Here is a 222597-nt window from a genome sequence, read left to right as displayed (position 1 = left end):
GGGCTGGCCGCTCAATCGAGAGCGCCTGGCGAGCTTGCTCGGTTTCGATGGTGTACGCGAGAACTCGCTGGACTCCAGCCAGGTCTCGACCTTCGATATCCCGCTGGAGGCTGCCGGTATCGCATCCTCGTCGGCGATTCGTGTGGGCGCGCTGATCGGCGACATTCATACCCAATATCACCAAACCCGACCCTGGCTGCTGCTCGAGGAGGGCTCTACCTATACCAGCAGCGCCATGCCGCAGAAGCGTAACCCGGGCCTGCTGATGCGCACCCGGGAGTCGGCATCCAACGTCGTCGGGCTGGCCGGTGCCACGTCGATCCGTGCGCATAACGTCACCACCGGCATGACCGACTACAAGATCGCATTCGACGAGCTCGGTTTGTTCGAGTCGGCTACGCAGATGTTCAAGCGTCTGGACTCGGTGCTCGATGCCCTGGTGATCAATCCCGAGCGCGCCATGGAAGAACTGGATAACGACTGGACCACGTCGATGGAGCTGGCCGATACCCTCGAACGTGAGCATAAGGTGCCGTTTCGCATAGGGCACAGTTTCGCCTCCATGATCGTCGGGCAGGCGCGTAAGGAAGGCTTGCTGCCGAAGAACTTCCCATACGCGGATGCCCAGGCGCTGTTCGCCAAGGCGGCGCAGAAATATAAGTGGCAGGAGCAGCAGTTGCCACTGAGCGAGTCCGCGTTCCGCGCTACGCTGTCGCCACGCGCCATGGTGGAAACCCGCAAGGGCACGGGGGGGCCGCAACCGGCTGAGGTCAAGCGCATGCTGGCGGCTGCGCAGAAAACCTTGAAGGCCGATCAGGGCTGGATGGGTGAGCATCGCCAGAAGCTGGTCGAGGCAGAGCAGCGTCTGGACAAGGCGTTTGATCGTCTCGCCCGCTGATCGTCTCGGCCCGTGCGCAGGCGTCATCTGCTCCGGCTGGCCGCGCTGCTATCGATGTTCGGTAGCGGCGCCTTGACATGTTCGGGTTTTCTAGGGGCGCGCAGCCCGGTGGATACCAGGGGCAAGCTGACGACGCAGTTCATGCGTCTGGTCGTCGATGATACAGCCTTCGCCATTCTGGTAAGGGCCAGCGCAGACCTCTACAACTTACCAACTGGTTTGAGCCGGGCGGTCATCCTCTTCGGCGCAGACCTCGACGAAAGGCCCTACCAGGTTGAAGGAGCGCTGGTGATTACGCCTGTCTTTCTTGAGCCTGGTGACCCCAGGATACAGCCCGACATGCCTGTATGGCAGGTGGGTGATTGGGCCAGAGGGGAACGATCCGGATTCGCTCTGAAAGGTGTTTGCGCGCTAGCGGTTGTCGATGGTTTGTTACGCTATCTCACGCATCATCCGGCTTTTGCCGATTTGCAGGGTGTCGAGCTGGTCGGCCACGGTCTCGGGGCCGAACTGCTACGGCGACATGCTGCACGCGGTGCCGGAAATCCAGGTCGATTCAGGCTGCGCTATCGACTACAACGGCCAGCCGTGCAGGCCGTCACTCCTCGTTGAGCCTCAGGGCGCCTCGCTGCGGGCGATGTTGACCCAGTACGCGCCGAGCTTGCTCGACATCCAGCGCATCGTGGCATTTGCTGATGAACAGACAGGCCACACAATTGCCCAGAACATTCGTCAGCGAACGACATTTCATCAAACGTTCGACGCCAACGAGGATACCCAGCAGCTCCATGGGGGCGAACTGCAGAGCACTGAGTGTGGCGGTCAGAATGACGAAGGCTGATCCGGCGACGCTAGTCGCTCCCAACGAGGTGAATAGACTGACGAGCAGGAGCAGCAAGAGTTGCTGAGCGCTCAGGTCGGTTCCCGCCATCTGTGCGAGAAACACCATGGCCACGCTCAGGTAGAGATTCGAACCGTTGAGGTTGAAGCTGTAGCCGCCTGTCAGCACCAGGCGTGCGACATGACTATTACATCCGGCCGCTTCGAGCTTCTCGAGCAGTTTCGGTAAAGCTGCTACCGATGAACCGGTGGCAGCGACCAGCAGCAGCGCTTCTTTGACATGGAGGATCAGGCGCCACAAGCGCAACCTGAGCAGGCGCAGGGCGAAACCCAGTACCAGGGTGATATATACGAGACTGGCCAGGTAGAGGGTAGCAATGAACTTCAGCAGCGGAATGGCGGCCGTCATGCCGTACTTGCCAATGGTGAAGGCGATGGCAGCGAATGCGGCCAGCGGAGCGAAGCGCACGATGCCTCGCATCAGCCTGAATATCATCGAGACGCCCTGATCCAGGCGTTGCTGCAATGCTGTGCCTGCCTGGCCCGAAAGTCCCAGCAGGTAGCCGCAGACCAGCGCGGCAAGCAGTACCTTGAGAATCAGGCTTTGTTCAAACGTTTGCAGTACCAGGGCGGGCAACTGCGCAATCACGTCCGTACTGGTATGGCTGTCGGCTGCTATTGGTGAGAGGAGGGCGTTATTGCTGCCAGGCTGTAACAGCAACGCCAACAGGATGCCGCAGCTCAGCGACAGCAGGGACATCAACTGCCAGTAGCCCACTGTCTTCAATGCCAGTCTCGCGCTGCCGGGGTGGCCGACGAGCCTGGCGACGCTGGAGCAGAGCAGGATGAACATCACCGGCGGTGTCACCCAGGCAATGATGCCGAGAAACACCTCGCTGAGCGGCTTCATCTGGATTGCCAGAGACGGATTGCAGACACCGAGAATACCACCGAAGAGGACGGCCAAAAGCAGCTGAGCAATACCGGAACGGGCAAGTCGGTGAATCATGACGCTCTGTTTTTGTAATTATGGGTGTCTGCTGTCGTCGCTTCAGCAGAAGGGTCATCCTACCCCATCGGTCGCGCGATTCGGTATCGTTTGGCCCCGCTGTCCACTCTGTCTCACAGTGAGTCATCTCATGGAGCTTCGTCACCTGCGCTACTTCGTCATGGTTGCCGAGGAGCGTCATTTCACTCGCGCGGCTGCACGCCTGAACATTCAGCAACCGCCGCTGAGCCAGCAGATCCGTGCCTTGGAGGCGGAGCTGGGATTCGAGCTGTTCATCCGCCATGCCAAGGGTGTCGATCTGACGGTGGGAGGCGAGGTCTTCCTCAAGGAAGCACGGGACATCCTGCAGCGCGTCCAGCAGGGTGGGCTCAAGGCTGCGCGGGCCGCACAAGGCATCGAAGGCAGCCTGAGGCTGGGGTTCACCAGCTCCGCCGCGTCGCATCCACTAATCCCGAGGATCATCCGGTATTACCGCGAACGCTATCCTGGAGTGGATATCGCGCTGAATGAAGGCAGTGCGAAACTGCTGACCGACAATGTGGTGAACGAGCGAGTCGACGTCGGCATTCTACGCGCCCCCGTGGCCAGTCCGGCATGCGTCACTTATCACCGCCTGCTCAACGAGGAACTGGTACTGGTGCTGCCGGTGGGGCATCGCCTGTTGCATGGCAATGGCGCAGTGTCGCTCAAGGATCTCGCCGATGAACCCTTGATCTTGGTGCGCCGCCCAGGTGCGCCGGGGATGTACGCCAATTTCCTGCAGGCATGCCGCAACGCAGGGTTCGAGCCGCATGTGGCGTTCGAGGTGGAGCGCATGCTGACCAATGTCAGCCTGGTGGCTGCCGGCGCTGGAGTGTCAGTGGTGCCCGCATCGATGCGTGGTTTCCACGAGCACAGCGTGGCGTACCGCTCGATTCGTGATGCCAAACCTCGGTTGGTCGCACCGGTTACCCTGGTTTGCCGTGAGCTGCACCAGTCGCCGCAGGTCGTCAATTTTATCGCCCTGTCCCGAGAGCTAGGCGCTGAGTACCGCAAGGAAGCACACTGAAGGTTCAGTGGGGCGGCAGGTGTTGCCAGTCTTCTCGGGTATCGATGTCCTGCAGCACACCGGGGTCGTCCAACTCGACGAGTTGCACGACCTGAGCGTTGCTTTGCAGTACCGCGCGCGCGCCGGCATCGCCGCTCAAGCTGGTGAGCTGCGGCCAGAAATCGCGTCCGAACAGCACCGGATGACCGCGTTTGCCCTGATAGCTGGGCAGCACGATATTGTTCGCGCAGGAGTGGGTTATCAGGGTTTCCAGGCTATCCCGGCGAATCGACGGCATATCGGCAAGAAAGATCGCCACGGCATCAGCGTTGGATTCAGCCAGTAGACGCTCGGCGCCAGCGGCGAGGCTATGGCCCATGCCCTGGGCGCTAGCCGGGTTTTGCACGACTCGCACTCCCGTTGGCAGGTCCAGTCCTGCTGGCGCTTCGTCCGGGCGCAGCACCAGCCAGACGTCTTCGAGCATCGAGCAGGGCAGAGCCAGGCTGGCCGCCAGCAGCGAGCGCCCGTCGGCCAGTGTTGCACGCCGCTTGTCGCCGCCGAAGCGGCGGCTGTAGCCGGCCGCCAGCATCAGCGCTACGACTCTCTGGATTGGGCGCTCGCTGGTCATGCTCAGTCGGCCAGCCCGGCCGCTTTGGCGCGGGCAGCATGCAGCTTCTTGTAGCTGTCGATCAGGCGCAGGTGCTTGTCCAGGCCTTCGAGCTTCATACTAGTCGGGGTCAGCCCATGGAAGCGCACGCTGCCATCCACCGAGCCGATCACCGCGTCCATGCGCTCGCTACCGAACATGCGCCGCAGGTTGTGCTCGTAGTTGGCCAGCTCCAGCTCGTCGTCCAGCTGGATCTCCAGCACGGCGTTGACCGCCTGGTAGAACAGGCCACGCTCGACGGTGTTGTCGTTGTACTGCAGGAAGGCCTCGACTAGCTCCTTGGCATCGTCGTATTTCTTCAGCGCCAGGTTGATCAAGAGCTTCAGCTCGAGAATGGTCAGCTGGCCCCACACCGTGTTGTCGTCGAACTCGACGCCGATCAACGTGGTGATATCGGTGTAGTCGTCGACCTCGGTGTTGTTCAGGTTACGCAGCAGCGATTTCAGCTCGCGGTCGCTCAGGGCGTGCAGGTTGAGGATGTCCTTGCGAAACAGCAACGCCTTGTTGGTGTTGTCCCAGATCAGGTCCTCGACCGGGTAGATCTCCGAATAGCCCGGCACCAGGATGCGGCAGGCGTTGGCGCCGAGGTCGTCATAGGTGGCGACGTAGACTTCCTTGCCCATGTCTTCGAGGATGCCGAACAGGGTTGCGGCTTCCTGCTCGTTGGAGTCTGCACCCTCGCCGGAGAAGTCCCACTCGACGAATTCGAAGTCCGGCGTGGCGCCGAAGAAGCGCCACGACACCACGCCGCTGGAGTCGATGAAGTGCTCGACGAAGTTGTTCGGCTCGGTCAGCGCCAGGCTGTCGAAGGTCGGCTGCGGCAGGTCGTTGAGGCCCTCGAAGCTGCGGCCCTGTAGCAGTTCGGTGAGGCTGCGCTCCAGCGCCACTTCCAGGCTTGGGTGCGCGCCGAACGAGGCGAACACGCCGCCGGTGCGCGGGTTCATCAGGGTCACGCACATCACCGGAAATTCACCGCCCAGCGAGGCGTCTTTCACCAGCACCGGGAAGCCTTGCTCCTCCAGACCCTGGATGCCGGCGACGATCCCCGGGTACTTGGCCAGCACGTCCTGCGGCACGTCTGGCAGGCACAGCTCGCCCTCGAGGATCTCGCGCTTCACCGCCCGCTCGAAGATCTCCGACAGGCACTGCACCTGGGCCTCGGCCAGGGTATTGCCGGCGCTCATGCCGTTGGACAGGTACAGGTTCTCGATCAGGTTGGACGGGAAATACACCGTCTGGCCATCGCTGCGGCGCACGAAGGGCAGCGAACAGATGCCGCGCAGGGTGTTGCCCGAGTTGGTGTCGTACAGGTGCGAGCCACGCAACTCGCCGTCCGGGTTGTAGATGGCCAGGCAGTACTCGTCGAGAATTTCTTCGGGCAGCGCATCCTTCGGGCCCGGCTTGAACCAGCGTTCGTTCGGGTAGTGGACGAACTCGGCGGCGGCGATGTCCTCCCCCCAGAACTGGTCGTTGTAGAAGAAGTTGCAGTTCAGCCGCTCGATGAACTCGCCCAGCGCCGAGGCCAGGGCGCTTTCCTTGGTCGACCCCTTGCCGTTGGTGAAGCACAGGTTCGACTGCGCATCGCGGATATGCAGCGACCAGACGTTGGGCACGATGTTGCGCCAGGAGGCGATCTCGATCTTCATCCCGAGATCCGCGAGGATGCCCGACATGTTGGCGATGGTCTGCTCCAGCGGCAGGTCCTTGCCCGGGATGTAGGTGGTGGTGTCACTCACCGGCATCAGCAGCGCCTGGGCATCGGCGTCGAGGTTTTCCACCTCCTCGATGATGAACTCCGGCCCCTGCTGCACCACCTTCTTCACCGTGCAGCGGTCGATGGAGCGCAGAATCCCCAGGCGATCCTTCTCGGAGATATCGGCGGGCAGCTCGACCTGGATCTTGAAGATCTGCGCGTAGCGGTTCTCCGGGTCGACGATGTTGTTCTGCGACAGGCGGATGTTCTCGGTGGGGATGTCGCGCGTCTGGCAGTACAGCTTGACGAAGTACGCTGCGCACAGCGCCGAGGAGGCCAGGAAATAGTCGAACGGCCCCGGCGCCGAGCCGTCGCCCTTGTAGCGGATCGGCTGATCGGCGATCACCGTGAAGTCATCGAACTTGGCTTCGAGGCGAAGGTTGTCGAGAAAGTTGACCTTGATTTCCATGAGGGCAGCACCAGCGAGTGAAACGAAATGGCCGCCATTATCCGGGTTTTCGTGCTGGCGTGCTGGATAGGATAAGGCGGGCGCCGTGTCATCAAGTTATCGCCGATTGGCATCGATCGCCTCGTAATCGACGCGGCGTGACCAACGAAAAGCCCCTGAAGAGTCGACTTCAGGGGCTTGTTCACATTTGGGGCCTGAGCGGCTCGAACTGGCAGCTTTGCCCGATCTTGCCGGCTGTGCTCGTTACCAGCGGTAGCTCACCGTGCTCACCACCTGGCGCTCGTCACCGTAGTGACAGGTGGAGGCCCCGCACTGCGCGTAGCGCTTGTCGGTCAGGTTGCTGGCGTTGACGGTCACGGCCCAGTGATCGTCGATCTGGTAGCGCGCCATGGCGTCGAACAGGGTATAGGCCGGCATGGGCGAGTCCATCAGTGAGGCCTGGGTTGTACCCATGTAGCGAGCGCCGGCGCCTATGGTCAGTTGCGGAATACCCCAGTTGACGAAGTCGTAGCTGGTCCACAGGGCGGCCTGGTGGTAGGGCGTATCATCGGTGCGTTGGCCGACTTCTGTGGCAATGGCGCTTTTGGTGGTGCGGGCATCGGTGTAGGCGTAGGAGGCAATGAGGCTTAGCGCTTCGGTCACATCGGCTTTGGCCTCCAGTTCCAGGCCGCGCGAGCGAACCTCGCCGGTCTGTCTCGGATCGTCATTGCTATCGAAGGTCAGCACGTTGGTTTGGGTCAGTTCATAGATGGCTGCACTGAGTAGCAGATTGCTGTCCTTGGGCTGATAGCGCACGCCCACTTCGTATTGCTTGCCTTCGGTGGGGGCGAAGTTTTGGCCAGTGACTTCTGCGACAGAAACAGGGAAGAACGACTCGCTGTAGCTGATATAGGGCGCCAGGCCGTTGTCCGCCAGGTAGACCAGGCCGGCGCGCCAGGTGGTGGCTTCGTCGCTTTGACTGGCCTTGGCATCATTGCGATGCGCCGTCTGCTGTTGGTCAGCCCAGTCGTGGCGGCCACCCAACACTAGAATCCACTTGTCGTCGAACTTGATCTGATCCTGCAGATAGAGACCTTTCTGTCGAGTATCGAGCTGTGATCCACGATCTGCTGCGCGGCTTTTGTCGACGACCACTGGCTGACCGTAGTTATAACGAGTCAGATCCAGGCTTGGAGTATTGGTAGGGGTGCCCCGGAAATTATGTGAGTCATAAGACGTGTCATAGCCATCGAAGCCTACGAGAACTGTGTGTTCGACATTGCCGAGCTGCCATTTCGACTCGATATTGGTGTCACTGGCCCATGTCCGTGCACGTTCGTGGCGGTCACTGTAACGGCGCAACAGTGTGCCGGTGTTTGCAGCAAGGTTGATGGCAGCGGCAGACGGTTGAATTTGCAGGTAGCTCCACTGCACGTCGGTTTCGTAATAACGCAGCTTATGGTTGAGCGTGAAATTTTCGTTGAAGTGGTGTTGAAATTCGTAGCCCAGGGTCGACATCTCGCCGTTCATGTCGTCGTAGTCCGGCTCGCCGATGAAATCGTGGCGACCGATCTTGAACGCGCCGTCACCCACACCCTTGACCAACTGGTAGGGCAGGGGCGCGGGGAAACGCGTATCGGTCTTCTGGTAGAAGGACAGCAGGGTCAGCGATGTGTCTTCGTTGGGTCGCCAGGTCAGCGCCGGAGCGATGTAGAACTTGTCGTCGTTGATATGATCCTGTTGGGTGTCGCTGTTGCGACTGAGCAGGGTCAGGCGATAGCTCAGTGTGTCGCTACCGGCCAACGGGCCGCTGAAGTCTGCAGAGAGTTGCTTGCGGTCGTGGGAACCCGCTTGCAGGTTCAGCTCATGGAAGGGCGTTTCGGTCGGGCGCTTGCTGACGCCGTTGATCATGCCGCCGGGCGAAAGCTGGCCGTAGAGCACCGAGGCAGCGCCACGAATGACCTCGACGCGCTCCAGGCCATAAGGTTCCTGAATGCCGTCGTAGGAGTTGTTCTGCAGGCGCAGGCCGTCGCGCAGCGAGCCGCCGGTGCCGGATTCGACCCCGAAGCCGCGGATGCGGAAGCGGTCCGCGGTGCGGTTGAAAGCGGTCGAGCTGCTGGTGAGCCCTGGCGTGTAACTCAGCGCCTGGCCCAGCGTTTCCGATTGACGGTCGCGGACCTCGTCGCTCGTTACCACCGACAGCGACTGTGGCGTTTCGGTGATTGGCGTGTCGGTCTTGGTAGCGCTCATGTTGCGTTTGGCCACGTATCCAGCCACATATTCGTTGGGGTGTTCCTCGTTGGCGCCGATCACGGTCGTGGCGCTCAGCTCCAGGCTGTCGCTCTGGCGAACCAGGACGTAACCGTTGGTCCCCATGCGGGCTGAGTAGCCGCTGCCTCGCAGCAGGGTGGCGAAGCCTGCGTCGATGTCGTAGCGGCCGTGCAGGCCCGGGCTTTGCAGATCGGCGAGGCGCTGCGGCTCGAACGCCAGCGGCACGCCGGCCTGCTGCGCGAAACGGCTCAGCACCTCCGCCAGGGGGCCGGCTTCGATGTCGTAGTGGGTGTGCGCCTGCTCGGCAGCGTGAGCGGGTGCAGGCATGACGGCAACGGTGCCCAGCAGCCCGGCGAAGGTCAGATGAACGGCCAGGGCAAGGGGCGTGACAGCGTAGCCAAAGGGCGCGGCGGAGGTGCGCATGATCGATAGGATCCCGTGTTTTTTGGTGTCTATCGTCCTTGACGGGCCAGGCGCAAAAGCCGGAACCCGATCATGCGATTTTTTTTGCTGCCGCTTCAGCGGGCGCGGCTGATCACTCTCAGCCATGGGCTGAATTCGCGAACCTGCAGTGGCAGTGCCTCGGCGAGCAGATTCAGGGCACGGTCGCTGTCATCCAGCGGCAGCACCGCGGATACGCGCAGGTCGGCCAGCGCCTCGCGGTCGAATTGCATATGCCCCGGAAACTGCCTGGCCAGTTGATCGAGCACCGCTGGCAGCGGCTGGTCCTTGACCACCAGTTGATGGTGGCGCCAGGCGTCCTCGACGCTGCGGGTGTCCACGGTCGCCGTCAGTTGCACCTCGTTGCGGGTGATGCGCGCCTGCTCGCCGGCATTGACCTCCAGCGCCTGCGGGTTGTCGCCGGCCGTCGCCGCCACGCGCGATTCGAGCATGGTCACCAGGGTCACGCCGTCTGCCCGGGCGACCACGAAGCGGGTGCCCAGCGCACGGATTTCGCCCTGCTCGGTCTCGACGATAAAGGGGCGGCTCGAGTCATGGGCGACGTCGACCAGCACTTCGCCGCGCAGCAGGCGAATGCGTCGCTGCTGACCGTCGTACTGCAGGTCCAGGGCGCTGTTGCCGTTGAGGGTCACCCGCGACTGATCGGCTAGCTCGTGCACCAGCCATTGCGCGGGCTGGGTGCGCAGGTCGGCCAGCAGGTAGCCGGACAGCTCGCTACGCCAGAGCGCCCAGGCCGGCAGCAGCGCCAGCAGCATCAGGGCGGTGGCCGCGCGCTTGCCGCGGTAGCTGCGCTTGCGGCTGGTGAAGGCGGCATCGAGCGCGGCATGCACCGAGGCCTTTTGCGTACGCAGCGCCGACATTTGCCCGATAAAGGCCTGTAGCCGCTCGGCTGCTGCGGCATGACGGGCGTCGCTGCGTTTCCAGGCGTCGAATTCGGCTGCGAGGTTTTCGTCGGCGTCCGGCTCGTTGAGCCGGATCAGCCAGTCGGCGGCTTGCTCGTTGATCGATTCCAGGCTGTTCATGCGCGCTCAGACTTCCAGCGCATTGCTGCAATGCAGCAGTGCCTGCATCAGATGCTTGCGCACCATGCGTTCGGAAATACCCATCTGCACGGCGATCTCGACCTGGCTTTGGCCATCCAGGAAGTACAGCAGGAAGGCCTGGCGCTGTTTGGCGCTGAGCTCTTCCAGGACGAACGCGATCTGCTCCAGGGCTTCGAGCGTGGTGAGAATCTGCTCGGGCGACTGGTAACCCGAAAGGCTTTCGACGGTCAGCGCCAGCTCACGCAGGTAGGCGTCTTCGATCTGTTTGCGGCGTGACTTGTCGATCACCAGGCGGCGCGCTGTCGTCGTCAGAAAGGCACGTGGCTCGCGAATGCTGCCGAGTACCTCGCGCGAAGAAAGAATGCGGGCAAAGGTGTCCTGCGCCAGATCGGCCGCGTTATGGGCGCAACCCAGCTTTCGCCGTAGCCAGGCGAACAGCCAACCGTGATGGTTGCTGTACAGCTCATGGATCGCTTGCTGGAAAGGGGGCTCGGCCGCAGACATGCGCACACTCGCGATGGAGGAGTCGATACTCAAGTTCAATTGAGAATAGTTCGCATAATATCGATTTGCTGGTACGAGTCGCAAGCACCAGAGGTCATCTGCCTGAGTTCGTATTCTGAGGCCTGCTGCGAAGGGAGAGCGGGACTCCAATACAGCGTCATGGCATGCGTGATGCGCCGCTGGCGCAGGATCATCTGCAGGATGCGGTGAGCTTTGAGCGGCTCGGGTTTACCCGCAAGTTGCTGGCTGGTTCAGCGCGCTTTGCACTGCTGCCACGCCTCCGGCTCGAAGGCGGTGTTCATGTCCATGGCAGCCTGCTTCGATTTGCTGGTAACGCTTCACGGCTGTTGCCATGACCAGCCGCAGTGTTTTATCGCTGAGCGTGGCCGTCCGGCTTTGCACCTCAGGCTTTCCCATGCAAAGTGAAGGCGGCCAGGTCGCTGGGCACGCGGCCCGTCCAGCGCTTGAACGAGCGGCGGAAGTTAGTGATGTCGTTGAAGCCCAGTCGCTGCGCTACTTCATCGTTGTTGTAGCCCTTGACCTGGTAGAGGTAGAGCGCAAGATCGCGGCGCGCCAGATCGAGTTGCTCCTGAAAGTGGGTGCCGTGTTTGCCGAGTTTGCGCTTGAGCGTGGCCGGGCTGGTGGCGAAGGCGCTGGCGACCCGTTCCAGGCTGAGCGGCTGGCGGATATGGGCGCTGAGGTGGGCATGCAATTCGTCGAGCAGGCTGTGCTGCCAGCCCCAATTCTGCAATTGCTCATTACAAGCCTGGCGGGCGACCCGCGCGCCTGTGGCGCCACCATTCGGCCAGGGCTGTAGCAGGTGCACGCGGGGCAGGCTCATGACCGTCGAGGGGCGGTCGAAGCTCAGCGTTTCACCGAGGTGTACCCAGTATTGCTCGACGTGGCTCGGCTCGGCATAGGCGAACTGGAAGCGCCAGGGTAGGCGCTCGTTCTGCTGACGACGGGCAAGGGCGACCACCGCGGTCATGCTCGCTTCGAGCAAAAAGGGCAGTCGCTCGGCGGCGCCGCAGCTGTCGCGCCAGTACAGGTGCAGATAGCGGTCGTCCAGGTGCAGCACGGGGGTGAGCAGCGGCGACAGCAGTGCGCGGTAGGTGACCAGATCCTCCAGCGCCTGCAACAGGTGATCGGCCTGCTCCAGCAGATGGCTACCCGCGCCGTAATGGCCCGGCCACAGGCGCTGGCCGAACAGGAAGCTGGTATCCGCTGCATTCAGCAGCTTCTGGGCGTTGGCGATCAGACGCAGAAACTGGCCAGGGCTGATCCGCGCCTGGCCGGTGACGATGTCGTCGTAGAACAGCTCGCAACCGCGCAGCAGGTGATGGCTGTCGATGCCGCGCGAGCGTGCCAGGTCGATCAGTACGGCAGGCAGATGGTGAGCCGCGATGAAGCGGCTGTCGCACTCGTAGCCGGCGCCGCTCATGCGCTGCGCGCCAGGCGAGGTTTGGCGTAGGCCAGCGCGAGATTGAGGCGTTTGAGCAGCTGCGCCTCGTCCTCCTCCAGCGCCATCACTGCGGCCACCGTGGCGCGCAGTTGCAGACGTTCGCCGTGCTGCTGGCTGCGGTGTGCCAGGTTGGCGATGCTCTGGCGCAATTCGCCGGCCATGCTCAGCGCCTGATGCTCGCCCGTGTTTGGCAGCACGGCGACGAAGCGGTCGCCGGCCAGCCGGCAGAGCATGTCCTGCTGGCGCAGGTTGAGCAGCAGCAACTGGGCGACGGCCTGCAGCACCTGGTCGCCCTCGGCCTGACCGTAGCGCTGGTTGACCAGGTTGAAGTCGTCCAAGTCGATGGCCACCAGCGACAGCGGCTGCTGCTCGGTGCGTGCCTGCACCAGGGCCTGCTGCAGGTGCTGGCGCAAGTATTGGGCGCCGGACAGCGGGGTGAGCTTGTCGAACAGGCGGTGGTCGCGCAGGCGCTGCTCGCGCTTGCTCATTTGCTCGTTGATGGCGCGCTGCTCCTGCTGCAGGTGATACATGCCGAGGGTCAGCAACAGCATGCCCACCGGCATGGGCGCGGTTTCCAGCCAGTTGTCCCAGATCGCTTCGGCCGGCAGGCGGATGAATTCGTCCAAACAATCCATCCACATCGAGAAGGCGGTGAAGCACAGCCCCAGTGACAGCAGGCGCGTGACGCGCCCGGCCGGGCGGCCGCGCAGCAGCATGATCAGCCATCCGCAGAGGATCAGACAGGTGCCGCCTTCGCCTGCCACATCCATCCAGTTGATCTCGGCCCATCGCTTGATGTCGCCGGCCGCCAGGTAGACCAGCAGGCCGGCATTGGCGGCCAGGACCAGGCCGGCCAGGGTCATGCCGTGCAGTTTCAGCAACGACTTCATGGGGTTCTCCTTGCGCTGCGCCTATGGGCGCTGCCGAGCATGCCGGGGCAATGTCTCAGAACGATGACGGTCATTTGTCTCGAGCGCTGCACGGCAGGCCATCCGGGCCGCGTTCGGCGGTGCAGAAGCGCTCGGCCTGTTTCTCCAGCTTCGGTTCGTGCAGGTACTTGTTGCCCTTGGCGTCGCGCTGGATGTCGAAGGCGTCGTACAGGCGATCGTCGGCGGTGTAGGTGCGCACGCTGAGGCGGTTCTGTTCCACGGCGATGGTCTGGAACAGCTGGGTGTCTTCGGCGCTGCGGTCGGGCTGGGTGTGGGCGCGGTCGTTGAGGCCGTACATCTTCGAGCCGGTCACCGACACCAGGTACACCGGACCGATGGGCTGGTTGGCCTGTTGCGCCTGGCGGGTGGCATCGCGGCCGGCGGCATGGGTCAGGCGGCTGTAGCAATGATCGTGGCCCTGCAGCACCAGGTCGACCTTGTAGCGTTCGAGCAGCGGTTGCCAGGCGGCCTTCAACTCTTCGGTGTCCTCGGGGCGCGCGCAGGTGTAGATCGGCTGGTGCATGACCACCACGTTCCAGGTCGCCTGGCTGGTCTTCAGGGCGTTTTCCAGCCAGCGGGTCTGGTTCTCGAGGGTGCCGAGGTCGAGCGCCGAGGTGCCGTCCAGCACCACGAAACGCACGCCCTGGTAGTCGCTGACGTAGCTGGTATCGGCCACGCCCTCGGCGCCGTTGCGCGGCAGGGCGAACTGGGCGGGGAAGTGCTCGCCCAGGGTGCGGCTCTCGCTGCCGTCGGCCAGCAGGGTGTCGATGTACTCATGGTTGCCGGCGGCCACCAGTTGCGGGATGGCGGCGTAGGCCCAGCCGCCGGCCTGGTTCCATTCGCCCCATTCGTCGTCATGGGCCAGCTCGTCGCGCGAGGCGACCAAATCACCGGCGTGCACCACCAGTGCCGGGCGGGCGACGCTGCGCAGTGCCTGGCGAATGGTGCGCGAGGCCACGGCGAGAATGTCGTTCTGGGTATCGCCCAGGTAGAGGAAGGTGAACGGCGCGAAGGTCTGCCTGGCGGTGCGGAACTGATGCCATTCGCTCCAGCCGGCGCTGCCCTTGACCCGATAGACATAGGCGGTGTCCGGCGTGAGCTGCTCCAGGCGCACCTGGTGGTAGTTGGAGGGGCCATTTTCGGCGTCCAATCGGCGGGTCTGGCCACTGCGTGGCTGCGCCTTGGCGGTCAACTGCGGGCCGGCCAGCGCCGGGCCGAATTCCAGCTGGGCAGTGCCTTGTTGCAAATCGGTGCGAAAGCTGACGGCCATCTGCGTGGCGGCGTCTGCGCCAGGCGTCAGCACGATGCGGTCGGCCAGGTTACCGGCGGCGTAAGGCTGGCCGGGCGAGTGCGGTACGGGCTGTTGGGCAAAGGCCGGAGAGCAGGTCAGGGCGGTGGCCAGCAACGTGGCCAGCAGCAGGGGGCGATGCATGAGCGGTTTCCTTGGGTAAGGCGGAGGTGCGTTGGGGCGCCAAGGAAACAAAGGCGTATGACGGTTCGGTTACCGGCCGGGGGGTCGATTCGGCTCAGGTGATCGCTGCGCAAACCGGCAAATTTTCAGGCTGATTTAAGCGTCGCCGAGTCAGGCGTTTGTTTGTCGATCCGTAGCCACAGTCCCGCGTGCGGCGCGCCGGCAGCAGAGACTCGCTGCTGCCAGTACCCGTTTCGCGGCCGGATGAAATGGGGCTGGAGTATCTGTTCCCGGCATGCCGGGGAGGTCAATTCAGCTCAAAACACTCGGTCGACGGCCGTAAAACCATGCTTTCAAGGCTTAGGCCGGCGCCCCTGTCACGCAAGTGCCACAAAGGATTTCTAGCTTTCGCTGCCATTGCCTGGTGTTGCCAGGGTCATCGAACGAGGGAGTCAAGGTGGCAAAGCCATTCCGTCATAGCCGCAATATCGGTTTTCGCGTCAGCCTGCTGACCATCGCCATCAGCGCCGCGCCGGCCTGGGCAGAAGAAGTGATCGAGCGCGTCGAGGTGATCGGCCAGGCCGCCAGCATCGACAAGGCGCTGCGTGAGCAGAAGAGCGCCGACAGTATCAAGAGCGTGGTGCACGCCGACGGCGTCGGCCAGTTGCCGGACGACAACGCCGCCGAAGCCCTGCAGCGCATTCCGGGCCTGTCGGTGGAGCGCGACCAGGGCGAAGGACGCTTCGTCAGCGTGCGCGGCATTGCCCCGGATCTCAATAGCGTGACCATCAACGGCACCCTGGTGCCGGCACCGGAAAGCGACCGCCGCGCGGTGGCGCTGGACGTGCTGCCCGCCGAGCTGGTGCAGTCGCTGTCGGTGGTCAAGAGCCTGACCCCGGACATGGACGCCAACTCCCTGGGCGGTACCATCGAGGTGGAAAGCCTTTCGGCCTTTGACCACGACGGCCTGTTCTACTCCCTGTCCGGCGAAGGCAGCCACGACACCAACGTCAGCAAGAACAGCCCCAAGTTCTCCGGCGCCATCAGCGACCGTTTCAGCCTGGGCGACGGCACCGACAACTTCGGCGTAGCGGCAGCGTTCAGCTGGCAGAAACGCAAGTTCGGCTCGGAGAACGTCGAGACCGGCGGCGCCTGGGATTTCGACGACGGCGCGCGCCTGGAGGAGGTCGAGCAGCGTGATTACGAAATTACCCGTGAGCGTACCGGCTTTGGCCTGAACTTCGACTACCAGCCCGACGATTACTCCAACTATTACCTGCGCACCCTGTACAGCAAGTTCAAGGACACCGAGACGCGCAACGCCGCGGGTGTCGAGTTTGCCGATGCCCAGGCTTCGGGCGAACGCGGCGACGCTGAAGGCTGGCGCGAACTGAAGTCGCGTCAGGACACCCAGGAGATCCAGTCCTATGTAATCGGCGGCGAACGCATGATCGACCTGTGGACCATCAGCGGCCAGGCCGGCTACAGCCAGGCCACTGAGAGGGATCCAGGCGGCATCGCCGGGGCGAAGTTCGTCGGCGATTTCACCGATGTCGGCTTCGACGGCACGCGCAAGCCGTACCTGAGCGTGGGCAGCGGGTTCTACGACCCGGCCTCCTTCGAACTCGACGAAGTGGAATGGGAGAAGGTCAGCGGCAAGGACAAGGAAAAGAACATCCGTCTGGACCTGGCTCGCGACTACGACCTCAAAGGCAACGCCGCCCAGGTCAAATTCGGCGGCAAGCTTAGCCGCCGCGACAAGACCAGCGACACCGAGGTGTGGGTCTACGACGACTTCAGCGGCATCGATCTGGAAGGCCTGCAGAGCGGCAACGTCGACTATTCCCTGGGCAACTTCGGCAACGGCATCAGCGCCGGCGCCATCAAGAACCTGATCGGCGGCCTGGATCGCAGCGAGTTCTACGACGAGGAAAATTCGCGCATCAACGACTTCGACATGCGTGAGGACATCAACGCGGCCTACCTGATGAACACCCTGGATGTAGACGATTGGCGCTTCATCGCCGGCCTGCGTTACGAGGGCACCGAGTTCGAGGCCAAGGGCACCGGCCTGCGTGATGGCGTCTACGAGGACAGTCACAGCAAGAATCGCTACGACCACTGGCTGCCCGGGTTGCATGCGCGTTACCAGATTTCGCCGTCAACCGCCGTGCGCGCCGCCTGGACCAACACCGTGGTGCGCCCGACCTTTGGCCAGTTGGCGCCGGGCTTCGCCATCGACGGTGACGACGCCTCGTTCGGCAACCCCGACCTCAAACCGCTGGAGTCGATGAACCTTGATCTCGGCATCGAGCACTACATGGGCCGTGCCGGCGTGGTCTCGGGCTTCCTGTTCTACAAGGACATCGACAACTTCATCTACAACACCGACCTCGCCGGCAGCGGTATCTGGGCAGATTTCGACGAGGCGCTGAGCTTCGAGAACGGCAGCGGCGCCAAGCTCTATGGCATGGAGCTGGCCTACTCGCAGAAATTCGATTGGCTGCCGGCGCCGTGGAACGGTGTGCTGCTGGGCGCCAACCTGACCCTGAGCAGATCTGACGCGACCATCGAGGGGCAGGGCGCCAAGCGCTCCATCGACCTGCCGAATCAGTCCGACACCGTCGGCAATTTCATGGTCGGTTGGGAAAACGATCGCTTCAACTTTCGCGTCGCGGCCAACTACAAGTCCAGCTACCTGTACGAGATCAGCTCGGTCGAGGACAAGCGCCACGACCTGTACGTCGATGATCAGCTGTTCGTCGATTTCAAGGCCGGCTACTTCATCACCCCCGAACTGCAGCTGACCTTCGAGGCGCAGAACATCACCGACGAGTCCTACTACGTCTACACCGGGCGCCGCAGCTACAACGCCCAGTACGAGGAATACGGCCCGACCTACAAGGTTGGCCTGACCCTTACCCACTTCTGACGGCGGGGTTTTGAACTCACGCTCCTTAAGCGCCAGGGATTGGCGATTGAAAGATAGAAGCTGCCGGTTGGCTGAATGATTGTTGTAGGAGGGGCTTTAGCCGCTAGCTTTTGCTGCCCGGATGAAAGCTCGCGGCTGAAGCCCCTCCCACATGATCGCCGCCATATCGCAGGCAAATTTTGAAAAATCGCAAACCTGTATCCGGACCCGGAACAAATTTCAGGTCACTGCAACCAGGCAATTGATCCAGGAAATTCTCAATCTATGCGACTGTTCAATCTGTCCCCGCTGGGTCTCTGCGTTGCCTTGGCCGCTTGCCAGGGCAAACAAGCGCAGCAGGCTGTTTCTGTGACACCGGCGCTGACCCTCAGCAAGACGCTTATCGCCAGCGAAAGCACGCAGTGGCTGGCGCCGCTGGCCTTTCTCGCCGACGCCCAGCGCCTGCAGGTGACGCGCAGCGGTTTGCAGGTAATCGGTGGCGACGGCCAGGTGCTCAGCGAGCTGCCGGGCCGTTTCGAAACCCTCGATCACCGTGCCGATGCCGACGGGGTGCTGGTTGCCAGCCTCGACCGCAAACGCCAACAGGCGCTGCTGACGCGCTTCGACTCCGCACAGCAGTGGAGCGCGCCGCGTTATCTACCGAAAACCCGTTTCGCCATCGAAGGCCTGTGCCTGTACCGCGACAGCGCGCGTAACGACTTTCTGTTCCTGGTGGGCGAAGAGGGCATCGGCGAGCAGTGGCTGGTGGCCGAGCAGGGCCGCCCGCTGGCCCAACCGCACCTAGTACGTGCCCTGAGCCTGCCGCCGGAGAGCGGTTTCTGTCAGGTCGATGACCGCAGCAACAGCCTGTACGTGAACGAAGAAAACGTCGGCCTGTGGCGCTATGACGCCGGCGCCGAAGCGCCGCTGGTGCGTGAGCCGGTGGAGCTGGTCGCACCCTTCGGCGAGCTGCTCGAGACGGCCGCTGGGATGGCCGTGTTGCCGGATGCGCTGCTGCTGGTCGATGCCGCTGCTGCCAACCTGCATCTGTACCAGCGCAGCGCCTCGCAGTGGCAGCGTGCCGGTGTGCTGAGTCTAGAAGACCTCGATGAGCCGGAGCAGGTCAGCGCCCGCGCGACGTCGCAGGGCCTCGAACTGCTGCTGGTCGACGACGCTGGCGCACGCAGCGCATCACTGAACTGGACACCTCAGCGCACCGAGCCACAGCCTACCATCCCAGTGCTCGCGCCCCTGGTACAGACCGATGGCGTGCCCAGCCTTGGCGATGCGGCGGACGACCCGGCGATCTGGATCGACCGCGTGCACCCCGAACGCAGCCGTGTGCTGGGCACCGACAAGAAGGGCGGCCTGCTCGCCTACGACCTGGCCGGCAAGCAGGTGCAGAGCCTACGCGTCGGTCGCCTGAACAATGTCGATGTGCGCCCCGGCTTCCAGCTGGGCGAGCGCCAGGTCGATCTGGCCGTGGCCAGCAACCGCGATCACAACAGCCTGCATCTGTTCGCCATCGATCCACTCAGCGGCGTGCTCGCCGACATCGGCCAGATCGCCACGCCGCTGGAGGAAATCTACGGTCTGTGCCTGTTCAAGGATCGTCAGGGCGCCATCCATGCCATCGCCAACGACAAGGACGGCAGCTTTCTGCAGTACCGCCTGGGCAGCGTGAACGGCAAGGCCAGCGGCCAACTGGTGCGCCGCTTCAAGACCGAAACCCAGCCCGAGGGCTGCGTGGCCGACGACCGCAACGAGCGGCTGTATATCGGTGAGGAAGACGTTGCGGTGTGGGCGCTGGATGCGCGCGCCGAGGCGCCGACCACCTTCGATCAGGTGATCGCCGTCGGTGGCCCGGTCAAGGACGACATCGAAGGCCTGGCGCTCTACCACGGCGAGCAGCGCGACTACCTGGTGATCTCCAGCCAGGGCAACGACAGCTACGTGGTGGTCGAGGCGCAGGCGCCGTACCGGCTGCGCGGCAGTTTTCGCATCGGCCTGAACGCCGCGCTGGGTATCGACGGCGCATCGGAGACCGATGGCCTGGACGTCACCTCGGCCAACCTCGGCGGGCCCTGGAGCGCCGGCCTGCTGGTGGTGCAGGACGGCCGCAAGCGCATGCCCGAAGGCAACCAGAACTACAAATACGTGCCCTGGACGGCGGTCGCCGCTGCGCTGGGCCTGGAGTGAGACGAACGGCGTTGCGCCTGTCATCAGTGCGCAACGTGCTGGTCTTCCAATGTGAGCCCTGGGGCTCGAGCAATTGAAGGAAATCCGTGATGCAAAACCAAGCCCACCTCGAACACATGACCGTCTGGGGCCTGATCGCCGAAGCCAGCATCGTCGTGCAGGCCGTGATGCTCTGCCTGGTGCTGGCCTCGCTGGTCAGCTGGTACCTGATCGTCCAGCGTGGCGCCGTGCTGCGCCGCAGCGAGCAACTGGCCAAGGCCTTTCTCAAGCGCTTTCGCACCGACGAGATCGGTGGCCTGTACCGCGAAGGTAGCCAGCAGGAGTTGCCGGCCGATGCCGCCCTGCAACGCATCTTCCTGGCCGGCTACCAGAGCTTCAGCCAGTTGCAGCCCCATGCCGGCAACAGCCCGGAAAGCGTGCTCGACGGTGTCGAGCGCAGCCTGGCGGTGGCCATCGCCGAGCAGGAAGAGCGCCTGGAGAAAGGCCTGCCATTTCTCGCCACGGTCGGCTCGGTCAGCCCTTACATCGGTCTGTTCGGCACCGTGTGGGGGATCATGAATTCCTTCCTGGGCCTGTCCCAGGTGCAGCAGGCCACATTGTCCACCGTAGCCCCGGGCATCGCCGAAGCGCTGATCGCCACCGCCATCGGCCTGTTCGCGGCGATTCCCGCGGTGATTGCCTACAACCGCTTCTCGGCACGTAGCCAGACGCTGATCGCCCGCTACTACGCCTTCGGCAACGAGTTGCAAGGGCGCCTGCACCGTCGCCTGAACGGCGCGGCGCCGAGCATGGCCGCGGCAGCCTGAGGAGGAGAGCGCAATGCTGGTTCGACCGACGCACAAGCACGGCCTGAAGGCCGAGATGAACGTGGTGCCCTACATCGACGTGATGCTGGTGCTGCTGGTGATCTTCATGGTCACCGCGCCGATGCTGGTTCAGGGCGTACAGATCGAGCTGCCCAAAGTGGCCGCCGAGGCGCTGCCGACGCCAGGCGAGCAGCGTATCGTCACCCTGTCGGTGAAGGAGGACGGCAGCTTCTACTGGAACCTGGGCAGCGAGGTGAACGTCGAGGCGCAGACCGACAGCGCGGTGAACAAGGATGAGATGCGCGAGAAAATTGCTGCCCTGGTCGCCGCCAGCCCTGAGACACAGGTGTACGTGCGCGCCGACCAGAACGCCGACTATGCGTCGGTGGTGGCTGGCATCGCCGAACTGCAGCGTGGCGGTGTCAGCCGCCTGGGCCTAATTACCGAGGCGCCCTGAGATGAACGGTCTGACTCTAGAGATGCCCGCGTCCCGTCTCGTCTGGCCGGCCTGGCGTGAACACGGCTTCGCCCTCGGTGTGGCGCTGGCCCTGCATGCCGGCCTGGCTTACCTGTTGCTCAACCTGTCCCACCCGACGCCGATGCCGGCACCAGTTTCTGCGGTGCTCACCACCCAGTTGATCACCCTGCCGGTGCCAGTGGTGCCGCCAGCTCCCGTACCGGCGCTTGCCGAGCCGCCAGCGCCTGTTCCAGTGCAGGAACCTGAACCGGTGGTCCAGGCGCCGGTGGTCGAGCAGGCCGATCTCGCCTTCAAGCGGGTGGAACAGGAACGTCAGGAAAAAGCCCGCCAGGTGGAGCGCGAACGCCAGCAGCGTGAGAAAGTGCTACGCGACGAACGTCTGGCCCGTGAGGAGCAGCAACGGCAAGCGCTGAAGGAACAGCAACTGGCCCAGGCCCGCCAGGCCGAGGCTGAGCGCCTGGCTGCAGCCGAACGGCAGGCGGCGGCGAATGCGGCAGCCGCGGCTGCACGTGCCGAGGCGGAGGCCGCCAGCCGTCAGTACCTGCCCATCGCCAAGCAGGCGCCGGATTATCCCGCGCGCGCTTTGGAGCGCAAGATCGAGGGCGAATGCACCGTGGCCTACACGGTCAATGCCGCCGGCCGGGTGGAAGACCCGCAGGTGGTGGGCACCTGCCACCCCATGTTCGTCAAACCCTCGCTGGCGGCTGCCAGGACCTTTCGCTACCAGCCCCGGGTGGTCAATGGCCAGGCGGTGGCCGTGGCCAATGTGAAGAACACCTTCAGCTATCGGATTCAGTGAGTGTCTATGGCGCCTTGTATGGATATTGGTGGCGCTCATCGAGGCGCGGCAGCGTTCTGTAAGTCCTCGCAGACTGTCGTGCTCGCCGGGCTGCTGGAGGAAATTCGGCATGGCTGGAATACCCGGCATGGCGAGGTGATCACCCTGATCCGTCTGGCCACCGATGCTCGAAGAGGCTGAGCCGACCGGCCTGCGCAATGGCGTGATCACCTCCAGCGGAACCAGAAACGGCATGGTTCGTTCGGCGCCAGTCATTGCAGCTTGAGGAAGGTCGTCAGGTACTGGCACCAACACGGCCAGCCAAACTCGGCCATCACATCGTTCCGCCGTGCCCTGGCCAGGACGATCATCCGCATACCAAAAGGCCAGGCCGCCCACGCCCTGCGACACACCTTTGCCAGCCACTTCATCCAGAACGGCGGCAACATCCTCACCCTGCAGAAAATCCTGGGTCGCTCCAACCTGGCCATGACGATGCGCTATGCGCACCTGGCGTCGGATCATCTCTGCAGGTCGCGGTACTCTTTGGCCCGCTCAGGTCTCTATAATGTGGGTATTCCATTGATGGAATATTCCTTTGAGGTTATATTTTTTACCGTGACTTGGGATATCGAATACACCGACGAGTTCGGTGAGTGGTGGGAAAGCTTGTCTGTTGAGGAGCAGGAGTCTGTTGCGGTGTCAGTCCAGCTCCTGGAGGCGCGGGGCCCGTCACTTGGCTTTCCGCACAGCAGCGGAATCAATGGCTCTCGTCACGGCCACATGCGGGAGCTGAGGACGCAGCACGAAGGCCGACCCTATAGAACCCTGTATGCATTCGATCTCAGGCGTTCGGCTATTTTGCTGATCGGTGGCGACAATACTGGTGATGATCGTTGGTATGACATCAACGTTCCGCTGTCTGATCGACTGTATGACGAACATCTGGAACAGCTTCGAAAGGAGCGCTTGATAGATGGCTAAGAAATTTGCAGAGCTACGCGCAAAAATGGCGCCTGAGGCTCAGGCTAGGGTAGAGGCCAAAGCCCAGGAGCTGCTTGCAGAGATGCTGCTTAATGAGCTGCGCCAGGCTCGTGGGTTGTCACAGAAGGTGCTGGCTGAGGTGCTGCATGTACAGCAGCCATCCATTGCCAAGATGGAAAAGCGTACTGACATGTACATTTCCACTTTGCGTAGCCACATCGAAGCCATGGGTGGTCAGTTGGATGTCATTGCCCGGTTTCCCGATGGTTCAGTGAAGATCAGCAATTTTTCAGATATCGAAAGCGATCCCCTCCAGCAGGCCTAACACTTCGACACCTTTTCGACACCCCAAAGAAAAACCCCTGACTTTCTCTAGGAAAATCAGGGGTTTATTTGGTGGAGCCGGGGGGATTTGAACCCGTGTCGAGGCTTCTGCATTGTCCTGCTGTAGCTCGCTTCCCCAAGCAATTCGGCCTGTTGCCGTCTTCGCTATGACGCATTGATCTGCTGTGCCTTGCTGTGTCTGTGACATTTTTTAGGCAGGATCGGGCAAATCGAACCTCTGCTCCGTCTCCCTCGCTCAGCACTGCTCACAGAGCTGTGTAATTTGAATGCTTTTCATTTCCTTAATTTCAGAGTTGAACAGTTTGTCAAGCATTACCTTTGTATTTCTTCTTCAGTAGCCATGGAAAATGTTATGGTGGCACTTGGCCTTGTGCCGTAATCATATTTCTAGGATGGGGATGCATCGGATGGCTAAGAAAATTTCAATTATCAATTTTAAAGGTGGAGTTGGTAAGTCTACCCTGGCTTTTCATCTGGCCACGTATCTCGCTACAACTAAAAAAGTTCTGCTCGTAGATGTTGATCACCAATCGAGTCTGTCATTAGTTTTAATGGGGGATGTTCTTTGGCAGAAGGCTGTTAGTGATCGTTTAACAGTGAACTCAGTATTTGAGTCATTTTGTAATCGGAAAGTCAGTATGCCTGGGCGAGAAATAATTCATCCTTCTATTATGATGCAACGACGCCCCGGTCGTAAAAGCTTATATCCTAATCTAGATTTAGTTCCTGCTCAATTTGAACTTGATGATACTGAAATTGAGATGGCGTCAACAACAATGGGCTCGCCAGTGATATCGGAATGGCATAAAAGAACGTTGATGTCTGAGTGGCTTGATGCTATTGATGCAGATAATGAATATGACTATGTTATATTTGATTGTCCGCCGGCAACTAAGCTTGTTAGTCAGAATGCATTGGCGGCTAGTGATTACTACGTCGTTCCTGTTGTTCCTGATATTATGTCAAGCCGGGGTGTTACCCACTTCCAAGTTCTTGTTGATGCTAAAATTGACAAGAAGTTGGAATTCTTAAGAGCTTCTGCAGGTGTTGCGTCTAAAGACGTTCCTGCATCGTATAGACCCGTAACCAAAATGGCCGCCATTGTGCCGTTTCTGGCAAAGCGTGCGGGTAATTCATTGTCTGGCTTTACCAATATTCATACGGAACAGTTGACCGCATTGCGCGCCCGGTGGGGTACCAATATAATCAATACAGTTGTGAGTAGCTTGACTGGCGTTCCGGAGGCTGTTGATCAAGGTCTACCGCTCTGGGCTGCCCACTCTAGCGCTAATAGAGACCTTGCGCTTCCTATGATGGAGAGCGCATGTAAAGAGATTATTGCGAGGTTCGTCTAGTGTCACAGCAAGGTGAAGGTCTATCTGAACGGCACAAGAAAATTATATCTATCCTGGAGTGTAATTTTAAGTATCTTGTGTCTTTGGGGGTTGATCCTGGAACTCTTCGTGATTATAAGGCATTGCTGTCGAGCTTGCATTCCATGCATCTTGGGCAGTTAAGTGATATGTATTTGAATACCGGTAAGATGCGTGGTGGTAAAAGTGCAAGACCTCAGCTTCCTGATGTTGGCGCATTAACTCTGGAAGAAATTAGGTCTAAGCTTGCCTCGCCTAAGGTTTCTAGAGATCTCTTGGAGAAAATAGCTCGTGATCGCTTTGGGTTGAGTAAGGGAGCAGTTTCGTCGTTGAGGAATAAAGAGGCTCTAATTGATAAGTTGGAGTCGTCGCTTTCAAATGAAGCTTCTCATGATGTCATTGCAAAAGTAGTTGTTAGTTCTGCTTCTAATAAAGAAACAGATAGCTAGGTAAAGATTACCTTCTTTGAGGGTTGATATTTACCATGATTTAGTTATCTCGCCTTTTGAACACCCGATTACATCATCATCAATGGTGTAATCGGATTTTAGGCACTCTTGGATCGGACGGGGCTTGCAGTCGACTTTGCAGCGTTTCGATTCCACGATTGCTGCGTGCTTCCGCTTCATGGTTTCGTCGTGGGCGATCTGCTCTTCGATCTTTCTCTTTTCTAGGTAGGTCTTGGCGCCTGGAGCCATTGCGCCTCCGTTCTCTGCAAAGCCGCGCATCATCCTGTCGCTCAAGTCCTGGTGCATGGGCTTGATGATGAGGTCGGTTATGGCCTTGCTTGCCGAGTCTATGACGTCGCTTTGAGTGGGGTCTTTAGGCTCGGCAACTGCGCTCAGGGTGGCTAGCGCGATAAGTGCAATTCCTGCTGCTCTAATGGTCTTCTTCATCGTCAGAGTCCTTTCTGCGGGCATACCAGCGCCTAGCTGCTTCCTGGGTGATCGCTATCCCGCGTTGGGTTGGCTCAAGTTTCGGTTGGCTTCGTCATAGGCCGGGCTTGTCTGGCCGATCTCCGGCGCAGTCTTCCCGCTAGCCAGCCATAGGGCGTACTGGGGGTAAATCTTAACCAGTACGTCGATCTCGTCTGCGCTTACGCGTACAGCGCCCTTGCTGACGTTTCTCCAGCGCTCGTAATCCCCGCCTTGTTCGCTTGCTTTCTTCGGGCCTACCAGCTTGATCAATACGCGTGCTCTATCGGCTGCGCTTTCCATATAGAAAATATTTCCTGAGTAGTAATTGCTCCATCGTGGGGGATGGGTAACAATCACTCCATGGGTAGCTATTACCCATTTCGTTGGTTGCTTATCAATGCCGAACATAGTGGAACAAAGCTTATGGATACGGAAGGTCTTGACCCCCAAAAGCTGCACGGTGCCCCACCTTTGATGCCCTGGCAGAAGTTCGCCGAGTGGATCGGCATGGGCGACGAACCCATCGTGGTACGCACCTGGGTAGAACGTAACTACCTGCCTTCGCAGAAGGTCGGCAAACGCACCATGGTCAACGTGGCGTTGCTGACCCGACAGCTACTGGAACAGGAGTGGACGCTGTGAGCCGAACAGACCCGCAATTCAAGCTGCGCGTACCGCCCGAGCTGCGCGCCAAGATCGAACAGTCCGCCTTCGCCTCGCGCCGTTCGATGAACTCGGAAGTCGTGATTCGCCTGGAAGCGAGCTACGCCCAGGACAAAGCCGCCAAGGAGGGCAACCAATGACCGCCACTAACGAAAGCCTCGATCTGTGCAGCGTCAAGACCTTCGCCGAGCTAAGCGGCGTAACGGTCGAAGAGGTCATCAACTGGGTAGACAGCCAGACCATCCCGAGCATGAGGCTGGCCGACTTCCGCATGGTCAATCTTGCCCGTCTCCGCGCCGATCTGGAGAAGGGTAAAACCGAGTTCAAGGAAGGGGACTACGCCCATGTCTAGCCCGACTCTGACCTTCGACCCTATCACCGCTATCGGCTACATCGGCCAGACCGTTCTTGTGGAGCTGGTATGGGAGGGAGACCCGGAACCTATCTGGCGTTTCAAACATATCGTTGGGGTGGTAGTGCCAGTCCAGGGCGTCAACGAAGTGGGGTACTTCTTGACCCTCCCTGTTATCGGCAGCGCTGATTTTCCGGATGAAATCTACTTCGACAGCATCCACACCATTCGAGCTGTCCGTGACCGTCACGCTTCCGCTAAGGTGCTGGGTTGCCTGCCGCTGCCGCACCTGTTCCAGAGCCAAGCCAAGGAAGGGGAGTGCAGCCATGCGTAAGCCACGTATCCAGCTCGATGCTGCTACTGCGCTGAGCTATGTCGGCAAGACCGTACTGGTCGAAACCGCCTGGGACGCTGAGCCGGAATCCTTCTGGCAATGCATCCAGATTGTCGGCGTGCTGATCCCGACCCCGGATATGCAAGGCGCCCCGTGCTTTCTGGGCGTCGAACTCAGCTCCAGCACGCGCAACCCGAACGAGTTCTACTTCGACGACATTTGCTCTATCAGGGCGATGCGGTACCGCGACCGGCATGGTTCCGGCAACGTACTGGGCCGCATGACCCTGACCCATTCCGCCGATGGTTCCGGGTCAGGGGCCGCGCTCCCGGCTCGTCGGAACAGCTCCACCGTTCCGGCGAACGGAAGCACGGGCGCAGCGAACCCTTGACCCCACGCCATGAGAACGAGCCTGACCACGGGGGAGTGGGGCAGCTTCACCGCCCCGCGCTCCCGAGCCCTCGGCGGCAAGAGTGGGATGACAAGGGCAAAGCCCTTGGTGTTGATCTTCAACACCCGCCAGTGCCGCACAACCTCCACGTCTGATCCTGGGCGTTCCCGCCTGCATCTGCTCCCGCCCACACCTGAAACCCTGCCGGGTTTTCTCGCGCTGATCCTCTACCTGCTGCTGTCCGCCTGGGGAAATAACTGGGTCTCGATGATGAGCCCAGGAAGTCCCTCGCCGAGCGCCTGGACAGTGACAGACGAAGGATGCGGGCCGGCGGTGGGGTTGCGTGCGAGGCACGAGCGCGGGTGCGCGCCGCCGGCCCGCTGACGCCCCTGTAACACGTCAGAAAGTAAGACGAAAACTTCCGCAGTAATCAGCAATAGGTGACTGAGTGAAAAAGCCAAAAGACTTCCTGAGACTCGACATGCTGGCACGTGAAGACGTGAACGGTCGGCTGTTCGTAGACCCAGGCAACGCCCGTATCGTTGACCTGTCGAAAGTCCGCCTGCTGCACTGTGGCGTCGATACCGTCCGCCAGTTGTACCGTGGCCTGCTCCGGCCGGAGCTGCTGTGCCTGTTCGACAAACCCGGCACCATCGTCGACTTCGCGGGAGAGCGCTGGCATGCAGGTCGTGTGAGCAAGGATTCTGGTTACCAGTACAAGCTCCAGAACGCCGACCTGGGCTTCGTGCTGCTGCTCAAGAACTACAACGCCAAAGTCGAGAGCATCGGCCCACACCTGAAAATCGAAGTGTCACCCCATGCCATCGACAGCCTGTCGCCCGAGCGCCTCCAGGCCCGCATGGATTTCTATGCCGAGCAGATCCTTACCAACATCGAACGCAACCAATGCGCGGTCCATCTCGCCCTGGATGTTCAAGGCTGGCAACCGCCCGCTGATCTGGTCGCCCGCATGCACTGCCGCGCCCGATCCGCCCGCGATATCTCCGGCATCAAGGAAATTACCTGGGAGACCAAGAGCAGCGTCTACGGCCGCGGCGAAACCTACATGTTCGGCTCTGCTGGTGGCGTCCAGCTGGCGATTTACAACAAGACCGAGCAGGCCAAGGCCACGGACAAGCTCGACTACTGGGAAAGCGTCTGGCGACGACGTGACAGCTTCGACGAAGGCGACCCGGACAACTACAACCGGGATCAGACCGTTTGGCGTATCGAGCTGCGTTACCACCATTCGGTGATCCAGCAATTCGCCTCCGGCTCCGTCGATCTGCACACCGGCAACGCCATCGACACCAACAGCTATGCCGCCTTCACGCCTCATTTGGACGGCCTTTGGCGCTACGGTATGCAGCAGTTCAAGTTGCTGGCTCGCCCTGGCTACTACGAACCCATCTGGACCCTGCTACGTGAAGACGCCCGCGTCGATCTGCCGGTCGATTCTCTGCTCGATGACACTGAGTACAAGCGCAACTACAAAACGTCTCGGGGCTTCTCCGGCAAGAACGTGGAACTGTTCCTGGGAAACTTCGTAAGCCTGCTGGCACGGGAGCGAGTGGGCGCTAGGAGAGGGTTTCACCGCCTCAAGGATTGGGAATGCTGGCCGGTGATTCGTGACCACTACGCCTCCAAGGGCATGGATGAGGATGGGCTGTACAAGCACCTCAAGAACATCCTGGAGGAACGGCACGTCAGGTGGGGCAGGGCAGTATGACCGTCAAAAAGCAGCCTGATGGCCGATGGCTCGCAGACGTTCAGCCGATCCGTGGCCAGCGCTTCCGCAAGCTGTTCAAGACCAAGGCAGAAGCCTTGCGCTATGAGCAGTACATCACCGCCAACAAGGCCGCTGACCCAGCCTGGAACCCCAAGGCCCAGGATCGCCGCCGACTCTCGGAGCTGGTGGGTCTGTGGTTCGATCTGCACGGCCACATGCTCAAGGATGGTGAGCGCAGAAAGGCCAAGCTCGATGCCCTGTGCGTTCGTCTACGCGACCCCATCGCGATGAAGCTCGACCCGGCCACATACGCCCATGATCGCCGCTTGCGGGCAGAAGCCGGCATCACACCCAAGACGCTGAACAATGAACTCGGATATATCCGGGCAGTGTTCAACGAGCTGCGAGGCCTCGGCCAGATCGATTACGCCAATCCCCTGGAGCTGATGAAGCCTTACAAGATCGAAGAGCGAGAACTGTCCTGGCTGACCCAGGAACAGATAGCCGATCTGCTGACCGCGATTAGCGAAGGCTGCGACAACCCGCATGTCGAACCTATCGTGCTGCTCTGTCTGGCTACTGGTGCTCGATGGTCAGAGGCGGAAGGCCTCACACCGTCCAGGCTGCGCAATGGCGCCGTGACGTACAGCAAGACGAAATCCAGCAAGGTACGCACCGTGCCGATCCAGCCCGAGCTGGAAGCGTTCATACGTGATCACTGGAAGCGTCACGGCCAGTTCACCGGCGCTATCACGTCGTTCCGCCGAGCGTTGAGCCGATCCGGCATCGTGCTGCCGAAAGGGCAGGCCAGCCACGCACTCCGGCACACCTTCGCCAGCCACTTCATGCAGAAGGGCGGGAACATCCTCACGCTACAGAAAATCCTGGGTCACTCCAGCTTGGCTATGACCATGCGCTATGCGCACTTGGCACCGGAGCATTTGGCTGAGGCGGTGAGATTGAATCCGTTGGCGGATGTGTTTTCCCGTGTCTAGCACGGGGTTTCATAATGGTTCGGGCTTGAGTGCTCATCCCGGTATATTCCTCTATATCCCGGTATATCCCACTTTGGCCCTTGTCTCCTTTGCAGTACGTCGGCATACTGCACTCACGACTCAACCCTTGGCGGGCCGATTCAGTTCAGCCTTAGCCTCGGGTGAAGAAACCGGCCCATAAAGCCGGTTTTTTCGTTTCTAGGGATAGGGCATTGTGCGTACAGCTTTCTTCGTAGACGGCTACAACCTCTATTACGGCGTCCTGCATGGCTCCGACCACAAGTGGTTGGATTTGACTGCCTTGTTGAGCACCGTCCTTCACGTCCAGGATCCCGCCTCAGTGGTGGCATCGGTCGACTACTTTACCTCTCCTGTGATCGCTCGCCTTGCCACCCGTGGCCAGGCTTCGAATGATGCTCAGCATCGATACATTCGTGCCCTGCAAGCTAGAGGCGTTGCGGTTACCCTGGGGAATCATCGTCTCGCCAAAGGTTATGCGCCGCGGTTCGTCGAGGGGCAGAAAGCCTCCCGGCAGGATCAGGTCGCCGTCTGGCAGCTTGAGGAAAAAGAGACTGATGTGAACATTGCCCTGGGTATGTACCGGGCGGCCTGTCGTGCTGATCAGCTCCAGATTAGCCAGATTGTTCTGGTTTCCGGGGATACTGACTTGGCACCGGCTCTCGCCGCTATCCGCCAGGATTTTCCGCATATCCGCCTCGGCGTGATCCTTCCTCATCGGATGGAAGACAGGGCGCTTGTGCGTAATCCTCCTGGCTCTCTCAAGGCCCATGTGGACTGGGTGCGCGCCTATATCACAGAGGCGGAGTTGTCCGCTTGCCAGTTGCCGGTGAAGGTTCCGCTGCTCAGGAAACCAGCCATCGTCAAGCCGGATTATTGGTAGCCCGATCCTGCTGTGACACTTTCGGGACATTCGCTGCCCCTGAAAACACAAAACCCCTGAAATTCTCTAGGAAAATCAGGGGTTTATGCTTGCTTCAATTGGTGGAGCCGGGGGGATTTGAACCCCCGTCCGCCAGCTCTCCGCTATTGGTTCTACATGCTTAGCCATCTCTACTGAGTTAACTCCGCGCCGCCCGAGTGGCAGGGTGCTTGGAGCGAGCTGCATGAGTTTTAGCCGTTACGTCTGCAGCGAACTTGGCGGCGATCCTGTTCTATATGACTGACCAGATCTTCGGGTTTACAGGCATCCCCTAGGGTCAGCTGGCGCCCTTAGGCGGCCAGAGCGTAGTTGTCGTCGTTGGCAACTATGAAATTGTGGCAGCGGATTTACGAGAACTGTCACCTACTCGGCATGCCCCTCAAGTTTCGCTACCGGCGTCGAATCCTAATCGGCCCCAAAACTTTCGTGGTTACAGCTAGGACGCGGAGTCTACGCCAAAGGTTCCTCAGCGTCGACTGCGGATTCCGTCTCGGGACGCTATGATGGCCCTTCGCGTCTGCCCGCGACCTCTGAAAAGGAGCCGTAATGCCGAGTTCTAGCCGCTACCCCCTGCGTCAGTGGATCTGGCGAGCGTTCGTGCAAAGCGCGCTGATCCCGCTGATTCTCGTGGAGTCGGTGTTGATCGCGGTGTATCTGTTGAGTAACCAGGCGATCCGTGACGCGCAGGTCGAGCATCTGCAGGAAACGGCGGTGAAGGATCTGGCCAGCGCCGCGCTGCGTGAAGGGCAGATCATCGATGGCCGTTTACGCTCCATCGAGTCGTTGGTGCAGGTCTTCCGCGATGAGACACATGAGGCCTTGCTCGACTCTCGCTTCCAGGCGGACGAGCTCGAGCGCCAGCGTCATGCGAAGACTGAAAGCGGCGTTTTCTACACGCGCAGCGATGACGGCCGTGCGGCGTCCTTCTATGCCAACAGCACGCCTCTGGCGCAGCAGGATCACGCAAAAGTCATGCGCCTGTCGCAGATCGACCCGCTGATGCGTTCGATCCAGCAGGCCAATCCGCTGGTGGCTGCGCTGTATTTCAATACCTGGGACAGCTACAACCGCATCTACCCCTGGTTCGATACGCCCGCGCAGTATCCCCATGACATGGTGATACCCGATTACAACTTCTATTACCTCGCCGATGCCCAGCACAACCCGCAGCGACAGGTGATGTGGACCGAAGTTTACCTCGACCCGGCCGGCCTCGGTTGGATGCTATCGGCCATCGCCCCGGTATATCGCGATGATTTTCTCGAAGGGGTGGTCGGCCTCGATGTGACCGTAGGCCAGGTATTGGGCGAGATCGCCGAGCTCAACGTGCCGTGGCACGGCTATGCGATGCTGGTCAGTCATGACCACAACATCATGGCGCTGCCCAAGGCCGGGGAACTGGATTTTGGTCTGCGCGAGCTGACCCAGTATTCCTACGATGAGGCCGTGCGCCGTGAGGTGCTCAAACCCGAGGACTTCAATCTGGCCAAGCGCGAAGGCATGGCGCCGTTGCTGCAGGCGATGAACGAGGGCAACGGTAATGTGCAGGAAGTGCTGCTGGGCGGACGCAAGCAACTGGTGGCCTGGAGCGAGATTCCGCAGACCGGCTGGCGCTTGCTGCTGGTGGTGGACGAGGAGCAGATCTTCCACGACACCAACCAGCTGGCCGAGCGCTACCTGCACATCGGCTACCTGCTGATCGCCGGCCTGGCAGCGTTCTATCTGTTGTTCTTCGCCCTGATGTGGCTGCGTTCGCGCCACCTGAGCAACCAGTTGGCCGAGCCCATCGACGGCATCGTCGACATGGCCACCAGCCTGGGGCAGGGCGAGTACTCGCCAACGGTGCCGGACAGCCACATTGCCGAGGTCAGCCGCCTGGCCGAGGCGGTGCAGCAGGCTGGCAAACAACTCCAGGCCAGCGAACATGAGCGGCAGGAGACGCAAAGCATCCTGCAACTGGTGCTGGATAGCACCACCGAAAGCCTCTGGCAGATCGACACGCGTGATCTCACCATCGATCTCAGCGAGCGCTTCGTACGGCGTTTCGGCCTGGGTGCGAGACACCTGACGCTGAGCGAATTCAACCAGCGCGTGCACCCCGATGACCTGGAGCGCCTGCGCCACCTGCGCAAGCTGTTCGCCGACAATGGCGAGGAGTATTTCGACGCCGAGTATCGCTATCTCGATTGCCGCGGCGAGTACCTGTGGCTGCTTAGCCGAGGCAAGGTCCTGTTGCGTGACGAGAGTGGCTGGCCGCTGCGCATCGCCGGCACCCACGTCGATATCACCCGCCTCAAGCAGGTGGAGGACGAGCTGCGTCACGCCAGCCTCGAAGCGCTTGCCGCCAGCCAGGCCAAGAGCCGCTTCCTGTCGAGCATGAGTCACGAGCTGCGCACGCCGCTCAACGCGATCCATGGCTTCGCCCAGCTGATCGAGATGGAAGTACAGGACAAGCACGACGCGAAACTGGAGAGCGACTACTCACGCGAAATCGTCAATGCCAGTCGTCATCTCACCTCATTGGTGGACGACATTCTCGACCTGTCGAGCATCGAGAGCCGGCGCCAGCAGCTGCAGTTCCAGCCGATCGAGATCGGCGCGTTGCTCAGCGGTTGTGCCGAGCTGGTGCAGCCCGAGGTGCAACACAAACAGCTGCAACTGCAGGTGATGGAGGCAGCCGACCCGCCCTTGTTCGTGCAAGGCGATCCACGGCGGGTGCGGCAGATCCTGCTCAACCTGCTGTCCAACGCGATCAAGTACAACAGCCCGCGCGGCACGATCCGCATGGGCTACGAGGTGCGTGCCGACTGCGTGCGGCTGTGGGTCGACGATACCGGACCGGGCCTGTCGAGCGAGCAATTGGCGCAGCTGTTCCAGCCATTCCAGCGTCTGGGGCGTGAGAGCTCGAACATTCCCGGCACCGGTATAGGACTGGTGCTGTGTCGTGAACTGGCCACGCTGATGGATGGCGAGATCGGCGTGCGTAGCGAGCCCGGCGTGGGCAGTCGCTTCTGGCTCGACATACCCAGTGCCGCCAGCCCTGAAGGCCCTCACGACGAAGCCGTCGATGTGCCGGCGCAAGCTGCGCGCAGCCTGGTGCAGGTGTTGTGCGTGGAGGATCACCCGGCCTGCATGAAGATGCTCCAGGCCTCGCTGCGCGATTTCGCCGAGGTTCACGGCGTGAGTTCCTGCCAGCGGGCGCTGGTCGAATTGCAGAACAGCGAGCCAGCGCTGGTGGTGCTGGATATCGACCTGCCCGATGGCGATGGCCTGGCAGTGCTCGACGCCATGCGTGCCGAGCCGCGTTTACGCGATGTGCCGGTGCTGGTGATCAGCGCGGTGGCCGACGCTCGCCTGTTCGAAGACGCCAGGGCGCGTGGCGCCAGTGCCTGCCTGAGCAAGCCGGTGGATCTGCAGGAGGTCAGGCAGGTGGCGCTGGGCCTGCTCTACAGCGGTTTCTGAGCAGGCCCGCGCGGCCTGCATTTACTCGCTGGCTGACAGCAGGTCCAGCGCTTCGCCGAGGACCTTGACCGACTCGCCGTGATCGCCAGCCTTGTGCAGCGCTTCGCCCTCGGCGCGCAGCTCCTTGACCTTGGCCAGCACCTCGGGATCGGAGGGCGGATCGCTTTGCAGCAACGCGTCGATCTTGGCCATGTCCTGTGGGCAGTGCATGGCCCACAGCGGCAGGCTGATCAGGGCAGCGGCGAGAAACATGAGTGTGCGACGCATGATGGCTCTCCTGAAACGGGCAGCGGGAATTTCAGTATAGGAGCATCCTGTGTTTGCGTTTCCTGCCCGCGGGTCAGCGCTTATCGCGGCGGCTAGTGGAAGGCTTCAGGCAGCAACCGATGGCGGCGGGGTGCACCGGTATGCAGCGGCCGGCGGCACGCTTCAGTATGCTGTGCGGCATGATTCAACCCATGCAAGGAATGCGTATGAACCTGCCCATGACCGTCGAGCAACTGCAGCAGGCCTGCGCCGCTGGCGATCGCTTCGACTATCTGTATTTCTGGGGGCACAGCCGTGCGGCCGGCGCGCCGGTTGGCAAGAGTTGTCTGAGCCAATGGTATCCCTCGGCCTTCACTCTCGACGGAATCAACTACGCCACCGCCGAGCACTACATGATGGCCGGCAAGGCCCGGTTATTCGAGGATGCTGAGGCGCTGGAGCGTGTTCTGGCTGCGCACACGCCGAATGAAGTCAAGGCGATTGGCCGGCAAATCCGCGGCTTCGATGAGGCGCTCTGGCGTGAAAACCGTGAAGCCGTCGTCTTCGAAGGCAATCTCGGCAAGTTCTCGCAAGACCCCGAGCTGGCGCGATACCTGTTGGGGACCGCGCCGCGTGTACTGGTCGAGGCCAGCCCTGTCGATCCCGTCTGGGGTATCGGTCTGGCGGAGGGCGACCCGAACGCTCACACCCCGGCCTCCTGGCGTGGCCTCAACCTGCTGGGCTTCGCCCTGATGCAGGTGCGCGAGTGCTTGTTGAACGAACCCGGGCGCCTGCCGCGCGAGGCTTGAGCGAGCCGCCAGCGACTCGTGACCAGCAGCCGCTGAGCACTAATACGATCAGTAGTGATACCAGCGCAGCTCCAGTTTCACTTCGTTGACCGGGCTGGCCAGTTGGCTGAATTCACGCTGGGCGCTCAGGCGCAGGCCGAGGTTACGTGACACTTCCCACTGCTGGTTGAGCGACAGGCGCCGGCGCACTTCGCCGTTGTGGAAGTAGTCGCCGGCAGCCTCCAGCGTCAGGTTACCCAACGGGTTGCGCCACAGTAGCCCGCTGTTGAAGCCGAGTGCCGGAGAGACGACGGCGGCAAAGTCCTCGTTGTATTCCAGGCGCGCGGTGCCGAGGGCGAAGCCGAGCACGTCGTCGTGCAACTGCCAGGTGGCGCCGGCGCCACCGCTGATATGACCGACCAGCTGGCTGTCGCCGTCTTCGCCGAGTACTCGCTCCAGGCCGCCGCCAACCTGCCAGGACAGCGGCTGGAGCAGGGCGTTGCGCGGTGTCAGCGAGCGAATATTGGCCAGATCCAGGCGCTGCAGCTGCCAGTGGTTGTTCTCGTACTGGCGCAGCTTGAGCTGGAGGATCTCGATCTGCGCGCCCAATGGGAAGCCATCGAGATTGTCGTTCAGGTCGTGATAGGCCATGCGCAGGCCGTACTCGGCAAAGGCACGATCATCACGGCTGCCGCCGGCCAGTTGCCAGGTGCGCGATTCGTGGCCTTCCTCGGGCAGCAGTGGGCGCTCCACCTCCCGCGGTGGCGGCGGGTTGCGGTTGATCGCGCCGAGTAGCTGGAAGCTGCGCTGGGCGTTGCTGCTGCGTTCTTCGTCATTGGCGTGATAGCGCACCAGGCGGAATGCCGCATCCTGAATCAGTGCGCGACGCTCGACCGGGAGGGCGAGAAAATCGGTGTTGTCGAGCTGAGTCGGGTCTTCGCTCAGGCGCAGTACCCAGGTCTGTTCGTCGCTCTCCAGCGGTTCGGCGCGCGCCAGCAGCTCGCGCTCGCGTGATGGGCGATAGTCGATGCGTTCCACCAGCCCGGCGTCCTTGACCGCGCGCACGGTGTCGGTGGGGATGGCAGTGAGCGGGAAGTGCTCGGTCAGTTCGATACCCGGGCGGGCGATTTCCAACAGCTCCAGCAGGCGGTAGGAGCAGTTCTCGTCGAAGAAGAAGTAATCGAAGCGGATCTGCTTGAGCTCCCAGACGTGCTCGACCATGCGCGCGGTTTCTTCCTGCGTCAGGTTCAACCGGTATTCCCACAGGTCGCGGTTCTCCAGGCGGTTATATTCGCTGAGCTTCTCGCGGTAAGGCACCAGGGCGAACAGGCCCGGGTAGCCGCCCATCAGCCCGCGCCAGGCGTAAAGGATGCTGTTGTCGTTGCCTTCGATGAAGGCGCCGAAGTTCAGCGCATAGCTCAGCAGCGCAGTGTTGTGGCTGTCGATGTCGGGCTGGTCGATGCGCAGCAGGGTGTGGCCGAACATCGATGAGGGGCTGTTCAGATAGGCGGCCGGGAACACCAGCACCGTGCTGTGCGGATTGACGTCGGCGATCCAGTTTCGATACTCGGCGCAGTCCGGGTTGGGCAGGTCATTGAGTTGCAACTGGGCCTTGAGCCAGCGGGTGCGCGCCGGGTAGATGCATTGCGGGTGACGGTCGCCCAGTTCGGCGGGTTGATACAGGGCCTCGAGGGTTGCCTGCAGTTCAGCGGCCGGGTCGCTGTCGCCATTTTTGGCGAGGAAGAAGTCGTCGTCATCGACATAGCTGCGCCAGCCGCCGAGCTTGCCGGTTTCGTAGTGGCCGAGTGCGATCCAGTAAGGATCGGCGGCGAGTTGTTCGACCGTGGCGGCGTGCAGGGGAAGGGCGAGGCTTAGTGCGAGGACGGCGAATATCCGTTTCAAGGTCGCTGTTCTTCTGGTCATGGCGATGGCCGAGCTTTGGCCAAGCCAGGCGCGGATGTCAAGGTATGAGGGGCCGTGCAGGTGGACGTATCGCACCGTGGCGGGATTGCTGCGAAGGGGGCGAAAGGAATAACATGAGAATTCCTATCAATTGCGTCTTTGCCTTCCCGTATGTCCAGCGATACATCAGGCCTTTCCCCCTCCGTCGATCAGCTTTATCGCGAACATCAGTCCTGGTTGCACAGTTGGCTCAGCCGCCGGGTGGGCTGTCGGGACAATGCCTCGGATCTGGCGCAGGACGTGTTCGTGCGTCTGCTGCGCAGCGAGATGCCGGTAACGCTGCTCAATCCGCGTGCCTATCTGGGCCGTATCGCCCGCGGGCTGATGATCGATCAGTACCGACGTCGCGCATTGGAGCAGGCCTATTTGGAGAGCATTGCCCATCTGGGCGAGGGCGAGGCGCCTTCGGAGGAAGAACGCCTGCAACTGCTCGACACGCTGGAGGCACTGGATTGTCTGCTCGACAGGCTCAAGCCGCGGGTGCGTCAGGCTTTTCTGCTGGCCCAACTGGATGGTCTGACCTGCTTGCAGATCGCCGAGCAGCTTGGCGTATCGCGCGCCACTGTCGAGCGCGACCTGGCCAAGGCCCTGCACGCCTGCTATCGCTTCAGCCATGAACAGGACTGACCCGCCGCTTGATGCCGCGGTGCTCGAGGCTGGCATCCAGTGGCTGGTACGGATGCGCTTCGACGTGCCCGATGCCGCCACCGTGGAACGGTTCGAGCGCTGGCTGGGCGAATCTCCCGAGCATGAGCGCGCCTGGCAGAGCGTGACCCAGGCCGGCGAGCGCTTCGCCAATCTGCCGCCGGCCCTGAGCCGTCGAACACTGGGCGGCGTGCGCGAGCGCATGAGTCGTCGGCAGAGCCTCAAGATGCTCGGGTTGTTCGCGGCTTCCGGCGCGCTGCTCTGGCAGGCGCGCGAGCATACGCCGCTCCCCGGGTTGATGGCGCAGTACCGCAGCGATGTGGGCGAGCGGCGTCTGGTCGAGCTTGGCGAGGGTAGCCGTATCCACATGAACAGCGACAGCGCCTTCGATTCCGCTTTCGATGGGCAGTCCTGGCGTATTCGGCTGTATCGCGGTGAATTGCTGGTGGAGGTCGCAGGCGAGGATCGGCGGCCGCTTTGGGTCATGGGGCGCGACGGCCAGGTGCGGGGCCAGGCGTCGCGTTTCCTGCTGAACCAGCACCACAGCGGGTTCAGCACCCTGGCCGTGAGGGATGGAGAGGTGAGCCTGTTCGGCGATCCGCAAACGACTGCAGTTGCGCGCGTCGCGGCGGGCGAGCAGGTGCGCTTCGACGCCGATGGTGTGCGCCCGGCATTGAGCGATGGCCTGGACCCGTGGGCCTGGACCGATGGAGTGATCCGCGCTGCTGACATGCGCCTAGACGCCTTTCTGAGCGAGCTGTCGCGGCATCGGCGCGGCCTGCTGGTATGTCGCGACGAGGTCGCGCACCTGCGCGTATCCGGTACCTACCAACTGGACGATACCCGGCAGATCCTGGGGCTGCTGGCACTGGCGCTGCCGGTGCGGGTGGACTGCCGAACCGATTACTGGGTGACCGTCAGCGCAAGGGCCTGAGCCTTACCTGCAATGCTGTTCACTTGATTTACGATCAAGTGCAATCCGTCTCCTCGCCCCTCTCCACTAGGCGTGCCCCCAAGAAATGGGAGAGGGGAGCCAAACGCGAACAGCATTATGAGCCGTACCCGAGCTTGCGCAGCGCTTAGCGCAGCCCGGATGGCGGACGCTGACAAATAAACCCGCAAATACGAAAATAATTGAGGTGGTTTCTCATTAATGTTCGGCATGTCAGGAAAGGCCGGCTACAGGCTTCCAAATTCCAGACTGCTACGGAGCAATGAATGACCCTCTCCCTCCACCCCCTGACCCGCGCTTTGCGCGCCTCCCTGTTCGGTCTGTCGTTGGCCGTTGCCGCCGTGCCGGTCATGGCCGAACAGGGCGCCGCTTCGCAACAGCAGTCCTGGGACATCCCGGCCGGGCCACTGGCCGACGCGCTCGATCGTTTCGCCCGCCAGGCCGGCGTCAGCCTCTCTTATGCTGCCGAGGAAGTGGCTGGCAAGCAAAGCCCTGGCGTGCAGGCTCTGAGCGATACGGCCGAGGCATTGCGGATGCTGCTGGGCGGTACGGGCATGCAGGTGGAGCAACTCTCGCCCAAGGCGTTTCTGCTGAATGTGCCAGGTGATGCGCAGGGGGCGTTGAATCTGGGAGCCATCAGTGTGGTGGGCGCCGGCCTGGGCGGTGTCACCGAGGGCAGCGGTTCCTACACCACTGGCGCGGTGTCAATCGGCAAGACGCCGCAGTCCCTGCGTCGCACACCGCAGTCGGTCACGGTGCTGACCGAGCAACGGATGAAGGATCAGAACCTCACCAACCTCAAGCAGATGTTGCAGCAGACGCCTGGCGTAGTGGTCGATCAAACCGACAGCGAGCGGGTGACTTACTACTCGCGTGGCTACCAGATCGATGCTCTGCAGTTCGATGGTTCGACGATCAATGTCGATTGGCGCAGCGGCAATTTCATTCAGCCTGACGTCGCCACTCTGGACCACGTCGAGGTGTTGCGTGGTGCCAGCGGTATGCTGCGTGGTTCCGGTAACCCATCCGGCGTCGTGAACATGGTGCGCAAGCGTCCGACGCGCGAGTTCCAGGGCTCGGCCAGTTACACGCTCGGCTCGTGGGATGCCAATCGCTACGTGGCGGATGTGTCCGGGCCGTTGACCGAGAGCGGCAACATTCGTGGTCGGGTGATTGCGGTGCATGATGACAAGGATTTCTTCCAGGACACCCGCATGGAGCGCAAGAACGTGTTCTACACGGTGCTGGCAGCCGACCTGAGCGACAGCACCACCGTCACCGGCGGCCTGGAATACAGCGAGATCGATGCGACCGGGGCATGGGGTGGGCTGGTACCGGACTTCGACGGTTCGCCGCTGCGCTTTTCCCGCTCGACCTTCCTCGGCGCCAACTGGGCGCGCTGGGACCGCACCAATACCCATGCCTTCGCTGAGCTGGATCACGCGTTCGCTAACGGCTGGAGCCTCAAGTTGAACGCCAACCGCAGTCGCTTGGCATACAAGGACCACGGCTTCCAGCAGACCTCGCTGGCCAGAACCGCGGGTACCAGCAATCCCTACCTGTGGGACGTGAACTACAACTTCAACGACGGTGGTGGACGTACCAACTACAGCAACGTGGGTGCGGTTCTGGACGGGCCTTTCGCGCTGCTCGGGCGCGAGCACCGGCTGACCGTGGGGGCTGAGTGGAACGAGGCCGATGCCATCGGCGTGGAGTCGGTATGGGGCTACATCCTCGACGCTAACGGTCAGAGGCAGTCGTTCGACGTACGCTACTGGAACCCTGCAAATGTGAACAAGGATCGCATCGGCGCCCAGGCCAACCCGCAGGCGCATACCATCACTACCCAGAAGGCCACCTACGCCAGCCTCAACCTGTCGTTGGCCGATCCGCTCAACGCAATTATCGGTGCGCGCCTGAACTGGTACGACTTCGAGAACCGTAACAGCGCGACCGGCGATTACGAGGTCACCCGCGAGGTCGTCCCTTACGCCGCGCTGATCTACGATCTGACCGACAACATCAGCGCCTATACCAGCTACACCGAAATCTTCGCGCCGCAGACCAGTTACGACGTCTCAGGCTCGCTGCTCGAACCCATGACCGGTGAGGTCTACGAAATTGGGCTAAAGGGTGAGTTCTATCAGGGGCGTCTGAACAGTTCTATCGCGGTCTTTCGCACCAACCTAGTCGGTAAGGGACTGCAGGATGCCAACGCCATCGCGCTGCCTTGCCAGCCGAACAATGCCATCGGTTCCTGCATGGTTGCCGCCGGCAAGAGCCGCAGTGAAGGTGTGGAACTGGAAATATCCGGCGAGGTGATGTCGGGTTGGCAGGTAGGGGGCGGCTATACCTACACCACCACCGAATACCTGAAGGACACGGCCAATAATGAAGGCAACGTGCTGCGCACTACCGATCCCAAGCACTTGCTGCGGCTATTCACTACTTACAAACTGCCGGGACAGTTTGCCAACTGGACGGTGGGAGGCGGCGTCCAGGCGCAAAGTGACATTTACGCCGTCAACAATACGCGTACCGCACGGGCCGAGCAGGCCGGTTACGCGGTTTATAACGCCATGGTTGCCTACCGCTTCAACGAGCATTATTCGGCACAGTTCAATGCCAACAACCTGTTCGACAAGTACTACTACGAGAAGATCGGAGTGACCGGCGCCAACTACTACTACGGCGAACCCCGCAACTTCTCCCTGACCCTGCGCGGCGAGTTCTGATCCTTTCTCCGCGAACCCTGAACACCGCCTGAGGGCGGTGTTCCTGTATCTGCAGCCTCCGAGCCATGAAGCGTGCGCGTCATGGCTTTTTTGTCATATGGAGGAATCAAACCTTGATCGCGGCCAGATAGCAGGCCCAGAATCACCCCATGTTTTTGCGGAACTCCCGCTTGCTATAAAGGATTGCCAATGTCCAAGCGTAGCCTCGATGCTTTGCGCCTTGCCCCCGAATCGCTGACCCGCCCCTTCGCCCCCGAGCAGTTCAACTTCAGCAGCACCGATGATCTCGAACCCTTCCGCGGCGTACTCGGCCAGGCCCGCGCGGTCGAAGCGCTGCAGTTCGGCGTGGCAATGCCGCGCCCTGGCTACAACGTGTTCGTCATGGGCGAACCCGGCACCGGGCGCTTCTCCTTCGTCCAGCGCTACCTCAAGGCCGAAGCCAAGCGCATGGAGACGCCGGCCGATCGGGTTTACGTCAATCATTTCGACGAACCGCGCGAGCCGCGTGCGTTGGAGCTGCCAGCCGGTACGGCGAGCGACTTCATCGCCGATATCAGCCAACTGATCGACAACCTGCTGGCCACCTTCCCGGCGGTGTTCGAAACGCCGACCTACCAGCAGAAGAAGAGCGCCATCGACCGCGGCTTCAACAAGCGCTACGACCAAGCGCTGGACGTGATCGAGCGTCTCTCGCTGGAGAAGGGCGTGGCCCTGTACCGTGACAGCACCAATATCGCCTTCACCCCGATGGCCGACGGCAAGGCGCTGGACGAGGCCGAGTTCGCGCAGTTGCCGGAAGCCGACCGCGAGCGCTTCCACGCCGATATCGCCGCACTGGAAGAGCGCCTCAACGAGGAACTGGCCAGCCTGCCGCAGTGGAAGCGCGAGTCGAGCAATCTGCTACGTCAGCTCAACGAAGAGACCATCACCGTCGCGTTGCAGCCGCTGCTGGCGCCACTGTCGGAAAAGTATGCGGAAAACGCCGGTGTCTGCGCCTATTTGCAGGCGATGCAGATCAATCTGCTGAAAACCGCTGTCGAGCAACTGGTTGATGTCGACAAGGCCGATCCGCAGCTGCGCAAGCTGCTGGAGGAAATGTACTGCCCGAGCCTGGTGGTCGGTCACCACGCCAACGGCGGTGCGCCGGTGGTGTTCGAATCGCACCCGACCTACGACAATCTGTTCGGCCGTATCGAGTACAGCTCCGATCAGGGCGCGCTATACACCAGCTACCGCCAACTGCGCCCGGGCGCGCTGCACCGCGCCAACGGCGGCTACCTGGTGGTCGAGGCGGAAAAACTGCTCGGCGAACCCTTCGTCTGGGAAGCGCTCAAGCGCGCTCTGCATTCGCGCCAGTTGAAGATGGAGTCGCCTCTGGGCGATCTCGGCCGCATCGCCACCGTCACGCTCAACCCGCAGGTCATCCCGCTGCAGCTCAAGGTCATCATCATCGGCTCGCGGCAGCTGTACTACGCGCTGCAGGATCACGATCCGGACTTCCAGGAAATGTTCCGCGTACTGGTCGACTTCGACGAGGACATCCCGCTCGCCGAGGACAGCCTGGAGCAGTTCGCCCAACTGATGAAGACGCGTACCTCGGAAGAGGGCATGGCGCCCATGACCGGTGCTGCCGTGGCGCGTCTGGCTACCTACAGTGCGCGCCTGGCCGAGCACCAGGGGCGCCTGTCTGCGCGTATCGGCGACCTGTTCCAGCTGGTCAGTGAGGCCGATTTCATTCGCCAGCTCGCCGGGGAGAGCATCACCGACGTCGGTCATATCGAGCGTGCCCTCAAGGCCAAGGCCACGCGCACCGGACGGGTGTCGGCGCGGATCATTGACGACATGCTGGCCGGCATCATCCTCATCGACACCAGCGGCGCGGCCGTTGGCAAATGCAACGGCCTGACCGTGCTGGAAGTCGGCGACTCGGCCTTCGGTGTGCCGGCGCGGATTTCCGCCACCGTGTATCCGGGCGGCAGCGGTATCGTCGACATCGAGCGTGAGGTCAGCCTCGGCCAGTCGATCCACTCCAAGGGCGTGATGATCCTCACCGGCTTCCTCGGTAGCCGTTATGCACAGGAATTCCCGCTGGAGATTTCCGCGAGCATCGCCCTGGAGCAGTCCTACGGTTACGTCGACGGCGACAGCGCCTCGCTCGGCGAGGTGTGCACGCTGATCTCGGCGTTGTCGCGCACGCCGCTCAAGCAGTGCTTCGCCATTACCGGTTCGATCAACCAGTTCGGCGAGGTGCAGGCCGTCGGCGGGGTCAACGAGAAGATCGAGGGCTTCTTCCGCCTGTGCGAGGCGCGTGGCCTCACTGGCGAGCAAGGGGCGATCATCCCGCATTCCAACGTCGCCAACCTGATGCTCGACGAGCGCGTGCTGCAGGCCGTGCGAGACGGTCAGTTCAACGTCTATGCCGTGCGCCATGTCGATGAGGCGCTGAGCCTGCTGGTCGGTGAGGCGGCCGGTCACCCGGACGAGAAAGGGCGTTTCCCCAAGGGCAGCGTCAATGCCCGTGTGGTCGAGCGCCTGCGCGATATCGCCGAGATCGGCTTGGAGGAGGAGGGCAAGCCCGCCGAAGCGGAAAAGGCCAAAACCGAAGCCGAGCCGGCAGCCGCCAAGCCGGCAAAGGCGCCGCGACGCAAGAAGGGCGAGGGCGACGCGGCGAGCTGAGCAAATCTTGCACGATTGTCCCGGATCTCCCGGTATAGGCGCGTCGGACTCGTTGCTAACGCTTCATGCACACAGTTATCCACAGAACGCGTGGATAACTTTGGCTTCACAGTGCGGGCGCTCGGGGTGTAGGCTGGAGCCTGGATTCCGCGAGGGTCGCCGCCATGTCGCGCAGCCTCTGCCTCACCCGCCAATGCCTGGGCCTGGTCACGCGCATCGAATGCGTGATCCGGCCGATGGCAGATAACCAAGGACGCTGGATACTGCTCTGCGCCGCCGGCATGTCAGGCGCGCAACCTTCTGCGATCAAGGCGCAAGGCCCATTCTATGGGCCTTTTGTCGCAGAAGGGGTCCTTGATTCGATTGCCGAAAGCCTGGCCTTGCAGGGATATGCCGAGTGCAGCGAACCGCCCATCTGGCGCTTGCACATGCAGGCCGAGTTGCGCCGCGTCAACGGCGAACGCAACAGACCGCTCAGTGCCTTGCAGCGCCGCCCCGAAACTGACGGGCACAGCTGAAACGTCCGCAACAAAGCGCGCCGGAGCATTCACCGGGGACTCGCGTTGATGGGGGTTATCCACAATACGCTGGCTGCTTCTGCTGATGCTGGACGATGGGTATACTCGCCGCTTTTTCTCTCTTCAGTGAGTTTTCCATGGAACGCTTTATCGAAAACGCCATGTACGCATCGCGTTGGTTGCTGGCGCCGATCTATTTCGGTCTGTCTCTGGGTCTGCTGGCGTTGGCGCTGAAGTTCTTCCAGGAAGTCTTCCACATCCTGCCGAACGTATTCGCCATGGCAGAGTCCGACCTGATTCTAGTGCTGCTGTCACTGATCGACATGGCGCTGGTAGGCGGCTTGCTGGTCATGGTGATGATCTCCGGCTACGAGAACTTCGTTTCGCAACTGGATATCGATGACAGCAAGGAGAAACTCAGCTGGCTGGGCAAGATGGACTCCAGCTCGTTGAAGATGAAGGTGGCCGCTTCGATCGTGGCCATTTCCTCGATCCACCTGCTGCGGGTGTTCATGGATGCGCGCAACTACGAAACGGACCATCTGATGTGGTACGTGATCATCCACATGACCTTCGTCGCCTCGGCGTTCGCCATGGGCTATCTGGACAAGCTGACCAAGCACGATTGATCCCGGCTTGTTTCAAGACCGCCCGTCCGAACAGGACGGGCGTTTTGCGTTCTGGGGTTGAGCTTTTTCTTTGTTTTACAAGAATTATGTTTGTATAAGTTCTTGTATAGAAAGACGAGGGAAAGCCAGATGAATCTGCATGATCTATCCGCTTATGCCCAAGCCGGGCGCATCGATGAACTCAACCTGATCTCGCTCGAAGGTGGCATCTACCTGCTCGAAGCACGGATGGAAGGGCGCGCGCATCCGATTATCGACGAACACGGCAGTACCTTGAGCCTGCGTTCGGTGGAGCATGCGCGCGACGTGCTGCAGGAAATGCCGACGCTGCCGTTCTTTCTGGTGCACAGCTCGGTACATGACGAGATGTGCGGCTTGCCCTCGGCCGCCAACAGTCTGCGTGTGCCCATCGCCTTTCGTTCCGGCTGGTGAAAGCTCCGCAGATGGCCGTTGATAGTGAGGGCGGTGTACGCCGCCTGATCCTGATTCTGGGTGATCAACTGACGCCCGGCCTCGGCGCGCTGCAGGACGTCGACCCGCAGCGCGACCATCTATTGCTGGCCGAGGTGATGGAGGAGGCCAGCCATGTACCGCATCACCCGAAGAAGATCGCCCTGATCTTCAGCGCCATGCGCCATTTCACCGAGGCCCTGCGCGCGCAGGGCCTCAAGGTGCATTACGTGACGCTCGATGATCCTGGCAACAGCGGCTCCCTGCCCGGCGAGTTATTGCGCTGGACGCAGCAGTTGGACCCCGCTGAAATCCATCTGACCGAGTGCGGCGACTGGCGCCTGGAGCAGGCCCTGCGCCACTGCGGCGTGCCGATCCACTGGCACCCGGACAGCCGTTTTCTGTGTACGCGCGATGCCTTCGCTGCCTGGGCGAAGGACCGCAAGCAGCTGCGCATGGAGTTCTTCTACCGCGAAATGCGCCGCGCCAGTGGCCTGCTGCTCAACCCCGACGGCACGCCTGAGGGTGGCGCCTGGAACTTCGACGCCGACAACCGCAAGGCGCTGCCCAAGGGCGTGCGTCCACCTGCGCCTCTGCGCATCGAGCCGGACGCGATCACCCGTGAGGTGCTGGATTTGGTGGGACAGCGCTTTGCCGGGCATTACGGCAGCCTGGAGGGCTTCGATTACCCGGTGACGGCCGAGCAGGCCGAGGGCCTTTGGCAGCATTTTCTCGCCCAAGGCCTGGCCGACTTTGGCGATTATCAGGACGCCATGGCCGACGACGAGCCCTTTCTCTTTCACTCGCGCATCAGCGCCGCGCTGAACATCGGCTTGCTCGATCTGCGGCGGATCTGCGCCGAGGTAGAGGCCGCCTATCGCGCCGGCGACGTGCCGCTGAATGCCGCCGAAGGGTTCATTCGCCAACTGATTGGCTGGCGCGAGTATGTACGCGGCGTCTATTGGCTGCGCATGCCGGAGTACGCCGAAGGCAATCGCTTCGGCAACTCACGAGCACTGCCCGAGTTCTACTGGACCGGCAAGACACGGATGAACTGCATGCGCCAGGCCATCGGCCAGACCCTGGAGCACGCCTATGCGCACCATATCCAGCGGCTGATGGTTACCGGCAACTTCGCGCTGCTGGCCGGCATCGCGCCCAAGGCTATCTGCGACTGGTACCTGGCCGTGTACATGGACGCCTTCGACTGGGTGGAGCTGCCTAACACCCTGGGCATGGTGATGCACGCCGACGGCGGCTACCTCGGCTCCAAGCCCTATTGCGCCAGCGGCCAGTACATCAAGCGCATGTCCGATCATTGCCAGGGCTGCAGCTACAAGGTGAGCGAAAGCACCGGCGAGTCGGCCTGTCCGTTCAATGCCTTGTACTGGCATTTCCTCATGCGCCACCGTGAGCCGCTTGAGCGCAACCCGCGCATGGGCATGGTCTATCGCAACCTGGCGCGTATGAACGAGGCCAAGCAGCAAGCGCTGTGGGACTGGGGCGAACGCCTGCTGGCCAGGCTCGATGCCGGGGAGATGCTGTGAAAAAGAGCGAGCTGCCGGTGAAGACCTGTGCGGTCTGCGGCTTGCCATTCACCTGGCGCAAGAAATGGGCGCGCTGCTGGGATGAGGTGCGCTACTGCTCCGAGCGCTGTCGCCGTGGGCGCAACAAGCAATAGGGCGAGAGTGTCGCCGCTGAAGCGTCTTCCTTGGGTTCAGCTGCGACGGGCAATGCCTGCGGCCGTGACGCCGCGCCTGGCTTCTGTGCTAGGCTGGCCGACCTTTTTCACAGCCCCTAGCGGAGCCTTTCATGTCCGAATTCAACTTCAGCCCCGATCTGTCCTCCGATGAAGGTCGCGTCAGCTACGGCATCGGTCGTCAACTCGGTGGTCAGTTGCGCGACAACCCGCCGCCCGGCGTCGACCTGAACGCGATCCTCGCCGGTCTGACCGATGCCTTCACCGGGCAGGCCAGCCGCGTTTCCGAGGCTGAGCTGGGCGCGAGCTTCAAGGTCATCCGCGAGATCATGCAGGCCGAGGCCGCTGCCAAGGCCGAAGCCGCTGCCGGCGAAGGCCGTGCCTACCTGGCCGAGAATGCCAAGCGCGAAGGCATGACCGTACTGGCTTCGGGTCTGCAGTACGAAGTGCTGGTGGCCGGCGAGGGCGCCAAGCCGTCGGCCGAGGATCAGGTACGTGTGCACTACCACGGCACCCTGATCGACGGTAGCGTGTTCGACAGCTCCTACGAGCGCGGCCAGCCGGCTGAATTCCCGGTCGGCGGCGTGATTCCGGGCTGGGTCGAGGCGTTGCAACTGATGGCTACCGGCAGCAAATGGCGCCTGCACGTGCCGAGCGAACTGGCCTACGGCGCTCAGGGCGTTGGCAGCATCCCGCCGCACAGCGTGCTGGTATTCGATGTCGAGCTGCTCGACATTCTGTAAGCGAAATGCGTAGGTAAGTCGTAGGGTGGACAACGCTGTTTTGTCCACCACGACGACGGTGGACGGGTAAAGCGTCGTCCACCCTACGATCGAGCGGCCCCCTGCATTGCAGGGGGCCGTTTTGTCTTTAGGACGGCCGCAAGGCCCGTGCGTAGCAGTAGAGAAACAGGCTGCGCACCAGCTCCTTGAGCACGATGGGTTCGCTGGAGCTGAGTTCATGCAGGTCCAAGTCGCCCTGGTCGCGCAGTTCGTCCAGCGCTTCTTCTTCGAGCATGGCGCAGACTTCGCCGGTTTCGCGATTGAGGATGCGCAGGTAGGGATGCGGGCGGTCCAGCCAGGCATCGATCAGGTAGGTCATGGCAGGTCTCCTTGGCCGTCATTACGTAACTGAGAATAATTCCTATTACATAAATAGCAAGGGCTAATTGCGACCTTTTGTCGTTTACGCGATCAGGTTTTGGCAATAAGGCGGGTGCCGGGAAGACAAGCGCGACGTCCGCAGCTGGCGTGTCTCCCGGCTCACGACCAGTTGGCGAGATTCCCGTTCGGACCTGTGATCCGCTGTCCGGCCCGGACAGCGGACTGTCGACATAAGGCTGAACGGGCAGGGTGGCGGCAATTGCATCGGACGCCCCGTCCTGCCGGAGTCGTTCGGCGGTGGCGTCAGGCACCCAAGCGGCGGGTCACCTCACCCAATTGTCCGGACATGTCGTGCAGGTTGCGGCTGGCCATCTGCGTGCGTTCCACGTTGTCCTGGTTGGCGCTGGCGATGGCGGTCAGCTCGGTGAGGTTGCGCGAGATGTCCTCGGCCACCGAGGTCTGTTCCTCGGCAGCCGTGGCGATCTGCTGGTTCATGTCGCGAATGGCCTCTACCGCCTCGGTGATGCGCTGCAGCATGGCGCCGGCTTCGGTGACCTGGGTGACACCCTGTTCGCTGCGCTGCTGGCCGCTCTCAATGGCGCGCACGGCATCCAGGGCGCCGTTTTGCACGGTGTCGATGATCTGGTTGATCTCGGCAGTGGATTCGGCCGTGCGTTGGGCGAGGTGACGCACCTCGTCGGCGACCACGGCGAAGCCGCGACCCTGCTCGCCGGCCCGGGCCGCTTCGATGGCGGCATTGAGAGCGAGCAGGTTGGTCTGCTCAGCAATGCCACGGATCACTTCCAGCACCTTGCCGATGCGCCCACTGTCGCTTTCCAGGCGACGGATCACTTCTGCCGTACTGGCAATCTCGCCGCGGATGTCGGTGATGGTGGCGATGGTCGATTGCATCACCGTGCTGCCCTGGCGCGCCGAGTCGTCGGCATCGTTGGCCGCGTGTGCGGCGTCGGCGGCATGGCGCGCCACCTCCTGCGCCGTGGCAGACATCTCGTGCATCGCGGTGGCGACCTGGTCGGTACGCTCGAACTGCTCGCTGACACCTTCGGTCATGCGCGAGGCGATGGCGTTGAGTTCGCCGCTGGCGCTGTCGAGATTCTGCGTGCTCTGATGCAGGCGCTCGGTGGTGCTGGCGAGAAAGTCGCGCAGGGTATTGGCGGCGCGTGCCAGCAGGCCCAGCTCGTCCTGGCGGGTGCTCTCCACACGTTGATCGAACTGGCCGTGGCTGAGCTGATCGACATGGCCGATCAGGTGGCGGATGGGAATGATCAGGTTGCGGTTGACCAGCCACAGGCTGAACAGGGCGATGACCAGCGCGGCGATGAGCATGACTACGGTACCGCTGAAGATGGTGCGCGCGGCGCTGGCGTTGATCTGCTCGGCCTGGCTCAGGCTGTTCTGGCGCAGTTGTTCGACCAGGGTGGTCATCTGCTCGCTGGCCGCGCGGTCGATGCCCTGCACGGCGTCATCACCTGCCTTGGCGTCGGCGCCGGCAGCCACGAAGGCGTCGCGGCCCTTGCGGTAGTTGGCACCGAGGGTCTGGTGTTCGCCGCGCAGGCGCTCGACCTGGGCCTTCAGCGCCGGATCAGCAGCGGCGACCTGGGTCAACTGGCCGAGAATATCCTGCACCTTGCGCTCCTGTGCTTCGAACTGGCTCCAGTAGCGTTGCAGGTTGGCGCTGTCCTGGCCGCGTAGCAGAACGTTCTTCCATTCCTGCACCTGTATCTTGAATTCAACGTTGGCCGCGTCGATCAGACGAGAGGATTCCAGCGGTCCGTCGAGCAGGCCGCGGTAGGACTGAATGCCGCTGGACAGAAAGCTGAAGCAGACCAGCGCGGTGATCAGGATCAGCGCCAGACTGCCGCCGAGCAGGGCGAGAATCTGCGCGCGCAGGGATTTTTGCAGGAACATGATGGGATGCCTCGGAAGCCAGGCGTGGCGGAACAGGCTCAGCGTAGTGGGCGAATGTTGCAGATTTGTGAAATGTCTAGACGAGTCGTAGCGGGCCGGATCAGTCAGGAAACAGCAGATGATTTCGATGCTTGAATGATTGCGCAATCATCTTAATCTGACTCGGGTTGTTCATTTTCGGCGGCCCAAAGGGTGCCGAGTTCATCACGAGGAAGTAGTCATGACCGATAACGCCACCCCACGCGCCGACGACGACCGCATTGCCTGGCTGAGCCTGCGTTCGGTAGCCCTGCCGCTGGCCAACCCGATCAGTGATGCCAAGGTGCTGACCGGCCGGCAGAAGCCGATGACCGAGATCGCCATCCTGATCGCCGAGATCGAGACCCGTGACGGTCATCGCGGCCTGGGTTTCAGTTACTCCAAGCGCGCCGGCGGTGCAGGCCAGTTCGCCCATGCCCTGGAAGTGGCGCCGAACCTGATCGGTGAGAACCCCAGCGATATCGCCAAGCTGTGGGACAAGCTGTGCTGGGCCGGCGCCTCGGTTGGCCGCAGCGGCCTGGCGACCCAGGCCATCGGCGCCTTCGACGTCGCTCTGTGGGACCTCAAGGCGCGTCGCTCCGGTCTGTCGCTGGCGCGCCTGCTCGGCAGTCACCGCGACTCCGTGCGCTGCTACAACACCTCCGGTGGCTTTCTGCATACGCCGCTCGATCAACTGCTGAAGAACACCGATATCTCCCGCGAGAAGGGCATTGGCGGGATCAAGCTCAAGGTCGGTCAGCCCGACTGGGCGCTGGATATCCACCGCGTCAGCACGGTGCGCGAGCATCTGGGCGAGAGCTTCCCGCTGATGGTCGATGCCAACCAGCAATGGGATCGCCCGACCGCGCGGCGCATGTGCCGCCGCCTGGAACCCTTCGACCTGATCTGGATCGAGGAGCCGCTGGACTGCTACGACGCCGAAGGCCATGCCGAGCTGGTGCGTCTGTTCGATACGCCGATCGCCACCGGTGAGATGCTCACCAGCCCGGCCGAGCACTGGGAGTTCATCCGCCAGCGCGGTGCCGATTTCCTCATGCCCGATGCGCCGCGCGTTGGCGGTATCACTCCGTACCTGCGCGTGCAGACCCTGGCCGAGCAGGCCGGCATGACCCTGGCGCCGCACTTCGCCATGGAGCTGCACGTGCACCTGGCCGCCAGTCATACGCGCGAGCCCTGGGTCGAGCATTTCGAGTGGCTGGAGCCGCTGTTCAACGAGCGCCTGGAGATTCGCGACGGGCGCATGCTGGTGCCGACCCGGCCGGGCCTTGGTTTGAGTCTGAGCGAGCAGGTTGCCGGCTGGACGGTGCAGCAGGCGGAGGTTGGCAAGCGCGCCTGATCTTCAATTCTGCGGATAGATGTCGCGAGCCGCCTGGCGCACGGCATCAATCACTGCCGGCAAGGCGGGGTTGTCGTTGTCGTCGCGCCAGACCAGGTGCAGCTCGCCGCATACGCCTTTGGGTAGTGGCAGCTCACGGAAACACACCTGCTCGAAGCGAATGGCGCTGGCGCTACGCGGCACCAGCGCCAGGCCCATGCCAGCGTTGACCAGCGACAGGATAGTCAGGGTCGACCCCAGCGCCTGAACGAACTCCGGCTGAATGCCGCTGGCGCGGAACAGGCCGGTGTGCAGTTCGTTGAAGGGCTGCCAGGCGGTATGCGCATAAAGAATGAAGGGCTGACCATGGAGCATCTCCAGGGTCGGCCGTTCGTGCTTTGCCAGCGGGTGTTCGGCGGGCGTGGCCAGCACGAAGGGCTCGCGCAACAGGCATTCGCTGATCAGCCCCGGTTGCTGCAGGGGCGCCCGCACGATGGTCAGGTCCACGCGCCTGGCGCGCAGTGCTTGCACCTGTTCGAAGGTGCTCATCTCCAGCAAGGCGATATCCACACCCGGGCGCTCACGCTTGGCGGTGGTGATCGCGCGCGGTAGCACGTCATACACCGCGCTGGCGACGAAACTGATGTTCAGCGAGCCGCTTTCACCGATGGCGGCCAGCCGGGCACTCTGTGCCGCGCGGTGGGCCTGATCGAGCAGGGCCTGGGCTTCGACGAAGAAGGCGCGACCGGCCGCCGTCAGGGCAACCGAGCGGGTGCTGCGGGTGAACAGCGTGACGCCCAGCTGATGTTCGAGCAACTGGATCTGTCGGCTCAACGGTGGCTGGGTCATGTGCAGGCGCTCGGCGGCGCGGCGGAAGTTCAGCTCGGCGGCCAGGGTGGTGAAGCAGCGCAGTTGGGCCAGGTCGAACATTGATTCATTCCGGGTATCAATCAAGTGGCTGATTAGATTAGACCTGGATCAATGCGGGCGTCCATCATCTACCGCAACGTGATTGCGGATGGCGCTGCAGGGCGCATGAAGCAGAGGCGGGGAAGGGAAAAAGAACCGCCCCCTGAGCAGAGGGGGCGGTGGAGTGGATCAGGTACGCAGGATCTCGTTGATCGCGCTGGGTTTGGGACGTAGCGCGCTGAACACCTGCCAGAGCACGAATGCCAGCGCCAGGCCAAGGAAGGTGCCGGCGATGGGATTGGTGAAGAAATCGGCGAAGCTGTTGTCCGACAGCATCAGACCGCGACGCAGGTTGGTCTCCGCCATCGGTCCGAGGATGAAGCCGATGATGAACGGAGCCGCGGGCATACCGGCCTTGACGAAGGCGTAGCCGAGCAGACCGAACAGCAGGATCGACCATACGTCGAACAGGCGGCTGGACAGACCGAAGGCACCCACTACGCACAGCACCAGGATGATCGGCAGCAGGATGTGCTTGGGCACGTCGAGCAGCTTGATGAACAGGCGCAGGCCGTAGAACTCCATGAACAGCATCATGCAGGTGGCGACGATCAGCGCGGCGAAGATGGTGTAAACCAGCGGACCCTGGCTGATGAACAGCAGCGGGCCGGGCTGGATGCCGTGGATCAGGAAACCGCCGAGCATGATCGCGGTGACGGTGTCGCCGGGAATGCCCAGGGTCATCAGCGGCATCATGGCACCACCGATGCCGGCGTTGTTGGCGGTTTCACTGGCGACCACGCCGCCGATGTTGCCTTTGCCGTAGGTGTGCCCGTCTTTCGCGCGCTTCTTGGCGATGATGTAGGAAACCAGGTTCGAGGTGCCCGCGCCGATGCCCGGCAGGATGCCGATGCCCAGGCCGATGATCCCCGAGCGACCGGCGTTCGGCAGTTGCTCGCGGAACTCCTTGAGCGAGAAGCCGAAGCCCTTGATGTTCTTCATGCTCACCGACCTGGCCTTGCCCTGCACGGCATGGCGACCGGTTTCGGCGAGCTTGATGATCTCGGCCACGGCGAACATGCCGATCATCACCGTGAGCATCGAGAAGCCGCCGTTGAGCTCGCTGATACCGAAGGTGAAGCGGCGAATGGCCTCGACCGGGGCGATGCCCACGGTGGATACGGCGATACCCAGTGCACCGGCGAACAGCCCCTTGACCATGGAGCCGGCCGACAGGGTGGCGATCAGGGTCAGGGAGAACACGGCGATGGCGAAGTATTCATGCGGGCCGAAGCTCAAGGCCACCTTGGCCAGCTGCGGGGCGATGAACATCAGTGCGACGATGCTGAAGATGGTGCCGAGGAAGGAGAACACGATGCCGACGCCCAGCGCCTTGACGCCATGGCCCTGCTCCATCAACGGGCCACCGTCGAACACCGTGGCGATGGAGGACGGTGTTCCCGGAATCTTCAACAGGATCGCCGAGATAAGCCCCCCGGATGTGGCGCCGATGAACAGCGCGACCAGCAGGGACAGGCCGGCTTGCGGGCCCATGGTGAAGGTCAGGGGCAGGCACAGGGCAACGGCCATCGTGGCCGAGAGGCCGGGCACGGCGCCGAAGACGATGCCCATGGCCACGCCAATGGCCATCAGCATCAGGATGTTCAGTGAGAATACGGCACCGAAGCCTTGCTGCAGTAATTCGAGCATGGTCGATCCTCAGATGTAGTCGTTCAGCAGGCCAGCGGGCAGCAACAGGTCGAAGGCCTCGCGGAACAGCAGGAAGATGAGCGCAGAGCAGATGACGGCGATCAGCAGATAGGTGAGGTGTTTGGCTTTCTGGTTTACCGGGGTCAGCACGAGGAACTGCAGATACAGGTAAACCACGGTCATGATCGGGAAACCCACAGGGCCGAGCAGGGCCATGTAGCCGAGGATCAGACCAAGGGTCTTGAAAACGGTCTTGGGTTCTACGACGTCGGCAGCCGGCTCTTCGGCTTCCACCACAGGCTGGGCCGCAGTGGTGGGTTCAGCGGCAGCCTTGGGTTTGGCGAAGGCGCTGAACAGTTGCATCACGCCCAGCAGCGACAACAGGCCGGCCAGCAGCTTGGGAACGGTGGCCGCATCGACACCTTCATGCCCGGGCAGCTGTTGCGCCAGTACCAGGTAGGTAAGGCTGGCAGCGAGCATGGCAACGCCGATGATCAGTTCTTTCTTATTCAGGGTGTTCATTGCATACCTCGATGTTCTGAGGTGCAGCGCCGGCCGAATCGATCGGGCCGGCGCTGCGTTGTGGTTTACTTGGCCTTGCGCAGCTCATCCTTGAACTGCATGAAGTCTTCGCGGGTCTTGGCCAGAATCTGCTTGGCGTCTTCGGTGGCGAAGAAGGCGACTGGCTGCTTGAACTTCTTCAGGTCTTCAGCGTAGGCAGGCTTCTCGGTGATCTGCTGCATGATGTCGGACATTTTCTTGACGATCGCCGGGTCGGTGCCTTTCGGGAAGGCGACCACGTATGGCTTGTCCAGGGTGATGTCCAGGCCTTGTTCCTTGAGGGTCGGTACGTCAGGGATCAGCGGGTTGCGTTCGTCGTTGGGCTGACCCAGAGCGACCATCTGGCCGCCGTTGACGTAGTCCTGTACCGAGCCGTAGCTGATGGCGCCCAGATCGACGCGGCCGCCGAGCATGGCGACAACGCGGTCGGATACGGTACCGGCATCGACCATCTTCAGTTTGGCGCCGCTGAGTTTTTCCAGCTGCAGGCCCTGCACGTGGGAGAAGTTACCCATCTCGGTGCCGTAAGTGAGGCTGCCCGGATTGGCCTTGGACTTCTCGACCAGGTCTTTCATGCTGGTCACGCCCGACTGCTTGGAGGCCACGAACACGGCGCTCTTGTCGACACCGGCGATGCAGGAGACATCGAAGGCTTCGTAGCTGTCTTCGGTCAGCCCGGCCACTTCGTTGACGATCAGCTGGCCCGGGTGGGTGAAGAGGATGGTGTTGCCATCCGCTGCAGCGCCCTTGACCTGCTCGGCCGCCAGGGTGCCACCGCCGCCAGCGACGTTGGTCACGACCATGGTCTTGCCGGTGATCTCGTTGAAGTACTTGGCCATCATGCGGGCGTTGAAGTCGGTGTCGCCACCGGGGTTGGCGATCACCACCACCTGGATCGGGCGAGTCGGCCAGTTGACCTCATCGGCGAAGGTGGCGGCATGGGTGACCAGGGCACCGACACCGACCAGGGCAGAGAGTAGGGAAGCGCGGAATGTTTTTTTCATTGGAATACTCCGGGTTGGGATAAAAAGCCGCGCGAGTCAGTCGCGGCCGAGGCTGGGACGTTTCGGGTCATACTGCCAACCCGGAACCAGGTACTGCATGGCCATGGCGTCGTCACGCGCGCCGCTGGCCACCTTCTTGTAAAGCTCGTGGGCGGCCATGATCCGCTCCATGTCCGGCTCGATGCCGAGGCCGGGCTTGTCCGATACCTGTACCTGACCACCGATGATCTGCAGCGGTTCGCGGGTCAGGCGTTCTTCGCCTTCCTGCCAGATCCAGTGCGTGTCGATGGCGGTGACGCGGCCCGGTACGGCGGCGGCGGCATGGGTGAACATGGCCAGGGAAATATCGAAGTGGTTGTTCGAATGCGAACCCCAGGTCAGGCCGAACTCTTCACAGACCTGGCCGAGGCGTACGGCGCCCTGCATGGTCCAGAAGTGCGGGTCGGCCAGGGGGATGTCGACGGCTTCCAGGCGCAGCGAATGCCCCATCTGCCGCCAGTCTGTGGCGACCATGTTGGTGGCGGTGGGAATGCCGGTGGCACGCTTGAATTCGGCCATCACCTCGCGGCCCGAGTAGCCGTTTTCCGGGCCACAGGGGTCCTCGGCATAGGTCAGCACATGGTTCTGGCCCTGACACAGGGCGATGGCCTCGTCCAGCGACCAGGCGCCATTGGGATCGAGGGTGACGCGCGCATCGGGGAAGCGCGCCTTGATCGCACGGATCGCGTCCATCTCCTCGGCGCCACGCATCACGCCGCCCTTGAGCTTGAAGTCGTTGAAGCCGTAGCGCGCATGCGCCGCCTCGGCCAGGCGGGCAATGGCCTCTGGCGTCAGTGCAGCCTGATGACGCAGGTGGTACCAGTCGTCCGCCGAGCCTGTGCCAGCGAGATAGGGCAGGTCGGTGCGCTGGCGTTCACCTATATAGAAGAGGTAGGCGAGCATCGGCACGCGATCGCGTTGCTGGCCGCTGCCGAGCAGCTCGGCCACCGGCACGTCGAGATGCTGGCCGAGCAGATCGAGCAGGGCGGCTTCGACCGCGGTGATCACGTTGTCCAGGCGCAGGTTGATCTCGTGCGGTTGCTTGAGTACACGCGCTTCGGATTCGGAGGTGACCTGGTGCTGGGTGGTCTGCGGCCCCTTGGCCGGGCCGGCGATGGCCTGGCGCAGGCGGTTGAGCACATGGTTGTAACGGCCTACCGATTGGCCGATCACCAGTTCACGGCAGCGCTCCAGCGCCTGGCGGATACCTTCGCCACCGGGGACCTCGCCACAACCGATGCGCCCGGCATTGTCCTTGAGCAGTACCAGGTTGCGGGTGAAATAGGGGCCGTGGGCGCCACACAGGTTGAGAAGCATGCTGTCATGGCCAGCGACCGGAATGACCTGCATCTCAACGATCTGGGGTGTGCTGCTGCGGGAGGCTTCGTACATCTTGGCTGGGGCTCCGAACGTGGCGCGGCCCTTGGCCGCAATGGCGAAGGTACGGTTCAGTCGTGCACCGGGATCAGCAAAAGATCCTCGTTGCAGCAAATGAGAGCTTGGGCAAAGACGGCAACGAGGCCTGCGCGGGGCGCGCTGGTCGTGCGGCTGCTGGCATCGCTGCGAGGGGCAGCGCGATGGCAGGGCGGAGCGGCAGTGAAGGTCTGTGACATGACCTGGGCCTCGTTTGTTTTTATTGGAATGTCATAGGTTGTCGTATGACTTGGTGAAATTAGTACCAGCCTGAAGTTGGCGTGTCAACGCTACCCATGGCGAATGATGATTGCGCTGGCATCTGTTCTGAGAGCATCATCCAGGCTGCTCTACGCTGAGCTTCGCCGCTTGCGGGCCGGTTCTGCGGGCAGGTATGGCGCACGGGCAAAAATCTTCGACGAACGGACGATACGAAAACTGGTGTTTTTTTTGTTGTTGTACGATAACGTATCTCTACAGCTTCGGCTGACGTAATCCCTCACAACTCGCTTTCCAGGGTGTTCGCATAATGAATCCACAAGAACTTAAGTCCATCCTTTCTTCCGGTCTGCTGTCTTTCCCGGTAACCGACTTCGATGCTGCCGGTGATTTCAACAAGGCCAGCTACGTGCGCCGCCTCGAGTGGCTGGCCCCTTACGGTGCTTCCGCTCTGTTCGCTGCCGGTGGCACTGGCGAGTTCTTCTCCCTGGCGCCGGACGAATACAGCGCCGTGATCAAGACTGCCGTAGATACCTGCGAGAAGTCCGTACCTATCCTGGCCGGCGTTGGCGGCCCGACCCGCGTTGCCATCCAGATGGCGCAGGAAGCCGAGCGCCTGGGCGCCAAAGGCCTGCTGCTGCTGCCGCACTACCTGACCGAAGCCTCGCAGGACGGCGTTGCCGCTCACGTCGAGCAGGTGTGCAAGTCGGTGAACATCGGCGTGGTGGTCTACAACCGTAACGTCTGCCGTCTGAACGCCAACCTGCTGGAGCAGGTGGCCGAGCGTTGCCCGAACCTGATCGGCTACAAGGACGGCCTTGGTGACATCGAACTGATGGTGTCGATCCGTCGTCGCCTGGGCGAGCGCCTGACCTACCTCGGCGGCCTGCCGACCGCTGAAGTCTACGCCGCTGCCTACAAGGCGCTGGGCGTACCGGTTTACTCCTCGGCGGTATTCAACTTCATCCCGAAAACCGCCATGGACTTCTACCGTGCCATCGCAGCCGAAGATCACGCCACCGTTGGCAAGCTGATCGACGATTTCTTCCTGCCATACCTGGACATCCGTAACCGCAAGGCCGGCTATGCCGTGAGCATCGTCAAGGCCGGCGCCAAGATCGTTGGCTACGATGCCGGTCCGGTACGCGCTCCGCTGACCGATCTGCTGCCGGAAGAGTACGAGGCCCTGGCCAAGCTGATCGAAGCGCAAGGCGCGCAATAATGCCGCAGGTGGCCGCTCGCTCGGCGAGCGGCCACCCGTTTGCGCTCCGCAGGCCGGGCGCGATGGCATTGAGCAATTGTCAAACCCTCATAAGAACAACAGGGGCACGCTAAATGACTTCACAGATTCCTGCCGCTGTCGGCACTCCGCTGATTACCGAGCTGCAAGTCGTACCGGTCGCCGGTCAGGACAGCATGCTGCTCAATCTGAGCGGTGCCCACGGCCCTTACTTCACCCGTAACATCCTCATTCTCAAGGACAGCGCCGGCCATGTCGGTGTCGGCGAAGTCCCCGGCGGCGAGGGCATCCGCAAGACCCTCGAAGACGCCCGCTCGATTCTCGTCGGCCAGCCGGTCGGCAACTACAACGCGCTGCTGAACCAGGTGCGCCGCGCTTTCGCCGATCGTGATTCCGGCGGCCGCGGTCTGCAGACCTTCGACCTGCGTATCACCATTCACGCCGTCACCGCACTGGAGTCGGCGCTGCTCGATCTGCTCGGCCAGCACCTCGGCGTGCCGGTCGCCGCACTGCTTGGTGAAGGCCAGCAGCGCGATGCGGTGGAAATGCTCGGCTACCTGTTCTTCATCGCCGACAAGGACAAGACCGATCTCGGCTACCGCGATGAGCGCGATGCCGATGACGCCTGGGAGCGCGTGCGCAACCAGACAGCGCTGACCCCCGAAGCCATCGTGCGCCAGGCCGAGGCTGCGCATGCGCGCTACGGCTTCAACGACTTCAAGCTCAAGGGCGGCGTGCTGCATGGCGAAGCCGAGGTCGAGGCGATTCGTGCCCTGGCCGCGCGCTTCCCCGACGCCCGTGTGACCCTCGACCCCAATGGCGGCTGGTCGCTGGATCAGGCCATCGCCCTGTGCCGCGACCTGCATGGCGTGCTGGCCTATGCCGAAGACCCGTGCGGCGCCGAGAATGGTTACTCCGGTCGTGAAGTGATGGCCGAGTTCCGCCGTGCCACCGGCCTGCCGACCGCGACCAACATGATCGCCACCGACTGGCGTCAGATGGGCCACACCATCTCCCTGCAATCGGTGGATATCCCGCTGGCCGACCCGCATTTCTGGACCATGGCCGGTTCCGTACGCGTGGCGCAGATGTGCAACGACTGGGGCCTGACCTGGGGCTCGCACTCCAACAACCACTTCGACATCTCCCTGGCCATGTTCACCCACGTCGCCGCCGCGGCGCCGGGTCGCGTCACCGCCATCGACACCCACTGGATCTGGCAGGACGGCCAGTACCTGACGCGCAACCCGCTGCGCATCGAGGGTGGCCTGGTACAGGTGCCGAAGACGCCAGGGCTCGGTGTCGAGCTGGACTGGGACGCGCTGGCCAAGGCGCACGAGCTGTACCAGACCAAGGGCCTGGGTGCGCGTGACGACGCGGTGGCCATGCAGTACCTGATTCCGGGTTGGACCTTCAATAACAAGAAGCCCTGCATGGTGCGTTGAGCCTGGTGCGGTCCCGTGATCCTGTAGGGTGGGCCGGGCGGCGTTCCGCTTCAGCCCACCGTGACTACAATCGGTGGGCTAAAGCCCACCCTACGGATTGATGACCTTGGCTGACGCGGAACGCCGGCCCACCTTACAGGCTGAACTTTCCTTCTGTCTCACGAGCCTTGCCGATGCCAGATGCCAAACCGGGTCGGGTGCGCTACAGCATTCTGCTGATGCTGTTTCTCGTCACCACCATCACCTTCGCCGATCGCTCCAGCCTGTCGGTCGCCGGTTCGGCGATGCAGGCCGGCCTGGGCATCGACGCGGTGACGCTCGGCTACATCTTCTCGGCGTTCGGCTGGGCCTACGTGATCGGGCAAATTCCCGGTGGCTGGCTGTTCGACCGCTTCGGCACCAAGCCGGTGTACACCCTGGCGCTGTTCATCTGGTCGGCGCTGACGCTGCTGCAGGGCTTCGTCGGCTGGCTGCCGACGACCTGGGCAGTGACCTCGATGTTCCTGCTGCGGTTGCTGGTGGGCTTTGCCAGTGCGCCGTGCTTTCCGGGCAATGCGCGCATCATTGCCTCCTGGTTTCCCACCGCGGAGCGCGCCACGGCCACGGCCATCTCCAGCTCGGCGCAATATGCCGCCACGGCGGTGTTCGCGCCGCTGATGGGTTGGGTGGTGCAGGCGATGGGCTGGCAGTCGGTGTTCATCGTGCTCGGTTGCCTGGGCCTGGCGTTGTCGTTGCTGTGGCTGAAGCAACTGCATGGTCCGCGTCAGCATCCGCGTATCGAGGCAGCTGAACTGGAGCACCTGGAGCGAGGCGGGGCGTTGATCGACCTCGAAGGCCAGCGTGGCAATGCTGGCGGCTCGCAGTGGCGGCACCTGGGCCTGTTGCTCAGGCAACGCACGATGATTGGCATTTACTTCGGTCAGTACTGCAACAACGCCATTACCTACTTTTTTCTCACCTGGTTTCCCGTTTATCTGGTGCAGGCGCGCGGCATGAGCATTCTCGGCGCCGGTTTCGCCGCCGCCTTGCCGGCCATCAGCGGTTGCGTCGGTGGCGTGCTGGGTGGATTGTTGTCCGACGGCATGCTGCGCCGCGGCCATTCGCTGACCCTGGCGCGCAAGCTGCCGATGGTGCTTGGCCTGCTGCTGTCGAGCAGCATGGTGCTGTGCATCTTCGCAGGCAGCGACGCCGCGGTGGTGGCGCTGATGGCCCTTGCCTTCTTCGGCAAGGGGCTCGGCTCGCTGGGCTGGACGCTGGTGGCCGATACCTCGCCGCGGCAGATTCTTGGCCTGTCCGGCGGGCTGTTCAATACCTTCGGCAACCTGGCGGCGATCACGACACCTATCGTCATCGGCTACCTGGTAAGCCGTACCGGATCATTCGATTGGGCGTTGGCCTATGTTGGCCTCAATGCCCTGCTGGCGGTCGTGAGCTTCGGCCTGATCGTCGGCCGTATTCACAGGGTCGAACTGGACAATGGCGCCTCTGGCTCCACATCCGGCTCGGTATCCTGAGCGCACACAGGAGCAAGCATCATGCAGTTGATTCCCCATCAGGATTCGCCCCGTTATATCCGCCTGCACCCGAGCGACAACGTCGGCGTGGTGGTCAATGACCAGGGCGTAGCAGTCGGCGGTCAGTTCGACGATGGCCTGAAAGCCATCGAAGGCATTCCGCAGAGCCACAAGGTGGCGTTGGTCGACATCGCCGAGGGTGGCGAGGTGGTGCGCTATGGCGAGGTCATCGGCTATGCGCTGAAAGCCATCGCCGCCGGCAGCTGGGTGACCGAGCAGGTGCTGCGCATGCCCGAGCCGCCGGTGCTGGACAACCTGCCCAAGGCGACCATCCAGGCTACGCCGGGCGAGCCGCTGGAGGGCTACACCTTCGAGGGCTTCCGCAACCCGGACGGCAGCGTCGGCACTCGTAACATTCTCGGCGTGACCACCACCGTGCAATGCGTGGTCGGCGTGCTCGATCATGTGGTTGAGCGCGTGCGCAAGGAAATCCTGCCCAAGTACCCCAACGTCGACGACGTGGTGGCGCTGTCGCACAGCTACGGCTGCGGCGTGGCGATCAACGCGCCGGACGCCGTGGTGCCGATCCGCACCCTGTACAACATCAGCCGCAACCCCAACCTGGGTGGCCAGGCGCTGGTGATCAGCCTGGGCTGCGAAAAGCTGCAGGCCAACCAGCTGATGGATGGCGACCAGCTCACCAACGGCATGGACGAGGAAGACTGGCTGTTCCGCCTGCAGGATTCCGGCACCGGCTTCACCGGCATGGTCGAGCAGATCATGGGCATGATCGAGGAGCGCCTGCAGGTGCTCGACCAGCGTCGCCGCGAGACTGTACCGGCGGCCGAGCTGGTGGTCGGCATGCAGTGCGGCGGCAGCGACGCCTTTTCCGGCATCACCGCCAACCCGGCCCTGGGTGTGGCCGCCGACCTGCTGGTACGCGCCGGTGCCACCGTGATGTTCTCCGAGAACACCGAAGTGCGTGACGGCATCCACCTGCTCACGCCGCGCGCCGCCAGCGTCGAGGTGGCCGATGCGCTGATCCGCGAGATGGACTGGTACGACCGCTACCTGCAGCGCGGCATGGCCGATCGCAGCGCCAACACCACGCCGGGCAACAAGAAGGGCGGGTTGAACAACATCGTCGAGAAGGCCATGGGTTCGATCGCCAAGTCCGGCAACGGCACCATCACCGGTGTGGTTTCCCCGGGCGAGCGCATTCGCGGCAAGGGCCTGTGGTTCTGCGCCACGCCGGCCAGCGACTTCATCTGCGGCACGCTGCAGCTGGCGGCGGGCATGAACCTGCACATCTTCACCACCGGTCGTGGCACGCCGTATGGCCTGTCGATGGTGCCGGTGATCAAGGTCGCGACCCGTACCCAACTGGCAGAGCGCTGGCCGGATCTGATCGACGTCGACGCCGGGCAGATCGTTTCCGGGCGCATGACGCTGGAGGAAATGGGCTGGCACATCTTCCAGCTCTATCTGGACGTGGCCAGCGGGCGCAAGCAGACCTGCGCCGAACACCTGCGTCTGCACAACGACCTGGTGCTGTTCAACCCGGCGCCGGTGACCTGATATGAGCGGCCTGTCCGAAAATCTCATTCAGACGTTGCGCGAGGTGGTCGGCGAGGCTGGCCTGATCACTGACGCCGAGCGTATGCAAAGCTACCTGAGCGACTGGCGCGGCGCCTATCGTGGCCAGGCGGCTGCGGTGCTGCGCCCGGCCTCGACCGAGGAGGTGGCGGCGGTGGTGCGTCTGTGTGCGCAGGCCGGCGTCGCCCTGGTGCCGCAAGGCGGCAACACCGGCCTGTGCGGCGGCTCGATCCCTGACGACTCCGGGGCGCAGCTCGTGCTGTCGCTGACGCGCATGAAGCGCATCCGCGAAGTGGACGTGGGCAATGAAACCATCACCGTCGAGGCCGGGGTGATCCTCCAGCAGTTGCAGGAGGCCGCCGCCGAAGTCGGCCGGCTGTTCCCGCTGTCGCTGGGCGCCGAGGGCAGTTGCACGGTCGGCGGCAACCTGGCGACCAATGCTGGCGGCACCGCCGTGCTGCGCTACGGCAACATGCGCGACCTGGCGCTGGGCCTGGAAGTGGTGCTGCCCGATGGGCGCATCTGGGACGGCCTGCGCGGCCTGCGCAAGGACAACACCGGCTACGACCTCAAGCACCTGTTCATTGGCAGCGAGGGCACCCTGGGCATCATCACCGCCGCCGTGCTCAAGCTGTTCCCCGCCGTGCGCAGCTTGACCACCGCCTGGGTGGCGCTGCCCAGCCCGCAGGCTTCCGTCGAGCTGATCGGGCAGATGCGCGGGCTGTGTGGCGACCGCCTGACCGGCTTCGAGCTGATGTCGCGGCAAAGCGTCGAGTTCGTCCTGCGCCATGTCGCCGGTGTCAGCGATCCCTTCGCCGAGGTGCACCCCTGGTACGTGCTGATCGAGCTGAGCGACACCCAGCCCAACGCGCCGTTGAACGAACTGCTCGAACAGGGCCTCGGCGAGGCCTTCGAGCTGGGCGTGGCGCTGGACGCCGTGGTGGCGGGTAGCGATGCGCAGGTGCACGCGTTGTGGGCGTTGCGCGAGGGCATTTCGGAGGCACAGAACCACGAGGGGCCAAGCCTCAAGCACGACATCAGTGTGCCGGTAAGCCGTATCCCCGACTTCATCGCGCGTACCGATCAGGCGCTGCAGCAGGCGTTCCCCGGTGTGCGCATCGTGGCCTATGGGCACGTCGGCGACGGCAACCTGCATTACAACATCAGCAAGCCAATCGGCGCCGAGGATGCCGTGTTCAAGGCGCAAGCCGAGGCGATCATGCGGGTGATCTACGACCAGACCCTGCATGATGCCGGCAGCATCAGCGCCGAACATGGCCTTGGCCAGTCCAAGCGCCTGGCCGCGCAGCATTACAAGGCGCCGCTGGAGCTGGAGTTGATGGCTCGAGTCAAGCAGGCGCTGGATCCAGCCGGACTGATGAATCCGGGCAAATTGCTGTAAATCGCATGATCGAAACAGGAGGTTCCATGAGCAAACCCAAGGTGCTGCAGATCGGCCCGCTGAGCGAGCGCTTCAACCGCGAGCTGGCCGAACAATACGAGGTCAGCGCGCTATGGCAACAGGCCGAGCCGCTGGCGTTCCTGCGCGAGCACGGCGAGCAGTTCATCTACATGGTGTCCTCGGCGCGTTTCGGCTGTACGGCCGAGCAGCTGGCGCTGCTGCCGAATCTGCGCGCCATCTGCAGTTTCGGTGTCGGCTACGACCCCTATCCGCTGGATCTGCTGCGCGATCGTGGCATCGTCCTCAGCACCACGCCGGACGTGCTCAACGACTGCGTGGCGGACCTGGCCATGGGCCTGATGATCGACAGCGCTCGGCGTCTGTCCGAGGGCGATCGCTTCGTGCGCAGCGGCGCCTGGAGCAGCACCACCGGGTTCCCGCTGGCGCGTCGGGTCAGCGGCAAGCGCCTGGGGATCGTCGGTCTCGGCCGCATCGGCGAGGCAGTGGCGCTGCGCGCCTCGGGTTTCTCCATGCCGGTGCGTTACCACAATCGCCGTGCGGTCGAGGGCAGCCCTTACCAGCATGAGCCGGATCTGCTGGCGCTGGCGCGCTGGGCGGACTTCCTGGTGCTGACCTGCCCGGGCGGCAAGGCCACCCATCATCTGATCAACGCCGAGGTGCTCGAAGCGCTGGGGCCTGATGGCTTTCTGGTCAACGTCGCGCGCGGCTCGGTGGTCGATGAGGCGGCGCTGATCACGGCGTTGCAGCAGAAGGTGATTGGCGGCGCCGGGCTGGACGTTTTCGAGCGCGAACCCCAGGTACCGGCCGAACTGCGCGAACTGGACAACGTGGTACTGTTGCCGCACGTCGGCAGCGGCAGCATCGAGACCCGCCAGCAGATGGCTGATCTGGTGCTGGATAACCTGCGAGCCTTCATCGCCACCGGCAGCCTCTTGACTCCGTTGTAGGGCGGGTGCAACCCGCCGCCTCAGTTGGCGGGTTGCACCCGCCCTACGGCCATGCGTGCGTTCAGGCGCACGCCACTGAATACGCCTGGCGGCACTCGCCGCCGGGCTTATCGTTACGGCGCCACAAGTGCCGTGATCGTTTCCTACCTCACCTGCAGCATCCCGGCGCACCACAAGTGCGCCGTTTTTTCCACTTCTGCGCTGATCTCGCTGTCTCAAGCCCTGTAAACTGTGGCGTTTTCCGCAGGCAAGGGGCTACCCACCGTGCACTCGGTCATTTCCATCCAGCAACTGAACAAGATCTATGCGTCCGGGCATCCTGCCCTGCAAGGCATCGACCTGGACATTCGCCAGGGCGAGATCTTCGCCCTGCTCGGGCCCAATGGCGCCGGCAAGACCACCCTGATCAGCATCATCTGCGGCATCGTCAATCCGGGCGAGGGCAGGGTGCTGGTCGGCGGTAAGGACATCGTCCGCGACTACCGCGCAGCCCGCTCGCAGATCGGCCTGGTACCGCAGGAGCTGGTCAGCGACGTGTTCGAAACCGTCTGGGCAACGGTCAAGTTCAGCCGTGGCCTGTTCGGCAAAAAACCAGACCCGGCCTACCTGGAACAGCTGCTCAAGGATCTGTCGCTGTGGGACAAGCGCAACGCCAAGATCATGGAACTGTCCGGCGGCATGAAGCGCCGGGTGATGATCGCCAAGGCGCTCTCTCACGAGCCGCAGATTCTCTTTCTCGACGAGCCCACCGCAGGCGTCGACGTGGAGTTGCGGCGCGACATGTGGAACATGGTGCGGCGCCTGCGCGAGCGCGGCGTGACCATCATCCTCACCACCCACTACATCGAAGAGGCCGAGGAAATGGCCGATCGTATCGGGGTGATCAGCAAGGGCCGCATCATCCTGGTGGAAGACAAGCAGGTGCTGATGCACAAGCTGGGCAAGAAGCAGCTGACCCTGCACCTGCAGCAGCCGTTGTCCTGCGTGCCGAGCGAGCTGGCGCGCTATGGCCTGGAGCTGGCGGATCAGGGCCATGCGCTGGTGTTCACCTTCGATGCCCAGCACGAGAACACCGGCATTGCCGAACTGCTGCGCGATCTCGCCCAACACGGCATCGATTTCAAGGATCTGCAGTCGAGTCAGAGTTCTCTGGAGGAGATTTTCGTGTCACTGCTGGAGGAGTCGCGCGCATGAACCTTTATGCCATCAAGGCCATCTACCTGTTCGAGCTGGCGCGCACCTGGCGCACCCTGTTGCAGAGCATCGCCACGCCGGTGATCAGCACCTCGCTGTACTTCGTGGTGTTCGGCTCGGCCATCGGTTCGAGCATGACCCAGGTGCAGGGCGTGAGCTACGGGGCCTTTATCATCCCCGGTCTGATCATGCTGGCGCTGTTGACCGAGAGCATCTCCAACGCGTCGTTCGGCATCTACATGCCCAAGTACTCGGGAAGCATCTACGAGATTCTTTCGGCGCCGGTGTCCTATCTGGAAATTCTGATTGGCTACGTGGGGGCAGCGGCGACCAAGTCGATGATCCTAGGTCTGATCATCCTGCTCACCGCAAGGCTGTTCGTCGATTTCGAAATTCAGCATCCGATCTGGATGGTGGCCTTCCTGGTGCTGACCGCGCTGACCTTCAGCCTGTTCGGCTTCATCATCGGCGTCTGGGCCGATGGCTGGGAGAAACTACAGATCGTCCCGGCGTTGATCGTCACGCCGCTGACTTTTCTCGGCGGCGCCTTCTACTCCATAAGCATGCTGCCGCCAGCCTGGCAGACGGTGACGCTGTTCAACCCGGTGGTGTACCTGATCAGCGCCTTCCGCTGGAGCTTCTATGGCGTATCCGACGTCAACGTCGGCGTCAGCCTGGCCATGGTGCTGGGCTTCCTGGCGCTGTGCATCGTGCTGGTGGGTTGGATCTTCAAGACCGGCTACCGGCTCAAGAGCTGAGGTCGGATGTGGGAGCGGCATTCGCGGCTGAAGCCGCTCCTACATAGGTCGCGTAGGCCTCGGTTTGTAGGAGCGGCTTCAGCCGCGAAACCAGCGATCATGCCTTTTGCTAATTCTCAGCCTGTAGGGCGGGTGAAACCCGCCATAACTAGGTGGCGGGTTGCACCCGCCCTATGGAAAGCATCTCAGCGGCGGCTAACGTCGAGCCGTTGCGGCTGTAGCCCCTCCCACAGAAGCCGTACCATGCGCGGCTATTTCACTTCACCCGCAATTCACAATCGAAGGTTTCCGCTGGCGGTACGTTGGGCTCCCACGGCTGCTGGTAAGTCAGCAGCAGGCGGCCTTCACCGGCTTCGCGCGCAGTGAAACGCCAGGTGGAGATGCCGCCAGCACCCACCAGCCCGGCGTCTTCCGGATTGCTGTAGACCTCCGGGCCGAGGCTTTGCAAAACCTTCTCTGCGCCATCGCGGATTTCCCAGCGAAATCCGGTGGTGGGGTTGCTGGGCAGGCTGAGAATCATTTGCTGGCCCTGATCGAGCGTCAGCGGGCACTGCCGATCCTTGTTCAGCTCCAGTGTGCCGGATTGATGCGCGCAGGCGGTTAGCAGGGCCAGGGCGGGCAGGGTAAGCAGGCGCAAGGTGGCGTGCATGACGAACTCCAGTCGACGAAACCTGGCCCAGCATAGCCGCATTGGCTTGTCGGTGGCGACCGTACAGGCGGGCAGCTGGGTGTAGGAGCGAGCTCTGCTCGCGAAGCTTTTCAGGCTCGCCGACATTCGCGGGCAGAGCTCGCTCCTACATTGGCCCTCTTTAGTCGAACAGCACTTTCGCCACGTCGCCATAGCGCTTGGCGAAGTGCACGGTCAGGCCTTCCTTGAGATAGTCCGGCAATTCCTCGTAACTGCCTCGGTTGGCCTCCGGCAGGATCAGCTCGAAGATCTTCTGCCGGCGCGCCGCGATCACCTTCTCGCGCACGCCGCCGATGGGCAGCACCTGGCCGGTGAGGGTCAGCTCGCCGGTCATGGCCACGCCTTTCTTCGGCGCCTGGTTGCGTGCTAGGGAGAGCAGGGCGCTGGCCATGGTGATGCCGGCACTGGGGCCGTCCTTGGGCGTGGCGCCTTCCGGCACGTGCAGGTGGACGAAGGCCTGGTCGAAGAAGGTCGGGTCGCCGCCGAATTGCTTGAGGTGCGAGCTGACGTAGCTGTAGGCGATCTCCGCCGACTCCTTCATCACCTCGCCGAGTTGGCCGGTGAGCTTGAAGCCGCGGTTGAGCGTATGGATGCGCGTCGCCTCGATCGGCAGGGTAGCGCCGCCCATGCTGGTCCAGGCCAGGCCGGTGATAACGCCTGTACCAGCCAGCACTCGCTCGTTGCGGAACACCGGCATGCCGAGCGCTTCTTCCAGGTCCTTGGCGCCGATGCGGATCTTCGCCTCGGGACTTTCCAGCAGTTTCACCACCGACTTGCGCACCAGCTTGCCCAACTGTTTCTCCAACTGGCGCACGCCGGCCTCGCGGGCATAGCCTTCGATCACCGCGCGCAGCGCCGCATCGCTGATCGACAGGCGCGCTTTCGGCACGCCGGCCTTGTCCAACTGCTTGGGCCACAGGTGGCGCTTGGCGATGGCCAGCTTTTCTTCGGTGATGTAGCCGGACAGGCGGATCACCTCCATGCGGTCGAGCAGCGGCCCGGGAATCGAGTCGAGGGTGTTGGCGGTGCAGACGAACAGCACCTTGGACAGGTCCAGGCGCAAATCCAGGTAGTGGTCGAGGAACTCGACGTTCTGTTCCGGATCGAGGGTCTCCAGCAGCGCCGAGGCCGGGTCGCCTTGGTAGCTGGTGCCCATCTTGTCGATTTCGTCGAGCATGATCACCGGGTTCATCACCTCGGCTTCCTTGAGCGCCTGTACCAGCTTTCCGGGCATGGCGCCGATGTAGGTGCGGCGATGGCCCTTGATCTCCGCCTCGTCACGCATGCCGCCCACCGAGAAGCGGTAGAACGGCCGGCCGAGTGATTCGGCGATGGACTTGCCGATGCTGGTCTTGCCCACGCCGGGTGGGCCGACCAGCAGCACGATGGAGCCGGCGATCTCGCCCTTGAAGGCGCCGACGGCCAGGAATTCGGTAATGCGCTGCTTGATGTCGTCCATGCCGGCGTGATGCTTGTCCAGCACCTTGCGCGCGCGGCCCAGGTCGAGCTTGTCCTGACCGTGAATGCCCCAGGGTAGGGCGGTTGCCCAGTCCAGGTAGTTGCGCGTGACGGCGTACTCGGGCGAACCGGTTTCCAGAATCGACAGCTTGTTCAGTTCTTCGTCGATGCGCTTCTGCGCCGGCGCCGGCAGGGTCTTGCCTTCGAGGCGGGCGAGGAATTCCTCGCGGTCGGCGCTCTTGTCGTCCTTGCTGATGCCCAGCTCCTGCTGGATCAGCTTGAGCTGCTCCTTGAGGAAGAACTCGCGCTGGCGCTCGCCGATCTGCTTGTTGACCTCGGCGGACAGCTCTTTCTGCAGGCGGCCGACCTCGACCTCCTTGCGCAGCAGCGGTAACACCTTCTCCATGCGCTTGAGCATGGGCACGGTATCCAGCACTTCCTGCAGGTCATGGCCGGAGGCGGTGGTCAGGGCGGCGGCGAAGTCGGTCAGCGGCGACGGCTCATTGGGGCTGAAGCGATTGAGGTAATTTTTCAGCTCTTCGCTGTACAGCGGGTTGAGCGGCAGCAGTTCCTTGATCGCGTTGATCAGGGCCATGCCGTAGGCCTTGACCTCGTCGCGCGGGTTGTTGGACGGCTGTGGGTATTCGACCTCGGCCAGATACGGGCCGCGGCGGCTGAGCCAGCTACGGATGCGTACGCGGGTCAGGCCCTGGGCGACGAACTGCAGCTTGCCGCCTTCCTCGCTGACATGGTGCACGCGCACCAGGGTGCCGTGTTCGGGCAGGCTGTCGACGTCGAACTCACCGTTCTCGTCCGGCGGATTATCGACGTAGAACACCGCCAGGCATTTGTGCTCGGTATTGTCCACGCGCTTGAGCGTGCGCCCCCATGGGTGCTCATTGACGATCACCGGCAACACCTGCGCGGGGAAGAACGGGCGATTGTTGATGGGGATGACGTAGAGCTTGTCCGGCAGCCTTTGTGCGGGCAGCACCAGGCCGGTGGCCGATTGTGCGTTTTCGTCGACAGCTTCGGAGTGGATGTCCTGATCGTTCATGGAGCACCTTTGCTTGCACGTTGAATGCTACATGGGGCGACCTCAGGATTTTTTCAACGTTTCAGCTGTGGGCAGGCAATTACTGATCCACGTGGGACGTATTGCCTAGTTTTGGTTGCTACAGGTGCAACCGTTTCGCTGATAGGTGGTTGCGGCGTTTTCGTTGGGAAAGGAGTAAAGTGCAACCCTCGTTTCGTGCCGCCAGTTTTTAGCGATGCTGCAAGCCCGTGTGATTCGCCTGGATGAGCAGGCCCATGAACATGCCCACGATCATCACCAGTTGGTGATGTCTCTGGTGGGCCGCGCCGAATTCGAGGTCGGCGGTCGCGGCGGGGAAGTCTGTCGGATGCGTGCCTGCCTGGTGCCGGGCGATGCAGCCCACCAGTTCGCCGGCATGGGCGACAACCGCATGCTGATTCTCGATCTGGACGAGCAGGACACGCCTAGCGAAGACCTGGAGTTGCTCCATCGTCTGTTCGAAACGCCGCGCTATCCTGCCCTCGATGTGGATTTTCAGCACCTGCTGACCTATGCCGGCGCCGAGCTGGAGCGTTATGGCAGTGATTCGATCCTCGCGCGCTCTCTCGGCGGCGTCCTGCTCCGTGCCCTGCACCTGCGCCTGTTCGGCGAGCAGCGCCGGCAGCCGCAAGGCGCGCTGGATCTGCAGCGGCTGGACGATTACATCGGCGAACACCTGGCGCGGCGCATCAGTGTTGCCGAGCTGGCGCACGAGATGTGCCTGAGTCCCAGCCACTTCCACGCCCAGTTCAAGGACTGCGTCGGCCTCACGCCACACCAGTACCTGCTCAAGACCCGCCTCGACCGCGCCGCGCGTATGCTGCGCGAGAGCAACCTGCCATTGGTGCGTATCGCCGAGGAATGTGGCTTTTCCAGCCAGAGCGCCCTGACTACGGCCATGCGCCGCTACATGGGCCTGACCCCGAAGCGCCTGCGCAGCGCCTGAGCGAAAGTGTTTTTGTGGGAGCGAGCTCTGCTCGCGAAGCGTCTATTGCTGGTGGTGTTCGCGAGCAGAGCTCGCTCCTACAGGTTCGTCTGCCGGTCGTCGGCGCGTAGCCCGGATGCAATCAGGGCGCAAGTCCGTAGGTTGGGTTAGCCGCCTGTCACCTTGTTGATCACGCCACCGCATCTGCAGCGGCGCAACCCACCATTGGCGCAATGTGATCCATCGCTTGGTGGGTTACGCGACGCACCACCGCAGCGCTTGCTTGTCGATCCGCTTCCCGCGTTGCTAACCACTACGAGAAGCCGGGCGACCGGCATGTGATTGTGTTGCGACGCTAGGCGTAATTCTGCGGGCTCAGCTTGCGCTCGATCAGCTCGATCAGAATGTGCAGGGTCTTGATGTGCAGCTCCTGCACACGGTCGGCGAAATCGCCGCCGGGGGCGCAGATGCATACGTCGGCCAGGCTTTCCAGTAGCGAGCCGGGCTTGCCGGTCAGGGCGATCACCTTCACTCCCAGGGTCTTGGCGGCTTCGGCAGCCTTGACCACGTTGGGGCTCTTGCCGCTGGTGCTGATGGCGATCAGCACGTCACCTTCGCGGCCGTGCGACTCGATATAGCGCGAGAAGATGAAGTCGTAACCGAAATCGTTGGCCACGCAGCTGATGTGGCTGGGGTCGCTGATCGATACGGCGGCGATGCCGGGGCGGTTCTTGCGGTAGCGCCCGGTCAGCTCCTCGGCGAAGTGCATGGCGTCGCACATCGAGCCGCCGTTGCCGCAGGAGAAGGCCTTGCCCTTGTTCTCGAAGCTCTCGACCAGCAGTTCGGCGGCCTTCTGGATATTGCCCAGGGTCTGTTCGTTGGCGAGGAAGGCCTCCAGCGCGCGCTGGGCCTCCAGCAGGCTGTTGCGGATATGTTCGATCATCGCGTCAGAACCTCAGGGGAGTTCAGGGCTGGAATAGAAGGCCGTCAGTACTTTCACCAGGTGATCGACGTCATGGCTGCCGGCCAGTTCGCGGATCGAGTGCATGGCGAAGGTTGGCAGGCCGATGTCGACCGTGCGCACGCCGAGCTGGCTGGCAGTGATCGGGCCGATGGTGGAGCCGCAGCCCATGTCGCTGCGCACCACGAAGCTTTGCACCGGTACTTCGTTCTCCAGGCACAGGTGGCGGAAGAAACCGGCGGTCTCGCTGTTGGTGGCGTAGCGCTGATTGCTGTTGATCTTGATCACCGGGCCGGCGTTGAGCTTGGGGCCGTGGTTGCCGTCGTGCTTGTCGGCATAGTTGGGGTGCACACCGTGGGCGTTGTCGGCCGATACCAGCAGCGAGCGCTGGATGGTGCGGACGAAATCATCGCCGCCCGGCAGCACGCGGCGCAGCACCTGCTCAAGGAAGGGGCCATCGGCGCCACAGGCGGAGCAGGAACCGACTTCCTCGTGGTCGGTGCAGACCAGCACGCAGGTTTCCTCGTCGTCCGAGTCGATCAGCGCCTGCAGGCCGGCGTAGCAGGACAGCAGGTTGTCGAGGCGCGCGCTGGCGATGAAGTCCTGATTGAGGCCGACGATGGCGGCGCTCTGGGTGTCGTAGAAGCTCAGCTCGTAATCGAGCACCGCGTCCGGGTTGAAATCGTGCTCCATGGCCAGCTGCTCGGCGAGCAGGGCGCGGAAGTCGGCGGTTTCGCTGCTGGCGAGCTGGGCCAGGATCGGCGGCAACTCGGTCTGCGGGTTGATCGCCCAGCCCTGGTTGGCCTCACGATTGAGGTGGATGGCCAGGCTGGGGATCACCGCGATGGGTTGGTAGAAGTCGATCAGCTGGCTTTCGACCTTGCCGTCGCGGCGGTACGTCACGCGGCCGGCCAGCGACAGATCACGGTCGAACCAGGGCGCGAGCAGGGCGCCGCCATAGACTTCCACGCCGAGCTGGAAATAGCCCTGGCGCTGCAGTTCCGGGCTTGGCTTGACGCGCAGACATGGGCTGTCGGTATGCGCGCCGACCAGGCGAATGCCACCGTCGACGGTGGGGCGCTTGCCCAGCTTGAAGGCGATGATCGAGGAGTCGTTGCGGGTCACGTAGTAACGACCACCCGCTTCGGTATGCCAGGGCGCGCGTTCGTCGAGGTGACGAAAACCGGCGGCTTCCAGGCGCATGGCCAGGCTGGTGGTGGCGTGGAAGGGGGTCGGCGAGGCGTTGAGAAAATCGAGCAGGCCTTGGATCAGTTCTTCGCGCATAGGGACTCCGGGCAACGATGGCGCGAGTTTAACCAATTTGTATCGCGCTGTGCCGGCTACGCACTCGTTTGGGGCGATAGTTGGCGTCTATCTGCTGGGTCGGATGTGCTGGGCGCACACTGCCATGTGTCTTTCTGCCAATGCGCAACCGGCAGGCCGTCAAAACGGTGCTGGGCACTCGAAGCGCATGCGCTCGCCGGTTTGTGGGTGGGTCAAGGCGAGCATGCTGGCGTGCAGACACAGGCGCTCATGGGCGGCCAGCGCCTGTTCATGGGCGTAGAGACGATCGCCCAGCAGCGGATGGCCGATGGACAGCATATGCACGCGCAACTGGTGCGAGCGACCAGTGATGGGCGTGAGTTCGACCCGGCACCAGTCGCCGCAGCGCTCGACGATGCGCCAGTGAGTCAGCGCATGCTTGCCCAGTTCGTGATCGACCACGTGGCGCGGCTTGGTCGGCGGATCGTAGCGCAGCGGCAGATCGATGCTGCCGCTGTCGGCCTGCGGCTGGCCCCAGCACAGCGCGGTGTAAGCCTTCTCGGTTTCGCGGTCGTGAAACTGCCGGGACAGCTCGCGGTGGCTGTCGGCGTCGCGAGCCAGGACGATGATGCCGGAGGTCTCCCAGTCCAGCCGATGCACGATGCGCGCCTCGGGGTAGCCGTTTTCCTGCAGGCGGGTGACCAGGCAATCCTTGTTGTCATCAGCCCGGCCGGGCACCGACAGCAGCAGGGTGGGCTTGTTGATCACCAACAGGGCGGCGTCCTGGTGGAGAATTTCGATCTGGCTTAGCGGCATGATGTGTGGGCTGGTGTAGGAGCGGATTTATCCGCGATGCTTTTGGCCTGCAGAAGCTTCGCGGATGAATCCGCTCCTACAGGTGCGCGTTGCTACAAACGAACACGGCGGCCGAAGCCGCCGTGCGCGTGGCCAGGATCGATCAGCGATCCGGCAGGGTGATGTTCAGCTCCAGGATCGAGCAGCTGCCCTGGTTTTCCAGTGCGACTTGAACCTGGTCCGAGTCGATGGCCACGTACTTGCGGATCACTTCCACCAGTTCCTGCTGCAAGGCAGGCAGGTAGTCAGGCTGGCTGCGCTGGCCACGTTCGTGGGCCACGATGATCTGCAGGCGTTCCTTGGCGATGGATGCGGTGGTTTCCTTCTTGCGCGAGCGCAAGAAGTCGAAAATATTCATTCGCGACCTCCGAATAGACGTTGCAGGAAGCCCTGCTTCTTCACATCAAGGAAGCGATGCGCCACTTCCTTGCCGAGCAGGCGATCGACTGCATCGCTGTAGGCCTGGCCAGCGTCGCTCTGGTCATCGAGGATGACCGGAATGCCCTGGTTGGAAGCCTTGAGCACGGCCTGGGATTCGGGAATCACGCCAAGCAGGCGGATGGCGAGGATTTCCTCGACGTCTTCGACGCCGAGCATTTCGCCCTTGGTGACGCGCTCGGGGTTGTAACGGGTCAGCAGCAGGTGTTCCTTGATCGGCTCCTCGCCTTTCTCGGCGCGGCGCGATTTGCTCGCCAGCAGGCCGAGCATGCGGTCGGAGTCACGTACCGAAGACACTTCCGGGTTGGTCACGACGATGGCCTCGTCGGCGAAGTACATCGCCAGGTGAGCGCCTTTCTCGATACCGGCCGGCGAGTCGCAGACCACGTATTCGAAATTCTGCGACAGCTCAGTGATGACCTTCTCGACACCTTCGGGGGTCAGCGCGTCCTTGTCACGGGTCTGGCTGGCGGCCAGCACGTAGAGGTTCTCGAGGCGCTTGTCCTTGATCAGGGCCTGGGTCAGGGTGGATTCGCCGTTGACGACGTTGACGAAGTCGTACACCACGCGGCGTTCGCAGCCCATGATCAGGTCGAGGTTACGCAGGCCGACGTCGAAGTCGACGATGACGGTCTTGTGCCCGCGCAGGGCGAGGCCGGTACCGATGGCAGCGCTGGTGGTGGTTTTACCGACGCCACCCTTGCCGGAAGTGACTACGAGGATCTTGGCCAAGGTGATTCACCCCAAAAAATGAAGATAACGCGGGAATCTGAGGCCAATCGAGGCTTCCAGATGCCCTTTTGACGGAGCCTCAAAAACTGGCTGCGTTGCCAGCGTTTTTAGAGGCTCCTTTATGTCCGTAAAAGTGGCCGCAGTATCCGTTAAAGGCGGGTGATGTTCAACACGTCACCCGACAGGCTGACCTGCACCGCATCGCCCCAAAGCGGGTCGCGGCGCAGGTCTTCGGCGACCTTGTAATGGCCGGCGATGGACAACATTTCGGCGCCCATTTGCTGGCAGAAAATCCGTGCCTTGGTGTTGCCCTTGATGCCAGCCAGGGCGCGACCACGCATGGGCGCGTAAACATGGATGTTGCCATCGGCGAGAAGTTCCGCCCCGGCACTGACTGGCGCCAGCACGATCAGGTCGCCGCCCTGGGCATAGATCTGCTGGCCGCCGCGTACCGGCGTGGTGATGATGCGGCTGGGTTTGTGCTCGGGTTCGGCCGGTTTTTCCTCGACCTTCTTCGGCGCCGGATCGAGCGGCCGCTCGCGTGCGCCGGACGGCGGCAGCACCGGCAGATCCATGGCTTCGGCGGCGGCGACGTCGCTTTCGCGCGAGGCGCGGATGGCCAGGGTGCGCAGGCCATGGCGGCGGCAGACGGCCATCAGCTCGGCCAGGTCCAGTTCACCTTCGCCTTCCGGCAGTTTGTCCAGGGCCAGTACCAGCGGCGTATTGCTGAAGAAGGCCGGGGCCTGGGCGACCTTTTCCGTCAGTTGCGCGTCGAGGCGCTCGAGGTCGTTGTGCGCCAGTTCCATCACGGTGATGGCGAGCATGCTGCCCTTGAGCTGGAATACGGGGTCTTGGGCGAGGAGGTCGGCTTGGCTCATGGTGATGCGATGGGCCTTCTGGCGAGTCGAAAGATGCCCGGACTTATAACGACATAGCCCGCATGCCGCAAGCGACGAACGACGGCGGGGCAGACGCCCCGGTTCGTCGATCCACTGCCGTGAGCCGCGCTGTCGGCAGCGATGCCACCGAGTCGGCTGGAAAACTGCGTTAGAATGCGCGGCTTTGTATGTGATCGGAAACGCCTCATGGATCGCCCCCGCTTTCGCGCCTATTTCCTTCATCCGCGCTTCTGGCCGCTGTGGCTGGGGTTCGGACTGCTGTGGCTGGTGGTGCAGCTGCCGTATGGCTTGCAGCTGAAGCTGGGGCGGGCGCTGGGCTGGCTGATGTATCGCACGGCGACCTCGCGCCGGCAGATAGCGGCGCGCAACCTGGAGCTGTGCTTCCCCGGCAAGAGCGCTGCCGAGCGCGAACGTCTGCTCAAGGAGAATTTCGCCTCCACCGGTATCGCCTTCTTCGAGATGGCCATGAGCTGGTGGTGGCCCAAGGCGCGCCTGGCAAAGCTGGCGCATGTCGAGGGCCTCGAGCATCTGCAGCAGGCGCAGGCCGAAGGGCAGGGCGTCATCCTCATGGCGGTGCACTTCACCACCCTGGAGATCGGCGCCGCGCTGCTCGGTCAGTTGCACACCATCGACGGCATGTACCGCGAGCATGACAACCCGCTGTTCGACTACGTCCAGCGGCGTGGCCGCGAGCGCCACAACCTCGATGCCACCGCCATCGAGCGCGAGGACATTCGCGCCATGCTCAAGGTGCTGCGTGCCGGTCGCGCCATCTGGTACGCGCCGGATCAGGACTACGGCCGCAAGCAGAGCATCTTCGTGCCGTTGTTCGGCATCCAGGCGGCGACGGTCACCGCCACCACCAAGTTCGCTCGCCTGGGCAAGGCGTGCGTGGTGCCCTTCACCCAGCAGCGCCTGGCCGATGGCAGCGGTTATCGTCTGGTGATCCATGCGCCGCTCGAAGGCTTCCCCGGCGAGAGCGAAGAGGCCGATTGCCTACGCATCAACCAATGGATCGAGCAGGTGGTCAGCGCCTGTCCCGAGCAGTATCTGTGGGCGCATCGGCGCTTCAAGACGCGCCCCGAGGGCGAGGCGAAGCTGTACGGAAAGCGTAAGTAACGCACCTATACTCAACAGAAAAATCAGGATTGGCCGATGACCGCAGCTGCCCAGCCCCATGAGCCCGTCACCGGGCTGATTCTCTCCGGTGGTGGGGCGCGGGCGGCTTATCAGGTCGGAGTCCTGGCCGCCATCGCCGATCTGCTGCCGGATGCCTCGCACAACCCCTTTCCGGTGATAGTCGGCACCTCCGCCGGCGCGATCAACGCCGTTGGCCTGGCCTGCGGCGCGTTGCAGTTCGGCGAAGCGGTGCGGCGCCTGACCTCGGTCTGGCAGGGCTTTCACACCCATATGGTGTATCGCAGCGACTGGCCTGGCGTGCTGCGTCAGGCGACGCGTTTCGTCGGCCACAGCCTGCTGGGTATCGGTCGCGACGTTCCAGTGGCGCTGCTCGACAGCTCGCCGTTGCGCGACCTACTCGAACGCGAGCTGGATTTCTCCGGTATCGCCGCCGCCGTGCGCCATCGTCAGTTGCGTGCAGTCGCGGTGACGGCCTTCGGTTATGAAAGCGGCCAGGCAATGACCTTCTATCAGGGCCGCGCCACCATCGACCCCTGGTTTCGCCATCGCCGCGTGGGCGTGCCGACACGTTTGCAACTTCACCATCTGCTCGCCAGCGCGTCGATTCCGCTGATCTTCCCGCCAGTGAAGATCAACCGTGAGTACTTCGGTGACGGCGCGGTGCGCCAGGCGGCGCCGATCAGCCCGGCGCTGCACTTGGGCGCCAGCCGCGTGCTGGTGATCGGCGTCAGCGGCAATGCCCAGCTCGAAGCCGGTGCCGCACTGCCGCGTGTAGCGAGCACGCGGCCGCCGAGCCTGGCGCAGATCGGCGGGCACATGCTCAATAGTACCTTCATCGACAATCTGGAGACGGATATCGAACTGCTCGAACGTCTCAACCAGATGAGCGCGCTGGTGCCGCCGGATCGACGTCCGCGTGGCCTGGGGCTCAATCCGGTGGAGGTATTGGTGATCGCGCCGAGCCAGCCGCTGGATCAGATCGCCGCCCGCCACCAGCGTGAGCTGCCCAGGGCGCTGCGTCTGTTTCTGCGTGGCCCGGGGGCGACCAAGGCCGGTGGTGCCGGCGTGCTCAGCTACCTGCTGTTCGAACCCGGCTATTGCAGCGAGCTGATCGAACTGGGGTATCAGGACGCGATGACGCGCAAGGCCGACCTCTGCCGATTTCTTGGCTTGACCGAGGCCGTCCAGCTGGCCTGATGCACTCAGGCCAGCACGCCATCGCGAAAATCACGCAGGGCCTGTTCGATTTCCTCGCGGCTGTTCATCACGAACGGCCCGTACTGCACGATGGGCTCGTTCAGCGGAGTGCCGGCGATCAGCAGCACTCGCGCACCATGGCTACTGGCCAGACGCAGCTCGCCTGCATCCGACAGCCGCACCAGGCGCCCGGCGCTGATCGGTTGTGCGCTGGCGTCGGGCAGTTCGAGCAGGCCTTCGTAGACGTAGAGCATGACCCGCTGTCCGTCGGCCAGGCGCGGCGCCACCTGGCTGCCGGCCGGCAGATGCAGGTCGAACAGCTGCGGCTGGGTATGCGGACGCTGCACAGCGCCTGCCTGGCGGATCTCGCCATCGTCAAACTCGCCGGCGATCACCACCACCTCGACGCCGGATGCTGTGCTGATACGTGGAATGTCCGTGGCGGGAATATCGCGATAACCCGCTTCGCCCAGCTTGTCCTTGGCCGGCAGGTTGAGCCAGAGCTGGAAACCGCGCATGGCGCCGGACTCCTGCTCTGGCATCTCGCTGTGGATGATGCCGCGCGCGGCGGTCATCCATTGCACGCCGCCGCTGCCCAGCAGGCCGACGTTGCCCAGGTGATCTTCATGGCGCATGCGCCCTTCGAGCATATAGGTAATTGTCTCGAAGCCGCGATGCGGATGCGGCGGGAAGCCGGCGATGTAGTCGTCGGGGTTGTCGGTGGAAAACTCGTCAAGCATCAGGAAGGGATCGAAACGCTCCAGGCCAGGCCCGCCGATGACGCGGTTAAGGCGCACACCGGCGCCGTCGGAGGCAGGTTGGCCAGGCTGGATGCTGATGACGCGGCGTTGCGAAGTCATGGCGCGCTCCTTGTTAGATAGGGATGGCGCCATGCTATTCGCATTAAATCGATATTTGGGTGGAAAATTTCCTAATAAATTATCGATAAATCCAATGAGTCAGGGTTAGTCGGCAATTCTCAGTTTGCGCGACTCCGTATAGAAGTAGCGCAGCTTCTCGTATTCGAACGGCGAGTTGAGCTGGCCATAGTGGAAGCCGGTGTTGGCACGCGTGTCGACGGCGCGCAGGACCATGATGCCTGGATTGTCGCGGCTGGCGTCGGCCACGTCGAGGTAGTTGACCGCATTCTCCAGGCTGAAATCCGCCACCAGGCCGCCCGTGTCGCGCAGGTTCGACGGGCCGAGCAGCGGCAGCATCAGGTAAGGGCCGGCGGGCACGCCGTAGTAGCCAAGCGTCTGGCCGAAGTCTTCGCTCAACCTGGGCAGGCCCATTTTCGTTGCCGGGTCCCAGATACCGCCGACCCCGATAATGGTATTGAACAGCAGGCGTGCGGTGGTGTTCATCGCCCGCTTGCCCTTGAGCTGCAGCACGCTGTTGGCCAGCGTGGGAATCTCGCCGAGGTTGCTGAAGAAGTTGTGCACGCCGGTCTGCAGCAGATCCGGGGTGACGTAGCGGTAGCCATCGACTACGGGCAGGAATACCCACTGATCGAAACGGTAGTTGAAGTGATAGACGCGGCGGTTCCATGACTCCAGTGGGTCATAGACCTGCAGGGCGTCACTGGAGGCGCGCTCGAACTCCTGCTGATCCAGCCCCGGGTTGAACTGCAGATTCTGCAGCGGGTTGGTGAAACCGTCGGCGTCGACCTGACGTTCGGCCAGTGCCTGCCCGCTGGCCAGCAGCAGGGCGATGATGAGGGAGCTGTGCTTAACCACGGAAGAACTCCAGCATGGCGTCGCTGTTGACGCGATAGTTGAGGTTGCCGCAGTGCCCGCCGCGCGGGTAAAGGGTCAGGCGGTCGCCAAAGGTGCGGCGCAGAAAACCGATGTCGCCCTGACCGAGGATCAGGTCGTCGGCGTTGTGCATCACCGCGACCTTGTCGCTGCCTTTGAGATAGTCCTCCAGTGCGTACATGCTGGTTTTCTCGATCAGTTGATTGAGGCTGCCACCGTCATAACGGGCACGCCACATGGGCATCAGCTGCTCGGCGATGTAGCAATCGAAGTCGCAGCGCAGGGCCATCTGGAAGAAAGGCGTGAGGCTGGTGTTTTCGGTAATGCGGTAATCGCGCGGAGTGATCAGGCCGCGGCGGTTGAGCAGGTCCGAGGTGAAGACGATATCGGCGGAGGAGAAACGGAACGAGGTGCCGATCAGCATGGCCATCTGTTCGTCCGAGAGCCGCTCGGTGGATTGCTGGAAGTCGTAGAGCATGGCCTCGTTGATATCCAGATAGCCCTTGTCGTTGAAATAGCGCGTCAGCTTGCCCAGCACCAGGTCATAGAAGTTGGTGCTGTTGTCGATCCCCTGGACTCGGGTCTGCACCAGCTTGTCCAGGTTGCTGATGGAGGTGTAGAGGTTGACCGGCGGGTTGAGCAGCAGCACGCGCTGGAAATCGAAGGCGCGGCGGGTTTCGTCGATCTGGCTGACGAAGGCGGCATGCAGCGCGCCGAGGCTGTATCCGGTCAGCAAATATTCGCTGACTTGCAGTTTCGGGTGCTGGGCGCGTACTGCCTGCATGGCGCGGTACAGGTCGTCGGCATCTTCCGGGCTATAGCCGGGGGTGGCGAAGCGCGAGGCGGCGGCCATGAAATCGTAGCTGGTCGGCGACGACAGCTGCACGACATGGAAACCAGCGCCGTAGAACAGCTTCTTCAGGTACTCATTGGTACCGTTGGCGTAGTGCGCTCCAGTACCGGCGATGATGAAGATCAGCGGCGCCCGGCCTTTTTGCTCGGCCAGGCGGTAGCGTAGCTTGGTCACCGGCCAGAAGTTGTCCAGCAGTTCGAATTCGCGGTCCGGACGCAGGCGTACCGAGTAGTCGCGCTGACTGATGTCGCCGTCGGCCGGGAGTTCCGGGCGTAGTTCGGGCGGCGTGGTGGCGATGGTCGCTTCGAACGGGTTGGCCAGCGGGTAACCGTAGCTTTCGGCATCCACATCGGCGGCAACGGCGAAGGCACAGAAGACCAGGCCACCGAGCAAGGCGGCGAGACGGGCAAGGCTGGGCATGTGCTAAGTCCCTTTAAATCAGAGAGCGTCTGGATTAAACAGCTGGCTTATGACAGCAGCAAGAAGGGCAAAGTGCCAGACTATCTTAGCTAAATCGTAGGAATCTCGAGTCACAGCAATTGTAGTCATGCCTGCCTGGCGAAGCGCAGGCGCGTTCGCTCAGGCGTGATGATGCAGCCAGGCATGCTTGGGGCGTTCCGGCGCAGGCTGACGCTTGCGCTCGAAACGCTGCCAGACCTTTTCGTGGAAGTAAAAGCCCACCGAATTGCACAGCGGTTCGATTGCCGCTACCAGGCTGCTGGCTGCAACGCTGCCGGTCAGTACGTAGGTGACGCCGAAGGCAATGCAGAAGTGCATGATGGTGAAGGTCAGTGTCTTGAGCATGATGCACCTCGTTGAGAATCATTTCGTCTTGTAGGAAGGCTATTCCTGTTCGTTCGGCTCGGGAAATGTGGCGTGTGCATGGCCTTGATAGTCGCTCTAAATTGATTTGATTCACATGAAATAAATTACCTATTTATTCGACTGGTGGGTCGCTGCGTTAAGGTGAGGCTCTATTTCGATGGAGCCAAACCATGCAAATCAGTGATATCCCCTTCGGTGTGACGGATTGGAGCGCGATGCCAGCTACCGAGCACCCGGGCGAGCGTGGCGTAGCGCGCTGGCGCACCTGCCAGTTCGGTGCGCTGCGGGTACGCATGGTGGAATATTCACCGGGCTATCTGGCTGACCACTGGTGCCATAAGGGGCACGTGTTGTTGTGTCTGGAGGGGAGCTGGTTACCGAGCTGGAAGATGGCCGGGTATTCGTGCTCAAGCCCGGTATGAGCTATCAGGTGGCCGATGGCGCTGAGGCGCATCGCTCCTCGACATCGGCTGGCGCGCGCTTGTTCGTGGTGGACTGAGTCGCGATGCTCTGGCGTATGGCTGCCGATGCGCTGGTGCTGGTGCACCTGGGCTTCATTTTGTTCGTGCTGCTCGGTGGCTTGCTGTTGCTGCGCTGGCCGCGCTTGCTCTGGCTGCACCTGCCCGCAGTGGCCTGGGGTATCGTCGTGGAGTGCCTGCATCTGGGTTGCCCGCTGACACCCTGGGAAAATCAGTTGCGCCGGGCGGCGGGACAAGCTGGATATGAGGGTGGCTTCATCGAGCATTACCTGATACCGCTGATCTACCCGGCCGGGCTCACGCCGCAGATCCAGCTCTGGCTGGGGGCCATCGTCGTGCTGGTGAACCTGGCCGTTTACGCCTGGCTGATCTGGCGCTGGCGCAGCGGGCCGCGCGCCTGATTAGCCCAGCCTATTCATAAGCCTGATGAAGGCTCGGACCCTTTATCTCCTTCGCTACACTGCAGCCATCGCAACCAAACAATGAAGGCAGGGCTGCTATGCAAAACCGCATGATGATCACTGGCGCGGGCTCCGGCCTGGGGCGCGAAATTGCCCTGCGTTGGGCGCGCGAAGGCTGGCAATTGGCGCTGGCCGACGTCAACGAAGCCGGCCTGGCGGAAACCTTGGGGCTGGTGCGCGAGGCGGGCGGCGACGGCTTCACCCGCCGTTGCGACGTGCGCGACTACAGTCAGCTGACCGCCCTGGCGCAGGCCTGCGAAGAGCAGTTTGGCGGCATCGATGTCATCGTCAATAACGCTGGCGTCGCTTCCGGTGGTTTCTTCAGCGAGCTGTCGCTGGAGGACTGGGACTGGCAGATCTCGATCAACCTGATGGGCGTGGTCAAAGGCTGCAAGGCGTTCCTGCCGCTGCTGGAACGGAGCAAGGGCAAGATCGTCAATATCGCCTCCATGGCCGCGCTGATGCAGGGACCGGGCATGAGCAACTACAACGTGGCCAAGGCCGGCGTGGTGGCCTTGTCGGAAAGCCTGCTGGTGGAGCTGCGTCAGCTGGAGATCGGCGTGCATGTGGTCTGCCCATCCTTCTTCCAGACCAACCTGCTGGACTCTTTCCGTGGCCCGACGCCTGCGATGAAGGCTCAGGTGGGCAAGCTGCTGGAAAGTTCGCCGATCACTGCGGCGAATATCGCTGACTATATCCACGATGAAATGGCCAAGGGCAGCTTCATGATCCTGCCGCATGAAATGGGCCGCATGGCCTGGGCAGTCAAGCAGAAGAACCCGCAGGCGCTGTACGACGAGATGGCCAACATGGCCGAAAAAATGCGCGGCAAGGCCAAATCCGTCAGCTGACCGATAAGTCAGTTATTCATGCCTTCAGGCTTGCCTGGCGCGGCCTGCAGGGGTAGGGTGGCCGCCCCGGCCGCCCCGGCCGGCCTGCCGTCATGACCATGGAACATTTGTGAAACCAGTCCCTCGGGTCCTGCTACTAGTGGCCCTGGTGCTGGCGGCGATCAATTTGCGCCCCGGCATCACCTCCCTTGCACCGCTGATCGAGCGTATTGCCGCCGAGCTGTCGCTGAGCCGCAGTTTCATCAGCCTGACTACCGCCTTGCCAGTGCTGTGCATGGGCCTGCTGGCGCCTTTGGCGCCGCGCCTGGCGATGCGCTGGGGGCTCGAACGCACCATCGTGCTTTGCCTCGGCCTGATCGGCCTGGCGCTGCTGGCGCGTCTGGCCGCACACCAGAGTACGGTGCTGATCGGTAGCGCCATCGCCCTGGGCGCAGGTATAGCGGTGGCCGGCCCGTTGCTATCGGGCTTCATCAAACGTCATTTCGCCAGCCAGATGGGACGCGTGGTGGGTTGGTATTCGCTGGGTATGGCCATCGGCGGGGCGGGTGGCGCGGTATTCACGGCGCCGGTCACCACATTCTTTGGCGATGCCTGGCATCTGGGGCTGGCGGTGTGGGCCGCACCAGCGTTGCTCGGGGTAATTCTCTGGTTGTGGTTGCCCAGCCAGGTGGGCGTTGTAGAGGCGCAGGAAAGCACCGGCCTGCCTTGGCGGCAGCCACGCGCCTGGCTGATCAGTTGCTTCTTCGCCATTCAGGCGGGGCTGTTCTATGCCATCGCCACCTGGGCCGTGGCGCGCTACCACGAAGCCGGGCTGAGCGTGCTGCGCAGCAACTCGCTGCTCAGCCTGGCCATGCTCATGGGGCTGCCCAGTTCATTCCTGCTGCCCTGGCTGGCACAGCGCTACAACGCGCGCTATCCGCTATTGCTGGCTTGCGGTGCGGTCACCTGCGGTTGTCTGGCGATGGTCACCTTCATGCCGCGTTTCGTTCCGGAGCTCTGGGCGCTGATCCTGGGCTTTTCGCTGGGCGGCTCCTTCGCCCTGTCGCTGGTATTGCCGCTGTACGAAGCCGGCTCGCCGATGGCGGTCAGCCGCTGGACGGCGATGATGTTGTTCACCGGTTACTGCCTTGGCTGCCTGACGCCGATTCTGACCGGCCTGGCTCGCGATCTGTCCGGCAGCTACCGCCTGCCGTTCGCAGTGCTCACTGCGCTGGCGCTGGTGATGACGCTGGTGGCCTGGTTGCTGGGGCGTAGCAGGCGCAAGGCGCGCTGAAGAATTCGCCCCCGTTCCTTTCTTGCCCTGGCGTGCTGTGTTAGAAGGCTTGCTGCTTTTTCAGGAGTGCCGGTGTGGAGTCCGAATCCATCGTCTATGGCTGCATCCGCGACTGGCCCTCGGATGACCCCGAGCAGAGTCGTCTGCGCCGTGAAACCAACCATGGCGTGTTGGCCGAACTGCCCTCGGGCGATCTCTGGCCCTTTCTGGGGCGCGAGATGTTCTCTTTCTGCGAGCTGCCGGGGGCGGGCCTTTACCAGACCCAGGTGATCCACTTCGGCGCCAGCTACGGCGCAGTGGAGTATGAGTGGAACCTGTGGATCGAAGCCTTTGAGGCGCTACTCAAGCGCCTGTACTGGACCAGTGCCGTGGTGCATCTGGAAACCGAACTGAACGGCCTGCATACCTTCCGATGGGAATCCGACAACGGCTTTCACAGCCCCCAGGAAGGTGCGCTGCGAGTGCGCTGCGCGTGGGAGCGAGAGGGGATGTTGCGTAGCTGAGACAGAGTTTTCGGTACAGCTACAAACGGTAGATACCGGCGCTGTCGCGGGCTGTCGAGGGCGCTCCCGCGTGGCGGGAGCGCCCTCGGTTTGGGTTACTGCTGAGCCCACTTGAGGAAGGCGCTGCGGCTTTCCGGCGTGAGCAGGTTCCACATCTGCTGCAGGGTGGTCAGGGTGGCGTCGTTATGCGGCAGGGCAGCGGCCTGGGCCGGAGTCAGAGCGACCGCCTGTGGTGCGCTCGCTGCGGCGGCACCCAGCGGTGCGACGCTGGTGGCCTGCGCAGCGACTTCGCTGGAGCCCATCAGTACGCTAAATGCCGAAACGTTACGATTACCTGCTTCGGCGTCCTTGCGTTCGCCGGTGCGGGTGTTCACGGCCCAGGCCGGAAAGTCTTCTTCGAACTTCTGGGCTTCGGCCAGGTTGGCCGGACGCTTGAACTCCAGGCGCCACAGATCGCCGGGCTTGCCGTCGATGGTGAAGATGGCGGTGCGGCTGCGCACCACTTCGTGACTCATGCCGCCGGCGATGTCGAAGCCGTTCTTGTAGAAAGCGTGGATCTGGTAAGCGCCTGGCTGCAGCAGCAGCTCCTTGTCGTTCAGGCCGGAAGCGGCAATGGCGGCGGAGTAGGGCTGGCCATTGATGCTGCGGATTTCCAGCTCGCCGGGTACGACCACGGTGAGGACCTGGTTCTGCGGCAGCGGTGCGCCGGAATACAGTTGGACTTTGGGTTGCTGGGCGCAGGCGGCCAGCAGGCCAGCCATGGCGATTACGAACAAGCGGCGCATGAAAACTCCTAAGTACGAAGGTCCGCCGATGCTCGGCGGGCTGGGGTCGATGACATTCCGGAAACAAGAATAAGACGGCCAGGTGTCAGTTAAATGACAAACCGGGCTGCCCCTCGCGGAGCAACCCGGTTTGTTTTATCTGTTCCGCAAGCGGGATCAGAAGTCGTAGCGCAGACCTACGGTGAAGCCGGCAGCTTTTTCGCCAGCGGCTTCGTTCACGCCGTTAACGATGGACTGGTTGCTCGGGGTAGCGGTACGCGACTGCATCCACGGCGAGTAGGCGACGTTGGAATCGTTGTCGACGACGGCGTAGTTGGCGTAGACGCGCACGGCCTTGTCCAGCTTGTGCTCGATACCCACGACCCACATGTCGGCATCGGAGTTGTCGGCGTCGCTGTCGTTGGTCATATAGGTGGCTTTCAGAGCGGTGTTCTTGGCAATCGCCAGTTCGCCACCGATGCCGTAGACGTCGAAGGTGCCGGCGTCGCGCTGAGCACTGGTGGTGCCGGATACACCTTCGAAATCGGTGGTCTGGTAGAAACCGACCAGCTTGAAGGCATCGGTCAGCTTGTAGGCAACGGCAGCGCGGACGGAGTCAGCCTTGCCACGCAGGGTGTCTTCTTCCACTTTCTCGTAGGCCAGGGAGGCTTCCAGCGGGCCGCCGATGTAGTTCAGCGAGGTGCTGAAGGCATCGCTGTCTTCGTTGTTGGCGGGGGTGTCGGTGATGTTCAGCGACTGGCCCTTGTACATCGAGTAGGCCACTTTAACGTTGAAGCCGTTGAAGTCCGGGGTGGTGTACTGGATGGTGTTGTCGTAACGCTCGTCCAGACGGCCGGCGGTGACGCGAGCCAGGTTGTTCATGTCGCCGACCTGGTCGCCGAACAGGTTGAACGGACCACGGGCTACCTTGAACGGGCTGTCGAAACGACCGACCTGGATGGCGCCGAAGTTGCTGCTCAGACCCACGAAGGTGTCGCGGGTGGCGAAGTCGGTACCGCCGCTCGAGGCGCCAGTGGTGAAGTTGATTTGTTGTTCGATCTGGAAGAACGCCTTCAGATCCGGGTTGATGGCGTGGTCGCCTTTGAAGCCCAGTCGCGAGGAGTTGCTCGACAGGTTGGTTTCGGAGTACTTGGCACCATCATCGAGGTAATCCACCGACACATGTGCACGGCCATAGACGGTCACGTCTGCCATTGCCACAGCCGGTACCGCCAGAGCAGCACCCACAGCAACCGCAATCAACTTCATCTTCATCGAAAAAACTCCTTCGTTTTATGAAACGCCGTCATTGCCTGTGGCATGACATCGTCTGTTTGGACGGAGGCGATTATGGAAATCCGATATGACAGAAGGCTTGCTGCCGTGTGACATTTTCGAGTCAGGGGAACTTTTTTAAAAACATATGCTTAGGAAGTTTTTTTGAATCTTTTAGGCTGTTTTTAAGGGGGTCGGAGAAGTCCCGCGGCGACTGTATAGAGGCATTGTTAAAGTTTCGAGAAAAGCGCAGCGTGGGCCTCGTCCTGGATGAAATTTCGTCATGTTGCTCTCGCCCCGAGCGGATTTCCTGTTCTATTGACGTGCTGATAACCTGATTCGCTCAGGGAGAACCCATCCCTTTCTGGAGTGCAGTTGTGACCTTGTTCGTTGCCGATTCGCTGTCCAGCGTCAGCGCAGGCCCATGGAATGCGTTGCTGACCGATTCACAACCTTTCCTGCGCCACGCCTTCCTCGCTGCGTTGGAGGAAAGCGGCAGTGTGGGTGGGCGCAGCGGCTGGCAACCGGCGCACCGCCTCTGGCTCGATGATCAGGGCGTGGTCCGGGCTGCCATGCCGGCCTATCTCAAGCAGCACTCCTATGGCGAATACGTATTCGACCACGGCTGGGCAGACGCCTGCCGCCGTGCGGGCATTGCGTACTACCCCAAGCTGCTCGGGGCCGTACCCTTTTCACCCGTTAGCGGGGCACGCCTGCTGGGCGACGCGCAAAGCGCCGGCAGACTGCTCGATTCCCTGGCCGCGGGTCTCGCAGAGGAGGGCCTGTCGAGCCTGCACATCAATTTCACCAGCACCGCCTGCGATGCGTTGATAGCCCAGCGTGAAGGCTGGCTCGAGCGCCTCGGCTGCCAGTTCCACTGGCACAACCGCGGTTATCGTGACTTTCAGGATTTTCTCGACGCGCTCAGCTCACGCAAACGCAAACAGATGCGCAAGGAACGAGAACAGGTCGCGGGGCAGGGCATCGATTTCGACTGGCGACGCGGCCATGAGTTGAGCGAGGCGGACTGGGATTTCGTCTACCACTGCTATGCCAACACTTATCATGTACGCGGTCAGGCACCCTATCTGATGAGGGATTTCTTCAGCCTACTGGCCGAGCGCATGCCGGAGATGATCCGCGTGGTGTTCGCGCGGCAGCAGGGGCGGCCGCTGGCGATGGCCTTCAGCCTGGTCGATGGCGAAACCTTCTTCGGTCGCTACTGGGGCTGCCTGGCCGAGTTCGACCGCCTGCATTTCGAAACCTGCTTCTATCAAGGAATGGAGCTAGCCATCGCCGAAGGTCTGCAACGCTTCGACGCCGGGGCCCAGGGGGAGCACAAACTGATACGCGGTTTCGAGCCGGTCATCACCCGTTCGTGGCATTATCTCTGTCACCCGGGGTTGTATGCTGCAGTCGCCGAGTTTCTCGAACAGGAGCGCTCTGGCGTGCGGGCTTACGCGGAACAGGCGCGCGGTTATCTGCCTTTTCGCCAGCCCAGTGGGGACTGATCGAGCGATCAGGTTATCGTGCTGGCGCCGAAACAGCTGTTTGCCGGAAGTTCCCCGTGTCGGAGATTTCTGCAAAAACTCCAGAGCTTTCAGCAAGAAGCCCGTTCACCTCTGCCACTAAATTCCGCCCTTCACTTTCGTTACGACCGTTTTGTCTGCGCCGATTGGTCAGACCAGCTTTGCTGGGCTAGACCGATAATAGACGTGCATGCAGCCGAAGTAGGGGTGGTAACGCGATTCGGTGGCCGCAGGCGTAAGCCAGGGAGGTCAGGGAAAGTGCTCATGCACTTGCCGATGCAGTGACGAAGTGGTGGAGATTTTCACTGCGCCGGTATCTGTCCCTGATCGTGCTCGCCAGGCATCGGTGTGACGAGGAAAGAAACCGGAGCCCCGTATCCGCGAACGCGGGTGCGCTTTGCCAAGCCGGGCACGGTGCCCAAGAACAACAAACGAGAGGGGAGCCCCCCAAATGACAGCTAGTACTCCAATGCTCGTCACCTTCGTGGTGTACATCGCAGCCATGGTGCTGATCGGCTTGATCGCCTATCTGCGTACCAAGAACCTTTCCGACTACATTCTCGGTGGCCGCAGCCTCGGTAGCTTCGTTACCGCGCTGTCCGCCGGCGCTTCCGACATGAGTGGCTGGCTGCTGATGGGCCTGCCGGGCGCGATCTTCGTCGCCGGCATCTCCGAAAGCTGGATCGCCATCGGCCTGGTGGCGGGTGCCTACCTCAACTGGCTGTTCGTTGCCGGCCGTCTGCGCGTGCAAACCGAGCACAACGGCAATGCCCTGACCCTGCCGGACTACTTCACCAACCGTTTCGAAGACAACAGCCGCATCCTGCGCATCTTCTCGGCGCTGGTGATCCTGGTGTTCTTCACCATCTACTGCGCCTCCGGCGTGGTAGCCGGTGCCCGCCTGTTCGAGAGCACCTTCGGCATGTCCTACGAGACCGCACTGTGGGCCGGCGCCGCTGCGACGATCGCCTACACCTTCATCGGTGGCTTCCTGGCGGTGAGCTGGACCGATACCGTGCAGGCCACGCTGATGATCTTCGCGCTGATCCTGACCCCGGTGGTGGTGATGATCGCCACCGGCGGTTTCGATCCGGCCATGGCTGCCATCGAGGCGGTCGATCCTACCAACTTCGACATGCTCAAGGGCGCGACCTTCGTCGGCGTGATCTCGCTGATGGCCTGGGGCCTGGGCTACTTCGGCCAGCCGCACATCCTGGCGCGCTTCATGGCCGCCGATTCGGTCAAGTCGATCCCGGCTGCGCGCCGCATCTCCATGACCTGGATGGTCCTGACCCTGGCCGGCGCGGTTGCCGTAGGCTTCTTCGGCATCGCCTACTTCTCGGCGCACCCGGAAGTCGCCGGCCCGGTCGGCGAGAACCCGGAGCGCGTGTTCATCGAACTGGCCAAGCTGCTGTTCAACCCGTGGATCGCCGGCATTCTGCTGTCCGCCATCCTGGCTGCGGTGATGAGCACCCTGAGCTGCCAGTTGCTGGTGTGCTCCAGTGCGCTGACCGAGGATTTCTACAAGGCCTTCTTGCGCAAGGGTGCCTCGCAGACCGAACTGGTCTGGGTCGGTCGTGGCATGGTGCTGCTGGTGGCGCTGGTCGCCATCGCTCTGGCCGCCAATCCTGACAACCGTGTACTCGGCCTGGTGTCCTACGCCTGGGCCGGCTTCGGCGCCGCGTTCGGGCCGGTGGTCATCCTGTCCCTGCTGTGGAAGGGCATGACCCGCAACGGCGCGCTGGCCGGTATGCTGGTCGGCGCCACCACCGTAATCGTGTGGAAGAACTGGATTGGTCTGGGTCTGTACGAGATCATTCCAGGCTTCATCCTCGCCACCCTGGCCATCGTTATCTTCAGCCGTATCGGTCAAGCGCCGAGCCCGTCGATGCTGAGCCGCTTCGACAAGGCCGAGAGCGAATACAAGTCGGCCTGACCTTGCCGGCTTGACTCGAAGGCGATGACTACCAGGTAGTCATCGCCTTTTTCGTTTGCGGCTCTAAGATATGCCTACCATTTTCGACGGATGCTCTCATGACCAGCAATGATCCACTCCACGGCCTGACCTTACAGGCGATTCTCACCGCGCTGGAGGAGCGCATCGGCTGGGAGGGGCTGGCCCGAGAGGTCGATGTGCGCTGTTTCAAGCATGAGCCGAGCATCAAGTCGAGCCTGACCTTTCTGCGCAAGACGCCCTGGGCGCGGGCCAAGGTCGAACAGCTCTACCTGCAGCAATTCAAGTCCTGAAATCGCGCGGGTCAGTTGATCTCCAGCCCCAGCGCCTGCAACGCCTGTCGGTAGCTGTTACCGGCCATGCGCAGGCCGTTGTTGTGGTTGGCGCCCTCGATCAGCAGCAACTGCTTCGGCTCGCTGGCCGCATCGAACAGCGCTTCACTGAAGCGTGAGGGCACGTAGCGGTCGTTGCGCCCATGCGCGATCAGCACCGGGATGCCGACCTCGCCGATCTTGCTCAGCGAATCGAACTCCTGAGACAGCAGCCAGCGAACCGGCAGCGAGGTGTTGGCCACTGCGGCGGCCACATCGCCCAGATTGGTGAAGCTGGATTCGACGATCAGGCCGGCGGCCTGCGCTCGATCTTCGCCCGCCAGTTCGTGCGCCAGATTGACGGCTACCGCGCCGCCAAGCGAATGGCCATAGATGAAGCGTTTGTCCGCTTCGGGCTGCAGGCGAGTCAGGTGTTCCCAGGCGATCAGCGAGTCCTGATAAACGCTGCGCTCGGAGGGCAGGGCGCCACGGCTTTGGCCGAAGCCGCGATAATCCACCGCCAGTACCGAGAAGCCCATGGCGTGCAACTGCTCGATGCGAAACAGCTGGCCTGTCAGGTTCCAGCGTGAACCATGCAGATAGAGCAGCGCCGGGGCATCCTTGCGGGCTGCGGGCCACCACCAGGCGTGCAGGCTTTCATCGGCGCCCAGGTCTGGCGATTGCAGTTGCACGTCCTCGATGCCGGTGGGCAGGCCACTGAACCAGCGGGCGGTGCCGGGCTCGATGCGAAACACCAACTCGCGTTCGGTCTGCTCCAGTTTGGCGCAGCCGACGGGTATCAGCACCAGCAGGCAGGCCATCACGATCAGGCTCAGGCGACGGCGGCGTAGCAGGGCGAACCAGGATGAGCGCATCGGCGATACTCATGAACAGCAACGAATGATGCAGCGATGGACTGCACAACCGATGCCGGGTTTCGCCAGTCGCCGGCCGCTGTGGTTACCAGGTATTACCGGCGGCTGATCTGCACTGCGCTCAGCGCTGTGTCGCAGCGCGTCGCGCTGCCCGGTTCGAGATAGGGCTCGAGAATCGGCGCCATGCCCTTGAGCACCTGTACCGGCAACGCCGAAGTGAAGGTGAAACGCTCGGCCTCACGTCCCGGTACGAAAGCGGTGAGGGTGCCGTAGTGCCGCGGGCCGAGAAAGAATACGAAGGTGGCCGTGCGGTTCATAGCCCTGGAGCTGATCACCCGGCCGCCTGCGCCGACGCTTTCGATGCGGTTGTCGCCGGTACCAGTCTTGCCGCCGAGCGTCAGGCTCTGGCCGTCGTGCAACTGGAAACTGCCCTGCAGGCGCCGCGCGGTACCGCCTTCGACGACCTGGGAAAGGGCATTGCGTAGCGCTGCGGCGACTTCCGACTGCATCACCCGCTTGCCACCATGAATATCGCGCTCGACCCGCGTTTCGTAAGGCGTGCCGGCGGCGAAGTGCAGCTCGTCGATGCGCAGCACCGGCTGCCGGATACCGTCGTTCTGGATGATGCCCATCAGTTCGGCCAGCGCTGCGGGCCGGTCACCGGAGCTGCCCAGCGCGGTAGCCAGTGAGGGAACCAGATGCTGGAAGGGATAGCCGAGATTCTTCCAGCGCCGGTGGATGTCGGAGAAGGCTTCGACTTCCAGCATGATGCGGATGCGGCTGTCACGCGCGCTCTTGTGCCGGCTGCGGAACAGCCAGCCGTAGACTTCCTGACGCTCGTCGACACTGGCTGCTACGGCGTCGCTGAAGTTCGCCTGCGGGTTGTCGATCAGGTAACCCAGTAGCCATAGTTCCAGCGGGTGAACGCGGGCGATATAGCCCTGATCCGGCAGGCTGTAGGCACCGGGGCCGTAATCCTTGTAGAGGCGGGCGATCCGTTGATCGCTGAGTTTTTCCTGCGGCAGCTGCGCGCGCAGGAATGTGGCAAAGGTTTCCTCATCGGCCTGCGGCAGCAAATAACGATGCACGGCGCCCAGGCGTACCGAGGTCTGGCGCAGGCCGCTGATGAAGGTCTCCAGGCGCTGCTGCTCTGCCTGGCCTTGATACTTGCGCCAGAAGCGCAGCAGGAAGGTGCGCCCCTCGCGGTCGGCGAAGCGCTGCAGGTATTCCTGGCGGCGCGGGTCCTTGTCGTCCTTGAGCAGTTCGGCGCTGCTCTGGTAGCTGCTGTAGCGCACCAGGTCGCGCATCAGACGTACGAAGGGCAGGTTGATCGACTCGCGCAACGACTCGCGCAGGGTCGGGTTACGACCGTTGTCCTCGCGGCGGAAGTTGCCGAAGGTATGCAGCCCGCCGCCGGTGAAGAAGCGCTCATGTGGGCTGGCCGAATAGCGCCGTTCCAGCGCGGCGTCGAGCATGCTGGCCAGGCCCGCGCCGGGGTTGGCCTGCAGATAGGAGATGGCCCAGCGGCTGAGGTAATCCTGCTCGGCGATTTCCACCTGGCGCAGCTCGGCCGGGCTCTTGTCGGCGTGGCGCTGATGCAGCTCGGCGATGATTTCCAGATAGGTGGCCAGCACTCGCAGTTTGGCGGTAGAGCCGAGCTCCAGCTTGCTGCCCTCGTTGATGTCGAAAGGCTGGTCGGTGCTGTCGGTCTGCACCCGCACCCGGCTGCCTGTCGGCGTGCGTTCGAACAGGGTGAAGCTGTAGCGCACTTCAGCAGTCTTCTGCGGCGACAGCAGGCGTTCTCCGAACAGGCCGATCTGCCCGGCGAATTCCGGATTGGCCAGGTCCTGCAGGTAGGTGCTGACCTGCTGCTGCAGATCGCGCTGCAGGGTGCTGCGCGCAGCCAGATCGAGGCGATCCAGGTCGTAGAATGGCATGCCCAGCAGGTTGGACAGGCGTGAGCGCGCCACGCTGATGCCTTTGTCGCTTTCCACCGCACGCAGGTTGGGTTCCTGCTGCCAGTCGCGATATTGCAGTTTCTGCGCGAGGGCCGCGTCGCGCAGGTCGGCATCGATCAGGCCGCCGCCGGCGAGCAGGCGAATATGGCTATCGGTCAGCGACTCCATGTCGTGTCGCCCTTGCGCGAGGTAATAGGAGGGCCGGCGTTGAGCGATCATCAACGACAGCATCTGCCGTAGGGCCATGCCACGCTCGGCAAGGCTGGCGTCGGGCGAGCGGCGCGGATCGAGCAGGGCGTTGCTGCGCTCGAAGTCGGCGCCGTACCAGATGCGCAGGCCATCGGCCAGGCCGTGCACCTCACCATGGCCGGGCGCGGCGGACAGCGGCACGCTGTTGAGATAGTCGCGCACGATGCGCTGACGCGCCTCCAGCGTCTGCGGCCCGTGCTGGTAGGCGCGCACGCTGGCGGACAGCATCTGCCGCAGTTTTTCCCCGGCAGACAGTGTCAACCCGTCTGGCGAGTGGCGGTACTTCTCCAGCTGAGTGGCCAGGGTGCTGCCGCCAGCGGACTGGTCCTGCACGTCGAGCATCTTGCCGAGTTGCGATAGCGCCGCCATGGCGAAGCGCGGCCAGTCCACCGCCGGGTTGGCCAGCGGCTGCGACGGGTCGAGCAGGTGGCGGTTCTCGATGAACAGCAGGCTGTTGACCACCAGTGGCGGGATGCTGTCGAAGTCGGCATAGCCGTGCTGCGGGTAGCGAAACTCGTAGAAGGGCGTGCCGCGGCAGTCGCTGATGGTCAGGCCGCTCTGGCTCTTCTCGGTAAAGGGTGGGAACAGGCCGCGGCGACTGTAGGCCATCAGTTCGTCGGAGAAACGCGCCTGCTCGGTGATCTGGTAATCGCGCTGCTGCAGGCGCTCCAGCATCAGTGGCAGGTAGGCATAGCCCTGGCGTTTGTCGAAGGGGCCATCGCTTGGGTACAGGATATTTTCGCTGGGGCCGGCTTCGACCTGATAGGTGAGGCTTGCGGCATAGCGGCTCAGTTCGCGCGACTGGAAATGTGCGCTGCGCGATTCGAACACCAGCAGCGCGGTGCCAGCCAGCACCAGCGATACCAGCAGCAAATACAGGCTCAGACGCCAGTGACGCCCTGCCGAAGCCGGCTTTCGCTGAGCCTGTGCGCTGGCCGATGAGGCCAGTTCACGCTGCTGCGAATTCACTTGCCATGATGCGCCCATAAATCACCGGCCTGGTCTGTCAGCATCATATAAACCGCGAGATTGCCTCTTGCCGGAAGCTGACCCTGGGTCGGCTGGGCTGCGGTCGTCTCGTCTGCCTCACTATCAGCGTAGACGCTGGCGCGGCGTCTGGCTGGCGCTTTTTGCAGGTTGCGCGGCTTGTACCTCGATTGCGAGCAGGCCTGCTAGACTCGCAGGATTGCATCGATGCAGGGAATCGGCATGCAGCGCGACCATCGTGAACAGCTTCAGCAAAGCTGGCAGGCCAACGCCGATGCCTGGGCTGCCGCAGTGCGCGAACAGCGTATCGAAAGCCGGCGCCTGGTCACCGATGCGGCCATCATCCAGGCCGTTCTGGCGCTGCAACCCAAGCGAGTGCTGGATATTGGTTGCGGCGAGGGCTGGCTGTGCCGTGGTCTGGCCGAGCATGGCATCGAGCCGGTCGGGGTGGACGCCTCTGCGCCGCTGATCGAAGCAGCCCGCGCAGCTTGCGACGGGCGCAGCCAGTACCGCGTCTGTGGATATGCCGAGCTTGAGGCGCATGCCGAGCAACTTGGGCGTTTCGAGGTGCTGGTGTGCAATTTCGCCCTGTTCGAGGAGCCGCTGCAGCCGTTCCTGCGCAGCCTGCACGCGTTGCTCGCACCTGGTGGCAGCCTGTTGATCCAGACCCTGCATCCCTGGCGCGCCAGCCATGGCGAGCCCTATCAGGACGGTTGGCGGGTCGAGGATTTCGTCGGTTTTGGCGAGGGTTTTCAGGCGCCCATGCCCTGGTTCTTCCGCACCCTGCAGTCCTGGCTGTCGCTGATCGGTGAGACCGGCTGGCGGCTCGAATGGCTGCAGGAGCCGCTGCATCCCGAGAGCGTGCAGCCGGTGTCCTTGCTGTTGTTGCTCAAGCCGCTCTGATCATGCAACTGCTGCTCAACCTCGACGTTCCCGATCTGCCGGCCGCCGTGGCCTTCTATCAGCAGGGTCTTGGTTTAAGCGTGGGGCGCGTGCTGTTCGACGGCTCGGTGGTCGAGATGCTCGGCGCAGCCGTACCGCTCTACCTGCTGCACAAGGCTGCCGCCACTCGACCCAGCCCAGAGGCAGATGTGCAGCGCGACTACCGCCGGCACTGGATGCCGCTGCACCTAGATCTGGTCGTCGCTGACCTCGACGCTGCGCTGGCTCGGGCACTGGGTGCAGGCGCACAGCAGGAAGGTGAAATCCATGAATATGACTGGGGGCGCCTGGCCACGCTGAGTGATCCCTTCGGTCACGGGCTGTGCCTGCTGCAATGGCGTGGCGAGGGATATGACCTGGTTACAACCCATGGGGGAGCTATCGATGCGCAGAATTGAGTTGGCAGGCACACAGGTACCGGTGATCGGCCAGGGTACCTGGCGCATGGGCGAGGACGAACGCCAGCGTACGCGTGAAGTCGCGGCGTTGCGTGAGGGGCTCGACCTCGGCCTGAGCCTGATCGATACCGCCGAAATGTATGGCGAGGGCGGCGCGGAGCAGGTGGTGGGCGAGGCCATCGCCGGGCGTCGGGACGAGGTGTTTCTGGTTAGCAAGGTCTACCCGCACAACGCCAGTGTGGAAGGTGTCCAGGCGGCCTGTGAGCGCAGTCTTAAGCGCCTGGGTTGCGAGCGCATCGACCTGTATCTGTTGCACTGGCGCGGCCGCTATCCGCTGGCGGAAACCGTCGAAGGTTTCGAGCGCCTGCGTGAGCAGGGCAAGATTGGCGCCTGGGGCGTCTCCAACTTCGACCTGGACGATCTGCTCGAGCTGGATCAGCCGGCGTGCCGGACCAACCAGGTGCTGTACAACCTGGAGGCGCGCGGCGTCGAGTATGACCTGCTGCCCTGGCAACAGCGCGCCGGCATGCCGCTGATGGCCTATTGTCCGCTGAGCCAGGCGGGCGCCTTGCTGCATGAACCCGTGCTGCGACAGGTGGCTGAGCGGCATGGGGCTGCGCCGGCGCAGATCGCGCTGGCCTGGACGCTCAGGCAGGACGGCGTGATTGCGATTCCCAAGGCCGTAGGCAGCGCGCATCTGCGCGACAACGCCGCGGCGGCTGCGATCATCTTGAGTGCGGACGACCTGGCCTTGCTCGATGCGGCCTTTGCGCCGCCTGCGCGCAAACAGACTTTGCAGATGGTTTAACGGGATCAATCGTAGAGCGGGTACAACCTTTAGGGTGCAACTGCGACAATCGAGCTCAGTTGGCCGGATCGGCAGCCAGGCGTCCGGCGTCTTTGAGCAGCGCCTTGAGGAAGGCGTCCTGTAACTCGGGGTCGTTGCGCGTCAGCTCGATCAGGCTCTGTTCCAGCTCGCTGGCTTCCTCCTCCAGGCCGAGATCGGACAGGCGCTTGACCCGGTGCACCCATTGGGCGACGTCGTCGCCTTCGAGGTCGTCGAAGATCAGATCATGCGCTTCATGAAGCTTGCCGCGAAGGGTGTGGCTGACCATCAGCGTCGTTTCGGCACGTGCAACATCATCGCCAAGGCGGTCTTCCACGCTTAGCTGCAGCATGTTCAGACGGGTGATGTCCTGCTCGGTGAACGGGCTGTCCAGCAGATTGAGGCGCAGCACACCGGTGCTGTCGGTGAGCAGCTCGAACTGCTGATCGCCCGCCCTGACCTGAACCGGGCGTTCGGCCCAGGGCAGGTTGATGTATTCCATGCGGCGATCGCGCTGAACCTCGTCGATGCTGGCGAGGTTCTGCTCGGCACGACCGTTGGACTCGACGTTCATGAACGGGTTGAGGCCGGCCATGCCGTAGCTGATCCAGTCGCGGGTCGCGGTTTCCGGCAAGCTGCCGAGCAACACCACGTTGAGGATGTTCGCGCCGACACCGGCAACCACCGCGACCGCCCCCATCGGCACTTCATAAATCTCGCGCCAGGGCTGGTAAGGGGTGTAGCGGTCGTAGCGGCGGGTCACCTCGAAAGCCGTGACCTCGAAGCTCTTCTGGTCATGCACACGCACACGGCGTTGCGGCAGCTCCAATACCTTGGGCTCGCCGGCATCGATCTGCAGCTGGTGATCCAGCAGTTTGCGTTCGACGCGCTCCTCATGCTCGCTGCGTTGCGGCAGCTGGTTGGCGCAGCCGCTGAGGAAGAGGGCGCCGCACAGGGCGGCGCCGATGAGGCGAAGGTTGCTGCTCGTGTACATGATGTCTCGGTAGGGCGTGATCAGCGACTGATACGGGCTTGCAGGAAGGACAGTATCTCGGCCAGCGGTACGGCTTGCGCTTCGGTCTCGGCACGGCTCTTGTACTCGAGGTTGCCCTCGGCGAGTCCACGGTCGCTAACCACCACGCGGTGCGGGATACCGATCAGCTCCATATCGGCGAACTTGATGCCGGGGCTAGTTTTCTTGTCGCGATCGTCCAGCAGCACCTCGAAGCCGGCTGCAGTGAGCTCGGCGTAGAGCTTGTCGGTGGCCTCGCGGACCTGCTCGGTTTCGTAGCGCAGCGGCACTAGGGCGATGTGGAACGGCGCCAGGGCGTCGTTCCAGCGGATACCGCGCTCGTCGAAATTCTGTTCGATGGCCGCAGCCACCACGCGCGATACGCCGATGCCGTAGCAGCCCATGGTCAGGGTGACCGGCTTGCCGTTCTCGCCGAGAACCTGGCAGTTCATCGCCTCGCTGTACTTGGTGCCGAGCTGGAAGATATGGCCAACCTCGATACCGCGCTTGATCACCAGCGTGCCCTGGCCGTCCGGGCTCGGATCGCCCTCGACGACATTGCGCAGATCGGCCACCGTCGGAACCGGCAGATCACGCTCCCAGTTGACGCCGAAATAGTGCTTGTCATCGATGTTGGCACCGATAGCGAAGTCGCTCATCAGCTCCACGGAGCGGTCGATGATCACCGGCAGCGGCAGATTCAGCGGGCCCAGAGAGCCGGCGCCTGCACCGATGGCGGCACGCAGCTCGGCATCGGTGGCCATGGTCAGCGGGTTGGCGACCTGCTCCAGATTGGCGGCCTTGATCTCGTTGAGTTCGTGATCGCCACGCACCACCAGCGCGATCAGCTTGCCTTCTTCGGCAGCATGAACGATCAGGGTCTTGATGGTCTTCTCGATCGGCAGGTTGAAGCCTTCGACCAGAGCTGCGATGGTTTTCGCGTCGGGGGTATCGACCAGGCGCAGCTCTTCACTCGGCGCAGGGCGCACTTTCTCGCGCGGCAGGGCTTCGGCCTTTTCGATATTGGCAGCGTAATCGGAGCTGTCGCTGAAGGCGATATCGTCTTCGCCGGAGTCGGCCAGCACATGAAATTCATGCGAGCCGGTACCGCCGATGGAGCCGGTATCGGCTTGTACCGGGCGGAAGTTCAGGCCCAGGCGGGTAAACACGTTGCAGTACGCCTGGTGCATGCGGTCATAGGTTTCCTGCAGGGAAGCCTGGTCGGCATGGAAGGAGTAGGCGTCCTTCATGATGAACTCGCGACCGCGCATCAGGCCGAAGCGCGGACGGATCTCGTCACGGAATTTGGTCTGGATCTGGTAGAAGTTGATCGGCAGTTGCTTGTAGCTGTTCAGCTCGTTGCGGGCCAGTTCGGTGATCACTTCCTCATGGGTCGGGCCGACGCAGAATTCGCGATCATGGCGATCCTTCACACGCAGCAACTCGGGGCCGTACTGCACCCAGCGGCCGGATTCCTGCCACAGCTCGGCCGGCTGGATGGCGGGCATCAGCACTTCCAGCGCGCCAGCGGCGTTCATTTCCTCGCGCACCACGGTCTCGACCTTGCGCAGCACGCGCAGGCCCATCGGCAGCCAGGTGTACAGGCCGGAGGCCAGCTTGCGGATCATGCCGGCACGCAGCATCAGCTGGTGGCTGATCACCACGGCATCGGAAGGGTTTTCTTTCAGGGTCGAGAGCAGGAACTGACTGGTACGCATGTTTGGCCGTTCTGTCGGTTGCTAGGGCTTGGAATAGGCCGGCATTGTACGGTGCCTATACAGTGGCGTACAGGAGTGGCGCGGGGGCGGGAGCGCTGCCGCGTTGATCAGGAGGAATAATAGTGGGGCTGACTGCATTTGAAGTCCAAACCCTGATTCGGGGTGGGCTGCCGATGGCCGAGGACATTGATCTGCGGATCGACCGGCTCGACGAGAAGGGCGTGCTGGCGCGGGTGCCCTTTCACGCCAAACTGGTGCGCCCGGGCGGGACGCTGTCCGGTCCAACCATCATGGCGCTGGGTGATGCAGCGATGTATGCGGTGGTGCTGGGGCGCCTGGGGCGGGTAGAGATGGCAGTGACGTCCAATCTCAATATCAACTTTTTGATCAAACCCAAACCGGTCGATTTGTTGGCCGAAGCGCGCATATTGCGGTTGAGTCGGCGTCAGGCTGTTTGCGAAGTTTCGTTATATTCGGATGGAAATGAGAATGAGTTGGTTGCGCATGTAACGGGAACTTACGCTTTGCCTCTCTAAATTGCTGAAGCGTAAATAAAGAAACCCGGCCTTGGCCGGGTTTCTCTATGCTGCTATCGAGTAGCGCTGAAGTTACAGAACGCTCAGCGGGTATTCGACGATCAGGCGCAGGTCGTTGTTGTCTGAACCGTTGACCGAGTTGTACGCACTGTTGGCACGCCAGATGGCGCTACGAAGGCGGAACGACAGGTCTTTGGCGGCACCATCCTGAACGACGTACTTGGTTTCGAAGTTGAACTCATGTTCTTTACCTTCGTCAGCGAAACCTACAACGTCGATATTGTCGCCGTAGATATAGCGAGTCATGAAGCTCAGACCCGGTACGCCATACTCGGCCATGTTCAGGTCGTAGCGAGCCTGCCAGGAGCGTTCGTCCTTGCCATTGAAGTCGGAGTATTGCACGGAGTTGGCCAGCCAGACGGTACCGCCGCCGTCTACGCCGTATTCATAGCCACGATCACCGCTCGAGCGCTGGTGGGCCAGGGTGAAAGTGTGGGCGCCCAGCGAGTAGGCAACTGCAAGACTCCAGATGGTGTTGTCTTGGTCGCTAGCAGTATTGGTGTAGGTCTTGTCGTAGTCGGTCTTGTAGACGTTGAAATCGAAGTTCAGAGCCTGCTCTTCGGCCAGAGACAGGTTGTAGTTGACGTTGCCGTAGTACTTCTTCCAGTAGTCCTCTACATCGGAGGCGTGGAATGCTGCACTCAGGTCATCGGTGAACGAGTAGGAAGCACCCACGATATTGGCGTACTTCAGGCCAGCTTCACCTTTGCCGTTGATGTCATCGCGGCTGGTGCCGGTCTGGCTGCTCATGGCGGTGAAGCGACCGGCGCTCAGTTCCAGGCCTTCAATTTCGTTACTTACCAGATAGGTACCGGTGGTGACTTCTGGCAGGATGCGGCTATCGTCGGTGGAGAATACCGGGCTGGCGGTGAACTGACTGCCATACTTCAGAACAGTGTCGGAAATACGCAGCTTGACAGCGCCACCAACCTCGGTCTGAGTATCGTCGCCACGACCGTCATCGGTCTGGGCGAACTGGCCAGTGCCGTAGCGACCGCGACCGCTGTCGAGCTTGATGCTGCTCAGGGAGTGAGCGTCGAAACCTACGCCTACGGTACCTTGGGTGAAGCCGGATTGGTACAGCAGGCGAATGCCCAGGCCGGTCTCTTCGCGATAACCTGCCGGATTGGCAGAAGTGCTTGCACCGTTCGAGGCGCCATTCTTGAAATCGCGGTTCATGTACAGAACGCGGTTGAAGATGTCGAAGCTGCTGTCTTCGAGGAAGCCGTTCGACTCGGACTGGCTGGACGCCACGGCCATTTGGCTGGTGCCCGCGGCTACTGCCAGGGCGATTACGCTCCACTTCATCACTTGCATCGTGATTGCTCCTTGGGTTTGGAAGAGTTGCGCTGCCCACTGTTTTTTTATATGGGCGGCTCTTTCTTTTTGTGTCGGCGCTAACTTATAGCACGCAGCCAATGTTGGCGATAGTTGCAGTCTATTCGTTGCGGCTTCGTTCATGCTTGTGTCGCATCGCGTGAGGAGGAATGTCGCAAATCTATAGCTCTGCACTTGCGTTTCGTTGCACCAACGTCTCCGCGGTTCTCGGGTGCCAAAGACCGCTGTTATTGGTCGACTGCACGGCTTGCCGGGCATTGCTCTCACAAATAGCAAAAGTCATGCTCAAAATCTGCTTCTCACTCTAAAACCTTGATTTTTGAGCACAGAGCAACTCGTTCTGCCGCGCAAATGCTGCCCTTGGCGCGGGTTTGCGAGGGGGATGCGGGCCTGTGCGGGCTGCAGCCAGAGTGCGCCGTCAGTAAGCTGCCTGTCGCTTCGTCGGTAACGCTCAGCGTCGTCCCATTACGGGAAGAAACAAAATGGTGCACGCCTGCGGTGCGTGTGCGCCTGGCCTGCCTTGGGTTGGTGCGCGTTCGTCGGGTGAATTGTCCGCTGAGCCCGCGTATGCTGCGCGCCATTGCGTCGGCCCTCGCGGCACTACGCTTGACGATCTGTATTGAAGGAGGAGCGCGCGATGTTCACCCTGGATTCACGGCTGCAGCAGGATTGCCTGCTGGTCGGGGATTTTCCCCTCTGCCACCTGCTGCTGATGAATGACGCCAGCTACCCCTGGTTCATCCTCGTGCCCCGGCGTGCAGAGGTTAGCGAATTGTTCCAGCTCGATGCGGCTGACCAGCGTCAGCTCTGGCAGGAAACCACCTTGCTGGTTGAAACCCTCAAGGACACCTTTGCTGCCGACAAGATGAACGTGGCTACGCTGGGTAACGTAGTCAGCCAGTTGCACATGCATGTGATCGTGCGTCGTCGTGACGACGCCTCCTGGCCCGCGCCGGTCTGGGGTCGCCACCCTGCGCAGCATTATTCCGAGCAGCAGGTGGTGCAGATCATCGACAAGCTGCGTCTGGTGCTGACCAAGGATTTTCAATTCGCCGGAGCGTTCGCATGAGCCTGGAGTCGCGGATCATGGAGCTAGAAAGCCGCCTGGCCTTTCAGGATGACACCATTCAGGCGTTGAGCGATGAGCTGGTCGAGCAGAACCGCCGCATCGAGCGGATGCAATTGCAATTGACTGCTATGGCGCGTCGTCAGGAAGAGTTGAACGGGCTCGCGGGGATTGCCCAGGACGAAGCGCCACCACCGCACTATTGATACGAAAAAGCCCGGTTTCCCGGGCTTTTTCTTGCGTGCCGCTCAGCGTCGTGAGGGCGCTGCCGCAATCACATCTTCCGCCTGCAGGCCCTTGTCACGCTGCATGACGGAGAACTCCACGCGTTGACCTTCGATCAATACGCGATGACCCTCGCCGCGAATGGCACGAAAGTGCACGAAGATGTCTTCGCCCGAGTCTCGGGAAATGAAGCCGAACCCCTTTGATGTGTTGAACCACTTGACCGTGCCGGTCTCGCGATCTTCCTGAGGTGTGCTGGAACTGGTTTGCGCAAAAGGCTGCTGTTCTTTGGTCTGCGGTTGTGCGCGCAGCTGGGCGGCAAGGCTCAGTAGCACGGCGACGACCGAGGTCAGCAAAGGCAGCCAGATAGCCGGCTGGCCACCGATGCTGGGTAGCGGTGCGAGCAGGATCAGGCTCTGGACCACGGCAGCCAGGATCAGCAAAGCCGAGGACAGGCCCAGCAACTGCTGGCGTGTGGCTGCTGCATTCTGCTGCTGTGCGGCGGCGAGCAGGTTCAGCAGGCCGGTCAGGGCCAGGTAGATGGCATCCGGGGTGCTCAGGAACGAAGTGGAAATACCGGGTACGGCGGACAGCAGCAGGGCGGCGAACCCTGTCACGAGATGGGCAATCTTCAACATCTTCGACGAACTCACTGATTGAATGATGACTCAAGGTGTTGCGGAGGGAGCGCGCTTCACTGGTGGCCAGCTGAACGGCCATAACGCGCGCCGCTATACAGGTTGGCGACGCCGCGGGATGGTAACGCGGCGTGCGAAGCTATTTAACAGCAAAGGCAGGGGCTTCTCAAATCAAGCGGTTAGCATCTTTTCGCTGGTGATCGGATGGACCTGATTGCGGCCAGCGCGCTTGGCCTGATAGAGCGCGTCATCGGCGCGGGTCAGCAGCGATTCGAAGGTGTCGCCAGTTTCGGCCATGGCGCAGCCAAAGGAGGCGGTGATGCTGTCCAGAATCTGGTCGGTGCGGCGCACCTTGACTCTCAGGGACTGGATCTTGTTGCGCAGTTGTTCGGCGAAACCTACAACCTCGCTGAGGTGGGGGCAGTTGCGCAGTACCACGCAAAACTCTTCGCCGCCGTAGCGCGCAGCAAAGGCCTCCGGCGGCAGCAGGTCGCGCAACAGTTGGCCGACGTGTTGCAGCACGCGATCACCCAGCGGGTGACCGTACTGGTCGTTGAACTGCTTGAAGTGGTCGATATCCAGAATCACCAGAGCCAGGCCCTGTTGTGATTCGTGCAGGGCGCGTTCCAGCAGACGAGTGAAGGCATGGCGGTTGAACACGCGGGTCAGGCTATCGAGCGTGGCTGCCAGATGGGCACGCTCCAATTGGCTGCGTAGATGGGTAATTTCCTGTTGTGCGGTGCGCAGACGATAGAGAAATTTTTCCTGCTGATCCTGCATCAGCTGGGTGCTTTCCTGCAGTTCGCTGAGCACGCTGGGCAGGTCGTCGATGATAGGCTCCTGCAGGGCATTCAGGCCTTGGCTCAGGCTCTGCTGGTAGTGCTGGCTGCCAATCACGCTGCGTGAAACGTCGTCTTCGATATCGTCGACCAGTTCGATGACCTGTTGCTGACCGGCGCGTGCCTCATCCAGTTCGCCACGGATGATGTAGTCGCGAAACAGCCGGCTGGCGGTTTCCGGAGGAAACACGTCGAAGTCTTCGACCACCTTGTCCATGCGGCGGTTGAGTTCTGGCTCGCTGCCTCGGCTGTAGGTGTACCACAGTGCGTAATGCACCGGATTGGGCGGGATGTCGTGGCGCATCATCAAGGGGACGGCCTGTTTCAGGAGCTCGGCCGCCTTGCGGGTTTCCTCCGGATACAGTTCGATGATGCTGGGCGGTTTGTTGGCTTGACTCATGGATGTCGACAACTCGATGGCGAATGGCCAGAGCATAGATCAGAGCGGGGTGGCCTGCCTAATGAAAAGGCCCGGATAACCGGGCCTTCGAGCATCTCAAGCTGCAAGCAGACTGCGCAGCATCCAGGCGGTTTTCTCATGCACCTGCATGCGCTGGGTCAACAGGTCCGCAGTGGGCTCGTCGCTGACCTTGTCCAGCAGCGGGAAAATGCCGCGGGCGGTGCGCACGACCGCTTCCTGACCTTGCACCAGTTGCTTGATCATTTCCTCGGCGCTGGGCACGCCTTCCTCTTCCTTGATCGAGGACAGGCGCGCGTAAGCGGCATAAGTCCCCGGAGCAGGGAAGCCCAGAGCGCGGATACGTTCGGCGATTGCGTCAACCGCCAGGGCGAGTTCGGTGTACTGACCTTCGAACATCAGGTGCAGGGTGTTGAACATCGGGCCGGTAACGTTCCAGTGGAAGTTATGGGTCTTGAGGTACAGCGTGTAGGTGTCGGCCAGCAGGCGCGAGAGGCCTTCGGCGATGGCGGCGCGATCCTGTTCGGCGATTCCGATATTGATTTCCATGGCTTGTCTCCTTTCAGGTGAGCCCGGGGTTTCTATCCCGCAGTGTTGGGCAGAGCCTAGCACGCAGGACGGCGGGATGATCTTGGCTTATATCAATTAAAGCGATGTTTAGAGACTATCGATAACGCTCGGTTCACCCGGTTCCCGGCAATTGTTCGCAGCAGGGGGAGTAGCTCGGCTGCGTCGCGACGATTTACGCTATATAATCCCGCTCTTTATCGAAGCGCGGCGTGCTGTTAGGCCTGTGCCGCGGCGTGGCTCCTGCCCATGGTGCTGGGGGCTACCTGACCTATCCAAGACCTTAGAGAAGCGAAACACGATCATGATGCGCAGCCACTATTGCGGCCAACTGAACGAGAGCCTGGATGGCCAGGAAATCACCCTTTGCGGCTGGGTACACCGTCGCCGCGACCATGGCGGGGTGATCTTCCTCGATATTCGTGATCGTGAAGGCCTGGCTCAGGTGGTGTTCGATCCGGATCGTGCCGAAACCTTCGCCAAGGCTGACCGCGTGCGCAGCGAATACGTGGTCAAGATCACCGGCAAGGTGCGTCTGCGTCCTGAGGGCGCGCGCAACGCCAACATGGCCAGCGGCGCCATCGAGGTGCTGGGTTACGAGCTGGACGTGCTCAACGAAGCGGAAACCCCGCCGTTCCCGCTCAACGAGTATTCCGACGTCGGTGAGGAAACCCGCCTGCGTTATCGCTTCATCGACTTGCGCCGTCCGGAAATGGCCGAGAAGCTCAAGCTGCGTTCGCGCATCACCTCGAGCATCCGTCGCTATCTGGATGACAACGGCTTCCTCGACGTGGAAACGCCGATCCTGACCCGCGCCACGCCGGAAGGCGCACGCGATTATCTGGTGCCGAGCCGCACTCATCCCGGCAGCTTCTTCGCCCTGCCGCAATCGCCGCAGCTGTTCAAACAACTGCTGATGGTGGCCGGCTTCGACCGCTACTACCAGATCGCCAAGTGCTTCCGCGACGAAGACCTGCGTGCCGACCGTCAGCCGGAATTCACCCAGATCGACATCGAGACCAGCTTCCTCGATGAAAAAGACATCATGGACATCACCGAGACCATGGTGCGCAACCTATTCAAGGAAGTGCTGGACGTCGAGTTCGGCGAACTGCCGCACATGACCCTGGCCGAAGCCATGCGCCGCTTCGGTTCGGACAAGCCGGACCTGCGTATCCCGCTGGAACTGGTGGATGTTGAGGATCAGCTCAAGGACGTCGAATTCAAGGTCTTCGCGGGACCTGCCAACGACCCGAAATGCCGCGTCACCGCGTTGCGGGTACCGGGCGGGGCGAGCATGCCGCGCAAGCAGATCGACGACTACACCAAGTTCGTCGGCATCTATGGCGCCAAGGGCCTGGCCTACATCAAGGTCAACGAGCGTGCCGCCGGTGTCGAAGGCCTGCAGTCGCCGATCGTCAAGAACATCCCGCTGGACAACATCAATGTCATCCTCGACCGCGTCGGTGCTGTCGATGGCGATATCGTGTTCTTCGGTGCCGACAAGGCCAAGATCGTTTCTGAAGCCCTGGGCGCGCTGCGCATCAAGCTGGGCCATGACCTGAATCTGTTCACCTGCGAGTGGGCGCCGCTGTGGGTCGTCGACTTCCCGATGTTCGAAGAGAACGACGATGGCAGCCTGACCGCCATGCACCACCCCTTCACCTCGCCGAAGTGCACCCCCGAGGAGCTGGAGGCCAACCCGGCTGCCGCGCTGTCGCGTGCCTACGACATGGTGCTCAACGGTACGGAGCTGGGTGGCGGTTCGATCCGTATTCACGACAAGGCCATGCAGCAGACCGTGTTCCGCGTATTGGGCATCAGCGAAGAAGAACAGCAGGAGAAGTTCGGCTTCCTCCTCGATGCGCTGAAATATGGTGCGCCGCCCCATGGTGGCCTGGCCTTCGGCCTGGATCGCCTGGTGATGCTGATGACCGGTGCGCAGTCGATCCGCGAAGTGATCGCCTTCCCGAAAACCCAGAGCGCGGCCTGCGTCATGACTCAGGCGCCGGGTGTGGTGGATGGCAAGTCGCTGCGCGAGCTACATATCCGCCTGCGCGAGCAACCCAAGGCCGAATAAGCCTGTACAAGAAGCCTGGATTTCCAGGCTTCTTCGTTCTGGGGCGTTCATTCGGGCGCCCCTGCAATTCTCAAGTGGAAAAGATGGAGTGAGTTATGGCTGGTCATTCCAAATGGGCCAACATCAAGCACCGCAAGGGGCGTCAGGACGCCAAGCGGGGCAAGATCTTCACCAAGCTGATTCGTGAGCTGACGGTCGCCGCCAAGCACGGCGGCCCGATTCCGGCGGATAACCCGCGTCTACGCCTGGCCGTGGACAAGGCGCTGACCAACAACATGTCGCGCGAGGTGATCGATCGCGCCATCGCCCGTGGTGCCGGCAACAACGAAGCCGACAACGTCGTCGAGTTCAGCTATGAAGGTTACGCGCCCAGTGGTGTGGCGATCATCGTCGAGGTGATGACCGATAACCGCAACCGCACCGCAGCCGAAGTGCGGCATGCCTTCACCAAATGCGGCGGCAACCTCGGCACCGATGGTTCGGTCGCCTACATGTTCGACCGCAAAGGGCAGATCAGCTTCGCACCGGGTGTCGATGAGGACGTCTTGATGGAAGCGGCCCTGGAAGCAGGGGCCGACGATGTGGAAATGGGTGAGGATGGCTCGGCGCTGGTATCGACCAGTTTCACCGAGTTTCACGCGGTGAACGAGGCGCTGAGTGCGGCCGGGTTCAAGGGTGAAGAGGCAGAGATCGCCATGATCCCGTCGATTAGTGCGCCGATCACTGATCTGGAAACGGCGCAGAAGGTCTTCAAGCTGATCGACATGCTCGAAGATCTGGATGACGTGCAAAACGTCTATCACAACGCTGAAGTCGCCGACGAGATCATGGAGCAGCTCGGCTGAGGCTGTAGCCCGAACGCGATCTGGTACGTATTTCCCGGACTGCATTCGGGCTAAGAACGAGGAGGCCGGAAGCGCCGCATGGTGCTTCCGGCTTTTTTCGTCTGGCTGAGCAGTGGCGGATGACGCAGCAGGGGGCGCCCCGTATACTCGCCAACTGGATAAATAGACAGTTGCTGACATGACCCTGATCCTAGGAATCGATCCCGGCTCGCGCATTACCGGATACGGTGTGGTGCGCGATACCGGGCGTGGCTGCGAGTACGTGGCTTCGGGCTGCATTCGTACCGGCAATGGATCTCTGGCCGAGCGCCTGCAGATCGTCTTTCGCGGCGTCAGCGAGGTGATTCGCACCCATGGCCCGGTGACCATGGGGATCGAGCAGGTGTTCATGGCGCGCAATGCCGATTCGGCGCTGAAGCTGGGGCAGGCGCGTGGCGCGGCTATCGTCGCCGCAGTGGAGGCCGGGCTGGAGGTCAGCGAGTACACCGCCACCCAGGTCAAGCAGGCCGTGGTCGGCACCGGGGCGGCCGACAAGCAGCAGGTGCAGATGATGGTCATGCACCTGCTGGGGCTGGTGCAGAAGCCACAGATCGACGCCTCCGATGCGCTGGGTATCGCCCTGTGCCATGCCCACCATCGGCAGAGTCTCATTCCCCATGGACTGGCCAGCGCCAAGCGGCGCGGCGGTCGTCTTCGTTTGTAATCGGAATAAAGGAAAAGCAGCGGTGATCGGACGTTTGCGCGGCACCCTGGCGGAGAAGCAGCCGCCGCATTTGCTTCTGGATGTGAATGGCGTCGGTTATGAGCTGGAAGTACCGATGACGACCCTTTATCGTCTGCCTGCGGTGGGCGAGCCGGTAACCCTGCACACGCATCAGGTAGTGCGTGAGGATGCGCATCTGCTCTACGGTTTTTTCGAAAAGCGCGAGCGCGAGCTGTTCCGCGAGCTGATTCGCCTTAACGGAGTCGGCCCCAAGCTGGCGCTGGCATTGATGTCCGGGCTCGAGGTCGATGAGTTGGTGCGCTGCGTGCAGGCGCAGGACACCGCGGCGCTGGTCAAGGTGCCGGGCGTCGGCAAGAAAACCGCCGAGCGCCTGCTGGTCGAGCTCAAGGACCGTTTCAAGGCCTGGGAGTCGATACCGTCCATTGCGCCCCTGGTGGTTGAACCTCAACTGGCTCAGGCAGTCTCAAGCGCGGAGAATGACGCCGTCAGTGCGTTGATATCCCTCGGTTACAAGCCGCAGGAGGCCAGCCGAGCCGTTGCCGCCGTCAAGGAGGATGGTATGAGCAGTGAAGACTTAATTCGTCGCGCGTTGCGCGGCGTGGCGTGACAAGGTGTTGAATAACTACCTGCGTTGCCGAGGCGTTGTTAAAAACAGGCTCAAAATGCCCATTTACACTCGTAAACTCCGCTTTCTCGCCTGTTTTTGCCTAGCCTCGGCTGCCTCGCTGACGTTCTTCAACACCTTGTCGATGGAAGTATTGCGATGATCGAAGCCGATCGCCTGATTACCGCCAGCCCACGTGAGCGCGAAGAGCAGCAGGATCGTGCCATTCGCCCGCTGCGTCTGGCCGACTATATCGGTCAGCCCGTGGTGCGCGAGCAGATGGCGCTGTTCATCCAGGCCGCGCGGGGCAGGGCGGAAGCGCTCGACCATACGCTGATCTTCGGGCCACCGGGCCTGGGCAAGACCACCCTGGCCAATATCATCGCCGAGGAAATGGGCAGCTCGATCAAGAGCACGTCCGGCCCGGTGCTCGAGCGGCCGGGCGATCTGGCGGCGCTTCTGACCAACCTGGAAAGCGGCGATGTGCTGTTCATCGACGAGATCCATCGTCTTTCGCCGGTGGTCGAGGAGGTGCTGTATCCGGCGATGGAGGATTTTCAGCTCGACATCATGATCGGCGAAGGCCCCGCGGCACGCTCGATCAAGCTGGATCTGCCGCCCTTCACCCTGGTCGGCGCCACCACGCGTGCCGGCATGTTGACCAATCCACTGCGCGACCGCTTCGGCATCGTCCAGCGCCTGGAGTTCTACGGTATCGATGACCTGGCCACCATCGTCTCGCGCTCCGCCGGGATTCTCGGGCTGCCCATCGAGGCCAAAGGCGCTTTCGAGATTGCCCGTCGCGCGCGTGGCACGCCGCGTATCGCCAATCGTCTGCTACGCAGAGTGCGCGACTTTGCCGAAGTGCGCGGCACGGGTCATATCTCCCAGTCCATCGCCGACCAGGCGCTGAACCTCCTGGATGTCGACGAGCGTGGCTTCGACCATTCCGACCGCCGCCTGCTGCTGGCCATGATCGAGAAGTTCGACGGCGGCCCGGTGGGGCTCGACAGCATTGCCGCGGCCATCGGCGAAGAGCGCCACACCATCGAGGACGTGCTCGAGCCTTATCTGATCCAGCAGGGCTACATGATGCGCACTCCGCGCGGGCGTGTGGTCACCCGGCATGCCTATCTGCACTTCGGGCTGAACATTCCCAAGCGCCCGGGCAAGTCGCCCAGTGGCGACCTTTTCAGCGCGGGTGACGAATGACGAAAAAATTGTTACCAGGCCGGATTGGCAAGCAGCAGGCCGGGGACTAGAGTATGCGCGCGCAAAACGGAGTCCAGCCGTTCAGCCACCATTGCCGGGTCTACTACGAAGACACCGATGCGGGCGGCATCGTCTACTACGTCAACTACCTCAAATTCATGGAGCGGGCTCGCACCGAGCGCCTGCGTGAGCTGGGTTATGCCCAGTCGACGCTTGCCGGTGAGGGCCTGTTGTTCGTCGTGCATTCGGCCGAAGCGCGCTATCACGCGCCGGCACGCCTGGATGACGAGCTGGTGATCAGCGCCGATGTAATCGAATTGAACCGTGCCAGCCTGCGCTTTCGTCAACAGGTCAGGCGGGCTGCGGATGATGTGCTGCTCTGCGAAGGGCAGTTTCTGGTGGCCTGTGTGCGCGCCGACAACTTGAAACCCCGGGCTATTCCCGAAACCCTGCGACACGCGTTCGCCGGGACGCAGGCGCCGGGATTAATTGCAGCAGGAGAGTAAGCGTGGAAGCTAACGCCGTTGACCATATGTCGATGTGGAGTCTGATCAGTAACGCCAGTCTGTTGGTTCAGCTGGTGATGCTGACCCTGGTGGCCGCGTCGGTGATTTCCTGGGTGATGATCTTCCAGCGCAGCAATGCGCTGCGCGCTGCCAAACGCGCGCTGGACAACTTCGAAGATCGATTCTGGTCCGGCATCGACCTGTCCAAGCTGTATCGTCAGGCCGGCAGCAACCCCGATCCGGATTCCGGCCTGGAGCAGATCTTCCGTGCCGGCTTCAAGGAGTTCTCCCGTCTGCGCCAGCAGCAGGGCGTGGACCCGGACGCGGTGATGGACGGCGTGGCGCGCGCCATGCGTGTGGCCATCTCCCGTGAGGAAGAGAAGCTGGAAACCGCACTGCCGTTCCTGGCTACCGTTGGTTCCACCAGCCCGTACATCGGTCTGTTCGGTACCGTGTGGGGCATCATGAACTCCTTCCGCGGCCTGGCTCAGGTGCAGCAGGCCACCCTGGCCACCGTCGCCCCGGGCATCGCCGAAGCGCTGATCGCCACCGCCATCGGCCTGTTCGCCGCGATTCCGGCGGTCATCGCCTACAACCGCTTCTCTGCCCGCGGCGAAATGCTGATCGGCCGCTACTACACCTTCGCCGACGAGTTCCAGGCCATCCTGCACCGCAAGGTGCACACCTCGGAAGAATAAGACGCGCGCACAGAATAGGTTCTAGCCATGGCGAGAATTCGCAACAGACGCAAACCGGTCGCCGAGATGAACGTGGTGCCATACATCGACGTGATGCTGGTACTGCTGGTCATCTTCATGGTCACCGCGCCGATGCTCAACCAGGGCGTCAAGGTCGATCTGCCCAAGGTCAGCAGCGAAGCGCTGCCGCAGGATAACGACGCCCAGGTACTGACCATTTCCATCAAGGCCGACAAGACCTACTACTGGAACATGGGCAGCGAGGTCGACGTCGACACCGAGCAGGAACGTGCTTCGACCCTCGAGCAGATGACCCAGGCCGTTTCGGCGATCATTGCCGAGAACCGTCGTCAGGGTAAGCAGGTGCAGGTATTCGTGCGCGGTGATCGCACCGTCGATTACGGCACCGTGATGGCGGCCATGGGCGGCCTGCAGCAGGCCGACGTGGGTAACGTCGGATTGATTACCGAGGCCCCCTGATGCAGCAAACCGAGCGTTCGCAATCGGAAAGCTACTTCTGGCCCGTGGTCTGGGCCGTGGGTCTGCACGTCCTGATGTTCGCCATGCTGTTCGTCAGCTTCGCCTTCACCCCGGAACTGCCACCGGCGCGTCCGGTGGTACAGGCTACGCTGTATCAGTTGCAGTCGCAGAGCCAGGCCACCACCCAGACCACGCAGAAGGTCGCGGGTGAGGCGCAGAAGACCTCGGCACCGCAGTTCGAGACCGAACGACTGGAGCAGAAGAAAGCCGAGGAGCAGAAGCAGGCCCAGGCCGAAGCGCAGAAGGTAGCCGCGGCCAAGAAAGCCGAGGAACAAAAGCAGGCTGAAGAGGCTCGAAAGGCCGAACAAGCCAAAGCTGAAGCTGCTAAGAAGGCCGAAGCCGAGAAGGCTGCCGAGCAGAAGCGCCAGGCGGATATCGCCAAGAAGCGCGCCGAGGAAGAGGCGAAGAAGAAAGCCGCTGAAGAGGCCAAGAAAAAGGCCGCTGCAGAAGAGGCGAAGAAGAAGGCGGCAGCTGCCGAGGCAGCGAAGAAGAAGGCTGCCGAGGATGCCAAGCGCAAGGCCGAAGAGGCGCGACGCAAGGCAGCCGAGGATCAGAAGGCTGCGGCGCTGGCCGAGTTGCTCTCGGACAACGTGCAGAACCAGCAGGCGCTGGCCGAAACCCATGGCGACCAGGTTGCCGGCAACCTCGACGACCTGATCATCAAACTGATCACCGAGAACTGGCAGCGACCGATGTCGGCGCGCCGTGGCATGAGCGTCGAGCTGCTGATTCAGATGCTGCCCGACGGCACCGTGACCAACGCCAGCGTATCGCGCTCCAGTGGCGATGCGCCGTTCGACAACTCGGCCGTTGCCGCTGTACGTAACGTCGGGCGTATTCCCGAGATGCAACAATTGGATCGCGCTACCTTCGACCGTATGTACAGGCAGCGTCGCGTCATTTTCAAACCGGAGGATTGAGCTCTGTGAACAACCTGATTCGTATCGCCCTGCTTGGGCTGGTCATGCTGGTCGGTAGCGTCCAGGCAGCCGACCCGCTGGTGATCTCCCAAGGCGCCGACCGCGCTACGCCCATCGCCGTTGTGCCCTTCGGCTGGCAGGGTGGTTCGGTGCTGCCCGAAGACATGTCGCAGATCATCGGCAACGACCTGCGCAACTCCGGCTATTTCGAGCCCATCCCGCGACAGAACATGATCAGCCTGCCGACCCAGGCCAGCGAAGTCATCTACCGCGACTGGAAAGCTCTCGGCGCCCAGTATGTGCTGGTCGGCAATATCGTGCCCAACGGTGGCCGGTTGCAGATCCAGTACGCACTGTTCAACGTCAACACCGAGCAGCAGGTGATGACCGGCAATGTAGGTGGCGGCACCGACCAATTGCGCGACATGGCCCACCATATCGCCGACCAGTCGTTCGAGAAGCTCACCGGCGTCAAGGGGGCGTTCTCCACTCGCCTGCTATATGTCACCGCCGAGCGCATGGGCGCCAACAACACCCGCTACACCCTGCAGCGTTCCGACTACGACGGTGCCCGCGCCGTGACCCTGTTGCAGTCGCGTGAGCCGATCCTGTCGCCGTCCTTCGCTCCTGATGGTCGCCGCATTGCCTACGTCTCGTTCGAGCAGCGTCGCCCGCGTATTTTCGTGCAGCACATCGACACCGGCCGTCGCGAGCAGGTCACCAATTTCGAAGGCCTCAACGGAGCGCCAGCCTGGTCGCCGGATGGCTCGCGTCTGGCCTTCGTGCTGTCCAAGGACGGCAACCCGGAAATCTACGTGATGGATATGGGCAGTCGGCAGATGCGCCGCATCACCAACCATTACGCAATTGATACCGAACCCTTCTGGGGCAAGGATGGTCAGACCCTTTACTTCACTTCCGATCGCGCGGGTAAGCCGCAGATCTACAAAACCAACATCAGCAGTGGGGCAGTTGAGCGAGTGACCTTCGTCGGTAACTACAACGCCAACCCGAAATTGTCGGCTGATGAGAAGACCCTGGTGATGATCCATCGCCAAGATGGTTTTACCGTGTTCAAGGTGGCTGCACAGGACCTGGAAACCAACCGTTTGCGCATACTTTCAGACACAAGTTTGGATGAGTCGCCCACTGTTGCGCCCAATGGGGCCATGCTAATCTACGCCACCCGCCAGCAGGGCCGGGGAGTCTTGATGTTAGCGTCCACCAACGGACGTGTGAGGCTCCCTCTTCCTACCGCTCAAGGCGAAGTTCGAGAGCCTTCTTGGTCCCCTTACCTGAACTGATGCGGCGTTACACCTATATTGCTTAACACAACTGGGGTTCATTAGGAGTTACATGATGGAAATGCTGAAATTCGGTAAGTTCGCTGCACTGTCCCTGGCTCTCGCCGTTGCTGTAGGTTGCTCCTCCAAAGGCGGCGACGCTGCTGGTGAAGGCGCTGTTGACCCGAACGCTGGCTACGGTGCCAACACTGGCGCTGTTGACGGCAGCCTGAGCGAAGAAGCGGCTCTGCGCGCTATCACCACCTTCTACTTCGAGTACGACAGCTCCGACCTGAAAGCCGAAGCCATGCGCGCTCTGGACGTACACGCCAAGGACCTGAAAGGCAACGGCGCTCGCGTCGTTCTGGAAGGCCACGCTGACGAGCGCGGTACCCGTGAGTACAACATGGCTCTGGGCGAGCGTCGTGCCAAGGCCGTTCAGCGCTACCTGGTTCTGCAGGGCGTTTCCCCGGCTCAGCTGGAACTGGTTTCCTACGGCGAAGAGCGTCCGGTTGCCACTGGCAACGACGAGCAGTCCTGGGCTCAGAACCGTCGCGTAGAGCTGCGTAAGTAAGCTGCCATGCGAGATTGCCGCCGTATCCTGACCCTTCTGACACTCGCCCTGCCGCTCGCGGCGGTAGCGGAGGTTCCCGTACTGGAAAGCAGCTCCATGCAACAGGGCAGCAGCTATCCACCGGCGGGTTATGGTACGGCCGGCTCCTCCGCCGGAGCGGGCGCGCAAGCGCCCGCTTCTGCGCAGGGTATGCTATTCAACCAGCTCGAGCAGATGCAGCAGGAAATTGCGCAACTGCGTGGCATGGTCGAAGAGCAGCAAAACGAAATCCAGCGCCTCAAGCAGGAAGGGCTGGAGCGTTACCAGGATCTGGATCAACGTATTTCTTCCGGCGCAGCTGCCGGTGGAGCTCCCGCACAGAATTCAGCCGATGGCGCGGTAAACGCCAATGGCACCCCGACGCCACCTGCTGCACAGCAGCAGGGCAGCGCCGAGCCGGGTGATCCGGCCAAGGAAAAGCTTTACTACGATGCCGCCTTCGACCTGATCAAGGCCAAGGATTTCGACAAGGCATCGCAGGCATTCGCTGCCTTCCTCAATCGTTATCCCAACAGTCAGTACGCCGGCAACGCTCAGTATTGGCTGGGTGAAGTGAATCTGGCCAAGGGCGATCTGCAAGCCGCCGGCCAGGCCTTTGCCAAGGTCAGCCAGGCCTATCCAAGCCATGCCAAGGTGCCGGATTCGCTGTTCAAGCTGGCCGATGTCGAGCGCCGCCTGGGGCACAACGATAAGGCGCGCGGTATCCTGCAGCAGGTGATCGCTCAGTATCCGGGCAGCTCGGCCGCCCAATTGGCCCAGCGCGACCTGCAGCGCCTGTAAGCCGATCTTGATGAACGAACCCGCGCATGTCGCGGGTTTTTCTTGTGGCCTGCTCCCAGGCAGCAATCTTTATGGGCCGTCGCGAAGCGACGTTAAAAATCCACTCCGATGATTTTTGTCTGCCATTCGGCGACTTCCATTAGAATGCGCGCTCGCATGGGTGTGGGGTTTCAGCTCGGCTGATGTCCCTGCCGCCATGCCTCGTCGAATACCGACCACTGCCGGTGTTCCTGTCTTTTCACGCAACGGAGGCGGATGACCTGTTTCGTCATCACGCCCGTGGCTACCATGCAAGAAACCCTGCGCATCACCGAGATTTTCTACTCGTTGCAGGGGGAAACGCGTACCGCCGGCTTGCCGACGGTATTCGTGCGCCTGACCGGCTGCCCCCTGCGCTGTCAGTACTGTGACACCGCCTACGCCTTCAGCGGCGGTGAGATCGTCACGCTGGACAGTATTCTCACTCAGGTGGCCGCCTATCGGCCGCGCTACGTCTGCGTAACCGGCGGTGAGCCGCTGGCCCAACCCAACTGCATCCCCTTGCTCTCGCGTCTGTGTGACGCCGGTTACGAGGTGTCGCTGGAAACCAGTGGCGCACTCGACGTCTCGGCCGTCGATCCACGGGTGAGCAAGGTGCTCGACCTGAAGACGCCCGGTTCGGCCGAGGTGCAGCGCAACCGTTACGAGAACATCGAGTGGCTCACCGCCAATGACCAGGTCAAGTTCGTCATCTGCTCGCGCGAGGATTACGACTGGGCCTTGTCCAGGCTGATCCAGTACGACCTGGCGGCCCGGGCCGGCGAGGTGCTGTTCTCGCCCAGCCACCAGCAGGTCGATGCACGCGCGCTGGCAGACTGGATAGTGGCGGACAACCTGCCGGTGCGCCTGCAACTGCAACTGCACAAGATTCTCTGGAACGACGAGCCGGGACATTGATCATGAACGACAAGAAAGCGGTCATTCTCCTTTCCGGCGGCCTGGATTCGGCCACGGTCGTCGCAATGGCCAGGGCCGAAGGCTACGCCTGCTACAGCATGAGCTTCGATTACGGGCAGCGTCATCGCGCCGAACTGCAGGCGGCCGAGCGCGTCGCTCGGCAACTGGGTGTGGTCGAGCACAAGGTGATCGGCCTCAATCTCAACGGTATCGGTGGCTCGGCGTTGACCGATAGCAGCATCGCGGTTCCGGAAACCCCAGGTGAGGGCATTCCCGTGACCTACGTGCCGGCGCGCAACACGGTGTTTCTCTCCCTGGCGCTGGGCTGGGCGGAAGTGGTCGAAGCACGCGACATCTTCATCGGCGTCAATGCGGTGGATTATTCGGGCTATCCCGATTGCCGCCCGGAGTTCGTCGAGGCCTTCGAGCGCATGGCCAACCTGGCGACCAAAGCCGGTGTGGAGGGTGAGGGTTTTGTCATCCGCGCACCGCTGCAGCAGATGAGCAAGGGCGAAATCATTCAGGCCGGTATGCGTCTGGGGGTGGATTACGCGCTCACGGTCTCCTGCTACCAGGCCGACGATGATGGCCGCGCTTGTGGCAAATGCGACAGCTGCCGCCTGCGCGCTGCCGGTTTCGTCGCTGCTGGCGTGCCTGATGCCACCCGCTATTTCTGAAAAAATTTTCGCGAAGTGTTGATTTCCTGAATTAAATCAGTATCATGCGCCTCGCGTTGGGTCGTTAGCTCAGTTGGTAGAGCAGTTGGCTTTTAACCAATTGGTCGTAGGTTCGAATCCTACACGACCCACCAGATCGCAAAAGCCAGTCGTGAGACTGGCTTTTTTTTGCCCTCGGAAAAGCCCTCTGGCCGAGGCTGGCCCGCCTGTGGCGATGGGCAGCCAGGGGGTATACTCGCAGCTCGCTCAAGAGCGCCGCAGGTTCGATGATATGACGCAGATTTCCGAACGCCTTCTGGTTCAAGCCCACCTCGATGCCAAACAGCCCAAGCCGCTGACCGCCGAGGAGGAGGCCTTCTATCGCCGTGAGATCGCCGCCGAGCTGAAGAAGCAGAACGCGGTGCTGGTGGCGCACTATTACTGTGATCCGGTTATCCAGGCGCTGGCCGAGGAAACTGGTGGCTGCGTCTCCGATTCCCTGGAAATGGCTCGCTTTGGCAACCAGCACCCGGCGCAGACCGTGGTAGTGGCCGGGGTCAAATTCATGGGCGAGACGGCGAAGATTCTCAACCCGGAAAAGCGCGTGCTGATGCCGACGCTGGAGGCGACCTGTTCGCTGGATCTGGGCTGCCCGGTGGACGAGTTCTCGGCCTTCTGCGATCAGCATCCCGAGCGCACCGTGGTGGTGTATGCCAATACCTCGGCGGCGGTGAAGGCTCGTGCCGACTGGGTGGTGACATCCAGCTGCGCGCTGGAGATCGTCGAGAGCCTGATGGATAACGGCGAGACCATCATCTGGGCGCCGGACAAGCACCTTGGCAACTACATTCAGCGCGAGACCGGCGCCGACATGCTGCTGTGGGACGGTGCCTGCATTGTTCACGAAGAATTCAAGTCCAAGCAGCTGCTGGACATGAAGGCGCTGTATCCCGATGCAGCCATTCTGGTGCACCCCGAGTCGCCACAGAACGTGGTGGAACTGGCCGACGCAGTGGGTTCCACCAGCCAGTTGATCAAGGCGGCGCAGACGCTGCCCAATTCGACCTTTATCGTCGCTACCGACCGCGGCATCTTCTATAAGATGCAGCAGCTGTGCCCGGACAAGACCTTTATCGAAGCGCCGACGGCCGGCAACGGCGCCGCCTGCCGTAGCTGTGCGCACTGCCCATGGATGGCGATGAACACCTTGGAGCGCGTGCTCACCGGCCTGCGCCAGGGCTCCGGCGAGATTCATGTCGACCCGGCGCTGATTCCCAAGGCGATCAAGCCGCTCAAGCGCATGCTCGATTTCACCCAGGCGGCGCGGATGAAGGTCGCCGGCAACGCCTGATAGGCATGCAGCAAAAAGAAGCCCAGCCAAATGCTGGGCTTCTTGCTTTGCGTAGCCCGGCTGCAATCCGGGAATGGCGAGAGGCCAATACCCCGGATTTCATCCGGGCTACGGCAACTCGTCAGCTCAGGTTGCCCAGTTCTCCGGTTCGTTGACCACATTGAGCAGGGCCCGCAGGCGGCCATAATCGCGACCGTTGAAGGCGAAGGCCAGGCGGGTGAGGTCGCGCAATTCCGGTTCGTCGCGTTCCTGCTCGCCATGAGGCTGCTGGGTAAAACCGCCCTCTTTGCACAGGCAGGAGAAGTCGCTGTGCAGCTTCGCCAGAGCTGCCTTGTTGAGCGGGTGATTGAGGCGAATCACGAAGCGGTCCTTGAGCCAGCGGCTGGAGTGGAAGTTGCGATAGAAGCGGGCGATTTCATCCACGGCCTCTTCAGCGCTGTAGACCAGGTGCAGCAGGTTGAGGTCGGTCGGCAGGATGTAGCCGTTGTCGCCGAGCTGCCGGCGGATGAACCCCAGCGCATCTTCCCAGTAGCTGCCACCCGGTTGATCGAGCAGCACCACCGGTACCAACGGGCTCTTGCCGGTCTGGATCAGGGTGAGCACCTCCAGGGCTTCATCGAGCGTGCCGAAACCGCCGGGGCAGAGCACCAGGCCATCGGCTTCCTTGACGAAGAACAGCTTGCGCAGGAAGAAGAAGTGGAACGAGAGCAGATGGTGACTGCCGCGCATGGTGGCATTGGCGGCTTGCTCGAAGGGCAGGGTGATATTGAACCCCAGGCTGTTTTCCGTGCCGGCGCCTTCATGAGCTGCCGCCATGATGCCGCCACCGGCTCCCGTGACCACCATCAGGTCGCGGCGCGCCAGCAGTTCGCCGAGTTCGCGAGCCAGCCGATACAGGGGGTGATCGGCTGGCGTACGTGCCGAGCCGAACACCGTGACCTTGCGCCGACGCTTGAGCTGCTCCAGCACGCCGAAGGCATGTTCCATTTCGCGCAGGGTCTGCATCATGATCTTGGCATCCCAGCGATTGCGATCTGCCTGGGCCATATGGATCACGGTGGTGAGCATTTCGCGGTACAGCGACAGGTTGGGGCTGTTGCTCGGGGCTGCCAGCGCCACCAGTTCCTCTACCTTGCTGCTCAGGTCGACCTCGCTGGTTTGCACGTGGCGCGACAGATAGTCGTCCGCTTCAAAGGGCATGGAAACTCTCCTCTTCCGGGCCTGAGAAAGGCACAGCCGCTCAACTTGGCCGGCTCCCTGATTATGGCGTGTCAGGTAGCTTGCCACAGCCACGCTGCCGTTTCGTTGCCACCTTTTCGTAAGCGTCGATTACGGGGCGATTCGGTTCAGTCGCTCATGCAGGATCTGCCAGCCATGAAGTGCTGTTTCTGTCCGTGGCTAGTGGGCATAGGGCTGGTAGCCGACGAGCGGCGGAACCTCGCCCGCTACGCCGAGTCTGCTGTTTGGTCAAGGTGAAGGGAGTGACAGGCATGCCCAAGTTGACTCTGGAGATAGAAACGAGCCTCTATCGCATGCTGCAGCAGGCAGCGCATAACAGCCAGCTGAGTCTCGAGGACGAGTGCACGCGTCGCCTCGAAGGTGGTGGGCGACGCTCACGCTACATGGAGGCCTTGCTTGCCGAACTGCGCGCCGATGACGCGCAGCGCCGGGTGCACAGGGGCTGACGCCAGCCTTCGATCAAAGGCCGCAGTCGCCCTTGTCGAAGACTTCGACGGTTACCGGGCGATTGCTGCGGTACTCGCTGAACTGGTAGCGCAGTTGCGCGCCTTCGGCCAGCAGGGCGCGATAACCCGAATTGCGGCAGACGCTGGCGGCCAGTTGCGCACGCACGATGTCGGGATTGCCGCGCATCTGCGCAGCATGCGCTTCACGTACGCTGAGGTGGTTGATCAGCGTATGGCCTTCCACGGTATAACCCTGATCGAGAATGTCCTCGTTGATCGCCCGTGGCGTGCCTTCGCTGCTTTGTCGGGCGACCTGCTCCAGGGTGCGAGTCAGTTCCATCTCCTTCAGCGAAGCGGCCTGAGCGGTAGAAAACATCAGGCTGAACGCGAGGGCGGGAAGGATGTAGCGCAGCATGTAATGACTCCTGAAAACGTGGACGAGGGTTGGACAGGGCCTCGGGAAGAATGTTCGCGGCGCTGGCCGTTGGCTGTCTGAAACGGTGAATTACCGATAACAGCGCTGCATGCTGTCCAGGCGGCAAGACTCGCCTTTTTCGACGCAAGCCGGTACGTGATGACCTTAGGTAGTGTACTGGTTTGGCCAGACGCTCGGGCGCAGGCATGCCGTCATCCAATGGATGTGCGACGTTCAGGCGAGATGCTCGGCCGCCTACCTCGGCTGGCCTGATCTGGGCGACGACCGCGCCGGCGCGTACGACCCCCGCATCCACTTCATCGGTCTGTCCTTGGTCCACGCCGTTCGAAGGGCGAGCGCGGTGGTAGAATCCCGCCCCCGTTTGCAGTTGCTCGCTCCATGACTCATCCAGCCCCACATGCCGTTGCCCGTTTGCGCGCAGAGCGCCTGGCGCGCAGCGTCAAACCCTTCATCGCCCGCGGTTCGCGCGCCGAGCGCTGCCCTGACTGTCGGGTGCAGCCGACTCATTGCCTGTGTGCCTGGCGCCCGCAGGTTCAGGCCAATGCCGGCATGTGCCTGGTGATGCACGATATCGAGGCGCTGAAACCGAGCAATACCGGTTGGCTGATCGCCGACGTGGTGCCTGAAACTCACGCCTTCGGCTGGACGCGCACCGCTGTCGATCCGGCGCTGCTGGAGCTGTTGGCCGATCCGCAGTGGCAGCCTTATCTGGTCTTTCCCGGTGAGTACGTCACGCCGCAGCGCGTGGTGGAAGAGGTGCAGCTTGTGCCCGGCAAGCGGCCGCTGTTCGTGCTGCTCGATGCCACCTGGACCGAGGCGCGCAAGATGTTTCGCAAGAGCCCTTATCTGGACGCCTTGCCGGTGCTCAGCCTGACACCGGCGCAGCTATCGCGCTATCGCCTGCGTCGCTCCACGCGCGGGGAGCATCTGTGCACGGCCGAAGTGGCCGCCATGTGCTTGGAGCTGGCGGGTGATCTGCGCGCCGGCGAGGCGCTGGACGACTATCTCGATGCTTTCAGCCAGCACTACCTGGCGGCTAAGCGGCGCCTGCCACTGGAGCTCAACGACGCTCTGCACCAGCGCTTGCAGTCGTACCGCTGAGATCGTTCGGCAGAGGCTTGGGCCACAGCTGAGCCAGCAGCATGCCGCCGAACATCAGTGCACAACCCAGATAGCCGCGCAGTGCCAGCACCTCACCCAGCAGCAGGGCGCCGGCTATCGCGGCGAACACCGCCTCCAGCGAGAGAATGATCGCCGCGTGCGAGGCGATGGCATGCTGCTGCGCGACCACCTGCAGGGTAAAGCCCACCGCTACGCCGAACAGGCCGCCATAGAGAATGGCCGGTGCGGCCTGGAGGATGCCGTCCAGTGTCGCGGTTTCGAATACCGCTGCCAGTAGCAGGCTGATCACCGCGCAGGTGGCGAACTGGATGAAGGCCAGGCGCAGCGGGTCGTGGCGGCTGGCGAAGAAGCCCACCAGCAACACGTGAACACCCCAGACGAAGGCGCCGGCCAGCTGCAGCCAGTCGCCTGAGGCCACGGTGAAACCCTCACCGACGCTGAGCAAAAACATGCCGACCACCGCCAGACTGGCGCCCAGCCAGATGCCTGCACTGCTGCGTTGGCCGATCAGCAGGCCGAGAATCGGTACGACGATCACGTACAGCCCGGTGATGAAGCCGGAGTTGGTCACGGTGGTGAACAGCAGGCCGACCTGCTGCAGGTTGATGCCCAGCGACAGCGCCAGGCCCATGATCACGCCGCCGATCAGCAGGTTGCGATTCAGAGGGGCGACCGGGCATTGTTGACGACGCTGCAGCAGGGCCAGCACCGGCAGCAGCGCCAGGCAGGCGAGGGCGAAACGCAGGCCGGTATAAAGGAAGGGACTGATATTATCCATGCCCAGGCGCTGGGCGACGAATGAGCTGCCCCAGATCATCGCGGTAATCAGCATCAACAGGTCGGCGCGCAGGGCTTGGCTTCGCATCGGAGCGTCTCGCTAGGAAAGTTGCGCATGCTGCCGCAAAGCGTTGAGCTTGACCACCCCGCCACAGCTCGGCATGCTGAGCGCCGCCGTCGGTCCGAGTGGGGAGTCTGTGATGTGGATGAGCAGGCTTGAGCGGATCTTCAGGCGAAAAGCACTGCCATACTCACCTCGGTGCCACTCATAAGAAGAACAGGATCTGCCAATGGCCGCCTATGAAATCCTGATTGCCGACGACCACCCGCTGTTTCGCAGCGCACTGCAGCAAGCATTGACCCTGGGGCTGGGGCCTGAGGTCCGTCTGGTAGAAGCTGCCAGCATCGCTGAACTCGAAGGCCACCTGGCCGCCAAGAGCGATTGGGACCTGGTCCTGCTCGATCTGAACATGCCGGGCGCCTACGGGTTTTCCGGCCTGGTGCTGCTGCGCGGTCAGTACCCGCAGATTCCCGTAGTGATGATTTCCGCTCAGGAAGAAGCTTCCGTGGTCAACCGCTCCCGCGAGTTCGGCGCCAGCGGCTTCATTCCCAAATCCAGCCCGCTGGAAACCTTGCAGCAGGCCGTGCGTCAGGTGCTCGATGGCGACACCTGGTGGCCGCCGCTGGCCGAGGAGAGCGCACCGGTGTCCGAAGAGGCCAAGGCCGCCAGCGCCGGCCTCGCCAGCCTGACGCCGCAACAGTTCCGCGTGCTGACCATGGTTTGCGAAGGTCTGCTGAACAAGCAGATCGCCTACGAGCTGAGCGTGTCCGAGGCGACGGTCAAGGCGCATGTCACGGCGATTTTCCGCAAGCTCGGCGTGCGTACCCGCACCCAGGCGGCGCTGCTGTTGCAGCAGATGGAGTCGATTCCGGGCTGATATCGCGGCGCCGCGTGACGCTGGATCGACGCTGACCGTTCAGACGATCGGTGGCAGGACGATCTGATCACTGCGGCTGACTCCGGCGGTCAGCGCACGACACTGTTCGAGAAACTCGCGCATCGCCGCCGTCTGGTACTTCTGCTTGTGCCAGATGAAGTAGAACTGCCGGCGCAGGTCCAATTCCGGGGTCTCCACCGGCATCAGGCTGCCGCGGCGAAAGGCGTCGCGCAGCGCCAGGCGTGAAATGCAGCCGATGCCCAGGCCTGATTCCACCGCGCGCTTGATCGCCTCGGTGTGTTCCAGCTCCAGGCGGATATTGAGGTTGCGCGGGTGATGACGCATGGCCTGATCGAAGGTCAGGCGGGTGCCCGAGCCCTGTTCGCGCAGAATCCAAGCTTCGTGCGTCAGCTCTTCCAGGCTGGCGCTACCTCGTTTGGCCAGCGGGTGCTGCGGGGCGCAGAACACCACCAGCTCATCCTTGACCCAGGGTTGCACCTCGATGTCCGGATGCTGGCAGTCGCCTTCGATCAAACCGAGATCCAGCTCGTAATGGGCGATCTGCTGCACCACATGGGCGGTGTTGTGCACCTGCAGCTTCACCCGGCACTCCGGGTGGTGCTGCATGAAGCTGCCAATCAGCAGCGTCGCCAGGTAGTTGCCCACAGTAAGCGTGGCGCCAACGTTCAGCGAGCCATAACCACTCTTACCGCCCAGCAGGCGTTCGATCTCGCGCGCCTGGTCGATCAGCGCCACGGCCTCGGGCAGCAACTGCCGACCCAATGCGTTGAGCGCCAGGCGTTTGCCGGCGCGATCGAACAGCTGGCAGTCGGACTGCCGCTCCAGCTCGGTCAGCGAGGTGCTGGTGGCAGACTGCGACAATGCGAGCGATTGCGCCGCGCGCGAGACGCTCTCATGCTGCGCCACGGCAACGAATACTTGAAGTTGTCTGAGAGTAAATCGCATATCGATATAACCGATAACCTATATCTTGATAATCCACTTAACAGATATTGTTGCCGCGAATAGAATGCCGCGCAATCGCGCCTTTTGGCGCTGAAGTTCTTCGAGGAAATCATCATGAGCAATATGAACGTCGAGCGCGTGCTCAGCGTCCACCACTGGAACGATACGCTGTTCAGCTTCAAGTGCACCCGTGACCCGGGCCTGCGCTTCGAAAATGGCCAGTTCGTGATGATCGGCCTGCAGCAGGACAATGGCCGCCCGCTGATGCGCGCATACTCCATCGCCAGCCCGAACTGGGAAGAGCACCTGGAATTCTTCAGCATCAAGGTGCCGGACGGCCCGCTGACCTCGCAGCTGCAGCACCTGAAGGAAGGCGACGAGATCATCATCAGCAAGAAGCCCACCGGCACCCTGGTGCTCGATGACCTCAACCCCGGCAAGCACCTGTACCTGCTGAGCACCGGCACCGGCCTGGCGCCGTTCATGAGCGTGATCCAGGACCCGGAAACCTACGAGCGCTTCGAGAAGGTGATTCTGGTGCACGGCGTGCGTTACGTGAACGAAGTCGCCTACCGCGAGTTCATCACCGAGCACCTGCCGCAGAACGAATTCTTCGGCGACGCGCTGAAGAACAAGCTGGTCTACTACCCGACCGTGACCCGTGAGCCGTTCGAGAATCAGGGCCGCCTGACCGATCTGATGCGTAGCGGCAAGCTGTTCGCCGACATCGGCCTGCCGCCGATCAACCCGCAGGACGACCGCGCGATGATCTGCGGTAGCCCGAGCATGCTCGACGAGACCAGCGAAGTGCTCGACAGCTTCGGCCTGAAGATTTCCCCGCGCATGCGTGAGCCGGGTGACTATCTGATCGAGCGTGCCTTCGTCGAGAAGTAAGCGCCTCCGTTGAAACGACAAAGCCGCCCAATGGGCGGCTTTGTCGTTGTAGGAGCGAATTCATTCGCGATGCGTATTGGCCAATCGCGAATGAATTCGCTCCTACAGGTGCTTGATCAGTCGTGGTGCGATCTCCCGGATTGCATCCGGGCTACGGTGTTGATCAGGTGTGCCCGCGGCGCCTTGTTATTCGCGGGCAAGCCCGCTCCCACAGCGCGGCTATCGTCATGTGGGAGCGGGCTTGTCCGCGAACTGCGGTCTTGGGTATTTAAAGGCGCTTGGCGTCGATGATCAGCACCGGCTCGCGCGGCACGTTCTGGTGCATGCCGCGGTTGCTGGTGGGTACTTGGGCGATCTTGTCCACCACGTCCATGCCGCGGGTCACCTTGCCGAACACGGCGTAGCCGAAGTCGCGCGAGCTGTGGTCGAGGAAGGCGTTGTCCTTGTGGTTGATGAAGAACTGGCTGGTGGCCGAGTCGCGCGCTTGAGTGCGGGCCATGGCCAGGGTGCCACGGACGTTGTGCAGGCCATTGTCGGCCTCGTTCTTGATCGGTACTTCGGTGTCCTTCTGGCGCATGTCGGCATCGAAACCGCCGCCCTGGATCATGAAGCCCGGAATCACCCGGTGGAACTGCGTGCCGTTGTAAAAGCCGCTGTCGACGTACTGGAGGAAGTTCTGCGTGCTGACCGGTGCCTTGTCGGCGGCCAGCTCTACTTCCACCTCACCCAGGCTAGTGGTCAGCAGGACTTTAGGGTTTTCCGCGGCCAGCAGGCTGGACGACAGCAGCAGAGCGCCGGTGGCAAGAACGAGTTGCTTGAGCATGATGGTCAGTTTTCCTTGTTGGCAGTCTCGCCGAGGAAGGCGAGCAGGGCGCTATTAAAGCGTTCGGGTTGATCCAGTGGTGTGGCGTGGCGCGAATTTTCGATCACCAGCAGGCGCGCGTTCGGCATTTCTGCCACGTATTCGCGCTTGCGTTCAACCGGTGTGTAGTCGCGGTCGGCACTGATCACCAGGGTAGGACAGGTGATGCGTGCGAGGTGTTCCCGCACGCCCCAGCCGATGATGGCGTCGAGACTGGCGAGGTAGGCGCGCTTGTCGTTCTGTGGCCAGCGCTCTTCGACCTTGCGCCGCAGTTCGGCCTGTTCCGGCCTGGGAAACAGCAGCTTGGCCAGGGCCCTGGCGATGGTCTCCAGGCTGAGCAGGCGCGATAGCGTCCAGCGCTTGGCGATCTCCAGCCAGTCGCGTGCGCTTTTGGCCTTCACTTCCGGGCCGCTGTTGACGATGGTCAGGCTGCGCAGCAGTTCGGGGCGCTCGACACCGAGCTGGAAGCCGATCATGCCGCCCATGGAGATGCCCACCAGATGCACCGGCGGCAGTTGCAGATGATCGATCAGCGCGGCCACGTCATCGGCGAAATCGGCGATGCGGTAGGCCTCCTGCGGTTTGTCCGAGCGGCCATGGCCGCGCACGTCGAGGGCGATGACCCGGTAGTGCCGGGCGAGCACGGGAATCTGGTATTCCCAGTCCCGTGTGCTCGAACCCAGGCCATGCACCAACAGCAGCGGTGCGCCGTGGCCATAGTCCTCGTAATGCAACTGGCAGCCATCGTTGTCGAAGTAGGGCATGGCGGGGGCTCTTCAATGATTTGACTGCGGTGCGGCGAAGGCAGTGTCCAGCGGAGCTGCATCGAAGTTCTTGATCAGTTCGATGAGAATCTGCGTGGCCGGACCCAGCACGCGCTCTTTGTTGCTGTAGAGAAAGAACCGCGGTTTGCGCACGTCGCCCTGCGCCAGGGGCAGGACTTTCAGCGAACCCTCTTCCAGTTCGCGACTGATCAGGTGGCGCGGCAGCCAGGCGAAGCCCAGGCCGCTGCTGACGAAGGTGCGTGCGGTCGGCAGGCTGCCCACCGTCCAGCGTTGCTCCGCGCCGAGCCAGCCGGCATCGCGCGGCTGCAGGCGGCCTGTGTCACGGGTCACGACCTGCATCTGGCCCTCCAGGTCCTGAAAGCTCAGCTCGCGTTGCAGGCGGTGCAGCGGGTGCTCCGGGTTGGCGACGGCGATGAATTCCACCTCACCCAGCTCGATGCCCAGGTGGCCGGTGATGTTCAGCGCGCTGATGGCCAGGTCGGCGGTGCCTTCGAGCAGCACTTCCTCGACCCCGGACAGCACTTCCTCGCGCAGGCGCACGCGGCAACCGCGGCTCTGTGGCATGAAGGCGGTCAGCGCGCGAACGATGTTGGCGGTGGGATAGGCGGCGTCCACCACCAGGCGCACTTCGGCTTCCCAGCCCTGTTCCATGTGGTGCGCCAGGTCTTCCAGCTGGCTGGCCTGCTTGACTAGTTGCCGCGAACGGCGCAACAGCACGTCGCCGGCCTCGGTGAGCACGGCCTTGCGTCCGTCGATACGCAGCAACGGTACACCGAGCTGCTCCTGCATGCGCGCCACGGTATAGCTGACCGAGGACTGCGAGCGGTGCAGCACTTCGGCGGCCTGGGCGAAACCGCCCTGGTCCACCACGGCTTGTAGCGTGCGCCATTGATCCAGGGTTACACGGGGAGCTTTCATCACATCATCCTGCCTGAGGCGGCCTGTTACACTGGCTCTCCCATGTTGGAGAGCACCGATGAAAAAAATAATCTGCTTGCTGTTCGCCTTCCTGCCGCTGGCTGCTCATGCCTATCCCATCGAGGTGGAAAAACAGTTCAACGGCGCCGAGGTCTCGGCCACTACCCAGGAAATCGACCACAACATGGCGGCGCTGATGCTCTACAACTATGGCCAGAGCGAGGCCGAGTGCAGCGCGGTGTTCCGCAATGGCCCCGAGGCACCACGCACCCGGCGCACCGTGCTGGCGCCAGGTGCCAGCAACAACATGACGGTCAAGTTCAACCGCAGCGTGATCCGCCTGCGCATCGCCCTGACGTGCCGCCTGAAGTGATGAAGCCTAGACCTAGCATCTCGATAAATCAAATTAGTCGATATATGTAAGCGGATATTTACGCTTTTTAATCGAATGCTGCGTCTCTACTCTGTGCTCCATCGACTCTTACTCACCTCGATGGAGCCCCAGACATGTCCCGTGTTCTCGTTATCGAAAGCAGCGCCCGCCAGCAAGGTTCGGTTTCCCGCGAACTGACCCAGCAGTTCATTGCCAACTGGCAGGCTGCGCACCCGGCCGATCAGATCCAGGTTCGTGACCTGGCGCTCGAGCCGGTGCCGCACCTCGATGCCACCCTGCTGGGCGGCTGGATGACCCCGAGCGAGCAGCAGAGCGAGGCGGAAAAAGCCGCGCTGGCTCGCTCCAATCAACTCACCGACGAGCTGCTGGCCGCTGACGTGCTGGTGCTGGCCGCGCCGATGTACAACTTCGCCATCCCCAGCACCCTCAAGGCCTGGCTGGACCACGTACTGCGCGCCGGCGTGACCTTCAAGTACACCGAAACCGGCCCGCAGGGGCTGCTCACCGGCAAGCGCGCCTTCGTGCTGACCGCCCGTGGTGGCATCTACGCCGGCAGCGGCCTGGATCATCAGGAGCCCTACCTGCGTCAGGCGCTGGCCTTCATCGGTATCCACGACGTGCAGTTCATTCATGCCGAAGGCCTGAACCTGGGCGGCGAGTTCAGCGAAAAAGGGCTGGCCCAGGCCAAGGCCAAGCTGGCTGAAGTGGCTTGATACCGATCCTCCTCTCCTGAGTGCCCGTGCGCGGGCGCGCTATGCCGGTCGCTTCGCGTGAAGTGGCCGGCTTTTTTATTTGGCCGGCAAGCAGTCGCCAAAGCACGGATTGTCCGCCGCAGGGGAACGCGCTAAGGTCGCCGCCTTCCTTCGGAGGTGGCTGTGCGATATCTGCTGATAGTGACCCTGCTGTGGGCCTTTTCCTTCAGCCTGATCGGTGAGTACCTGGCTGGTCGGGTCGACAGCTACTTCGCGGTGCTGACGCGTATCGTCATCGCCGGGCTGCTGTTCGTGCCACTGACCCGCTGGCGTGGTCACGCACCGGCGTTCGTGCGCGGCATGTTACTGATCGGAGCGCTGCAGTTCGGCATCACCTATGTCTGCCTGTACCTCAGCTTCTCGGTGCTGACAGTGCCGGAAGTGCTGCTGTTCACCATCCTCACGCCGCTGCACGTGACACTGATCGAGGATGCGCTGAATCGCAGGTTCAACCCCTGGGCACTGGCAGCTGCACTGGTGGCAGTGTTGGGCGCCGGGATCATTCGCTACGATGGCATCAGCAGTGGCTTCATGCTGGGCTTCCTGCTGCTGCAGGTGGCCAACTTCACCTTTGCGGCAGGGCAGGTGCTGTACAAGCATTTGCTGCTCCGGCACCCCTCCAGCGAGCCGCAGTACAGGCGTTTCGGTTTCTTCTATCTGGGTGCGCTGCTGATAGCGCTGCCGGCCTTCCTGCTGTTGGGCAATGGTGAGCGCCTGCCGAGCTCTGCATTGCAATGGAGCGTACTGATGTGGCTCGGTGTGGTGGCGTCCGGCCTGGGTTTGTACTGGTGGAACAAGGGCGCCAGTCTGGTCGATGGTGGCACGCTGGCTGTGATGAATAACGTGCTGGTACCGGCGGGGCTGCTGGTCAATCTGCTGATCTGGAATCACGATGCCGATCTGCTGCGTCTGACCCTGGGTGGTGCGGTGATCGCTGCCTCGCTGCCATTGCTCAGGCTGGGTCGCCATAAGCCTGTCGAGGTGCGCTGATGCAATTGTCTGGACGCGGTGTGGCGCTGTCGGTTGGTGCCTCGATGTTGTTCGCCTTGTTACCGGGCTACGTGCAGTGGCTGAACCCGCTTGATGGCGTGCAGATATTCGCGCAGCGCGTGCTCTGGTCGATTCCTCTGGTTCTGCTGCTGGTCGTGTTGACGCGGCAAACAGCTTCGCTGCGCGAGACCTTCATACGCCTTCGCCGTGAACCGCTTTTGCTGGCCGCCTGCCCGCTGGCAGCGGCGTTGATCGGTGTGCAGTGGGGGCTGTTTCTCTGGGCACCGCTGGCCGGGCACATGCTGGAAGTGTCCATGGGCTACTTCCTGCTGCCGTTAGCGATGGTGCTGACCGGACGACTGTTCTACGGCGAGCGCCTGCGCCCGTTGCAACAGTTGGCGGTGACTTGCGCCATGCTCGGTGTGTTGCACGAGCTTTGGCGTACTCAGGCGTTCTCCTGGCTGACGTTGGTCACCGCGCTGGGCTATCCGCCTTATTTCATGTTACGCCGCTGGATGCGACTGGATGCTCTGTCCGGCTTCGTGTTGGAGATGCTGATGCTGGCGCCGTTGGCGATCTGGCTGATCATCGCCTATGGCCCCGCAGGGGCATTTGCCGAACGCCCGCAGCTGTGGTTGCTGGTGCCGGTGATGGCCCTGATCGGTACCCTGGCGTTTGCCGCTTACATGGCGTCCAGCCGGCTGCTGCCTCTCGGACTATTCGGCATTCTCAGCTATGTCGAGCCGGTGCTGTTGTTCGGCGTGGCGCTACTGGTGCTGGGAGAGACGTTCGATGCGGGGCAATGGCTGACCTACCTGCCGATCTGGGCGGCTGTGTTGCTGGTCGGTTGGGACAGCGCACGGCTGCTGCGCAGGCAGCGCGAAAACGTCAAGCTGCGCTGATGCGCGGGGTGGGCATCTGGGTTAGCGCATTGCTCTGCTTCTGCACCTGGTAATGCAGCTGCAGGGTGCCACTGTCGAACCGACGTTGCTCGCTCAGTGTCAGGCTGCGCTCCATGCCGGTGGCCAGTAGCGGAACGCCGGCACCAAGCAGGTGAGGTACCAGATTGATCACCACTTCGTCGATCAGCCCGGCGGTGTAGCAGTTACCGGCGAGCAGGCTGCCGCCGACCAGCCAGATGCGTTGAAAGCCGGCCTCGTTCAAGGCCGCGACCGCTTGGGCTGGTGTGCAGTGGGTCAGCTGGATCTCATCGCTGGCGCGCGGCAGGGCCAGGCGAGTCAACACTACGCAGGGTTTGCCGGGGTAGGGCCAGGGGCCGCCGCGCTGGAGCAGCGCTTCGTAGGTGACCCGGCCCATCAGCAGCGCATCGATGCCCGAATAGAAGTACTGGAAACTGTACTCTTCATCAGCCTGACGCAACGAGTCGAACCAGTCGAGGCGGCCATCGGGACGAGCGATGTAGCCATCGAGGCTGGAGGTGACGTGGTAGATCAGGGACGGGTTCATCATGCACCTCGGGAGGGCTATCTGGAAATTGGAGTGGCGCCGCTGAAACAAGTTCGTCGCGCGCCTCACCGCTTGTCGGAAGGCTCTCAGTCCAGGACGTTGCGCAGGATTTCGTAGACGATGCCGGTCGCGATGGCGACCAGCACGACGTCACGGCCGATCTGCTTCCATTCGTAGCCCTCGTAATAGGGCAGGCGCGAAGTCAGGCGGCTATCGAAGTTCTTGGCGATGCCGGGAGGCAGCGGCTTGCCTCGAGCGAGGTTCTTGGCGATGCCTGGCGGTAGTGATGAAGTGGGGCCGATCAACTGGCGATTCTCACCGAGCACGATGCGCACCTGGCCGATATCCACGCTCGGGCCGCGCAGGTCGATCTGCACGCCACCATCATGCTGATGGCCAGGCTTGCCTTTACCGGGGGGCGGGTTGGCCAGCACTGGCGAGGTGGCGAGCAGGATACACAGGCCAATGCTGAGCGTTGCCTGGGGTTTGGTAAGCATGGCGGCACTCCCTGGAGGATTATGCCGATTAGATAGTGGGCGAGCCGCTTCGGTTCCCGTTCGCCTATAGCCGGACGGCGCCGCCAAGCGGCCGTCTGTCGGCGTATGAATGTGAGTGGCGTGCAAAGAAATTCGGCCCCGACGCCGGAAACCGTTAGGCTATGCACCGTTTTGTCGATTTTTCGAGGTAGTGCCCCCGTGTTTGCCCAATTCGCCCTGCATGAACGCCTGCTGAAAGCTGTTGCCGAGCTTAACTTCGTCGAGCCGACTCCGGTGCAGGCGGCAGCGATTCCGCCTGCGCTGGAGGGCAAGGACCTGCGGGTGATTGCCCAGACCGGCAGCGGCAAGACCGCCGCGTTCGTCCTGCCGCTGCTCAATCGCCTGCTGGGTGACGGCAACTCCAAGCAGCGCCTGAGCATTCGCGCGCTGATCCTGCTGCCAACCCGCGAGCTGGCGCAGCAGACGCTCAAGGAAGTCGAGCGCTTCGCCCAGTTCACCTTTCTCAAGGCCGGTCTGGTCACCGGTGGCGAGGACTTCAAGGTGCAGGCTGCGATGATGCGCAAGATCGATATTCTCATCGGCACGCCGGGGCGTCTGATCGAGCATGCCAATGCCGGCAACCTGCCGCTGGATGAGGTCGAGGTGCTGGTGTTCGACGAGGCTGACCGCATGCTTGACATGGGCTTCGCCGAAGATGCCCAGCGCCTGGCCGAAGCCTGTGGCCCGCACCAGACCCTGCTGTTTTCCGCCACCACCGGCGGCAATGGCCTGCGCGAGATGGTTGCCAAGGTGCTCAAGGAGCCGCAGCACTTGATGCTCAACAGCGTCAGCCAGCTCAACGAAGGTACGCGTCAGCAGATCATCACTGCCGATCACAACTACCACAAGGAACAGTTGGTTGACTGGCTGCTGGCCAACGAGACCTACGACAAGGCCATCATCTTCACCAACACCCGGGTGCAGGCCGACCGCCTATACGGCAAGTTGGTCGCCGCCGGGGTCAAGGCGTTCGTCCTGCACGGTGAGAAGGACCAGAAGGACCGCAAGCTGGCCATCGAACGCCTGCGTCAGGGGGCTGTTCGCGTGCTGGTCGCCACCGACGTGGCGGCGCGTGGCTTGGATGTCGAAGGCCTGGATCTGGTGATCAACTTCGACATGCCGCGTTCCGGCGACGAATACGTGCACCGTATCGGGCGCACCGGCCGCGCCGGTGGCGAAGGCCTGGCGGTGTCACTGATCTGCCATACCGACTGGAACTTGATGTCGAGCATCGAACGCTACCTCAAGCAGCGTTTCGAGCGTCGCACCATCAAGGAGCTGAAAGGCGTCTATCAGGGGCCGAAAAACCTCAAGGCGTCCGGCAAGGCCGCTGGCAGCAAGAAGAAAAAAGCCGAGAAGAAGGACCCGAAGAAAGCCGCCGCGCCCAAGCGCAAGACCGGTCCACGCCCGGCTGGCAAGCCTTCTGCACTGGTCAGCGCCGACGGCAGCGCGCCGCTCAAGCGCAAGAAGCCGGCAGCCGAGTGAACCATAGATCCTAGCCCGGATTGCCCCGGGCTGGGATCTCGGCCTTTCAGGCATAAAACCTGTGGAGCGGACACGTCCGCGAATGGGTTGGCAGAACAGCTTCGCGGACAAGCCCCACAATCCACACCCGGATCAACCGCGTAATCTCACTCCACCCCGACGAACCCGCCGGTCTGGTGCTGCCACAGCCGTGCGTACAGGCCGCCGTGGGCGATCAGTTCGGCGTGGGTGCCGGTTTCGATCACCTGGCCCTTGTCGATCACGACAAGGCGATCCATGCGCGCAATGGTCGACAGGCGGTGGGCGATGGCGATCACGGTCTTGCCTTCCATCAGGCTGTCCAGGCTTTCCTGAATGGCCGCTTCGACTTCCGAATCCAGCGCCGATGTGGCTTCGTCCAGCACCAGGATCGGCGCGTCCTTGAGCAGCACGCGGGCGATGGCGATGCGCTGACGCTGACCGCCGGATAGCTTCACGCCGCGTTCACCGACCTGAGCATCCATGCCGCGGCCGCCCTGGCTGTCATCGAGGGTGGGGATGAAGGCATCGGCGCGCGCCTTGCGCACCGCTTCCCAGAGTTCCTCGTCGCTGGCGCCGGGTTTGCCGTAGCGCAGGTTGTCGCGAATCGAGCGGTGCAGCAGTGAGGTGTCCTGGGTCACTACGCCGATGTTGGCGCGCAGGCTTTCCTGGGTCACCGTGGCGATGTCCTGGTCGTCGATCAGGATGCGGCCGCTTTCCAGGTCGTATAGGCGCAGCAGCAGGTTGACTAGGGTCGACTTGCCGGCGCCGGAGGGGCCGACCAGACCGATCCTCTCGCCGGGGCGAATATCGATGCTGAGGCCGGCGATCACGCCACCTTTCTTGCCGTAGTGGAAGTGGATGTCCTCGAAGCGCACGCCGCCTTGTTGCACCTTGATCGGTTTGGCGTCCGGGCGATCGAGCACCTGGCGCGGCTGGACGATGGTCTGCATGCCATCCTGCACGGTGCCGACGTTCTCGAAGATGCCGTTGACCACCCACATGATCCATTCGGCCATGTTGTTGATGCGAATCACCAGGCCCAGCGCCAGTGCAATCGCGCCGGTGGTGATCAGTGAATGGCTCCACAGCCACAGGGCCAGGGCGCCGGTGCCGACGATCAGCACGCCGTTCAGGCAGGTGATGAGAAAATCCAGTGCCGTGATGGTGCGCGACTGCAGGCGGAACTTGTCGAGCAGGTCCTGCATGGCTTCGCGGGCGTAGCTTTCCTCTTCCTGTGAGTGGGCGAAGAGCTTGAGCGTGGCGATGTTGCTGTAGCCGTCCACCACGCGGCCCATGACCTTGGAACGTGCCGAGGAGGCGGCGGCGGAGCGTGCCTTGATGCGTGGCACGAAGTACCACAGCGCCGCGCTATAGCCGACGATCCACAACGCCAGCGGCACCACCAGGCGAAGGTCGGCGGCGGCGAACAGGTACAGCGCGCTGCCGGCATAGACCACCACATGCCACAGCGCGTCGATCACCTGCATGGCCGAGTCGCGTAGCGAGGGACCGGTCTGCATCACGCGCTGGGCGACGCGCCCGGCGAAATCGTTCTGGAAGAAGCTCAGGCTCTGCTTGAGCACGTAGCGGTGGTTCTGCCAGCGAATCAGGTTGGTCAGGCCAGGGTTCACCGCCTGATGGGTGAGCAGGTTGTGCAGGCCGAACACGATGGGGCGGATGATCAGCGCCACCAGCAGCATCCACAACAACTCGCGCTGGTGCTCGTGGAAGAAGGTGCTGGCGTCCGTGCTGGCCTGAGCCATGTCGATCAATTGGCCGAGGAAGCTGAACAGCGCTACCTCGATCAGGGCGGCGAAGAAGCCGATGATCAGCACGGCGACCATCAGCGGCCACACCTGTTTCAGGTAGTGGCCGTAGAAGCGCAGCATGCCGGCTGGCGGGGCAACGTCGGGGCTGGGTTTGAAGACGTCGATCAGAGATTCGAAGCGGCGAAACAGCATTGCAGGCGTCCTGCCCAGATAAGTGGACGCTGATAGTACCGCTGTTAGTGCGAGCGAGTCTCAGTCAAAAGTGGTTTCTGCAACTCGCTGGCCCATGCCAGCAGCGGAACCTTCAGTTCGGGTTGCCAGATGCGTTTGAACAGCAGGGTCAGGTGCCCGACTTCGCCGCGCTCAAACGGCAGGCGATCAAGGCGCGGGTGCACCTGCCACTGGCCATCGCGCAACTGGGCGAAGTCGAAGCGGAAAGGGTGAAAACCGGTCATGCCCAGGCGCAGGTCGGTGACGATCAGGCGATCACCGACCTGGTCGTAACGCAGCGCGCCACCGGTGAACCACTCCAGGCGCTGGTGCATCGGCGAGGCCGCCAGTGGTTCGCGCAGGTGCGTGCCGCGCGGTAGGCGCTGCAACTGCGGAGGCTGGTCATCGAACCAGCCGATCAGGGCTTCGTGATAGTCCTCGCCGTCCAGTACGATCACTCGCCACAGCAGGGTGTTGAACGGCGTTGGGGTGATGAACAGTTGTTCGGCCTGAATGCCCTGGCGCGCCAGCTCACGCTCCACGCGCTGCTCGGCCATGAACTTGCCGGCCAGGCTGAAGCCGATGTACAGCGTCGACACCGCTAGCGCCACGGCCGGTACGCGCCAGCTCTGTTCGCGCAGCCCGGTAAACAGGCTGATCACCACCGCGGCGAGCAACGGCACGCTGTACAGCGGGTCGATAATGAACAGGCTGGACCAGGCCGTAGGCGTTGGCATCAGCGGCCAGAACAGCTGCGTGCCGTAGCTGGTGAAGGCGTCCAGCAAGGGGTGAGTGATCAGCACCAGCCATAGCGTCAGTAACAGGCGATTGGCCGAATAACCTGGGTGAGGCCGAAAACGCCTGGCCAGCCAGGTCAGCAGGAGCGCCAGGCCGCTCAGAACGAACAGCGAATGGCTGAAACCGCGGTGGTAGGTCATGTTGGCCACGGCATCGCCGTAGTCCATGACCACGTCCAGGTCGGGAAGGGTAGCCAGCGTAGCGCCATAGAGCAGGGCTTTGCGCCCCTGCCAGCGGCCGAGCAGCGCGCCCTGGATGCTGGCGCCGAGTACCGCCTGGGTTATCGAGTCCATCGCGTGCTTCCGGAAAAAGACAGGCCGCTACGTTAGCCGAGGCGCCCGACGAATGCCGTGGGGAAATTTCAAGCAAAGATTACAGCTATGGCGGGTATCCTGATGACCATGAGCCTCAAGAAATTTTTACCCATGCTGATCGTTTCCAACAGTGTTCATATCCCCGATGAGGAAATCGAGCTGACCGCCATCCGCGCCCAAGGGGCCGGCGGGCAGAACGTCAACAAGGTGTCCAGCGCTGTGCACTTGCGTTTCGACAGCCAGGCCTCGTCGCTGCCGCCGTTCTACAAGGAACGCTTGTTGGCGTTCGCCGACAGTCGCATCACCGCTGACGGCGTGGTGGTGATCAAGGCGCAGCAGTACCGTACCCAGGAGCAGAATCGCGCCGACGCCTTCGAGCGTCTTGCCGATTTGATCCGCAGCGCCGGCAAAGTGGAAAAGAAGCGCCGCCCGACCAAGCCGACCCTCGGGTCGAAGAAGCGCCGTCTGGACGGCAAGAGCAAGCGCGGTGCGATCAAGGCGGGGCGGGGCAAGGTGGATTTTTAGCAGGCCGTTGAAAAACGTCGGCGAGGCAGGCAAGACAAGGCAAAAACGGCCGAAAAAGCGCAGTTTACGAGCTGTAAATGAGCATTTTGAGGCCGGTTTTAACGCAGTATTGCCAACGCAGGTAGTTTTTCAATGGCCTGCTAGCCGCGCGCAGCTAGATAAGCCTGGTAATCGGGGATACGGTACTCGTGCTGCTGTTCCAGCAGGCTGCTGCTGAGCAGGTAATCGGCGCTGCTTTCGTTGCACGCCACCGGGATGTTCCAGACGGCAGCCACGCGCAACAGGGCCTTGATGTCTGGGTCGTGTGGCTGCGGCTCGAACGGGTCCCAGAAGAACACCAGCATGTCCACGCGCTGTTCGGCGATGCGCGCGCCGATCTGCTGGTCGCCGCCCAGCGGGCCGCTGATCATGCTCTCCACCGGTAAATCCAGACGTTTGCTCAGAAGCAGGCCGGTGGTGCCGGTGGCCACCAGCTCATGGCGCGCGAGCTTGTCGCGCTGACGTTCGCACCAGTCGAGCAGGAAGCCCTTGCAGTGATCGTGCGCCACCAGGGCGATGCGCTTGCGCGCCGGCAGTTCGGCGCGGGTAAAGCTGATACGGCTCATCGAGCCTCCTGTTCAGTTCAAGCGGGCCAGCACCAGGCAGTTGTCCAGCATGCGGTTGGAGAAGCCCCACTCGTTGTCATACCAGGCCATCACCTTGAGCAGCTTGCCGCTGACCTTGGTGTGGTTGGCGTCGAAGATCGATGACAACGGGTTGTGGTTGAAGTCGCAGGACACCAGCGGCAGCACGTTGTAACCCAGCACCGAGGATTGCTCGCTGGCCGCCTTGAGCAGGGCGTTGGCTTCCTCTGCGGTGGTTTCGCGTTTGACCTGCAGGGTCAGGTCAACCAGTGACACATTGATCACCGGTACGCGTACCGCCATGCCGGTGAGCTTGCCGGCCAGCTCCGGCAGCACCAGGCCGACCGCTTCGGCCGCACCAGTCTTGGTCGGGATCATCGATTGGGTTGCCGAGCGCGCGCGGTAAAGGTCGCTGTGGTAGACATCGGACAGATTCTGGTCGTTGGTGTAGGCGTGGATGGTGGTCATTAGCCCCTGTTCGATGCCCAGCTCGCGCTGCAGCACCTGCGCCACCGGCGCCAGGCAGTTGGTGGTGCAGGAGGCATTGGAGATGATCTGCATGTCCGGCGTTAGCACCTGTTCGTTGACGCCGTACACCACGGTGGCGTCGGCGCCTTTGGCAGGCGCGGAGATCAATACCTTGCGCGCGCCGGCGGCAAGATGCGCGGCTGCCTTGTCGCGTTCGGTGAACAGCCCGGTGCATTCGAGCACCACATCGACCTGATGGGTTTTCCAGGGCAGCTCGGCCGGGTTGCGAATGGCGCTGACGGCGATGCGATCACCCTTTATCCACAGGCTTTCGCCGTCGACTTTCACTTCTTCGGGGAAATGGCCGTGGACGCTGTCATATTGCAGGAGGTGCGCATTGATCGTGCTGTCGCCCAGATCGTTGATGGCCACGACTTGCAGGTGCTGACGATAATTCTGGGTATAAAGTGCGCGTAGCACGTTGCGGCCGATACGGCCGAAGCCATTGATGGCGATTCGTAGTGTCATGGTGAGGGTCTCGTTAATTTGTTGTTGTAATTACAAGATTATTCCCATCGCTATGGAAATCAAGCGTGCCGGGTGGCAATATTTTGTTGTAAATACAAACAGACGCTAGCAGCTAGCCTGGAGATTTCCCATGCATCCCCGCGTTGTCGAAGTTACCGAACGTCTTGTCGAGCGCAGCCGCGCCACGCGCCAGCGCTACCTTGAGATGATCCGTGCAGCTGCCAGCGAAGGCCCGCAGCGGGGCAAGCTGCAATGCGCCAACTTCGCTCACGGCGTCGCCGGCTGCAGCGGTGACGACAAACAGACCCTGCGTCTGCTGGATGCGGCCAATGTGGCCATCGTTTCTGCTTACAACGACATGTTGTCGGCGCATCAGCCTTACGAGGTCTTTCCCGAGCAGATCAAGCAGGCCCTGCGCGAACTCGGTTCAGTAGGGCAGTTCGCCGGTGGCGTGCCGGCCATGTGCGATGGCGTCACCCAGGGCGAACCGGGCATGGAGCTGGGCATTGCCAGCCGCGAGGTGATCGCCATGTCCACGGCCGTGGCGCTGTCGCACAACATGTTCGACGCTGCGCTGTACCTGGGTGTGTGCGACAAGATCGTGCCAGGGCTGATGATGGGCGCACTGCGTTTTGGTCACCTGCCATCGCTGTTCGTGCCGGCCGGGCCGATGACCTCGGGTCTGTCCAACAAGGAGAAGGCTGATGTGCGTCAGCGCTACGCCGAAGGCAAGGCGACCCGCGAAGAGCTGCTGGCAGCGGAAATGGCCGCTTACCACGGGCCGGGCACTTGCACCTTCTATGGCACCGCCAATACCAACCAGTTGCTGATGGAGGTGATGGGCCTGCATCTGCCGGGCGCCTCGTTCATCAATCCGGGCACGCCGCTGCGCGAGGCGCTGACCCGCGAGGCTGCGCAGCAGGTGACGCGCCTGACCAAGCAGAGTGGGAGTTTCATGCCCATCGGCGAGATCGTCGACGAGCGCTGCCTGGTCAATTCCATTGTCGCCCTGCACGCCACGGGCGGCTCGACCAACCACACACTGCACATGCCGGCCATCGCCCGCGCTGCCGGCATTCTGCTGACCTGGCAGGACATGGCCGATCTGTCCGAGGTGATGCCGACCCTGGCCCACGTTTATCCCAACGGCAAGGCCGACATCAATCACTTCCAGGCCGCTGGCGGCATGGCCTTTCTGATTCGTCAGTTGCTTGATGCCGGGCTGTTGCATGAAGAGGTCAACACCGTGGCCGGGCGCGGTTTGTCGCGCTATACCCAGGAGCCTTTCCTCGAGGATGGCAAGCTGGTCTGGCGCGACGGGCCGACCGAGAGCCTGGAGGAGAGCGTGCTGCGTCCGGTGGCACGGCCGTTCTCGGCCGAAGGTGGGCTGCGTTTGATGCAGGGCAATCTTGGCCGTGGCGTGATGAAGGTGTCCGCCGTGGCACCCGAGCATCAGGTAGTCGAAGCGCCGGCGCTGGTGTTCGAGGATCAGCTGGAGCTGGTCGAGGCGTTCAAGGCCGGCAAGCTGGAGCGCGATTTCGTCGCCGTGGTGCGTTTCCAGGGGCCGCGCAGCAACGGCATGCCAGAGCTGCACAAGATGACGCCTTATCTGGGCGTGCTGCAGGATCGTGGTTTCAAGGTGGCACTGGTCACCGATGGGCGTATGTCCGGCGCCTCGGGCAAGATCCCGGCGGCCATTCATGTCTGCCCGGAGGCCTTCGATGGCGGGCCGCTGGCGCGGGTGCGCGACGGCGACCTGATACGTGTCGATGGTCAAAGCGGGCAGCTGGTACTGCAGGCCGACGAGGCTGAGTTCGCCGCACGTGAGACGGCGTCGAGGCCAGCTCCGGCAATGGGCTGCGGGCGTGAGCTGTTCGCCTTCATGCGCCATAACTTCAGCACGGCGGAGCAGGGCGCCAGTGCCTTTACCGAGAGCCTCGAGTCGCTGGTCTGACGCTCACTCGTGTGTAGCCCGGATGAAATTCGGGGTTGTCTTCCGATGTAGGGCAGCTAACCTGCCGGTCGAGTTGGCGGGTTGCACCCGCCCTACACCTGTCGGATAGATCCTCTCCCCCGGCCCCTCTCCCGCAAGCGGGAGAGGGGAGGCAAGCGCCCTAGATTCCCTGCGGAATCTCTTCGCCGCCCAGTGCGGTGAACAGCTCCGGCAGGAACTCCACCAGAGTCATCATCATCAGGACGAAGCTGGCGTCCTGCTGGGCCAGGGCGTCGCCGCCGCCGTCCTGCTCGGCCTGTTCCTGCAGCACATCTTCGAAACGCAGGCGCTTGATGGTCAGCTTGTCGTCGAGCACGAAGGACAGCTTGTCCTGCCAGGCCAGTGACAGCTGGGTGACCTGCTTGCCGGTGGACAGGTGCAGCTGGATTTCCTCGCTGGTCAGGTCCTGGCGCTTGCAGCGCACCACACCGCCGTCCTCGTGGGTGTCGCGCAGCTCGCACTCATCGAGCACGAAGAAGCCTTCGGCAGCGCTCTGGTTCTTCAGCCAGTCGGTGAGCGTGGCGGTCGGTGCGATCTTCACCGACAACGGGCGTACCGGCAGCGAGCCGATGGCCTCGCGCAGGGTGGAGAGGAGGTCTTCGGCCTTCTTGGCGCTGGCGCTGTCGACCAGGATCAGACCCTGCTTCGGCGCGATGGCAGCGAAAGTGCCGGATTTGCGGATGAAGGCGCGCGGCAGGAAGGCCTGGACGATCTCGTCTTTGATCTGGTCGCGCTCTTTCTTGTAGACCTTGCGCATCTGTGTGTTTTCGATTTCGTCGACCTTTTCCTTCAGCGCGTCGCGCACCACCGAACCCGGCAGGATGCGTTCTTCCTTGCGCGCGCCGATCAGCAGGAAGTCGCCGCTGACGTGCACCAGTGGGGCGTCGGCACCTTTACCGAAGGGGGCGGTGAAGCCGTAGGTGGTCAGTTCCTGGCTGGCGCAGGGACGGGCCGGTTTGCTGGCCAGTGCGGTCTCCAGCGCTTCGGCGTCGAAAGGGATGTCCTGGGTGAGGCGGTAGACCAGCAGGTTACGAAACCACATGAGCGGGTGACTCTCCATTGATGATGTAAGTCGCGAGGCGGCGCCATCTGTGGGCTTTCACCTGGGGAAAGCCGGCGCGCAGCGACGGATGAAGGTGGCGGGCGAGCAGCGGTAGGCTGACCGGTCCGCCGGCACAGAGCGCGCATTATTCTCCGCTGGCGTGCTCAGGCCAACCCTGACAACGAACCTTCGAGGAAATTCGCCGGTGCTGCCTAAGTTCTTGCTGCGGCGATAAATTTTTTATGAAGAGGGCTTGCCAAGGTCCGAATCGCTCTCTAGAATGCGCCCCACTTCGAGAGTGAATGGGGTGGTTAGCTCAGCCGGGAGAGCATCTGCCTTACAAGCAGAGGGTCGGCGGTTCGATCCCGTCACCACCCACCAATCTCGCAGTTACGCGCAGCGGTAGTTCAGTCGGTTAGAATACCGGCCTGTCACGCCGGGGGTCGCGGGTTCGAGTCCCGTCCGCTGCGCCATTCTTTTCCTCGCTTCATCCCCTCCTGTGACAACGCTTCGGCATTCGCCGAAAACCTCAAAAAATCCTTTGTTTGCTTGAACTTATGCGTATTGTACGGCTCCTATGCCGTAGCCAGTGATCGCGGCGTACTGCTAAGCTCGCGCTTTCACACGACGGCCTTCGGGCGCATCTACAAGGAACAAGCATGAAACAGCATCGTTTGGCGGCGGCGGTTGCCCTGGTGGGCCTGGTGCTCGCCGGTTGCGATTCGCAAACCAGCGAAGTCGAACTCAACAGCCCGGCGCAGAAAGCTTCCTACGGTATTGGCCTGAACATGGGTCGCAGCCTGTCCGAAGAGGGCATGGACGATCTGGATTCCAAGGCCGTCGCCCAGGGGATCGAAGATGCGCTGGCGAAGAAGGAGCCGCGCATCAAGGATGAGGACATGATCGAGGCCTTCTCCTTCCTGCAGAATCGTGCTGAAGAGCGCATGACGGCGCTGAACAAGGAAGCTGCCGAAGCCGGCAAGAAATTCCTCGAAGAGAACGGCAAGCGTGAAGGTGTCGTCACCACTGCTTCCGGTCTGCAATACGAAGTGATCGAGAAGACCGACGGCGCGCAGCCGAAGGAAAGCGACGTGGTGACCGTTCACTACGAAGGCAAGCTGACCGATGGCAGCGTCTTCGACAGCTCCGTCGCGCGTGGCAGCCCCATCGATCTGCCAGTTGGCGGCGTGATCCCGGGTTGGGTCGAAGGTCTGCAACTGATGCACGTGGGCGAGAAGTACAAGCTGTACATCCCCAGTGAGCTGGCTTACGGCGAGCAGAGCCCGTCCCCGGCCATTCCGGCCAATTCGGTATTGGTGTTCGATCTGGAACTGATCGCCATCAAGGATCAGGCCGCCGAGCCGACCGAAGAGTAACACCTGGTACTTGCGTACAACGCCCCGTCTTGACGGGGCGTTGTCGTTTCTGAGGGCAAAAAAGAGGGTGCACGGTGGCAGGGTGTTACGCTTATGCACATTTTGGGAAAGATTCCCGAAGAGCCTTCGCTACAGACGCGGGCTTCTCATGTCAATCAGCAACTTGTTGATTTTCATGGATTTTATATGCTGTATAAAAAATATCCGATCTAAGCCGAGACCCCATGCCACGGGGCTTTGATAAGCTTGTCTAAAGAATTTGCACAGATTTATCCACAGCTTCGGTGGATAAGCGAGGCAAGCCCAGAAAGTACCTGGCTCGCCGAGGAGGCCTATGAAAATTCCGTGGAAACTGACGCGTTACCTGCCGTTGGCCGCCCGCTTTCTTCGCGACGGCAAGTTGCCCGAACTCGTGCGCGCGCTAGGTGACAAGCGCACCCCGCAGGGACAGCGCTTCGCCGCATTCAAGGAAGATCTGCAGTTGCTGCGTGCGCTCAGCCTGGCCTGGTTCAAGGGTGAGTACCGGCAGATCAGCAGCCAGGCTCTGCTGATGGTGGTGGCGGCGCTGCTGTATTTCATCGCTCCGCTCGATGCCATTCCCGACTGGCTGGTAGGCGTCGGCTTCGTCGACGACCTCGCCGTGCTGGCCTGGGTCATGCGCACCTGGCATGGCGAGCTGGATGCCTTCAGGGCGTGGCGGGACAAGCAGAGCCCGGAGCGCATGGCGCTCATCGAACAGCTACCGCCGGCCGAACGGGTCGATCCGCTGCAGTCCTGATGGCCCGTTCGCGCGTTGCGGATTCTGTTCGCACCCGCTGAGCAGCCGACGCTCCCGTGTTTCGCACTCTCAAGGTCGCGCGTTCGCAGGTTGCCGATTCGAGCGGATAGGGCGAAACGCCGCATCTCGCTACCTGGCCCGTTTGGATGACGCCTCTGGCGGTAGACGCCTGTTAAGATGACCACATGCAAGGAAGGGGTCGAGGCCGTCGGCCCTGCTTTCCAACGGAGAGACTCATGAGTGTGCAAATCATTGCCCGTGACGGCGAGCCGGAATACGCAGTGCTGCCCTGGGCCGATTATCAGGCCCTGTTGCAGGCTGCGGGGCGCCAGGAGGTTGCCGCGCCCGTTGAGCCTTCGCCGGTGCCTGCAACCAATCGCGCGCCTCTCGCGCAGTTGCAAGCGCTACGCGAAGCCAAGGGCCTGAGCCCGGAAGCGCTGGCGCGCAGCGTCGGTATCAGCCCCCATTATCTGGCCATGATCGAGAGCGGCGAACGGCAGCCCGATGCCGCGATTCTGCGTTCTCTTGCCTGGGAGCTGGGGCTGGAGGGCTGGTCTTGAGTGTACGCATCAGTCGTCAACACTGGCAGGCACTGCTGACCGAGCTGGATGATGCCCGCCGTCAGCGCCACCTCCTGACTTATCGAGCGCTGATCGAGCGCCTCGACCTACCGACGCCGGCCATGCAAACCCTGACCGCCGCTTTGGAGCACCTCGCTGCACTGGATGCTCGCGCCGAGCGGCCGCTGCGCAGCGCGCTGGTCATCAGTCAGGGCGCCAGTCGCCTGCCGCGCACCGGCTTCTTCGATTGCGTGACGCGCCTCGGGCGTTTCAATGGGGCCTCCGATGGCGTCGCCGCTGCGTCCTGGCATGCGGCGGAGGTGGTGCGGGTGTTCGAGTTCGAGTATCCCGCCGATGTCTAGGTGGCTCTGGCAGGCCCGAGCGCGGCTGGGGTACTGGCTGGCTCGGCGACTTTTCCACTGGCCTGCGGCGCTGCGTCAACCGCGTCTGTGGCAATGGATGCAGGGCCAGTACGGACGTATGGCCAACCTCGGCGACACCGCGGCGCAGAGTTTCTATGGTCATATCCTGCTATTTCGCGGCCAGGGCCTTGGCGCGCGCGAGGAGGGGCTGCGGCTGCTGCGTCTGGCTGCCCAGGGTGGAGACGGCAAGGCCGCCTATCAACTGGGCGTGCAGGCCATGCAGGGCGACACCCGGCAAGTGCCGGATGCCGTGCAGGCCGTGCGTTGGTGGGAAATGGCGGCGACTGCCGGGCATCCCTTGGCGAGCGGGCGCCTGAGCCAGCTTTACCGCGAGGGCGCTCCCGGCCTGGAAGCAGACCCGCAGGCCGCCGAGCGCTACGCCGCCATGGCGGACGAGGCTAGCCGCTCAGGCCGCTGAGCCTTCCAGAATGTGCAGGCTGTAGCCAGGCACGCCCTTGGCCTGGCGCTTGGCTTCGGACGCCAGTTCGGCCAGGCGCGAGGCATCGAGTTGAGCGCAATCCGTCTTTCTCACGTGCACCACGCCGATCGAAAGCGACAGCAGCGCATATTCCTGGCGCTGGCCCTGGCGGTTGTGGGCGATGAAGCAGCCGGCCTGGAGATGCTCCTCGCGATAGAAGCGTCGGCACTGACTTTGAAAATCCTCGATCAGCTTGCCGAGCTTGTCGCGCCAGTCGGTCGAGCCAAGCACCAGCATGAAATCGTCACCGCCGATATGGCCGACGAAGTCGCGCGCCGGATCGACCCGCTCGTTCAGGCACTGTGCCAGGCACAGCAGCACCTCGTCGCCCTTGGCATAGCCGTAGAGATCGTTGAACGGCTTGAAACTATCGATATCGACATAGCACACGGCCGCTTCGCGCTGCTGTTGCAGCAAGCGGCTCAGGCATTGCTGGATCGGCACGTTGCCTGGCAGCAGGGTCAGCGGGTTGGCGTGACGCGCCTGCTGGAGTTTCTGCTCGGTGATCAGCTTGAGCACGTCGATCACCCGTCCCAGCCCCAGATAGCGGCCGTTCTGGATGATGATGAAGTCTTCCTCGATGCGCTGGCGTGCACGACTGGTGAGCAGACGACTGACCTTCTGCAACGACTGCGTCAGCTCCACGGCGAGAAAGTCCTGGCTCATCAGACGGCTTATGGGTTTGCGCGCGAACAGATCGGTGGCGAATGGCTTGAGCAGCGCTTCGGACAGCGAGTGACGGTGGACGATGCCGACCGGCTGCCGCTGGGCGTCCAGCACCGCCAGGGAGTTGAGGTTGGCCTGGGCGCGAAAGACGTCCAGCACCTCGGCGATGGGCGTGTGCTGATCGACTGCGAGCTGATCGTTGAGCAGAGCGCTGAGGTCATGGCTGTCTTCGCTGAGGCTGGCCTGGTTGCTCTGGATCTGGGGCAGCAACTGGCGTGCCTCGCGCGGCGGCTTTTCCTGCGGCCTGCTGAGCAGGTAGCCCTGTACCAGGTCGACGCCCATTTCCGTCAGTACGGCCAGCTCTTCGGGCAGCTCGATGCCCTCGGCTATCACCTGTGCGCGTGATGCTTCGGCCATTTTCAAAATGGAGCCGACGAACTCGCGTTTCACCGTGTCGAGGTGGATGCCGTCGATGAAGTGACGGTCGATCTTCACGTAGTCCGGGCGCAGCTCCGACCACAGGCGCAGGCTCGAATAGCCGGCGCCCAGATCATCCAGGGCGATGGAAAACCCCATGGCGCGGTAGTGATGCAGCGCATTGTCGAGCAGGGCGAAGTCTTCGGTGGGCGACTGCTCGGTGAGTTCGATCACCACCTGGCTTGGTGGGATGCCGAATGCCTGCAGCAGTTTCAGGGTGCGCCCGGGCTGGTGACCGGGGTCGAGCAGCGATTCCGGCGAGACGTTGAGAAACAGCTTGCCGTCCAGGCCCAGGGCGCTGAAGCCCTTGCAGGCGCTCTTGCGGCAGGCCATTTCCAGTTCGCTCAGGCGGCCTGCGTGGCGGGCCACGGCGAACAGCGTCAATGGTGAATGCAGTGGACTGTTGGATGGGCCGCGAGTCAGTGCCTCGTAGCCGAGAATGCGCTGTTCGGACAGCGAGACGATGGGTTGGAACAGGCTGCTGAGGTCGCCGTGAGCGAGGATGTTACCCAGTGCGCTCAACTGCTCGGTGACGGTCATGGTGTTCTCGATCTGCCGGAAAACGAAGGGGCCGGTTTCTAACCGGCCCCTGCATTTCACGACAGTTCGATGACGATTTGATGACGTTCGTAGAATCGCCTCAATGCAGCGCCAGCGACGGGTTCAACCCCAGGTAGTCGAGCAGGATGCGTCCGGACTCCGAAAGGTAGGCATCGTCTTCCGGCGTGCTCTTCTCGTCAGCAAGCGGCAGCGCGTCCTCGTCTTCTTTCTCCAGCTCCTTGAGCGGCTCTTCGCCCTTGGCCTGGCGGCGGTTGTTCTCCAGGGCCAGTTGCTTGGCTTCGACTTCGGCCTGGCGAGCACGTCGGGTCTGTTCGTTGAGGCTGACGGTTTTCTCCTCCATCAGCTTCTTGGCTAGGGTAAGGCGGTCGCGAGTGAAGACGAAGTCCGGGTCCTTGGCCGTGCGCTGATCATGGCGAGCCTTCAGTTCGGTCAGGAACGGCTTGATCGGGTCCAGCTCGGGCTTGATCGCCGGACGGATGCTGTCCCACGGCAGTGCGGCGGGCAGGGCGCTTTCGCCGATGTCCTTGGTGTCCATGACGTCCGGGTAGAGGATGTCGGGAATCACGCCCTGGTGCTGGGTGCTCTGGCCGGAGACGCGATAGAACTTGGCCAGGGTCAGTTTCAGTTCGCCATGGTTGAGCGGCTGAATGGTTTGCACCGTGCCCTTGCCGAAGGTCTGGCCGCCGAGAATCAGCGCGCGGTGATAGTCCTGCATGGCGCCGGCGAAGATCTCCGAGGCCGACGCGGACAGGCGGTTGACCAGCACCGCCAGCGGACCGTTGTAGTAGATGCCCTTGTTCTCGTCGGCGAGCACGTCGACGCGACCGTCGGCGTTGCGCACCAGTACGGTGGGGCCCTGTTCGATGAACAGGCTGGTCAGCTCGGTGGCTTCCTGCAGCGAGCCGCCGCCATTATTGCGTAGGTCGATGACCACGCCGTCGACCTTCTCGGCCTGCAGCTCGTCGAGCAGGCGTTTGACGTCACGGGTGGTGCTCTTGTAGTTCGGGTCGCCTGCGCGGAAGGCCTTGAAGTCGAGATAAAAGGCCGGCAGTTCGATCACGCCGAGCTTGTAATCGCGGCCATCGTGCTTGAGTTCCAGGACCTTTTTCTTGGCGGCTTGCTCTTCCAGCTTGACCGCTTCGCGGGTGATGGTGACCACCTTGCTACTCTGGTCGCTCGGCGCATTGCTGGCCGGAATCACTTCCAGGCGCACGGTGGAGCCTTTCGGGCCACGAATCAGCTTGACCACTTCGTCCAGGCGCCAGCCGATCACGTCGACCATTTCATCATTGCCCTGGGCGACGCCGACGATCTTGTCGGCAGGTGCGATCTGCTTGCTCTTCTCGGCCGGGCCGGCTGGCACCAGACGCACCACCTTGACGTGCTCGTTGTCGCTCTGCAGGACGGCGCCAATGCCTTCCAGCGAGAGGCTCATGTTGATGTCGAAGTTTTCCGCGTTATCCGGCGACAGATAGGTGGTGTGCGGGTCGTAGGTGGTGGCGAAAGCGTTGATGTAGGCCTGGAACACGTCCTCGCCGCGGGTCTGCTTGAGTCGCGCCAACTGGTTCTTGTAGCGCTTGGTCAGCAGCTCCTGGATGTCCTTGGTTTCCTTGCCGGCGATCTTCAGGCGCAGCACTTCGTCCTTGACGCGTTTGCGCCAGAGGTCGTCGAGTTCGGCACGATCCTTGGCCCAAGGAGCTTTCTCGCGGTCGACCTGCAGCTCTTCATCCACCGTGAAATCGATCTTGTCGACGCCTTTGCCCAGCTCGGCCAGGGCGAAGTTCAGGCGTTCTTCCAGGCGGGTAAGGTGACGGCGATAGATGGTGAAGCCCGGTTCGAGCTCGCCGCTTTTCAGCAGGTCATCGAACTTGGTGCGCCACTGGTTGAATTCGGCGATGTCGGCCGCAGTGAAATAGCTACGGGACGGATCGAGCAACTTCAGGTAGTTGTCGTAGATCTGAACCGAGCGCTCGTCATTGAGCGGCGGCTTGTTGTAGTGGTGGCGGCGCAACAGCTCCACTACGTTGAGGCTGGCGATCACCTGCTCGCGATCCGGTTGCAGGTAGTCCCAACTGGTCGCTGTGGTGGTCTTGGCCGCCAGCGGCAGGGCACTGAGGCCGAGAACGAGGGCGAGGGCGGTGCTTGCAAGGGAGCGCTTCATGCTGATTCGACGTAGTGGCAGGTGATAACGCATATTAGGCCGTATTTGAGGGCGCCAGGTTCCGTTGGCGCTAGGCGAAAGCCCGGCGGTCAGCGCTGGGCTTGGTTCACTTGCACTATGGAGGCAGCATGAAGGCATTGCAAGGCGTCGAAGGGCGTGCAGAGTGGCTGGAACAACCGGCACAGAGCTGTGATGCAGGGCAGATCCGGGTGAAGGTGGCGGCCGCTGGGCTTAACCGGGCCGATCTGTTGCAGCGTGCCGGGCTCTATCCGCCGCCACCGGGTGCTAGCCAGGCGCTGGGCCTGGAGTGCTCCGGGGTGATTGTCGAAGTGGGTGCTGGCAGCGCCTGGCAGGTGGGCGATCGCGTTTGCTGCCTGCTCGCCGGTGGCGGTATGGCCGAGGAAGTGGTGCTCGATGCACGCCACGCCATGCCGGTGCCTGAGGGTTTGACTCTGGTCGAGGCTGCCGTGGTGCCGGAGGTGTACGCCACGGCCTGGCTCAATCTGTTCCAGCTCGGCGCTCTGCGCCCCGGGGAAAAAGTCCTGCTGCATGCTGGCGCCAGTGGCGTCGGTTCGGCTGCCATCCAGCTGTGCAAGGCGTTCGGTAGCCCGTGCTGGGTCAGCGTCGGCTCTGCCGAGCGATTGGCCTACTGCGAAGCGCTGGGTGCGCAGGGTGGTGCCTTGCGTGGTGAAGATCTGCAGGCCTTGCGTGATTTCGGGCCGTTCGACGTGATTCTCGATCCGGTCGGTGGGCAGTATGCGGCGCTTAATCTGGAGTTATTGGCGCGTGACGGTCGCTGGATCAACATCGGCCTGATGGGCGGGCGCGAGGCCAAGCTGGACCTGGCTCAGGTGCTGGGCAAGCGCATCCAGTTGACCGGTTCGACCCTGCGCAACCGCGACGATCAGTTCAAGGCCGATCTACTGCACGATCTGCAGCAGCAGGTGTGGCCGCTGTTCGGCGAAGGCCGGTTAAAGCCGCAACTGGAGCGCAGTTTTGCGATCCAAGACCATGAGGCGGCGTTCGAGACGCTCGCTGGTAACCAGGTCGCAGGTAAACTTGCACTGCTGATTGATCCCAGCCTAGTCTGAATCAGGGCTGCAGCCCGCATGTGGCGTGGGCTGAGCCATCGATTGGTGCATTCAATCGATATCATGCCCGTAATCAATAAGCTTTTTTCTGTTAGGTGGCTAATATAGCGACCGTAGCTTTCAACCCTCACCCAAAACTCAGAAGGAGTCAGAGATGTCCCTCATCAATACTCAGGTTCAGCCGTTCAAGGTCAATGCGTTCCACAACGGCGAGTTCATCGAAGTCACCGATCAGAGCCTGCAGGGCAAGTGGTCTGTGCTGATCTTCATGCCGGCTGCCTTCACCTTCAACTGCCCGACCGAAATCGAAGACGCCGCCAACAACTACGCCGAGTTCCAGAAGGCCGGTGCCGAGGTCTACATCGTGACCACCGACACCCACTTCTCGCACAAGGTCTGGCACGAAACTTCGCCGGCCGTTGGCAAAGCTCAGTTCCCGCTGATCGGTGATCCGACCCACCAGCTGACCAACGCTTTCGGCGTGCACATCGCTGAAGAAGGCCTGGCTCTGCGCGGCACCTTCATCATCAACCCGGAAGGTCAGATCAAGACCCTGGAAATCCACTCCAACGAAATCGCTCGTGACGTCGGCGAGACCCTGCGCAAGCTGAAAGCTGCCCAGTACACCGCCGCTCACCCGGGCGAAGTTTGCCCGGCCAAGTGGAAAGAAGGCGAGAAGACTCTGGCTCCTTCGCTGGACCTGGTCGGCAAGATCTAAACTGCCAACACCTTCCCAGCCTTTGCGGGTTGGGGAGGAACGAATCTGCGCTGTTTGGGCCATTAACCGGCCCTTGTGGTGCCCGATGCCCGGGCGCGATCCGTCCGGGCATTTTATTGCCCGAATTTTCGTATTTGAGGAATTTCCGCCATGTTGGACGCCAATCTTAAAGCCCAGTTGAAGGCCTACCTGGAAAAGGTCACCCAGCCGTTCGAGATCGTCGCGTCCCTTGATGACGGCGAAAAATCCCAGGAACTGCTCGGGCTTCTGCAAGACATCGTCGGCCTGACCGACAAGATCACCCTGAAGACCAATGGCAGCGATGCCCGCCGACCGTCGTTCTCGCTGGTGCGCCCCGGCGCGGATATCGGCCTGACCTTCGCCGGCATCCCCATGGGCCACGAGTTCACCTCGCTGGTGCTGGCGCTGCTGCAGGTGGGCGGCCATCCGTCCAAGCTGGACGCCGACACCATCGCGCAGATCAAGAGCATCGAAGGCAAGTTCGAGTTCGAGACCTACTTCTCGCTCTCCTGCCAGAACTGCCCGGACGTGGTTCAGGCGCTGAACCTGATGGCCGTGCTCAACCCCAATATCCGCAACGTCTCCATCGACGGCGCGCTGTTCCAGGAAGAAGTCGAGCGTCGCCAGATCATGGCCGTGCCGAGCATCTACCTGAACGGTGAGGTTTTCGCTTCCGGTCGCATGGATGTGAAGGAAATCCTCGCCAAGATCGATACCGGCGCCGCCAACCGCGATGCCGAGAAGATGACCGCCAAGGAAGCCTTCGACGTGCTGGTGGTCGGTGGTGGCCCGGCCGGTGCCGCAGCTGCCATCTACGCTGCGCGCAAGGGCATCCGCACCGCCATTGCCGCCGAGCGCTTCGGTGGTCAGGTGCTGGACACCATGGCCATCGAGAACTTCATCTCGGTGAAGGAGACCGAAGGTCCGAAACTGGTGCGTGCGCTGGAAGAACACGTCAAGGAATACGACGTCGACGTGATGAATCTGCAACGTGCGTCGGCGCTGGTGCCAGCCAGCAGCGAAGGTGGCCTGCACGAAGTGCAGTTCGAGAACGGCGCCTCGCTCAAGGCCAAGACCGTCATCCTTTCCACCGGTGCGCGCTGGCGCGAGATGGGCGTGCCCGGCGAGCAGGAATACAAGGCCAAGGGCGTGTGCTTCTGCCCGCACTGCGACGGCCCGCTGTTCAAGGGCAAGCGCGTGGCGGTGATCGGCGGCGGTAACTCCGGTGTCGAAGCGGCCATCGACCTGGCCGGCCTGGTCGCTCATGTGACCCTGCTGGAATTCGCCGACACCCTGCGTGCTGACGCCGTACTGCAGAAGAAGCTCTACAGCCTGCCGAACGTCACTGTGATCAAGAGCGCGCAGACCACCGAGGTCACGGGCGATGGCCAGAAGGTCAACGGCCTGGTCTACAAGGACCGCACCACCGAGGAGCTGCACACCGTCGAGCTGGAAGGCATCTTCGTGCAAATCGGTCTGCTGCCCAACAGCGACTGGCTCAAGGGTAGCGTCGAGCTGAGCCGCTTCGGTGAGATCGTCGTCGATGCCAAGGGCGCGACCAACATCCCGGGCGTGTTCGCTGCCGGCGACGTGACCACCGTGCCGTACAAGCAGATCGTCATCGCCATGGGCGAGGGCTCGAAGGCATCGCTGTCCGCCTTCGATCACCTGATCCGCCATAGCTGATCGATGTCTTAAAATAAAAAGGCCATCCCCGAGGGGATGGCCTTTTTCATTGGGGCGAGGGCGGAGGTTTTCGCGTAGGGCGGGTGCAACCCGCCACCATTGCCGAACCGGCGGGTTACACCCGCCCTACGCGGGAGGAGTGACCTAGCGCTTCAGACCGCCCAGGGTCAGCGGCATCTGACGGTTCACATCCTTGTACAGCAGGTAGCGGAAGCGGCTCGGGCCGCCGGCATAGCAGGCCTGCGGGCAGAAGGCGCGCAGCCACATGAAGTCGCCGGCTTCCACTTCGACCCAGTCCTGGTTCAGGCGATACACCGCCTTGCCTTCGAGCACGTACAGGCCGTGTTCCATGACGTGGGTTTCGGCGAAGGGAATCACGCCGCCTGGTTCGAAGTTGACGATGTTGACGTGCATGTCATGACGCATGTCGCTGATCTCGACGAAGCGCGTGGTGCTCCAGCGGCCTTCGGTGCCGGGCATGACGATCGGCTCGATGTCCTGCTCATGGGTGACGAAGGCTTCCGGGTAGGGCACGCCCTCAACCGGCTGGTAGGCCTTGCGCAACCAGTGGAAGCGCACGGCTTCGCTGCCGTTGTTGCGCAGCGACCAATCGCTTTCTGGCGGGATGAAGGCGTAGCTGCCCGGACGCAGGGCGTGCTGGGTGCCGTTCAGAGTCAGGTCGCAGGTGCCTTCGACGACGAAGATCACGCCTTCGGCGCTCGGGTCCAGCTCGGGTTTCTCGCTGCCGCCGTTCGGGCCAACTTCCACGATGTACTGCGAGAAGGTTTCGGCAAAGCCGGTCAGCGGGCGGGCGATGACCCACATGCGCATGTTGTCCCAGAACGGCAGGTGGCTGGTGACGATGTCACGCATCACGCCCTTGGGAATCACGGCGTAGGCTTCGGTGAACATGGCGCGGTCGGTCAGTAACTGATCCTGACCAGGATGACCGCCATGCGGGGCGTAGTAGTAGGGCGTTTTGCTCATCGAGAGATTGCCTCGGCGGGTGGATGGCGCTGGGATCGATCCCGGCGCGAAAAAGGACTCCCAGGCACTATAGGAATTCGCAGCTGGATTCGGAAATTAAATAGTAGAATGCCTGTCAGTGGATTTCATGATGGGTGGCGCGATGCTTGATCCGGTGCTGTTACGCAGTTTTCTCGCCGTGGTGCAGACCGGAGGCTTCACTCGTGCCGCTGCTAGCCTGCATCTGACGCAGTCCACCGTCAGCCAGCAGGTGCGGCGTCTTGAGGAGCAGCTCGGCGCCGAGCTGCTCGACCGCAGTGGCCGCTACGTGGTGACCACCACCGAAGGCGAACGCCTGCTCGGTTATGCCAACCGCATCGTCGCGCTGATGGACGAGGCGATGCTCGCTTTGGGGCAGAGCGCGGTGGAAGGCGAGGTACGCCTCGGCGTGCCGGACGATTTCGCCGCCAACAGCCTGACACCCTACCTGGCCGATTTTGCCGATGCGCATCCGGGCATTCGCCTGGAGATCACCAGCGGCCTCAGTCATGACGTATGGCGGGCGTTCAATGCGGGCGAGCTGGACCTGGCGCTGATCAAGCAGCGCGCCGGCAGTGCCAAGGGCCTTGCCAGTTGGGCCGAGCCGGTCGCCTGGCTCGACAGCCGCGCGCGCCCAGTGCTGGCGCGCAATCCGGTGCCACTGGCGGTTTTCCCGCCCAACGGCCTGTATCGCCTGGAAATGACCCATGCGTTGGATGCCATGGGCAAGCCTTGGCGCATCGCCTACGTCAGCAGCAGTTTGCCTGGAGTCAGCGCCGCAGCCGAAGGTGGCCTGGGCCTGACCCTGTTGCCGCGCCGGTTGATCACGTCCGCGCATCGCGAACTGGGCGAGGCCGAAGGCTTCGCCCCGGTTGCGCCGGTGGAGGTGGCCCTGCATGCGCGCAACCAGTTGCCCGGTTATGCACGGGAACTGGCGGCGGCGTTGATCGAGGCCTGCGAAGGGATCATGAGCCGGTAGTGTGAGGTTCAGCGCCAACTGAGGATCGGCCAGCCGGACTTTTCGGCATGGGCGCGCAGAGTTGGGTCAGGATTGACGGTAAAGGGCCTGTCCACCAACTGCAGCAGCGGCAGATCATTGCGAGAATCGGAATAGAAGCTGGCGCCAGCCAGACTTTCGCCCTGTTCGATCAACCAGCTTTCCAGGCGGATCACCTTGCCCTCACGGTAGGTCAGCACGCCTTGAGTACGCCCGCTGTAAAAGCCGTGCTGCAGCTCCAGGTCGATGGCCAAGACCTCGTCGATGCCGAAGCGCTCGGCGATGGCGCTGACCAGAAAATGCGCCGAGGCCGAGATCACCAGCAGGCGGTCGCCAGCGGCGCGATGCGCGGCCAGGGTGCGGCTGGCGTCGCTGTAGAAGATCGGCTCGATCACGTCCTCGACGAAGGGCTCGACCACATGGGCGACCTCCTCGGGCGTGCGGCCGACCAGCGGTGACAGGGTGAAAGTCATGTAGTCCTCCATGGCCAGAGTGCCGGCGGCGTATTGGCGCATCAGCTCCTGTTCGTGGGCGATGAAGGACTCACCGTCAGCCCAGCCGATCTTGACCATTTCCTGCGTCCACAGGCTGGCGCAGTCGCCGTGGATCAGCGTCTCGTCGAGGTCGAAAATCGCCAAGGCCATCACGCCACCTCCCGGATCGCATCCGCGCCGATGGCCAGGCTGACGCTCTGGCCGTCCTGATGCAGGTCTGCGGCGGAGCGGTTGAGCACGTCCACCAGCAGCTCCACGCCGCGGGCTTCGACCCGGTAGCGCACGACGTTGCCGAGCAGGCTGTGGCCGAGGATGGTGCCGTCGATACCCAGGCCACCGATCTGGATGGCTTCCGGGCGAATCGCCACGCGGCTGTTCACCGGGCGCAGCAGCAGGCGGCTGGCAGCATCGGCGTCGAGCAGGTTGTAGTTGCCGATGAATCCGGCGGCGAAGGCATCGGCCGGCGCGGTGTAGAGGGTTTCGGCGTCGCCGCTCTGGACGATCTGGCCGCCGTTCATCAACACGATGCGGTCGGACAACACCAGCGCCTCTTCCTGATCGTGGGTGACGAAGATGGTGGTCAGGCCCAGCTCGCGCTGGATCGCGCGAATCTGTTCGCGTAGATGTTTGCGGATACGTGCATCCAGCGCCGACAACGGCTCATCGAGGAGCAGCAGACGCGGCCGGGTGACCAGTGAACGGGCCAGGGCCACGCGTTGACACTGACCGCCGGAAAGCTGGTGCGGATAGCGCCCGGCGTAGTCGCTCAGCTCCACCAGCTCCAGCGCTTCGGCGACACGCTTGTTGGCCTCGGCACCGGGCACCTTCTGCATGCGCAGGCCGAAGGCGACGTTCTGCGCCACGCTCATGTTGGGGAACAGCGCATAACTCTGGAACACCATGCCGATGCCGCGTTTCTGCGGTGGCATGGGTACCAGGTCCTGGCCGTCGAGGAGGATTTGCCCACCGTCGACTGCAGTCAGGCCCGCGATGCAGCGCAGCAGGGTGGACTTGCCGCAGCCGGATGGGCCGAGCAGGGTGATGAACTGGCCCTGGCCGATCTCGATATTGATGTCAGTGAAGATCTGCGTCGGGCCGTAGCTTTTGTGCAGGTTCTGAATGTGCAGAAAACTCATGACTTGTCCTTGTTCAGACGGTTGGCTGCCCAGGTCATCAGCAGCACGAACATGAAGTAGGAAATCACCAGAGCGCTGGTGAAATGGCCGCTGTCGTTGCGCATGTTGTACAGGTAAACCTGCAGCGTCTCGTAGCGGCTGCCCACCAGCAGGTTGGCGAAGACGAACTCGCCGAACAGGAAGCTGAAGGACAGGAATATCGAGACCATCAGGCCCTTGCGCAGGTTGGGCAACACCACCATGAAAGCCGCGCGCCAGGTGCTGGCGCCAAGCAGGTGAGCAGCGTCCATCAGGTCGCGCAGGTTGATCGCCTGCAGGTTGTTGGTGATCGCCCGGTACATGAAGGGCAGGGCGATGGTGAAGTAGCAGCCGATGAGGATCCAAGGCGTGCCCAGGATCGGCAGCGGGCCGGATGCGAACAACTGCATCAGGCCGACCGAGGACACCACCGGCGGAATGGCGAACGGCAGCAGGATCAGCACGTTCATCACGCCATCGAGCTTGGGAAAGTGGTAGTTGACCACGAACAGCAGCGGCAGGATCAACACCAGCGCCAGTGCCAGGGCGCCAAAGCACACCAGCAGCGAGCGACCGAAGGCGGAGAGAAAGCGCGCATCGCTCCACAGCGCCACGTACCACTTGAAGGTGAAGCCGCTGGGCAGGACGGTCGCTGACCAGCTGGTAGAGAGCGAGTAAACCAGCGTGCCGAGTAGTGGCAGCAGCAGGACCAGAAACAGCAGGTAGACCACCAGTTGGTGGAACAGCGGCGAGCGTTTTTCAGCGGGCGACATGGTAGCTCCGGCGCAGCAGCCATTGGTGGACGATGGTGATCAGGGTCATCAGGCCGACCAGCACCATCGCCAGTGCGCTGGCCATGTTCGGGTCGAGGAAGATGTCGCCGGAGACCATTGCCGCGATACGGATCGGCAGGATGTTGAAGTTGCCGGTGGTCAGCGCATACACCGTGGCGTAGGCGCCGAGGGCATTGGCCAGAAGGATGACGAAGGTGCCAAGCAGCGCCGGGGTCAGCACCGGCAGGCCTATATGTCGCCAGAACTGCCAATTGCTGGCGCCGAGCAGCTCGGCCGATTCGCGCCAGTCTTCGCGCAGGGCATCGAAGGCCGGGTAGAGCAGCAGCACGCCGAGGGGAATCTGGAAATAGGTGTAGAGGACGATCAAACCGGTCTTGGAGTAGAGATTGAAGTCCTCGATCACGCCCATCTGCTTGAGCAGGATGGTCAGCGCGCCGTTGAAGCCGAGCAGGATGATGAAGGCGAAGGCCAGCGGCACCCCGGAGAAGTTGCTGGTCATGTTGGAAAAAGCCATGACGAAATCGCGCAGGCGGCTGCTGACCTGACGCAGCGAATAGCTGCCGATGATCGCGATGACGATACCCAGCAGGCTCGACCAGAAGGCGACCTCCAGGCTGTGGCGCATGGCCTGGCGGTAGAACGGCGAGGAGAAGGCCTGCTGGAAATTGCCCAGGCCCCAGCCTTCACTGGTATTCAGGCTGTTGCTTGCCACCCAGAGCAGCGGTGCGATCTGAAAGGCGAAGAAGAACAAGGCGAAGGGTACCAGGCACAGCAGTGCCCAGCCCTTGCTGGAAATGGACGACTTCATGCGAGCAGCTCCCTGCACCAGGGTTTGTCGTGGGCTGCGCCGAGCAATTGGCAGATGGTCCCGCACAGCTCGGTCTGCTGCGGGCGGGCTGCCGGATCGAGGCTGAAGGCGCTGCCGAGGACGATCAGCGGCACTTCGCGTTCTTCCGGCAGCAGACCGTTATGGCTGCGGTCGGTGTTCATGCCGTGGTCGGCGGTCGCCAGTATCTGGTAACCGGCGTCGAGCCAGGTCTGGATGTACTCGGCCAGCAGCACGTCGGCCATGCGCGCGGCGTTGCGGTATTGCGGGCTGTCGAGGCCGTGCTTGTGGCCGGCGTCGTCGATGTTCATCGGGTGCACCAGCAGCAGGTTCGGCGCATGAAGCTGGCGCAGGCTGTCGGCATCGGCGAACAGGTGTGAGTCCGGATAGTGATCGGCGTAGTAGAAATGGCCGTGTTGGATCGGCAGCGCCTCGTCGCTGGTATGACGGTCGCGGGCGGCCTGGAAGGGCGCGCGATTGTACAGCTCGCTGACCCAATGATAGGCCGCAGCAGCAGTGGTCAGGCCGGCGTCACGGGCGTAGTGGAAGACGCTGCGCTGATTCGACAGGCGCACCACATCGTTGTGCACGATGCCGCTATCGATGGGGGCGACGCCGGTGAGAATGCATTCGTAGAGTGGGCGGGACAGTGCCGGCAGTGCGCAGTCGAGCTTGTACAGCGCGGCGCGCCCGGCCTGGCAGTAAGCCAACAGGTGGCCCAGCGCATGCTGGGCCACCTGATAGCTCAGGCCATCCAGTACCACCAGGATGACGTTGTGCTTCATGGGGTTCTCTCGTTAGGTCGTAGCCCGGATGCAATCCGGGGCGCACTTGGCGATTGCCCCGGATTTCATCCGGGCTACGGATCAATGGTGTCGCGGCCGCATCAGTTCATATTGATGATCACGTGCTCCTGCCACAGGCGCGGCAGCATCTTGGAGGTGTTCTCCCAGGCAGCAGCATCCTTGATCGGCTGGACCTTGGCGTACTGCTCTTGCGGCAGCAGCTTGGCCTGCACTTCGGCCGGCAGCTCGATATGCTCGGCGCGGATCGGGCGGGCGTTGCCCTTGGCCAGGTTGATCTGCCCGGCATCGCTGAGGATGTATTCGCGGGTCAGCTTGGCGGCGTTGGGGTTCTTCGCCCATTTGTTGATGATGGTGCTGTAGCCGGAGATCACCGAGCCGTCGGACGGGATCAGCACCTCGAAGCGCTCGGGGTCGATCTGGTCGCGGTAGGACAGGCCGTTGAAGTCCCAGACGATGCCGACTTCCACTTCACCTTTTTCCAGGGTCTGGATGGTCGGGTTGGCCAGCGACAGGCGACGCTGCTTGGCCAGTTCGCCGTAGAAATCCAGGGCAGGCTGCACGTTGCTCTCGTTGCCGCCCATGGCGATGGCGGCGGCCAGCACACCGTTCACGGCTTGTGCCGCGGTGCTCACGTCACCGGCAGCCACCTTGTAGGTGCCGGTCTTGAGGTCTGCCCAGGAGCGCGGGATGTCCTTGACCAGTTGCTTGTTGACGATGAAGGCGATGGAGCCGGTGTAGGCCAGCATCCAGTGGCCGTCCTTGTCCTTGGCCCAGTCCGGAATCTGCTCCCAAGTGCTCGGCTTGTACGGCTGGGTCACGCCCTGCTGCACGGCGATAGGGCCGAAGGCGGCACCGACGTCACCGATATCGGCAGTGGCGTTTTCCTTCTCGGCGGCGAACTTGGCGATTTCCTGCGCCGAGCTCATATCGGTGTCCTGATGCTTGAGGCCGTAGAGTTTGGTCAGGTCGGCCCAGGTGTCTTTCCAGTTGGCCCAACTATCGGGCATCCCCACGCTATTCACCGCGCCTTCGGCGCGTGCAGCCTTTTCCAGTGCCTGCAAGTCGGTGTCTTCGGCCATGGCGGAGGTCGCCAGAGCGATGGCCGAGCCCATCAGTGAAGCCAGCAGCAGTTGTTTCATTGGAAACTCCTTTGCAGTGAGAGTGTTGGTCTAGATCAGCAATACCCGAGCCAATCTAGGCGCCTTCAATGACAGTTTTATGTCCGGCCACAGCTGGCAGATGTCTAGGCGTGGCTGGCCGGTGCGCTTCACAAGCGTAGACCATGGATAAGTGGCTGATTTATCGGGCAGCGAATGCGCAGGCCGGTGGCATGCGGCGTGCTTGCAGCCTGGTTGTCATCTATCAGTCATCTAGACTGCCTAGTCTTGTAACCCGTCTGGGCAATTGAGTTTTGCCCTGTCATGGGGCTGGACTAGTCCAAAGAGGAAGATGTTGATGCGCGAAGAAGTGCCACGGGCCGTCACTGTCATCTGCCGCGCCTTGCAGGAGCAGATCGACCGGGGCCTGTTGTCCTCCGGCAGCAAATTGCCAGCCGAGCGCAAGCTCAGCGAATTGTTCGACACCACGCGCATCACCCTGCGCGAGGCGCTTGGCCAGCTGGAGGCGCAGGGGCTGGTCTACCGTGAGGAGCGCCGCGGCTGGTTCGTTTCGCCAACGCGGGTCGCCTACAACCCGCTGGTTCGCACCCACTTCCACGCCATGGTCGCTGAACAGGGGCGGGTGCCGGCTACCGAGGTGCTGAATGCACGGCTGATGCCCGCCACGGCGCAAATCTGCGAGATACTGGAGTTGCCCGCACTGTCGAGCGTCTATCAGGTGTGCCGCGCGCGGCGCATCGACGGACGCCTGGTGCTGTACGTCGAGCACTACCTCAACCCGGCTTACTTCCCCGGCATTCTCGAGTTCGACCTGACGCGCTCGCTGACCGATCTCTACGCCAGCGAATATGGCATCCACTACGGCCGAGTACGCTTCGACATGGTGCCCACTGCGTTGCATGCCGAAGCCGCAGCCAGCCTCAAGGTCGCGCCTGGCAGCCCGGCGCTGCGCATTACCCGGGTCAATCGCGACCAGCACGGGCGCATCATCGACTGCGACCTGGAGTTCTGGCGCCACGACGCCATCCACGTCAGCGTCGAAGTCCCCGAGTAGGGCGCCGCGCGCCAACTCGCTAACGAGGCGCGTCCGACCGTTCGTCGGCTGCGAAGATCTTTTTTCGGCCAATGTCGAAATAGCGCCCTTAGGTTCGACTATCCAGTATCCACCCCCAAGGAACTGGAGCGCGCCATGAAATACCTTTGTCTCGTCTACGCCAGCGAACAGGAGCTGCACAGCTCCGCCGACAGCCCGCATGACAGCGAATGCCACGCCTACGCCCAGCGTGTGCAGGAAAGCGGGCGCATGCTCGCCGCCGAGGCGCTGCAGTCGGTACAGACCGCCACCACGGTGCGCATGCGTGGCGGCAAGCTGGCGATCACCGATGGCCCCTTTGCCGAAACCAAGGAGCAACTGGCTGGCTTCTACCTGATCGAGGCGCGTGATCTCAACGAAGCCATCCAGCTCGCCGGGCACATTCCCGCCGCCCGTGTCGGCTGCGTCGAAGTGCGGCCGATTCGCCAACTGGATATCGACCCGGCCGCGCAGCGCTGAGTCGCCATCGTTCATCGGAGAATTCTTATGGACCGTCGTTATATCCCTGAAGTCGCCACGCGCGAGCAATGGTTGGCCGCGCGCAAGGCCCTGCTCGAGCAGGAAAAGGCCTTGACCCGTCAGCGCGATGCGCTCAACCGTGCCCGCCGTGCCTTGCCCATGGTGCTGGTGGAGGAGGATTACCGCTTCGATGGCCCAGACGGCGAGGTTGGGTTAGAGGCGCTGTTCGACGGGCGTAGCCAGTTGATCGTCTATCACTTCATGTACCACATGGACCGAGGCGAGGGTTGCGACGGTTGTTCCTGCCTGGTGGACAACATCGGTCACCAGTCCCACCTGCATGCCCGTGACACCAACCTGGTGCTGGTCTCGCGCGCGCCGCTGGCCGATCTCGAAGCTTTCAAGCGGCGTATGGGCTGGACCCTGCCCTGGTACAGCTCATACGGCAGCCGTTTCAACTACGACTACCACGCCACCACCGACGAGCAGGTCGCGCCGGTCGAGTACAACTACCGCGACAAGGAAGAGCTCGAGCGCCTGGGCCTGACCTATCACGTGCAGGGTGAGCAGCCTGGCGTCAGTGTGTTTCTGCGGGAGGGTGGGCGCATCTATCACACCTACTCCACCTATGGCCGAGGTGTGGAGATCCTGATGAGCAGCTTCCATTTCCTCGACTTCACGCCCTTTGGCCGTGGCGAAGGCTGGGACGGCATGCCCGACCTGGACGGCAAGGGCCTTAACTGGACACGCCTGCACGATGAGTACGAGCAGGCGGCGCCCACCCATGACTGTTGCGGCCACAAGGCCTGAACCCTAGCGAAGGAGAAACCCCATGAGTCAGCATGAACTGCAAGACGCACTGAACAGCTGGACCGAAGCCTGCCGCAGCAAGGACGTGGCGCGCATCATGAGTCACTACGTGGAGGATCTGGTGTCCTACGATGCCGTCGGCCCGCTGCGCTTCGAAGGACGCCCGGCGTATCAGGCGCATTGGCAGGCCTGCATGGAGATGTGCAGCGGCCCGGGGATGTTCGAGCCGCACGAGCCGACTTTCAACGCCAGCGGCGATCTCGGCGTGACCCACTACCTGCTGCATTGCGGCGGCACCAATGACAAGGGCGAGATGGAAACCTGCTGGATGCGCGTGACCCAGTGCCTGCGCCGCCAAGGCGGCAGCTGGCTGATTTTCCATGAGCACTTCTCGGCGCCCTGCGATATGGAAAGCGGCAAGGCGCTGTTCGACCTTGAACCTTAGGGTTGAACGTTCGGCTTACTGACGCCCCAGTGCCGCGCAGGACGGCTCGTAGTTCTGCTGACAGGCACTCTGGTACAGGCGCTGGGCCTGGTCGGGGTCGCGCGACACACCACCTTCGCCGCGGCGATAGAGGTTGCCCAACACATGCTGGGCCATAGGGTTGCCGGCAGCGGCTGACTGGTTGAGGTATTTGAGCATGTCGCGCTGGTTAGCGAACTCCGGCGCATCCCTCCCGGTATAGAGGTAGGCCAGGCTTACTGCAGCCATGGCATGACCCTTGTCGGCGGCCTGCTTCCACCAGTACTCGGCCTGCTTGAGATTCTTTTCCGGCTGGCCGACGAAGTAGCTGCTGCCGAGCTGGAACTGGCTGTCCAGGTCGCCACGTTGGGCCTTTTGGCGCAACTGATCCTGTTCGGTCTCGGTGATGGGCTGTTCGGCCTGCGGCTGGTCGTCGGGCTTGGCGGCGTCAGGCTCACGCCCGGCGCATCCTGCCAGCAACACGAGTGCGAGCAGGGCGGTTGTGGCGTGAAACAGATTGAATGGACTGGGCATGGCAGTGGCTCCCTGGGCGAGAAAACGAGGCAAGTCGCTGTTAGGCCTGCCCCGCTCACCTTAGTTCGCTCTGAACTCTCCGTGCAGTGCCGACTTCCCACTGGCGCGATGAGCTGCAATCCTGAGCGCTGATTTCGCTCAAGAGGCAGCCATGAAGATCAGTGCGGATTTCGACAGCGGCAATATCCAGGTCATCGACACCAGTGACCCGCAGCGCGTGCTGCTGGCCATGCGGCCGGACCTCAACAGTCACCACTTACAGTGGTTTCACTTTCAGGTCGATGGCCTGCAGCCTGGCCAGCGTTACGGCTTCAATCTGACCAATGCCGGGCAATCGGCTTATAACCGCGCCTGGGACGGTTACCAGGCCGTGGCCAGTTACGATCAGCAGGACTGGTTTCGCGTGCCGACCCGGTTCGAGGACGGGCAACTGCGATTCGAGCTGCAGGCCGAGCACAAGAGCGTACGGTTCGCCTACTTCGAACCTTACCCGCGAGCGCGACACGAACGGCTGATCGCTAGGGCGCTGGAGCGCGGCGCCGAGCTGGTGGCCAGTGGCAGAAGCCTGGAGGGGCGCGATATCCAGCTGCTGCGTATCGGCGGCCAGGCTGCCGCGCCGCGCAAGTTGTGGCTCATCGCCCAGCAGCACCCCGGCGAGCATATGGCCGAGTGGTTCATGGAAGGGCTGATCGAGCGCCTGCAGAATCCGCAGGATGCCGAGGTCGCCGCATTGCTGCGTGAGGCCGAATTCTACCTGGTGCCGAACATGAATCCGGACGGCGCCTATCGTGGTCATCTGCGTACCAACTATGCCGGGCAGGACCTCAATCGCGCCTGGCAGTCGGCCAGCTCCGAGCGCAGCCCGGAAGTGTTGTTCGTGCTGCAGCATATGCAGCGCATCGGCGTCGACCTGTTCCTCGATATTCACGGCGATGAGGAAATTCCTCATGTGTTCACCGCCGGTTGCGAAGGCAATCCCGGCTACACCCCGCGCCTGGCTGCATTGGAAGAGGACTTCCGCAGCCGCCTGGTCGGGATCGGCGCTGAGTTCCAGACCCGTTTCGGCTACCCGCGCGACGAGCCGGGCCAGGCCAACCTGACCCTGGCCTGCAACGCGGTGGGCGAAACCTTCGATTGCCTGTCGTTCACCATCGAGATGCCGTTCAAGGACCACGACGACAGCCCGCAGCCACGCACCGGCTGGAATGGCGCGCGCTCGCAGAAATTGGGGCAGGACGTGCTGACGGTGCTGGCGCAAATGGTCGGGCGCTTGCGCTGAGGCTGGGCGTGCCGGGCGCGAATGCTGGCGTCCCGTGAAGTGGCTCGTTGGGTTCGTAGGCAAAAAAAGCCCGTCACGAGGACGGGCCTAAAGTGCCGTTAACACACAGGAGTCAATAGGACGTAGTGAAGCGTCCGGTATTACAGAATCGACAGCGGATAGTTGATGATCAGACGGTTCTCGTGCAGATCCTGGCCAACGTCGCGGCGGACGTCGGAGTTACGCCAGCGCACGTTCAGGTTCTTCAGCGTGCCTTCCTGAATGGTGTAGGCCAGCTCGGTCTCACGGCTCCACTCTTCGGCATCGGTACGGCCGCCAGCATGGATATTGGAGCCGCTGGTGTAGCGGTTCATCAGGGTCAGGCCTGGAATGCCCATGCCGGCGAAGTTGTAGTCGTGACGAACCTGCCAGGAACGCTCTTCCGGACTGTCGAAAGCGGACAGGAAGCCATCGTTGACCAGTGAGCCGCCGCTGGCGCCGTCGATGCGCAGGAACTTGGTATCGCCGCTCAGACGCTGGTAGGTGACCTGGAAGGTGTTGTTGCCCCTCTTGGCCGACAGCGCGCCCTGATACACCTTGTTGTCCAGGTCGCCGGCCTTGGCCGCGCCTTCGTCCTTTCCGTTGAAATAGCCGAGGTTGGCGCCCAGCACCCAGTCACCGACCGGCTGGCTGTGGGTCAACTGTACGAAGCTCTGCTTGTACACATCTTCCAGGCGGGCGTGCCAGACGCCGACCATGGTGCTGTTGCCGTTGAAGCGGTATTCACCGCCGCCGAAGTTGAAGTCATCGCCATCCACACCGTTGAACGTCATGTCCTCACGGCTGGCGTCGTGGCGCTGGCTGTTCTTCCAGAACTGGCCGCCGTACAGGGTGAGGCCGTCGATTTCGCCGGAGGTGAGCTGCGCGCCCTGGAAGGTTTGCGGCAGCGAGCGACCGTCATCAGCACGCAGGATCGGCAGCACGGCGAACCACTCACCGACCTTCAGTTCGGTCTTGGAAATCTTGGCCTTGGCGGCTACGGCAGTGCGGCCGAAGTCATCAGCGGCCTGGCCGTCATCGTGGATCGGCATCAGCTGGGTGTTGGCGGCGCCACGGTTGCCGTCCAGCTTGACGCTGTACAGACCGAGCACATCGAGACCGAAGCCGACGGTGCCCTGGGTGTAGCCGGAGCGGGCATCGAGGATGAAGCTCTGGGTCCAGCCTTCGGCCTGGCCCTGGCGCTCCCCGCGGATCAAGGGGTCGGTGCCGTTGAGGTAGTTGCGGTTGAAGTAGTAGTTGCGCAGGCCGAGGGTGACCTTGGCGTCTTCGACAAAGCCGGCAGCGTGCGTGGCAGTCGGCATAACCAGGGCCAGAGCCGTGCTGCCAAGCAGGGCCAATGGAATGATGTTGCGTGCGGTCATTATTGTTGTGCTCCCAGTTTTTGAACGAACCATCCCCTGCTGGCCTGCTCAGGGCCTGCATGAAGGGGAATGCTGTGTTTGCCCCTGTAGAGGGCGAGCGGCCGGCCGAACGCGGCCGGTCATTGCTGGTGGCTGGTGTCAGCCTCCGGCGAATCCGGGTTTATGGCATCTGGTGGCGATGAATGCTGAGCAGGCGAGGAGCTGCTGCGCTGAGAAAGAGGCGAGGATAGTCATGTTCTGGCCCTGATTCTTGTTTTTATCTTTGTCATAAGTCGTCATACAACTGGATGGATTATCGACAGCATTTTTATCGCTTGTCAATGTATGGCAGACGAAAGTCTGAGTGGTCTACGTCGTCGGTGCCCAGTATAAACGCCATGAGGAACGCTCATGGCCGATAGGAACGCGGGAAAAGACAGCGGCAGGGTGGTGCTTTTGTTGTGTGATAACGTATGACAAATTTACTTACACCAAGGACTTATCCATGCCGCATTGCCTGATCGAAGCTGCACGCGAGGTGAGTGAGCTGATTGCGCCTCAGGAGCTGGTGCAACTGGTGCATGACCAGACGGCCGACAGTGGTCTGTTCCAACCCGGTGAGGTCAAGGTGCGCCTGAGCCTGTACGAGCATCACTGCGTCGGTGGCGAGCCGGGCCCGTTTGTGCACCTGATCTTCTACGTGCTGGCTGGCCGCAACGATGACGACAAACGGGCGCTGTCGCGGCGTATCGTACGCGCACTGGTGCAACGCCTGCCGCAGGTGCCGGCGATTTCCCTGGATGTGCGCGACATCCGGCGCGAGGTATTCAGCAATCGGCGCAACTGCCTGGACGATTAATCCGTCTCCAGCAGGCGTGCGCCAGCGCCCTGCGCGCCAAGTTCGTCCCCGGGGTTGCGCAATGGGCAGTCCTGCATCGACAGGCAACCGCAACCGATGCAGCCGGTGAGCTGGTCGCGCAGCTGTGTCATCTGTTCGATGCGGGCATCCAGGTCACGTTGCCATTGTGCCGACAGTTGTTGCCAGTCCGCGGCCGTGGGCATGTGATCGCAGGGCAGAGTGGCCAGCGCGGCAGCAATATCGGCCAGCGGAATGCCCAGGCGCTGTGCCACCTTGATGATCGCCACGCGGCGCAGCACATCACGCCGATAACGCCGCTGATTGCCGGCATTGCGCTGGCTCTGGATCAAGCCCTTGGTTTCGTAGAAATGCAGCGTGGAAATCGCCACGCCGCTGCGCTCGGCAACCTGGCCGACGCTCAGCGGGCGTTCGTGGAAGGCGCGATGCATGTCCATGACAAATTCCTGTTGACCTCAAGTTAAGTTGAGGTTTTACCCTCGCAGGCCTTGATAGACAACCCCGAGGGCATTTCCATGCAGGACCGCATTCGTCTGGTACTGATTTACGGCAGCGTGCGTGAAGAGCGCTTCTGCGACCAGGTGGTGGCCTGGGCGCGTGAGCAGATCGAGCAGCGCAGCGAATTTGACTTGAGCCTGGTCGATCCGGCCGTGATGTTCCGCCAGCCAGGTGAAGCGCAGGCGGTTGCCGAGCAACGCCATCAGTCGCTGCAGCATCTGCTGCGCGCCGATGCCTTTCTGATCGTCACCCCGGAGTACAACCACGGCTATCCGGCGGCGCTCAAGCAATTCATCGACGAGGTGCCGGCATCCTGGGAAGCACGGCCGGTGGGGTTCGTCAGTTATGGCGGAGTGTCCGGCGGGCTGCGTGCGGTAGAGCAATTGCGCCAGGTGCTGGCGGAGTTGCATGGCATGACGGTGCGCGGCTCGGTGAGCTTCACCAATGCCTGGGAACAGTTCGACGATCAGGGGCGGTTGAGCGAGCCACGGCGAGCCAACTCGGCGCTGGCGCATACGTTGGTGCAACTTAACTGGTGGGCACAGACGCTGCGTGCCGGCCGCGAGCGGGTGCCTTACGAGCGGATCAGGGGGTAATAGCGCGACGTAGCGCGGATGGCTACTCGTAGGGCGGGTGCAACCCGCTAGAGCAATGTGGCGGACTTCACCCGCCCTACGAAGTGGAGCAGCGGGGCACAGACGCTGCGTGCCGGAAGCGAGCGTGTGTCATACGAGCGAATCAGGGGGTAATAACAACGTAGCCCGGATGCAATCCGGGAGCTTTTGAGGGCATCCCCGGATTGCATCCGGGCTACGAAGCTTTCGCGGACAAGTCCGCTCCCCCAAATCCAGCCACTCTATCTCGCTGCTTCTGTGGGAGCGGACTTGTCCGCGAATGGCTGCATCTGTCGGAAGGGCTTCAGCCTGTAGGGCGGGTCAACCCGCCAGATCGCGCGGCGGGTTTCACCCGCCCTACGCACCTTGCCCTCAACCCCTTTCCCATACATGGGAGAGGGGAGCGGGCAGCCAGGCTGCGCCGCGAATCAGCCGCGGTAGTAGCGCTGCGGCACGAACGGGGTCTTGGCCACTTTCATCGCAACGCGCTTGCCGCGCACCACGGCCCAGACATCGCTGTCGATGGCGGTGTGGCTGGCATTGACGTAACCCATAGCCACCGGTGCGCCGAGGGTCGGGCCGAAGCCGCCGCTGCATACCTGGCCGATCACGGTGCCGTCGGCATCGACGATTTCCGCACCTTCACGCACCGGTACGCGTTCCTGCGGCAGCAGGCCGACGCGCTTGCGGGCCACGCCTTTCTGCTGTTGCTCGAACACGCGCTCGGCGCCCGGGAAGTTGCCGGCACGCTCGCCATCAGCGCGGCGCACCTTGGAGACGGCCCACAGCAGGCTGGCCTCGATCGGCGTGGTGGCGCTGCTCATGTCGTGGCCGTACAGGCATAGGCCGGCTTCCAGGCGCAGCGAGTCACGCGCGCCGAGGCCGATGGCCTCGACTTCGGCTTCGGCCAGCAGGCTGCGAGCCAGGGCTTCGGCTTGGTCGACGACGACGGAAATCTCGAAACCGTCTTCGCCGGTATAGCCGCTGCGGCTGACGATGCATTCGCTGCCCAGCAGGCGTACGCGGGCCACCTGCATGAAGGTCATCTTGCTCACTTCCGGCGCCAGGCGGGCCAGCACGTCGACCGCTTTCGGGCCTTGCAGGGCGAGCAGGGCGCGCTCCTCGAACAGGCACTCGATCTGGCACTGCTCGCCGATGTGCTTCTTCAGATGGGCTAGGTCCTGATCCTTGCAGGCGGCGTTGACCACTAGGTACAGGGTGTCGTCACCAAGGTTGGCGACCATCAGATCGTCGAGGATGCCGCCCTGGGCGTCGGTGAACATGGCGTAGCGCTGTGTACCCACCGGCAGGTCGATGATGTCCACCGGCACCAGGGTTTCCAGGGCACGCGCGGCGTTCTCGCCACGCAGCAGGATCTGGCCCATGTGCGAGACGTCGAACAGGCCGGCGGCCTCACGGGTGTGCAGGTGTTCCTTCATCACACCCAGCGGGTACTGCACGGGCATGTCATAGCCGGCGAAGGGCACCATGCGTGCGCCGAGTTCGAGGTGCAGGGCGTGCAGCGGAGTCTTGGCGAGAGTTTCAGTGGTCATGTCGATTTCCTGTTGGGTGCGCTGTGCGCACCGGTTGGGGCCGCCGCGCGGCCCGTGGTAAGTCGGGTGTCAGTCAGCGTAGACCGGGAAGGTGGTGCACAGGTCGGCGACCTGGCCGCGCACACGCTCGATCACGGCTGGGTTTTCCAAGTCGTCGAGGATGTCGCAGATCCAGCCGGCCAGGGTGCGGCATTCGCCTTCCTTGAAGCCGCGAGTGGTCACCGCCGGGGTGCCAATACGTATGCCGGAAGTGACGAACGGCGACTGCGGGTCGTTCGGCACGGCGTTCTTGTTCACCGTGATGTGGGCATCGCCCAGCGCCGCGTCGGCCGCCTTGCCGGTCAGGCCCTGCTTGACCAGGCTGATCAGCATCAGGTGGTTGTCGGTGCCGCCGGAGACCACGTCATAACCGCGCTCGACGAATACCTCGGCCATGGCGCGGGCGTTGTCGATCACCTGCTGCTGGTAGGTCTTGAAGCCCGGCTCCAGTGCTTCCTTGAAGCACACCGCCTTGGCCGCGATGACGTGCATCAGCGGGCCGCCCTGGGCGCCGGGGAATACGGCGGAGTTGAGCTTCTTCTCGATCTCTTCATTGGCCTTGGCCAGGATCAGACCGCCACGCGGGCCACGCAGGGTCTTGTGCGTGGTGGTGGTAACCACGTCGGCGAACGGCACCGGGTTCGGGTACAGGCCAGCGGCGACCAGGCCCGCGACGTGGGCCATGTCGACGAACAGCAGCGCACCGACCTTGTCGGCGATGGCGCGGAAACGCGGGAAGTCCAGCACGCGCGAGTAGGCCGAGAAACCGGCGACGATCATCTTCGGCTTGTGCTCGACTGCCAGGCGCTCGACTTCGTCGTAATCGATCAGGCCGTTCTCATCGATGCCGTACTGCACCGCGTTGTACAGCTTGCCCGAGGACGACACCTTGGCGCCGTGGGTCAGGTGGCCGCCATGGGCCAGGCTCATGCCGAGGATGGTATCGCCCGCGCTCAGCAGTGCGAGGTACACGGCGCTGTTGGCCGAAGAGCCGGAGTGCGGCTGGACGTTGGCGTAGTCGGCGCCGAACAGCTGCTTGGCGCGCTCGATGGCCAGTGCCTCGACCTTGTCCACATGCTCGCAACCACCGTAGTAGCGCTTGCCCGGATAGCCTTCGGCGTACTTGTTGGTCAGGCCGCTGCCTTGCGCTTGCATCACGCGCTGGCTGCAGTAGTTCTCCGAGGCGATCAGCTCGATATGGTCTTCCTGGCGTTTTTCCTCGGCCTGGATCGCCGCGAGCAGGGCATCGTCATAGCCCTGCAGTTGGTCGTGCTTGCTGAACATGGTGAGGCGCTCTTTATCGTTTTTCTCGGGATGAAACAGGCCCGCCCCGGTGAGGGGAGCCGAAAATAGGGGAGACTAGCCACTGAACCGTCCCCTCTCCCCTCGGGGAGAGGGTTAGGGAGAGGGGGCTGCGTAGACAACCGCTTTACCCTCTCCCCCGGCCCCCGCTCCGCGCCCCCGCCCTTCGCAGAGCTCAGGGCGCTTCAGCGGGCGAAGCAGTGCTTCGCTAATTCCGCTTTCGCCCCGCAAGCGGGAGAGGGGGACGGTTCACCGTGCTTACGCGTCCTGATACGCCTCGATGGACGGGCAGGCGCAGACCAGGTTGCGGTCGCCGTAGACGTTGTCCACGCGGCCGACCGGCGGCCAGTACTTGGCCTCGATCAGGGTCGCCAGCGGGTACACGGCCTGCTCGCGGCTGTAGGCGTGGTTCCACTCGCCAACCAGCTCCAGGGCGGTGTGCGGGGCGTTCTTCAGCGGGTTGTCGTCCTTGTCCAGGCGGCCTTGCTCGACCGCGCGGATTTCTTCGCGGATGGCGATCATGGCGTCACAGAAGCGATCCAGCTCTTCCTTGGACTCGCTCTCGGTCGGCTCGATCATCAGGGTGCCGGCCACAGGGAAGGACATGGTCGGGGCGTGGAAGCCGAAGTCGATCAGGCGCTTGGCCACGTCGTCGACGCTGATGCCGCTGCTGTCCTTGAGCGGACGGATGTCGAGGATGCACTCGTGCGCCACCAGGCCGCCTTCGCCGGAGTACAGCACCGGGTAGTGCTCTTCCAGGCGACGGGCGATGTAGTTGGCGTTGAGAATGGCCATCTGCGACGCGCGCTTGAGGCCGTTGCCGCCCATCATGGTGATGTACATCCAGGTGATCGGCAGGATGCTGGCGCTGCCGAACGGCGCGGCGCTGACTGCACCTTCCTTGCGAGCCATGTGAGCATGGCCCGGCAGGAACGGCGCCAGGTGCGACTTGACGCCGATCGGGCCAACGCCCGGGCCGCCACCGCCGTGCGGGATGCAGAAGGTCTTGTGCAGGTTCAGGTGGGAGACGTCGCCGCCGAACTGACCCGGCGCGCAGAGGCCGACCATGGCGTTCATGTTGGCGCCGTCGATGTACACCTGGCCGCCGTTGTCGTGGATGATCTGGCAGATCTCGCGGATGCCTTCCTCGAACACACCGTGGGTGGACGGGTAGGTGATCATGATCGCAGCCAGGCGATCCTTGTGCTCTTCGGCCTTGGCCTTCAGATCGGCGATGTCGACGTTGCCGCGTGCGTCACAGGCGGTCACCACCACGCGCATACCGGCCATGGAGGCGGTCGCCGGGTTGGTGCCGTGGGCCGATTGCGGGATCAGGCAGATGTCGCGCTGATCGTCGCCACGGCTCAGGTGATAGGCGCGGATGGCCAGCAGGCCGGCGTACTCGCCCTGGGAACCGGCGTTGGGCTGCAGCGACACGGCGTCGTAGCCGGTGGCGGCGCAGAGCATGGCTTCCAGCTCAGTGGTCAGCTGGGTGTAACCCGCGGCCTGCTCGACCGGAGCGAAGGGGTGCAGGTTGCCGAATTCTGGCCAGGTGACCGGGATCATTTCGCTGGCGGCGTTGAGCTTCATGGTGCAGGAGCCCAGCGGGATCATGCTGCGATCCAGAGCCAGATCCTTGTCGGCCAGCTTGCGCAGGTAGCGCATCAGCTCGGTTTCGCTGTGGTAGCGGTTGAACACTTCGTGCTGCAGGATCGCCGACTGGCGCAGCAGGCCTTGCGGCAGGCGGCTGGCGATCTGCGAAGCCAGGTCGCTGACGGCAGGTACGGCTTGGTCAGCAGCGAACAGTGCCAGCAGCGCCTCGACGGCGGCCTGGTCGGTGGTTTCGTCCAGCGACAGACCCAGACGCTCGGCGTCGATCTCGCGCAGGTTGATGCCGGCAGCACGGGCCTTGGCATGCAGCTCGGCGGTCTTGGCGCCGGTCTTGATGCTCAGGGTGTCGAAGAAGTGCTGCTGCTCGACGCTGTGGCCCAGCTTGGTCAGGCCCAGGGCGAGGATCGCGGTGAAGCTGTGCACGCGCTGCGCGATGTCGGTCAGGCCCTGCGGGCCGTGGTACACGGCGTACATGCTGGCGATGTTGGCCAGCAGCACCTGCGCGGTACAGATGTTACTGGTGGCCTTCTCGCGGCGGATGTGCTGCTCGCGGGTCTGCATGGCCAGGCGCAGGGCCGGCTTGCCGAAGCGGTCCACCGACATGCCGACCAGGCGGCCCGGCATGTCGCGTTTGAACGCGTCGCGGGTGGCGAAGTAGGCAGCGTGCGGGCCACCGAAGCCCAGCGGCACACCGAAGCGCTGGGCGCTACCCAGGGCGACGTCGGCGCCGAACTCGCCCGGCGGGGTGAGCAGGGTCAGAGCCAGCAGGTCGGCAGCTACGGCAACCAGAGCGTTGGTGGCGTGGAAACGCTCGACCAGGGCGCGGTAATCGAAGATGTCGCCGTTGCTCGCCGGGTACTGCAGCAGGGCGCCGAAGTAGGCGCTGGCGTCAGTGATGGCGGCTTCGTCGCCGACTTCGATATCGATGCCCAGCGGCTCGGCACGAGTGCGCAGCACGTCGAGGGTCTGCGGGTGGCAGTGCTGGGAAACGAAGAAGGTGTTGGCAGCCTTGTTCTTCGACAGACGCTTGCAGAAGGTCATGGCTTCGGCGGCAGCGGTGGCCTCATCCAGCAAGGATGCGTTGGCGATCTGCATGCCGGTGAGGTCGCTGATCAGCGTCTGGAAGTTCAGCAGCGCTTCCAGGCGGCCCTGGGAAATCTCCGGCTGGTACGGGGTGTAGGCGGTGTACCAGGCCGGGTTTTCCAGCAGGTTGCGCAGGATCGGGCTCGGCGTGTGGGTGCCGTAGTAACCCTGGCCGATAAAGGTCTTGAACTGCAGGTTCTTGGCGGCGATGGCCTTGATCTTGGCCAGGGCGTCGGCTTCCGACAGGCCCGGCTGTTCGCCGAGGATGCTGGTGCCCTTGATGCTCTCAGGGATCACCGCACCGGTCAGCGCGTCGACCGAATCATAGCCAAGCAGTTCGAGCATGGCAGCGGTGTCGGCATCGCGCGGGCCGATATGGCGGGCGATGAATTCGTTCTGGGTATCGAGCTTGGTCATGGCGGTCACTCAGGCGTCGGCGTTGGCGTTCAACAGACGATCATAGCCGGCCTTGTCCAGCAGGTCGGCCAGCACGGCGTTGTCGGCCAGGCGCATACGGAAGAACCAGGCCTTTTCCAGCGGCGATTCGTTGACCAGCTCCGGGCTGCCTTCCAGGTCGGCGTTGACCTCGACGATTTCGCCGTCCAGCGGCATGACGATGTTGCTGGCGGCCTTGACCGACTCCAGCACGGCCACTTCCTCGCCTTGAGCGTAGGACTTGGCTTCCGGCAGTTGCACATAAACCACATCGCCGAGCGCGTCCTGGGCGTAATGGGTGATGCCGACGGTAACCAGACCATCGTTGTCCAGACGCAGCCATTCGTGATCGGCGGTGAAACGCAACTCGCTCATGTCAACTCCTCAGAGGTAAAGGTGTCCGCTTCTAGGTGGCGGGCAGGTTTGGAGGTGATTGCAATGTGAGTGCCAATGATAAAAATATCAATTAAATCAATAAGTTAAGAGTATTTTTTATATTCCTTGATAGTGGTATGGAACGATATCGCTACGAATGCACGCGTCGCAAATGGAAAAGTTTGCGTCGCACGAGTTGCGGCGCGGCTTTCAGGTGTCCGTTGCGTAATCGTTACGGTGTAATGAAATCGATACATCATATGGCTGGAACCGCTCGGAGGATCGAGGGTCGGTAACTGGGAGGCTTCATCGACAAGGAGATAGATCGACATGAAACCCCTGATTCCCCTGGCATTCGCGCTGCTTGGCGCCACCAGTCTGCAGGCCAACGAGACGGTTACCGTGACGCTAGAGCAGGCCACCGAGAAAGGTACTGGCGCAGCCGTCGGCACCGTGACCATCAGCCAGTCGCCCTATGGGCTGGTATTTACCCCTGACCTGCAGGGGCTTGAGCCTGGCGTTCACGGTTTCCACGTGCACACCGAGCCCAACTGCAATGCCGCGCAGGTGGACGGCAAGCAAACGCCGGCCGGTGCCGCTGGTGGCCATTGGGACCCGCAGAACGCAGGGCGCCACGGCTTTCCCTGGGAAGACAACGCCCACCTGGGTGACCTGCCTGCACTGCTGGTGACCGAGGACGGCAAGGCCAGCCAGCCGGTGCTGGCGCCGCGGCTCAAGAGCCTGCAAGACCTGCACAATCGTTCGCTGATGATTCACGCTGGCGGCGACAACCACTCAGATCATCCCCAGCCCTTGGGCGGCGGCGGCGCGCGCGTGGCCTGTGGGGTGATCAAGGTGCCGACTAGCACCACGCCGATCTGATCCGTCGTCACCCACCCTGCACGCAATGCTGGTCGGTGGATACAAGGCTTCGCGGACGAGTCCGCTCCCACAGGAATAACCGTGCCGGCGCTGCGAGCGCTGACCTTCCGTGGGAGCGGACTTGTCCGCGATAAGGCATTGGTTCGAGCGCTATGCGCGGCTGCATGATCAAGTGAAAATGCAGCGATCCTGCAAAGCACGAGCGTTTTCTTAACTGACTGGCGCGTCAGTGTTTGCCCGGAATTCCGTACTTGCGCAGGCGCTTGGCGATGGCGGTATGCGAGGTGCCCAGGCGCGCGGCCAGTTGGCGGCTGGAAGGGTGGCTGTCGTAGAGCTTTTCCAGCAGCGCTTTCTCGTATTCGTCCATGGCCTGTTCCAGGCTGGCGACTTCCCCTTCCACCTTTGGCGCCACTTCGGTGCCGGCGATATCCAGATCGTCCATCTCCACCCAGTTGCTGTCGCAGATCGCGGCGGCGCGGAAGATCACGTTCTGCAACTGGCGCACGTTGCCCGGCCAGCGCCCGGCCAGCAGCGCCGGGAAGGTGGTCGGCGCCAGGCGGCAGGGCAGGCGCTGGATCTGCGCGCAGGCCTGGGCCATGAAGTGCTGGGCCAGCAGCAGAATGTCCTGGCCGCGTTCGCGCAGCGGCGGCACTTCCAGATTGAGGACATTGAGGCGGTAGAACAGGTCTTCACGGAAGCTGCCTTCGGCCACCATCTGTTCCAGGTCGCGATGGGTGGCGCTGAGGATGCGCACGTCCACCTTCACTTCGCGGTCGCCACCGACGCGGCGGAAGCTGCCATCGCTCAGGAAACGCAGCAGCTTGGCCTGTAGGTAGGGCGACATCTCGCCAATCTCGTCGAGAAACACCGTGCCCTGATTGGCCAACTCCAGCAGGCCGGGCTTGCCGCCGCGCTGGGCACCGGTAAAGGCGCCGGGGGCGTAGCCGAACAGCTCGCTCTCGGCCAGGTTCTCCGGCAGGGCAGCACAGTTCAGCGCTAGAAACGGCGCGGTGCGGCGCACGCTGACGGTATGACAGGCGCGTGCCACCAGCTCCTTGCCGGTACCGGTTTCGCCATGAATCAGCAGCGGCGCATCGAGCGATGCCACGCGCAGGGCGCGGGCCTTGAGGGCACGAATCGGCGCGGACTCGCCGAGCAACGAATCGAAGCCCTCGGCATGGTCGTGATGCAATGCGGCCAGACGCTGGCCCATGCGGCTTGGAGCGTAGAGCGTGAGCAAGCCACCGGTCAGGCGCCCGTCTTCAGTAATCGGTTGGGCGTCGAGCAGCAGTGGCTGGCCGGCGAAGTTCACCTCGCGCAGCGGCTGATGGAAACCGGCGGTGAGCAGCGAGCGTTGCAGCGCGTCGTCGGAGAACAGCGCGGCGATGCTCAGCCCCTCGGGCGGGCGCTCGCAGATGTCGATCAGCGCCGGGTTGGCCAGCAGCACGGTGGCGCGATCATCCACTGCCAGCACCGGGTCGGGCATGGCCGCAAGCAAGGCATCGAGCTGCAGGCGGCGGCGCTGACCGGGAAGAATGTCCACCACCTCCACGCTCTGCACGCCGTGCACCTGCAGCAGCGCGCCGCGCAGCTCCTCGAGCACCTCGGCGCTCAGGGTCGGCGCGTCGATATAGACGTTTGGCGGTACCATCTCCACCGCATCGAGGTTCAGATTACGCCCGCCGAGCAGCGCCAGGACTTCCTGGGTGATGCCGACGCGGTCGATGAAGCTGACGTGGATGCGCATAGATGAAGGTCGAAATGGGCGAACAGGCCGCGATTATGCCTGCTCTGCCGCGCATGAGGAAAAGGGCAACACCGTGAGTACAGAAAAACCGAGCCGCGCCGATTATCACCGTGAGCACCAGGCTCGCGCCGAAGCCGAGGCCCAGCGCCTGTTGGCGCGCAAGGCCGAGCTGCAGGGGCGCTGGCTACCCTGGGTGGCGCAGGAGTTGTACCAGCTCAGCCCGCCGGAGTTCGCCAACATGGTGCGGCGCGAGTTGCAGCGCCTGGCGTAGCCCGGATGCAATCCGCGGACTGCTTGGAATATGCCAAAGCGGTCGCGGCTGAAGCCCCTCACACAGATGCGGGAAACTTGTGGGAGGGGCTTCAGCCGCGACCCTACGCACGCTTGCGCGCGCAGCGGCTCATATCCACCTTGCCCACATAGGGGTTGCCCCAGCCCATCACGCAGGCCACCTGCTGGTTGCGCTGCTGCTCCCAGACCTTGGGCGGGTAGGCCTTGCTCCAGGCCTCGTAGAGTTGCCGATCCTGTTTCGACAGGCGCAGCTTGTAGCGGTCGGACATGTAGAAATAGGTGCGCGCGATCATCCCGCGGATGGCCGGGCGCGGCATCACCTTGCGCGCCTTGAAGTCCACCACCGTCTCGCACTGTCCGTACTGGTGCGGCTTCTGCGGCAGCCAGGCGAAGCTGTAGTTGCTGCGGTCGCCATTCACCTCGCCGATGCTCGGCACCAGGTTGTGCAGGTCGGCCTCGGCCTTGCGGAACTGCGCATCGTTGGCCGTGCAGTTCTTGCGTCCGCCTTTTTGCCAGCACTGGCGCTGATGGCCGATCACCCAGGCAGGGACGATATGAAATGTGCCCTTTAAATAGTTACAAATTTCCTTGTCGTAGGAGTCTGGGGCGTCTACCGTGACTCATATTGCAAGCTTTATGGGGCGGGTGAGATGGAGTTGGTCTTCGCAGATGAGGGGTTCAAAATAAACGGGGTTAGCTACCCTGGATTTCCTATCATCCTAACAGCAGAACTACGGTCAATTCCCGAGGTAAGCGCCTTCTTGATTTACCGCTGCCTTCACAGGGGGCGAGTTGAAAGTAAACATACATGGGCCTCATACGGGCAAGCCCTTTACGACTATTTAGGTTTTCTAAATGCTGCCAATCGAGACTGGAGAAATGTTGGTTTTTTTGAGCTGGGCTCGAGCCCACTGGCTGCATACCGTGACTGGTCGATGCGTAGTTGCGGGCTTAGCGAAAACACCATAAATCTTAGACTGCGAGTTGTTTGCTCTTTCTATAACTATGCAAGGCGCCAAGGTTGGATAGAGAGGGTTCCATATGATGTTGAAACAGTAAGGGTCGCAGTCCATTCTGTATTTTTGGCTCATGTGGATGTAACTGGAGGATATGTCGCTTCTCCCGATATACTAGTGAAGGGGAAGAGAACAGCAATAAAAGTTTTAACTAAAGAGCAGGTTAGAATTTTTTTAAATTCCATAAGTTGTTCTACTCAAAAGCTTATTGCACGACTAGCCCTAAGCAGTGGGTTGAGGAAGGAAGAGCTCCTTACATTTCCAAGCTCCTATATATTTGATCCCGCTCAAATATCTAAAGGCAGTTCTCACTTTAGAGTTTTCTGTAGTCCAAAGGATATGGAGCTCAAGGGGAATAAGGCGCGGGAGATTGACATCCCTCGCTCGCTTATGGCCGCGCTCTGGCAGTACAAAATTCATGAGCGTAATCGGAGTATGCAGACCTCATGTGTAGAGTCAATTCCGTTGTTTCTATCTAGGTATGGTGTGCCTTACAGTCCTAAAGGCCAGAGTCTAAACCATATGTGGAAAGATCTGGGGCTTCCTTTCACAGTCACTCCTCATATGCTCCGCCATACCTATGCGACGCATACACTCCATGACATGCGCAGGCGTAAGAGTGTTATAGATCCGTTGCTATATGTGCGGGATAGGCTCGGCCACTCCAGTGTGGCTACTACGCAGAGGTACTTGCACTTAATTTCTATGATCGAAGATGATGTTATGGGAGATTATCAAGAATTTATTGATTCTGTCTGCGTTGGAAGAATATGAATATGGCGCGCAAAGATTTTTCTTCTGCTGCTCTGGTGATAGATAAAGGCTCATCTAACCACATCATCGCGGATCATCTGTCAAAGACCATTAATTTTGTTCCGGAGAGTTATGTTATTAATTTTCCGGAAAGTCCGTTGACAGTGCGGAAATTGGATTTCGGACGATATTATGGTGTAGGGTGTGATGAGGTTACCTATTATTGCCATAAAGTCATCGAAGTGCTGCTCGGGTCTGCTATAGCTTCGCAAGGTAAGACTAAGTCCGTGGCGAGTATTATTACTTATGCAAAGCGCGTTTCGAGAAGCTTTTTATGCTATTGCTCATTTATGTCAATGGCTATGAAGGGTGAGATAGGTTTGCGACATATTGATAGGGGGTTTGTTGCATCTTTTATTAGATATCTCGAGGCCTCTGGTGCTGGATATACAACTCAGAAAAATATTTACACCTGTTGTAAGTCAGTGCTTGGCGAGTTGGTAAGGTGTGGGTTACTTTCAAGTGATATATTTCCTCCTAATCCTTACCCGCACTCCAATAGGAGGAAAAGTAGTGAAAAAGCTTTTTCAAAGAAAGAGTTTACACAAGTTATTAATGCTTTGAAAAGAGAGGTGATTGCAGTAAAGGAGGCGTCTGGTCCTATTTTGGCGGAGGGCTTGGCCTTTTGTGCGGTTGCAATAGTAGCTCGTACTGGATTGAATCTTACGCCTTTAATCGAACTTTCCATGGGGTGTTTGCTTCCTCATCCGCTTAGGCGTGATCGTAGTATTTTGATTACTTATAAGCGCCGCGCTCATAAAGTGAACTATCAGTCAGTTAGTAGTGGCGCTGTGTCAACGCTGGATGATGAAGTAGATACCCTGAGTGTGGTGCTGCCCGATATTTCCGCTATTATAAAAATGGTCGCAGAAAGGAATGACTCTATAAGGAGTAGGGGGGAGTGGAAAGATAGGCTATTCGTTCGTGAGCGCCCCTTAAAGAATCCTGATGAAAGAACTCCTGCACCTATAACTATTAATACTATTAATCGAGCTTTGGAGGCGCTGGTAGTTCGTCATGAGTTGATTTCTGATAATGGTGATAGACTGGTTGTTAATGTGTCTAGATTAAGGAAGACCTTTGCCAATAAAATATGGGAGCTCTCAGGTAATGATCCTTTTTTAACTGCAATGTTGGCTGGAAATACTCCAAAAGTCCTCTTGGATAGTTATTTGGAAGCGCCGGCTGATGCTGAGAAAAATTGGGCGTTGATGGGGGAGGTTCGTAATAAAGAACTTCTCGAAAATGATCATGCCGATCTTGGTATTATTCCGGTAAAAGAGGTAAATACTGCTGTGGCCCGTTGCAAGGATACCGTTAACGGGCACAGGGCTCCCAAGAATGGGAGTCATTGTGTGGAGTTCTTAAACTGCTTTCGCTGCAGCTCTTTCGTAGTGACTGCGGATGACCTGCATAGATTATTAAGCTTCTATTGGTTGTTGGTTCGTGAGCGCGGGCGAATCGGTGCAAAAAATTGGGTGAGGTTATATAGGCATATAATTAAAATTATTGACGAAAAAATCTTGCCTAAATTTGATAAGTCCACTGTCGTGGCTGCTAGGGAAAAAGCTAGGCAGAATCCTCATCCATTTTGGAAAGATCCTGAAATTTTGGGGTTGGCATAATGATTTTGGCTAAGGGTGTTAGCTATTATCAACAAGAAGCACTGAGAAAGGCTCGTGAAGGTCACACGCACCTGCCTATAGCAGTCACCGCTACACGGCTAGGGGACGGGACATACAAAGTCTTAAGTTACCTCGCGGATGACGTTTGGCGATTCCCAAACGCGATTTTTCCACCTGGGACTGCTGACCACGATAAATGCATTCGGTTCGGTAAGATTCCAGAGCGTTGGCGCTCAGTTCTGAAAATAGTTATGCTTGAATACTATTTAAACGGCATAGAGGGCCGGGTGCGACCAGTCGGATCTTCGTTAATTTCTTTTTTCAAAAACGTATCATTATTTTTGAAGTTTGCTGGTGCTTATGTCGAGTGCTTGTCTGAAATTTCAGAATTTCTGTGTATGCAGTATGTTAATTATTTAAAAAATAGTAGCAGTAGATCTGGTAATAAGTTTTCTAAGTCCTATCTTTGTACGCGATTGAGCTCGGTGCACACACTGCATCTGCTCAGTAAAGTTACTACTACTCCCATGGTGCACCCTTGGCCTGAAAGTAGCGCGACTGAGTTGTCAGGCGCAAATCGTGCTCACTGGGCCCAATCAAAGACCTTGCCAATTCCAGATAACAAGCTCGCGGAAATTTTTCGTGCGGCTGTATCACGTCTAGAGCGCGCAGACGAGACATTAGCGCTTGCGGAAATGGTTTCCGAATGGCAAGCCCAATATTCCTATTCTGGCACTGTAAACGCAAAACTTGCGGCTACGGGATACCGGGGTGGCATTTTAGGGTTGAGACTTGAGAAAAATCTCCTGCTAGATGCCTGCAGTATCGTCATTCTTCTAACGAGCGGTATAAGAGTTTCAGAGCTCATGAGCTTAAAAGTAGGCGCTCACTACGTACGTGATGGGGAAGATGGTACTAAGTTTTACTGGATGTCTGGAGTATCCACAAAGACCAAAGAGGGTAAGGTAGATTGGCTAGTCACAAAGCTTACCCATGAAGCGCTAGACGTTGCGGGGAAGGTCACCGCAGAGATTCGTGCCGAGCTAAATGATAGATACAGTTTGGCTAAGTCGGCAAGTAATCTGATAGAGATGCATGATTATGAAGCGCATCTCGATTCTTTGTTCCTTGGGTGGGGAGGGCATGCACATAAACTCCAAGTTTTTGCTGCACAAACCATTAGGGCAAGATTAAAGCGGTTTATGCTGGCTCATAATATTGACTGGGAGGTCGCACCACACCAATTTAGAAGGACGTTCGCTCGATATGTGGCTCGCAGTCAACTCGGTGATGTTCGTTATCTTCGTGATCATTTCAAACATTGGACGCTGGATATGACTGCGATATATGCAGAGGATCAAGTTAGAGATAAAGAGCTGTTTGATGAAATCTATGTTGCAATGCGTCACGAAAAGATGCTGGTGCTTGAAAGTGTTTTTGAAGAAGATGCATTGGTTTCTGGTGGTTTGGCAGAGACCATTCGTATTTTTCGATCCTCTGATGAGGCGATTCGGACGTACAAAAGCCGCCGTGAAATGGTTCAGTTTGTATCGGAGGTTGTGCATCTGAGAAGTACTGGTATTGCATGGTGTACTGCAGATAGTACGGGCTGCTCCGGTGGCAGTGTATTGGATAAAACTCGATGCGGTGATTGCTCGAAAAGTCTTATCGATGAATCGCGGCTGCCACATTGGGTAGGCATATATGCTCAAATGTTGGAGCTTAAAGCTATCGCTAATGACTGTGGTCCAGGTGCGGGTGCACGAATTGACAGCGATATTCGACGGTGTGAAGTCGTCCTTCAAGAGCTTGGAGCTGATATTGAGGAGCTTAAGCTCGGTGTTTTACTTGAAGGGGGGCTTCGTCATGCATAAAGAAGATCGAATATCGGGAACCGAAAAAAAGTTGCTAGATGCTTTAAAGCGAATCCAGCACGGACGTACGAGGATAGTAGAATCTAGTAGAAAGTTGTCTATTGCCTCGGTTGCCGAAGAGGCAGGTATGAGTCGTGCAACAATCCATAATCGCTATCCCCGTGTTGCCGAAGAAATTCGTACTGCTCTCGGTCAGGGGCATCGAGAAAAGATTGTCAAAGGACTGGAGGCTCAGCGAGAGATGCGCGATATAATCAAGGCGCTCCGTATAGAAATTAATGGATTGAAAGCTATGAAGGTTAAACTCGTGTCTATCAACGAAAGTCTCGAAGCAGAACTGAGGATGCTTCGAGCTATTGTCGACTCAAAAAATGTCAAAGCGTTGAAGTCCAGAGGTTGAGTGTGACTATTTCAGGGCGAGCTATGGCAGTGGCTTAGTCCGGTTATGCCAGAGTTCTAGCATCAAAATTCCCTAGTCAAAATCATAATGAAGTGCTCCTTCGTAAGCAGCTGTTAGAGATTTTGTTTGGCATGGATGCAGTTGTTTGCGAAGAACCTCTTCCGCCGATTCTGTTGGAAAAGTTGGTTTTTGAGATGGCAGCTTTGGACGGTTAAAAAAATACATTAGATTTCGGTGCCTCTACGAAAAAATAAGTTTTGAGCGAACCAGATTTCAACGTCGCTCATGCTCTTTCATGGGGCAGAATCATGACGGTTTTTTTCAACAAAATCGGCCGGTAGCTGAAAATTCAATTACGTTTGATGCCCAAACAAAAGGAGTAAACGGGTGAAAGGGTTTTTCAATGGCGCATTGCTTTTGGGCACTGTTCTGGTCAGTTCTCTGAGCTCGGCAGCGGATCTGACTCTGATGTCTTGGAACGCCATGAGGTTGGGACAGGGTGGGGAGAAGAGCTTTCCAGCACTCGCCGAGGTGGCAGGGAAAGCAGATCTGGTAGCCATTCAGGAAGTGATGAATGAGGAAGGACTGACAAAGTTGGAGGCGGAGCTTGAGAAACGGACCGGGGAGCAATGGTCGACGTTGGTCAGCCATGCGGTGGGCTCCCGCTCCTACAAAGAACTCTATGCTTTCCTCATGCGTGAGAGCGTTGTCGTATACGAAGACGGGGCAGTCGTGTACATGGATCGAGGCGATCGCTTTATTAGGGAGCCCTTATCGGCCCGATTTAAATCGAAACGAGATGGTACGTTATTTGCTGTGGCCAGCATTCACGTGTTGTACGGGAAAGGTCCCCAAGACCGTGAGCCGGAGGTCAGGGAATTGGAGAGCTACTGGGCGTGGCTGGAAAGCATCTACCCAGAAACCCCGGTCATGCTGGTAGGTGACTTCAATATGTCTCCCTCTCACCCCGCATTTTCCGGCCTCTCACAGCACGCAACGCCCCTCATTACAAAGGGCGCAACCACGCTTTCCGCACGCGAAGGGCTCTACGCCAATCTTTACGACAACATCTGGGTATCCAGGACGCATCGTCTGAAGCTGGATAACGCGGGCATCATGGACTACCCCCGGATGATCGGCTGGAGCCATGAGAAAAGCCGGAAGCACGTGAGTGATCACGCTCCCGTATTCGTCACCCTGGGAAATGCGAAGCTGCGCCAGGGGGTTGTAACGGTCCGACCGGAGGCAGAAAGGAGTCGAGTTGCGGGGGGCGGAATGAAGCAGATTTTCCCGTCTCAAGCTCAGAAGAGCACTGCAGCCATCGCCTCCAACATAGACGATGCCGACCATATCCGCGGAAATGCTAACTCCCGCATTTTCCACTGGCCGGGCTGCCCGAGCTACGACAAAGTATCACCAAAGAACCGAGTGGAGTTCAGCAGTGTCCAGGAGGCAGAAGCCGCAGGGTACCGGTTGGCCGGCAATTGTCGCTGATAGATCTAATGCACCGACCAAAGGTTGGTGTCACAGCCTCATCGCAGTGAGGCAGTCGCACGCATCAATGTGACCTAGGGCAGCTTCGGCTGCCCATTATCCGATTAGGAGTTGGACCGTGCCTGTGCGAGCGCCTTGTAGTGACCACCAGCAACCGGATGGGTGCATTCAAGTTCCCTTTAGTAACCAATACCGTTTCTCTTTCAACTGGGTCCAGGAACGAGTCCGTTGAGAGTTGCGATCAGGCTCTGTTTCTCCGATAACTTCAGCACTCTACTGAACACCAAACCTTGCGTGCACGAGGTTCTGAAAGACGCTCAAGATGCGGCCAGAGTGATATTTAGATCTTGGCGATACACTCCAGTAGAATGCTGGATGCCGGTTGATACACGCCGAGCCCCCGTTATCGCCCCTTCCACCATAAACATGGCTGATCGCCTTTTTTGCCCGGCCGCAGCCACCCTGAGGATGCATATCTTGATTTGGTTTCTTGAGGGACAGTCCAGCCAGCGGGACATCATTCTGGGAGCGCGTGAAGCCCTCCCGCCGGAAGTGAGGATTTTTGCTTCACATCGCCAAGACAGGCCCGAAATCACCGGAAGCGCCGATGTAAGTTTCCTTGAGCCGAAGGACAACCAGGAACGAATCGACTGGGTGATCGAGACCGCCCTAAGGCATGGGATCAAAGTCATCCTAGTCGGCCGCGTGGGGAGTGTCTTTGAGGCTCAGCGCCACCGATTCGAGGCCGCTGGCCTGGTTTTGGTTACCGGCGGCGCGAGCATGGGTACGTTCGAGTTGGTAGACGACAAGAGTAAATTCACGGCGGAAGCAGAACGTGCAGGCCTTGCCTGTGTCCCGGCGATCACGGCACGTAATGCGAAGGAACTCATCGATGCCTACGAGTCCCTTCGTGTTCTCGGCGACGTCTGTGTCAAACCAGCGGTAGGTATATATGGCCAGGGGTTCTGGCGCTTCAAGTCTGAAGCGGATTCGTTTCGTTGCTTCGCCAACCCCGATTCTCGGGAAGTCCAGTTTGAGACATACCTTAATGCCTACCGGGCTGGAGCGGATCGTTCCGCCATGCTGGTCATGCCGTACATGACAGGAAGCGAGTGCTCGATCGACATGGTTTGCGAATCCGGCCGCCCCGTGGCATTCGTTGGTCGCCGGAAAGAAGGGCTGCACCAGACCTTCGAGAATGACTCGCCAGCGGTAGAGCTCGCTCTGAAGGCTGCCGCTCACTTCCAGTGCGATGGCCTGGTCAATGTCCAAACGCGGGATGATTTAGACGGTGTCCCACATCTACTCGAGATCAATCCGCGGTACTCCGGTGGCATCGGCTACACCCGACATACGGGAGTGAACCTGCCAGGCATCTTCGCCACTAGAAGGCTTGGTCTGGCTGAGCCGGTGAGTGATTGGATACCGAACATCAGGGTGAAAGCCATAACCGTTGCGGTGCCAGTGACAACTTGATATGTAGTCAGACTTCAAGTTTGATATCATTTCGCCGCATTTAGTAAGGTTCGGGGCTCAAGGAGCAAAGCAGGGATGATGGTGATGGCGCCTGGCGCAAACACAGCTTTGGGAGCGGCGCAATGTTCCTGGACGCTGGAGTGCGGCAATCCCTCTGCATTCGGGGACTATGCCGCTGTCGCTCTGCTTCCGCTGGACGATAAGCGTCACCCAAAAGGGGAAGCAGCACTTTTCCAGGTTTCCCAGGCCTGGATGCAGTGGAGTGGTGGGCAAGAGAAAATCTGCTGCAACTTGAATCTCGGCCAACTTCCGACCGGTGCCGACAGGGTGCTCTTGGTCGTGTACACCTTCTCGGCAATGGGGCCAGTAAGCGACCTGCGATTACTCCGCTTGCAGATCGACTCTCAGATCGAGTTCAACTTGAACCTGTCCGACAATGGTGAATCAGCGATCATTGTCGGTGAGTTCTATTGCCGCAATCACCAGTGGAAATTCCGTGCTCTGGCCGAGGGGTCGGCCTATGGCCTAGCAGCACTTGGACGTCGCATCGGCCTGAAGATCGACGATGCTCACCCGCACCGCCGCTCCAGTTCCTCAGAACAGAGCCGACCGGCATCCGGAGCGACAGGCACCGGCTTTGCTGTGACTTCCACCCATATTCTCACCTGTGCGCATGTCATTGAGGACATGAAAGAGATCCACATCGCTTCGTTCGAAGGACGCCATCGTGCCGAGGCAGTGGTTGTAGATCAGCGCAATGATTTGGCACTACTTAGAGTGCAAGGAGCGCCAGCCTTTAAGCCGGTGGCTTTCCGGGATGGAGTTGGGTGTGACCTTGGCGAGCCTGTGGTGGCCCTCGGGTTCCCACTTGCTGGTCTGGCCGGTGGGGGGGTGCACGTCACCCAAGGTGGCGTTTCAGCACTCTTTGGCCTGCACAATGACTCCAGTCTGCTCCAATTCACTGCACCAATTCAGCCGGGATCAAGTGGTAGCCCCCTCTTTGACGCAGCTGGATCAGTTGTAGGGATGGTGACTTCCACGATCCCTGACGCACAGAACATGAACTTCGCGGTCAAGGCCGGGCTTGCCCTGGCGTTTCTTGACGCCTGTGGTGTCGAGCCAACTCGTACACCAACAGGAAGGACTTTCTCGACATCTCAAATGGCCCGTGAAGCCCAGCAATCGCTATGGAAAATCGAGGCGCGTAATCCATAGGGAAACAATTGCTTGAATCTCGGGACTAGGCGTTAGGGGCAGCCCTCGTGCCAAACAAGGAAGCATTCATGGAAAAAATCATAGTACCAACGTCCGTACGCGCCCAACTCAAGCGAGGGCTCCTCGAGGTCAAAGTCGAAGACACCGTTCTCCCTCCAGCTGACCTGTTCGGCTTCGCAGAGCGCCGGAACCCCAAGCGAGCATTCCTTTTCGTGTCGAAAGTGCTGGGCCGCCATATACCCGTGCGCCCCTCGGTTATGGCTGCCAGCTTCGAGAGTCTAGCCGCCGAAATCCCGCCTGATCTCCCTGGCCCGGTGCTGGTCATTGGCATGGCCGAAACTGCGGTTGGCCTCGGTGCCGGTGTGCACCGCGCCTTCAGTACCACTCGCTCTGACAGTGTGTACCTCATCAGCACTCGCCACCCCCTTGGTACCGACCTCTTCGCTCGATTCGAGGAAGAGCATAGCCATGCGAGTGCGCACCTGATCCACATGCCCGTCGATCCCGAAATCAGGGAAGCGATGCTTCAGGCGCGGTCGCTGGTGCTGGTGGACGATGAGGCTTCTACTGGGAAGACCTTCGTCAATCTGCACCGCGCCTTGGTAGAGGCCGGACTGAGCAAGATCGAACGTATCGTCACCTGCGTCCTCACGGACTGGTCTGCTGGCGCTGTGCGCAAAACCATCGGGGAATCAGCCACTGCAGTTTCGCTGATGCAGGGTTCCTACCAGTTCCATGAAAACCCAGCTGCCCCGCCACCCGAAATGCCCGATGTGGGAGCAGTTTCCATCGGCGAGTGGCCTCTTTCGGCTGACAAGGACTGGGGGCGTTTGGGCGTTCGTCGTGTGGACGACACGCTTGCCCCCGACATCCGGGTTCACCCTAACGAGAAAGTCATCGTGGTGGGTACAAGTGAGTTCGTTTGGCGTCCCTTCCTGCTGGCTGAGCGACTGGAACGTGCTGGTGTGGACGTGCACTTCAGTTCTACCACCCGCTCTCCAATCGCCCTGGGCCACGCCATCGAGCACGCCCTGTCGTTCTCAGATAACTACGGTCTTGGCATCCCGAACTTCCTCTACAACGTGAAGCCGGGGCAGTTTGACCGAGTCCTGATCTGCTCCGAGACTCCCGAGCAGGCTGCTCCTGCAGAGCTGGTTGCTGCCCTGAATGCCGAGGTGATTTTCGATGGGCACTAATCGTCCCCTGGTATTCGTCGACCTCGACGACACCCTGTTCCAGACCTCTCGCAAGATGGTCGAAGGTACGCCGCGTACTACCGCGACGCTGGACGTACACGGCCAACCCAATGGGTACATGAACCCGATCCAGCACTCCTTCATCAGTTGGCTGCTGGCTTCTGCCGATGTAGTGCCTGTCACTGCGCGTGACGTTGAGGCCTACAGCCGCGTCAAGCTCCCCTTCACCGAGGGGGCTATCTGCTCGCATGGTGGTGTGATGCTCCACTCTGACGGCTCACTGGATCAGGACTGGCATGGCCAGATGGCAGAATCCCTTTGGGCCTTCCAGGATCGACTGCCAGCGTTGAGCGAAGCAACCTTGCGGATCGGGAAGGACATGGGCTATTCGCTCCGCGGTTGGGTTGTGGAAGAAGAAGGTCTGCGCCACTACGTGGTGACCAAACAGAACGAATCTGATGACGCTGTCCTCTCCAAGGTTCTGGCCGAGGTTCAAGCCCGAGGCATGCTGGAAGGCATGCACATTCACGCCAACGGCAACAACCTCGCTTTCCTGCCCAAGGGGCTGGCCAAGCGATTGGCAGTTCAAGAATGGCTGCGCCGTGACGCCAAGATCAATGGAGATCGCCCAGTCCTTGGCTTCGGCGACAGCATTACTGACCTAGGATTCATGGGCCTTTGCCACATGTGGGCTACACCCGCTCGCAGCCAATTGGCCAAGGCCGTGGAGGAGATGATCATTGAGTAATCTCCTTGCCACCCTGAATACCGTCGGCAGCGGAAGCTACGCGCCGGAAGACGTCCATTTCCTTCTGCGGTCGGTGCAAATGAATGTCACCGATGTCGAGGAGAAGGAGCGCCTGATTCAGACCAATCAGAAGCACTATTCGGAGATGATCAGCCAAGAACACGCGCCTACCGACGTTCACAAGTCCTTGTACGCTCGCGCGCTAGTGCTGAACGGTGCTCGCATGGCTGAAGATGTTCAATCTCTGGCTTTGGCGTTGAGTGCCGTCTGCACCGGCTCCAGCATCGCACTGGTTTCCTTCGTGCGCGCCGGCCTTCCCCTTGGCGTCCTGCTCCGTCGGGCACTGGTCGAGATGGGCCGTGACGCCCACCACTATGGCGTAAGCATTATCCGTGATCGTGGGATCGATACAGTGGCCCTCGAAGCGATCATCCAGTTGCACGGTGCTGAGAACATTGTCTTCGTGGATGGCTGGACCGGCAAGGGAGCAATCTCTGGCGAGCTCAAGCGGACGCTAGGTGCCGACAAGCGTTTCCCGGAAGAGCCCCGACTCGTTGTGCTAGCCGACCCCTGCGGCCGCGCATGGCTCGCCGCCTCCGCAGAGGACTGGGTTATCCCGTCCGGAATCTTGGGCGCAACCGTTTCCGGCTTGGTGTCTCGCTCCATCTGGCCGACTCAAGGTGGGCTTCATGGTTGCGTGGTCTACGACCACTTGAGTGAACACGACGTTACTCGTGAATTCATCGACAAGATCGAGGCTGAGCGCCAAGCGCTGAGTAGCGTCCAAACCGCATCGCCCTGGACGCACGAGCAGAGCCTGAAGCTCCAGGCCGCGGCCGAAAACGTGGTTACCTCCCTGGCTACCCGCTTTGGCATCAGCAACCTGAATCGCGTGAAACCAGGTATTGCCGAGGCCACCCGAGCAGTCCTGCGCCGAGTGCCCGATCACGTGCTGGTGCGAGATCGTAATGACGGCGACGTGCAACTCCTACTGCATCTCACCGAGCGCGCAGGGGTAACGGTGGAGGAGACCGGCGAGGCTCTTGGACCTTATCGTGCGGTAACCATCATCCGGAGTACGAACTGATGAAGGCGATTTCTCCATTCGCCCTCGGGGCGACTCTGTACATGCCGGCAACCCGCGATGACATCCTGGATGTGGTGTTCGGGATGAAGATCCCTGAGCTTCGCTCACTCGTTGTGTGCCTGGAAGATGCAGTGGCGGCGATCGACGTCGAAAGTGCACTCGCAAATCTGCAGGCCCTACTCATGGGCATTCAGGCCCGTGGCGGCCGCCCGGAACAAGGGCCGTTGCTCTTCCTCCGTCCTCGCGATGCAGAGATGGCAGCAGTGCTGAACGGATGGCCGCTGATGAAGCACGTCAACGGGTTCGTCGTTCCCAAGCTGACGCTGAAGTCTCTTCCTTTTTGGGAAGCCGCTGTTAGCAACCCTGACCTCTATCTCATGCCAACCCTGGAAACGAGCGATGTTTACGACCCGGGTGCCATGGTGGAGCTCGGCCAGGCTCTGAAGGCCAACCTGAACCAACGCATCATCGCACTCCGGATTGGCGGGAACGACCTCATGGGTTGCCTCGGCCTGCGCCGCAACCCTGCCACCACGCTCTACAACACACCGATGGGCTACGTGATTCCCATGCTCGCCGGCGTGATGGGAGCACAGGGATTTGCCCTGACGGCCCCTGTATTCGAGCAGTTGGCCACGCCTCATCTTCTTCAGGAGGAGTTGAAGCTCGACATCGCACATGGCCTGGTAGGCAAGACGGCAATTCATCCAAGTCAGATCCGCATCATTCAGGACAATCTCCGCGTGAGCCTGGAGGACCTCAACTGTGCCAAGCTGATCGTCAACGATGTAGCCCCCGCCGTCTTCAAGCACAACGATGCAATGTGCGAACCGGCTACTCATTACAAGTGGGCAGTGAACATCCTTGAGCGCGCCAAGTGGCATGGTGTGAAAACCGCCGATATGGGCAATGGCGAGCACAGTGTCCGCCTGGCCGAGGCTTACTAATGAGCATCGAAATGCTGGAGGCTGGGCCGAAAGGAGCGAAGGTGCTCTCGGTGTTTGACTTCGATGGCACTCTCACCCGGCACGACAGCTTCGTGCCGTTCCTTCGGTTTGCCTTCGGCACTCGCGAGTTCACCCAACGCATTCTCAGGTTGGCGCTGCCCACCCTGAGGTATCTCTCCAGGGGCATGTCCCGGGATGAGCTTAAGGCCCAGTTGATAGGCACATTTCTCGCTGGCGTGGAAGCCAAATGGGTATGTCAGAAAGCTGAAGATTTTTGCCAGTTGGTTTGGCCCAAGCTCATGCGCCCATCAGGGGTAAGATCAGTTGCGGCCGAAATTGCGTCCGGAGCGGAGGTTACACTCTGCTCGGCTTCTCCGGCGCTAGTTCTGCGGCCCTTCGCCGAACGTCTCGGCATCAAGCTCATCGGTACAGAACTGGAAGTGGTCGATGGTCACTTGACCGGCAGGATCAGCGGAAACAACTGTCGCTGCGAGAACAAGGTACGCCGATTGGAAGCCATATATGGCCCTCTGACACAGTATCGGTTGAGGGCCTGGGGGGATACCCATGGCGATCATGAATTATTGGATGCAGCGCAAGATGCGCATTGGCGTCATTTTCACCCCGCGTGGCGGCGTTCCCGCTCGCGGTATAGCAAGGCCGGGAGCCCGGAGAGTGTTTCTCCGCGTGAGTCCCACTCGAACTCTGAAGATCAACAAGGAGCGTAAGCATGGCAATCACCCTGAGCAAAAATCAGAGCATTTCGCTGGAAAAAACTGCCGGCAGCGGCCTGACCTCGGTCAGCCTCGGACTGGGTTGGGATCCGGTAAAGTCTGGAGGTTTCCTCTCCAAGCTCCTCGGCGGTGGCAACGACGAGATCGACCTCGACGCCTCCTGCATTCTGCTGGACGGGAACATGAAGCCGGTGGATCTAGTTTGGTTCCGTCAGCTCAGCTCGAAGGACGGCTCCATCAAGCACTCCGGCGACAATCTCACCGGTGAAGGCGATGGCGACGATGAAACCATCAACGTCGACCTGCAGCGTCTGCCAGCCTCCGTCCAGCACCTGGTGTTCACCGTCAACAGCTTCCGCGGTCAGAAGTTCGACCAGGTGGAAAATGCTTATTGCCGAATCGTGAACAACTCGAAGAGCCAGGAGCTGGCGCGCTTCAACCTCGCTGAGAAGGGCCAGCACACCGGCGTAGTAATGGCTAGCCTCAGCCGCAAGGGTAACGATTGGGACTTCAAGGCGATCGGCCAGTCCACTAACGGCCGCACTGCGGACGACCTCGTCAACTTGGCTATTCAGGCGGTACGCGCATGACAACCCTGGTACCTGGCGGTAATGCGCCGGTTGCCACCGGCCAACTGCGTGTGGACATCAGTTATACGCCGGCTCCAGGCGCAGACATCGATATCTCTGCATTCGCCCTAACCACCTCGGGGAAGGTTCGCGGCGATGGCGACATGTGCTTCTACGGTCAAACCAGTATTCTGGGTGGAGCTGTTCAGCTAACAGCCAATTCGGCCGGTCGTGCTGAGTTCACAGTCGACCTCAGCCGTGTTGATCCTGCCGTGGAGAAAGTTGCCCTCACCGCAACCATCTACGAAAACAAGGCAACCTTCGATCGCGTGTCGACGCTATCGCTAGCGCTCACTGGAGGGATCGAAGCTCAGATCCCAACACACGGGATGAATGAAACCGCCCTCATCCTCGGTGAGTTCTACCTTCGGCAGGGAGCGTGGAAGTTTCGTTGTGTCGCCCAGGGCTTCGCGGGAGGCTTGGGACCGCTGGCAAAGCACTTCGGCGTCGAAATCGCTGCACCTCCTTCCGCGCCGGCACCGACTCCCGCTGCGCCGCCTCAAGTACCTCCAGCCCCGCCGAAGCCGACCATCAGCCTCAGCAAGGTAACGCTCGACAAGTCTCGCTCGAGCATCAGCCTGGACAAGCCTGCTGCAGGGTTTGGTGAGATCAAGGTGAACTTGAACTGGAACCAAGGTGGAAGTGGCGGTGTACTCGGCGGCATCTTTGGCAAGAGCAAGTCCGTCGACCTCGACGTTGGGTGTCTCTTCGAACTGCAAGATGGCTACAAGGGAGTTGTTCAGGCCCTGGGGGAGGCCTTCGGTGATCTGAACGATGAGCCCTACATTCAGTTGATGGGCGACGACCGAACTGGTTCTGTTGCTGGCGGCGAGTGGATGCACATCAACGGCCGGCAGTGGAGCGAGATCAAACGCATCCTGGTCTTCGCGTTCATCTACGAAGGTGCTCCGAACTGGAAAGCTACCGACGGCGTCGTGACGATCTTCATCCCGGGCCAGCCAGAAATCGAAGTTCGCCTGAACGAAGAAGGTGGACGCTATGGGATGTGCGCCATCGCCTTGCTTGAAAACGTAAACGGGGCCGTTAAGGTCTCCCGCAGAGTCGACTTCCACCGTGGGCACCAAGATATGGACAAAGCCTACGGCTGGGGGATGCGCTGGACGGCGGGCTCCAAGTAAAAACTGATCCGGCGGGGCCGAAGGGCCCCGCTCACTGAGAGGAACACATGCTCGAATGGCTGAAAACCAACGCGACGAAAGCTCGCGAGACTCTGACGACTGAGGTCGCCAAGTTCAAAAATCGCACCTTCATGGAGGCAGTAGCAAATGCGTGCGCGCTGATCTCCGCGGCGGATGGTGAAATCAAATCCGAGGAGAAGATGAAGATGACCGGCTTCATCAATAACTCCCCGGAACTGAAGGTCTTCAACCTGAACGACGTGATCAAAGTCTTCAGCGACGCCTGCGGCAAGTTCGAGTTCGACTTCCAGATTGGTCAAGCTGAAGCCCTGAAGGCGATCAGCAAGGTCAAGGGCAAGGACGGCGAAGCACGGCTACTGGTACGTGTGGCCAGCGCCATCGGCGCCTCCGACGGTGACTTCGATGATAAAGAGAAAGCGGCATGCCGCCTGATTTGCCTAGAGCTGGGTCTGAACCCGGCAGACTTCGAACTGTAAGGAAACTTAAACGTGGAAACGACTCACATTGGCTTCCCACCGCTGACCATGGCGGTATTCGTCGGCCTTGCACTTGCCGCCCTGCTGCTGGACATGGTTACCCATCGCGATGACAAGCCGATCACCCTAGCGCGCGCCTCTATCTGGTCCGTGTTCTGGGTGGCGATTTCTCTGGCGTTCGCAGGTTTCCTCTACGTGCAGCACGGCGCTGAAGTCGCCAGCCTGTTCGTCACCGGCTACGCCTTGGAGAAAGTGCTGTCGGTCGACAACCTGTTCGTCTTCATGGCCATCTTCGCCTGGTTCAAGGTACCGGATGGCCTCCGTCACCGAGTTCTCTATTGGGGCATCATCGGCGCTATCGTCTTCCGTGGCGTATTCGTGGTCATCGGTACCGGCCTGCTCGCATTTGGCCCCTGGGTCGAGATCGTCTTCGCGCTGATCGTTGCCTGGACCGCTGTGATGATGCTCAAGGGCGGTGACGATGATGATGAAGAGGAGGACTACTCCCAACATCTTGCCTACCGCTTCGCGAAAAAGCTCTTCCCGGTATGGCCGAAGTTATACGGTCATAACTTCTTTGTGAGCCGCAAGAAGCTAGAAGTCGAAGTGCAGAAACCCGAGAACAAAGACATAAGCCTGGCGGCGAAAGGTGGTCTTTTCGCCACTCCGCTTTTCTTATGCTTGGTGGTAGTTGAGGTGTCCGATGTTCTGTTCGCCTTCGACTCGGTTCCGGCCGTAATCGCGGTGAGCCGTGAACCCCTGATCGTCTACTCGGCAATGTTGTTTGCCATCCTGGGTCTGCGTACCCTCTACTTCGTTCTTGAAGCACTGAAGCGCTATTTGGTGCACCTCGAGAAGGCGGTCATCGTGCTGCTGTTCTTCATCGCTGCCAAGCTCGGCCTGAACGCCACCAACCACCTGTTCCATCACGGCATCAGTATCGACCCGAATACCAGTCTGCTTATCGTCCTGGCAGTTCTGGCAGTCGGCATCCTCGCAAGCGTGATCTTCCCGGAAAAGGAAGAAGCGCAAGTCGAAAACCAGTAATCAGTAGCAACCACAAGGAGCTGTATACATGGCACTGTCTCTGCAAAAAGGTGGCAACCTCTCCCTGTCTAAAGAGGCGCCTGGCCTAACCAAAATTCTGGTAGGTCTGGGTTGGGACCCTCGCTCCACCGATGGCACCCAGTTCGACCTCGACGCCAGCGCTTTCCTGCTAAACGCCTCCGGTAAAGTCCGCGGCGATGCAGACTTCATCTTCTACAACCAACTCAAGAGTCCGGACGGTTCCGTTGAGCATACCGGCGACAACCGTGATGGCGCCGGCGACGGTGACGACGAGGCTATCAAGGTCGATCTGAGCCGCGTGCCGGTCGACGTCGACAAGATCGCCTTCACCGTGACGATCCATGACGCTGAAAATCGTCGCCAGAACTTCGGTCAGGTCGGCAACTCCTTCATCCGTATCGTTAACGAGACCAACGGCTCCGAGATTGTTCGTTACGATCTGGCCGAAGACGCCTCGACTGAAACCGCGATGATCTTCGCCGAGTTGTACCGCCACAACAGCGAATGGAAGTTCCGCGCTGTTGGTCAAGGCTACGCTGGTGGCCTGAAGGCCCTGGCCAACGGTTACGGTCTGACCGTCAACTGACCTCCATCTAATAAACTGAATCAAGGAATCACTTTATGGCAGTTTCTCTCCAAAAGGGCGGCAACGTCAGCCTGTCCAAAGAAGCACCAGGTCTGACCGAGGTCATCGTGGGCCTGGGCTGGGATCCGCGCGTAACTGACGGCACCGAGTTCGATCTCGATGCCTCCGTTTTCGTCACTGGCGAAAACGGTAAAGTTCTCAACGACGCCAGCTTCATTTTCTACAACAACAAGACGAGCGCTGACGGCTCCATCGAGCACCTGGGCGACAACCGCTCCGGTCAGGGCGATGGCGACGACGAGCAAGTCAACGTCAAGCTGAACGGCCTGGGCGCAGACGTGAAGAAGCTAGTCTTCGCCGTCACCATCCATGACGCCGAAGCTCGTAAGCAGTCCTTCGGCCAGGTGGGCAATGCCTACATCCGTGTCCTGAACAAAGCCGACGGCAAAGAGATTGCTCGCTTCGACCTGTCCGAAGACGCCTCCACCGAGACCGCCATGATCTTCGGCGAACTGTACCGTCACAACGACGAGTTCAAGTTCAAGGCTATCGGCCAAGGTTTTGCTGGCGGCCTGAAGCCTCTGGCTGAAGCTCACGGCGTGAGCATCGGCTAAGCCGAAAGGCGGAAAAAGCCCCGGAATTTCCGGGGCTTTTTCACATCTGCAGGAAGAGAACGAGTGTCGTGGTCGGTAAGATAATGCGTTAGATAGCCGGATGATCGCAACTCGGTTGATCTCGTTAAGATCTATAACAGCAAAGACTGCAGCATGCGCGATTTAGATCGCCCAATGCATGTCATAGCATGTAAGTGACCAGTTCCTGTCGGCTCTGGTTGGTTGGATTTTAAGCCTGTGAAATTACCGTGATGGGGAATGGAATGAAGTTAAAATCACTGGCAATGGCAGTGCCTTTAGCACTGGCTGGCTGCGGCTTCGTTAACGACCAGAAGCTCAATTTTGCTCATCAGGAGTATATGCAGGAGTGCTTTGCCACTTTTTCAAATAGTTGTAACGACAAGGCGATCGACTACAACATCATGCTTCTGGAAACAATTAAGGACAAAATGATTGAGGCAGGGCCTGAGCGTCTAGATCTCAAAGGGGAAAGTGCCGAGAGATTTGAAGAGCATGTAGAAAAATCCATCGGAAAAATGGTCGAGCATTTTGAAGTCATGAGGCCGGGCTTTTTCACTCGTGTATTTATGGGTAGGTTCGAGCCATTTGATGGGAAGTCTGTAAGAATTCTTGAAGCATCAGATGCAGACGAACTTTTTAGTGTAATCCTTGAAGAGTATACGAAGCGGCTCCTAGAAAACAGAAAGAAACTACAGGAAATTTGGGAAAAAACGCCGGATATGGTTTCCGAAGCGTCAGAGCCGGTCGGGCCTCTCAAAGAGGAGCCTGTTCAATCTACCTCGCAAAATGTTGAGGCTAATGGGCTTAAGGTCGCGGTTGACGCGGCGATTATTGAGCATGCACAGCAGAATGCCGCCAGTGAATACGGCGAAGCTCGCCGTTACCTGCAGGTGGATTTCGACGGGAATGGCAGCACTGATGCAGTTGTGATGTACACTCTTGAGCCAACTAGTGGCGGTAATTACAGCAACCAATATCTTGTTCCCCTCATCCATAACGGTGATGCGTGGGAAGCTAAGACACGCCTCGATATCATGAACTCCGCCTCTGATTTGGCTGACGAAGGCAATGGCGTTCTGAGCTATGTCGAGCTCTCGCACGGCCCAGATGATGCAGATTGCTGCCCGTCCATGGAGACAAAGCGTCTGTATAAGTGGAATGGTTCTGTCTTGCAGGAGTACAAAAATGATGGTGCAGTGCCAACACAGGCATCATCCAAATCTCTTGCTGAACCGCCTTTCTACTCAGTGCTCACGCTGAATGATTCATCGGACGAAAAAGAAGTGACGACCAAGCGAGTTTTAGAGTGCAGCATGGCCTCAAAGCTTGTTGGGCAGTTAGAGTCGATAGACATCATCGCAGATAAGATTAATCGGACCGGCTTGGCCAATACTATTAACCCTAATCCAGAAATTATGGCCGATTACCATCTGATGATTAAAAAGGATTGGTCGCTAAAAGATATGAATCGAGCAAGCCAAGATGAGTATTTAGTGGGGATCTATAATTCTGAATTCTGCCATAAGCTCCACGAGCAGCCGGCAATTCAGGTTTCCGATGTCCCAGCCGATTAGTCTCAGTCTAGTATCCAGCTTCACTGAACTCGCACGTATAGGCCTTAGATTGGCCAAGATCTCTGCCTGTCAGTGAGCAGCCCGGCATTTCCAGAGGACCTCGGAGGAAGAAATGGGATTTCGCTTCAGCAAACGAATTACGATCGTGCCTGGTGTTCGGCTCAACATCAGCGGGTCGGGTATCAGCACCTCTGTTGGGCCACGTGGACTAAGCTTAACGATGGGCAAGCGTGGTACCTACCTCAACGCTGGCCTGCCCGGGACCGGCCTCGCGTATCGTGAACGGCTGGACCGATCGGGGACAAGGAACGCGCCAAACCCTGCTGCAGACTCGGCAGGCTATTCCGGGCCGATCAAGGTCAAAGTCGACGATGATGGTTCGTTGATTATCACCGACTTGGAAGACGCTCCCCTTCCGCCGGCAATCGTGAAGAGGGTGAAGGTAGAGAAGAGTGACGAGATCCAGGCGCTTCTGGAAAAAGCTGCAGCCAAGATCAACCAGGCGCTCAATGAGTGCCTATCGGCTCATATGATGACCCCTCGGCCGGGTTCTCTGCCGGCGCTACCACCGGCATTCGATCTGGACGAACCGCGGCGACCTTCAACGGACGCTCCAGGGCTGCTCGACAAGATGCTCCTGCGGAGTTCTAGGATGGAAAAGGAGGCTCAGGAACTAGAAGCACAGTACCAGCAAGATCTTGTCGAGTGGAACGCTGCACGTGATGCTCACGAGAAGGCGCGATCCGACATTGATAAGGCCATTCGACTTGCCGCAAAGGGATACAGCGCTCAGATGGAGCGTGCCCTCGACTATGTCCTATCCGGCATTGCCTGGCCGAAAGAAACGCTCCTCGAGTACGAGTTCTCGCATGACGTTTCGGGCATTGCTCTGGACATAGATTTGCCTGATGAAGGGGATGTGCCCAACCGAACGGCTGAAGCCAGGGGCAATGGCAAGCTCACCTTTAAAACCCGGTCCGAAGCTCAGACTCGTAAGGACTTCGTCTCACTTTGCTACGGCACCGTTTTCCGCGTGGTTGGGGAGGTTTTTGCCTTGCTCCCAGGCATCCAAAAGTGCCTTGCTTCCGGGTACATTCAGCGCACAGATTTGGCAACGGGGAGTATCGGGGATCAGTATGTAATCTCGGCGCTGATCTCTCGTGATCAATGGGAAACCTTGGACTTCAGCCGGCTGGAGGCGATAGATCCAGGTGCGACGTTGAAGGCATTCGGGGCCGTGGTGAGCGTCGATAGAACATCGCGGTTCCGAGAAATCACCCCAATGGACTTAGCCACCCTTGGCTGAACCAGGTAATCAAGGTCACGGCTCCTAAAAAATAAAACCCGCCATCAAGGCGGGTCATCTGTTTTGAAGGACATTCTAGTAAAGACCTCCTTGGGTTTCTGGCGCTCCGCTAGCCGATGATCCCCTTCGCCGAAGCTTCCCTGATCCAGCTCGGGAATTCCTCCATGAGCTGGTCGTAGAGCCTTTCCTCAGTGACCTGGTGTAGGTCATCCAGCGCGAACAGCCATTGCTCAAGGAGTGCGGGATTCGGCTCCAGACGCTCAAATCGTGTGCATGCCCATGGCAGACGGCGGTGAGGGCACCGTCGACGCCGTCCTGGCTGCCACCGGTGGAGAGCGGCGGGTCAGTACCGTCCAAGGACCACTTGGGGCGGAAGTCCAAGCAGCTCGGGGCTGGCTTAACGAGTCTCGCACCGCTGTGATTGAAATGGCGGCAGCCAGTGGCATTCACTTGGTTCTGGCCGCGGAACGCGACGCTACGCGCGCTTCCACCTTCGGAACCGGTCAACTGGTCCAGCAAGCCCTGAGTGCTGGCGCGCAACGAATAATCATGGGGTTTGGGGGGAGCGCGACCAATGATGGCGGTACCGGAATGCTGCGAGCGCTTGGTGCCAGGTTTCTCGACTCTGCCGGCGATGAGATCGAGGAGGGTGGCCTGGCGCTCAAAGCTCTTCGCCAGATCGACTTGAACAGACTCGATGAGAGGCTACATAAAGTCCGGATTGAAGTTGCCTGTGATGTCAACAATCCATTGACCGGGCTGCACGGAGCCTCACACGTTTTCGGCCCGCAGAAAGGTGCAACGCCTGATCAGGTCTTGGCTTTGGATGAGGCTCTGAATACGTATGCCGATATTGTGGCCGCGCTTCTTCAGAAAGACGTACGTGACTTTCCTGGGGCTGGCGCGGCGGGGGGAATCGGGTTCGCCGCCAAAGCATTTCTACATGCGGAATTCCGGCCTGGTGTTCAACTGATCGCGGATTTGTCTGGACTGAGTCAGGCTGTTCAAGGAGCAGACCTTGTGATCACCGGCGAAGGGAGGTTGGATGAACAGACGCTGTACGGAAAGACCCCTGCCGGGGTGGCTGTCATCGCTTCTGCTGCGGGAGTGCCTGTCGTGGCAATCGCTGGCACGCTGGGAGTCGGATATCAGCGGCTGCGCGACATTGGAATCGTTGCAGCCTTCTCCATCACCTCTGGGCCCATGACGGGGCGAATAGAGAAAACGGAAAAAATCGTACGCTAAGGTTTTCCGGGCAGCCTTAGCGGCCGAAACTTCCCGTCCTCCAGCCTGCGGCTCTGCCGCCAGACATAATCGCCGGTCAGATTGATGTGCTCCCACCCCAGCGGCGACAGGTATTGCAGCAGCTCACCATCCACCGACTTCCCCGCATCGCCCATCGCCTGGGTGGCGCGCTCCAAGTACACCGTGTTCCACAACACGATGGCGGCCGTCACCAGGTTGAGGCCACTGGCCCGGTAGCGCTGCTGCTCGAAGCTCCGATCCCTGATCTCGCCGAGGCGGTTGAAGAACACCGCCCTGGCCAGGGAGTTGCGGGCTTCGCCCTTGTTCAGTCCAGCATGCACGCGCCGGCGCAGCTCGACGCTTTGCAACCAATCGAGGATGAAAAGCGTGCGCTCGATCCGGCCCAGCTCGCGCAGGGCCACGGCCAGGCCGTTCTGGCGCGGATAGCTGCCGAGCTTGCGCAGCATCAGCGAGGCGGTGACCGTGCCCTGCTTGATCGAGCTGGCCAGGCGCAGGATGTCGTCCCAATGGGCGCGGACGTGCTTGATGTTCAGGGTGCCGCCAACCATTGGGCGCAATGTCGGGTAGTCCTGGACGCTATTCGGAACATACAGCTTGGTTTCTCCGAGGTCGCGGATGCGCGGTGCGAAGCGGAAGCCCAGCAGGTGCATCAGGGCGAAGACATGATCGGTGAAGCCAGCCGTGTCAGTGTAGTGCTCCTCGATCCGCAAGTCGGACTCGTGGTACAGCAGACCGTCGAGCACATAGGTAGAGTCGCGCACGCCGACATTCACCACGCGGGTGCTGAACGGTGCGTACTGGTCGGAGATGTGGGTGTAGAACAGCCGCCCCGGCTCGCTGCCGTACTTCGGGTTGACGTGGCCGGTGCTTTCGCCTCGACCACCCGCCCGGAAGCGCTGGCCATCGGAAGAAGAGGTCGTGCCGTCGCCCCAGTGAGCGGCGAAGGTATGACGGTACTGGTGGTTGACCAGCTCGGCCAGGGCCGCCGAGTAGGTTTCGTCTCGGATGTGCCAGGCTTGCAGCCAGGACAGCTTGGCGTAGGTCAGGCCGGGGCTCGACTCGGCCATCTTGGTCAGCCCGAGGTTGATTGCATCGCCCAGGATCGCTGACAGCAGCAATGTCCGGTCTTTGGCCTCGGCACCGTCCTTCAGGTGTGTGAAGTGGCGGCTGAAGCCCGTCCAGTCGTCCACGTCCATCAGCAGTTCGGTGATCTTGATGCGCGGCAGCAAATGGCTGGTCTGGTCGATCAGCGCCTGCGCGGTATTGGGCACCGCGGAATCCAGCGGGGTGATCTTCAGCCCGGACTCGGTGAGGATGGCATCGGGCAGCTCGTTGTCCTTGGCCAGGCGGGTGACGGTGGCCAGCTGCTCGTCCAGCAGCTGCAAGCGCTCTTCCAGGTACTGGTTGCTGTTCGGGTTGATCGCCAGGGGCAGAGCCTGCGCATGCTTGAGCGCGGCGAACCTCTCTGCCGGCAGCAGGTAGTCGTCGAAGTCGCGGAACTGCCGCGAGCCCTTGACCCAGATGTCACCGGAGCGCAGCGCGTTCTTCAGCTCGGACAGGGCGCAGATTTCGTAGAAGCGCCGGTCGAGGCCTTCCGGGGTTATCACTAGCGGCTTCCAGCGCGGCTTGATGAAGGCGGTGGGCGCATCGGCCGGCACCTTGCGCAGGTTGTAGGCGTTCATCTCGCTCAGGGTCTGCACGGCTGCCAGCACGCCTTGCGCAGCCGGGGCAGCGCGCAGTTCCAGCACCTCCAGCAAGGCCGGCGTGTAACGGCGCAGAGTGGCGAAGTTCTCGCCGACCAGGTGCAGATGGTCGAAGCCTTCCGGCCGGGCCAGCAGCTCGGCCTCGCTGACGCTCTCGGTGAACTCGTCCCAGGGAATCACCGCCTCAATGGCGGCATAGGGATCGCTACCGCTTTCCTTGGCTTCCAGCAGAGCCTGGCCGATCTTCGAGTACAGGCGCACCTTGTCGTTGATCGCCTTGCCCTGCTTCTGGAACTGCTGCTGATGCTTGTGCTTCGCGCTGCTGAACAGCTTGACCAGGATACGGTCGTGCAGATCGACCAACTCATCAATCACCGTCGCGGTGCTCTCCAGCACCACGGCGGCCAGGGTCGCGTAGCGTCGCTGCGGCTCGAACTTGCCGAGGTCTTTGGGCGTCATCTGCCCACCCTCGCGGGCCAGCTTGAGCAGGCGGTTCTGGTGGATGTGTCGGCCCAGGCCTTCGGGCAAGTCCACCAGCTGAAATGTCTTCAGCCGCTCGATGTGTTCGAGCATGTGGCGGGAGTTCGGTTTCAGCGGTGCCTGTCGCAGCCAGGTCAACCAGGTGATGCTGCTGCCGGCCTTGAGCTTCAACAGCTCGTCCAGCTTGGCCCGATGCGAGTCCGTGAGTGGTTCGACCAGGGCGCGGTAGACTCGGCGATTGGCCCGCGCAATGGCCTCCGAACAAGCTCGATCAATTACGCTCAACGCCGGCAGAATGCGCCGCTTCTGTCGCAGGCTCTCCAGGGCCTGACCGGCCAGCAGTAAGCCCTTGTCGGTCTGCTGGGCCAACTCGGTCAGCTCGCGCACCAGGGCGCGGAAGTCGGACAGGCCGAACGGGGCCAGTTGTAGGTAGGTGCGCAGTTCCTGGGCGTGCTCGCGGCGAGTCACGTCGCGTTCGCCGTACTTCAACCAACTCGCCGGGTCGGCCTGAACTTGCTTGGCCACCCACTGGATGACCGGCTCGGGCGGCTCGCTGTCGGTGCCCAACGCATAGCCGGGGTAGCGCAGCAGGCTGAGCTGCACCGCGAAGCCCAGGCGGTTGGCGTCGCCGCGCCGCTGGCGGATCAGCGACAGGTCGGAGTCGTTGAAGGTGTAGTAGCGGATCAGGTCATCCTGGCTTTCCGGCAACGCAAGCAAGGTGTCGCGCTCCGTAGCCGAGAGAATCGAGCGACGCGGCATGGTTCAGTCGTCCTTGCGAAGGTACTGATAGAGGGTTTCTCGGCTGATGCCGAACTCGCGGGCGAGCTGCGCCTTCGGCTCGCCCGCAGCGGCCCGCTGCCGCAGCGTGATGGCTTGCTCGTCGGAGAGGGCTTTCTTGCGGCCCCGGTAGGCACCGCGCTGCTTGGCCAGGGCGATGCCCTCGCGCTGCCGCTCGCGAATCAGGGCGCGCTCAAACTCGGCAAAGGCCCCCATGACCGACAGCATCAGGTTGGCCATCGGCGAGTCCTCGCCGGTGAACACCAGGCCTTCCTTCAAGAACTCGATGCGCACACCGCGCTGGGTCAGCTTCTGCACCAGGCGGCGCAAATCATCGAGGTTTCGTGCCAGGCGATCCATGCTGTGCACCACCACGGTGTCGCCTTCGCGAACGAAACCGAGCATGGCCTCCAGCTGGGGACGCTGGGTGTCCTTGCCCGAGGCTTTGTCGGTGAACAGCTTGCCGACCTCGACCTGTTCAAGTTGGCGTTCCGGGTTCTGGTCGAAGCTGCTGACCCGGACGTAACCGATGCGTTGTCCCTGCAAGATGCCTCCATGGGCTGGATGGGCGGCAGGGCTTGCGTTGGTTTTTGGTTCCATTGCGCCCGAAGCCTTGAATTTGTCAGGCTGAAATCTATGACCTTGGCAAGCATGTGTCAAAGAATGTGAAAGCGGACTCTATTCTGACGGCGTGATGCGTCTTGCCTGACATCCAGTTTGTCGTTTTCAGAAGACGGCTGCACTGAACGTCAGAAGCCGACTGCACTATAGCAGCGGAGGGGTTGGATCCATCAGGCAACGACGGGCTGCTGCCGGCCATCAGCGGACGCAGGGAGGACTTTCCGCAACCGGCCGTTCGATGCGGCACCGATGGCCTTCGCGCAGGGGTAGTGAATCCGCCAGGATTGACTTGCGCTGCCCTACCTCTCACTAGTGAGGGGCGGCAGCGCATCAAGCGGTGAGCGCACTCCGGCACCGCCAACTTTCAGCACATGCGTGTAAATCATCGTCGTAGAGACGTCGGAATGGCCGAGCAGATCCTGCACGGTTCGAATGTCGTAACCGCTGCGGAGCAAGGCCGTCGCGAACGAGTGGCGGAGGGTGTGCGGTGTGGCGGGCTTCGTGATGCCTGCTTGTTCTACGGCACGTTTGAAGGCGCGCTGAAAGGTCTGGTCATACATGTGATGGCGACGCACGACACCGCTCCGTGGATCGGTCGAATGCGTGTGCTGCGCAAAAACCCAGAACCACGGCCAGGAATGCCCGGCGCGCGGATACTTCCGCTCAAGGGCGTCGGGAAGCGCAACGCCGCTGCGGCCCTCGGCCTGGTCCTTCAGCCACCATGCCCGTGCACGCGACAGCTGCTCGCGCAGGCTGGGTGCCAAGCTCTCGGGTAACATCAAGGCCCGATCCTTGGAGCCCTTGCCCTCCCGCACGATGATCGTGCCGTGATCGAAATCCAGATCCTTGACCCGCAGTTGCAAACCCTCACTGATCCGCATGCCCGTTCCATACAGAAGCTGGGCGAACAAACGATGCTCGCCTTCCAGAAAACCGAGGATGCGAACCACTTCATCCGGGGTCAGCACCACCGGCAAGCGCCGCGACGGCCGAGGTCTTCCGATCTCCTGAAGCCAGGGCAGATCCGTGCACAGCACCTTGCCGTAGAAGAACAGCAAGGCCGCCAATGCCTGACGATGCGTGGAGACCGAAACCTTGCGCTCGTTCGCCAGCCAGGACAGAAATGCCTCGACTTCGCTGCTGCCCAAGGTTGCCGGGTGACGCACACCGTGGAAACGGATGAAGGCACGAACCCAGTGGACATAAGCCTGTTCGGTTCGTAAACTGTAATGCAAGTAGCGTATGCGCTCACGCAACTGGTCCAGAACCTTGACCGAACGCAGCGGTGGTAACGGCGCAGTGGCGGTTTTCATGGCTTGTTATGACTGTTTTTTTGTACAGTCTATGCCTCGGGCATCCAAGCAGCAAGCGCGTTACGCCGTGGGTCGATGTTTGATGTTATGGAGCAGCAACGATGTTACGCAGCAGGGCAGTCGCCCTAAAACAAAGTTAGACATCATGAGTAACGCAGTACCCGCCGAGATTTCGGTACAGCTATCACTGGCTCTCAACGCCATCGAGCGTCATCTGGAATCAACGTTGCTGGCCGTGCATTTGTACGGCTCTGCACTGGACGGTGGCCTGAAGCCATACAGTGATATTGATTTGCTGGTTACTGTGGCTGCACGGCTCGATGAGACTGTCCGACAAGCCCTGGTCGTAGATCTCTTGGAAATTTCTGCCTCCCCTGGCCAAAGTGAAGCTCTCCGCGCCTTGGAAGTTACCATCGTCGTGCATGGTGATGTTGTCCCTTGGCGTTATCCGGCCAGACGGGAACTGCAATTCGGGGAGTGGCAGCGTAAGGACATTCTTGCGGGCATCTTCGAGCCCGCCACAACCGATGTTGATCTGGCTATTCTGCTAACTAAAGTAAGGCAGCATAGCCTTGCATTGGCAGGTTCGGCCGCAGAGGATTTCTTTAACCCAGTTCCGGAAGGCGATCTATTCAAGGCATTGAGCGACACTCTGAAACTATGGAATTCGCAGCCGGATTGGGAAGGCGATGAGCGGAATGTAGTGCTTACCTTGTCTCGCATTTGGTACAGCGCAGCAACCGGCAAGATCGCACCGAAGGATATCGTTGCCAACTGGGCAATGGAGCGTCTGCCAGATCAACATAAGCCCGTACTGCTTGAAGCCCGGCAGGCTTATCTTGGACAAGGAGAAGATTGCTTGGCCTCACGCGCGGATCAGTTGGCGGCGTTCGTTCACTTCGTGAAACATGAAGCCACTAAATTGCTTAGTGCCATGCCAGTGATGTCTAACAATTCATTCAAGCCGACGCCGCTTCGCGGCGCGGCTTAATTCAGGCGTTAGTACCACTGAAACCCTCCTTTATTTCGCCCATGTTTATTCAAACGGCATTCAGTTTCTCAAACGCTGTGCAGCGCTGGGTTTGCCGTTTCTCTGGGCTTCGCCTGGTGGCGTTACGCTGGTTTGTGGTCTTTTTGGCCTCTGGCCCTTGTGTAGCAAGCGCGAGCAGCTATTTTTTTCGTAGTGCTGTGCCGCCTCGGTGGCACCGTGCCTTTTCGCAGTTAGCGCCCGTCGCCAAGTTACGGTTATCCGTTTTGGCTTCTGGCTCTAACATTTCGGTCAAGCCGACCCGCATTCTGCGGTCGGCTTAACTCGCCCGTTAGATGCACTAAGCACATAATTGCTCACAGCCAAACTATCAGGTCAAGTCTGCTTTTATTATTTTTAAGCGTGCATAATAAGCCCTACACAAATTGGGAGATATATCATGAAAGGCTGGCTTTTTCTTGTTATCGCAATAGTTGGCGAAGTAATCGCAACATCCGCATTAAAATCTAGCGAGGGCTTTACTAAGCTTGCCCCTTCCGCCGTTGTCATAATCGGTTATGGCATCGCATTTTATTTTCTTTCTCTGGTTCTGAAATCCATCCCTGTCGGTGTTGCTTATGCAGTCTGGTCGGGACTCGGCGTCGTCATAATTACAGCCATTGCCTGGTTGCTTCATGGGCAAAAGCTTGATGCGTGGGGCTTTGTAGGTATGGGGCTCATAATTGCTGCCTTTTTGCTCGCCCGATCCCCATCGTGGAAGTCGCTGCGGAGGCCGACGCCATGGTGACGGTGTTCGGCATTCTGAATCTCACCGAGGACTCCTTCTTCGATGAGAGCCGGCGGCTAGACCCCGCCGGCGCTGTCACCGCGGCGATCGAAATGCTGCGAGTCGGATCAGACGTCGTGGATGTCGGACCGGCCGCCAGCCATCCGGACGCGAGGCCTGTATCGCCGGCCGATGAGATCAGACGTATTGCGCCGCTCTTAGACGCCCTGTCCGATCAGATGCACCGTGTTTCAATCGACAGCTTCCAACCGGAAACCCAGCGCTATGCGCTCAAGCGCGGCGTGGGCTACCTGAACGATATCCAAGGATTTCCTGACCCTGCGCTCTATCCCGATATTGCTGAGGCGGACTGCAGGCTGGTGGTTATGCACTCAGCGCAGCGGGATGGCATCGCCACCCGCACCGGTCACCTTCGACCCGAAGACGCGCTCGACGAGATTGTGCGGTTCTTCGAGGCGCGGGTTTCCGCCTTGCGACGGAGCGGGGTCGCTGCCGACCGGCTCATCCTCGATCCGGGGATGGGATTTTTCTTGAGCCCCGCACCGGAAACATCGCTGCACGTGCTGTCGAACCTTCAAAAGCTGAAGTCGGCGTTGGGGCTTCCGCTATTGGTCTCGGTGTCGCGGAAATCCTTCTTGGGCGCCACCGTTGGCCTTCCTGTAAAGGATCTGGGTCCAGCGAGCCTTGCGGCGGAACTTCACGCGATCGGCAATGGCGCTGACTACGTCCGCACCCACGCGCCTGGAGATCTGCGAAGCGCAATCACCTTCTCGGAAACCCTCGCGAAATTTCGCAGTCGCGACGCCAGAGACCGAGGGTTAGATCATGCCTAGCATTCACCTTCCGGCCGCCCGCTAGCGGACCCTGGTCAGGTTCCGCGAAGGTGGGCGCAGACATGCTGGGCTCGTCAGGATCAAACTGCACTATGAGGCGGCGGTTCATACCGCGCCAGGGGAGCGAATGGACAGCGAGGAGCCTCCGAACGTTCGGGTCGCCTGCTCGGGTGATATCGACGAGGTTGTGCGGCTGATGCACGACGCTGCGGCGTGGATGTCCGCCAAGGGAACGCCCGCCTGGGACGTCGCGCGGATCGACCGGACATTCGCGGAGACCTTCGTCCTGAGATCCGAGCTCCTAGTCGCGAGTTGCAGCGACGGCATCGTCGGCTGTTGCACCTTGTCGGCCGAGGATCCCGAGTTCTGGCCCGACGCCCTCAAGGGGGAGGCCGCATATCTGCACAAGCTCGCGGTGCGACGGACACATGCGGGCCGGGGTGTCAGCTCCGCGCTGATCGAGGCTTGCCGCCATGCCGCGCGAACGCAGGGGTGCGCCAAGCTGCGGCTCGACTGCCACCCGAACCTGCGTGGCCTATACGAGCGGCTCGGATTCACCCACGTCGACACTTTCAATCCCGGCTGGGATCCAACCTTCATCGCAGAACGCCTAGAACTCGAAATCTAACGTCCGTTCGGGCATCGAGGTCCATGTCGGGGTGGGACGGGCCCGTGGCTTCAAGATCACTTGCAGTCCGACCGCGATGTCTTGGTTGCGCGAGAGGTTGTCGACAGGCCATGCTGAGTGTGCGATGGTTGATCGCTTCCTCGCCGCTCTCCACGGCGACGATGGCCGCCGCCATCAGCAAGTGCGCCAGTTCCCCTATGGTGCCCTCGCTGCGTGTGAGCAGGTAGCGAGCCATGTCCAGCGTGGCAATTGGGGAAGGCCGGCGCAGCGGGAGCGAAGCGGCGAAGCTGGCCAGCAGTGAGCAGCAATCGTCGTTGGCCTCCCATACCGGCAGCATCATCGGCTCGAAGCGATTTTCCAACTGGTCATCGGAGCGGATGGCTAGGTAGGCGTCGCGCGTGCCTACCCCAACCAACGGGATGCGCAGTTCGTTGCCGAGGAAGCGCAGCAGGTTGAGGAATTCCCGGCGGTTGACGCTGTTGCCGGCCAGCACGTTGTGCAGCTCGTCGATCACCAGCATGCGCACGCCGACCTTGCGCAGCAGTGCCAGAGCCAGTTGCTCCATTTCCGGCAACCGTGGGCGTGGGCGCAGCGGCGCGCCCATCGCGGCGAGCAGCGCGACGTAGAAGCGGATCACGGACGGCTCGGACGGCATCTGCACGACCAACACCGGGATGTGCTCCTGGTCGGCGTCGGAGCTGGCCGGGTGGGTGCGGCGGAACTTCTCGACGATCATCGACTTGCCATTGTTGGTCGGGCCAACCAGCAGCAGGTTGGGCATGCGTTGCTTGTTTGGCCACGCATAAAGGGCTTCCAGCCGGTTCAGCGCCTCGACTGCGCGCGGATAGCCGATCCAGCGGTCGGCGCGAAGGCGCTGGATGCGCTCGTCCGCCGGAAGACGGGCCAAGCCCTGGGCCGCCGGCAGCAGGTGGGACAGGTCGATGATGGGATATTCGTCCACGGCTACCACTCCTCAATCTGGTCGAACGGTTTGGCGGGTGGCAAGTTGTCTGCCTGCGGGTCGGCAATATCCGTATCCGGCGGAACGGGCTTGTCCGGCCGAGCTGATGTCTTGAGGTGCTGGCGGCGATCCGCGTCACGCCGCGCCTTGCGTGTGGCCTTCTGCGCGCTGGTCACAATCTCACGCATCTGGCCGATCATGCGGAACAGCGCCGACTCATCCACCTGTTCGCGCCCTTGCTGCCGCAGTTTCGCCAGCGCCTGCCGTTGTTCCCAGAGGGTGACAGCCGGATGCGACAAGGTACGGTAGGGAATTTCCAGGTAATGCTGTCCCTCCGGTTCCAGGACCCAGATACGGCTGATGTCGCGCGGATCGCGCCGGATCAGAAAGGACGGCCAGCGTTCACGCCGCGCAATCCACGGCTTGAGCGCATCGGCGTAGTAGTGGATGTGGTCGATGACAAAGCCGGTGCGGGTCAGCGTGCGCCGGAGGATCGGCAGAAAATCGACCAGGAACGAAGTAGCGCGTGTGACGACGGCCGGTACGCCGACACGCGCCACGGCCTCGGCCCAGCGCGCGGCCGGCGGTTGGAGCAGGCCGTTGTGCACCGAACCGTGGTAGGTGCCGACCGCCAATGTGAGCCAGCGCTCTAGCTCGCGCAGCGTCAGGGCGGCCTTGTTTTCGGAATCGTAGTCGCCGCGCTGGTCAGGGTTGGAGAAGGTCGTTCCCGGCAGTTCGTCGTGAATCATCTGCATCGCCGTGCCGATGATCCGTTCCACGATGCCGCCATAGTGCGGCTGTCCCAGCGGGCGATAGTCCAGCCGGATGCCATGCTGCTCGCAACCCCGGCGCAGGGCCTCGCTCTTGAACTCGGCCGCGTTGTCTAGGTAGAGCAGCAAGGGCTTGCCGCTCATCTGCCAATCCATTTCCACGTTCAGTCCTTCCAGCCAAGGGCGCTTGTCGCAGGCGACATGCACGAGGCACAGGCCAACCGAAACGGCAGACGGCGCTTCCAGCGTGACGACCATGCCGAGCACGCAGCGGGTGAACACGTCGATGGCGAGGGTCAGGTACGGGCGGCCAATAGGTTGCCGGTCGCGGTCATCGACCACGATCAGGTCGATGACCGTATGGTCTATCTGCACCTGCTCCAGCGGCGCGGTCACGGCAGGAGGCTCGCCGCCCACACCTTGTAGGTCACGAGCGGCATCCTGGCCTTCCCGCCGGCGGATGACCTTGCGCGGGTCAAGGCTAGCGATCCGTAAGGCCACGGTATTGCGCGCCGGCACTCGCAGTTTTTGAGCCTTGCACACCTGAGTGACTTCGCGGTGAAAGGCCGCTAGGCTGCGCTTCTGCTTGGTCAGGAACCGCTTTTGCAGTAGCTCGTGGATGACGCGCTCGACCGGTTCCGGCAAGCGCCCCTTACCTTTACCTCCACCGGACTGGCCGGGCACCAGATCCGTCACGAGGCCGCTGCCTTGCCGGGCACGCCGGATCAGAACGTATACCTGGCGCCGAGACAAGCCCAGCGCCTGAGCCGCCATATCGGCCGCTTCGTGCCCGACCGTCTCCGACTGCGCCAACGGACTGATGATCTCCGCACGACGGCGCGCACGCTCCCAAGCCTCATCAGGCAGAGTGGCCACGCCTTGTTCTGGAATCCGTGGGGTGTCCGTCGCCATGCTCACCTCGCTTTGGTGCACACGAGTATTGAGCATAGTCGAGATTGGTGCAGATCACTTCTGATATTGAACTGTCAGGAGCTGGCTGCACAACAGCCATTACGCCCAATCAACTGGTGCAGTCGTCTTCTGAAAATGACACAGTTAGGGTATAGCTCAGGCTGACATCCAAACAGGACGCCCTAGTCCGGGGGTGACTCGCAGAAATTGCCCTCTTCCTGTAGACTGTTGCGGCCATTGAGTTACTAAAGACACTCGATAAGACCTCATGCTTACCCTGCAAAACATGATCTGGCTGCCTACGCCGCCATAGCGCTTCGCCCCCCCGCATCATCTGTGACTGCTTGCTCTGCCAGCGGTCGCTTTCTGCTGTGCTTTAGGTTTTAACACCCGCCACAGCTCCTCTACATCCGACATTTGACCTCGTATCGACCAGCTGCACTTGGCCTGCGCCATGCTGTGCTGCGCGATCCATTGCCTTGGGAATTCTGATGCTCCACTCGTTAAAACAAACCTGGTTATCCAACATCCGTGGCGACATCCTCGCCGGTCTTGTGGTCGCACTGGCCCTAATCCCTGAAGCCATCGCCTTCTCGATCATTGCTGGCGTTGACCCTAAGGTCGGCCTTTACGCCTCTTTCTGTATCGCTGTGGTGATCGCCTTTGTCGGTGGCCGCCCAGGCATGATTTCGGCCGCAACGGGTGCCATGGCACTGCTGATGGTGACTCTGGTCAAGAACCATGGTCTTGAATATCTGCTGGCCGCCACGCTGCTATGTGGCGTGCTACAAATTGCTGCTGGCTACCTGAAGCTCGGATCGCTGATGCGCTTCGTCTCGCGCTCGGTGGTGACCGGTTTTGTCAATGCACTGGCGATCCTGATTTTCATGGCTCAGCTGCCCGAGCTGACTAATGTCACCTGGCACGTCTACGCCATGACAGCCGCAGGCCTCGGCATCATCTATCTGTTCCCCTATGTCCCCAAGATCGGCAAGCTCATCCCATCGCCGCTGGTGTGCATCATCGTGCTGACCGCCGTCGCCATGTCGGTTGGTCTGGATATCCGCACGGTCGGTGATATGGGTGAACTGCCGGATACGCTACCGATCTTCCTCTGGCCTGATGTGCCGCTGACATTCGAGACGCTGGCCATCATCTTTCCTTATTCGGCAGCACTGGCTGTGGTCGGTCTGTTGGAGTCGATGATGACCGCGACCATTGTCGACGACCTGACCGACACCCCGAGTGACAAGAACCGCGAGTGCAAGGGCCAGGGCGTGGCCAACATTGCTTCGGGTCTGATCGGCGGTATGGCTGGCTGCGCGATGATTGGTCAGTCGATCATTAACGTGAAATCCGGCGGTCGTTCTCGCCTGTCGTCTCTTGCCGCAGGCGTATTTCTGCTGCTGATGGTGGTTTTCCTCGGCGACTGGCTGAAGCAGATCCCAATGGCTGCGCTGGTGGCAGTGATGATCATGGTGTCCATCGGCACCTTCAGTTGGGATTCGCTGCGCAACCTGAAGAAGCATCCGTTGTCGACCAACATTGTCATGGTCGTCACCGTGGTGGTCGTGGTGGCCACCCACAACCTGGCCTTCGGCGTGTTAGCCGGCGTGCTACTGGCTGCGATGTTCTTCGCCAACAAGGTTGGCCATTACATGGCGATCAGTTCTTCGCTGGACGAAGCCGGCGAGCATCGTAGCTATAACGTCACCGGTCAGGTGTTCTTCAGCTCGGCTGACAAGTTCGTCGCAGCCTTCGACTTCAAGGAAGCCCTGAACAAGGTAACCATCGACCTGAATCGTGCACACTTCTGGGATATCACCGCTGTTGCAGCCCTGGACAAGGTAGTCATTAAGTTCCGCCGTGAAGGTACTGAAGTCGAAGTGCTGGGCTTAAACGAGGCCAGCGCCACTATCGTGGATCGCTTTGGTGTTCACGATAAACCTGACGCCATTGATCAACTCATGGGCCACTGAGAAGGAGAACAACAATGACCCACGTAATTGCCTGTATCGACGGTTCCACCTCGGCTCCAGCTGTTTGCGACTACGCGGCCTGGGCCAGTCTGAGCCTGGAAGCGCCGCTGACCTTCCTGCATGTGCTGGATCAGCGCCAGTATCCGGTTGCAGCAGATTTGAGTGGCAACATTGGCCTTGGCAGCCGCGAGCACCTGCTTGATGAGCTTGCTTCCCTGGATGAACAGCGCGGCAAGTTGGCCCTTGAACAAGGGCGAATCATGCTTGCAGCCGCGAAAGAACGGGCCGTGAATGATGGTGTGCGCGCACCGGAGTCCAAGCAGCGACATGGCGATTTACTGGAGAGCTTGCAAGAGCTGCAAAGTGAAACGCGCTTGCTGGTTATCGGTCGCCAGGGCGAGTCTAGTGGCGGTCTGAGTCAGCATGTCGGAAGCCAGCTGGAAAGCGTTATTCGTATCATGCACCGGCCAATCCTGGTCACCCCGGCCAACTTCCAAAAGCCCAAGAGCGCGATGCTGGCATTCGATGGCGGCGCTACAACCCGCAAGGGTGTGGAGATGCTGGCAGCCAGCCCGCTGCTGAAGGGGCTGCCGATCCATCTGGTCATGGTTGGGCCCGTGAACGACGAAGCGTCCGCGCAGCTGGACTGGGCGCAGAAAGTGCTGATCAACGCCGGATTTACCGTTCGCGCTGAGACTCGGAGCGGTGAAATAGAACGTACCCTGCACGCCTATCAGAAAGAGCATGGCATCGATCTGCTAGTGATGGGGGCTTATGGACACTCACGTATCCGGCAGTTCCTGGTCGGCAGCACCACTACCAGCATGCTCCGTACCACCACCAGTCCGCTGTTACTGCTGCGCTAATGAGCCTGGACGACGCCCTCGATCTTGCCCATTTCAAGACCCTACTGGAACAGCGGGCTGCCGAGCTGGATCGATTGCTGGGAGACGCTGAGTCTCGCTCGCAATCGGTAGAGCTGGATCAAAGCAAGGTGGGGCGTCTATCGAGAATGGACGCACTCCAGCAACAAGCGATGAACGATGCGATCCGCAGTCGTGCACGGCATGAACGTGTCCGTCTCCAACTGGCCCTCAAGCGCTGGCACGAGGGCGACTATGGCTGGTGTAACCAATGCGGCGAGTTGATCGCCTCGGGCCGTCTGGAGTTCGATCCGGCCACGCCGTTGTGTATCACCTGTGCCAGCCGCGCCGAGTCGGGTTGAAACCATCACGGCTCGTGGCGTCAGTCTGATTTAACGAGGCTTCTAATGTATTTGATGGCTAAAAACTGGCTGGGCCGAACACGGAAAGTAAGTGTTTGGATGTGGGCGCTTGTATGCCTTGTGTTGCTCACCGTATTCCAAGTACGTACTCATCACCTTGATGATCGTCTGTACTTTTGGATCAAGACCCACTGGCACACAGACGATTGGCAGGAGCGCTCTGTGTGGCTGCCTGGCTATCGGGTTGAGCTGGATGCTAAGGCGGTTCCCGGTGTGGACAACAACCTTTCGGGCCTGACCTTCGATCCTGACCTAAATCTGCTGTGGGCGGTTACCAATGGCCCGAACGAGCTGCTGGCCCTCAGTCGTGACGGTGACGTGGAGCGACGTTACAGCCTGGATGGCTTCCACGACGTGGAAGCGGTGTCCTATGCCGGCAACGGTCAACTGGTCATTGCCGAAGAGCGGCGGCAGAGCCTGGTTATCGTGGATATCCCCATCGACGAATACGGTAAGCTTTCTCCTGATCGACCATTGAGGCTAGACCAGTATTCAGCGCTAACCTTGGCGCTTGGCAAGGAGGACAACAAAGGCCTTGAAGGGCTCGCCTACGACCTAAAAGGTGATCGTTTGTTTGTGACCAAGGAGCGTGACCCCCGGCAATTACTGGAAGTGAGCGGCCTTCGTGCCAGCCTGGAAGGAGGCGTTTCCCTGCACGTCCGCGACATGTCCAACCTAGTAAAAGACAAGGTGTTTGCCACTGACTTGTCTTCGGTTGTATTCGATCAACAGAGCGGCCATCTGATCCTGCTCAGCGACGAGTCGAAACTGCTGATTGAAATGACCGACGAGGGCAAGGTGGTGAGTTTCCGCTCCTTGGCGAGGGGGTTTGCTGGTTTGCTGAAAGGTATACCCCAAGCCGAAGGCGTAACCATCGACGATGAAGGGTATTTGTACGTGGTCAGCGAGCCGAACTTGTTCTATCGCTTTACCCGCGAGACAGATTGACCAGTCAACAAGCTACAGTCAGGCGTGGCCGGGACGCTTGAACTGTTAGCGTACGATTTTTTCCGAATTCTGCGGGCTCCCCTAATACATCACTACGCATTCTCAGCGCGGTAGCCTGGATGACCACTGGTGGAAAATGCTCCGCAGTTTTCCACCCTACAGGGACTTGATGGCTTTGTAGGGTAGACAACGCCTTCTTGTCCATCAGCTTTTGCGAGCGACAGCAATGGGTCGGACACACCATTGTCGACCGGCCGCTTTTGGCCGATTCAAGCCTGACGCGATAGACCGGACTCGGCCAAAAGCAGTCTTTGATTGGTGACCAAGCGGCCCTCGTGCGGGGGCAGTTATTAGGCCCAAAGGTCTCTAGGAAAGCCGGGGCTATTGATAGGGCCGGTTCACCTCTAGCATTGTGGTCAGGTGGTACTGATGAAGTCAGGTGGTGAGTCCACTCATGATCAACAGCGATGCACTCGGCCCTGCGAAAATTACATCGAGATTAGTGCCGGCTCAGTTAGCCGCGTGCTCAGAAAGCCCAGCTGGATCAATTACTCGAATATGCCGAAAACCGATCTTAATCAGTCCCGCCTTTTCCAGTTGTTTTAGCAGCCCGTTGATAGTCTGGCGGGAAGAACCAAGTATGGAGGCTAAATCCGCCTGAGAAACATTCAAAATAACTTCCTCAGAGCCTGTTGCCGGTGGTTGCAGCAACAACAGTTCTGCTAAACCTGTACGCAGCCGTTGCAGCGGCACGATCATCTGGCCATCGGCAAAGTGCCGCATAAAAGCGGCATAGCGCTTGGCAATAAAAAGTGTAATTGCCTTGCAATAGAGAGGTTCCTCTTCAAGGATTCGCTCGAATTGCTGCAGAGGCAGCATTAGTAATTGCACATTGGTATCGGCGATCACAGCCACATCGGCCTTTTCGCCTGTAATCAGGGCGAGGAAGTTGAACCAAAATCCTCTCTCGCCAATCATATAAAGCTTCTCCTCACCCTCGAATAGCAGCCGCGAAACCCGCACGCGCCCCTCAAGCACTACTGAGGCTGCAGTCGGTCGGCTGCCTTGGGCAGTGATCACCTGCCCTTTGCGATAGTGGCGCAATACGGAAGACTGGATGATTTTGTCTTGCACTTCCCCCGGCAAGCTTGCGAACCAGTCATCTGCCTCGCGCAGGCGGTAGATTGTCTGATGGGCTGCGTCATCTATGTTTTGCATTTGGAAACCTTGGAAACCTTGGAAACATCGATGTTGGGTCTTAACCACATTCGACAGTTTCCCAAGATATGGGATGCAGGGGAAGCCGAATTAACGGCTCGCAGCTAACAGCGGCACCACCCTATCCCGGTGCAGCAGCAGCAGGGCTAAAGACAGCAAGTAGTGCAGCCATTGGATGCCAGATAGCGGTCCGAGCATCTCTTCACCGGTTGCACCGGCCGCTAGACTAACGATGAACACTAGCGCCGCCCCGAGTGGCATTACCCGCCGCGTCACTAAGGCTGTGGCACAGATTAACAAGACAGAGCCAAGAGGCACCAGCATGCGCCAGGTGTCAAATCCCGACACGCTAATCACCACCCCGAAGCTCCCAACCAAGAGCGCGAAGCGCCCTGCGGCCGTGATGCGCTGAGCAACAGAGTCATCTGGCCAGCGCAGTGCAATGACCAGCAGCGGGAAACCTGCGCTGGCGGCAACCAGGCCGGTAAAGCGATGTGGGCCGGCGAACAACTCACCATACTGGTAATGCAGTGTACCAATCGCTGCCGCCAGGCCGATCAGGCCGCAACCAATGGCTAGAGCAGGGCGCTGGCGCAGCTGGACAAAGGCAATGGAAAAGGCAACCACAGCCAAGATCAAGTCGGAAATGGCATCGGCATTCATTGGGAAGTCCACAAAGCAGCAGGTTTGAAGGAAGTGCGGCTGAGCCATGCAGCGCTGCCTAGCATTACAACCAATAACATCAGCTTGAGTGCGATGGGCATACTAAAACCGAACCAGTCAGGTAGAGCAGCAAAGGCAATGCCCAGTCCTATGACACGGCACTGCTCAAAACGCCGTGCATTGGCACGTCCTTCCAATAGTGACGTGAGAGAGATTGCCGAAATGGCAAAGCCAGCGGCGTAGAGTGCCAGTAAGGTCTTCGGCAAGGTGTTGAGTAGCGTCAGAAAATGCATGAGGAACAACATTGCAAGCACCTGATGCACTACCGCATAGCGTTTGACCGCATCGGGTGTACACGGATCGTAATACTTAAACTGCGACGGCTCGTAAGGCTCGCTCGCCTCATCGTGCCAGCCACCAGGTGGTGCCAGCCAGACGCCAAGTTTAGCCCGCCAGCCCGGGGTGGCTTTGGATTTCTGCCAGAGCTCAATGTAGTAATGCATGTTGCCCCAGAATGGGTTAAGGCTCTGCAACGGTGTGCGCACGCCGTAGATGACCTTCTCGTCCTTGCGCTCCTCGGCGAAGGTACCGAATAGGCGATCCCAGAGAATCAGAATGCCCCCGTAGTTTGTGTCCATGCAGTAGTCATTTTGCCCATGATGGACGCGATGGTTTGAGGGTGTGACGAAGATGCGATCAAGCCAGCCCAAACGACCAATTACCTCGGTATGCACCCAGTACTGGTAAAGCAAGTCGATCAGCAACACCCCGGCAAACACGCTGGGCGGCACACCGGCCACTGCCATCGGTAGATAGAATATCCAGCCCAGAAGTGCGCTCGTCGAGGACTGGCGTATGGCTGTTGCCAGGTTGAAGTACTCGGAAGAGTGATGCGATACGTGCCCGGCCCACAGCAAGCCAATTTCATGGTTCATACGGTGATGCCAGTAGTAGAAAAAGTCGTAGGCCACAAGGGCTCCGACCCATACCCACAGGCTATCGCTAGGCAAGGTCGTGGCGCGGTAGGCTTCGAATACCAGAGTGTAAACGCCCAGTTTCGCCAACTTGGTGAACGCCCCAACCACCTGGCTCAATAGACCATATTGGTAGCTGCTGATGGCATCAGGTATGGAATACGCCGCTAGCCCGCGGCGGTGCGCCAGCCATGCTTCCAGCAAGGTGGTGGTTAAAAAAATCGGTATGGCAAACACGATCAGATTCATTGCGCGCGATCCTTTTCTCTCGACTCAAGAAAGTTGAGCGGCTGATGGCTTTCAGCGACTCAGCGACCAGGCAAGTTAGCACTCTTGACTGTGCCCACTTGTCGGCTCGGCGACAGGTTCTGCACGGCAATAGTGGCAACCTAGCTGACCACTCGTGCCGGGGCTCAGTGCTCAGTGCAGCCCTGGTGTAGTCCACTTCAAGGAGAATAAGCGTGAGTAAAGTAGTCGCAATTAGCGGTGGATTCGGTTGTCTAGGTATAGCGGTAGGCGAGGCGTTCGCGGCCAATGGTTGGCGGGTGGCCCTGATTGATCAGGCCAGCGTGCCGCGACCCCTGGCCGACACGGCGCGCTCTGAAAAACTGCTTATCGGCGCGGTCGATCTAACCGATCTGCACATGGCAAATTGTGCAATGCAGCAGGTGCAGCAGCATTTTCAAGGATTAGATGCGCTCATCAACGTGGCGGGTGGTTTTCGCTGGGAGACCATCGAGGGCGGCGATCTTGCGACCTGGGATTTGATGTATCAAATGAACGTGCGCACTGCCGCAACGGCTAGCATGGCCGCGCTGACACACCTGAAGAAAGCCGAAGCCGGGCGCATTATCAACATTGCAGCCGGAGCGGCCAGTAAGGCCAGCCTAGGCATGGGGGCCTATGCTGCAGCAAAGTCCGGGGTGATGCGCCTTACGGAGGCGTTGGCCGAAGAGTTGAAAGATCAGCGCATCACGGTCAATGCGATCATGCCATCGATCATCGATACCCCGCAGAACCGCCTCGATATGCCTGATGCGGATGCCACCCGCTGGGTTACGCCAGAGCAGGTCGCTAATGTGATCGTATTTTTAGCCTCTCAGGAGGCTAGTGCAATCACAGGTGCAGCTATCGCTGTAAATGGGCGGTGCTAATTTATTAGGCCGGCTGTCGACATAGCAGAGTGGCTGCCTAGAGCCGTTCTTCTCACCCAGGGTTCGCCCGATCCTAATGATCCTAATGATCCTAATGATCCTAATGATCCTAATGCGGCATGCGTGGCCTATGCGTGGGGAACTGACTGGTGTTGCCGGCGGAGAGCTAGCAGCCCTCGGTAGCAGGTCCCAAGTCCTTAGGGTCGACCACCACATACTTTGCCAAGGCGTGTGTCCGCAGCAGTTGTAAGCGACAACATTAGAAAAATACGCGCTAGAAAACCGCCCTATCCCTTGTGGTGCCCACACTATTTCGCTGCCTGGATACGGTATCCAAAATAAGGTTTGAATCCACCGATAAGGAGATGACCTTGAAGCCCTCATATTTGGCTAACGTCACAAGTTTTAGCGATGACCACTCTAATCCTGGCGGCCTCGCCTTCTCAGGCTAACTGGGATCAGGCGAATGCCTTCGAGGAAGGCCAGCAGCGTGTTGCCATCGGTAAGGATCCAATGCCAGGCCCTCGTTCGTGTTTTTGGCGCTACGGCCCGGTCAGTGGTGACCCCTACATCAACATCGCCTTCCCTGACGCCGGAACATTCTAGGGGTCGTCTCAGAAAACGG

At 61.3% G+C, this 222597-nt stretch carries 214 protein-coding genes, 3 tRNA genes, 1 other RNA gene and 6 pseudogenes (1 of these 224 only partly in view); 139 read left to right on the top strand and 85 right to left on the bottom strand.

Annotated elements, in window-relative coordinates; translation table 11 throughout:
* Together B2U07_RS10960 and B2U07_RS10955 are read left to right on the top strand one after the other, a co-directional pair.
* On the top strand, positions 1–898 hold the 3' portion of the coding sequence (locus tag B2U07_RS10960; protein ID WP_275547810.1) for an argininosuccinate lyase. 692 nt of this gene lie to the left of the window's left edge; only the last 898 of its 1590 coding nucleotides appear in the window; its start codon lies beyond the left edge, outside the window; the stop codon is at positions 896–898.
* A 141-nt stretch (positions 899–1039) separates the two neighbouring features.
* On the top strand, positions 1040–1510 hold the full coding sequence (locus B2U07_RS10955; protein WP_275547809.1) for a hypothetical protein: 471 nt from the start codon (positions 1040–1042) through the stop codon (positions 1508–1510).
* On the opposite strand, the gene B2U07_RS10950 is transcribed toward B2U07_RS10955, so the two are convergent.
* Positions 1497–2747: a cation:dicarboxylate symporter family transporter gene (locus tag B2U07_RS10950; protein ID WP_275547808.1), complete on the bottom strand. Its 1251-nt coding sequence runs from the start codon at positions 2745–2747 to the stop codon at positions 1497–1499. The two genes, B2U07_RS10955 and B2U07_RS10950, sit on opposite strands and share 14 nt — an antisense overlap.
* A 130-nt stretch (positions 2748–2877) precedes the next feature.
* Here B2U07_RS10950 and B2U07_RS10945 point away from each other — a divergent pair, with 130 nt between their 5' ends.
* Positions 2878–3795, top strand: coding sequence for a LysR family transcriptional regulator (locus tag B2U07_RS10945; RefSeq protein WP_275547807.1), 918 nt, complete (start codon positions 2878–2880; stop codon positions 3793–3795).
* A 4-nt stretch (positions 3796–3799) separates the two neighbouring features.
* On the opposite strand, the gene B2U07_RS10940 is transcribed toward B2U07_RS10945, so the two are convergent.
* The 5 genes from B2U07_RS10940 to B2U07_RS10920 all read right to left on the bottom strand — a co-directional run bounded on the left by B2U07_RS10940 (position 3800) and on the right by B2U07_RS10920 (position 10862).
* Positions 3800–4402 carry a nucleotidyltransferase family protein gene (locus B2U07_RS10940; RefSeq protein WP_275547806.1) on the bottom strand — a complete coding sequence of 201 codons (603 nt, stop codon included), beginning with the start codon at positions 4400–4402 and terminating at the stop codon, positions 3800–3802.
* A gap of 2 nt (positions 4403–4404) precedes the next feature.
* Entirely contained in the window at positions 4405–6603 is a 2199-nt protein-coding gene (locus B2U07_RS10935) for an OsmC domain/YcaO domain-containing protein (protein WP_275547805.1), read from the bottom strand.
* Between the two features lie 243 nt (positions 6604–6846).
* Positions 6847–9276 carry a TonB-dependent siderophore receptor gene (locus tag B2U07_RS10930; RefSeq protein WP_296276898.1) on the bottom strand — a complete coding sequence of 810 codons (2430 nt, stop codon included), beginning with the start codon at positions 9274–9276 and terminating at the stop codon, positions 6847–6849.
* Between the two features lie 95 nt (positions 9277–9371).
* Positions 9372–10337: a FecR domain-containing protein gene (locus B2U07_RS10925; protein ID WP_275547803.1), complete on the bottom strand. Its 966-nt coding sequence runs from the start codon at positions 10335–10337 to the stop codon at positions 9372–9374.
* 6 nt (positions 10338–10343) lie between these two features.
* The gene (locus tag B2U07_RS10920; protein ID WP_275547802.1) at positions 10344–10862 is read right to left on the bottom strand and encodes a sigma-70 family RNA polymerase sigma factor; all 519 of its coding nucleotides are present in this window, start codon (positions 10860–10862) and stop codon (positions 10344–10346) included.
* Positions 10863–11026: 164 nt separating this feature from the next.
* On the opposite strand from B2U07_RS10920, the gene B2U07_RS10915 reads away from it, so the two are divergent.
* Positions 11027–11218: a hypothetical protein gene (locus B2U07_RS10915; RefSeq protein ID WP_275547801.1), complete on the top strand. Its 192-nt coding sequence runs from the start codon at positions 11027–11029 to the stop codon at positions 11216–11218.
* Between the two features lie 47 nt (positions 11219–11265).
* Here B2U07_RS10915 and B2U07_RS10910 read toward each other — a convergent pair whose 3' ends face one another.
* From B2U07_RS10910 to B2U07_RS10900, 3 genes are all read right to left on the bottom strand, one after another.
* Entirely contained in the window at positions 11266–12303 is a 1038-nt protein-coding gene (locus tag B2U07_RS10910) for an AraC family transcriptional regulator ligand-binding domain-containing protein (RefSeq protein ID WP_275547800.1), read from the bottom strand.
* Positions 12300–13214, bottom strand: a complete 915-nt coding sequence (locus B2U07_RS10905; RefSeq protein ID WP_197854971.1) for a GGDEF domain-containing protein — start codon at positions 13212–13214, stop codon at positions 12300–12302. The genes B2U07_RS10910 and B2U07_RS10905 overlap by 4 nt, the downstream gene beginning before the upstream one ends.
* Positions 13215–13284: 70 nt before the next feature.
* Positions 13285–14685, bottom strand: coding sequence for a purple acid phosphatase family protein (locus B2U07_RS10900; RefSeq protein WP_275547799.1), 1401 nt, complete (start codon positions 14683–14685; stop codon positions 13285–13287).
* Between the two features lie 436 nt (positions 14686–15121).
* Here B2U07_RS10900 and B2U07_RS10895 point away from each other — a divergent pair, with 436 nt between their 5' ends.
* From B2U07_RS10895 to B2U07_RS10845, 11 genes and pseudogenes are all read left to right on the top strand, one after another.
* Positions 15122–17596, top strand: coding sequence for a TonB-dependent receptor (locus tag B2U07_RS10895; RefSeq protein WP_296276895.1), 2475 nt, complete (start codon positions 15122–15124; stop codon positions 17594–17596).
* Positions 17597–17860: 264 nt separating this feature from the next.
* Positions 17861–19774, top strand: coding sequence for a phytase (locus tag B2U07_RS10890; RefSeq protein ID WP_275547797.1), 1914 nt, complete (start codon positions 17861–17863; stop codon positions 19772–19774).
* 89 nt (positions 19775–19863) lie between these two features.
* Positions 19864–20580, top strand: a complete 717-nt coding sequence (tolQ, locus tag B2U07_RS10885) for a protein TolQ (RefSeq protein ID WP_296276893.1) — start codon at positions 19864–19866, stop codon at positions 20578–20580.
* A gap of 13 nt (positions 20581–20593) precedes the next feature.
* Positions 20594–21037, top strand: a complete 444-nt coding sequence (tolR, locus tag B2U07_RS10880) for a protein TolR (protein WP_275547795.1) — start codon at positions 20594–20596, stop codon at positions 21035–21037.
* 1 nt (position 21038) lies between these two features.
* The gene (locus tag B2U07_RS10875) at positions 21039–21857 is read left to right on the top strand and encodes an energy transducer TonB (RefSeq protein WP_275547794.1); all 819 of its coding nucleotides are present in this window, start codon (positions 21039–21041) and stop codon (positions 21855–21857) included.
* An 18-nt stretch (positions 21858–21875) separates the two neighbouring features.
* Positions 21876–22037 carry a hypothetical protein gene (locus tag B2U07_RS10870; RefSeq protein WP_275547793.1) on the top strand — a complete coding sequence of 54 codons (162 nt, stop codon included), beginning with the start codon at positions 21876–21878 and terminating at the stop codon, positions 22035–22037.
* A gap of 81 nt (positions 22038–22118) precedes the next feature.
* Positions 22119–22295: pseudogene (locus tag B2U07_RS10865) on the top strand (integrase); the annotation flags it as partial.
* Between the two features lie 126 nt (positions 22296–22421).
* The gene (locus B2U07_RS10860) at positions 22422–22820 is read left to right on the top strand and encodes a type II toxin-antitoxin system RelE/ParE family toxin (RefSeq protein WP_419096340.1); all 399 of its coding nucleotides are present in this window, start codon (positions 22422–22424) and stop codon (positions 22818–22820) included.
* Positions 22813–23145 (top strand): XRE family transcriptional regulator, encoded by a 333-nt coding sequence (locus tag B2U07_RS10855; protein WP_275547792.1) that lies wholly within the window; start codon positions 22813–22815, stop codon positions 23143–23145. The genes B2U07_RS10860 and B2U07_RS10855 overlap by 8 nt, the downstream gene beginning before the upstream one ends.
* A gap of 427 nt (positions 23146–23572) precedes the next feature.
* Complete coding sequence (locus tag B2U07_RS10850) at positions 23573–24520, top strand: ParA family protein (RefSeq protein ID WP_296276890.1); 948 nt, start codon at positions 23573–23575, stop codon at positions 24518–24520.
* Positions 24520–24987 carry a hypothetical protein gene (locus B2U07_RS10845; protein ID WP_156152758.1) on the top strand — a complete coding sequence of 156 codons (468 nt, stop codon included), beginning with the start codon at positions 24520–24522 and terminating at the stop codon, positions 24985–24987. The genes B2U07_RS10850 and B2U07_RS10845 overlap by 1 nt, the downstream gene beginning before the upstream one ends.
* A gap of 30 nt (positions 24988–25017) precedes the next feature.
* On the opposite strand, the gene B2U07_RS10840 is transcribed toward B2U07_RS10845, so the two are convergent.
* Together B2U07_RS10840 and B2U07_RS22950 are read right to left on the bottom strand one after the other, a co-directional pair.
* Positions 25018–25434, bottom strand: a complete 417-nt coding sequence (locus tag B2U07_RS10840; RefSeq protein ID WP_296276888.1) for a hypothetical protein — start codon at positions 25432–25434, stop codon at positions 25018–25020.
* 54 nt (positions 25435–25488) lie between these two features.
* Positions 25489–25914 (bottom strand): hypothetical protein, encoded by a 426-nt coding sequence (locus B2U07_RS22950; protein ID WP_349681758.1) that lies wholly within the window; start codon positions 25912–25914, stop codon positions 25489–25491.
* Between the two features lie 15 nt (positions 25915–25929).
* Here B2U07_RS22950 and B2U07_RS10830 point away from each other — a divergent pair, with 15 nt between their 5' ends.
* From B2U07_RS10830 to B2U07_RS10795, 8 genes are all read left to right on the top strand, one after another.
* Complete coding sequence (locus tag B2U07_RS10830) at positions 25930–26097, top strand: DNA-binding protein (RefSeq protein WP_419096336.1); 168 nt, start codon at positions 25930–25932, stop codon at positions 26095–26097.
* The gene (locus tag B2U07_RS10825) at positions 26094–26258 is read left to right on the top strand and encodes an Arc family DNA-binding protein (RefSeq protein WP_074940773.1); all 165 of its coding nucleotides are present in this window, start codon (positions 26094–26096) and stop codon (positions 26256–26258) included. The genes B2U07_RS10830 and B2U07_RS10825 overlap by 4 nt, the downstream gene beginning before the upstream one ends.
* Positions 26255–26470 (top strand): hypothetical protein, encoded by a 216-nt coding sequence (locus tag B2U07_RS10820; RefSeq protein WP_296276887.1) that lies wholly within the window; start codon positions 26255–26257, stop codon positions 26468–26470. Before B2U07_RS10825 ends, B2U07_RS10820 begins: the two co-directional genes overlap by 4 nt.
* On the top strand, positions 26463–26804 hold the full coding sequence (locus B2U07_RS10815; RefSeq protein WP_296276886.1) for a hypothetical protein: 342 nt from the start codon (positions 26463–26465) through the stop codon (positions 26802–26804). The genes B2U07_RS10820 and B2U07_RS10815 overlap by 8 nt, the downstream gene beginning before the upstream one ends.
* Positions 26797–27195 (top strand): hypothetical protein, encoded by a 399-nt coding sequence (locus tag B2U07_RS10810; protein ID WP_296276885.1) that lies wholly within the window; start codon positions 26797–26799, stop codon positions 27193–27195. Before B2U07_RS10815 ends, B2U07_RS10810 begins: the two co-directional genes overlap by 8 nt.
* A gap of 481 nt (positions 27196–27676) precedes the next feature.
* On the top strand, positions 27677–28924 hold the full coding sequence (locus B2U07_RS10805; protein WP_296276948.1) for a hypothetical protein: 1248 nt from the start codon (positions 27677–27679) through the stop codon (positions 28922–28924).
* On the top strand, positions 28921–29919 hold the full coding sequence (locus tag B2U07_RS10800; RefSeq protein ID WP_275547015.1) for a phage integrase: 999 nt from the start codon (positions 28921–28923) through the stop codon (positions 29917–29919). Before B2U07_RS10805 ends, B2U07_RS10800 begins: the two co-directional genes overlap by 4 nt.
* A gap of 214 nt (positions 29920–30133) precedes the next feature.
* Complete coding sequence (locus B2U07_RS10795; protein WP_275547002.1) at positions 30134–30820, top strand: NYN domain-containing protein; 687 nt, start codon at positions 30134–30136, stop codon at positions 30818–30820.
* A 99-nt stretch (positions 30821–30919) separates the two neighbouring features.
* Here B2U07_RS10795 and ssrA read toward each other — a convergent pair.
* Positions 30920–31276: a transfer-messenger RNA gene (gene ssrA / locus B2U07_RS10790) on the bottom strand.
* A 129-nt stretch (positions 31277–31405) separates the two neighbouring features.
* Here ssrA and B2U07_RS10785 point away from each other — a divergent pair.
* Positions 31406–34321 (top strand): ATP-binding protein, encoded by a 2916-nt coding sequence (locus B2U07_RS10785; protein WP_275546972.1) that lies wholly within the window; start codon positions 31406–31408, stop codon positions 34319–34321.
* Positions 34322–34342: 21 nt separating this feature from the next.
* On the opposite strand, the gene B2U07_RS10780 is transcribed toward B2U07_RS10785, so the two are convergent.
* Positions 34343–34588, bottom strand: coding sequence for a hypothetical protein (locus B2U07_RS10780; protein WP_275546971.1), 246 nt, complete (start codon positions 34586–34588; stop codon positions 34343–34345).
* Between the two features lie 206 nt (positions 34589–34794).
* Here B2U07_RS10780 and B2U07_RS10775 point away from each other — a divergent pair, with 206 nt between their 5' ends.
* On the top strand, positions 34795–35376 hold the full coding sequence (locus B2U07_RS10775; RefSeq protein ID WP_275546970.1) for an NADAR family protein: 582 nt from the start codon (positions 34795–34797) through the stop codon (positions 35374–35376).
* Between the two features lie 48 nt (positions 35377–35424).
* On the opposite strand, the gene B2U07_RS10770 is transcribed toward B2U07_RS10775, so the two are convergent.
* Positions 35425–37278 carry a DUF4105 domain-containing protein gene (locus B2U07_RS10770; RefSeq protein WP_275546969.1) on the bottom strand — a complete coding sequence of 618 codons (1854 nt, stop codon included), beginning with the start codon at positions 37276–37278 and terminating at the stop codon, positions 35425–35427.
* Positions 37279–37428: 150 nt separating this feature from the next.
* On the opposite strand from B2U07_RS10770, the gene B2U07_RS10765 reads away from it, so the two are divergent.
* The 10 genes from B2U07_RS10765 (at position 37429) to B2U07_RS10720 (ending at position 48364) form a co-directional block, all read left to right on the top strand.
* A complete protein-coding gene (locus B2U07_RS10765) occupies positions 37429–37944 on the top strand; it encodes a sigma-70 family RNA polymerase sigma factor (protein WP_275546968.1) in 516 nt (171 codons plus the stop codon).
* The gene (locus B2U07_RS10760) at positions 37931–38896 is read left to right on the top strand and encodes a DUF4880 domain-containing protein (RefSeq protein WP_275546967.1); all 966 of its coding nucleotides are present in this window, start codon (positions 37931–37933) and stop codon (positions 38894–38896) included. The genes B2U07_RS10765 and B2U07_RS10760 overlap by 14 nt, the downstream gene beginning before the upstream one ends.
* Positions 38897–39180: 284 nt before the next feature.
* Positions 39181–41649 carry a TonB-dependent receptor gene (locus B2U07_RS10755; protein ID WP_275546966.1) on the top strand — a complete coding sequence of 823 codons (2469 nt, stop codon included), beginning with the start codon at positions 39181–39183 and terminating at the stop codon, positions 41647–41649.
* Positions 41650–41838: 189 nt separating this feature from the next.
* Positions 41839–44325 carry a Lon protease family protein gene (locus tag B2U07_RS10750; protein ID WP_275546965.1) on the top strand — a complete coding sequence of 829 codons (2487 nt, stop codon included), beginning with the start codon at positions 41839–41841 and terminating at the stop codon, positions 44323–44325.
* A gap of 164 nt (positions 44326–44489) precedes the next feature.
* Complete coding sequence (locus B2U07_RS10745; protein ID WP_275546964.1) at positions 44490–44843, top strand: hypothetical protein; 354 nt, start codon at positions 44490–44492, stop codon at positions 44841–44843.
* 137 nt (positions 44844–44980) lie between these two features.
* Complete coding sequence (locus tag B2U07_RS10740) at positions 44981–45472, top strand: TIGR00645 family protein (RefSeq protein WP_161864595.1); 492 nt, start codon at positions 44981–44983, stop codon at positions 45470–45472.
* A 129-nt stretch (positions 45473–45601) separates the two neighbouring features.
* The gene (locus B2U07_RS10735; protein WP_197855009.1) at positions 45602–45904 is read left to right on the top strand and encodes a DUF6482 family protein; all 303 of its coding nucleotides are present in this window, start codon (positions 45602–45604) and stop codon (positions 45902–45904) included.
* Positions 45905–45915: 11 nt separating this feature from the next.
* Complete coding sequence (locus B2U07_RS10730) at positions 45916–47469, top strand: cryptochrome/photolyase family protein (protein WP_296276884.1); 1554 nt, start codon at positions 45916–45918, stop codon at positions 47467–47469.
* Positions 47466–47603, top strand: a complete 138-nt coding sequence (locus B2U07_RS10725) for a DUF2256 domain-containing protein (protein ID WP_275546962.1) — start codon at positions 47466–47468, stop codon at positions 47601–47603. Before B2U07_RS10730 ends, B2U07_RS10725 begins: the two co-directional genes overlap by 4 nt.
* Positions 47604–47734: 131 nt before the next feature.
* Positions 47735–48364, top strand: a complete 630-nt coding sequence (locus B2U07_RS10720; RefSeq protein WP_275546961.1) for an FKBP-type peptidyl-prolyl cis-trans isomerase — start codon at positions 47735–47737, stop codon at positions 48362–48364.
* Between the two features lie 127 nt (positions 48365–48491).
* On the opposite strand, the gene B2U07_RS10715 is transcribed toward B2U07_RS10720, so the two are convergent.
* Both B2U07_RS10715 and B2U07_RS10710 read right to left on the bottom strand, forming a co-directional pair.
* Positions 48492–48722 (bottom strand): hypothetical protein, encoded by a 231-nt coding sequence (locus B2U07_RS10715; RefSeq protein WP_004423370.1) that lies wholly within the window; start codon positions 48720–48722, stop codon positions 48492–48494.
* A 305-nt stretch (positions 48723–49027) separates the two neighbouring features.
* Positions 49028–50653, bottom strand: a complete 1626-nt coding sequence (locus B2U07_RS10710; protein ID WP_275546960.1) for a methyl-accepting chemotaxis protein — start codon at positions 50651–50653, stop codon at positions 49028–49030.
* A gap of 220 nt (positions 50654–50873) precedes the next feature.
* Here B2U07_RS10710 and B2U07_RS10705 point away from each other — a divergent pair, with 220 nt between their 5' ends.
* The gene (locus B2U07_RS10705) at positions 50874–52028 is read left to right on the top strand and encodes an L-talarate/galactarate dehydratase (protein WP_275546959.1); all 1155 of its coding nucleotides are present in this window, start codon (positions 50874–50876) and stop codon (positions 52026–52028) included.
* 3 nt (positions 52029–52031) lie between these two features.
* On the opposite strand, the gene B2U07_RS10700 is transcribed toward B2U07_RS10705, so the two are convergent.
* From B2U07_RS10700 to B2U07_RS10680, 5 genes are all read right to left on the bottom strand, one after another.
* Positions 52032–52937 (bottom strand): LysR family transcriptional regulator, encoded by a 906-nt coding sequence (locus B2U07_RS10700; protein ID WP_275546958.1) that lies wholly within the window; start codon positions 52935–52937, stop codon positions 52032–52034.
* A 168-nt stretch (positions 52938–53105) separates the two neighbouring features.
* Positions 53106–54626 (bottom strand): tripartite tricarboxylate transporter permease, encoded by a 1521-nt coding sequence (locus B2U07_RS10695; RefSeq protein ID WP_275546957.1) that lies wholly within the window; start codon positions 54624–54626, stop codon positions 53106–53108.
* A 9-nt stretch (positions 54627–54635) separates the two neighbouring features.
* A complete protein-coding gene (locus B2U07_RS10690; protein WP_275546956.1) occupies positions 54636–55148 on the bottom strand; it encodes a tripartite tricarboxylate transporter TctB family protein in 513 nt (170 codons plus the stop codon).
* Positions 55149–55213: 65 nt separating this feature from the next.
* Positions 55214–56191 (bottom strand): tripartite tricarboxylate transporter substrate binding protein, encoded by a 978-nt coding sequence (locus B2U07_RS10685; RefSeq protein WP_275546955.1) that lies wholly within the window; start codon positions 56189–56191, stop codon positions 55214–55216.
* A gap of 36 nt (positions 56192–56227) precedes the next feature.
* A complete protein-coding gene (locus B2U07_RS10680; RefSeq protein ID WP_275546954.1) occupies positions 56228–57622 on the bottom strand; it encodes an enolase C-terminal domain-like protein in 1395 nt (464 codons plus the stop codon).
* Positions 57623–58172: 550 nt separating this feature from the next.
* On the opposite strand from B2U07_RS10680, the gene kdgD reads away from it, so the two are divergent.
* From kdgD to B2U07_RS10640, 8 genes are all read left to right on the top strand, one after another.
* Positions 58173–59084, top strand: a complete 912-nt coding sequence (kdgD, locus tag B2U07_RS10675; protein WP_275546953.1) for a 5-dehydro-4-deoxyglucarate dehydratase — start codon at positions 58173–58175, stop codon at positions 59082–59084.
* A 113-nt stretch (positions 59085–59197) separates the two neighbouring features.
* Positions 59198–60547, top strand: a complete 1350-nt coding sequence (gene gudD, locus B2U07_RS10670; RefSeq protein WP_275546952.1) for a glucarate dehydratase — start codon at positions 59198–59200, stop codon at positions 60545–60547.
* A 173-nt stretch (positions 60548–60720) separates the two neighbouring features.
* Positions 60721–62061: an MFS transporter gene (locus B2U07_RS10665; RefSeq protein ID WP_275546951.1), complete on the top strand. Its 1341-nt coding sequence runs from the start codon at positions 60721–60723 to the stop codon at positions 62059–62061.
* A gap of 21 nt (positions 62062–62082) precedes the next feature.
* The gene (garD, locus tag B2U07_RS10660; protein ID WP_275546950.1) at positions 62083–63639 is read left to right on the top strand and encodes a galactarate dehydratase; all 1557 of its coding nucleotides are present in this window, start codon (positions 62083–62085) and stop codon (positions 63637–63639) included.
* Position 63640: 1 nt separating this feature from the next.
* Positions 63641–65059: an FAD-binding oxidoreductase gene (locus B2U07_RS10655; protein WP_275546949.1), complete on the top strand. Its 1419-nt coding sequence runs from the start codon at positions 63641–63643 to the stop codon at positions 65057–65059.
* Positions 65060–65085: 26 nt separating this feature from the next.
* Complete coding sequence (locus tag B2U07_RS10650; protein WP_275546948.1) at positions 65086–66027, top strand: 2-hydroxyacid dehydrogenase; 942 nt, start codon at positions 65086–65088, stop codon at positions 66025–66027.
* 264 nt (positions 66028–66291) lie between these two features.
* Positions 66292–67221, top strand: a complete 930-nt coding sequence (locus B2U07_RS10645; RefSeq protein WP_197855053.1) for an ABC transporter ATP-binding protein — start codon at positions 66292–66294, stop codon at positions 67219–67221.
* Positions 67218–67979: an ABC transporter permease gene (locus B2U07_RS10640; RefSeq protein ID WP_275546947.1), complete on the top strand. Its 762-nt coding sequence runs from the start codon at positions 67218–67220 to the stop codon at positions 67977–67979. The genes B2U07_RS10645 and B2U07_RS10640 overlap by 4 nt, the downstream gene beginning before the upstream one ends.
* Before the next feature lie 256 nt (positions 67980–68235).
* On the opposite strand, the gene B2U07_RS10635 is transcribed toward B2U07_RS10640, so the two are convergent.
* Together B2U07_RS10635 and lon are read right to left on the bottom strand one after the other, a co-directional pair.
* Complete coding sequence (locus B2U07_RS10635) at positions 68236–68628, bottom strand: protease inhibitor I42 family protein (protein WP_275546946.1); 393 nt, start codon at positions 68626–68628, stop codon at positions 68236–68238.
* Positions 68629–68788: 160 nt separating this feature from the next.
* Positions 68789–71182, bottom strand: a complete 2394-nt coding sequence (gene lon, locus B2U07_RS10630; protein ID WP_275546945.1) for an endopeptidase La — start codon at positions 71180–71182, stop codon at positions 68789–68791.
* Positions 71183–71396: 214 nt separating this feature from the next.
* On the opposite strand from lon, the gene B2U07_RS10625 reads away from it, so the two are divergent.
* Positions 71397–72146: an AraC family transcriptional regulator gene (locus B2U07_RS10625; RefSeq protein WP_275546944.1), complete on the top strand. Its 750-nt coding sequence runs from the start codon at positions 71397–71399 to the stop codon at positions 72144–72146.
* 334 nt (positions 72147–72480) lie between these two features.
* On the opposite strand, the gene lpcA is transcribed toward B2U07_RS10625, so the two are convergent.
* From lpcA to minC, 6 genes are all read right to left on the bottom strand, one after another.
* Positions 72481–73068 (bottom strand): D-sedoheptulose 7-phosphate isomerase, encoded by a 588-nt coding sequence (lpcA, locus tag B2U07_RS10620; protein WP_024307228.1) that lies wholly within the window; start codon positions 73066–73068, stop codon positions 72481–72483.
* Between the two features lie 12 nt (positions 73069–73080).
* Positions 73081–74370, bottom strand: a complete 1290-nt coding sequence (locus B2U07_RS10615; RefSeq protein WP_275546943.1) for a M18 family aminopeptidase — start codon at positions 74368–74370, stop codon at positions 73081–73083.
* A gap of 159 nt (positions 74371–74529) precedes the next feature.
* Entirely contained in the window at positions 74530–75165 is a 636-nt protein-coding gene (locus B2U07_RS10610; RefSeq protein ID WP_061241862.1) for an RluA family pseudouridine synthase, read from the bottom strand.
* Between the two features lie 142 nt (positions 75166–75307).
* Positions 75308–75562, bottom strand: a complete 255-nt coding sequence (gene minE / locus B2U07_RS10605; RefSeq protein ID WP_197855066.1) for a cell division topological specificity factor MinE — start codon at positions 75560–75562, stop codon at positions 75308–75310.
* The gene (gene minD / locus B2U07_RS10600) at positions 75559–76374 is read right to left on the bottom strand and encodes a septum site-determining protein MinD (RefSeq protein WP_275546942.1); all 816 of its coding nucleotides are present in this window, start codon (positions 76372–76374) and stop codon (positions 75559–75561) included. The genes minE and minD overlap by 4 nt, the downstream gene beginning before the upstream one ends.
* A gap of 149 nt (positions 76375–76523) precedes the next feature.
* Positions 76524–77252: a septum site-determining protein MinC gene (minC, locus tag B2U07_RS10595; protein ID WP_197855071.1), complete on the bottom strand. Its 729-nt coding sequence runs from the start codon at positions 77250–77252 to the stop codon at positions 76524–76526.
* A 207-nt stretch (positions 77253–77459) separates the two neighbouring features.
* On the opposite strand from minC, the gene B2U07_RS10590 reads away from it, so the two are divergent.
* Positions 77460–78392 (top strand): lipid A biosynthesis lauroyl acyltransferase, encoded by a 933-nt coding sequence (locus B2U07_RS10590; RefSeq protein WP_197855073.1) that lies wholly within the window; start codon positions 77460–77462, stop codon positions 78390–78392.
* A gap of 36 nt (positions 78393–78428) precedes the next feature.
* Entirely contained in the window at positions 78429–79610 is a 1182-nt protein-coding gene (locus tag B2U07_RS10585; RefSeq protein ID WP_275546941.1) for a patatin-like phospholipase family protein, read from the top strand.
* A 5-nt stretch (positions 79611–79615) separates the two neighbouring features.
* Here the strand turns inward: B2U07_RS10585 and B2U07_RS10580 are convergent, their stop codons facing one another.
* The 4 genes from B2U07_RS10580 to B2U07_RS10565 form a co-directional block, all read right to left on the bottom strand.
* Positions 79616–80470 carry a pirin family protein gene (locus B2U07_RS10580; RefSeq protein WP_275546940.1) on the bottom strand — a complete coding sequence of 285 codons (855 nt, stop codon included), beginning with the start codon at positions 80468–80470 and terminating at the stop codon, positions 79616–79618.
* Between the two features lie 105 nt (positions 80471–80575).
* Positions 80576–81346, bottom strand: coding sequence for an MlaA family lipoprotein (locus B2U07_RS10575; RefSeq protein WP_197855079.1), 771 nt, complete (start codon positions 81344–81346; stop codon positions 80576–80578).
* Positions 81339–82637, bottom strand: a complete 1299-nt coding sequence (locus B2U07_RS10570) for a serine/threonine protein kinase (protein ID WP_197855081.1) — start codon at positions 82635–82637, stop codon at positions 81339–81341. The genes B2U07_RS10575 and B2U07_RS10570 overlap by 8 nt, the downstream gene beginning before the upstream one ends.
* A gap of 159 nt (positions 82638–82796) precedes the next feature.
* Positions 82797–83021: a DUF2061 domain-containing protein gene (locus tag B2U07_RS10565; protein WP_275546939.1), complete on the bottom strand. Its 225-nt coding sequence runs from the start codon at positions 83019–83021 to the stop codon at positions 82797–82799.
* A gap of 191 nt (positions 83022–83212) precedes the next feature.
* Between B2U07_RS10565 and B2U07_RS10560 the strand changes: the two are divergent.
* From B2U07_RS10560 to B2U07_RS10540, 5 genes and pseudogenes are all read left to right on the top strand, one after another.
* A pseudogene (locus B2U07_RS10560) lies at positions 83213–83541 on the top strand (DHCW motif cupin fold protein).
* Between the two features lie 6 nt (positions 83542–83547).
* Positions 83548–83922: a DUF2784 domain-containing protein gene (locus B2U07_RS10555; RefSeq protein ID WP_197855087.1), complete on the top strand. Its 375-nt coding sequence runs from the start codon at positions 83548–83550 to the stop codon at positions 83920–83922.
* A 98-nt stretch (positions 83923–84020) separates the two neighbouring features.
* On the top strand, positions 84021–84833 hold the full coding sequence (locus B2U07_RS10550; RefSeq protein WP_275546938.1) for an SDR family oxidoreductase: 813 nt from the start codon (positions 84021–84023) through the stop codon (positions 84831–84833).
* Between the two features lie 109 nt (positions 84834–84942).
* Positions 84943–86106, top strand: coding sequence for a CynX/NimT family MFS transporter (locus tag B2U07_RS10545; protein WP_275546937.1), 1164 nt, complete (start codon positions 84943–84945; stop codon positions 86104–86106).
* A 74-nt stretch (positions 86107–86180) separates the two neighbouring features.
* Positions 86181–86609 (top strand): hypothetical protein, encoded by a 429-nt coding sequence (locus B2U07_RS10540; protein ID WP_197855095.1) that lies wholly within the window; start codon positions 86181–86183, stop codon positions 86607–86609.
* 95 nt (positions 86610–86704) lie between these two features.
* On the opposite strand, the gene B2U07_RS10535 is transcribed toward B2U07_RS10540, so the two are convergent.
* Together B2U07_RS10535 and B2U07_RS10530 are read right to left on the bottom strand one after the other, a co-directional pair.
* A complete protein-coding gene (locus tag B2U07_RS10535) occupies positions 86705–87394 on the bottom strand; it encodes a DUF2057 family protein (protein ID WP_275546936.1) in 690 nt (229 codons plus the stop codon).
* A gap of 156 nt (positions 87395–87550) precedes the next feature.
* On the bottom strand, positions 87551–88648 hold the full coding sequence (locus tag B2U07_RS10530) for a porin (protein ID WP_197855098.1): 1098 nt from the start codon (positions 88646–88648) through the stop codon (positions 87551–87553).
* Between the two features lie 377 nt (positions 88649–89025).
* Here B2U07_RS10530 and B2U07_RS10525 point away from each other — a divergent pair, with 377 nt between their 5' ends.
* The 3 genes from B2U07_RS10525 (at position 89026) to B2U07_RS10515 (ending at position 92424) form a co-directional block, all read left to right on the top strand.
* Positions 89026–90159, top strand: a complete 1134-nt coding sequence (locus tag B2U07_RS10525) for a GNAT family N-acetyltransferase (protein WP_275546935.1) — start codon at positions 89026–89028, stop codon at positions 90157–90159.
* A 469-nt stretch (positions 90160–90628) separates the two neighbouring features.
* Entirely contained in the window at positions 90629–92113 is a 1485-nt protein-coding gene (gene putP, locus B2U07_RS10520; RefSeq protein WP_197855101.1) for a sodium/proline symporter PutP, read from the top strand.
* Between the two features lie 98 nt (positions 92114–92211).
* Positions 92212–92424 carry a VF530 family DNA-binding protein gene (locus tag B2U07_RS10515; RefSeq protein ID WP_197855103.1) on the top strand — a complete coding sequence of 71 codons (213 nt, stop codon included), beginning with the start codon at positions 92212–92214 and terminating at the stop codon, positions 92422–92424.
* Positions 92425–92435: 11 nt separating this feature from the next.
* Here B2U07_RS10515 and B2U07_RS10510 read toward each other — a convergent pair whose 3' ends face one another.
* A complete protein-coding gene (locus B2U07_RS10510) occupies positions 92436–93317 on the bottom strand; it encodes an alpha/beta hydrolase (protein WP_275546934.1) in 882 nt (293 codons plus the stop codon).
* 95 nt (positions 93318–93412) lie between these two features.
* Positions 93413–96511, bottom strand: coding sequence for a transglycosylase domain-containing protein (locus B2U07_RS10505; RefSeq protein ID WP_275546933.1), 3099 nt, complete (start codon positions 96509–96511; stop codon positions 93413–93415).
* A 222-nt stretch (positions 96512–96733) separates the two neighbouring features.
* Here B2U07_RS10505 and B2U07_RS10500 point away from each other — a divergent pair, with 222 nt between their 5' ends.
* From B2U07_RS10500 to B2U07_RS10490, 3 genes are read left to right on the top strand one after another with little or no spacing between them, the layout of a single operon-like run.
* A complete protein-coding gene (locus B2U07_RS10500) occupies positions 96734–97414 on the top strand; it encodes a class I SAM-dependent methyltransferase (RefSeq protein WP_275547010.1) in 681 nt (226 codons plus the stop codon).
* 2 nt (positions 97415–97416) lie between these two features.
* A complete protein-coding gene (locus B2U07_RS10495) occupies positions 97417–97851 on the top strand; it encodes a VOC family protein (protein ID WP_197855108.1) in 435 nt (144 codons plus the stop codon).
* The gene (locus tag B2U07_RS10490; RefSeq protein ID WP_275546932.1) at positions 97838–98659 is read left to right on the top strand and encodes an aldo/keto reductase; all 822 of its coding nucleotides are present in this window, start codon (positions 97838–97840) and stop codon (positions 98657–98659) included. Before B2U07_RS10495 ends, B2U07_RS10490 begins: the two co-directional genes overlap by 14 nt.
* Before the next feature lie 55 nt (positions 98660–98714).
* Here the strand turns inward: B2U07_RS10490 and B2U07_RS10485 are convergent, their stop codons facing one another.
* On the bottom strand, positions 98715–99671 hold the full coding sequence (locus tag B2U07_RS10485) for a hypothetical protein (RefSeq protein WP_197855111.1): 957 nt from the start codon (positions 99669–99671) through the stop codon (positions 98715–98717).
* Positions 99672–99691: 20 nt separating this feature from the next.
* A complete protein-coding gene (locus tag B2U07_RS10480; RefSeq protein ID WP_275546931.1) occupies positions 99692–101407 on the bottom strand; it encodes a proline--tRNA ligase in 1716 nt (571 codons plus the stop codon).
* Between the two features lie 128 nt (positions 101408–101535).
* On the opposite strand from B2U07_RS10480, the gene B2U07_RS10475 reads away from it, so the two are divergent.
* Positions 101536–101943, top strand: a complete 408-nt coding sequence (locus B2U07_RS10475; RefSeq protein ID WP_197855325.1) for a PaaI family thioesterase — start codon at positions 101536–101538, stop codon at positions 101941–101943.
* Between the two features lie 72 nt (positions 101944–102015).
* Here B2U07_RS10475 and B2U07_RS10470 read toward each other — a convergent pair whose 3' ends face one another.
* Positions 102016–103320: an OprD family porin gene (locus B2U07_RS10470; protein WP_275546930.1), complete on the bottom strand. Its 1305-nt coding sequence runs from the start codon at positions 103318–103320 to the stop codon at positions 102016–102018.
* A gap of 658 nt (positions 103321–103978) precedes the next feature.
* Between B2U07_RS10470 and B2U07_RS10465 the strand changes: the two genes are divergently transcribed.
* The gene (locus B2U07_RS10465) at positions 103979–104410 is read left to right on the top strand and encodes an HIT family protein (protein ID WP_275546929.1); all 432 of its coding nucleotides are present in this window, start codon (positions 103979–103981) and stop codon (positions 104408–104410) included.
* Entirely contained in the window at positions 104407–104613 is a 207-nt protein-coding gene (locus B2U07_RS10460) for a SlyX family protein (protein ID WP_197855116.1), read from the top strand. The genes B2U07_RS10465 and B2U07_RS10460 overlap by 4 nt, the downstream gene beginning before the upstream one ends.
* Before the next feature lie 42 nt (positions 104614–104655).
* Here B2U07_RS10460 and B2U07_RS10455 read toward each other — a convergent pair.
* The 4 genes and pseudogenes from B2U07_RS10455 to B2U07_RS10440 form a co-directional block, all read right to left on the bottom strand.
* Positions 104656–104874 (bottom strand): annotated as a pseudogene (locus B2U07_RS10455) (cold-shock protein); the annotation flags it as partial.
* 87 nt (positions 104875–104961) lie between these two features.
* A pseudogene (locus B2U07_RS10450) lies at positions 104962–105270 on the bottom strand (cold shock domain-containing protein membrane protein); the annotation flags it as partial.
* A gap of 171 nt (positions 105271–105441) precedes the next feature.
* The gene (locus tag B2U07_RS10445; RefSeq protein ID WP_275546928.1) at positions 105442–106509 is read right to left on the bottom strand and encodes a GGDEF domain-containing protein; all 1068 of its coding nucleotides are present in this window, start codon (positions 106507–106509) and stop codon (positions 105442–105444) included.
* Positions 106510–106605: 96 nt separating this feature from the next.
* Positions 106606–107076 carry a Dps family protein gene (locus B2U07_RS10440; RefSeq protein WP_090433838.1) on the bottom strand — a complete coding sequence of 157 codons (471 nt, stop codon included), beginning with the start codon at positions 107074–107076 and terminating at the stop codon, positions 106606–106608.
* Positions 107077–107398: 322 nt separating this feature from the next.
* On the opposite strand from B2U07_RS10440, the gene aspS reads away from it, so the two are divergent.
* From aspS to nadA, 16 genes are all read left to right on the top strand, one after another.
* A complete protein-coding gene (aspS, locus tag B2U07_RS10435) occupies positions 107399–109174 on the top strand; it encodes an aspartate--tRNA ligase (RefSeq protein ID WP_275546927.1) in 1776 nt (591 codons plus the stop codon).
* 95 nt (positions 109175–109269) lie between these two features.
* Complete coding sequence (locus B2U07_RS10430) at positions 109270–110019, top strand: YebC/PmpR family DNA-binding transcriptional regulator (RefSeq protein WP_275546926.1); 750 nt, start codon at positions 109270–109272, stop codon at positions 110017–110019.
* A 178-nt stretch (positions 110020–110197) separates the two neighbouring features.
* Positions 110198–110722, top strand: a complete 525-nt coding sequence (gene ruvC, locus B2U07_RS10425) for a crossover junction endodeoxyribonuclease RuvC (protein WP_275546925.1) — start codon at positions 110198–110200, stop codon at positions 110720–110722.
* Positions 110723–110744: 22 nt separating this feature from the next.
* Positions 110745–111350, top strand: a complete 606-nt coding sequence (ruvA, locus tag B2U07_RS10420) for a Holliday junction branch migration protein RuvA (RefSeq protein ID WP_275546924.1) — start codon at positions 110745–110747, stop codon at positions 111348–111350.
* A gap of 156 nt (positions 111351–111506) precedes the next feature.
* Positions 111507–112559, top strand: a complete 1053-nt coding sequence (gene ruvB, locus B2U07_RS10415) for a Holliday junction branch migration DNA helicase RuvB (RefSeq protein WP_275546923.1) — start codon at positions 111507–111509, stop codon at positions 112557–112559.
* A gap of 53 nt (positions 112560–112612) precedes the next feature.
* Positions 112613–113065, top strand: coding sequence for a tol-pal system-associated acyl-CoA thioesterase (gene ybgC, locus B2U07_RS10410; protein WP_013714445.1), 453 nt, complete (start codon positions 112613–112615; stop codon positions 113063–113065).
* 2 nt (positions 113066–113067) lie between these two features.
* Positions 113068–113763 (top strand): protein TolQ, encoded by a 696-nt coding sequence (tolQ, locus tag B2U07_RS10405; protein WP_197855131.1) that lies wholly within the window; start codon positions 113068–113070, stop codon positions 113761–113763.
* Positions 113764–113790: 27 nt separating this feature from the next.
* A complete protein-coding gene (tolR, locus tag B2U07_RS10400) occupies positions 113791–114243 on the top strand; it encodes a protein TolR (protein WP_003241681.1) in 453 nt (150 codons plus the stop codon).
* Positions 114240–115223, top strand: a complete 984-nt coding sequence (gene tolA / locus B2U07_RS10395; protein ID WP_275547009.1) for a cell envelope integrity protein TolA — start codon at positions 114240–114242, stop codon at positions 115221–115223. The genes tolR (B2U07_RS10400) and tolA overlap by 4 nt, the downstream gene beginning before the upstream one ends.
* Positions 115224–115228: 5 nt before the next feature.
* Complete coding sequence (gene tolB / locus B2U07_RS10390) at positions 115229–116527, top strand: Tol-Pal system beta propeller repeat protein TolB (RefSeq protein ID WP_275546922.1); 1299 nt, start codon at positions 115229–115231, stop codon at positions 116525–116527.
* Positions 116528–116582: 55 nt separating this feature from the next.
* A complete protein-coding gene (pal, locus tag B2U07_RS10385) occupies positions 116583–117080 on the top strand; it encodes a peptidoglycan-associated lipoprotein Pal (RefSeq protein WP_003241687.1) in 498 nt (165 codons plus the stop codon).
* 6 nt (positions 117081–117086) lie between these two features.
* Positions 117087–117899, top strand: coding sequence for a tol-pal system protein YbgF (gene ybgF / locus B2U07_RS10380; protein ID WP_197855135.1), 813 nt, complete (start codon positions 117087–117089; stop codon positions 117897–117899).
* Between the two features lie 288 nt (positions 117900–118187).
* Entirely contained in the window at positions 118188–118835 is a 648-nt protein-coding gene (queE, locus tag B2U07_RS10375) for a 7-carboxy-7-deazaguanine synthase QueE (RefSeq protein ID WP_275546921.1), read from the top strand.
* Between the two features lie 2 nt (positions 118836–118837).
* On the top strand, positions 118838–119512 hold the full coding sequence (queC, locus tag B2U07_RS10370) for a 7-cyano-7-deazaguanine synthase QueC (RefSeq protein ID WP_275546920.1): 675 nt from the start codon (positions 118838–118840) through the stop codon (positions 119510–119512).
* 58 nt (positions 119513–119570) lie between these two features.
* Positions 119571–119646 (top strand) — tRNA-Lys (locus B2U07_RS10365).
* 137 nt (positions 119647–119783) lie between these two features.
* Positions 119784–120842: a quinolinate synthase NadA gene (gene nadA / locus B2U07_RS10360; protein ID WP_003241694.1), complete on the top strand. Its 1059-nt coding sequence runs from the start codon at positions 119784–119786 to the stop codon at positions 120840–120842.
* A 126-nt stretch (positions 120843–120968) separates the two neighbouring features.
* Here nadA and B2U07_RS10355 read toward each other — a convergent pair whose 3' ends face one another.
* Positions 120969–122042, bottom strand: coding sequence for an LOG family protein (locus B2U07_RS10355; RefSeq protein ID WP_275546919.1), 1074 nt, complete (start codon positions 122040–122042; stop codon positions 120969–120971).
* A 290-nt stretch (positions 122043–122332) separates the two neighbouring features.
* Here B2U07_RS10355 and B2U07_RS10350 point away from each other — a divergent pair, with 290 nt between their 5' ends.
* Entirely contained in the window at positions 122333–122527 is a 195-nt protein-coding gene (locus tag B2U07_RS10350; RefSeq protein WP_197855143.1) for a hypothetical protein, read from the top strand.
* Between the two features lie 13 nt (positions 122528–122540).
* Here the strand turns inward: B2U07_RS10350 and B2U07_RS10345 are convergent, their stop codons facing one another.
* Positions 122541–122942, bottom strand: coding sequence for a quorum-sensing-regulated virulence factor family protein (locus tag B2U07_RS10345; protein WP_275546918.1), 402 nt, complete (start codon positions 122940–122942; stop codon positions 122541–122543).
* Positions 122943–123341: 399 nt separating this feature from the next.
* Between B2U07_RS10345 and B2U07_RS10340 the strand changes: the two genes are divergently transcribed.
* Positions 123342–124064 (top strand): tRNA-uridine aminocarboxypropyltransferase, encoded by a 723-nt coding sequence (locus B2U07_RS10340; RefSeq protein ID WP_197855147.1) that lies wholly within the window; start codon positions 123342–123344, stop codon positions 124062–124064.
* On the opposite strand, the gene B2U07_RS10335 is transcribed toward B2U07_RS10340, so the two are convergent.
* The gene (locus B2U07_RS10335) at positions 124024–124950 is read right to left on the bottom strand and encodes a DMT family transporter (RefSeq protein ID WP_296276883.1); all 927 of its coding nucleotides are present in this window, start codon (positions 124948–124950) and stop codon (positions 124024–124026) included. The genes B2U07_RS10340 and B2U07_RS10335 overlap by 41 nt on opposite strands.
* A gap of 202 nt (positions 124951–125152) precedes the next feature.
* On the opposite strand from B2U07_RS10335, the gene erdR reads away from it, so the two are divergent.
* Positions 125153–125800, top strand: coding sequence for a response regulator transcription factor ErdR (gene erdR / locus B2U07_RS10330; RefSeq protein WP_197855151.1), 648 nt, complete (start codon positions 125153–125155; stop codon positions 125798–125800).
* Positions 125801–125839: 39 nt separating this feature from the next.
* Here erdR and B2U07_RS10325 read toward each other — a convergent pair whose 3' ends face one another.
* Positions 125840–126766: a LysR family transcriptional regulator gene (locus B2U07_RS10325; RefSeq protein WP_275546916.1), complete on the bottom strand. Its 927-nt coding sequence runs from the start codon at positions 126764–126766 to the stop codon at positions 125840–125842.
* A 114-nt stretch (positions 126767–126880) separates the two neighbouring features.
* On the opposite strand from B2U07_RS10325, the gene fpr reads away from it, so the two are divergent.
* Positions 126881–127660: a ferredoxin-NADP reductase gene (fpr, locus tag B2U07_RS10320; protein WP_275546915.1), complete on the top strand. Its 780-nt coding sequence runs from the start codon at positions 126881–126883 to the stop codon at positions 127658–127660.
* 268 nt (positions 127661–127928) lie between these two features.
* On the opposite strand, the gene B2U07_RS10315 is transcribed toward fpr, so the two are convergent.
* Genes B2U07_RS10315 through B2U07_RS10305 form a run of 3 tightly spaced genes read right to left on the bottom strand, consistent with a single transcriptional unit; the run spans position 127929 to position 130225 of the window.
* Positions 127929–128483: a peptidylprolyl isomerase gene (locus tag B2U07_RS10315; RefSeq protein ID WP_275546914.1), complete on the bottom strand. Its 555-nt coding sequence runs from the start codon at positions 128481–128483 to the stop codon at positions 127929–127931.
* 5 nt (positions 128484–128488) lie between these two features.
* The gene (locus tag B2U07_RS10310; RefSeq protein ID WP_275546913.1) at positions 128489–129286 is read right to left on the bottom strand and encodes an alpha/beta fold hydrolase; all 798 of its coding nucleotides are present in this window, start codon (positions 129284–129286) and stop codon (positions 128489–128491) included.
* 12 nt (positions 129287–129298) lie between these two features.
* Positions 129299–130225 carry a LysR family transcriptional regulator gene (locus B2U07_RS10305; protein WP_275546912.1) on the bottom strand — a complete coding sequence of 309 codons (927 nt, stop codon included), beginning with the start codon at positions 130223–130225 and terminating at the stop codon, positions 129299–129301.
* Between the two features lie 58 nt (positions 130226–130283).
* Here B2U07_RS10305 and B2U07_RS10300 point away from each other — a divergent pair, with 58 nt between their 5' ends.
* The 4 genes from B2U07_RS10300 (at position 130284) to rarD (ending at position 133263) form a co-directional block, all read left to right on the top strand.
* Positions 130284–130598: a 3-phosphoglycerate kinase gene (locus tag B2U07_RS10300; RefSeq protein WP_275546911.1), complete on the top strand. Its 315-nt coding sequence runs from the start codon at positions 130284–130286 to the stop codon at positions 130596–130598.
* 134 nt (positions 130599–130732) lie between these two features.
* Positions 130733–131332: an FMN-dependent NADH-azoreductase gene (locus tag B2U07_RS10295; protein WP_275546910.1), complete on the top strand. Its 600-nt coding sequence runs from the start codon at positions 130733–130735 to the stop codon at positions 131330–131332.
* Between the two features lie 162 nt (positions 131333–131494).
* Positions 131495–132361, top strand: coding sequence for a carboxylate/amino acid/amine transporter (locus B2U07_RS10290; protein WP_013714469.1), 867 nt, complete (start codon positions 131495–131497; stop codon positions 132359–132361).
* Complete coding sequence (rarD, locus tag B2U07_RS10285; protein WP_275546909.1) at positions 132361–133263, top strand: EamA family transporter RarD; 903 nt, start codon at positions 132361–132363, stop codon at positions 133261–133263. Before B2U07_RS10290 ends, rarD begins: the two co-directional genes overlap by 1 nt.
* Here the strand turns inward: rarD and B2U07_RS10280 are convergent.
* Both B2U07_RS10280 and B2U07_RS10275 read right to left on the bottom strand, forming a co-directional pair.
* Positions 133250–133828, bottom strand: coding sequence for a dihydrofolate reductase family protein (locus B2U07_RS10280; RefSeq protein ID WP_013714471.1), 579 nt, complete (start codon positions 133826–133828; stop codon positions 133250–133252). The two genes, rarD and B2U07_RS10280, sit on opposite strands and share 14 nt — an antisense overlap.
* Before the next feature lie 86 nt (positions 133829–133914).
* Entirely contained in the window at positions 133915–134325 is a 411-nt protein-coding gene (locus B2U07_RS10275; RefSeq protein ID WP_013714472.1) for an anti-virulence regulator CigR family protein, read from the bottom strand.
* 177 nt (positions 134326–134502) lie between these two features.
* On the opposite strand from B2U07_RS10275, the gene B2U07_RS10270 reads away from it, so the two are divergent.
* A complete protein-coding gene (locus B2U07_RS10270; RefSeq protein ID WP_419096339.1) occupies positions 134503–135849 on the top strand; it encodes a DEAD/DEAH box helicase in 1347 nt (448 codons plus the stop codon).
* Positions 135850–135995: 146 nt separating this feature from the next.
* On the opposite strand, the gene B2U07_RS10265 is transcribed toward B2U07_RS10270, so the two are convergent.
* Both B2U07_RS10265 and B2U07_RS10260 read right to left on the bottom strand, forming a co-directional pair.
* Positions 135996–137831, bottom strand: coding sequence for an ABC transporter ATP-binding protein (locus B2U07_RS10265; protein WP_296276882.1), 1836 nt, complete (start codon positions 137829–137831; stop codon positions 135996–135998).
* A gap of 44 nt (positions 137832–137875) precedes the next feature.
* Entirely contained in the window at positions 137876–138940 is a 1065-nt protein-coding gene (locus B2U07_RS10260; protein WP_275546906.1) for a metal-dependent hydrolase, read from the bottom strand.
* Between the two features lie 132 nt (positions 138941–139072).
* Here B2U07_RS10260 and arfB point away from each other — a divergent pair, with 132 nt between their 5' ends.
* The gene (arfB, locus tag B2U07_RS10255; RefSeq protein WP_296276944.1) at positions 139073–139486 is read left to right on the top strand and encodes an alternative ribosome rescue aminoacyl-tRNA hydrolase ArfB; all 414 of its coding nucleotides are present in this window, start codon (positions 139073–139075) and stop codon (positions 139484–139486) included.
* Between the two features lie 140 nt (positions 139487–139626).
* Here the strand turns inward: arfB and B2U07_RS10250 are convergent, their stop codons facing one another.
* Together B2U07_RS10250 and gap are read right to left on the bottom strand one after the other, a co-directional pair.
* Positions 139627–140091, bottom strand: a complete 465-nt coding sequence (locus B2U07_RS10250; RefSeq protein WP_161864507.1) for a methylglyoxal synthase — start codon at positions 140089–140091, stop codon at positions 139627–139629.
* Between the two features lie 12 nt (positions 140092–140103).
* On the bottom strand, positions 140104–141105 hold the full coding sequence (gene gap / locus B2U07_RS10245) for a type I glyceraldehyde-3-phosphate dehydrogenase (protein WP_296270697.1): 1002 nt from the start codon (positions 141103–141105) through the stop codon (positions 140104–140106).
* 130 nt (positions 141106–141235) lie between these two features.
* Between gap and edd the strand changes: the two genes are divergently transcribed.
* A complete protein-coding gene (edd, locus tag B2U07_RS10240; protein ID WP_296276881.1) occupies positions 141236–143059 on the top strand; it encodes a phosphogluconate dehydratase in 1824 nt (607 codons plus the stop codon).
* Between the two features lie 160 nt (positions 143060–143219).
* Here edd and rdgC read toward each other — a convergent pair whose 3' ends face one another.
* A complete protein-coding gene (gene rdgC / locus B2U07_RS10235; RefSeq protein WP_296276880.1) occupies positions 143220–144140 on the bottom strand; it encodes a recombination-associated protein RdgC in 921 nt (306 codons plus the stop codon).
* 305 nt (positions 144141–144445) lie between these two features.
* Here rdgC and B2U07_RS10230 point away from each other — a divergent pair.
* The 7 genes from B2U07_RS10230 (at position 144446) to B2U07_RS10200 (ending at position 147694) form a co-directional block, all read left to right on the top strand.
* Positions 144446–144521: transfer RNA gene (locus B2U07_RS10230), tRNA-Val, on the top strand.
* Positions 144522–144536: 15 nt separating this feature from the next.
* A tRNA-Asp gene (locus tag B2U07_RS10225) sits at positions 144537–144613 on the top strand.
* 186 nt (positions 144614–144799) lie between these two features.
* Positions 144800–145516 (top strand): FKBP-type peptidyl-prolyl cis-trans isomerase, encoded by a 717-nt coding sequence (locus B2U07_RS10220; protein ID WP_197855188.1) that lies wholly within the window; start codon positions 144800–144802, stop codon positions 145514–145516.
* A gap of 334 nt (positions 145517–145850) precedes the next feature.
* On the top strand, positions 145851–146294 hold the full coding sequence (locus B2U07_RS10215; RefSeq protein ID WP_296270695.1) for a YkvA family protein: 444 nt from the start codon (positions 145851–145853) through the stop codon (positions 146292–146294).
* Positions 146295–146530: 236 nt separating this feature from the next.
* A complete protein-coding gene (locus B2U07_RS10210) occupies positions 146531–146854 on the top strand; it encodes a helix-turn-helix domain-containing protein (protein WP_296270694.1) in 324 nt (107 codons plus the stop codon).
* A complete protein-coding gene (locus B2U07_RS10205) occupies positions 146851–147216 on the top strand; it encodes a hypothetical protein (protein ID WP_197855193.1) in 366 nt (121 codons plus the stop codon). The genes B2U07_RS10210 and B2U07_RS10205 overlap by 4 nt, the downstream gene beginning before the upstream one ends.
* Entirely contained in the window at positions 147209–147694 is a 486-nt protein-coding gene (locus B2U07_RS10200; protein ID WP_275546901.1) for a sel1 repeat family protein, read from the top strand. The genes B2U07_RS10205 and B2U07_RS10200 overlap by 8 nt, the downstream gene beginning before the upstream one ends.
* On the opposite strand, the gene B2U07_RS10195 is transcribed toward B2U07_RS10200, so the two are convergent.
* Positions 147683–149437, bottom strand: a complete 1755-nt coding sequence (locus tag B2U07_RS10195; protein ID WP_275546900.1) for a bifunctional diguanylate cyclase/phosphodiesterase — start codon at positions 149435–149437, stop codon at positions 147683–147685. The two genes, B2U07_RS10200 and B2U07_RS10195, sit on opposite strands and share 12 nt — an antisense overlap.
* A 100-nt stretch (positions 149438–149537) precedes the next feature.
* Positions 149538–151619 (bottom strand): carboxy terminal-processing peptidase, encoded by a 2082-nt coding sequence (locus tag B2U07_RS10190; protein WP_197855197.1) that lies wholly within the window; start codon positions 151617–151619, stop codon positions 149538–149540.
* 128 nt (positions 151620–151747) lie between these two features.
* Here B2U07_RS10190 and B2U07_RS10185 point away from each other — a divergent pair, with 128 nt between their 5' ends.
* The 3 genes from B2U07_RS10185 to ahpF all read left to right on the top strand — a co-directional run bounded on the left by B2U07_RS10185 (position 151748) and on the right by ahpF (position 155135).
* On the top strand, positions 151748–152710 hold the full coding sequence (locus B2U07_RS10185; protein WP_275546899.1) for a zinc-binding dehydrogenase: 963 nt from the start codon (positions 151748–151750) through the stop codon (positions 152708–152710).
* A gap of 154 nt (positions 152711–152864) precedes the next feature.
* The gene (gene ahpC / locus B2U07_RS10180) at positions 152865–153428 is read left to right on the top strand and encodes an alkyl hydroperoxide reductase subunit C (protein ID WP_197855200.1); all 564 of its coding nucleotides are present in this window, start codon (positions 152865–152867) and stop codon (positions 153426–153428) included.
* A gap of 150 nt (positions 153429–153578) precedes the next feature.
* On the top strand, positions 153579–155135 hold the full coding sequence (gene ahpF, locus B2U07_RS10175) for an alkyl hydroperoxide reductase subunit F (protein ID WP_275546898.1): 1557 nt from the start codon (positions 153579–153581) through the stop codon (positions 155133–155135).
* 144 nt (positions 155136–155279) lie between these two features.
* On the opposite strand, the gene B2U07_RS10170 is transcribed toward ahpF, so the two are convergent.
* Positions 155280–156122, bottom strand: coding sequence for a bifunctional allantoicase/(S)-ureidoglycine aminohydrolase (locus B2U07_RS10170; protein WP_197855202.1), 843 nt, complete (start codon positions 156120–156122; stop codon positions 155280–155282).
* A 142-nt stretch (positions 156123–156264) separates the two neighbouring features.
* Between B2U07_RS10170 and B2U07_RS10165 the strand changes: the two genes are divergently transcribed.
* Positions 156265–157119 (top strand): LysR substrate-binding domain-containing protein, encoded by an 855-nt coding sequence (locus B2U07_RS10165; RefSeq protein ID WP_343252403.1) that lies wholly within the window; start codon positions 156265–156267, stop codon positions 157117–157119.
* 8 nt (positions 157120–157127) lie between these two features.
* On the opposite strand, the gene B2U07_RS10160 is transcribed toward B2U07_RS10165, so the two are convergent.
* From B2U07_RS10160 to B2U07_RS10135, 6 genes are all read right to left on the bottom strand, one after another.
* A complete protein-coding gene (locus tag B2U07_RS10160) occupies positions 157128–157781 on the bottom strand; it encodes an HAD family hydrolase (RefSeq protein ID WP_275546897.1) in 654 nt (217 codons plus the stop codon).
* On the bottom strand, positions 157781–158767 hold the full coding sequence (locus B2U07_RS10155) for an ABC transporter ATP-binding protein (protein WP_275546896.1): 987 nt from the start codon (positions 158765–158767) through the stop codon (positions 157781–157783). Before B2U07_RS10155 ends, B2U07_RS10160 begins: the two co-directional genes overlap by 1 nt.
* Positions 158764–159558 carry an ABC transporter permease gene (locus B2U07_RS10150; protein WP_275546895.1) on the bottom strand — a complete coding sequence of 265 codons (795 nt, stop codon included), beginning with the start codon at positions 159556–159558 and terminating at the stop codon, positions 158764–158766. Before B2U07_RS10150 ends, B2U07_RS10155 begins: the two co-directional genes overlap by 4 nt.
* Complete coding sequence (locus B2U07_RS10145; protein ID WP_197855206.1) at positions 159545–160387, bottom strand: ABC transporter permease; 843 nt, start codon at positions 160385–160387, stop codon at positions 159545–159547. Before B2U07_RS10145 ends, B2U07_RS10150 begins: the two co-directional genes overlap by 14 nt.
* Positions 160384–161190: an alkaline phosphatase family protein gene (locus tag B2U07_RS10140; protein ID WP_275546894.1), complete on the bottom strand. Its 807-nt coding sequence runs from the start codon at positions 161188–161190 to the stop codon at positions 160384–160386. The genes B2U07_RS10145 and B2U07_RS10140 overlap by 4 nt, the downstream gene beginning before the upstream one ends.
* A gap of 101 nt (positions 161191–161291) precedes the next feature.
* A complete protein-coding gene (locus B2U07_RS10135; RefSeq protein ID WP_275546893.1) occupies positions 161292–162350 on the bottom strand; it encodes an ABC transporter substrate-binding protein in 1059 nt (352 codons plus the stop codon).
* A 316-nt stretch (positions 162351–162666) separates the two neighbouring features.
* Here B2U07_RS10135 and B2U07_RS10130 point away from each other — a divergent pair, with 316 nt between their 5' ends.
* From B2U07_RS10130 to B2U07_RS10115, 4 genes are all read left to right on the top strand, one after another.
* Positions 162667–163383 (top strand): UTRA domain-containing protein, encoded by a 717-nt coding sequence (locus B2U07_RS10130; RefSeq protein WP_275546892.1) that lies wholly within the window; start codon positions 162667–162669, stop codon positions 163381–163383.
* A gap of 135 nt (positions 163384–163518) precedes the next feature.
* Positions 163519–163881: a YciI family protein gene (locus B2U07_RS10125; RefSeq protein ID WP_197855210.1), complete on the top strand. Its 363-nt coding sequence runs from the start codon at positions 163519–163521 to the stop codon at positions 163879–163881.
* A 27-nt stretch (positions 163882–163908) separates the two neighbouring features.
* Positions 163909–164691 (top strand): DUF899 domain-containing protein, encoded by a 783-nt coding sequence (locus B2U07_RS10120; RefSeq protein WP_197855211.1) that lies wholly within the window; start codon positions 163909–163911, stop codon positions 164689–164691.
* 22 nt (positions 164692–164713) lie between these two features.
* Positions 164714–165136, top strand: a complete 423-nt coding sequence (locus tag B2U07_RS10115) for a YybH family protein (protein ID WP_275546891.1) — start codon at positions 164714–164716, stop codon at positions 165134–165136.
* Positions 165137–165151: 15 nt separating this feature from the next.
* Here the strand turns inward: B2U07_RS10115 and B2U07_RS10110 are convergent, their stop codons facing one another.
* Entirely contained in the window at positions 165152–165688 is a 537-nt protein-coding gene (locus tag B2U07_RS10110) for a tetratricopeptide repeat protein (RefSeq protein ID WP_275546890.1), read from the bottom strand.
* A 151-nt stretch (positions 165689–165839) separates the two neighbouring features.
* On the opposite strand from B2U07_RS10110, the gene B2U07_RS10105 reads away from it, so the two are divergent.
* Positions 165840–166967 carry a M14 family metallopeptidase gene (locus B2U07_RS10105; protein ID WP_275546889.1) on the top strand — a complete coding sequence of 376 codons (1128 nt, stop codon included), beginning with the start codon at positions 165840–165842 and terminating at the stop codon, positions 166965–166967.
* Between the two features lie 140 nt (positions 166968–167107).
* Here the strand turns inward: B2U07_RS10105 and B2U07_RS10100 are convergent, their stop codons facing one another.
* Positions 167108–168367 (bottom strand): OprD family porin, encoded by a 1260-nt coding sequence (locus B2U07_RS10100; RefSeq protein ID WP_197855215.1) that lies wholly within the window; start codon positions 168365–168367, stop codon positions 167108–167110.
* A 484-nt stretch (positions 168368–168851) separates the two neighbouring features.
* On the opposite strand from B2U07_RS10100, the gene B2U07_RS10095 reads away from it, so the two are divergent.
* Positions 168852–169205, top strand: coding sequence for a 5-carboxymethyl-2-hydroxymuconate Delta-isomerase (locus tag B2U07_RS10095; protein WP_275546888.1), 354 nt, complete (start codon positions 168852–168854; stop codon positions 169203–169205).
* On the opposite strand, the gene soxR is transcribed toward B2U07_RS10095, so the two are convergent.
* The gene (soxR, locus tag B2U07_RS10090) at positions 169202–169654 is read right to left on the bottom strand and encodes a redox-sensitive transcriptional activator SoxR (RefSeq protein ID WP_419096338.1); all 453 of its coding nucleotides are present in this window, start codon (positions 169652–169654) and stop codon (positions 169202–169204) included. The two genes, B2U07_RS10095 and soxR, sit on opposite strands and share 4 nt — an antisense overlap.
* Before the next feature lie 84 nt (positions 169655–169738).
* Here soxR and B2U07_RS10085 point away from each other — a divergent pair, with 84 nt between their 5' ends.
* Entirely contained in the window at positions 169739–170317 is a 579-nt protein-coding gene (locus tag B2U07_RS10085) for an NADPH-dependent FMN reductase (RefSeq protein ID WP_275546886.1), read from the top strand.
* A gap of 446 nt (positions 170318–170763) precedes the next feature.
* Here the strand turns inward: B2U07_RS10085 and gcvT are convergent, their stop codons facing one another.
* From gcvT to gcvH, 4 genes are all read right to left on the bottom strand, one after another.
* Positions 170764–171888, bottom strand: coding sequence for a glycine cleavage system aminomethyltransferase GcvT (gene gcvT, locus B2U07_RS10080; protein ID WP_275546885.1), 1125 nt, complete (start codon positions 171886–171888; stop codon positions 170764–170766).
* Between the two features lie 69 nt (positions 171889–171957).
* Positions 171958–173211, bottom strand: coding sequence for a serine hydroxymethyltransferase (glyA, locus tag B2U07_RS10075; protein WP_275546884.1), 1254 nt, complete (start codon positions 173209–173211; stop codon positions 171958–171960).
* A 276-nt stretch (positions 173212–173487) separates the two neighbouring features.
* Positions 173488–176340, bottom strand: coding sequence for an aminomethyl-transferring glycine dehydrogenase (gene gcvP / locus B2U07_RS10070; RefSeq protein WP_275544412.1), 2853 nt, complete (start codon positions 176338–176340; stop codon positions 173488–173490).
* A 9-nt stretch (positions 176341–176349) separates the two neighbouring features.
* A complete protein-coding gene (gene gcvH / locus B2U07_RS10065) occupies positions 176350–176733 on the bottom strand; it encodes a glycine cleavage system protein GcvH (RefSeq protein ID WP_275544413.1) in 384 nt (127 codons plus the stop codon).
* 330 nt (positions 176734–177063) lie between these two features.
* Here gcvH and sodC point away from each other — a divergent pair, with 330 nt between their 5' ends.
* Positions 177064–177615 carry a superoxide dismutase [Cu-Zn] SodC gene (gene sodC / locus B2U07_RS10060; protein WP_275544414.1) on the top strand — a complete coding sequence of 184 codons (552 nt, stop codon included), beginning with the start codon at positions 177064–177066 and terminating at the stop codon, positions 177613–177615.
* Positions 177616–177841: 226 nt separating this feature from the next.
* On the opposite strand, the gene B2U07_RS10055 is transcribed toward sodC, so the two are convergent.
* Entirely contained in the window at positions 177842–179362 is a 1521-nt protein-coding gene (locus tag B2U07_RS10055) for a sigma-54-dependent transcriptional regulator (protein ID WP_275544415.1), read from the bottom strand.
* A 73-nt stretch (positions 179363–179435) separates the two neighbouring features.
* On the opposite strand from B2U07_RS10055, the gene B2U07_RS10050 reads away from it, so the two are divergent.
* Positions 179436–179633, top strand: coding sequence for a hypothetical protein (locus tag B2U07_RS10050; RefSeq protein ID WP_108232820.1), 198 nt, complete (start codon positions 179436–179438; stop codon positions 179631–179633).
* A 103-nt stretch (positions 179634–179736) separates the two neighbouring features.
* Here B2U07_RS10050 and B2U07_RS10045 read toward each other — a convergent pair.
* Positions 179737–180210: pseudogene (locus tag B2U07_RS10045) on the bottom strand (endonuclease); the annotation flags it as partial.
* Positions 180211–180303: 93 nt separating this feature from the next.
* On the opposite strand from B2U07_RS10045, the gene B2U07_RS10040 reads away from it, so the two are divergent.
* The 20 genes from B2U07_RS10040 to B2U07_RS09945 all read left to right on the top strand — a co-directional run bounded on the left by B2U07_RS10040 (position 180304) and on the right by B2U07_RS09945 (position 201712).
* The gene (locus B2U07_RS10040; RefSeq protein WP_003154870.1) at positions 180304–181443 is read left to right on the top strand and encodes a tyrosine-type recombinase/integrase; all 1140 of its coding nucleotides are present in this window, start codon (positions 180304–180306) and stop codon (positions 181441–181443) included.
* Between the two features lie 2 nt (positions 181444–181445).
* Positions 181446–183107, top strand: coding sequence for a hypothetical protein (locus tag B2U07_RS10035; protein WP_071534604.1), 1662 nt, complete (start codon positions 181446–181448; stop codon positions 183105–183107).
* Positions 183107–184981 (top strand): tyrosine-type recombinase/integrase, encoded by a 1875-nt coding sequence (locus B2U07_RS10030; protein WP_003090790.1) that lies wholly within the window; start codon positions 183107–183109, stop codon positions 184979–184981. Before B2U07_RS10035 ends, B2U07_RS10030 begins: the two co-directional genes overlap by 1 nt.
* Positions 184974–185381 (top strand): hypothetical protein, encoded by a 408-nt coding sequence (locus B2U07_RS10025; protein WP_034082648.1) that lies wholly within the window; start codon positions 184974–184976, stop codon positions 185379–185381. The genes B2U07_RS10030 and B2U07_RS10025 overlap by 8 nt, the downstream gene beginning before the upstream one ends.
* 387 nt (positions 185382–185768) lie before the next feature.
* Complete coding sequence (locus B2U07_RS10020) at positions 185769–186875, top strand: endonuclease/exonuclease/phosphatase family protein (protein WP_023098552.1); 1107 nt, start codon at positions 185769–185771, stop codon at positions 186873–186875.
* A 477-nt stretch (positions 186876–187352) separates the two neighbouring features.
* Positions 187353–188351 carry an ATP-grasp domain-containing protein gene (locus B2U07_RS10015; protein WP_031629774.1) on the top strand — a complete coding sequence of 333 codons (999 nt, stop codon included), beginning with the start codon at positions 187353–187355 and terminating at the stop codon, positions 188349–188351.
* A gap of 75 nt (positions 188352–188426) precedes the next feature.
* Positions 188427–189566, top strand: coding sequence for a trypsin-like peptidase domain-containing protein (locus tag B2U07_RS10010; protein WP_003154856.1), 1140 nt, complete (start codon positions 188427–188429; stop codon positions 189564–189566).
* Between the two features lie 68 nt (positions 189567–189634).
* Entirely contained in the window at positions 189635–190762 is a 1128-nt protein-coding gene (locus B2U07_RS10005; protein ID WP_003154854.1) for a phosphoribosyltransferase domain-containing protein, read from the top strand.
* Positions 190752–191510, top strand: a complete 759-nt coding sequence (locus B2U07_RS10000; protein ID WP_003090785.1) for a hypothetical protein — start codon at positions 190752–190754, stop codon at positions 191508–191510. Before B2U07_RS10005 ends, B2U07_RS10000 begins: the two co-directional genes overlap by 11 nt.
* Positions 191503–192597: a cysteine protease StiP family protein gene (locus tag B2U07_RS09995; RefSeq protein WP_003090784.1), complete on the top strand. Its 1095-nt coding sequence runs from the start codon at positions 191503–191505 to the stop codon at positions 192595–192597. The genes B2U07_RS10000 and B2U07_RS09995 overlap by 8 nt, the downstream gene beginning before the upstream one ends.
* Positions 192597–193544, top strand: a complete 948-nt coding sequence (locus B2U07_RS09990; protein WP_003090783.1) for an HpcH/HpaI aldolase/citrate lyase family protein — start codon at positions 192597–192599, stop codon at positions 193542–193544. Before B2U07_RS09995 ends, B2U07_RS09990 begins: the two co-directional genes overlap by 1 nt.
* Positions 193544–194272 carry an HAD family hydrolase gene (locus B2U07_RS09985; RefSeq protein ID WP_023098554.1) on the top strand — a complete coding sequence of 243 codons (729 nt, stop codon included), beginning with the start codon at positions 193544–193546 and terminating at the stop codon, positions 194270–194272. The genes B2U07_RS09990 and B2U07_RS09985 overlap by 1 nt, the downstream gene beginning before the upstream one ends.
* 2 nt (positions 194273–194274) lie before the next feature.
* A complete protein-coding gene (locus B2U07_RS09980; RefSeq protein WP_003090782.1) occupies positions 194275–194868 on the top strand; it encodes a TerD family protein in 594 nt (197 codons plus the stop codon).
* The gene (locus B2U07_RS09975) at positions 194865–196046 is read left to right on the top strand and encodes a TerD family protein (protein ID WP_003154850.1); all 1182 of its coding nucleotides are present in this window, start codon (positions 194865–194867) and stop codon (positions 196044–196046) included. Before B2U07_RS09980 ends, B2U07_RS09975 begins: the two co-directional genes overlap by 4 nt.
* A gap of 47 nt (positions 196047–196093) precedes the next feature.
* Complete coding sequence (locus tag B2U07_RS09970; RefSeq protein ID WP_003090780.1) at positions 196094–196543, top strand: tellurite resistance TerB family protein; 450 nt, start codon at positions 196094–196096, stop codon at positions 196541–196543.
* A gap of 12 nt (positions 196544–196555) precedes the next feature.
* Positions 196556–197590, top strand: coding sequence for a TerC/Alx family metal homeostasis membrane protein (locus tag B2U07_RS09965; protein ID WP_003090778.1), 1035 nt, complete (start codon positions 196556–196558; stop codon positions 197588–197590).
* Positions 197591–197618: 28 nt separating this feature from the next.
* Positions 197619–198197: a TerD family protein gene (locus B2U07_RS09960; protein ID WP_003090777.1), complete on the top strand. Its 579-nt coding sequence runs from the start codon at positions 197619–197621 to the stop codon at positions 198195–198197.
* A 35-nt stretch (positions 198198–198232) separates the two neighbouring features.
* Positions 198233–198811, top strand: a complete 579-nt coding sequence (locus tag B2U07_RS09955) for a TerD family protein (RefSeq protein WP_003090776.1) — start codon at positions 198233–198235, stop codon at positions 198809–198811.
* Between the two features lie 263 nt (positions 198812–199074).
* Positions 199075–200406: a hypothetical protein gene (locus B2U07_RS09950; RefSeq protein WP_003090774.1), complete on the top strand. Its 1332-nt coding sequence runs from the start codon at positions 199075–199077 to the stop codon at positions 200404–200406.
* Positions 200407–200518: 112 nt separating this feature from the next.
* The gene (locus B2U07_RS09945) at positions 200519–201712 is read left to right on the top strand and encodes a DUF4236 domain-containing protein (protein WP_023104035.1); all 1194 of its coding nucleotides are present in this window, start codon (positions 200519–200521) and stop codon (positions 201710–201712) included.
* Between the two features lie 109 nt (positions 201713–201821).
* Here B2U07_RS09945 and B2U07_RS09940 read toward each other — a convergent pair whose 3' ends face one another.
* The gene (locus tag B2U07_RS09940) at positions 201822–201926 is read right to left on the bottom strand and encodes a VWA domain-containing protein (RefSeq protein WP_223865684.1); all 105 of its coding nucleotides are present in this window, start codon (positions 201924–201926) and stop codon (positions 201822–201824) included.
* Between the two features lie 8 nt (positions 201927–201934).
* Between B2U07_RS09940 and B2U07_RS09935 the strand changes: the two are divergent.
* A pseudogene (locus tag B2U07_RS09935) lies at positions 201935–202921 on the top strand (glycerate kinase); the annotation flags it as partial.
* A gap of 32 nt (positions 202922–202953) precedes the next feature.
* On the opposite strand, the gene B2U07_RS09930 reads toward B2U07_RS09935, so the two are convergent.
* The 3 genes from B2U07_RS09930 to intI1 all read right to left on the bottom strand — a co-directional run bounded on the left by B2U07_RS09930 (position 202954) and on the right by intI1 (position 207872).
* Positions 202954–205920 carry a Tn3 family transposase gene (locus B2U07_RS09930; protein WP_003090772.1) on the bottom strand — a complete coding sequence of 989 codons (2967 nt, stop codon included), beginning with the start codon at positions 205918–205920 and terminating at the stop codon, positions 202954–202956.
* Positions 205921–205923: 3 nt separating this feature from the next.
* Complete coding sequence (locus tag B2U07_RS09925) at positions 205924–206484, bottom strand: recombinase family protein (protein WP_003090771.1); 561 nt, start codon at positions 206482–206484, stop codon at positions 205924–205926.
* 374 nt (positions 206485–206858) lie between these two features.
* Positions 206859–207872, bottom strand: coding sequence for a class 1 integron integrase IntI1 (intI1, locus tag B2U07_RS09920; protein ID WP_000845048.1), 1014 nt, complete (start codon positions 207870–207872; stop codon positions 206859–206861).
* Between the two features lie 145 nt (positions 207873–208017).
* Between intI1 and B2U07_RS09915 the strand changes: the two genes are divergently transcribed.
* The 5 genes from B2U07_RS09915 (at position 208018) to B2U07_RS09895 (ending at position 211108) form a co-directional block, all read left to right on the top strand.
* Positions 208018–208863 carry an ANT(3'')-Ia family aminoglycoside nucleotidyltransferase AadA6 gene (locus tag B2U07_RS09915; protein WP_022675713.1) on the top strand — a complete coding sequence of 282 codons (846 nt, stop codon included), beginning with the start codon at positions 208018–208020 and terminating at the stop codon, positions 208861–208863.
* A 41-nt stretch (positions 208864–208904) separates the two neighbouring features.
* Entirely contained in the window at positions 208905–209183 is a 279-nt protein-coding gene (locus B2U07_RS09910) for a DUF1010 domain-containing protein (protein WP_108092422.1), read from the top strand.
* Between the two features lie 116 nt (positions 209184–209299).
* A complete protein-coding gene (locus B2U07_RS09905) occupies positions 209300–209647 on the top strand; it encodes a quaternary ammonium compound efflux SMR transporter QacE delta 1 (RefSeq protein WP_000679427.1) in 348 nt (115 codons plus the stop codon).
* The gene (gene sul1, locus B2U07_RS09900) at positions 209641–210480 is read left to right on the top strand and encodes a sulfonamide-resistant dihydropteroate synthase Sul1 (RefSeq protein WP_000259031.1); all 840 of its coding nucleotides are present in this window, start codon (positions 209641–209643) and stop codon (positions 210478–210480) included. Before B2U07_RS09905 ends, sul1 begins: the two co-directional genes overlap by 7 nt.
* A gap of 127 nt (positions 210481–210607) precedes the next feature.
* Positions 210608–211108, top strand: a complete 501-nt coding sequence (locus B2U07_RS09895) for a GNAT family N-acetyltransferase (protein WP_000376623.1) — start codon at positions 210608–210610, stop codon at positions 211106–211108.
* Here the strand turns inward: B2U07_RS09895 and B2U07_RS09890 are convergent.
* Positions 211077–212069, bottom strand: coding sequence for a TniB family NTP-binding protein (locus B2U07_RS09890; RefSeq protein ID WP_001381192.1), 993 nt, complete (start codon positions 212067–212069; stop codon positions 211077–211079). The two genes, B2U07_RS09895 and B2U07_RS09890, sit on opposite strands and share 32 nt — an antisense overlap.
* A 2-nt stretch (positions 212070–212071) precedes the next feature.
* Entirely contained in the window at positions 212072–213751 is a 1680-nt protein-coding gene (locus B2U07_RS09885; protein WP_000179844.1) for a Mu transposase C-terminal domain-containing protein, read from the bottom strand.
* A 491-nt stretch (positions 213752–214242) separates the two neighbouring features.
* On the opposite strand from B2U07_RS09885, the gene B2U07_RS09875 reads away from it, so the two are divergent.
* Genes B2U07_RS09875 through B2U07_RS09860 form a run of 4 tightly spaced genes read left to right on the top strand, consistent with a single transcriptional unit; the run spans position 214243 to position 217963 of the window.
* The gene (locus B2U07_RS09875; protein ID WP_003090759.1) at positions 214243–215730 is read left to right on the top strand and encodes a SulP family inorganic anion transporter; all 1488 of its coding nucleotides are present in this window, start codon (positions 214243–214245) and stop codon (positions 215728–215730) included.
* A 14-nt stretch (positions 215731–215744) separates the two neighbouring features.
* On the top strand, positions 215745–216596 hold the full coding sequence (locus B2U07_RS09870; protein WP_003090760.1) for a universal stress protein: 852 nt from the start codon (positions 215745–215747) through the stop codon (positions 216594–216596).
* Positions 216596–216955 carry a TraR/DksA family transcriptional regulator gene (locus tag B2U07_RS09865; RefSeq protein ID WP_003090764.1) on the top strand — a complete coding sequence of 120 codons (360 nt, stop codon included), beginning with the start codon at positions 216596–216598 and terminating at the stop codon, positions 216953–216955. The genes B2U07_RS09870 and B2U07_RS09865 overlap by 1 nt, the downstream gene beginning before the upstream one ends.
* A gap of 45 nt (positions 216956–217000) precedes the next feature.
* A complete protein-coding gene (locus B2U07_RS09860) occupies positions 217001–217963 on the top strand; it encodes an SdiA-regulated domain-containing protein (RefSeq protein ID WP_023104037.1) in 963 nt (320 codons plus the stop codon).
* Between the two features lie 510 nt (positions 217964–218473).
* Here B2U07_RS09860 and B2U07_RS09855 read toward each other — a convergent pair.
* The 3 genes from B2U07_RS09855 to B2U07_RS09845 form a co-directional block, all read right to left on the bottom strand.
* Positions 218474–219181: a Crp/Fnr family transcriptional regulator gene (locus tag B2U07_RS09855; protein WP_003090707.1), complete on the bottom strand. Its 708-nt coding sequence runs from the start codon at positions 219179–219181 to the stop codon at positions 218474–218476.
* Positions 219182–219271: 90 nt separating this feature from the next.
* On the bottom strand, positions 219272–219844 hold the full coding sequence (locus tag B2U07_RS09850; protein ID WP_021219115.1) for a hypothetical protein: 573 nt from the start codon (positions 219842–219844) through the stop codon (positions 219272–219274).
* Positions 219841–221067, bottom strand: a complete 1227-nt coding sequence (locus B2U07_RS09845) for a sterol desaturase family protein (RefSeq protein WP_003090706.1) — start codon at positions 221065–221067, stop codon at positions 219841–219843. Before B2U07_RS09845 ends, B2U07_RS09850 begins: the two co-directional genes overlap by 4 nt.
* Positions 221068–221279: 212 nt before the next feature.
* Here B2U07_RS09845 and B2U07_RS09840 point away from each other — a divergent pair, with 212 nt between their 5' ends.
* Positions 221280–221972, top strand: coding sequence for an SDR family NAD(P)-dependent oxidoreductase (locus B2U07_RS09840; protein ID WP_021219117.1), 693 nt, complete (start codon positions 221280–221282; stop codon positions 221970–221972).
* Positions 221973–222597 lie beyond the last annotated feature (625 nt).

It is taken from the genome of Pseudomonas sp. UBA7530 (assembly GCF_002479365.1).
GTDB lineage: Bacteria > Pseudomonadota > Gammaproteobacteria > Pseudomonadales > Pseudomonadaceae > Aquipseudomonas.
Note: the sequence above shows the minus strand (reverse complement) of the source record. Positions and strands in the feature narration are given on the sequence as shown.

What these genes read in the sequence shown, in the direction of transcription:
- B2U07_RS10350 (WP_197855143.1), top strand. Translation starts at nt 122,333, where the DNA reads ATGCCCAAGTTGACTCTGGAGATAGAAACGAGCCTCTATCGCATGCTG.
- sul1 (WP_000259031.1), top strand. Translation starts at nt 209,641, where the DNA reads ATGGTGACGGTGTTCGGCATTCTGAATCTCACCGAGGACTCCTTCTTC.
- B2U07_RS10490 (WP_275546932.1), top strand. Translation starts at nt 97,838, where the DNA reads ATGCGCAGAATTGAGTTGGCAGGCACACAGGTACCGGTGATCGGCCAG.
- B2U07_RS10325 (WP_275546916.1), bottom strand. Translation starts at nt 126,766, where the DNA reads ATGCGATTTACTCTCAGACAACTTCAAGTATTCGTTGCCGTGGCGCAG.
- rdgC (WP_296276880.1), bottom strand. Translation starts at nt 144,140, where the DNA reads ATGTGGTTTCGTAACCTGCTGGTCTACCGCCTCACCCAGGACATCCCT.
- B2U07_RS10705 (WP_275546959.1), top strand. Translation starts at nt 50,874, where the DNA reads ATGACCGATAACGCCACCCCACGCGCCGACGACGACCGCATTGCCTGG.
- B2U07_RS10535 (WP_275546936.1), bottom strand. Translation starts at nt 87,394, where the DNA reads ATGCGCCGCTTGTTCGTAATCGCCATGGCTGGCCTGCTGGCCGCCTGC.
- arfB (WP_296276944.1), top strand. Translation starts at nt 139,073, where the DNA reads ATGCTGATCGTTTCCAACAGTGTTCATATCCCCGATGAGGAAATCGAG.
- B2U07_RS10665 (WP_275546951.1), top strand. Translation starts at nt 60,721, where the DNA reads ATGCCAGATGCCAAACCGGGTCGGGTGCGCTACAGCATTCTGCTGATG.
- B2U07_RS10110 (WP_275546890.1), bottom strand. Translation starts at nt 165,688, where the DNA reads ATGCCCAGTCCATTCAATCTGTTTCACGCCACAACCGCCCTGCTCGCA.
- B2U07_RS10920 (WP_275547802.1), bottom strand. Translation starts at nt 10,862, where the DNA reads ATGTCTGCGGCCGAGCCCCCTTTCCAGCAAGCGATCCATGAGCTGTAC.
- B2U07_RS10915 (WP_275547801.1), top strand. Translation starts at nt 11,027, where the DNA reads ATGCGTGATGCGCCGCTGGCGCAGGATCATCTGCAGGATGCGGTGAGC.
- B2U07_RS10445 (WP_275546928.1), bottom strand. Translation starts at nt 106,509, where the DNA reads ATGAGTCAAGCCAACAAACCGCCCAGCATCATCGAACTGTATCCGGAG.
- B2U07_RS09950 (WP_003090774.1), top strand. Translation starts at nt 199,075, where the DNA reads ATGAAGTTAAAATCACTGGCAATGGCAGTGCCTTTAGCACTGGCTGGC.
- B2U07_RS10190 (WP_197855197.1), bottom strand. Translation starts at nt 151,619, where the DNA reads ATGAAGCGCTCCCTTGCAAGCACCGCCCTCGCCCTCGTTCTCGGCCTC.
- queC (WP_275546920.1), top strand. Translation starts at nt 118,838, where the DNA reads ATGAACGACAAGAAAGCGGTCATTCTCCTTTCCGGCGGCCTGGATTCG.
- B2U07_RS10210 (WP_296270694.1), top strand. Translation starts at nt 146,531, where the DNA reads ATGAGTGTGCAAATCATTGCCCGTGACGGCGAGCCGGAATACGCAGTG.
- B2U07_RS10635 (WP_275546946.1), bottom strand. Translation starts at nt 68,628, where the DNA reads ATGCACGCCACCTTGCGCCTGCTTACCCTGCCCGCCCTGGCCCTGCTA.
- B2U07_RS10740 (WP_161864595.1), top strand. Translation starts at nt 44,981, where the DNA reads ATGGAACGCTTTATCGAAAACGCCATGTACGCATCGCGTTGGTTGCTG.
- B2U07_RS10040 (WP_003154870.1), top strand. Translation starts at nt 180,304, where the DNA reads ATGGAGTTGGTCTTCGCAGATGAGGGGTTCAAAATAAACGGGGTTAGC.
- gcvT (WP_275546885.1), bottom strand. Translation starts at nt 171,888, where the DNA reads ATGACCACTGAAACTCTCGCCAAGACTCCGCTGCACGCCCTGCACCTC.
- B2U07_RS10460 (WP_197855116.1), top strand. Translation starts at nt 104,407, where the DNA reads ATGAGCCTGGAGTCGCGGATCATGGAGCTAGAAAGCCGCCTGGCCTTT.
- B2U07_RS10840 (WP_296276888.1), bottom strand. Translation starts at nt 25,434, where the DNA reads ATGAAGAAGACCATTAGAGCAGCAGGAATTGCACTTATCGCGCTAGCC.
- B2U07_RS10765 (WP_275546968.1), top strand. Translation starts at nt 37,429, where the DNA reads ATGTCCAGCGATACATCAGGCCTTTCCCCCTCCGTCGATCAGCTTTAT.
- B2U07_RS10335 (WP_296276883.1), bottom strand. Translation starts at nt 124,950, where the DNA reads ATGCGAAGCCAAGCCCTGCGCGCCGACCTGTTGATGCTGATTACCGCG.
- B2U07_RS10755 (WP_275546966.1), top strand. Translation starts at nt 39,181, where the DNA reads ATGACCCTCTCCCTCCACCCCCTGACCCGCGCTTTGCGCGCCTCCCTG.
- B2U07_RS10355 (WP_275546919.1), bottom strand. Translation starts at nt 122,042, where the DNA reads ATGCCCTTTGAAGCGGACGACTATCTGTCGCGCCACGTGCAAACCAGC.
- B2U07_RS10440 (WP_090433838.1), bottom strand. Translation starts at nt 107,076, where the DNA reads ATGGAAATCAATATCGGAATCGCCGAACAGGATCGCGCCGCCATCGCC.
- B2U07_RS10125 (WP_197855210.1), top strand. Translation starts at nt 163,519, where the DNA reads ATGAAATACCTTTGTCTCGTCTACGCCAGCGAACAGGAGCTGCACAGC.
- B2U07_RS10160 (WP_275546897.1), bottom strand. Translation starts at nt 157,781, where the DNA reads ATGGCCTTGGCGATTTTCGACCTCGACGAGACGCTGATCCACGGCGAC.
- B2U07_RS10950 (WP_275547808.1), bottom strand. Translation starts at nt 2,747, where the DNA reads ATGATTCACCGACTTGCCCGTTCCGGTATTGCTCAGCTGCTTTTGGCC.
- B2U07_RS10555 (WP_197855087.1), top strand. Translation starts at nt 83,548, where the DNA reads ATGCTCTGGCGTATGGCTGCCGATGCGCTGGTGCTGGTGCACCTGGGC.
- tolR (WP_275547795.1), top strand. Translation starts at nt 20,594, where the DNA reads ATGCTGGTTCGACCGACGCACAAGCACGGCCTGAAGGCCGAGATGAAC.
- B2U07_RS10105 (WP_275546889.1), top strand. Translation starts at nt 165,840, where the DNA reads ATGAAGATCAGTGCGGATTTCGACAGCGGCAATATCCAGGTCATCGAC.
- B2U07_RS10830 (WP_419096336.1), top strand. Translation starts at nt 25,930, where the DNA reads ATGCCCTGGCAGAAGTTCGCCGAGTGGATCGGCATGGGCGACGAACCC.
- B2U07_RS10570 (WP_197855081.1), bottom strand. Translation starts at nt 82,637, where the DNA reads ATGCCCAGCCTTGCCCGTCTCGCCGCCTTGCTCGGTGGCCTGGTCTTC.
- B2U07_RS09905 (WP_000679427.1), top strand. Translation starts at nt 209,300, where the DNA reads ATGAAAGGCTGGCTTTTTCTTGTTATCGCAATAGTTGGCGAAGTAATC.
- ruvB (WP_275546923.1), top strand. Translation starts at nt 111,507, where the DNA reads ATGATCGAAGCCGATCGCCTGATTACCGCCAGCCCACGTGAGCGCGAA.
- B2U07_RS10650 (WP_275546948.1), top strand. Translation starts at nt 65,086, where the DNA reads ATGAGCAAACCCAAGGTGCTGCAGATCGGCCCGCTGAGCGAGCGCTTC.
- B2U07_RS10000 (WP_003090785.1), top strand. Translation starts at nt 190,752, where the DNA reads ATGGGCACTAATCGTCCCCTGGTATTCGTCGACCTCGACGACACCCTG.
- B2U07_RS10855 (WP_275547792.1), top strand. Translation starts at nt 22,813, where the DNA reads ATGGCTAAGAAATTTGCAGAGCTACGCGCAAAAATGGCGCCTGAGGCT.
- B2U07_RS09930 (WP_003090772.1), bottom strand. Translation starts at nt 205,920, where the DNA reads ATGCCGCGTCGCTCGATTCTCTCGGCTACGGAGCGCGACACCTTGCTT.
- B2U07_RS10215 (WP_296270695.1), top strand. Translation starts at nt 145,851, where the DNA reads ATGAAAATTCCGTGGAAACTGACGCGTTACCTGCCGTTGGCCGCCCGC.
- B2U07_RS10510 (WP_275546934.1), bottom strand. Translation starts at nt 93,317, where the DNA reads ATGCGCTCATCCTGGTTCGCCCTGCTACGCCGCCGTCGCCTGAGCCTG.
- sodC (WP_275544414.1), top strand. Translation starts at nt 177,064, where the DNA reads ATGAAACCCCTGATTCCCCTGGCATTCGCGCTGCTTGGCGCCACCAGT.
- B2U07_RS10135 (WP_275546893.1), bottom strand. Translation starts at nt 162,350, where the DNA reads ATGAAACAACTGCTGCTGGCTTCACTGATGGGCTCGGCCATCGCTCTG.
- B2U07_RS10610 (WP_061241862.1), bottom strand. Translation starts at nt 75,165, where the DNA reads ATGCCGCTAAGCCAGATCGAAATTCTCCACCAGGACGCCGCCCTGTTG.
- putP (WP_197855101.1), top strand. Translation starts at nt 90,629, where the DNA reads ATGACAGCTAGTACTCCAATGCTCGTCACCTTCGTGGTGTACATCGCA.
- B2U07_RS10685 (WP_275546955.1), bottom strand. Translation starts at nt 56,191, where the DNA reads ATGAAAAAAACATTCCGCGCTTCCCTACTCTCTGCCCTGGTCGGTGTC.
- B2U07_RS10775 (WP_275546970.1), top strand. Translation starts at nt 34,795, where the DNA reads ATGAACCTGCCCATGACCGTCGAGCAACTGCAGCAGGCCTGCGCCGCT.
- B2U07_RS10850 (WP_296276890.1), top strand. Translation starts at nt 23,573, where the DNA reads ATGGCTAAGAAAATTTCAATTATCAATTTTAAAGGTGGAGTTGGTAAG.
- B2U07_RS10700 (WP_275546958.1), bottom strand. Translation starts at nt 52,937, where the DNA reads ATGTTCGACCTGGCCCAACTGCGCTGCTTCACCACCCTGGCCGCCGAG.
- B2U07_RS10500 (WP_275547010.1), top strand. Translation starts at nt 96,734, where the DNA reads ATGCAGCGCGACCATCGTGAACAGCTTCAGCAAAGCTGGCAGGCCAAC.
- B2U07_RS10870 (WP_275547793.1), top strand. Translation starts at nt 21,876, where the DNA reads ATGGATATTGGTGGCGCTCATCGAGGCGCGGCAGCGTTCTGTAAGTCC.
- rarD (WP_275546909.1), top strand. Translation starts at nt 132,361, where the DNA reads ATGCAATTGTCTGGACGCGGTGTGGCGCTGTCGGTTGGTGCCTCGATG.
- B2U07_RS09960 (WP_003090777.1), top strand. Translation starts at nt 197,619, where the DNA reads ATGGCACTGTCTCTGCAAAAAGGTGGCAACCTCTCCCTGTCTAAAGAG.
- B2U07_RS10130 (WP_275546892.1), top strand. Translation starts at nt 162,667, where the DNA reads ATGCGCGAAGAAGTGCCACGGGCCGTCACTGTCATCTGCCGCGCCTTG.
- B2U07_RS10750 (WP_275546965.1), top strand. Translation starts at nt 41,839, where the DNA reads ATGTCCAAGCGTAGCCTCGATGCTTTGCGCCTTGCCCCCGAATCGCTG.
- intI1 (WP_000845048.1), bottom strand. Translation starts at nt 207,872, where the DNA reads ATGAAAACCGCCACTGCGCCGTTACCACCGCTGCGTTCGGTCAAGGTT.
- B2U07_RS10690 (WP_275546956.1), bottom strand. Translation starts at nt 55,148, where the DNA reads ATGAACACCCTGAATAAGAAAGAACTGATCATCGGCGTTGCCATGCTC.
- B2U07_RS10860 (WP_419096340.1), top strand. Translation starts at nt 22,422, where the DNA reads ATGGAATATTCCTTTGAGGTTATATTTTTTACCGTGACTTGGGATATC.
- B2U07_RS10480 (WP_275546931.1), bottom strand. Translation starts at nt 101,407, where the DNA reads ATGCGTACCAGTCAGTTCCTGCTCTCGACCCTGAAAGAAAACCCTTCC.
- B2U07_RS09910 (WP_108092422.1), top strand. Translation starts at nt 208,905, where the DNA reads ATGTTTATTCAAACGGCATTCAGTTTCTCAAACGCTGTGCAGCGCTGG.
- lon (WP_275546945.1), bottom strand. Translation starts at nt 71,182, where the DNA reads ATGAACGATCAGGACATCCACTCCGAAGCTGTCGACGAAAACGCACAA.
- B2U07_RS09855 (WP_003090707.1), bottom strand. Translation starts at nt 219,181, where the DNA reads ATGCAAAACATAGATGACGCAGCCCATCAGACAATCTACCGCCTGCGC.
- B2U07_RS09895 (WP_000376623.1), top strand. Translation starts at nt 210,608, where the DNA reads ATGGACAGCGAGGAGCCTCCGAACGTTCGGGTCGCCTGCTCGGGTGAT.
- B2U07_RS10315 (WP_275546914.1), bottom strand. Translation starts at nt 128,483, where the DNA reads ATGCTCAAGCAACTCGTTCTTGCCACCGGCGCTCTGCTGCTGTCGTCC.
- B2U07_RS10930 (WP_296276898.1), bottom strand. Translation starts at nt 9,276, where the DNA reads ATGCGCACCTCCGCCGCGCCCTTTGGCTACGCTGTCACGCCCCTTGCC.
- B2U07_RS10815 (WP_296276886.1), top strand. Translation starts at nt 26,463, where the DNA reads ATGTCTAGCCCGACTCTGACCTTCGACCCTATCACCGCTATCGGCTAC.
- B2U07_RS10625 (WP_275546944.1), top strand. Translation starts at nt 71,397, where the DNA reads ATGCTGCAAGCCCGTGTGATTCGCCTGGATGAGCAGGCCCATGAACAT.
- ybgF (WP_197855135.1), top strand. Translation starts at nt 117,087, where the DNA reads ATGCGAGATTGCCGCCGTATCCTGACCCTTCTGACACTCGCCCTGCCG.
- ahpC (WP_197855200.1), top strand. Translation starts at nt 152,865, where the DNA reads ATGTCCCTCATCAATACTCAGGTTCAGCCGTTCAAGGTCAATGCGTTC.
- B2U07_RS09865 (WP_003090764.1), top strand. Translation starts at nt 216,596, where the DNA reads ATGAGCCTGGACGACGCCCTCGATCTTGCCCATTTCAAGACCCTACTG.
- B2U07_RS10935 (WP_275547805.1), bottom strand. Translation starts at nt 6,603, where the DNA reads ATGGAAATCAAGGTCAACTTTCTCGACAACCTTCGCCTCGAAGCCAAG.
- B2U07_RS10150 (WP_275546895.1), bottom strand. Translation starts at nt 159,558, where the DNA reads ATGTCGCCCGCTGAAAAACGCTCGCCGCTGTTCCACCAACTGGTGGTC.
- B2U07_RS10250 (WP_161864507.1), bottom strand. Translation starts at nt 140,091, where the DNA reads ATGAGCCGTATCAGCTTTACCCGCGCCGAACTGCCGGCGCGCAAGCGC.
- B2U07_RS10035 (WP_071534604.1), top strand. Translation starts at nt 181,446, where the DNA reads ATGGCGCGCAAAGATTTTTCTTCTGCTGCTCTGGTGATAGATAAAGGC.
- gap (WP_296270697.1), bottom strand. Translation starts at nt 141,105, where the DNA reads ATGACACTACGAATCGCCATCAATGGCTTCGGCCGTATCGGCCGCAAC.
- tolR (WP_003241681.1), top strand. Translation starts at nt 113,791, where the DNA reads ATGGCGAGAATTCGCAACAGACGCAAACCGGTCGCCGAGATGAACGTG.
- pal (WP_003241687.1), top strand. Translation starts at nt 116,583, where the DNA reads ATGGAAATGCTGAAATTCGGTAAGTTCGCTGCACTGTCCCTGGCTCTC.
- B2U07_RS10095 (WP_275546888.1), top strand. Translation starts at nt 168,852, where the DNA reads ATGCCGCATTGCCTGATCGAAGCTGCACGCGAGGTGAGTGAGCTGATT.
- ahpF (WP_275546898.1), top strand. Translation starts at nt 153,579, where the DNA reads ATGTTGGACGCCAATCTTAAAGCCCAGTTGAAGGCCTACCTGGAAAAG.
- B2U07_RS10900 (WP_275547799.1), bottom strand. Translation starts at nt 14,685, where the DNA reads ATGCATCGCCCCCTGCTGCTGGCCACGTTGCTGGCCACCGCCCTGACC.
- B2U07_RS09915 (WP_022675713.1), top strand. Translation starts at nt 208,018, where the DNA reads ATGAGTAACGCAGTACCCGCCGAGATTTCGGTACAGCTATCACTGGCT.
- B2U07_RS10055 (WP_275544415.1), bottom strand. Translation starts at nt 179,362, where the DNA reads ATGCGCATCCACGTCAGCTTCATCGACCGCGTCGGCATCACCCAGGAA.
- B2U07_RS10735 (WP_197855009.1), top strand. Translation starts at nt 45,602, where the DNA reads ATGAATCTGCATGATCTATCCGCTTATGCCCAAGCCGGGCGCATCGAT.
- B2U07_RS10955 (WP_275547809.1), top strand. Translation starts at nt 1,040, where the DNA reads ATGCGTCTGGTCGTCGATGATACAGCCTTCGCCATTCTGGTAAGGGCC.
- B2U07_RS09985 (WP_023098554.1), top strand. Translation starts at nt 193,544, where the DNA reads ATGAGCATCGAAATGCTGGAGGCTGGGCCGAAAGGAGCGAAGGTGCTC.
- B2U07_RS09885 (WP_000179844.1), bottom strand. Translation starts at nt 213,751, where the DNA reads ATGGCGACGGACACCCCACGGATTCCAGAACAAGGCGTGGCCACTCTG.
- B2U07_RS10590 (WP_197855073.1), top strand. Translation starts at nt 77,460, where the DNA reads ATGGATCGCCCCCGCTTTCGCGCCTATTTCCTTCATCCGCGCTTCTGG.
- tolQ (WP_296276893.1), top strand. Translation starts at nt 19,864, where the DNA reads ATGCAAAACCAAGCCCACCTCGAACACATGACCGTCTGGGGCCTGATC.
- B2U07_RS10025 (WP_034082648.1), top strand. Translation starts at nt 184,974, where the DNA reads ATGCATAAAGAAGATCGAATATCGGGAACCGAAAAAAAGTTGCTAGAT.
- B2U07_RS10910 (WP_275547800.1), bottom strand. Translation starts at nt 12,303, where the DNA reads ATGAGCGGCGCCGGCTACGAGTGCGACAGCCGCTTCATCGCGGCTCAC.
- B2U07_RS09990 (WP_003090783.1), top strand. Translation starts at nt 192,597, where the DNA reads ATGAAGGCGATTTCTCCATTCGCCCTCGGGGCGACTCTGTACATGCCG.
- B2U07_RS10800 (WP_275547015.1), top strand. Translation starts at nt 28,921, where the DNA reads ATGACCGTCAAAAAGCAGCCTGATGGCCGATGGCTCGCAGACGTTCAG.
- B2U07_RS10745 (WP_275546964.1), top strand. Translation starts at nt 44,490, where the DNA reads ATGTCGCGCAGCCTCTGCCTCACCCGCCAATGCCTGGGCCTGGTCACG.
- B2U07_RS10010 (WP_003154856.1), top strand. Translation starts at nt 188,427, where the DNA reads ATGATGGTGATGGCGCCTGGCGCAAACACAGCTTTGGGAGCGGCGCAA.
- fpr (WP_275546915.1), top strand. Translation starts at nt 126,881, where the DNA reads ATGAGCAATATGAACGTCGAGCGCGTGCTCAGCGTCCACCACTGGAAC.
- garD (WP_275546950.1), top strand. Translation starts at nt 62,083, where the DNA reads ATGCAGTTGATTCCCCATCAGGATTCGCCCCGTTATATCCGCCTGCAC.
- B2U07_RS10940 (WP_275547806.1), bottom strand. Translation starts at nt 4,402, where the DNA reads ATGACCAGCGAGCGCCCAATCCAGAGAGTCGTAGCGCTGATGCTGGCG.
- B2U07_RS10465 (WP_275546929.1), top strand. Translation starts at nt 103,979, where the DNA reads ATGTTCACCCTGGATTCACGGCTGCAGCAGGATTGCCTGCTGGTCGGG.
- kdgD (WP_275546953.1), top strand. Translation starts at nt 58,173, where the DNA reads ATGAATCCACAAGAACTTAAGTCCATCCTTTCTTCCGGTCTGCTGTCT.
- B2U07_RS10890 (WP_275547797.1), top strand. Translation starts at nt 17,861, where the DNA reads ATGCGACTGTTCAATCTGTCCCCGCTGGGTCTCTGCGTTGCCTTGGCC.
- B2U07_RS10340 (WP_197855147.1), top strand. Translation starts at nt 123,342, where the DNA reads ATGACTCATCCAGCCCCACATGCCGTTGCCCGTTTGCGCGCAGAGCGC.
- B2U07_RS10280 (WP_013714471.1), bottom strand. Translation starts at nt 133,828, where the DNA reads ATGAACCCGTCCCTGATCTACCACGTCACCTCCAGCCTCGATGGCTAC.
- gcvP (WP_275544412.1), bottom strand. Translation starts at nt 176,340, where the DNA reads ATGACCAAGCTCGATACCCAGAACGAATTCATCGCCCGCCATATCGGC.
- B2U07_RS10580 (WP_275546940.1), bottom strand. Translation starts at nt 80,470, where the DNA reads ATGACTTCGCAACGCCGCGTCATCAGCATCCAGCCTGGCCAACCTGCC.
- B2U07_RS09955 (WP_003090776.1), top strand. Translation starts at nt 198,233, where the DNA reads ATGGCAGTTTCTCTCCAAAAGGGCGGCAACGTCAGCCTGTCCAAAGAA.
- ybgC (WP_013714445.1), top strand. Translation starts at nt 112,613, where the DNA reads ATGCGCGCGCAAAACGGAGTCCAGCCGTTCAGCCACCATTGCCGGGTC.
- B2U07_RS10810 (WP_296276885.1), top strand. Translation starts at nt 26,797, where the DNA reads ATGCGTAAGCCACGTATCCAGCTCGATGCTGCTACTGCGCTGAGCTAT.
- B2U07_RS10485 (WP_197855111.1), bottom strand. Translation starts at nt 99,671, where the DNA reads ATGTACACGAGCAGCAACCTTCGCCTCATCGGCGCCGCCCTGTGCGGC.
- B2U07_RS10295 (WP_275546910.1), top strand. Translation starts at nt 130,733, where the DNA reads ATGTCCCGTGTTCTCGTTATCGAAAGCAGCGCCCGCCAGCAAGGTTCG.
- queE (WP_275546921.1), top strand. Translation starts at nt 118,188, where the DNA reads ATGCAAGAAACCCTGCGCATCACCGAGATTTTCTACTCGTTGCAGGGG.
- B2U07_RS10195 (WP_275546900.1), bottom strand. Translation starts at nt 149,437, where the DNA reads ATGACCGTCACCGAGCAGTTGAGCGCACTGGGTAACATCCTCGCTCAC.
- B2U07_RS09980 (WP_003090782.1), top strand. Translation starts at nt 194,275, where the DNA reads ATGGCAATCACCCTGAGCAAAAATCAGAGCATTTCGCTGGAAAAAACT.
- B2U07_RS10585 (WP_275546941.1), top strand. Translation starts at nt 78,429, where the DNA reads ATGACCGCAGCTGCCCAGCCCCATGAGCCCGTCACCGGGCTGATTCTC.
- B2U07_RS10005 (WP_003154854.1), top strand. Translation starts at nt 189,635, where the DNA reads ATGGAAAAAATCATAGTACCAACGTCCGTACGCGCCCAACTCAAGCGA.
- lpcA (WP_024307228.1), bottom strand. Translation starts at nt 73,068, where the DNA reads ATGATCGAACATATCCGCAACAGCCTGCTGGAGGCCCAGCGCGCGCTG.
- B2U07_RS10715 (WP_004423370.1), bottom strand. Translation starts at nt 48,722, where the DNA reads ATGACCTACCTGATCGATGCCTGGCTGGACCGCCCGCATCCCTACCTG.
- minE (WP_197855066.1), bottom strand. Translation starts at nt 75,562, where the DNA reads ATGAATATTTTCGACTTCTTGCGCTCGCGCAAGAAGGAAACCACCGCA.
- B2U07_RS10155 (WP_275546896.1), bottom strand. Translation starts at nt 158,767, where the DNA reads ATGAGTTTTCTGCACATTCAGAACCTGCACAAAAGCTACGGCCCGACG.
- B2U07_RS09845 (WP_003090706.1), bottom strand. Translation starts at nt 221,067, where the DNA reads ATGAATCTGATCGTGTTTGCCATACCGATTTTTTTAACCACCACCTTG.
- soxR (WP_419096338.1), bottom strand. Translation starts at nt 169,654, where the DNA reads ATGCATCGCGCCTTCCACGAACGCCCGCTGAGCGTCGGCCAGGTTGCC.
- B2U07_RS10695 (WP_275546957.1), bottom strand. Translation starts at nt 54,626, where the DNA reads ATGCTCGAATTACTGCAGCAAGGCTTCGGTGCCGTATTCTCACTGAAC.
- B2U07_RS10905 (WP_197854971.1), bottom strand. Translation starts at nt 13,214, where the DNA reads ATGAAGTCGTTGCTGAAACTGCACGGCATGACCCTGGCCGGCCTGGTC.
- gcvH (WP_275544413.1), bottom strand. Translation starts at nt 176,733, where the DNA reads ATGAGCGAGTTGCGTTTCACCGCCGATCACGAATGGCTGCGTCTGGAC.
- B2U07_RS10100 (WP_197855215.1), bottom strand. Translation starts at nt 168,367, where the DNA reads ATGACCGCACGCAACATCATTCCATTGGCCCTGCTTGGCAGCACGGCT.
- B2U07_RS10720 (WP_275546961.1), top strand. Translation starts at nt 47,735, where the DNA reads ATGTCCGAATTCAACTTCAGCCCCGATCTGTCCTCCGATGAAGGTCGC.
- B2U07_RS09875 (WP_003090759.1), top strand. Translation starts at nt 214,243, where the DNA reads ATGCTCCACTCGTTAAAACAAACCTGGTTATCCAACATCCGTGGCGAC.
- B2U07_RS10565 (WP_275546939.1), bottom strand. Translation starts at nt 83,021, where the DNA reads ATGCTCAAGACACTGACCTTCACCATCATGCACTTCTGCATTGCCTTC.
- B2U07_RS10300 (WP_275546911.1), top strand. Translation starts at nt 130,284, where the DNA reads ATGAAAAAAATAATCTGCTTGCTGTTCGCCTTCCTGCCGCTGGCTGCT.
- ruvC (WP_275546925.1), top strand. Translation starts at nt 110,198, where the DNA reads ATGACCCTGATCCTAGGAATCGATCCCGGCTCGCGCATTACCGGATAC.
- B2U07_RS10085 (WP_275546886.1), top strand. Translation starts at nt 169,739, where the DNA reads ATGCAGGACCGCATTCGTCTGGTACTGATTTACGGCAGCGTGCGTGAA.
- B2U07_RS10200 (WP_275546901.1), top strand. Translation starts at nt 147,209, where the DNA reads ATGTCTAGGTGGCTCTGGCAGGCCCGAGCGCGGCTGGGGTACTGGCTG.
- B2U07_RS10495 (WP_197855108.1), top strand. Translation starts at nt 97,417, where the DNA reads ATGCAACTGCTGCTCAACCTCGACGTTCCCGATCTGCCGGCCGCCGTG.
- B2U07_RS10780 (WP_275546971.1), bottom strand. Translation starts at nt 34,588, where the DNA reads ATGCGTCGCACACTCATGTTTCTCGCCGCTGCCCTGATCAGCCTGCCG.
- B2U07_RS10115 (WP_275546891.1), top strand. Translation starts at nt 164,714, where the DNA reads ATGAGTCAGCATGAACTGCAAGACGCACTGAACAGCTGGACCGAAGCC.
- B2U07_RS10550 (WP_275546938.1), top strand. Translation starts at nt 84,021, where the DNA reads ATGCAAAACCGCATGATGATCACTGGCGCGGGCTCCGGCCTGGGGCGC.
- B2U07_RS10805 (WP_296276948.1), top strand. Translation starts at nt 27,677, where the DNA reads ATGCTGGCACGTGAAGACGTGAACGGTCGGCTGTTCGTAGACCCAGGC.
- B2U07_RS10615 (WP_275546943.1), bottom strand. Translation starts at nt 74,370, where the DNA reads ATGCGCGAAGAACTGATCCAAGGCCTGCTCGATTTTCTCAACGCCTCG.
- B2U07_RS10310 (WP_275546913.1), bottom strand. Translation starts at nt 129,286, where the DNA reads ATGCCCTACTTCGACAACGATGGCTGCCAGTTGCATTACGAGGACTAT.
- B2U07_RS10875 (WP_275547794.1), top strand. Translation starts at nt 21,039, where the DNA reads ATGAACGGTCTGACTCTAGAGATGCCCGCGTCCCGTCTCGTCTGGCCG.
- B2U07_RS10680 (WP_275546954.1), bottom strand. Translation starts at nt 57,622, where the DNA reads ATGTACGAAGCCTCCCGCAGCAGCACACCCCAGATCGTTGAGATGCAG.
- B2U07_RS10730 (WP_296276884.1), top strand. Translation starts at nt 45,916, where the DNA reads ATGGCCGTTGATAGTGAGGGCGGTGTACGCCGCCTGATCCTGATTCTG.
- B2U07_RS10505 (WP_275546933.1), bottom strand. Translation starts at nt 96,511, where the DNA reads ATGGGCGCATCATGGCAAGTGAATTCGCAGCAGCGTGAACTGGCCTCA.
- erdR (WP_197855151.1), top strand. Translation starts at nt 125,153, where the DNA reads ATGGCCGCCTATGAAATCCTGATTGCCGACGACCACCCGCTGTTTCGC.
- B2U07_RS10260 (WP_275546906.1), bottom strand. Translation starts at nt 138,940, where the DNA reads ATGGACTCGATAACCCAGGCGGTACTCGGCGCCAGCATCCAGGGCGCG.
- B2U07_RS10220 (WP_197855188.1), top strand. Translation starts at nt 144,800, where the DNA reads ATGAAACAGCATCGTTTGGCGGCGGCGGTTGCCCTGGTGGGCCTGGTG.
- B2U07_RS10165 (WP_343252403.1), top strand. Translation starts at nt 156,265, where the DNA reads ATGCTTGATCCGGTGCTGTTACGCAGTTTTCTCGCCGTGGTGCAGACC.
- B2U07_RS10640 (WP_275546947.1), top strand. Translation starts at nt 67,218, where the DNA reads ATGAACCTTTATGCCATCAAGGCCATCTACCTGTTCGAGCTGGCGCGC.
- B2U07_RS10515 (WP_197855103.1), top strand. Translation starts at nt 92,212, where the DNA reads ATGACCAGCAATGATCCACTCCACGGCCTGACCTTACAGGCGATTCTC.
- B2U07_RS10470 (WP_275546930.1), bottom strand. Translation starts at nt 103,320, where the DNA reads ATGCAAGTGATGAAGTGGAGCGTAATCGCCCTGGCAGTAGCCGCGGGC.
- B2U07_RS10305 (WP_275546912.1), bottom strand. Translation starts at nt 130,225, where the DNA reads ATGAAAGCTCCCCGTGTAACCCTGGATCAATGGCGCACGCTACAAGCC.
- B2U07_RS10530 (WP_197855098.1), bottom strand. Translation starts at nt 88,648, where the DNA reads ATGAAGATGAAGTTGATTGCGGTTGCTGTGGGTGCTGCTCTGGCGGTA.
- B2U07_RS09860 (WP_023104037.1), top strand. Translation starts at nt 217,001, where the DNA reads ATGTATTTGATGGCTAAAAACTGGCTGGGCCGAACACGGAAAGTAAGT.
- B2U07_RS09975 (WP_003154850.1), top strand. Translation starts at nt 194,865, where the DNA reads ATGACAACCCTGGTACCTGGCGGTAATGCGCCGGTTGCCACCGGCCAA.
- B2U07_RS10185 (WP_275546899.1), top strand. Translation starts at nt 151,748, where the DNA reads ATGAAGGCATTGCAAGGCGTCGAAGGGCGTGCAGAGTGGCTGGAACAA.
- B2U07_RS10275 (WP_013714472.1), bottom strand. Translation starts at nt 134,325, where the DNA reads ATGCTTACCAAACCCCAGGCAACGCTCAGCATTGGCCTGTGTATCCTG.
- B2U07_RS10925 (WP_275547803.1), bottom strand. Translation starts at nt 10,337, where the DNA reads ATGAACAGCCTGGAATCGATCAACGAGCAAGCCGCCGACTGGCTGATC.
- B2U07_RS10945 (WP_275547807.1), top strand. Translation starts at nt 2,878, where the DNA reads ATGGAGCTTCGTCACCTGCGCTACTTCGTCATGGTTGCCGAGGAGCGT.
- B2U07_RS10145 (WP_197855206.1), bottom strand. Translation starts at nt 160,387, where the DNA reads ATGAAGTCGTCCATTTCCAGCAAGGGCTGGGCACTGCTGTGCCTGGTA.
- B2U07_RS10140 (WP_275546894.1), bottom strand. Translation starts at nt 161,190, where the DNA reads ATGAAGCACAACGTCATCCTGGTGGTACTGGATGGCCTGAGCTATCAG.
- B2U07_RS10265 (WP_296276882.1), bottom strand. Translation starts at nt 137,831, where the DNA reads ATGCTGTTTCGCCGCTTCGAATCTCTGATCGACGTCTTCAAACCCAGC.
- B2U07_RS10710 (WP_275546960.1), bottom strand. Translation starts at nt 50,653, where the DNA reads ATGTTCCTGCAAAAATCCCTGCGCGCGCAGATTCTCGCCCTGCTCGGC.
- B2U07_RS10770 (WP_275546969.1), bottom strand. Translation starts at nt 37,278, where the DNA reads ATGACCAGAAGAACAGCGACCTTGAAACGGATATTCGCCGTCCTCGCA.
- B2U07_RS10430 (WP_275546926.1), top strand. Translation starts at nt 109,270, where the DNA reads ATGGCTGGTCATTCCAAATGGGCCAACATCAAGCACCGCAAGGGGCGT.
- B2U07_RS09850 (WP_021219115.1), bottom strand. Translation starts at nt 219,844, where the DNA reads ATGAATGCCGATGCCATTTCCGACTTGATCTTGGCTGTGGTTGCCTTT.
- B2U07_RS10655 (WP_275546949.1), top strand. Translation starts at nt 63,641, where the DNA reads ATGAGCGGCCTGTCCGAAAATCTCATTCAGACGTTGCGCGAGGTGGTC.
- B2U07_RS10760 (WP_275546967.1), top strand. Translation starts at nt 37,931, where the DNA reads ATGAACAGGACTGACCCGCCGCTTGATGCCGCGGTGCTCGAGGCTGGC.
- B2U07_RS09970 (WP_003090780.1), top strand. Translation starts at nt 196,094, where the DNA reads ATGCTCGAATGGCTGAAAACCAACGCGACGAAAGCTCGCGAGACTCTG.
- aspS (WP_275546927.1), top strand. Translation starts at nt 107,399, where the DNA reads ATGATGCGCAGCCACTATTGCGGCCAACTGAACGAGAGCCTGGATGGC.
- gudD (WP_275546952.1), top strand. Translation starts at nt 59,198, where the DNA reads ATGACTTCACAGATTCCTGCCGCTGTCGGCACTCCGCTGATTACCGAG.
- B2U07_RS10030 (WP_003090790.1), top strand. Translation starts at nt 183,107, where the DNA reads ATGATTTTGGCTAAGGGTGTTAGCTATTATCAACAAGAAGCACTGAGA.
- edd (WP_296276881.1), top strand. Translation starts at nt 141,236, where the DNA reads ATGCATCCCCGCGTTGTCGAAGTTACCGAACGTCTTGTCGAGCGCAGC.
- minC (WP_197855071.1), bottom strand. Translation starts at nt 77,252, where the DNA reads ATGAGCCAAGCCGACCTCCTCGCCCAAGACCCCGTATTCCAGCTCAAG.
- B2U07_RS10345 (WP_275546918.1), bottom strand. Translation starts at nt 122,942, where the DNA reads ATGCTGCGCTACATCCTTCCCGCCCTCGCGTTCAGCCTGATGTTTTCT.
- nadA (WP_003241694.1), top strand. Translation starts at nt 119,784, where the DNA reads ATGACGCAGATTTCCGAACGCCTTCTGGTTCAAGCCCACCTCGATGCC.
- glyA (WP_275546884.1), bottom strand. Translation starts at nt 173,211, where the DNA reads ATGTTCAGCAAGCACGACCAACTGCAGGGCTATGACGATGCCCTGCTC.
- B2U07_RS09945 (WP_023104035.1), top strand. Translation starts at nt 200,519, where the DNA reads ATGGGATTTCGCTTCAGCAAACGAATTACGATCGTGCCTGGTGTTCGG.
- B2U07_RS10120 (WP_197855211.1), top strand. Translation starts at nt 163,909, where the DNA reads ATGGACCGTCGTTATATCCCTGAAGTCGCCACGCGCGAGCAATGGTTG.
- B2U07_RS10170 (WP_197855202.1), bottom strand. Translation starts at nt 156,122, where the DNA reads ATGAGCAAAACGCCCTACTACTACGCCCCGCATGGCGGTCATCCTGGT.
- B2U07_RS10820 (WP_296276887.1), top strand. Translation starts at nt 26,255, where the DNA reads ATGACCGCCACTAACGAAAGCCTCGATCTGTGCAGCGTCAAGACCTTC.
- B2U07_RS09870 (WP_003090760.1), top strand. Translation starts at nt 215,745, where the DNA reads ATGACCCACGTAATTGCCTGTATCGACGGTTCCACCTCGGCTCCAGCT.
- B2U07_RS10785 (WP_275546972.1), top strand. Translation starts at nt 31,406, where the DNA reads ATGCCGAGTTCTAGCCGCTACCCCCTGCGTCAGTGGATCTGGCGAGCG.